A 230,686-nucleotide genomic window follows, 5' to 3' on the forward strand; every position below is an offset into this window, starting at 1 on the left:
AGCCATTGAAGGGAACCTTCCTCATAGCTCGGCCCTGAATGCCAATAAGCTTGAAGATAAGGTATACAAAAATCCGAATCAAAAAGAAAAGGCCCTGGGTGCAGTAGAGGAAGAAAGGCGGCTCGCGTATGTAGCCATAACGAGGGCAAAAGAAAAATTGTTTATTTCTTCTCCTGCCTATTATCAAGGTGAACAGCGGAAATGCTCGCGTTTTATTGCCGACTTATTTACGAATACTCCCCACACGGATCAGACTAAGACAAATAAAAAGGCGAGGAGCGGGAAGGTGAGTAAAATCCTGGCCTGGGTTTGCACAAATACCAAGTGCATTGCCTGGCAGAGACCGGAAACCCATGAAGATACGGAATCCAAAGTTTGTCCCCTATGCTCAAGTCCAATGAAGCTTGGCGAAAAGGAAATCACTGAATAAAAAAAGCTCGGGCGTCCTGGTAGACAGGACGCCCGGGCTTTTTGCTTTGCTGACTGTAAAGATATCAACCGTTATAAAGATTTATCGACTTTTAAGGGAAGATATCCACCTTTATTAGAGTTTATCAACCGTTCTTTCATTTTATCAACCGTATTTTCAAGATACCGACTGTTCTGCAAAAAATGACAAAATTCGCTATCGGTTATGAAGGCCCAAACCATCATTGTGAAAAATGATCATGATCATGAGAGTCGATCTTTTTCGAATCATTTGAATCCAAAGCTTGTCTTAAGAAATAAATAAGAATGCCCAAAACCATCCCAAGCATTACGACTAAACCCAAAGTGATTGTAATTCCCATTGTGCCGCCTCCTTTTTTAAATCAGCTATGGTCCAATTTTCATCATTTTAAACATCTATATCGTTAGTCTATGAACAGGAGGAGGTATTATATGCGATTTAATCTCACTTATAGGCAGAATCCATTCAGTAAAAAGGAACTATTTTCTAAATACGCTCTAAAATTTAGAACATATGTTCTATTTTTGTGTTAAAATAAATGTACGGTGTACATAGCTGGGTGGGCAAGAGGCAGCTCCCTGAAGATGGGAGGTGATGAGCAGGAATGATCGAAACGGCAGACGTACTACAATTGATGATTGCCTTTGGTACATTAACAGTAGCAATAATCGCAGTCACGCAACAAAAAAAGAAGTAACCCACCCACTATGACAACTGCAAGGGAAAGGTTACTTCTATCTTATTAAAGGATAAATTGCTCACGGCAATGTATACTGTCAGAGTTCTGGTGGCAGCCAGGACTCTGTATCAATGAATGAACTTCTCTCTTTTATTATACAAAAAGCAACGAAAATCTGTAAAGAAATCTTCTTATTTTCGATCGATTAAAATGGCTCGAACGGGAGAGCCATCGCCTTCTTGAAGAGGGAGAGGAAGAGCCACCAATTCGTACAGGCCAGGCTCGACATCGTTAAGGAGAATCCCTTCCAATATCCCGATGTCATTTTCATGCAATGAATGATGGGCTACCAGATCCTTACATTCCAAGGGATCAACAGAAGGAAGGTCCACTCCTATCAGATCAATGCCCTTCTCCTTCAAAAAGGGGGAAAGTTCTTTCGTGATGGGAGGGATGCTGTCAGGAAACTGATCCGGGCTCTTCCAGGCATTGGTCTTAAAAAGAACCTTCTTAATTCCTGAAAAGTCGATACCTTTCATTTGTTCAGGGCTTATTTCTGCCGCATCCTCCACCGATACAACGATGGCGGGTCCCACAAACCTCTCTAATGGCAGGTCCAATATTCTCTTTCCATCACTGTCAAAGTGGAAGGGAGCATCGACGTGTGTTCCAGTATGGGAACTCATGGTAAGCTGACCGACATTAACGGATCCGGTTTCTTCTTTCGTCCAATTCAATGAGAAAGAAAAGGGAGTGTCCCCTGGCCAAACAGGAGTATCATTGTGCAATGGGCGTGAAATATCAATGATTTTCAAGCGGTCTCATCCTTTCCATACTAAAGAAGTTATGCTACAACATTCCGCGTATTTTCAAACTGCTTATATTCTTCATTTTCCATGATCGTCTTCAGGATCTGAATCGTTTCCCATACATCCCCGAATGAAGAGTACAGGGCCACAGGAGCCAGGCGAATCACATTTGGTGATCTGAAATCAGGTGTAACCTTGTTCACCTTCAGGGCTTTACAAATTCTTGCGGCTTCCTCATGCTTTAAACTGATATGGCCACCTCTCTTATCATCTTCAAGTGGATTGCAGAGTGTAAATCCATATTGGGAAAGCTCTTGTTGAAATAAATCCATCATAAATCGGGTAAGAGAAAGGGATTTTCTTCTCAGATTCTCAATGCCGGCTTCTTCAAATAACTCCAGGGAGCCAAGTAAAGGAGCGCTGCTTAATATATGCGGTGTCCCGATTTGGAAGGCACCTGCAGAATCTGCATGGGTCAATGTATGATCCATATCAAACTGCTTATCCTTACGGGAACTGAACCAGCCGGAAAGGCCAGGTTTTTTCCCTTTATGCCTGTTATGAACAAATAATCCACCAACACCACCAGGACCGCTATTTAAATATTTGTAATTGCACCACATGGCAAAGTCCACTCCGTCATCATGCAATTGATGAGGTAGAGCTCCAATGGAATGGGCTAAATCGAATCCTATCACAATGCCACGCTTATGGGCTTCGTCAGTCAATCGTTTTATATCCAAAAGCTGCCCGCTTCGATAAAGAACGGACGGCAATAGAATAAGGGCGATATCATCGGTCATGTTTTTAATGATGTCTTCTTCCCGCAGTGTATATCCGTCCTGGCTTTTTACTTGGATCAAATGCTCCTCAGGTGAGTAGTCTTTTAACTCCAACTGACTTTGGATCGCGTAAATATCCGAAGGAAAAGTCAATTCATCTGCTAAGATTTTGGTGCGTTTTCCATCAGGTTTATAGAATGTGGCAAGTAATTGGTGAAGGTTGGTCGTAATGGATCCTGTCACAATCACTTCTTCTATTTTGGCTCCCACTAAAGGGGATGTCATTTCGCCAAGCTTCTCAGAATAATAGAACCAGGGCTCCTGGCCATCCATCCAGCCATCGATCCCATGTTCCTTCCAATCTTCCAATGATGTGAGTAACGACTTCTCAGCCCGTTTAGATAATAAGCCTAAGGAGTTCCCATCCATATAATAGTGATTTTTCTTTATGTAAAATTCATTGCGGAAATGTGCCAATGAGTCCTGCCTGTCCATTTCCTTAGCATGCTCTACCGTCAATTTTTCTCCATGTGTCATCCCTATCCCACCTTAAACAGTCTTACCAAAATGATAATTGAAATGGTTTGAATAGTAAAATAATTGTTGGGTCTGTCAGAGTATAAAGTTTTTTTGTAGGTTCTATTCATCTAAATCTGTGGTTTTACGTCAATAAAATTGCTATGAGTCCTGTCAACCAGAGTGTGCTGGATGGTGAGGGGAACTGCTCCGCTTGCAGCTAGCGTACGGCCGAGCCTCCTCAGCTTAGCCGAACGGGGTCTCGGCACGCCCGTTCTTCCGCAGGAGTCTGCGCAGTTCCCCTCACCATCTATAAAAGTTTCTAATAACAGAGTTTAAAAGTGGTAAAAAAACAATTTAATTACTAGTAATTAACAAAAAAGAAATAGATAAGTGATTTCCTCAAATTTTTTGGTTTTATTTAGCTATAATGAAAACTCATGCTTAGAAAGTTGATTGGAGCGGAAGGGGCTCGACTTCCTCCCCGCGGAAAGCGAGCACCTGGAGCGGAAATCAACTACTGCTCTCTTGAATAAAAGGAATCAATTTCTTACTAAATGAGGTTAGTAAAATATTTATTTTTGAATAATTTATTCAAAAATGTATAAAAAGTCAAAAAACTTTGATATAAATGAATTAATATAAAAATCATCAGGATAATTATTCAATATTGAATAGTTTAATAATTTCAAGACTTGCAAAGGGGATGCTGTCTTTGACTGTAAAGAAAAAAAGTTGGAATGAGAATGAAGCGATCCTTCACTCACTGCAAGATGATATTTTAGTTACCAATACAGATGGGATTATCTTGAAAGTGAGTGACGCCACCGGGGACATTTATAACGTGAACTCGGAAGAAATGGTAGGGAAGTCCGTCTATGATCTGGAAAAAGAAGGCGTTTTTTCTCCGATATTAACTCCGATCGTTCTAAAAGAAAAGAAAAAAATAACGTTGGTCCAGACGAGTAAAGAAGGCAAGAAACTGCTTGTTACAGGGATCCCGGTATTCGATGAAACTGGTGAACTAGTGAGAATCGTAAGCTATTCCCATGATGTAACGGAATTATTGAATATGAAAAAGTACTTAACAGAAATGGAAGATGAGATGGAAAGGGTGAAAAGTGAGCTTGAAATCTTAAGAAGCCGTCATTATTATTCAGAAGGGATCATTGCTACAAGTAATGAGATGAAAAAGGTGTTACAGGTGGCCCTGCAAGTAGCAGAAGTCGATGTGAACGTCCTGCTCCTGGGGGAATCAGGTGTCGGCAAGTCCCATATCGCGAAATTCATACATAACAAAAGTCAACGAAAAGGCGGCCCGTTCATTGAGGTCAATTGTGGAGCGATACCAGACTCTTTGTTTGAAGCAGAGTTCTTTGGGTATGAACCCGGGTCATTCACTGGGGCTGACCGCAAAGGGAAAGTAGGATTAGCGGAACTCGCTGAAGGCGGCACCCTATTTTTAGATGAAATAGGGGAACTATCTCTATCGAACCAGGTCAAAATCCTAAAGTTCATTCAGGAGAAACAATTTTATCGCGTGGGCGGTACGAAACAAAGGAAGGTTGACTTCCGGGTTCTGGCAGCTACAAACAAGGATTTAGAGGCTGCTGTAGAGGAAAAAGAGTTCAGGAGGGATTTATATTTCCGTTTGAATGTGGTCCCTATTACGATTCCTCCATTAAGAGAGAGAACATCAGACATCATTACGATGATCGAATACTTTGTAAATCATTTTTGTAAAAAATATCAGCGCCAAAGAGAGCTGGATGAAGGAGTAGTTCACCAGTTGTTGATTCAAGATTGGAAAGGGAATGTCAGAGAGTTGATGAATTTAATTGAAAGACTGATCGTGACATCTTCCAAGCCATTAATTGAAATGGAGAATTTGCCTGGCCCTTACATAAAGCATATGGGTGAAATTCCAGGCTTTGAGCACAATGGTCAATCGTTAAAAGACATTCTTGAAACAGTCGAAGAACAAGTATTAAAAAATGCGAGGAAGAAGCACAATACTACTACTCAAATGGCCCAGGAACTGGGAATCAGTCAACCTTCAATAGTCAGAAAACTTAAAAAATACAAAATAAAATAAACTATTGGCATGAAACTTGCAAGTAATAATGTGAAAAGAACTGAAAGGTGGAGAAGGGGGATATTAATAGACTCATAAGTGATTCTCGAATGGTTAGGGGTTATGGATAAATTATAAAGGGGTGTTTGACAATGGAAGTCGGAAAACAAAATGTTAGTCAATTAGAAACCCGGTCCACAAAGGAAGCGATGAAGTTTATCATTCCGTCCTTATTGGGTGTATTGTTGTTCTTGGTGCCTGTTACGTATGAAGGGAATATGACAATCGGGGTAGGGATATTTGCTTCTTATTTTCAAGGGATGCTGGAAGGTGTACTGCCTTTATTCATGACAGTGGTTTTTGGTGTATCAGCTCTTATGGCTATTTATACAAAGGTTTTTAAACCTCAGTGGATTGTCAATCAATCATTTTTAAAAGGACTATTCGACGTAGGATACTTCTGGATCGCTGTTCGTGTCCTCGGTGCGATATTTGCGGTGATGACGGTAAATGGAAGTGGTCCCGAGTGGATTATTTCTGACTTTACAGGAGGAACCGTATTGTATTCGTTAGTTCCTGTCTTAGCCACTTGGTTTTTATTTGCTGGCTTATTGATGCCATTGCTTTTAGATTTTGGATTGATGGATTTCTTCGGTACCCTGCTGCAGAAGATCATGAAGCCGCTTTTCCAATTGCCGGGAAGATCCTCCATCGATGCCCTTGCATCCTGGATGGGGAGTGGTACCGTAGGCGTATTGATCACAACGAAACAATTTGAAGAGGGTTACTACACAAAGCGGGAAGCGGCAGTCATTGCGACAAACTTTTCTGTTGCTTCAATCGCTTTCAGTCTTGTGATTGTCAGCTTCATCGGATTGGAATCAATGTTTGTTCAACTGTATGGGACAGTGGTTATTGCAGGGATAGCAGCTGCGGTCATATGTCCGCGTATCCCGCCCCTTTCCCGAAAGAAGGATACCTATTATGAGCCGGTTGGCATGCAAATATCTGAAACGGTTCCTGAAAATGTATCCCGTTTTCAATGGGGCTTTGAAAAAGCAGTAGAAAAAGCTTCAGAAGTGAAGAGTGTCGGAGAGGTAACGAAAAAAGGATTCCAGAACGTCCTGGATATCTGGTTTGGTCTTATTCCTTTAGTCATGGCCCTTGGAACGATTGCTTTAGTTGTAGCGGAATATACACCTGTGTTTGATGTATTGGCTTATCCGATTGTGCCACTATTAGAGCTTTTGCAAATTCCACAGGCCGCAGACGCAGCTCCTGCCATGATCGTTGGTTTTGCAGACATGTTTTTACCTGCTGTAGTAGGGAGCGGAATTGAGAGTGAGTTAACAAGGTTCGTCATTGCCGCCATGTCTTTGACTCAATTAATCTACATGTCCGAGATTGGTATTCTACTAATCAAATCCAAGATTCCGATCAGCTTTTTAGATTTATTCATCATTTTTATCCAGCGTACGATTATCACGTTACCAATCGTCGCGTTATTGGCTCATTTCTTCTTTATGTAAGACTCATTTCGTTAAGTTTGTTTGTTGTTATTTTAGAGAAGAAAGTAATGGTTGATTTCCGCTCCAATCAGCTTTCTTAGCATGTATCCTTAATAGAAATCTTAATAGAAATCAATAAAAAACAAATTTGTCAGTCACATATATGGAGGTTACTAGAATGGAACGAACGTTTGAACAGCTTATTCAAAATATGCCTAATCGCCTGGCACCCAGTATGGCAAAGGATCACCCGAACTTACCGGTATTAAAAGAAGAGGGGTGCTATTACTACGGGTTGGACGGAAAGAAATATCTTGATTTCACCTCTGGAATTGCCGTAACGAATGTTGGACATCGTCATCCGAAAATTGTACAAGCGATTAAAGATGCAGCAGATGGGCTTATGCACGGTCCTTCAGGTGTGATCATGTATGAATCGATCCTTCGATTGGCTGATGAGCTTGCGGAGATTCTTCCAGGAGATTTAGATAGCTTCTTCTTTGCCAATAGTGGTACTGAAGCGATTGAGGGGGCGATCAAACTTGCGAAATATGTAACGAAACGCCCTTATGTCGTTTCCTTTACCGGTTGTTTTCACGGACGTTCTCTTGGTGCATTAAGTGTCACGACTTCTAAGAGTAAGTATCGAAAGTTCATGCAGCCATCAGGCCTGACGTATCAGGTTCCATATGCGAACGAACGGGAGTGTCCAGAGGGGTATGACTCGGTCGGGTATGTTGTTGAGAAGCTTGAAAAGGATTTCGAAACTCTCTTTAATCATCAGGTTACTCCAGAAGAAGTAGCATGTGTCATCCTGGAACCTGTCCTTGGTGAAGGTGGGTACATCGTTCCTCCGAAAGCATGGCTCAAAAAAGTAAGGGAGATTTGTGATCGTCACGATATTTTACTGATTTTCGATGAAGTCCAAACAGGCTTTGGACGTACGGGAAATTGGTTCGCCGCTCAAACCTTTGATGTAACACCGGATATCATGGCGATTGCAAAAGGGATTGCCTCGGGGCTTCCCCTGAGCGCAACAGTTGCATCGAATAAGCTCATGAAACAATGGCCTCTTGGAAGTCATGGGACGACGTTTGGTGGAAACCCCATTGCATGTTCCGTTGGACTTGCTACATTGGAAGTCATGAAGGAAGAGAATCTTCTAGATAATACGAAAACAATGGGGGCTTATGCTGTATCAAGGCTGGAACTACTGAAGGAAAAACATCACGTAATCGGCAGCATTCGATCAGTCGGATTGATGATTGGCATTGAAATCGTTCATCCTCAAACTGGAAAACCAAATAAGGAAGGCTTAATGGATATTCTTGACCGGGCCCTGGATAAAGGCGTCTTATTCTATTTGTGCGGAAATCATAGTGAAGTGATCCGTATGATTCCGCCACTTACTGTAACGAAAGAACAAATTGATGATGGACTGCGGATGCTCGATCAAGCGTTAACGGAATACGAAGAATCGTTAATGAGCCATCTTGAATAAATTCCCATAGCATAAGAAAAGGTTGATCAGTTTCACACTGATCAACCTTTTTTATAATCTTTTAACCGAAATAGCCTTCCTCATTTTCCGGAGTGCATCCTGACCTTCGATTTCCCTTCTCATCATCAGGTTTACATAGAGAGCATCAATTAACGTTAATTGCGCAATACGGGAAGAGAGGGCCTCGGAGCGATAGTCGGTTTCTTCGGACACGGTGAAAAGTGATGTATCGACTCTTTGGCTCAATGGTGATTTTGCAAAATTGGTGATGCAGATTGTCTTTGCCCCGGTTTCTTTGACAATGTCCAGAACCTGGAGGATATCTTTCGTTGAACCTGAGTGGGAAATGAATACAGCACAATCATCACTCGTCATTTGGGAAGCGGTCATCAACTGGATATGACTGTCGCTCGCAGCATGCACACGTAAGCCGGTTCGAATGAACTTATGATAGGCGTCAAGTGCGATGACGCCTGATCCGCCACTACCGAAAAATTCGATTGAGCGTGCATTGATCATAATATCTACAGCTTTTAATAGTTTCTTTTCATCAACAACCATTAAGGTGTCTTCGATGGTTTTGATGTTCGAACGGAATACTTTTGTAGCAATCGTTTGAGCCGTGTCTCCTTCATCGATGCGCTCGTGTATGTCCTTAAGTCCCGTCACAATTTCCGAAGCAAGAGCGATTTTCATCGCTTGATATCCTTTAAAGCCGATTCGTTTGCAAAAGCGGAAGACAGTGGAGTCCGCGACCCCTAAATCTTCTGCTAAACCATTAATGGTTGAATGAATGATCTCGGTTGGGTTTTCAAGTATATAGTCGGCAATTTTCTTCTCAGTCACGCTAAACTGAGGATAGTGTGAGCGTATACTCGCTAAACAATGCTGATGTTGACTCATAGACATCACTCCTGTAAGGGTTTACATAGTTTTATTATACAAGAATAATAGAAAAATAAAAATAATTTCTGTAAACGGTTGCAAAAAGAAAAATATTTTTTATAATAGAGTTAGATAGAAAATAATTTTCCTTAGATATCTGGAACTGCGAAATGGAATTCCAATGTTGAATTCGGCAGATTTGAGAGTAGAAGTTACATAGAGTGAATTGTAAACGTTTTACTTTCCCGATTATTCAGGACCAACCGTTATAAAAAATCTGACAGCCAAGCTGTCGTCATGAAAGAAAGGTAGGGATAGAGATGTCTGATCAAATGCTTATTTTAGTGGCGTTAGCCGGAATTTTTCTTCTGTTATTTTTAGTTATCAAGACAAAGCTTCATGCTTTTGTTGCCCTATTATTAGTGAGTTTGATTGTGGGGATCGCCGCTGGGATGCCGCTTCAGGAAGTAGTTACCTCCATTCAGAATGGAATGGGCGGGACCCTTGGGTTCGTCGCTGTCGTTGTTGGTTTAGGTGCAATGTTTGGTCGTATGCTTGAGGTTTCAGGAGGAGCGGAGCGATTAGCTCAAACCCTGATTAATAAATTTGGTGAAGATAAAGCGCAGTGGTCGTTAGGTATTACAGGTTTCTTAGTAGCCATTCCGGTATTCTTCGATGTAGGATTCATCATTCTCGTACCGATCGTATACGGATTGGCAAAGAAAACTGGAAAGTCGCTATTATACTATGGGATTCCTTTACTTGCGGGACTTGCTGTAACGCACAGCTTCATTCCGCCAACTCCAGGACCGATTGCTGTTGCGGATTTAATAGGAGCGGATCTTGGCTGGGTTATCTTATTTGGTACTCTTGCAGGTATTCCATCCATGATCATCGCTGGTCCACTTTTTGCAAAATTCATTTCGAAACGGATTCATGCAGTGGTTCCGGATTATATGCAGGTGGAAGAGATCGAGTACGATAAAGAGCTTCCAAGCTTTGCGATGATTGCGTCACTTATCTCGATTCCTTTAGTGTTGATTTTATTGAATACGCTTTCGGGTGTTCTATTAGATGAAGGAAATACCATTCGTTCAATCTTAACGTTCCTGGGTCATCCGTTCGTGGCGTTAACGATTGCGACTCTATTGACATTTACATTATTAGGGACGAGACGTGGATATTCCCGTCAGGACGTTCAGGATATTGCGACAAAAGCACTTGAGCCGGCTGGGATCATCATCCTTGTTACAGGTGCAGGTGGAGTGTTCAAGCAAGTTCTGATCGACTCAGGTGTCGGTGAAGTACTTGGTGAAATGATGGCTGGTTCAAGCTTGCCTCCGATTGCTCTTGCATTCTTAATTGCCATGGTCGTTCGTGTAGCACAAGGTTCAGCAACTGTATCCATGGTCACGGCAGCAGGATTAATGAGTCCATTGATTTCCACTCTTGGCTTGGAAGGACCGGTCCTTGGATTAATGGTCATTTCCATTGCTGCAGGAGCAACTGTCTTCTCTCATGTAAATGACAGCGGATTCTGGCTAGTAAACCGTTATTTTGGATTAGATGTGAAAGATACGTTAAAATCATGGACAATGATGGAAACGCTCATCGGTTTTGTAGGATTTACCGTAGTATTCATTATAGGGATATTCATCGGATAAAATAGGATAGAATAATAGTGGAAGAGGGAAGAGCCATGTCGCTTCTTCCTTTTCTCTATTTGTTTAGGAGGAACGAAAATGTCAGAATTCATGATTGGTGTCGATATCGGGACAACCAGTACAAAAGCGGTACTTTTTAATGAAAAGGGAGAAGCGATCGATCGTCATGGGGTCGAATATCCATTACATACACCAGCACCGGGAACCGCCGAACAGGATCCCGAAGAAATCTTCCGTGCCGTCATCAGTTGTATAAAGGAAGTGACCTCGAAAACAAGTGAGAAAATCTCCTTTGTGTCGTTCAGCTCCGCTATGCATAGCTTGATCCTGGTGGATGAGAAGGACCAGCCTCTGACTCCTTCCATTACTTGGGCTGATAACCGGAGTGCCGAATGGGCGGATAAGATAAAAAAAGAAATGAATGGTTTGGAGATTTATCGCAGAACAGGGACTCCTATTCACCCGATGTCCCCACTTGTAAAGCTTGCCTGGCTGCAGCATGAAGAACCGGAATTGTTTTCCAATGCAGCTAAGTTCATTTCCATTAAAGAATTTGTGTTTCACCGCTTTTTCGGAAAATATGTTGTGGACTATTCAATCGCATCTGCAACAGGTATGTTCCATCTGGAAAACCTGGCTTGGGATGAAGAAGCATTGAAGGTGGCAGGTGTCACCAAGGATCAACTTTCGGTTCCTGTCTCAACAACTGAAAGCTTAGTTGGATTGAAATCTGAGTATACGGATATGATGGGCTTATCAGCCGACACACCGTTTGTTGTCGGAGCAAGTGACGGAGTCTTATCAAATCTTGGCGTCAATGCCATTGAACCGGGTGTCGTAGCCGTTACGATCGGAACGAGTGGTGCGATCCGTGCTGTAACGGACCGTCCGGTAACGGATCCGAAAGGACGTATTTTCTGTTATGCCTTGACGGATAATCATTGGGTGATTGGCGGGCCTGTCAATAACGGTGGCATGATTTTCCGTTGGGTGCGGGACGAACTGGCTTCTGCAGAGGTGGAAGTGGCGAGCCGGTTAGGGAAAGATCCTTATGAAGTCCTTACGGATATTGCTTCTAAAGTAGAACCGGGCTCGGAGGGTTTACTCTTCCATCCTTATATGGCCGGGGAGAGAGCGCCTCTTTGGAACGCAAAAGCACGCGGGTCTTTCTTCGGACTTGGCATGCATCACAAAAAAGAGCATATGATCCGTGCAGTGTTAGAAGGAATTGTCATGAATTTATACAGCGTTCTTCTGGCGCTGGAAGAATTAATCGGAACACCGAAAAGAGTCCAGGCGACAGGTGGATTTGCCCGCTCGGAAATTTGGCGTCAAATGCTCGCTGATGTATTTGATCAGGAAGTGGAAGTGCCGGAAAGCTTCGAAAGCTCATGTCTTGGGGCGGTTGTCCTTGGGATGTATGGTAACGGGATGATTGACTCACTGGAAGAAGTGAGTGAAATGGTCGGTTCTGTACATTCCCATCAACCAGATCCGAAAGCAACGGAAGCATATACGAAACTGATGCCTATCTTTATTCGCGTTCCACGTTTGCTGGAAGGAGAATATGAAGCGATAAGTGCATACCAGGAAGGGAGCTGACTCATCTGAGTCGGCTTTCTTTAGGTGAGTGTGGCAAGGAATCTACTTAGCCAAAAATAGTTATTTTCATGTATAATAGAAACGAAAATACCTTTTAAGAGTGAAAGTATCTATAGATAAATGTGAAAGAGAGTGAAACAATATGGGACGTAAGTGGAATAATATTAAAGAAAAGAAAGCGTCTAAGGATGCGAATACGAGTCGTATTTATGCGAAGTTCGGTCGTGAGATTTATGTTGCGGCAAAGCAAGGCGAGCCGGATCCCGAACTGAACCAAACGCTGAAATTTGTTCTTGAACGTGCAAAAACATACAGCGTACCGAAGCATATCGTTGACCGTGCCATTGAAAAGGCAAAGGGTGGTTCAGAAGAAAACTATGACGAACTTCGCTATGAAGGCTTTGGACCGAATGGTTCCATGGTCATTGTGGATGCCCTGACGAACAATGTAAACCGAACTGCATCCGAAGTGCGTGCTGCCTTCGGCAAAAATGGCGGTAACATGGGTGTAAGTGGATCGGTTGCGTATATGTTCGATGCCACAGCCGTTATCGGTATTGAAGGGAAATCAGAAGAAGAAGTAATGGAGATCCTGATGGAAGCGGATGTAGACGCCCGTGATATCATCGAAGAAGATGATGCTGTGATCGTTTATGCTGAACCAGATCAATTCCATGCGGTTCAAGAAGCGTTTAAAGGTGCAGGTGTCACTGAATTTACAGTAGCGGAACTGACAATGCTTGCGCAGAATGATGTCGAACTTCCAGAAGACGGTCAAGCTCAATTCGAAAAAATGATTGATGCGATCGAAGATTTGGAAGATGTTCAGCAGGTTTATCATAATGTTGATTTAGGTGAATAACCGTTGATAAAGTCCCTTGACGCTTTATGTGTCTGGGGCTTTTTTTCATTGTAGGAGATACTAAATTGGTGATAGAAAACTTCAGATAATCTCGGCAAAGATGGTAAAACTACTTATACCATATTGTTAGAGGTGATCCAATGAAGAATATTAAGCTTTTTTTTTCGGTGATAATGCTCCTTCTTTACATGAGTACGGGTTCAATCGGAAGCGCTCATCCGAATCAGGAAAATTCCGAAGTAGATTTAAGTGATGTGAAGTTTGTTCAGTCAGAAACGATACCTGATCCCTTGCTGGAGGATGCGTTTAGTAAAGCCTTTAATGTGGATCCGGATAAGGAAAACATTCAATATTACTATAACCATATCGATTTGAATGATGATCAACAGCCTGAAACATTTGTTTATTTAGTCGGTTTCCCTGTGTGTGGAAGCGGGGGATGCAGCGGTGCACTATTCACAAAGGATAATGATAAATATGAGCTTCTCACAACGTTTTCATTAGTCAGGTCGCCCATCATCATCCAAAATGATAAGACAAACAAATGGAAAAATATCATCATGTATGTTTCTGGAGGAGGAATGAAAGGGAGCTATAAGCTATTACGCTTCGATGGCCATACATATCCTTCTAATCCTTCAGTGCAACCGGATGTTCAATCAGGGAGAATCAGCGGTCTGGGGATTATCAACAATGACATTTCAAAGAAAGAAGGCATCCCTTTTTAACATCTTTAAAACAGGGCATATTCCCTATATGGGAGTATGCCTTGTTATTTGTCGCGAAAGGTCGTATTACCACTTTATTTGTCGAAAAGATTGAAAATTCAGCAAAATACTTCATTCTCCCTATCTGCTTTGTTATGCTAAAGAGGAATCTGACTAAAACGTGAAAAGGGAGAGGGAATTATGGGACTAGATCAACTCGAATTACAGCAAGCAGAACAGAGCGTGAAGGACAAGACCAAACCCTATCTAACGGCATTGATCGGCTGGAGCCTGCCGGCAATCGAAGCGTGTACGAAGCTAAATAGGCCTTTCGTCGTTGTTGGCCCGCCTGATTTTGAGGCATATGCAGAAAAACATGATATTGCCTTTATCGGCTGGGACTTCGATCGGTTAAATGAAGGTTCAGATCATCTTTATAAGCAGTTGAAGGCAATGGGTGCAGAAGTGGCTGTTCCTTTGTATGAAGAGTGTGTGGAGTGGTCCGGGGCATTGAACTCCCGTTTCCGAAATGAACCGCGCGTCTTCAACCGTTCTCTTCTATTAAGAGATAAAGGGATGATGAAGCGTAAAGCGCAAATTGCCGGAATCAAAGTGGGTGTATTCGAAGAAGCACGGGATAAGGAAGATGTAAGGCGCTTCTTGAAACGTGTGAATGAAGCCCTCCTGAAAGTGGAAGGAGATAAGAACGATCCGATTCACGTAAAACCACTTGATAAAGCAGGGTCTGTCGGACACCGTGCCATTGAGAATCCTGAAGATATCGATGCTCTCACCGAGTCTGAGTTCCCGCTTCTGATGGAAAGTCATTTAGACGGACAGGAATTCTCGTGTGAAGCGTTCATTCATAACGGAAAGATCCAATTTTTAAATATAACGGAGTATGTGCGACTAGGCTACTCCAATTTCGTACCTGCATCCCCGACCCTTGAGGAAAAGCGTCCGATCATCCGTGAGGCGATTCAACAGCTCATTGATGCGTTTGAGATTGAATACGGTGTTATTCATCCGGAATATTTCATTACGTCCGATGGTACTCTTCATTTTGGTGAAGTCGCAGCCAGGGTTCCCGGCGGACATATCTTTGATTTGATCGAGCGGGCTTATGGATTTAATGCTTATCAAGCTCAAATCCTTTGCAGTGATCCCAATACAACGGAAGAAGAGCTTAGAGAGTTCTTCCCTTCTACAGGTGAAAAGGCAAAAGCCCATGCAGGTTGTTTAATGGTCCATCCTCATGTTAATTATGTTGAGAAGCTGGAGGTGCCCGATGAACTGGAGAACCATGCCTATTTTGAAAAACATGATATGTTCAGTCCTGCCCAAGGGAAAGTAGCTCAGCGAATCGGCTTCGGTAATCATTACGGAACGATCTTCTTCTACGGGGAAGACAGTGAAATCATGAGGGGTCTATTAAAGGAATACGAACAGTTTAACTTCTATATCTAATTCTTTCATCCACTGGTATTTTAATCGATAAAGGAGTTTTGAAATGGCATTTGAATTAACGTCCAAGCTGGAAGATCGATTTCTGCAAGCGCTTAATGAACTGGAGAGCGCAGCTTCATTTGCGAAATCAATGTATCAAACAGACGTCTATCAGGAAGCGCAAAGGCTATTGGATACGGATGAAGGACTGGGGATTCTATATCGGAGCGCAAGTCGCTTTGAAAAGGCCGGGGTCTTCCAGGACGGTCCTTGGGAAAAAGCGTCCAAGCTGCAGCCGCCTCTTGTGGCCGGGTCACTTCAAGCGAAGGGGCTTCCTTCAATCATTGAGATTCTTAGTGAGTTAAGAATGCTAGCCATTGCAGAGGGTCAATATGAACATCCCGATGTTTCGACTGAAATGGCGGAGGATTTCCTCAATGAAGTAATGGTTCTCAATCTGAACCTGCTTTTCCCTGAAGCAACAGAAGCAGCACGGATCGAAGGTGGAGAGCAGAGTGAAAGAGCAACGGAGTTATTTCGATTTCTATCTGATAAGCTTTCCTATCAAGCACTTACGACTACACTGATTAAAGAAATTGAACGGTTGACCGCACAACGTCCGATTATGGTGAAGCGGACAGTGTCGATGATTGAAACAGCGAAAAAGATGCTCCATTCAGACTTAAGCGCAGCGGAACGACTTGTTTTAGAAAAGTATGTGTCTGCTATTGAAGGTCCGTCCCTCTTGAGTAAAAGCATTGTCCAACCGGGTGAATACCGTAAGAAGCTTATGGATTTGTCCAAGGAAGAACTGGAGAAGGAAGCTGTAGCGTTTGCCAGGTCCATGCGTGAAACGGGGCTTGTTGCCCCCCAGCATGCGATTCTGCTTAGGTTCCTGAGCAGAAAGTTTCGAGAGCTTGTTCCGGCTGCCCTTCAGTTAAATGACAAAGGAAAAGCAAACCTGGATGAACATGCGGAACTCGTATTCCAGCTCATAAAAGTGGCAATCTATCCAGCAACAAAACAGTCGGTTTATGGACTCGCTCTTATGCTTGAACGGGGGGTATTATCATCATCTCCCGTATCCCCGGGACTTAAAAGGCTGATTGAGCTTGATATTCGACCGGAAGTACGGAAGACGCTCCTTAATTCTTGTAAAGCAGGAGACGGGATCACAGCCAATTCTGTCCTTCTTGCCGGTGTCATAAATGTCCTCGGTCAACCGATCGGGATCGGCCAAGGCCTGAATCCGACCTGTCAAACAGCGAGGGGAATCAGCCTCTGGGCCCAGCATGCCCCGGGATACTTACTTGAACTGATCCCACGGGCGGCGAGGGATGGAGATATCGATATAATGTTTGAAGGTACACCGGTCCATTCGAAAGAATTAAGTGGGGGGCTTGCGCCTGACCTTCATCAAGAGCTTGACCCAGTGTCGCTTGTTCTCGTTCCTCATCTTGATCGCATATATAGTGAGATGATGAGACGTGTATCGCTTAGAGGGGAAGATGGACACCGCTGGGTGAATCCCGAGTTTTATGGTGACTGGGTTCAAAAAGGGTTTAGCACAGTCATCGATTCATTAACGGGCCTCATCACGGACTATCCGGGATTTGTCCGCCTGTTCTATGCCACTCACCACCCTGAGTACAATGATGACTACGGATTGATCTATCCGAATCCGGTGGGGATATTCATCACTAATGTTCATGGAAAGCTTCTTGGCTTCCATGCTGTTTCTATCTTAAGAATCACGCAAGATCCCAAGGGAGAATATCGTATTTATTTCTATAATCCGAATAATGATGGCTCTCAGAACTGGGGTCAGGGTATCGAACCTTCCGTCATGGAAAACGGGGAACTGGAAGGGGAATGCTCTCTTCCGTTTCACGAGTTTGTTTCCCGCCTTTACGCTTTCCACTACAATCCTTATGAACAGGGAGATGCTTTTGCGGTGGAAAATGAAATTGTCGATGAAATCAAAGACCTTGCCCGGGATAGCTGGGGAAGGGATTATACGTGGGTTTGATTTAAATATATGGCGTTAAGCACTGTCAGTGCTTAACGTTTTTTTGTTGCTCAATGCAAGCCTCATTTTTCGCGTGCGGGGCATGATTATGTGTTCAGAAGCCATACTAAATATTGGAGGTGGAATAGATGAGAGATCATAAGAAACCTGAAGAGTTACGTATGGACACGCCACTAAACCCGGAATTCACTTTGAATAATGAGGTTCGCAACCCCAGTCAAGTGTATGTTCCAGGAGAGTCTGTAGAGGAACACCATGCAGTAGAGGAAGGGAACGGGTTCTTTGCAGAAAAGGAAATCGGACAATCGAATGAAAATGGGTAGGAGATGATATAAGGATGAGTAGGAAAGAATTTCCCGTAGCGCACCTGTCTGAAGATACCTTGAATAAAGTAAGAAACATGGAAACTGAGCTTCGCCAGCAAACGGACGAGGATATTATTCTCATCGCTTATAAGAATGGAGGTGAAACGATTGAAGAAGGAGGAAGATAGAATGAGTAAAGGAAATAATGACATGCCCGATTTCAAACAGTTAAATGATCGTGTCATCGCAGAGGAACCGAAAGGACCGTTTCTCGCAATTAAAACAAATATGGATACGGCAGGTGTCAAAGATAATCCGTATGCGTCTGAAAATGCAGCTCCAGAACAAGATGAGAAATTACAGCAGTTTTTTGAAGATGAAGAGTTATAGGTGATATGGGAACAAATAACTGCAAAGAAGTGTCAGTCAAATGATTGGCACTTTTTTTGATTGTGTATTTTTTAAATAGATAAAAAAGTCTTATACTAGGTATAAGACATAGTTATTTGGAAGAGAGGAATGAAAAATGTCGAAAGTGGCGTTGGTAGCAGGTTCTACGGGATTAGTTGGTTCCCATTTGATTGAAATACTACTCAAGAGTCCTGAGTATTCCAAAGTGATTTCGTTTGTGAGAAGAAGCAGTGGAGTGGAGCATGAAAAGTTGGATGAACGAATCATCCCATTCGACCAGATGAAGCTCCTGCCCCATGAGGTAATCGATGATGTATTTTGTTGTCTTGGAACGACCATCAGGAAAGCGCAAACAAAGGAAGCGTTTAGAAAGGTAGATTATGAGTACCCCGTTCAACTAGGAAGGCTAGGTAAAGACCATGGAGCCAAACAATATATGGTCATATCAGCTATTGGGGCGAGTTCGGGTTCACCGTTCTTTTATAGTAAGGTGAAAGGAGAGTTGGAGGAAGACTTAATAGCGCTGTATTATCCGACACTGCACATTTTCAGGCCATCCCTTCTTTTAGGGGAAAGAGATGAATTCCGCTTTGGGGAAAAAGCGGGAGAAATTTTCTCCAGAGCCATCCGTCCGGTGATGGTAGGTAAGTTAAAAAAATACAGAAGCATCTCAGGGCGTCAGGTGGCTTATGGAATGTACCGTGCTGCCAATGGCTCTGGCAGTGAAAAAGTAACCATCCATGAATCGGATCAAATTCAAAAGCTTTAAAAAAGGGGGATTCCATGAAGAGGATACTAAGAGGTCATCATCTACTTTGTACTCACGGGTTTAAAGGCATGGGATACAGCCCTGAATTCGTTAATGTGATGGCTGACATAGTGGGAGAGATACGTAACGACGAATTGGACTTTCCCATCCAGGTTGTTCAGTCCTTCGATGATGCATGCCAGGCCTGCCCTCATAAGGGGAAATCAGCATGTGAAAAAAGTGCAGACTCCAATGACCATGTTCTATCGTTAGACAGCAAGGTTCTTCGCCATTTAGGGTTGAAACACGGTGACGTCTATATGAAATCAGCATTAATCAGCATAACAGCCCAAAAGGTAAAGCCTAAAGATCTCGATCATTTATGTGAAGGCTGCTCCTGGCTGGAGTATGGGGTTTGTAAGGAAGGGATCGGAAAGTTAAGGGAAAATATTTTAGCATAAAGCTACTTTCATTATAGAGTAAAAGACAGACCCGCATCTGATCTGGTGCGGGTCTTATATCATTAAATTTTATAATAATGTCTCAAGGCATTCATCAGATGCTTAAGCGTTGGGTCATCCTCAAGATTCTTCATCATCCCTTTAATGACAACGATACGGGTCTCATCCTTTTCAATTTCTTCTTTGATGACTTCCAATGATATCTGACTGTTTTCTTCCTCTGCTATTTCAGCAGCATCTTCAATCATATGAACAAGGGTGGAAGCGTTGATTCGGTTTGAAGAAGTGAAATCCTTCACCAGATCATCCAATTTTTCAAAGGAAAGGACAGGCTGATCCCCACTTTTTAGTAAGCCCTCCACTAAATCATCCGTACGTTTCAATATGAATCGTGATAGATAGGCAAAATCCAATTCGATCTTATCAAGCATCACCAATTCTAAATAAGAATGAAAGAAACCTTGAATCATCATGGTGATATCCCAGAAGTAGGGCTCGATTTTTTTTCCGTAAATCCCATATAATCTTCTTTTATAGTAACGATGGGTTTCCATTTTCATCTCGCTGAGGAGATCATGGATTTCGTCGTTGAACGGCATGGCATTCTCTCTGATCTGCATAATGATAAACTCTTTATGTTTACAGATTTCAATAAACTGACATTCTAATTGCTTCTGGAATTTTTCATAAGGAGGCAGATCCTCGTTTTCAATCTCATTCACTTTAGCTGTGATCATTTTAAAATAGTATTTCATGATAGCCAATAGAAGGGCTTCCTTTGACTTGAAATACAAATAGAATGCACCTTTAGATATTTCACACTCGTTCACGATTTCTTGCACCGAGGTGGCGTTAAACCCTTTCGTGGCAAACAGCTTAATCGATGTTTCAATAATTAATTTCTCTTTTTCCTTCATGCTTTCCTCTCCTTGATAAACTCCTTGACTCTATTATGACCGATTGGTCACAATAAATAAACCTTTAATTTTATAAGTATATTGACTTATGACTGTACGGTCAGTTATATTAGATTGTGTTATGACTAGTCGGTCAGAAAATGAGAGAAGGGAAGAATAAAGAGTGAATAGTATTATTAATTTCGTACTCAAGAATAAGTTTGCCGTATGGTTAATGACCATCATCGTCATTATTGCTGGCTTATATTCAGGATTTAATATGAAACTAGAAACCTTGCCAAATATTAATACACCGATTGTAAGTGTTACGACGGTGTACCCTGGAGCTACGCCTGAAGATGTAGCAGAAAAGGTTTCAGAACCAATTGAAAAACGTTTGAAGAATTTAAATGGAGTTAATGTTGTCAGCTCCACGTCTTATCAAAATGCTTCAGCCGTTCAGATAGAATACGAGTTTTCGAAAGATATGGACGAAGCAAAGACCGAAGTGGAAGATGCTCTATCAGATCTTTCTTTTCCGGAAGGAGTCAATGAACCGGAAGTCTCAAGACTGAGCTTTAACGCTTTCCCTATCATTGCTCTTAGTGTAGCAAATGATGACCAATCTCTTGCTCAATTAACTTCGACTGTAGAAGATACGATCGTACCACAACTTGAAGGAGTGGACGGGGTAGCATCTGTTCAAGTTTCAGGTCAACAGGTTCAAGAAGCACAAATCGTTTTTGATCAAGAAAAGCTTGCTCAATATGGTTTAACAGAAGAAACAGTCCAAAATATGATCAAAGGGTCTGATGTGACTGCACCATTAGGACTTTACACGTTTAAAGACAGTCAGAAATCTGTGATGGTTGATGGAAGCATCACAACAATCGAAGATTTGAAAGAGATGAAGATTCCTGTCACGCCTTCTGTTGGCGGGAATATGGAAGCGCCGCAAGGACAACAGCCTGGTGGTCAATCTTCTCAAGGTCAACCTGTAGAAACGCCTCAGGCTCAGGAAGCACCTGCTGGGATGAAAATCCCGACCGTACAACTATCAGACATTGCTGATATCGAACTGGCCGGAAAAGCTGAATCCATTTCCAGAACCAACGGGAAGGAATCGATCGGCCTTCAAGTGGTGAAAACAGCAGATGCCAATACGGTAGACGTTGTAAACGCGGTAAAAGATGAAGTGAAAGCTTTTGAAAAAAGCTTGGATGGTGTTGAAATCATATCTACCTTTGACCAAGGAGAACCGATTGAAGAGTCTGTCAGCACCATGCTGAATAAAGCTTTATTCGGTGCCGTATTTGCGGTCATCATCATTCTGTTATTCTTACGAGATATTAAATCGACGCTAATCTCCGTCGTATCGATTCCATTATCGTTGTTAATCGCGATTCTACTTTTAAAACAGATGGATATCACGTTAAACATTATGACTCTTGGAGCGATGACGGTAGCGATTGGACGTGTCATCGATGATTCCATTGTAGTAGTGGAGAACATTTATCGACGGATGTCGCTTAAAGGTGAGATGTTGAAAGGGAAAGAATTGATCCGTGAAGCAACGAAGGAAATGTTTGTTCCGATCGCGTCTTCCACGATTGTAACGATCGCTGTGTTCCTTCCATTAGGATTGGTTCAAGGGATGATAGGGGAACTATTCCTTCCATTCGCCTTAACGATCGTGTTTGCTCTATTGGCTTCACTTCTAGTGGCCGTGACAATCGTGCCGATGCTTGCACACTCGATGTTTAAAAAGGGTGTAGGGAAGAAGCACGTGGAAAAGCGAAGCCGTTTAGCTCAGTGGTACAAAGGCGTATTGAATTGGACGCTGAATCATAAGATCATTACGTCCATCCTGGCTATCGCGATGCTTGTCGGAAGCTTGTTCCTGGTTCCGCTCATCGGTGTGAGTTTCCTGCCATCAGATGAAGAAAAGATGATCATGGCCACGTATAAACCGGAACCTGGTCAAACAGAAGAAGATGTAAATCAAATCGCTCAAGAAGCTGAAGAGTATTTCCAAGGACGTAAAGGGGCTGAAACGATTCAGTACTCGGTTGGTGGAGAAAACCCAATGAGTCCGGGAAGCTCAAACAATGCAATATTCTATGTTCAATACAGCGATGATACAGAGAATTTCTCTAAAGAAAAAGAACAAGTCATTAAAAGACTTCAAGAAACAACAGATAAAGGGGAATGGGCTTCGCAAGACTTCTCCGCTAGTGCCGGCAGCAATGAAATCGTCGTGTATGTGTACGGTGAAACCCTGAAAGAAATCGAACCTGTTGTAAACGATATTCAAGCTATGATGGAAGATAAAGAAGATTTCAAAAAAGTGGGATCAAGTATCTCTGAATCGTACGATGAGTATTCGTTCATCGCAGACCAGGAAAAGCTGAGTGAGCTTGGCCTGACAGCGGGTCAAATCGCCATGGAACTTGGTCAGACACGTCAGCGTCCTGTCCTCACCACCATTGAAAAAGATGGAGAAGAGGTAAATGTCTATTTAGACGTTGAAAAAGAAGAATACGAAAGCATCAACGACTTGACGGATAAAACCATCCAATCACCACTTGGGATTGATGTCCCGATTAAAGACGTCGTTGAAGTTCAAGAAGGTAAGACATCCGATACTGTTTCACGACGCGACGGAAAAGTATTTGCTCAAGTGAGCGGAGAATTAAAATCGGATGATGTATCAAAAGCATCACAAGCGATTCATAAAGAAATCGAAGAGCTGGATTTACCAGCCGGTATCAACGTAGATATGGGTGGAGTAACAGAGGACATCCAGGAATCCTTCACGCAATTAGGATTAGCGATGCTTGCAGCCATTGCCATTGTGTACTTGATCCTCGTGATCACGTTCGGCGGAGGGCTTGCACCGTTTGCCATTCTGTTCTCGCTGCCATTTACGATCATCGGGGCATTGGTTGGACTATTGATAGCAGGAGAAACAATCAGTATCTCCTCCATGATTGGTGCCCTCATGCTGATTGGTATCGTTGTAACCAACGCAATCGTCCTGATTGACCGGGTGATTCATAAAGAAAACGAAGGTCTTTCAACAAGGGAAGCGTTACTCGAAGCCGGTGCAACCCGACTTCGCCCGATCCTTATGACAGCCATTGCTACAATCGGAGCTCTGTTCCCGTTGGCATTGGGTCTTGAAGGAAGCGGATTGATTTCGAAAGGTCTGGGTGTAACCGTTATTGGCGGATTGACAAGTTCGACTCTCTTAACGCTTGTCATCGTACCGATCGTGTATGAAACCCTCATGAAAATCAAAGGGAAACTTGGTGGACGAAAGCGTAAAGCTGTGAAAGAATAGGTTGAGAGAAAAGCAGTCCTGTAGTGGGGCTGCTTTTTGTCGATTTTATATGGGGTGGGGGTATTTCACGGGGACTGTTCACAATTTGGCACAACTATTGGCGAAAGTGGCACAACAAGAACCTCGTATACCCATCTTCATCCAAAAATACGTATGTCATTATACCAACAAGCGAGGGGACCCTTGAAAGAATGACAGAAAGAAGCCAGTCATCATCAGCCTGAGAAAAAAATCCCCGGTACTTTTGAAAATTTTCTAAAAATAGTATTGATTCCATCAAAAGTCTGGACTATAATAACAATTAACGAAAGCGCTTTCGATGAAGAGGAGACAACAATGGTTACAATCTATGACTTAGCAAAACGCACTGGGTTTTCCAGTACGACAGTTTCTAAAGCCCTAAACAATTACACAGATGTGAGTCAAAAAACGAAGCAAAAAATCCTGGATGCAGCAGCTGAAATGGGTTATTTGCCAAATGCCCACGCTCAGTCTTTATCGACAAAGAAATCCTGGACTATCGGTGTAATGTTCGCTGAGGACAATGAGGTCGGGATGAAGCATCCTTTCTTCAGCGCCCTTATTGAAAGTTTCCGGAAGCATGTAGAACGGGAAGGGTATGATTTAATCTTTGCTTCTCGTAATCTGCGAAATCGGGATACTAGTTATTTAGAACATTTTTTATACCGTGCTGTGGATGGAATTGTCGTGATTTGCTCAGACCCTAACGATCCGCAGGTACAAGACATGATTAACAGTCATTTACCCATCGTCGTGATCGACATGAGCAATCAGAACTGCAGCGTTGTCTATTCCGACAATATTGAGGGTGGGAAGTTGGCTGTGAATTATCTTCATTCACTGGGCCATACCAGAATCGCTCATATTTCAGGAGATCCCAAGATTGATGCAGGAGCACAAAGAATAAAAGGGTTTTCTAAGGCCATGAATGATTTAAACCTTCCGATTCATCAAGAATACCTGGTGAGTGGTGGAATGTTTTCCATTGAAGAAGGAAAAAGAGCGATGGAATCTCTTCTCTCCCTTGACATATTGCCGACTGCTGTCTTTGTAGCAGGTGACCATATGGCCATTGGGGCGATGGAAGCCATTAAAGAGAAGGGCTTGAAAATCCCTGATGACATCTCAGTCATTGGTTATGATGACATTGAAATGTCCGCTTATGTTACACCGAAACTCACTACGGTCAGACAAGATACGGACCGGATCGGCACACGTGCCGGACACTTATTGATTAAACAAATCATTCAAAAAAAGAAACTTTTAACAACAGAGATCATTCCGGTAGAGTTGATCATTAGAGATTCTTGTACAGCAATAAAAAAAGAAAAAAATACTTAATTTTTATTTTTTAGTAATTCCGAAACCGGTTTCGGAATTTTCATAAGAAAGAAATCGAAACCGCTTTCGAAACTATATTTTAATTAGAACAAAGGGGGATAATGATGAAAAAGTTTTTAGGAATATTTATGACGCTTGTACTGCTGGCAGGGGTGTTGTCAGCTTGCTCCGGAGATTCAAAATCATCGGGCAGTTCAAAAGATAAAGATGTAGATTTGAAGGTTTGGTCATTCACGGATGAGTTAAAGAAACCGATCACGAAGTTTGAAGAGAAAAATGGTGTGAAGGTTGAATTGACAATTGTTCCGATTGCCGATTACCCGACGAAATTAAAGCCGGTACTTGAAAGTGGTGTGGGAGCACCGGATGTATTCACGGGTGAAATTGCTTTCCTTAAACAGTGGGTTGACGCCGGCTATTGGGAGAACTTATCGGAAGATCCTTACAATGTGAATGAAATCAAAGATAAATACGTACCTTACGTATTCGACTTAGGGAAAGATAAAGACGGAAACGTAAGAGCTTTATCATGGCAGACGACTCCTGGCGGAATCTTCTATAAAAGAAGCATCGCGAAAGAAGTGCTTGGTACAGATGATCCAACCGAGGTAGGAAACATGATGAACTCAATGGACAATGTATTCAAAGTGGCTGAAAAGATGAAGGAAAAAGGCTACAGCATGTTCCCGGATGAGGGCTCTATCCGCTGGTTCTCTCAAGGAGATAATCCACAACCATGGGTGAACGACAAGAATGAACTTCAGCTGACTGATGAAAAGATCGACTACATGGAATCTGCAAAGAAACTTCGTGAGAACAACTATACAGCTCTTGCTGCTGAGTGGTCTCCATCATGGTTCGAAGCGATGGATAAGCCGATCAAAATGAAAGAAAACGGTAAAGAGAAAGAAACAGAAGTATTCTCCTATGTTCTTCCGACTTGGGGACTTCACAGCGTCCTGAAAACGAATGTAAAAGAAACAGCCGGAGACTGGGCTGTGACTAGTGGACCAAGCCCGTACTTCTGGGGTGGAACATGGTTAGGGGTTTACAACAAATCAGAAAACAAAGAACTTGCATATGACTTTGTGAAAATGATGACACAGGAAGATGAGTTCCTGACGGATTGGGCGAAGGAAACAGGAGATGTCCTCTCTTATCTTCCAGTTACCAATGAAATTAAAGATGATTTCAGTGACGAATTCCTTGGCGGTCAAAATAACTATCAATTCTTCCTTGAGCAAGCGAAAGAAATCGAGCCTGGTATCGTAACGAAATATGACCAACAGCTTGATACGTTCTATGGAAATGCTGTTCAACAGTACGTGGACGGGAAGAAATCAAAAGAAGAAGCCATTAAAGAGTTTTATAAAAAAGCACAAAACGCATATCCGGACATAAAAGTACCAAAAAATTAACAAGAAAAAAATCCAGGGCAGGTGGCATGGAACCGTGCCATCTGTCAAATCTATCAACTAGGGGGGCTGGGGAATGAAGAAAGTAGATCGTTTTGGTTATCTGTTTATCGCCCCGTTTTGGATCATCTTTTTAATATTTAGCATTTATCCCGTTGCGCTGACATTCTACTACAGCTTTACGAACTATACAGGAAGCGGGACGGCAGAAGTTGTCGGTCTTGCGAACTATACCCGTTTACTCACAGACAGTTATTTTGTGGAAGCGTTTTTTAACACATGGAAAATTTGGGGAATCAATTTTGTCCTGCAAATCGGACTTGCCCTTGTACTCGCATTAATCTTCTCTGATATGAGAATGAAGTTGAGAGGTTTGGCATTTTTCAGATCGATCTTTTATTTACCTAATTTAATCACGATAAGTTCGGTCGCTCTGCTGTTTGGTATTCTACTGGACTGGCAGCACGGATCATTAAATATGATTCTATTAAATATAGGTCTTATATCAGAACCGATTAATTGGTTGAACGAGCCCGCGACTGCACAGCTATCTGTATCCCTGATCCTTACCTGGATGTGGTTCGGTCATTCGTTCATTGTCGTCATGGCGGGGGTTTCCGGAATATCGAAGGACTATTATGAGGCTGCACTGATCGACGGAGCAAACAGATGGCAGACCTTTACGAAAATCACGATTCCTTTATTAAAACCAATCTTACTTTATATCATGATCACGTCCCTGATCGGCGGCCTTCAGCTGTTTGATCTGCCGATGCTTCTGACAGACGGAATCGGTTCTCCGGATGGATCACTGAATACCATGGTGTTATATCTGTACAATCAGGCATTCAAGTTTAACAATTATGGATACGCATCAGCTGTCGCATATGGATTGTTTGTCATTACCTTGATCTTCTCGGCGATTGTCTTCAAAGGGATGTATGGAAATGAACGCAAACAAGCAAGGAAGGTGTAAAGCATGTTGGGAAAAACAGCCGTTGAAAAAAATGTACCGACACAAAAGGTAGAAAAACAAAAGCCAGAACTTTTGCCGCATGAGTCCAAACTAAAGACCAGAATTACCATTGTGAAAAGCATCATCTATACCCTTCTTGTATTGATGGCGATCGTTTGCTTCATCCCATTCCTTATGATGCTTGTGAATGCGACAAGATCAAATGAAGCGATACTTTCCGGATTCACGTTGATCCCCGGCAGTTCTATCGTCGAAAACTATACCACGATGATGGAATACGTAAACATTTGGTCGGGGTTCAAGAATAGTCTGATCATCTCTGTCCTTACGACTTTATTATCAGGGTATTTCTCAGCTTTGACTGCCTATGGATTTGCCTTTTACACATTCAAGGGAAAGAATTTCTTGTTCGTCTTCATGCTTGTGATGATGATGGTTCCCGGGCAATTGGGGCTGATCGGATTTTACGAATTGAGTAAGAACCTGGGGATACTGGATTCCTTCATCCCACTGATCGTTCCGGCCATAGCAAGTCCGTTCGTCGTATTCTTCTTAAGACAATACATCCAGACGACGCTACATCCAAGTTTAATCGAAGCAGCCCGTATTGATGGGGCAAGTGAGTTCAAAATTTTCCATACCGTGGCGATTCCGATCATGATGCCGGCAGTTGCAACGATGTCGATCTTCACGTTCATCGGATCATGGAATAACTACATCATGCCACTCGTGATCCTGTTCTCGCCTGAAAAATATACGTTGCCAGTATTAATGGGATTCTTAAAGGGGTCTCAAGTAGCACAAAACTTAGGTTCAATGTATTTAGGGATTGCCATTTCTGTTGTACCAATCATGATTGCCTTTTTATTCCTGTCCAAATATATCGTAAACAGCATTTCAGCAGGATCAATCAAAGAATAGAGGAGAGAATGACATATGCATTTTGATAAAACATTTACCTTTGGAACAGCCACATCATCGTATCAAATCGAAGGTGCCCATAATGAAGGAGGAAGAACTCCTTCCATTTGGGATATGTTCTGTGACATTCCTGGAAAAGTATATAAGCAGCACAATGGTGATGTCGCATGTGATCACTATCACCGATTCGAAGAAGACATCCAGCATATCAAACGACTGGGAGTGGATACGTATCGTTTCTCCATTGCCTGGCCGCGAATCTTTCCTGAAAAGGGTAAGTACAATAAGGAAGGTATGGACTTTTACAAAAACCTTGCAAAAAGACTTCAGGAAGAAGGCATCAAGCCTGCGGTGACACTGTATCACTGGGACTTACCGGTGTGGGCCCATGAAGAAGGCGGATGGGTCAATCGTGAATCCGTACAATGGTTCCTGGAGTATGCAAGAGCGTGCTTTACAGAGCTTGATGAAGTAGTCGATTCTTGGATCACTCATAATGAGCCATGGTGCGCAGGGTTCCTCGGTTACCATCAAGGGGTCCATGCACCGGGCCATACCAACATGGATGAAGCAGTGAAAGCTGTCCACCATATGTTGTTATCACACGGGAAAGCGGTGGAAATGCTGAAGAAAGACTTCCAATCCCAAACGGATATCGGGATCACGTTGAATCTGTCACCGGTTTACCCTAATACGGATTCCGTGAACGATCTTCTTGCTGCAAACAATGCGGACGGTTACTCGAATCGCTGGTTCCTTGATCCAGTATTCAAGGGAGAGTATCCGAAAGACATGATGAATTTATTTTCAAAATATGTCCATTCCTATGACTTCATTAAAGAAGGGGATATGGAACTGATTTCAACGGAATGTGATTTCTTCGGTATCAACTATTATAGCCGCGGGATCGTCGAGTTCAGTGCCGCAAGTGACTTCTTGCACAAAGGAGCCTACTCTGATTATGAGAAGACAGGGATGGGCTGGGATATCGCGCCGAATGAATTCAAAGACCTCATCCGCCGCCTGAGACTGGAATATACGGATCTGCCAATCTATATTACGGAAAATGGAGCGGCCTATGACGATGTTTTGGAAAATGGAAGAGTACATGATCACGATCGTGTGAACTACTTGAACCTGCATCTTCAAGCGGTATCTGATCTGAATGAGGAAGGCATGAACATCCAGGGTTATTATTTATGGTCCTTGATGGATAACTTTGAGTGGAGCTTCGGATATGATAAGCGATTTGGCATCCTTTATGTCGACTTCGATACGCAGGAGCGAATCTTTAAAGACAGTGCCTTCCGATATGCAGAAATCATCCGGGATCATAAAGGGAAGCATGGCCTTCACACAAATGCTGAGGAAGTTGCACAATGAATGCAAAGCAAGTAAAGGTGATTTTGACAGCTAAAGATACAGGAGATCGGTTCTCAGAAAAAGAACCGGTTTCCTTTTCTGCAGGTCGGGCTTCTACCCGTATACAGCTTGATCCAAAGCGTAAATATCAGGAAATGTTAGGGTTTGGCGGTGCGTTCACCGAAGCTGCGGCTCACAGCCTATCCCTCATCAGCCCCGAAAAAAGGAAAGAGATCATTCAACGTTACTTCGATCCGATAGAGGGGGTGGGCTATCGCTTCGGTAGAACACATATCAATAGCAGTGATTTCTCATTAGGGAATTATTCGTATGTGGAAGATGGAGATACTTCGTTAGAGAGCTTTTCCATCGAACGGGAGAAGAAGCTTGTGATTCCCTTTATTCAAGAAGCGATGGAAGTGGCAGGGAGAGAGCTTTCCATTGTGGCATCCCCATGGAGTCCTCCTTCATGGATGAAGACGAACGGCGAAATGAACAATGGCGGGAAACTTTTATCAGAGTATGAATCTGTTTGGGCCGACTATTATTCAAAGTACATTGAAGCGATGGAAGAAGAGGGGATCCGGATCTGGGGAGTTACGATCCAAAACGAACCCGAAGCAAAGCAGGTTTGGGATTCTTGTCTATACACGGCAGAAGAAGAGCGCGACTTCATCAAAAACCATCTAGGTCCGTCCCTGGCGGAAAATGGCCATGATGATGTGAAGGTCATCATTTGGGATCATAATCGTGATGTGATTTATGAGCGTGCCCATGCTGTGTTATCTGATCCTGAAGCAGCTAAATACGTCTGGGGAACAGGTTTGCACTGGTATGTATCCGAGGAGTTTGAAAATCTTTCTAAAGTGCATCATGCTTTTCCGGACAAGCATCTGATTTTTACAGAAGGGTGCATGGAAGGCGGGGTCCAGGTAGGTTCATGGGATACCGGTGAGAGGTATGGCAGAAATATCATCGGTGACTTGAACAATTATCTTGAAGCCTGGATTGATTGGAACCTGGTATTGAATGAAGAAGGCGGACCCAATCATGTAGGGAATTATTGTGATGCGCCTGTTATTGTCGATACAGTTAAGGATGAGGTTCACTACAACAGCTCTTATTATTACATCGGTCATTTTAGTAAATATATCAAAGAGGGAGCGAGACGTATCGGCTGTCAAGTTTCCAATGACTCCATACTGGCTACTTCCTTTGAAAATCCAGACGGGGAAATCGTAGTGGTTGCGATGAATGCGAATAATGGGGATGAAGAAATTTCAATATCGTTTGCAGAGGGATCGATGACTACAACACTTCCTTCTCATTCTATAGCTACATTTATTATTAGGTAAAAGATTGAAAGCAGTCCTTGGGAGGGCTGCTTTTTGTTTCGGAAATAGATAGCCTGGCAGCCCCTTTACATATTACCCGGACAACCATCATAGAATAGACCATCTAAAATAAAGGCAGGGTGCAAACATATGAGTGTGTTTTTAAGGGGTACGTTAGTACTGGTGGTGACGGCTTTTTTAGGTGAGTGTCTGGAGTTTGTGATCAATATGATTTTGGCTCGTGAGCTTGGGGAAGCAGGTCTTGGAACGTATATGTCGATCCTGCCGACTGTGTTTCTGATTGTGATTTTATCAAGCATGGAGCTGCCGATCAGTCTTTCCAAATTCTTTGCCGAACGGGAAGAAAAGTATCATCGGGGCATGCTTCACTATGCTTTTCGATTTGCGGTCATCACGACGTGCATTCTCTTGATTCTAATGGTCCTTATATATGCCTTTACCCCTTTGTTTGAAGGGTACCATCCGGGGATTCGCTGGCTTATTTTGATTGTGATTCCCATTGTTGCGTTTACCTCGATTACGAGAGGGTATTTTATGGGGATCCAGCAGATGGGCAAAATTGCAGTGGCCAATTTTCTGCGTAAAGGAATTCAGCTGTTTTTATTAGTTTCGATCTATAATTTTCTATCTTTTGGCATCAATACGTCGATCTTCATAGCCCTTGGGACACTGATTGCCAGTGAAGCGGTCGTTTTTGTTTATTTAATTCATGCTTACGTTCTCGAGATTAGGGGTAAAAGAAAGAAGAGCCATTCTTCATTATCAACAATTGAAATGAGAAAGTCAGTATTATCTGTATCGATACCGACGACAGTGCTGCGAATTTTCCATGCTCTCACCCATGCGGTTCAGCCATTCTTGATTAAATGGGCGTTAGTTCTTTCAGGTATGGGGGCGCTTGAGGCAAATGAGCATTTCGGGATGCTGGCCGGAATTGCCCTTACTATCGGCTTCTTCCCTTCTTTTATCGCCTTTTCGATGTTGATCGTGTTAATTCCGACTGTATCGGAAAAAGTGTCATCAAAGGACTTTGATGGGATCCTGACCCATCTTAAGCAGGTCATGTGGATTACATTAGGTTATGGTGTGCCTGCAGTATTCATATACTATTTGCTTGGGGACTACATTACAGAAAGATTCTTTCATTCTGTGGCATCGGCCTATTATCTGAAGCTGCTGTGGCCGTATTTTCTTTTTCATTTCCTGGTGTTTCCTCTCCAAGCCTTTTTAATCGGATTTGGATTGGTGAAGGATGCTCTTCTTCATACCATATGGTCGAGTGTATTTTCCTTTACATTAATTTATTTGCTTGGATCCCGTTTTGGAATGGATGGAGTCATTATTGGCATGAATGCTGGTGCCGTTCTGATCGCCATGCTTCATTACTTTACGATCTGCAGGGAATTGGAAACGACTCTCTGGTTAAAATCAGCAATAAAAATGTAAACTATACAAAAACGGATGTGCCCTTTTGAACTTATTTTTTGCACGGAGCGAGACCATTCTTTTATTCTGGTAACAGGTACATACTATCTACTGTTATGATGGCTTATTTCATAACCTTCAAAGGAGAAAGCTATGATCGATTCTATTTTATTCAACATCATGTTAGTCGGAGTACTCGGGATCGCTTCCCAATGGATTGCCTGGAGATTCAGGCTTCCTGCCATCGTCGTCATGTCGATTGTCGGACTGCTGGTGGGACCTATATTCGGTCTCATCAATCCAAAGGACGATTTTGGGGAAGTATTCAAACCCATTATATCAATGGCGGTTGCCATCATCCTTTTTGAAGGGAGCTTAAATCTTAATTTTCGAGAGGTAAGGGGATTAGGCAAGCCTTTATTTAGAATTGTAACCTTTGGAGCTTTACTCGCTTGGATATTAGGTTCACTTGGTGCTCACTATGTAGCCGGTTTGTCCTGGGCTGTTTCTTTTGTAATTGGTGGGTTATTCATTGTTACCGGTCCAACCGTCATCCTGCCCCTGCTCAGACAGGCAAAGCTTAAACCAAGACCGGCAGCCATCCTGAAATGGGAAGGAATAGTGGTCGATCCATTCGGTGCACTTCTCGCTGTATTCGCTTTTGAAATCATCAACTTCTTAATTAGCGATGACGTAACAGGTTTAACCTTATTACTGTTCTTTGCTGCTTCCCTGTTTGCCGTGGTCTTCGGATGGGCACTGGGGAAATTCACAGGTTTTATCTTTGAAAATGGACATGTGCCTGAATTCCTGAAATCACCCGTTGTCTTTGCACTTGTTCTTGCCTGCTTCACGATTTCAGATCAGATCACACATGAAACAGGCCTGTTAGCCGTGACGGCCATGGGTATGACGTTAGCGAATATGCATATCTCATCCATCGATGACATGCGTCACTTTAAAGAAAACATTTCGGTTCTGCTCATATCGACGATTTTCGTCATGCTGACAGCATCGTTAACTGTAGACACACTTTTACGAATCTTTAACTGGAACATTGTCGCGTTTGTCCTGCTTATGCTATTTATTGTCCGACCGCTATCGATCTGGCTATCCACGATAGGGACGGACCTCTCTAACAAGGAAAAACTTCTTGTCGGGTGGATTGCACCGAGGGGGATTGTCGCGCTGACCGTTTCAAGTTATTTTGCATCGGTATTATTAGAAAAGGGCTTTGAGGATGCAGCAATTCTAACGTCCTTAACCTTTGCTCTTGTATTCTCTACAGTTTGTGCACATGGTTTCTCCATTAAGTGGATGGCGAAGAAATTGGATTTAGCCATTGATGAAAGACCGGGAGTGATGATCGTGGGAGGGAGCAAATTCAGTACTGAGTTTGCCAAGACCCTTCAAGAGCTGAAGATCCCGGTATTGGTCACCGATTCATCCTGGCAGCGATTGTTTTCAGTCAGAAAAGCCGGGATCCCATTTTACCGGGGCGAAATTTTATCGGAACAAACGGAATATTATTTGGATATGACGCCGTATGAATACATGATTGCAGCTACGGAGCTTGATTCTTACAACGCTCTTGTGTGTACGACATTTGTTCCGGAGATCGGCCGAAATAATTTATTCCAACTGAGCCTGCGGAGCCAGAGGGACGATGATCTTGAAGATATGGTCCACACGATTGGTGGACGGATCCTTTTCCAAAACCATGTGACGTGGGAAGAGCTGAACAAACGCGTTGAACGTGGAGACGTGTTTAGAAAAACAAATATCACTGAAAAGTACACCTTCGAATCGTATCTGCAGGAGCGGGAGGAGCATACATTATTGATGTTCGCCCTTAAACCTACAGGCAGGATCGAATTCTTTACGGAAGGTGCTTCACCTAAGATTGAGCAGGGAGATGTCATTGTCAGTCTCACTCAGCCCTGTAAGGAGAAGAATAAGATCCAGGAGAAGCTTACGGTTCAACGTGAAAAAGAAATCATTAAAGCTCAAAACGAAACGAATCAAGAAAGCGCCGACTAAGTCGGCGCTTTCTTTTTGTGATACTCTATTTCTTTCCGCTATATTGCTCACCCAGTAACTGTTTCACTTGATTATACGTCAGACCTGAATGCTGATTGAGTCGTTTGACTTCATCAATATCCGTTCCGGAACGAGTGACGTTTCTCTTCTGCTGGCCCATACAAAACACCCCCTTCACTTAATGTAAGTCATCAGAAGGTTTCCTATACAAAAAAGAAGGTCCGAGGGACGGACCTTCTTGCACATTATGATTGTCGTGTACGCTTGTAAACCAGGTCAAAGATGAGGATGATAAAGGCGAGTGCATAGGCAGTATAAGAATAAGTTGAGTGTTCTGCCATGTTTTTTACTCCGATACCGATAAATGCCCAGACAAACACAAGTGGATAGAGCATGTCATGCTGCCCGATGCGGAACCAGAAGGCAAGTACCGTAGCAACAAACAGTCCTAGATAAGCCCACACCAATTCTGAAATGCCGAACCCGTCCCAGCCAATATCCGTTAAGTAATACGTGATATTTACAATCGTGGCAATGGAAATCCATCCTAAATAAATTGAAAAAGGGGCTCTATCCAGGAGGGACGGACCTGTTCTCTTCACCCGACTATAAAGGGCGATGAGAGTTAATAGGAGTCCTATCATGATAAATACAGAAACGAGAAAATAATTGTAGTGCCACACGAATATCCATGCCGAGTTCAATAAGCAACTGAGGATGAAAAGTCCGCTTGTTTCTTGATAAAGAGGAAGATTCCTTCTGTCTTTGGGGAATTGTCGGATGATCCATATCCCGAGCAGCAGATAAATGAGGCTCCAGATAGAAAAGACATACCCTGCAGGAGTGATCATGATATCAAGCCTGTCACTGATTTCCCCCGTCGATTGATTATTCAAAGGCAAAGTCACAGCCAGCGTATTCATCACAATCACTAAAGCAAAAGCTAAAAGATTCAAGATCAGTTTCATAGCGTATACCCCCTGTAAGTAGTGGTGTTATATACTATTCCACTCTTATCATAATAAAAACCAAATGAAGAGAGTTAGGAAAAAAGGATTAGTGAAAGATCATGAAGGATTTAATGGATTTATCGAGAATTAGAAATAGGATAGGGACAATGAGAAAATCTATTAGGGGGACATTATGGACCGTACAAATCATACATATTCGGATGTTTGGGATTTAGATGTTTTTTTTCAAGGAGGAAGTGAATCTCCGGAGTTTAGAAAGCATCTCGATACGTTAGAAAAAAAGAAAAATGACTTTGCAGAAAATGCACTGGCTTTCCATCCGCCTCAATCGGCAAAAGACGCTGACCTGGTGTGGAAGCTTATTGAAGAAGCAAAAGAAGTGATGTTGTATTTGCGTCAGGCAGGTGCATTCGTGAGCTGTCTGGAAGCTCAAAATATGAATGACAGAAAAGCAGATTCACTCCGAGGAGAAGTCACAAGCCTAAGTGCGGACTTTTCTTCTACTTTTACAAAGTTTCAGCAGCAGCTTTCAGATTGTACAGAGGAAATCTGGAATGAACTGCTTCAGCATGATCACCTGAGTGAGATTAGGTTTGTCCTGAATGAGTGGAGACAAAAAGCGAAAGATAAGCTTTCAAGTGCAGAGGAGTCACTTATCCAGGCGTTAGCTGTCGACGGCTATCACGGCTGGGGACAAATGTATGACACGATCGTAGGGGCCATGGAGATTGAACATGATGGAAAAAAACTATCTGTTGGTCAGGCTAATAATCTGCTCTCAAGTCCAGACGCCAATACGCGCCAAAAGGTTTTTGGAAAATTAGAGAAGGCCTGGGAACAAAATGAGGAACTCTTTGCACGGACCCTCAATCACTTGGGTGGCTTTCGCTTAAATGTCTATAAAAAGCGTGGCTGGGACGAATTGATGAAGGAGCCACTGGAATACAACCGGATGAAGCAAGAAACGCTGGACGCCATGTGGGGAGCAATTTCAAAGCATAAGCAGCCTTTTGTTCAGTACCTGGAGAGGAAAGCGGATTTAATCGGGAAAGAACGTCTGGACTGGTACGATTTAGACGCACCTGTCGCAGAGTCGACGAGCACGATGCCATATGATGAGGGAGCGAAATTCATTCTAAAGCAGTTCTCTCGTTTTGGAAGTGAGATGGCCCAATTCGCTCAAAAGGCATTTGAGAATCAATGGATCGAAGCGGAGGATCGTGCTGGAAAGCGTCCAGGTGGATTTTGCACCTCCTTCCCGTTAAGCGATCAATCCCGTATCTTCATGACGTATTCAGGCTCTATGTCGAATGTCTCCACCCTTGCACACGAGTTAGGGCATGCGTTTCATTCTTATGCGTTAAAACCGATGCACACATTGAATCGTAACTACGCCATGAATGTTGCCGAGACTGCATCCACTTTTGCCGAAATGATCGTGGCAGATGCTGCCGTAAAAGAAGCGGAAACGAAGGAAGAAAAAGTTGCCCTCGTTGAAGATAAGCTGCAGAGAAGTGTCGCATTCTTCATGAACATCCATGCCCGTTACTTATTTGAGAGACGGTTCTATGAAGAGCGTAAGAAAGGGATTGTATCTGCTGATAAGCTTAACGAACTGATGGTGGACGCGCAAAGGGAAGCGTTCTCTGACTCTCTTGGAGAGGTTCACCCACGCTTCTGGGCATCGAAGCTTCATTTCTATATTACAGGAGTGCCATTCTATAATTTCCCATACACCTTCGGATACTTGTTCTCACTGAGTATTTACGCCAAAGCACTGGAATCAAACGAAAGCTATGAAGAGAAGTACATGGCCTTACTGCGTGACACAGCCGTTATGAACGTAGAAGAGCTGGCGATGAAGCACCTTGGTGAAGACATCACCCAAGAAGCCTTCTGGGAAAAAGGTATCAAGCTATGCATTGCAGATGTGGAAGAATTTCTTGAGTTAACAGAATAATGTTTGCAGGGTCCGTTCCATTTTGGGGACGGACCTTATTTTTGTAGTGGAACGACTTTATCGACCGTTCTTTCACGTTTATCAACCGTTATACAAATTAATCGACCGTTAAAAAAATATATAAACCGTTCTTTCATTTTATCAACCGTATTTTCAACATATCGACCGTTCTACGAAAAACGACAAACTTCGCAGCCTCCAAAACATCAATAAAACGACAAGTCCTATCACACCTAAGCCTCAAGTCTGATACGAAAATAAAGCTCGGGCTCGTTATGGGAAATTCGGAAAATAGGTAGGATAGAGACATGAAGAAGAAAGGAGGCAACAACATATGAAGAAATTCGGATTGCTTTTAGCCGGAGGGATTGCAGCCATTGTCCTGCTTGCCAATTTAGGACCGATTGTAGGGCTTGCCATCTCCTTAGTGATCATGTACTACAGCTTTAAAGGGTTTGTAAAAACAGACTCGACAATGAAGAAGATATTATGGGCACTGATCGGTCTTGCGGCATTCAGTGCTTCGATATCGAACTTCCCGGCGATCATCGGATTGGTTGCTCTATACGTTCTGTATGTCATCTACAAGAACTGGAAAAAAGAAGAAGTCATGATAGAAGAAAAATCATCGGATCCATTCACTAATTTTGAAAGAGAATGGTCTCAATTAAAAAACTAAAGGAGAGATTCCACTATGGCAAACCTATTTCAACGAATTAAAAATACAGTCATGTCCGACCTGCACGAAGCATTAGATAAAAAGGAAAAGAAAAATCCAATAGCTGTATTGAATCATTATTTAAGACAGTGTGAGCAGGAAGTAGAAAAAGTAAGTAAGCTGGTTGAGAGACAATATCTATTAAAAGAAGAGTTTCAAAAAGAGTATCAGCAGGCTTCTGCTTTAGCTGACAAACGAAAATACCAGGCTGAGGTTGCATCGAAAGCAAATGAAGAAGGTTTGTATGAATTTGCCCTTCAGGAACAAAAATACTATGAGGAGCGCGCAGTGCGCATCCAGGAATCAAAGCTGAAAGCAACGAAGGAGCTTGAAGAGCTTGAACGGAAATATGAAGAGATGAAGCACAAGCTCAAGGATATGTACATCAAGCGGATGGAGCTGATGGGAAGGGAGAATATCGCCCGTGCCCATAACAAGGTGAATTCTGTGCTTGAATCTTCTTCCGGTTATAACAACCAGGCGTTCTCTAAATTCGATGAAATTGAAACATACTTAGATCATTTAGAGCATGGTGTGAACTCCTCTTATTATCGAAATACGATTGACGCAAAGATCGCTAAATTAGAAAAAGAAGTGAAAAAAGAGGAAACTGAAGCCATTCCTTCATAAAACATGGTATTCTAGGTTAAGAAAAACTCTACTGCTATATAAAAGGGGGAGCCCAACCGGGTTCACCCCGTTTTATCATCAGATATAATTTACGTGTTTATTTCATACATAACCAGGAAGGAGGAACCCCCTTGTTCAATCGTTTACGATCTGACGGAATCAGCTGGATCATTTTAATAGGAACATTGTTAATACTGTTGGAAGTGTCATTCTACGATGGGGGGGTTCTCGTCTTCCTCTCGATTGCAGCCTTCTGCATCTATATTGGAAGAAAGAAGCTTCCGAGTACCTTTGGAAAGATTCTGCTGTGGTTTGGGATCATCAGCTTAGCGATCAATATCTTTAATACCGTAGCGTTTAAATTTTTATTGTTTGCCATTCTTCTATTTATCATCGTACGTTTTGCTGATTCAAAGAAACATCCTAAATACATCACTCCGACGATTAAGGAAACGTTCACTAACACAAATGAACCACTCGTCATGAGGAAGTCAGCCCTTCAAAATGAATGGTTCGGGCCGAAACGGACTCCGGAAGATGTATATGAATGGAATGATATCAACATCCAGGGTGTGATCGGAGACTCGGTCATCGATATTGGAAATACTGTGCTCCCTAAAGGGACGTCCGTCGTTTCGATTCGAAACATATTGGGCAATATTGAGATCTTGATTCCGTATGATGTGGAAGTGAGTGTTCATCACTCGGTCCTCGCCGGTTCGATTGAGATTTTTGAAGAAGTGGAGCCGAAAGCAATCAATGAGTCTCTTTATTATCAAACGCCCGGCTACGAAACGGCTGTCCAGCGGGTGAAGATTGTCACCTCAATGTGGATCGGGGATTTAGAGGTGAAGAGAATATGAGCACGGTCAGTAGGCAGATTGTTGCAGGCATTCTCTTCTCCCTTGGGATGGTGGTCTTTTTATCGCTGTCATATTTTTATTTGTATCCCTTGAAGGATTGGTCCTTATTATGGGAAGTAGAGATTATGGATATACCGGGAGCCGGGTTTATCCTCGTTGTAAGTATCCTGATCGGAATCGTGTTCGGCATCAGGACAGGGTTGAAGGATAAACGGCAGCTGAGGGAGATTGAAGATGCCCTCATGAATGTGGAACAGGGCCGCTCTACTACACTCCCTGAAACGGCAACCTCGGAAGTACAGCAGGTTTGGAAAAAGGTCGATGCATTAGGAAAACATCTGACGGATCAAGCGCGATATTCCCAGAAGCTTGCCAATGAAAAAGCGGAGGAGCAGGAAAAGAGGATCCAGGAAATCGTTTCCCAGGAGCGGAACCGCCTGGCGCGGGAATTACATGACTCGGTCAGTCAGCAATTATTTGCTGCATCCATGCTGATGTCAGCCATCACTGAAACACCGACGCCTGGCCGGACTCCCCATGAAGAGAAGCAGCTCTCCATGGTGGAGCAGATGATTCATCAGTCTCAGCTTGAAATGAGGGCACTACTCCTTCATCTTCGTCCCGTAGCGTTAAAAGGAAAGAATCTTCAAGAAGGAATGAAGGAGCTGCTGGTCGAATTAGCTCAGAAGGTCCCGTTGGATATTGAGTGGAAAATTGAAGACATGAGTCTTGATAAAGGAATCGAAGATCATCTCTTCAGGATCTTACAGGAGTCGGTGTCAAACACCCTGCGACATGCGAAGGCGACTTCCTTGGATATTCGCTTGATCAAAAGGGAATCGATCATTATTTTGAGGGTAGTGGACGATGGGCAAGGTTTTGATGTGAATGAATCGAAAGTAACCAGCTCCTATGGGCTTCAGAACATGAGGGAGCGGGCCATTGAAATCGGTGGTACGTTTAAAATCATCAGTGTACCGAATAAGGGAACACGCCTGGAAGTGAAAGTTCCCGTTGTAGAGAATGAAGGTGAAAATAATGATTAAAGTGGTATTTGTCGATGATCATGAAATGGTAAGGATCGGGGTTTCTTCTTATTTGTCCGCGCAGGCGGATATTGATGTCGTAGGGGAGGCGTCGGATGGGAAAGAAGGTGTCCAGCTTGCTCTGGAGCTGCGTCCGGATATTATCCTCATGGATCTTGTGATGAAAGAGATGGATGGCATTCAAGCGACGAAGGAAATCATTCAGGAGTGGCCTGAAGCGAAGATCATCATCGTCACAAGCTTCCTGGACGATGATAAGGTGTATCCAGCCCTGGAAGCGGGGGCGGTCAGTTATATGCTGAAAACGTCAAAAGCGAGTGAGATTGCCGAAGCGGTTCGTAAAACGTATAACGGCCAATCGATTCTAGAACCGGAAGTCACCGGGAAAATGATGACACGCATGAGACAGAAGACAGTCTCTCATCCACATGAAGAGCTCACCAACCGCGAACTGGAAATCCTTCTATTGATGACGCAAGGGAAAACGAACCAGGAAATTGCAGATGAACTATTCATTGCTCTGAAAACTGTGAAAACCCATGTGAGCAATATCCTCTCCAAGCTTGGAGTACAGGATAGAACACAAGCTGTGATCTATGCTTTTAAACATGATTTAGCTAAATAATCGTGAAAAGTGACCCAAAAAGAAAACTTTTTGGGTCACTTTTTCGTATAGAAAGAAGAGAGCAAACGGATCTCCTTCACCAAAATGGCAAGCATCAGAAATCAAACATGAAATATACATCTAGTAAGGCTTGATGCATTTGGGTAACAAGGATGAAAAAAATGTAATTCTTTCATCAACGATAGGAGGAATAATGGTAGAATAAGCGATATATTGTCAAATATTGAAAAATAACCGGTGGGGGGATATAACGTGAACGCAAAATTCAGTAAGCCTAAAGGATTCGGTGAAATACTGGACCACACATTTCGATTAAGCAAGAACCGCTTTAAAGACTTTTTTCTTATTTTTCTTATTCTGTTAGGGCCAGTATATTTACTGCAGGCATTGATTGAACTGGCAGCAGGGGTTAGCTTTTTTAGAACTGTCGGCACAGGGGAAACCTGGTTTGATGGGATTGTCAACAGCTTTTCAGGCGAGCTTACGACTGAAGGAGGTCCGGAAGTGAATCTGGCAGCAGAGCTTGGTACAGGTCTAATTGGACTTATCAGTATAATCCTCGCTCCAATCGCTCAAGCGGCGATTTTATTTGCTCTTAATCATATGAGGAAGAATGAAGAATTCACGGTGAAGCTTGTGATCAAGGAAGCATTCTCCCGTTTTTGGCCTATTATCGGAAGCAGTCTCCTATTCGGAGTGATCGTATTCGGTATCGTTTTTGTTCCGATTTTCATATTTGGTTTTGCCGGGGTATTCGGAGCTGCACTTCTGGAGCCGGGCGTCGGGATTGTGGTCGCCGGAATTGTTCTGCTGCTTGCATTCGCGGTTGCAGTAGCTTACTTCTTAACGCGTTGGAGCTTCTATTTTGGAGCGGCAGCCATAGAGAACGACGCACCTGGTCTAGGCAGGAGCTGGAGGCTGACGAAGAAGCGTGGATGGATCCTTCTTGGGTTATTCATTGTTTTCGGCTTGATCATTGGAATCGTAAGTTCTGCCTTCGAATTGACGTTTGGACTGGTCTTAGGGAATAGTGTCCTGTACGGCATGATTATAAACGTTGTAACTTTATTTACGTCGATGTTGTTTGCCGTCGGATTCGGGGTTATGTTCCTTGATCTTAAAACGAGACATGATGCAGATGATTTGAATGAAATGATCGATGATTACAACGCAATCCAATAGCTTCGTTGAAAAATCGAAGTAACCAGTCTGGGTCCGGAGACCTCATGCTTCCGGGCTTTTGATCTGAAAGCTAGGTGAAGAAAGTGTTGAATGAAAATAGAGCAAGGGATCAATTAGAAGAAATCCTGGATGGGGAGGAATATAAGGCCTATCGTGATGAGTCTCAGGGACTGCTGGCCAGTTGGTGGGGGAAGGCAAAGGAATGGCTTTCAGAACAGCTGGGAAAACTGTTCCCTTCCCTTGAACCGACAGGCGGGGCGGCATCGGGCATCCTCATCACGTTGATTGTCATTGCAGTGGCCATTCTCCTCGTCGTTGCATTCTTCGCCATTCGAAATGGAGTCCGAAAGCGGAAGTTCCGTTCGAATAAACCACTTCAATCCATGAATGAGATGGAGTGGTCCTATGAAAGACATTTAGATGAAGCACATAAACAAGAGGGGCTCAAAGATTATTCGAAAGCGACCCGTCATATGTTCCTGGCCCTCCTATTATACTTTCACGAAAGAGACTATCTCGAAGCAAAAGTCTGGAAAACAAATTGGGAGTATTATGATGAACTGCGTAAAGTGAATCGGGATTGGGCAGAGCGCTTCTACAGGCTGGCCCTTCTGTTTGATGAGGTGGCCTATGGTGAGCGGGAAGTGGAGGAAGAAGAGTATCTTCCCTATAAACAGGAAGCTCTAAGCTGGTTGGAACATGAAACGGATTCACAGCCTTACGCATAAGAGAAAGGAGGTAGGAACGAGCATTGAAAACAAATAGAAAGGCGTGGGTCTGGCTCGCCACACTTCTAAGCTTATTTATCATCATCGGTGTATTTCTTTCTCCTGAAAAACCTAAGGAGTACCCGGCCTATGTTTCCGAGTCTCCCTCTCCTTCTGGAATAAAAGCCCTTTATACCTATTTGGAAAACGAAGGTGTTTCTATACAACGCTGGTCTTTTTCACCTGACAGGCTGCCTGTGGATGAATCTGATCAACTGCTGATTATGATAGAACCTTTTTCCATACCGGAACAAGAAGAAATGGAAGCTTACGAGAATTTCATGAAAGCAGGGAATACGATTCTTCTTTTAAAGGATAATCCTAAAGGGATGTTTGACACGAAGACGGTCTTAATAGGGGAAGGGGCGGGCAATCCGCTCATCCGTGATGGAAAAGGAAATACATATCAAACAGATCTATTATCAGGCGTAAGGTTAGAAACGTCGGATGATGATACCATTCTATTGGATGATCTGGATGGAACGATTGCTTACAGCTCTCCTATAGGAAGGGGTCAATTGATTGTTTCTACTTCACCGGGATGGGTGATGAACGGGAATATTCTTGAAAGTGATCACCTCCCGCTGGTTCTCACTCTATTAGAAAGCGGTGGAGCCGACCGGAAAACGATCCTCGTCGATGAATACCTTCACGGGGGAGAGAGTGAGGCAAGCCTTACTACCCTTTATCCCCAATGGTTGTTACTTTTAATTCTTCAATTGCTGATGCTCACCGTCCTATGGCTCTGGATGCGGGGAAAACGATTCGGAGGTATTCTCATACCAAGGGAAGAAACGGTCCGATTCAGTGATGAACGAGTCAAGGCGCTCTCAGCCTGGTATTTAAAAGGGCGCCAATACAAAGAATCCTTAGTGATTCAAGCTGAGTATGTCAGAGTTTTGTTCCAGGAACGTTGGGGGATTCCGACGAGCAAGGAATGGTCGGAATTGAACGGGACGTTGGAAAGGAAATTAACCACCGTTTCCAAAAAAGAAATCGATTCGTTTTTATCAGAGATAAGGAATGTATTAGAAAAAGAACGCATCAGTAAACAGGAATACGTACTATGGTCGAAAAGAATAGAACTATTCAGGAAAGAGGTGGAGGATCGTTGAAACCAGAAATCACATCCTTAATGGAGAAATATGAAGAGCGTATTGTAGGACAGAGCACGAATCTCAAACTCTTGTTATCTTCCATCCTCGCAGGAGGGCATGTGCTGGTTGAAGGAGTGCCGGGCACAGGGAAAACACAAATGGTGAAGACTCTTTCCAGGTTGCTCGGGGGAAGCTTCAACCGGATTCAATTCACTCCGGATCTGTTACCGAGCGATATCACTGGAAGTACGATTTACAACATGAAGGATAGCAGTTTCCAGACGATCAAAGGGCCTATTTTCACGAATGTATTATTAGCCGATGAAATTAACCGGACACCGGCCAAAACCCAGGCGGCCCTCCTTGAAGCCATGGAAGAAAAGCAGGTGACGATTCAAGGGTCAACGTATCCACTTGAAGAAGTGTTTTTTGTGGTGGCCACCCAGAATCCGATTGAATTTGAAGGAACCTACCCACTGCCTGAAGCACAGCAGGATCGATTCCTCTTTAAGCTCGACATTGATTTTCCTTCCTTTGAGGAAGAGAAAAACGTTTTAAAACAAGTGATTGAGAATCATTATGATGCAAGTGAAGTGGGAGCGGTTCTAGACATGGAAACCTTCCTCTCCATCAGAAGGGAAATCGAGGATGTCACACTTAGTGACGCAGTACTGGACTATATTATGCAAATTGTAAGAAAAACCCGTGAAACGGAGTCGATCCGCTTCGGGGCAAGTACAAGGGCGGCGATTTCGATTGGAAAAGCGGGACGGGCATGGGCCTACCTGTCAGGACGGGACTATGTCACACCGGATGATATCAAGATCGTGGCAAGACCTGCCCTGAGACACCGCATCCAGCTATCCCCGCATGTGGAATTGGAGGGAGTGACCATTGACCAAGTCATCCAAGAGCTTGTTGGGTCGATTCCTGTTCCGAGATAAGGGGATATTGCCGACGGGGAAGTTGTTGATTTCATATCTCCTATTTTCAGTGCTCCTTCTTGCAGGAACGTTTATTGGGCTGTCATGGACAATCATTTTTGTATTGAATGGCTTATTTATCGTCGTGAGTCTCATGGACTTGACTCTGTCACCATCCAAAAAGGAAATAGACGTCAAGCGCCATATTCCGGATCAAATGGAAAGGGGTCTTGATTATGTCGTAGAGCTTGAAGTCATGAATAGATCTTCCCGTGGCATGGAGTTTCGGATCCTGGATGGTACCCCGCAAAGCTTTATAACATCATTTCCCTTAGAAGGGAAGCTTGAAAAGGATTCAGCAGGGACCTTAACCTATGATGTGGTGACACCGGTAAGGGGAGACTATAACCTGACGAAGCTGTATCTTCGCTATCGAAGCTCCCTCGGTTTATGGGAAAAACAAAAAACAGTGGAACTCCACGATGGGGTCAAAGTCATTCCGGATCTTACTGAAACGAAGAAAGTATTGGAGAGTGCACAGCAATTCTTACTGTATGAAGGGGTGAAGATCCGTAAGCAGCAAAGCGGTGCCGGAGAATTCTCCAAGATTAGAAATTATGTACTCGGGGACGATCCCAGAAAAATCAACTGGCGTCAAACCGCAAAGCTCCGGGAAGTGATGACCAATGAATATGAACCTGAGCATGGGAAGTACATCACGATACTCATCGATTGCGGAAGGATGATGGGAGCGGAACTGAAGAAAGGAAACCGGTTGGAGAAATCCCTGGAGGCTGCCCTGACCATAACGGCAGCGGCCCTTCAAAATGGGGACTATGTTTCGGTCCTTGCTTTCAGTAAAGATGTGAAGGTATATATCCCTCCGGCAAAAGGGATGGCGCATCTGCAAACGATCCTTCATCGCATTTATCATTTGGAAGTGGACGCAGCCGAGTCCAATTATGCTGCCGTCCTCCACTATGTTCAAACGGTTCAGAAAAAGCGGAGTCTGCTCTTATTATTCAGTGACGTACACACCTTCCTTCATGAAGACAGCGCCCTGTTTTATTTACAGCGCCTGCGGAAACAGCATCTCTTTTTAACGATTGGGGTTGAAGACGGGATGCTGGTCAAACGGATCAAGACAGAACCTGTCGATTCAGAGCAGGCGATGATGAAGAGTATGGCCCAGAAGCAGATGCTCGTGAAGAAAAGGGAGAAAGCCAAGTGGGAAAAGCAGGGCCTCCTGATGGTGGAGGCCCGTGAAGAGAAACTGGCCGCTACTGCTGTTTCGTACTATATCGATATGATGAATCGGGGGTTACTGTAGTCTTGCTTTTAGCCGAAGCCTTCCGATCAACATATAGAGAATCAGACCGATAACCGTTAAAAAGGCAACCATATATTTTGCGAGTAGAGGTATGGCAGCAGGTGTGATGAATCCTTCGATGATCCCGGCGATCACAAACAGGGGTACAGTTCCGAGCAGCAGCTGGACCGATCGTTTGGCTTGCTGCTTTAATTGGTAGCCCCGTGTGAAACGTCCGGGTACAAAGAGCTTATAGCCCATCAAGAGTCCCGCACCACCTGCAATGAAGATGGCTGTAAGCTCGATCATTCCATGGGGTACGATGTAAGCCCAGAATTCATAGCTCATTCCCTGATGCCAGAAGACAGCGGCCAGGGCGCCTACAATGATTCCGTTGTACACAAGCATATAGACCGTCAACAGGCCAAATGTCACACCGCCGGCAAAGGCAAGGAAGGCGACTTTGATGTTATTGGTCATAATGGCAGCCGACATAAGTGAAGAATCCACTCTTCCGTCACTTTTCCCGAGATGAGAAGGATCCACCCCTTGGGACATCTCAGGTGGTAAAATGGAATAAAGGTGAAGTGGATCATTCACGACAGAAATGAAGGCACCGAGTGCACCGATCGTAAATAAAAGCATCGCCGTGACAACGAACTTCCACTGCTCAAGCAGTAATCCGATAAAAGTCGTTGAGAAAAAATGTCTAATCTGTTTTCCACTTGAGATTTGGTCTTTATATAATAGATTGTGAGACTTTGATACGAGGCCGTTCAAATAATCGGTCACTTCTTCTCCTGGAAAATAAGTCTGGCTGTAGGAAAGATTCTGGGCAGCCTTTTGATAAAGACGGTTGAAATGATCAATGTTAGGGCCCGTTGTATTCTTCCTCTTGCGAAGAGTCCCGAGGAGATCTTCTAACTGCTTCCAGTCGTCCCGGTGCTGTTTGACAAATTGCTTCACGTTCATTGTGACACCTACTTGTTCTTTTGATTTCTTATCTCTTATTATAGTAAGTCTAGAAAAAAATAGAAACCGTTAAAGGTAATTTCATCCATAAGGAGGGGATTGTATTGCATGAAGAACAAGTCGATATTAAAACCCCTGAATATGTTTCCCTGCAATTCCAACCTGCAGGATTAGGCAGCCGGGCTGCAGCCCTGATGATCGATCAGCTGCTGTTAACGGTCGTAAACATCCTGATCTTTGTGCTCCTGTATTTCGCGACGTCCGGGGATAATGGCATATTTAGCATGTTGGAAATCGACTCCACATTATGGGGGATCGCCATCATCGCCATCTTCTTTCTCAACTGGGGGTATTTCTTTGCTTTAGAATACTTCTGGGGTGGAAAGACGGTAGGAAAGCGATTGCTGGGGATCCGGGTAATGCAGGAAAACGGACACAGCGTCACTCTCTTATCCTGCTTTATTCGCAATCTATTAAGAATCATCGACATGCTTCCCGTCTCTTATTTTATAGGCATGGTCATGATCTTCCTGCATTCTAAACATAAGAGGGTGGGAGATCTCGTTGCCGGAACCATCGTTGTTCATGAGAGACGCGTCAAAGGAAAACGAAAAGAAAAAGCCATCGAGAAGGAAATCCTCCGCCGCGGCTTGAGGAAAGAGAACTTTATAGTGGAAGAATGGGAATTAAAGCAGCTCGGTGCGAAAGAATGGAATCTGATCAAAACGTACAGTAACCGATTCGTTCAGCTCCCCCTTTCAGAGCGAAACCAATTAACCAAAAAGCTTGCCCTTATCCTCTATCCTAAACTTGGATTAGACGTGCAGGATAAAACATATGAGGAGCTTGAGGATACCCTTCTCCTTTTATACCTGGCATTAAGGGAAGAATGGGAATTTGAACTGTAGAAAGCAGCAAAGTCTGGAGAGGGCTTTGCTGTTTTTTTATTTGTCAGATGACGAGGCCTTTATACCTAATAAAGATTCCTCGTCGCTATTAAAGGAATCTTTCAATAAATTAGATGTATACATAGAAAATTAAGTAAAAATAGTAGGGAAATAGGTATGATGGTTTACAAAATCTCTAAACTATTTACAAAATAATTAGAAAAATAGTGTCCATTATCCCATTACATTACAAAAAACGACAAAATATACTTGTACTGTAATCATTTAAATACATTTGTTATTTACATTGAAAGGGGAAAGGGTATGAGGAAGAAAAAGATATCTTTATCGATTATCAGTATACTGTTTTTACTTACTGGAGGGTTCATCCAGCCTCAGGAATATATGGACAAGAGTATGGCTGCCGCACCGGGGTCTGCTGTCATCAATGAAGTGGCCTGGATGGGGACAACGGGATCCTATAACAATGAATGGATTGAATTGTACAATACAACCTCATCAGATCTATCCATGGATGGATGGGTGCTTGAAGCCCAGGATGGATCACCGAGTATCGGTTTAAGCGGTACAGTATCGCCAAACGACTTTTTTCTTCTGGAAAGAACGAGCGATGGCACGATTTCAACTGTCGCAGCGGATCAAATCTATACAGGAAGCCTTGGGAATTCCAATGAAGTTCTGTATTTGAAAGATGCCTCCGGTGCCATCATCGATGAAGTAAACAGCTGGTACGCCGGTGACAACACCACGAAAGCCACGATGGAACGAAATGACCGTTCTAAAAGCGGTACGGATCCAGCCAATTGGAGCACTGCAACGGCTTCCTATGAAGGTGGATTTGGTACCCCTAAAGCAGCTAACTCAACGGCTCCGATCAGTAATGGCAGCGAATCACTCACGAATGTAAGCGAGGAGCTTGGAGCCATCAACGTCTATTTCAACAAAAGTGCCTCCACTCAATATGCAATGCCGGGCAACGAAGCAAACTACAACGTGAACCTTGAAGATCGTCTCATTGAACGTTTGAATGAAGCAACAACGTCCATTGACTTTGCCACTTATGAAATCAATTTGCCCAGAGTGGTCGATACGCTGATGGAAAAAGCAGCACAAGGTGTGGACGTTCGAATCCTGGCTGATGCCAAGGATGGATCGGATCCTCATTACGCTGAACGCTATGAAACCATGCGGTTATACTTGGAAAAGCTTGTCCGCGGTCAGGATGGAGTACTAGGATCAGCGGATGACGCTCATATTTTATCGGATTCCCCTATGTTTGTAGTCGAAGATACCGTGAAGCGGGCAGCTTATGATTTACCTGCAAGCTTCAGTGATTTTCCACAACGAAACGTGACGGTGGGAAGCACTGCGACAACGGGCTATATGTTTGTTGAAGGGGAATTGAAAGAGACGGACAGCTATTATTCTCCTGGGAATCAGATGCATAATAAATTCGCCGTGGTAGATGGGAAGTGGGTTTTCACAGGAAGCTGGAATTTCACGATTACTGGTCTTTACGGCTCCGAAGAAAACATGAACCAAGGAATCCTTGACGGAAACCAGCAGCATGTCGTGGAGGTTCACTCTCCGGAACTCGCATCCATTTATAAGACAGAGTTTGAAGAAATGTGGGGAAGTGCAACCACGACGCCGAATAACGCGGTATCCAACTTTAGCACACGTAAAGTGGATAACACGCCCCATACGGTGACGATCGGCGGGGATACGGTGGAAGTGTATTTCTCATCCGGGGACGATGCCGTTGGACGAATGACAGAACTTATAAAAACAGAAGCAGATGACAGTGCCTACTTTACCATCTTCGCTTGGAGCGACCAGGCCCTTGTGGACGAATTAAAGAACAAATGGGAAGGTAGCTATGTGGATGACCAGGGGACGCTGACAGGCTTTGATGTAAAAGGTCTATTCGATGCAAGCTTCTGGAATCAATGGTGGTCGGCAAGCATTGAAATGACAGGAAGAACGGCTACGCAAACAAGCACCAACAATCCAAACACGCGCTGGGCAAACCCTGCACCCGTGTACCAGGCAATTGAAAGCCGGAAGCTCCATGCCAAAACCATGCTCATCGATGCCGGCACAAACAGCGACCCGACCGTCATAGTAGGGTCGACCAACTGGAGTGAAAACGGTAATAATGTGAATGATGAAAACATGCTTATCATCCATGATGATGCCATCACGAATCAATTCCTGCAGGAGTTTAACGCGAGGTACGTGAATGCTGGTGGGGTTGTGCAGTAAGGGTTAGAGAATTGAAGTGAGAAGATGTGTTATGGGTATAATAAATGAAAACGGATGATTCTCATTGGAGAATCATCCGTTTTTCCATTGGTGCCAGTATTTACTCCATCCCCGGAGCCTTCTGAATTTCAAAAATAAGTACAATTGCAGTGATCGCATGGGCAATCAATCGGATGACCGGGAAGAAGTTTAAGAAGGAAGCAAGGATACCAAGGGCGCTTCCAAGGATCGGCTGATCTTCTGATCTTGAAATATACAACACGCTCGCATGCCACAAAGCCACTAAACACAGGAGAAAAGGGATTGCGTCTCCAGCAATATTGCCAAAGATCGGAACCGCCAAGAACAATTCGATTGAAAAGGATAACCATTTAATTCGTGAAAGCACGGACACACACCTCCTTATTTCAGTGTATGAATGAATGGGGGGCGTGTGCCTGTTTGAGGGAATTGTTTTTGTGGGATGGAGAGGTTGATGACGGTGGTGGTGGACATTGTGTTGATTTTTATCCAAGTATGTAAAACGGCATATAAATATGAAATAGGGCACGCAAATCCCGGAAATGGCAGATAACCTTTATCTTGGAACGATCCAGCGGAAATCCAATCTCGCCTAACGGTTAACCAATAGAGCCCACCGTCTCATTCTAAGAAGGTGGGCTCTATGATTATGCCAGGAGTTTTTCCACAACCTTATGCTCATTCTCATTCAGCAAGTTCTTACCAATCGTTTCATGGACCTCTTTATTCATGCTTTCTTCCAATACAGCGGCTTCTTCTTTATCCCCAACGAGGACGATACGTTCCCATTTTTCATCGGCTGCCTTTTTGTCCAGGATGCTGCCGAGGCTTTTCCACCAGCGCTGCTGGTTGGCCTTGAGGCGATTATCAAATTCTTCTTGCTGATTGGCCTTTCCTCCGCCGCTTCCCATGCTGACGTCTGCGTGGTGAGGCCCTTCATGTTTCCGCCAATCATCTGTTTCTAAGTCGAACTCCATAAATTCGCTGGACTGAATCTCTCCAAAGGCAGAAGTAAGGATTTTGATTTGATTTTGCTGAAGAAGCACGAGTCCTGTGTAAGGATATTCTTTATGCAGGGATTTCAATTGACCCAGGTGAGGTTTCTCCTCCCAATAAAAATTGGTTTCAACTGGTACCTGAAGCTCGAAGGTCTCCCAGATGCCGCTATCCGCTGAAGCGAAAATGATAAAACTTCTTGGCAGTTCACGCTCTAAACCATACACATAGTTTTCTATCTTCGGGCGGATCGATTGAAGCCTTTCTTTTTCCTCCGGCGCACTTTCAAGGTATTCCTCCAAGCGGTTAAAACCGTTTTTGAGGGCGATTTTCCATTCACCGCCCTGCTGATCGGGGTCGCTGCGGTCCGTATTCAAGTAAACCGTCAATAGCTTATCCGGCTTCTGTAAGTATAAGTTTTCCAATACGCTCAGTGTTTTTTTGAAAGACATGGAACTCCTCCTTAAAGAATGTTTACTTTTCATATAAACGGTAGAGGCCCCTCTTAAACATTATTTTGTAAAAAAAGGGAATTGACGAAAGGACTATAATAGGAAAAAATAGGGGGAAGGGAGGGGAACCAATGAATATAGAGAAGCAGTGGGTCCAAGAAGATAGTGATTACATACGTAATAAATTAATCGAATACAATATGTCACAAATAGATGAGGAGACCAAGACGCCCCTGGAGAAAATCAGTTTTGTTATGAGGAATGATGAGGGTGAAATCGTTGGCGGAGTGGTGGGAGAGATGTTCTGGCATCACCTCCATATTGATTTTCTATGGGTGGCAGATGACTATCGGCATGGGGGATACGGCTCAAAACTGATTCACCGGATAGAAGAGTACGCGAGGGAGAAGGGATGCCACCTTGTTATATTGGATACATTCAGCTTTCAAGCCCCTCATTTTTATGAAAAATTGGGGTATAAGGCATTCGGGGTCCTTAAAGATTTTCCTAAGGGTCATAGTCAGTGTTTTATGGAGAAACGATTGTAGCAACCAGCCGGGGCTGGTTGTTTTTTCGTTTGGAGTTGTTTCTTCTATAAAAATTCCCAATATGCTTTTGAAGCATATTTTCTTGAAGAAATCAGATAAATCATGTTTTATGTTCTTTCCATCGGGTAAATATGTACTAAATAACACACGACGGGAGAGAATAAAGTGAGCTATATTAACCAAGGTAGAGAGCGCATTCAATTTGATCGCAAGGGTAAGAAAAAGGATCTACATATACTGGAGTGCACACATTGTGAGAATGAATTCCGTTCAACCATGAATGTCAATCAAATCGAGTGCGCGCATTGTTCAACATCCACAGATCCTAAATTGGACCTTTCGATTTTCAAAGTCATCGGATTTATTGAGAATCTTCAAGGGAGTGAAGTTCGTTGCTAAACAAGGATAAACTAGCCGATTTGAAAATGGATTTTAACGATATTCTTTGGATGAGTTCTGGAGTTGCTATTATTCTATTATTACTTGCTTTAGCCAATTTTTTTATCATAGCCTAATCAAATGACCGGTTGAAAAGTCCTGACTGCTTAGCGGGGCTTTTTTTGTTGGGTGAAACTCTCCATTGAAAAAGCCTGCCCGCTTTTAGGATTAAAGCGGGCAGGCTTTTCTTTAGGTTGTTATCCTTTATAGTTCTCATCGTACTCAAGATAAACAACATGCGTTTCCAGGTATTCGTTAAGTCCGTGTTTACCATCTGCTCCACCAAGTCCTGATTGACCGCGGCCAGCGTGGAAACCGTTGATGGCTTCGAAGTTTTCACGATTGACGAAAGTTTCACCATATCGAAGTTCATTGGCGGCTCTCATGATTTCATGGAGATTTTCACTGAAGATGGATGAAGAGAGGCCATATTCGGTATCGTTGGCCAGCTCGATGACTTCATCGAAATCCTTGTATGTCATAATGGGAAGGACCGGTCCAAAGATCTCTTCCTGGATGATCTCCATATCCTGTTTTACATCTATGAGAATGGTAGGCTCGTAGTAGAACCCTTTATCCACATTGAGCGGTTTCCCGCCGGTAAGGATTTTCGCCCCGTTTTCGACTGCTGTATTGACCATTTCAGTTACGGTTTCAAGTCGATCTTTATTCACAAGAGGTCCGATGTCGTTGTCCCGGTTGGTCGGATCTCCGACTGTCGTGTTTTTCATCGCTTCGGTCATTTTGCTGATGAATTCTTCTGCTACATCCTCGTGGACGTACACTCGTTCCGCATTCGTACATGCCTGCCCGGAGTTGGTGATTCTTGACGTTTTGATCTTTTCAACGGCAAGATCAATATTCGCATGCTTGGTGACAATGGCAGGAGCCTTACCACCCAGCTCAAGATTTACTTTTGTAATGGACTTCGACGCGGCTTCCATCACTTTTGAACCAGCCGGGTAGCTTCCTGTCATGGACACCATGCGTACTTTGTGGTGACTGGACATTGGGTTCCCGATATCGGACCCTTTACCGGTCACAAGGTTGAAGACTCCTTTTGGCAGCCCGACTTCGTCTATGATCTTAGAAAACTCACATGCTGTATTTGGTGTGTACTGACTTGGTTTCAGGACAATGGTACAACCCGTTACAATCGCAGGGGCCACTTTCCTGGCCAGGATGAACATCGGGAAGTTCCACGGGACGATTCCTGCTACGACGCCGATCGGCTTCTTGTATACAAGAATGTTTTCATTGGAGCGTTCACTCTCAAGAATTTCGCCTTCGTATCTTAACGCCCAACCAGCCATGTAGCGGAAATACTCGATGGCAACATCCAGCTCATCTTCTGATGAATTCAATGTTTTGCCGTTTTCTTCGGTCAGCATCTGAACAAACTGGTCTTTTCGTTCTTCCAGCTTATCGGCTATCTTATATAAATAGGAAGCACGTTCCTTGGAAGGGACCTTCTCCCACGATAGAAAAGCAGAATGAGCAGCATCAATCGCATGATTGACATCCTCTTCCGTACCCAACTGAATGGAGGAAATCGTCTCCTCATTCGCAGGATTGATCACGTCCAGCGTATCCTTCGACGTACTATCCACAAACTCACCATTAATATACAACTGATACTTCTTCACGTTTACTCCTCCTTGTAAAACTGTTTCATATTCATACCTCCTTCTTTTCCCGTTTAATAGGAAGGGGTAAACATGGGGATGTGTGAGGGACGGACCTCGTTCCACCCATTTACTAAGCTGAGACCTTTATACAAAGGGGGTTAAGTGAAGATGTGGGCTCGCTTCTGGGAATATAATGAAGAAGTAAAGACAGAGGGACGGACCTCATCCACTCAATCCTTCAACCAAAATGCTGAATTAATAGGATTTGAGTGAAAATGAAGGTCCGTCCCTCAAGTTAGGTTATTTGCTTGGGTCGGCGATTTTGACGAGTTGTTTGCCGATGTTTTTGCCTTGGAAGAGTCCGAGGAAGGCATCGGTTACGTTTTCCAAGCCTTCTGTGATGGTTTCTTCGTATTGGAGTTTTCCTTGGGAAAGCCATTGGCCAAGTTCTGTTGCTCCTTCTTTGAAGCGGTCATTGTAGTCGTTGACGACAAAGCCCTTCATGAGTGCGCTTGATTTGATCAATCTGGTTTGTACGCGTGGTCCCAGATCGCGATCCGTTTTGTTATAAGAAGAAATCGCTCCGCACACTGGTACACGTGCATGTTTATTTAGTAAACTAAGGGCAGCATCACCGATTTCACCACCAACGTTTTCGAAGTATACATCGATGCCGTTTGGACAAGCTTCTTTTAACGCAGCATAGATGTTGTCCGTTGTTTTATAGTTGATTCCCGCGTCGAATCCAAGCGTATCTGTCAGGTAGCTTACTTTTTCATCTGAACCTGCAATCCCGACAACACGGGCTCCTTTGATTTTGGCGATTTGTCCAACTACAGAGCCTACTGCACCCGCAGCACCAGATACCACCACGGTTTCGCCTTCTTTTGGCTGGCCGATATCGAGTAGTCCAAAATAAGCGGTCAATCCAGTCATTCCCAGTATACTCAAGTGAGTAGAAATAGGGGCGACATTCGGATCAATGGAGCGGACCTGCTTCTCATCGGCAACGGAATACTCCTGCCAAGGCAGCATTCCTACCACGAAATCACCTTTTTGGAAGTGTCCGGATTCTGACTCAACGACTTCTCCAACTGCTCCGCCAGCCAACGCTTCGTTCAACTGGAATGGTTCTACATACGACTTGGCATCAGACATTCTGCCCCGCATATAGGGATCCACGGAAAGATAAAGAGTCTTGACTAATACTTGTCCTTTGGATGGTTTAGGAACTTCAATCTCTTTGAAGTTAAAATCCTCTTTTACAGGCATTCCTTCAGGACGGGCGACTAATTGAATTTGTTGCTGCTTTTCGGGTAACATCATGATTCCTCCTCGTAATTTAACTGGAAATTTTTTTTCCGATTACTTGAAACTTATCACATGGGGTTTAGGTTCTACAAAGAATAACACTTGAGAAAGGTGGTTAGGATGTGGCGAATAGTTGGGATGCTGAGATTGCTGTCACAATAAGTCAGGCAAAAACATTAATACAGAATCAATTTCCGGAACTTCACCCAGCAAAAATGGACATCATAGACTATGGTTTCGATAACACGGTTTTGCACGTAAACAATGATTGGGTCTTCCGGTTTCCAAGACGGGATATCGCCGTGAAGCTTTTAGAAACAGAAGGAAGGCTCTTACCACTGCTCAATGGTAAGAGCCTCGGACTCCAAATCCCGGTACCGATCTTTTTTGGAGAGCCTTCCCCTCAATACAAATGGCCCTTTCTCGGCTACCGGTACGTTGAAGGAACAATTCCATCCCGGGCACGTGGGGTAAATAGAGGGGGGGATTCTGCCCTCAAATTGGCATGGTTTCTAAAGAAGCTGCATCTTACGGATGTTTCAGAGGCCGGGAAACAGGGAGTACCTTATGATGAATTGGACAGGTTAGATGTTGAAAAACGGATTCCGGCCTTGGAAAAAAACATTCATGAAATCGGAAAACTAAATCTTTTTCACCAGGTTGGAAAGTTAAAGGACTATCTTACATACGTACCAAAAAAGCCATTACCATCAGAAACAACGCTGGTTCATGGGGACCTGCATTTTAAAAATATGGTTGTGAATGAGAACGGGATCATATCAGGGATTCTGGATTGGGGCGACGTCCACATTGGTCATCGAGCCATTGATTTAAATCTCGCATATAGTTATCTCAATCCTGAGGGACGGGAGTTGTTTTTCAAAGAATATGGCGAGGTTGAGGATGTCGAGTTGGAATATGCCCGGTTCAAAGCCGTTTACACCAACGTCGTCCTGCTTCTATATGGTCATCATGAAAAGCAGCCTCATACGGTTGTAGAAGCGCAAAAAAGTTTGGAACTTGCATTAATAAGAGGGACGGACCTTGTTGAGTAACAAGGTCCGTCCCTCTTCTGATATCATTTAACGTTTTTTTGAATATACTTCACGATTTTTCTCAGTTCGTTTGCATGTGGACGGCCAAAGGGGCTCGTCTGTCTTTGCTGGTACATGGTTTGTCCTTTTTCATTCACAAGGAAATATGCCGGTTCACCGTGCTGTCCGTGATCCTCGTAGGGGGCATCTTCACCGTGATAGAACACATCATAGGCTTTGATGGCCTCCAGTTTTTCGTCGGCTAATACCGGGAATGTCAAATCCTCTTTGTTCGCAAACTCCTGTAAGTCCTCCAATTTATCACTGGAAATCGCAAGTATGTGAACGTTATGTTTTTCAAAATCCTCTTTGTTTGCTTGAAGTTCTCTTAACTCTTCCTGACATACCGGGCACCATGAGCCCCTGAAGAAAACGATGAGATGCCAGCTTTGATGCTCTCTTTGATGGTCCTCGAACGAGAACGTCTCACCTGAAACTGCCGGGAGCGTGAAATTTGGTACCGTATCATTTAAATGAAAAGTTGCCATTATTCATTCCTCCTATTTGTTTTCTTTCTAGTCAGATAGGCGTCAGGACAATCCTGACGGAAGCGTGATGCATAGAATAGAGTAATTAATTTGCTTACATGGATTGTATTTCCCCTTGTGAGAGAAACAAAACGTACTAATGTGCAAAGTGAGTAGAAAGGACGAAGGATATGAGAAGAATGAAGACAGGTCCAAATCTGTGTATTTTCCCGGGATACAAGTGGTGCGGACCGGGATGCAGCGGACCCGGCGCCCCCATCAACTCAGTTGACGCAGCATGTAAGGACCATGACCTGTGCTATGAGCGATACGGTCCAAGTTGTCAGTGTGACCGAATGTTTATGAGAAAGCTTAGGAACCATATTGATCCCGATACTCGAGAAGGAAGACATGCCTATCTAATGTATCAGTATATGAAGTTGCAGACGAAGGTCACATGTCAGGGAGATCGGTGCCCTAAGTCTTGGATATAGATAGGGGCCGCTTGGATTGTTCAAGCGGTCTATTTTATTTAGTTTGAGATCATTTCTTATCCACTTATTCCCTCTTTTTCAAGTAAGTTGGTGTTGAATTTTGTCGATATTTGTATAAAAATGGCTAGTGTACTCTAATAAGACATTGTTCTTATTTTTGCAAATGAAGAAAATTAGCGAATTTAATCTTTTATACCTTTCATGCTGATGACAGGCGTTTCCTTAAGGGAACGATGGTATGAAAGTATTCTATAAGGATTTAGAACAAAAGTTGCTTTTTACATTTGTTCACGGATTTTTATGCCTGATTCTATTACAATTACCTATGATATTGACAGCAAGAAAGGGGAGAGACCGTGTCAACACAAAAGAAAAAATATCTTTTTGAAATTCATTTTTTAAGAGCATTTGCTTGTTTAGCTGTATTGGGAGTTCACGTATCAGCTACTTATTACTCAATGAATGATAATACGTTCAATTGGTTTTCATACTTTTTAAATCAAGTAGGTCGTTTTGGAACGCCTATATTTGTTGTGATTGCCGGTTTTCTATTATTCTATCAAGTAAAAAGAAACACGTATTCATTTAATAAATTTATCTCTTCCAGAATATCAAAAATCATTATGCCCTTGATATTATGGAGCTTGGTCTATCGTTTCTTACTCTATTATTTTGATAATCAACAGATTGGAGCAATAAAAACAGAGCTTGTGAAGATCTTTACAGGCGGTCACTTCTATCATCTCTATTTTATTGCTATTATCGTTCAATTTTATTTTATCTTTCCTATCCTGCAAAAAGTATTCAGAACGAAAATGGGATTGATTATTTTAACGGTCATTTCATTCTTTATCAGTTATAATATGATCGGTTTTGACCCTGGAATCGAAGGGTTCATCGGAGAGTTTATGGCAAGCAAATCGTTCATGCCGTTATGGATGTTCTATTTTTCATTCGGTGGGCTATTGGCCTTCTTCTGGGAGGATATCAGGGATTTTGCAACTGACTTTCCCTGGATGATGCTAATCCTATCATTACTCATAACAGCAGGAGCAATCGTAGAGTATACGCTCAATGGAGATCTTACGAACCGAAGAGCAAGCAATTTATTGAATATCCCTCTATTGAGCATTGCTACTATCGGAATGTATCCTTTACTTTCCCAATGGAGTGTTCTGAAAAAACCTCTGACGTTATTAGGAAAGTATTCAATGGGGATTTACCTGGTTCATCCTTTTGTTCTTCACTTGATGAAAATATATTTACCTGCTTCTACATGGAATATGATGTATCTGCCAATCACATTTGTCGCCGTTTTATTAATTTGTGTAGGTTTGATCCGACTTATTCAGCAGGTTCCATTTAGCAGTTATTTCATTCCTGTACCAAAAATCAAAAAAACACCAAACAAAGAAAGTGTAAGAACTGTTTCATCAAAAGAAGCTACGGCTTAGACGAAAGAACCGGGTTGAATGCCCGGTTCTTTTTTTGTGAGATTCTACTGTTTCTACATGAAATGAGCAAGGTCGATGAGTTCAAGTAACCTTTTTTACCTTAAGGAGAGAGTGTAGTGATACACGGTCTCTTCCTTTATATAACCATTCTTTTCATATAATCTCTGCGCATGAACATTGTCCCAGTCGGTTTCCAAAATAAGCGACTTTGCATTGGTTTGCTCAGCGTGCTCTTTGGCAGCGTCTAATAACATCTGTCCGGCACCTTGATTTCTTACTTCTTGAGAAACATAGAGGTCGTTCAGCTTCCATATCTCCTCCATGTAAATAGAGGAGAAAGAAGGATACAACTGGGTGAAGCCTACATACCTTTCTTTTTCGACCGCAACAAAAATGACAGATTCATCCTGCGTCAATCGTTCTTCAAGATACCGTTTTGCTCCAGACCTATCCGACACTTGATGATAAAACATACGATAAGAATTAAAAAGGTCCACAATTCCTTCTAAGTCTGAAAGTCGTGCCCGAGCTACCTTCATCCAATCCCTCCCTTTATTCATTATTTTATGAGAGTGGGGAGAGAACATGCTTCTGATGATGGACCCAGAATTAATCAACTCCCGGCTCAATCCAATAAAAAACCAGCCCGCAGCAAGCAGGCTGGCGGACTCAGATTAAAATGGTTTGATAGACATTAAGATGATAAGAATAATGGCTGCACTATGTATAATGATATTGAATGGTTTTAATTCTGAGTTGATTTTTCCGTAAGACTCAGGGACGTCATCGCCTTTGTGACTGTGGATGATCTCGGCCATTTGCTTCACTTTTTTCGGCATGATGCCTGCAACGATGAATTGAACACCTATGTAGATCACGATGGACGCGATATACCAACCTGTTTTGAATAAATAAGGGTTCATAATACCCATAATGAGACCAGTAATAAGTAAAACGATACTGCCGACTTTTGCAAAGGTTTCGATCTTTTTGCTAAGCTCTAATGAGAATTTAGCCTGATGTGAGGTTTCAGGTGTTTTCATCACGGCCGGCATGGCAAAGCTTGCACCAAGTCCAGCGACTGCAGCAACGACGTGGACAAGAACCAATAGTCCATAAATTGACATGTTATTCACCTCCATCTAAGGGAATTTTGAACAGATTTCATTGTATAGTAAATTAGTACTAATTTCCAGGTTTTTTTTGATAAAAGAGGAGAGGAAAGTATGAGTGAGAAAGATGAAATCAGGCATAAGGTATGGCAGCGGTTGACAGAAAATAAATTAGGCCGGTTTCCATTTCCGTTAGTGGGCCGGATCCCGAATTTCAAAGGGGCGGAAAAAGCTGCTACTTTTGTTCGGGATATGGATATTTACAAAGATGCTGAGGTCGTAAAGGTAAATCCCGATGCACCACAGCTTCCACTTCGTGCAAATGTGTTGAAGGATGGGAAAACCTTGCTCATTCCAACACCGCGATTGAAGGATGGGTTTGTCATGATTAAGCCTGAATGGGTACCCAAGGGAGAGGAGAGAAAGGCAGCGAGTATCAAGCATATGAACTCATACGGTCAAGTCATGCCACTGACGGACATACCTCATATTGACCTGGTCGTCGTCGGTTCCGTTGCGATTCATCGTGATGGGAGAAGGCTTGGAAAAGGAGAGGGATATGCCGACCGTGAATATGCCATCCTGCGTGAAATTGGAAACAAACCAGTACCGGTCATCACCACCATTAACAGTGAGCAGCTTGTAGGAGACAACATCCCAAGAGATTCCTACGACCTCGCAGTCGACTGGATCATCACCGAAGAGGGCATCACAGAAACCCGCACCCCATACCCAAAACCACAGGGCATCGAATGGGAACACGTAACCGAAGACGAAATGGAAAAGATGCCGATTTTGAAGGATTTGAAGAACTTCTCTGGAGGGACGGACCTTTAATTTGTAGTCAATTTATAAGAAAGCTATAGGGACGGGCTTTTGGGGAAATTGGAGGTCCGTCCCTATAAAAAAACCTTGAAGGCAAAATCGCCTTCAAGGTTTTTTTGGTTATGCTTGTGGGGCCTGAACGAGCCGCCTTCGCTTTTCGAGGTGTCCAGCTACAGGGGCTTGGGGCTCGAGGTCATAAGCTAAATTGACCAAAAAGGCAAAGAGCGCCTTTCCGGTCAATTCATCTTATGCTTGTCGCCCCAAGGCGAGCCCCTTCCGCTTTTCTGCAATGTCCAGCTCCGGCGGCTAGGGGCTCGAGGTCATAAGTTGAACCTACCAAAAAGGCAAAGAACGCCTTTCCGGTAGGTTCATCTTATGCTTGTCGCCTCTGAACGAGCCGCCTCCGCTTTTCTTAGTACCCCTCGACAACTAAATCAAGTTTCCCGGTTTCAGGACTGATGACAAGTCCGTGGACAGGAATCTTTTTATCCATCAACGGATGGTTCTTGATCATGTCGACACTGTGGGCGACGCTTTCCTGTACTGAACTGAAGCCTTTCAGCCAGTCGTGCAGGTCGATGCCGGAATAGTTGACGGTGTCGAGTGTTTCTTCTGGAATCCCACGGTCCTTCATTTTGTCCAGGATTTTGTGGCTGTCAATGGCACTCATGCCGCAGTCATGGTGACCGATGACGAGTACTTCGTCTGCTTGAAGCTCATACACCGCAACGAGGAGGCTGCGCATGATACTGCCGAATGGGTGGCTCACGACCGCACCGGCATTTTTCACGATTTTAACATCGCCATTTCTCATGTTCATGGATTTAGGCAAAAGCTCTACTAAACGAGTATCCATACAAGTAAGAATGACTAAGCGTTTGTCCGGAAACTTGGTGGTTCTGTACTCTTCGTACGATTGTTCTTGTACAAACTGTTGGTTGTAATCAAGTATGTTCGTTAATAAAGTCATGTCGTCTACTCCTATAAATAAGTTTTTATCACTTCACATTTTGCTGAAGGTGATTTTCTATCTCTTTTATTTTATCCATAATTTCTTGCCGATTCCAATCAGAAGTATTGGAAAGTTTTAAATAAAGAGAAGATACTTTAGCCAGTACCTCTGTCAAATTTGGCTCTTTACGTGGATAGGTGGACTTACCCATGAGATCGAATAAGCCATTCATTTGATCTGACACTTTCTTGTATTGAGCGTCCTTGGAAATGATGGCAAGATGGAAATACTGTTGCATATCGGAAAACTGAAAGAAAATATCAAACAGCTCGAAAGAATCATTTTTCTTCAAATTCAATTCTATTTCACCAGAGAAATTCTTATGAATGATCCGGGCGAACTTCGGAGAGCTTTCTTCTTCTATGATGGACATGAAGTTTTCTCCGGGCTTTAAAAGGTCGTACCCTGTATTAGAAGCATCTATTAAATTAAACTGCCTATCCAATAGTAGATAAGGAATCGGGCATAAATGCAGGTTTTCCACATGATCACTCCTTTTGGAAAGGTTAATGGACGTCATTGCCCCGTTCTGCACAGAAGGTATCATGTGGGATAACATTCAGTTGAACCTTATGATGTTTGGCTATATAAGATGAAAGAGCTAGCCTTTCTGGGAAACAAGCTGCTCCGACATATCCGTCAGATACGCATTAAGCTCTAACAAGTCATTAAAACTGGTTACCTGTGATTTTTCCAGAAAACCGAGGGTATAGTTTGCAATCAATCGTCCCCCGACTAGAATTTCAATCTTCGGGTGATGGTCACTAATCTCGTCGATGCACTCTTTCAATCGAGCCAGTTCCGTTGTCATACCGATGGATATTCCAATGGCATGAGGTTTCCAGGCATCGATGAAGGTTAAAGCATCTTTGACGGGAACGTTGGCTCCTAAGTAACGGGTATTCCATTGCTTTTCTTTGAATACTTCGTTCGCAAGCTCCAGTCCCAGACTGTGATGTTCACCCTCTATACAAAATAAAAGAGCTTTAGGATGGTTTTCCAAAGCTTCTTGATGGGTAAATACGGTGGCAAGTAAATATTTAAGGGTTGCAGTAGCTAAATGCTCATCTGCAACGGTAATTTGATTTTTCTCCCAAAGATCACCAATTCTATACATGGATGGTTTGATAATTTTCTCATAAAAAGTGAAATTATCCATTTTTGAGTGAATAGAAGACGAATGTAATTCCATCAACGAATGAACGTCTCCTGCGAGAATGGACTTGGTGAAAGCCTGGACCAGCTGATTCATTTATGATCACTCCTAGCAAAAATACCAATTACTATATTCAATAGATAGAATTGAAATTCCTGCTAAAATTTCAACCTATAATTGGATTGACTTTCCCTGTATTCTTATTTAATATAACCTCTGTAACATTAATTGTCGCTCAATAATTTGAGAGAGGTTCATAGCATTAACCCTCTATAAAAAACTATGGTTCTATGAATCTAACATGAGACTATCTTAAACATGTTATCCTTTAAGCGTAACAGGATATAACAAATTTTGCAATTTACCTGCCTGTTATGTCGATTCTTAGGCTAATGCTATGTCCTCCTTCATTCGAGACACTCTGAAGGGGAGGATTTTTACATGTCAGGAAGAAAAGATGAAGATTTAACAGATTTATCATTATTAGGAAATCAAGGAACAAATTACTTATTCGAATATGCTCCACAGATCCTGGAAGCATTCGACAATAAGCATCCGAACCGGGATTATTTTGTGAAATTCAATTGTCCTGAATTTACAAGTCTCTGTCCGAAGACCGGTCAGCCGGACTTCGCAACCATCTATATCAGCTACATCCCGGGTGAAAAGATGGTGGAAAGCAAATCACTCAAGCTATACCTGTTCAGCTTTCGCAATCACGGGGATTTCCATGAAGACTGCATGAACATCATCATGAATGATCTCATCGAATTAATGGATCCGCGCTATATAGAAGTATGGGGTAAATTCACCCCACGCGGCGGAATCAGCATTGATCCTTATTGCAACTATGGGAAGCCTGGTACCAAATACGAAACGATGGCAGACCACCGCTTGATGAATCATGACTTGTATCCGGAGAAGATTGATAATCGATAATATGGAAGAACGATCCCATTAATGGGGTCGTTCTTTTTTTTGATCATTGTGGAAGATTTTATGGAAATAATTGTTAAACGGCTGGATTATTAGTGAAAACGGCCGGATTTTCCAACAGATCGGCTGAATTATCCGAGCTTCCGGCTGGATTATCCATCTAACCGGAATCGGACACCCGTATTAGGAAGGATACTCTAACCCTTAAAACGATTTGGAATGTAAATGAGCCCAAATAGCCCTTATAGAGTGACAGTGTGGTCGGGTAGTCCAAGATAAATTCTAGGCGAATATTTCTATTGCCGAAATAAATAGCGGGGATTATACTTGCGAGAGAGTTAGAAAAGGAGGGAGCGGGATGAAACCATTAAACGCATCTCTTTGTGTGCTGATAGGTGCCAGCTCATACGGAATTCATGCTTCTGTCGTGAAGCTTGGATTTGCTGAAGGATACTCTGTGTCAGAAGTGACGGGTGTTCAATATTTATTTGGAGTGGTCATGCTATTCCTGGCTTTTCTTTTTACGAAAAAAATCAACCTAAGTAAAAAACATTGGATTTCGCTCCTGGGAGTCGGGATTTTGCTCAGTATGACGGGGATCTTTTATGGACTCAGTCTTCATGCAGTACCAGCTTCCATTGCGGTTGTCATGCTTTTTCAATTTACGTGGATCGGCGTTTTGATTGAAACCATCTATATGAAGAAACTTCCTTCTATTAAAAAGTTGGTGTCTGTACTGTTTCTTTGGATGGGAACTCTCCTGGCAGGCGGGATCGGCTCTTCATCAGGCTTCAGATGGATGGAAAACAGTATGGGGATCCTATTTGGATTCTTTGCAGCCATCACCTTCGCCCTGTTTATATTCTTCAGCGGAAAAGTGGCGAAAGAAGTACCGACGATTCAGAAGAGCATGATGATCACCCTTGGTGGTCTGCTTGTCGTCCTTATCGCGTTTCGCCCGGCTTTTCTAACAGACCCGGTGCAAATTGTAGAGATGGCTGACTTCGGATTTCTTGTCGGGATTTTCGGAAGCATCCTTCCTGTCGTCTTCTTCGCCATCGGCACACCCCATATCGATTCAAGTCTATCGACCATCATGGGGGCAGCCGAACTTCCGGCTGCAATCCTTGCAGCCATGTGGATCCTAGAGGAACAAGTCCTTCCCTTGCAGTTCATTGGAATCCTGCTCATTTTAATCGGAATTGCGATTCCCCAATTTCATATGGGATCTGCCCAACCGCGGAATCAATACGGGTAAAAAGGAAAGCTCTCTTCTTTGGTGAAGGGAGCTACTTTCCGGTGGAGGCTAAAACTCCTTTTATACCCTGAATGTGACCTCTTAAACCTAAACCCCATCCTCATAACATCTGCAAACCCTTCCAATTTTCACAATTATTAAACCTTATTTTTTTAACCGTATTCCCTTTACAAAGGGTCTTGATGGGCTTTATAATCCCGTTGTTCAACTTTTTACGGAAAACCAAAAAAAAATTTTAAAGAAAAAGGAGGTTGCGGTGATGCGACAAAGAATATTTTCCTTCTTAATGATGAATCTCGGAGCATTTCTTGTTTCGGTGAATGTCCATTTTTTCTTATCGCCTAATAATTTAGCGACAGGGGGAGTCAGTGGATTGTCGATCATCATGAACGATCTGTTTCCTGGAATATCCCTTGGACTGTTCATGATCATCATCAATATCGTATTATTTATCGTCGGTGTGATCTTTCTCGGCTTTAATTTCGGTGCGAAAACCATTTACGCAAGTTTCGCCCTTTCATTCTACGTTTGGTTATTAGAGAGAGTTGCCCCGATGAGCGCGCCATTAAGTGATGATATCTTAATTCAATTGATCATCGGTCAATGCATTGCCGCAACCGGTATGGCCATCGTGTTCAACCAGCAGGCATCAACGGGTGGGACAGATATCGTGGCCCTGATCTTTAATAAATATTTCAATATAGATGTAGGCAGAGGAGTTCTACTGGCTGATTTATCAATCGCCATGTCCTCAGCCGTCCTATTCGGACCGCAAGTCGGAATGTATGCATTCTTCGGTGTCATCCTGAACGGACTGGTCATCGATTATGCATTGCAGCAATTCAATTCAAATAAAGAGATTGTGATCATAAGCAGGTACAGCGATGAGATCAAGTCTTATATCGTTCATGAACTGGGAAAAGGAGCGACGATTCATACGGCAACGGGAGCATTCACTTCCGATGAAAAGGAAGTCATCACGACCATCCTTGGTCGCAAGGACTTCTCCAAGTTAAAAGGGTTCATCACCCAGGTCGATAATCGTGCATTCATCACGGTTCACACAATGAATGAAATCCTTGGTCAAAACTTTAAACGACTGGCATAGAAACAAAGCTTCACCTTTCAATAAGGTGGAGCTTTTTCTTTGTCAAAAGCTCACTTTGCAAAGATTGTTTTTTAGTTACATAGGAACTGCATTGGCTCTGTCAATCAGTGTATGCTCCGATGGTGAGTGGAACTGCTTCGCTTGCAGCTAGCGTTCGGCCGAGCCTCCTCAGCTGAGCCGAACGGGGTCTCGGCACGACCGTACTTCCGCAGGAGTCTACGCAGTTCCCCTCACCATCTATAAGGTAATTTCGTGACAGAGCTTAAAAGTACAGAAACTATCTAGAAAAAACGAACTATTGCTCTCTTTAAAAGTTGTCCTTTTCCACGGTAGCATTGTTTGTTTCATTTGATAGATAGTTAGATGATCGACCGATCTGAGTTAACATTAAATTTTCTTTTCCTCCTTTGTAGATAGTCCGTTTTGGGAATAAAAGCTCAACTTATCTACAATAGGAGTTTTTTTTCCTTGTGTATCCATATTTATAGCTGTCAGAATTTAGAAGCAGAGAGTGGATTGTAGCGGAAGGCACTTGACTCCTGCGGGAGATAGAGGAAAAGTCGAGACCCCGCAGACGGAACGTCGAGGAGGCTCGACTTCCTCCCCGCGGAAAGCAAGTGCCTGGAGCGGAAAGGAACGGTCTATATTTTACAGTACGATTCGATTCGCCAAGTAAATTTACTTTTTTTGAAATCTGAGCACAATCAGTGGGAGAGACCAAAAAATCGGCGAGGATGCTCACGGACCATACTTTCTCAGAGTATAAATAGCAACAATGTTTATAAATAGAGCGTTGTCAAAAAATATTGTTAACTTTCCCGAAAACAAAGGAAAATTTTGGGCTTTTCCTGTATAAATAGTAGATAGGGGGGTGGAAATATGGAGAAAGAGGAGTTTGAACGCCTGGAACGAAAAATCAGCACTCTTGAAAAAGAGCTATACCTTGTGAAGAGGCAGTTGATACAAGCGAAGAGTGAAAGTGAAGTGCCTGTCATTCATAAAGCTGAAGTGTATGAAGAACCCGAGAAGCAGTTCCCTGCTGAGGAAAGTGAGCCATTCATCGAAAAAGAACCATTCGATTTCTCAGTGGAGCGCTGGCTTCCAAAAGTGTTTTTGTTTGTTCTATTGATAGGCAGTATCTGGGGCTTTATGGCTGCTTCTCAAAATGGATGGGTTACGCCTGGATTGAGGGTGTTAACGGGGGCTGTCATCAGCATCGTGATGTATTTCTTAGGAGAACGGTATATCAGGGATCAAAGGAAATTAGCCCTCACACTGCTGTCGGGAAGCATCGTCCTCGCGATCATTACGTTATTCTCAGCAAACATTTTATATGGATATATAAGTGGACTCATTACGAACCTACTATTACTCGTCATTATTTCTGTCGGTCTGTGGATTGCGCATAAGCATGGTTCTGAAGTTGTCCTGTGCTTGATCGGGGCAGGAGCGTATCTGTTTCCGTTTATTTTCGCGGGGGACGAACGGAATGAGTGGTTGTTTTACGGATATGAGTTAGTATTGTTCTTTGTATTAATGACGTTCAGTACGGTGAAACGATACAGGATTGCCTGGAATATTCATTATTATTTACTCTATTTTTCATTGTTTTTCTTTGCGGCCTTTGGAGTAGGGGCGATGACGCTGACGGTTCTGGTTCCATTTGCAATTCAGCACGCCTATATTTTACTGTTGATCGTACTTAACCGGGATGAACGGGTGAGTGCCGAAATGATTCCGGCTCTGGTCACGGGCTCATTCATTCTTCTTGGATTATTGAATGATATTTACGCAGGGATCCCACTCTTTTATTATGTGATTTTCGCTGGGGTGTATATAGGCGTATCGTTCATTGAACCGAAGGAAAAGAAACAAACAAAGGATGTCCTCCTGGTCTTAGGCTTCCTGCATGTGCTCCTCTTCTTGTTTGAACTATTCGAATACGATTGGCGCTTTGTCTTAGTCGGCCTTCAGGCTACTGCCCTTTTATGGCTTGCAGGAAGAAGGGAAAGCTATCTTGGTTTGATCGCTTCCATTCTTTTGATGATGTGTTCCTTCCTCGCAGTTCTGGTCGGTGCATCTGATGATTTCTTTACGATTGAACTGCCGATTTTTGTAATCGCTTTTGGGTATGTGTATCTGTTTTCCCAATACAATAAGAAAGAGTCCTCTTTCTTATACGTGTCGACAACGGCGATTAAAGTCGTGTTGACAGGGCTTGTGATGTTCTTCGTGTTACGTTTGACGGATTTCATTGTAATCGGCTGGGATTATACCTCGCGTACCACCGCCTTCACCGTAGCGATTGCGGCTCTGTCCATTGCTTATCTCATCTTCGGTGAAAGCATTAAGGACGCCTTTTACCGATGGGTGGGGATCAGCTTTTTAGCTCTGGCATTGGTGAAATTCTTCCTGGCTGACCTTGTGTTCCTTGATTTCACGATCCGTGCCATGATCCTTATACCCATTGGCGTGATCGGCCTTGTACTATCAAGGGTTTTGTATAAAAAAGAATAAACACATTGCAAAAGCTTTCAGAATAATTATATAATGGTGATAGTAACTAACGTGTAATGGAAAAGGAGGTGGAATTGAGATGAATCGTTCTGTAGGATTGCGTGGGAAGTATTTAGACTATATTTACATTTGCCGTGCAATTTTTCATGTATTTGCGTTCAAGGGGACACGTATGCCCTTTTTTAGCAAATGAATATGAATACTGAACGGTAAGAGGTCTCAATTCCAATCACTTTTCTATAAAGAATCGGAAAAAGGGGGCGTTTTCGCTCTCTTTTTTTATGCCTTCTTTAATAAAAAGGGGAAGTGCCAGCGCACTTCGATCAGCCATGGGTGAGCCGTCTGCTTCCTCATGGCTTTTTTGTGATTATAACAGAACCTCTTACCTTAAAATAGATGACCGAAAGGAAGAGGAACATGATACTATGCAGTGCACAGGAATTAAGTAAGATGTTTGGAGGGCATTTAATATTTGAGGACTTATCCTTTGAAATACCGGAAAGAGCTAGAATCGGTCTCGTTGGAAGAAATGGGACAGGGAAGACGACGATATTTAAATTATTATCAGGAGTCGAATCCCCTGATAAAGGTCTCGTTCATTTAAAAAAGGGGGCCAAGGTAGGTTATCTTGCACAAATCCCTCACTATTCTGAAGGGACGAAAGGAATCGACGTATTACGATCTGCGTTTTCCGATTTGATCAAGACCGGTAAGCGATTAAAAGAGCTGGAATGCCAAATGGGGACGGAGCAAGATGCTGATATCCTCAACCGTTTATTAGAGGAATACGGCAAAATTCAGGACCAATTCACCCTTGCCGGGGGATATGAAATGGAATCCAATATTTCCAAAATTGTGAACGGACTTGATATCAATGAACTAGTCGGGAAAGACTTCAATGACTGCAGCGGCGGTGAACAGACAAAGCTTTGTTTAGGTTTGATCCTACTGCAAACGCCTGACCTCCTGCTCCTTGATGAACCAACGAACCACCTGGATATAGGAGCCGTTGAATGGCTGGAGGAATTTTTGAGGGAGTATGAAGGAACCGTAGTCTGTATTTCCCATGATCGCTATTTTCTAGATAATGTGATTTCAAAGGTGTATGACCTAGAGGATGGGGAATTGACGATTTATCACACGAACTACTCCGGCTTTGTGAAGGAAAAGGAAGATCGCTTGATGATCGAATTTCAAGCTTATCAGGAGCAGCAGAAGAAAATCAAGAAAATGAAGGAAGCCATTAAAAGATTGAAGGAATGGGCGAATCAAGCTAATCCTCCCAACGAAGCTCTCCATAAACGGGCTCGTAACATGGAAAGGGCGTTGGAGCGTATGGAGAAGATCAAGCGCCCGATCCTGGATCGCAAGAAGATGGGCCTGGAATTCGAAGAGACAGATCGAAGCGGGAAAATCGTGTTTTCCATGGAGGATGTTTCAAAGTCTTATGGGGACAAAAGGTTGTTCAGTGACGCCGGTCTCCTCGTCCATTTCAAGGATCGTACCGCGATTGTCGGGCAGAATGGAACCGGTAAGTCAACGATCATCAGAATGCTTCTCGGAGAAGAGACAGCCGATACCGGTGTTGTGAAAATCGGAAGTAACGTGAAATTAGGCTATCTTTCTCAACACTTTACGGTGGCGGATCCTAGTGTCCGTTTGATTGATGCGTTCAGGGAAGAGGTTCCCGTGACAGAGGGGGATGCCCGGCATATACTAGCCAAATTTTTATTTTATGGGCCGAATGTGTTCAGGAAAGTGGGTCAGCTGAGCGGCGGAGAAAAAATGAGACTGCGCCTTGCCCAATTGATGCATCAGGATATTAACTTCCTTGTCCTTGATGAGCCGACGAACCACCTGGATATAGATTCACGGGAGGTGTTGGAGGATGCCCTGGAGGACTTTAAAGGCACAATCCTGGCTGTATCTCATGACCGGTACTTTTTAAATAAGTTATTTAAGAAAACGTACTGGATTCATAAAGGGGAGCTCCATTACTTTGATGGACCCTATAGCTGGGCAAAGGAAAAGCTTCCTGAGCTGGTTCCACAGGAAGTGCCTGAAGCACCCGTGAAAAAACAAGCAGCCCCTAAAGTTGTCCCGAAGAAACCGTCGCGGACGATGGAGGAAATAGAAGCTGAGCTTGAACGGGTTGAAGAAGAAATTTTTGCTATTGAAGAAAAGCTTCTCGCACAAAGTGACTTGGACATTCTTCAGGAGTTATATATGGAAAAAGAACAGAAAGAGAAGGAACGGGACAAAATGTATCAGGAGTTAGAAGATTTTATGGAATAATGTAGAAGGGAGATGACGCTGAAGTCATCTCCCTTCCCTTATTTCCAATGACCTTTGTATAATGGGAAAAAGAGAGGATGAGAGAAGGATGTCGAAAAAAGAAGTGATTATCATTGGTGGTGGCTTGTCAGGGATCATGGCTGCCAATACGTTAAAAGATAATGGAATAACCGATATCATTGTCATTGAAAAGAGTAGAAGTGTCGGAGGGAGACTCGCCACCAGACGGATTCAAGACGGAAAAGTGGATCACGGTGCGCAGTTCTTCACTGTGCGCTCCACAGAACTTCAAAGGGACGTTGAGAATTGGCTCCAGGCAGGCTGGATTAAAAAATGGTTCGGCAATCCCTACCCTCGCTACACCTCAGTCAATGGAATGAACGCCCTGGCCAAGAACCTGGCCGAATCCCTTCCAATAAAACTCAACACAAAAGTTTCCTCCATCCGTGATGGGAGGGACGGACCTCTGGAAGTGGAGTTGGATAATGGTGAAAAGATCCTTGGTGAACATATCATTGTAACAGCTCCTGTACCACAGGCTCTTACATTGCTGTCTGAAATCGAGGGCACGGAGATGAACACTATCACATTTGCTCCATGTTTCGTTGGTTTATTCACATTTGAAAAGGAGAGCATCATACCTGCACCGGGACACAAGGACGAGCAGTTGCCGCCGGGAGTAGAACGGGTGGTGGATCACTACAAAAAAGGAATTTCTTCAACAGTAACGGTGAGTGTGTATATGACGGGAGCTTGGTCGAAGAAGAGGTTTGACCTCGAGGGTGATACCATTTTGGGTGAAATTCAAAAGGTTGCAGAACTTCACCTAGGAGATGAAAACCAAATAGTTGATTCACAATTGAAACGGTGGAAATATGCCGAGGCAGAAGAAGTCGTTCGCTCTCCTTATGTGGAGATCGGGAAGAATCAGCGGGTAATCGTTTGTGGGGATGCCTTTTTAAGGGGAGATGATGAAGCGGGCAGAACCCGTTTTGAAAGTGCCTATTTATCCGGGATTTCAGCGGGTGAGAGAGTGGCAGTGAAGCTGAAGGGGTAAATCACTAGTTTTTCAATATGACTTGAGGAGAGCCTGTATAACCATCATTTCATCAAGCAACACTAGAGAGAGTACATAAAATTCTATGATAAGAAGAGGAAAAAACATGAACATACAACTAAAGCAAGCGGGCTCAGAGCAACTCGATACCATCATGGACGTTTATATAAGATGCAAGAAAGATCTATATGAAAAGGGATTGCTTCAATGGAATGATCAATATCCGAGCCGTGACTATTTTAAAGAAGAAATGAATGACGGCAATCTTTATGTCTTAATGGTCAATGATAAAGTGGCAGGATCAGTGACCTTGAATGATTGGCAGTCTCCTGAGTGGTCGGAGATTCCATGGAAGCTCGCAAACGAATGGGTGATTCATGCATTGTTTCTTGATCCCCTTCAGCAGGGAAATGGGTTGGGGAAAGTATTCATTGAGAAGTGTGAGGAGCTTGCTCGTGAAAAAGGGTTCGAGAGTATCCGATTAGATGCGTATTCAAGGAACACGGGAGCCAATTCTCTTTATGAAAAGATGGGCTATGAGTACCGGGGATCGGTCTATTTCACCTCTAAACCAGAGGGGCATCAGGAGTATCACTGCTACGAGAAAGCACTGACTCTCTAAGATTCAATGGTTGTTCAAATGTACCAAGGAAAAGTGCATAGGATAAATGGTATACTCGAAGGTACAGCATGCGCTGAATAAGATAGCAGGGAAGCGATTATGTTGACATCGATTTTGGATGAGGCGAGAGCCTTCATTGAGCAATGTTATCAGGAACTGAATAAAAGCGAAACAGACATGATGCTTCGCTTACGACAAATAGAAGATGAACTAAAAACAGAAGGAACCTATACCCATACTACAGAAGAGCTTGTGCACGGAGCGAAGATGGCGTGGAGAAACAGCAATCGCTGTATCGGCCGGTTGTTCTGGAATTCGTTGAACGTGTTTGACGAACGGGATGCCTCCACTGAAGTTGAGGTGTTCGAAGCGTTAGAACGGCACCTTGACTATGCATCTAATAATGGTAGAATCCGTCCGACGATTACCATCTTCAGACCGTCTCAACCGCACCAAACGGACATCCGAATATGGAATCATCAATTGATCAGATATGCTGGATATGTTGAGGGTGGGCAGTATGCAGGGGATCCGCATTCCATCGATTTTACGAAGAAATGCGAGGAAATCGGCTGGAAAGGGCAGGGGACTCACTTTGATGTCCTGCCTCTCGTCGTGCAAATCGGGGACGGACCTCCACAATGGAAAGAGATTGATCTTGATCTGAGGTTGGAGGTTCCCCTACGCCACCCTGAATTTGACTGGTTCGGGGATTTGGGGTTGAAGTGGTATGGGGTCCCGATCATTTCTGATATGGAATTGAAGATAGGAGGCATCTCCTATAAAGCAGCTCCGTTCAACGGTTGGTATATGGAAACGGAAATCGGTGCACGGAACCTTGCAGACGAGAATCGTTATAATCTTTTACCTAAAGTAGCGAGCTGTATGGGGTTGGATATGTCGAGAGCGGCAACCTTGTGGAAAGATAAAGCGCTGATCGAGTTGAATATCGCCGTGCTCCATTCCTTTAAAGAAGATGGAGTCAGCATCGTCGATCATCATACGGCTGCTCAGCAATTCCGTTTATTTGAAAAGAACGAAAAGAGCGCTGACCGTGATGTGACCGGGGACTGGACATGGCTGATTCCACCTGTGTCACCGGCGACGACTCATATATTTCATAAAGAATACGACAATACGTGGAATTCGACGAATTATTTCTATCAGGATAGACCTTATTAAGGAGAGCTGTTTTCTGTTTCGCACAGAAAGCAGCTTTTTTAAAACGTAAAAGGCGGACGTTTGGACACCTCATAATATTGAAACCAAAACCTGAATTCATCAAATAAGACAGGGCCGTCGAATGTGAAATTCTCAAAGAAATCCTCAACTAATTCTGCGTCGGCATCATCCATAATGCCGGTCACATAAAGAGGCGTCTTGAAGCGCTTGTATAAATCCTCATATCCATAAAAGCTGAACAAATCCTCGAGTTGTTGTTCATTCATCATCTTCACCTTCCTTACTAGTAGGCTTTCTCTATCTTGTAAAAATATCCATAAAAAAACAGCAGCGGAAGGAGTCCGTGCTGTTTTTTATTGCTTCAATTCGGTATAAACGACCAGGCGCTTGCTGTAATTTCTTGAGGAACGGTCAAAGTCGCCGGTGCAAGTGATCAAATTAAGGGTACTGGCATGGGAGTAACCAAAGATCGATTGAAGGGGGGCGTCATCCCAAGGATATTCCTTCATGTCCATTACAACGAAGGTGCGGTCTTCACCTTCTTTATTTTTAACAATGATTTCATCACCTTTTGAAAGCTTGTTCAGGTTATAAAAAATAGCGGGGCCATTCCGGCTGTCGACATGACCACCGATAACAGCATTTCCTGGTTCGCCAGGTTTGTATCCGCCTTCGTACCAGCCAGTCTTCTCGAAACTTTCGGTTACGGCCATTTCACCGTTTTCCTTTAATCCGACAGCTTCTATTGGTGCCGATAGATCGATTGCCGGGATTTCAATGGTCGTTGGCACGATTCCACTCCGCTCATCTTTAATGATCGTCTCAGCAAATGGGGAAGGGGAAGTGGTGGTACTCGCCATTTGAGCTTTCGGCTTTTCCTCTTGCTTTTCGATTGTTTGTGTTTCCGCTTTTTCCTCTTGAGAACTTGAACTTAATCCTGCAGAACAGGCAGAAATGGGCAATAGTACAAGCACAAGTAGTACAACCCTCATAGTATACATTATGTGAAGCCACTCCTTTCATCTTCACACTGGGGGACGGACCTTAATAGGTCCGTCCCTCTCATCTTTTACGATTATTTTTTGTGTGTAGCGTATTTTTTCATTCCCAGTGTTGTTCCGCCAGCGATGATTAAGAGGGCTGCAAGAAGGAATTCGAACGGGAATTCGTTTCCGGCTGTTCCACCCATACCTGTGTTTGGCATTTCTGAAGGCATATTGGCTTTGAATTTGTCAGGGAACTGATCGGCAAATGCTCCTGATAATCCTTTTGCCGGATTCAGCATATGCTCATACGCCATGCGGATTTGATCCCAGGATTTTTCGTAATCCCCGGCTACATAGCTGTCAAATGCTCCAACCAGTTGCTCCACGTGCATTTGCAGTCCTTCTGCAAGAGCGTCAGATTTTAAACGACCGTCCGTCGCCGTTTCAAGGAATTTGGAGAATTCTGCACGATATCCATCCAGGTTCTTAAGGGCTTCTTCTTTCGCTGCTTCATCTTCAGCACCTGTTGCTTCTACATAATCAACGAAGAATCCGATGTGCTTGGACCACATATCTTTAAATTGATTACCTGCTTCTTCACCGTAGACCGATGCGATCGCTGCAGATAAGTCTTCAGTATTTGCATTCAGGGCACCAACAGAAGCATCGAAATCTTCTGATCCGTCAATCCCGTTTTGCATGGCCATCGTTGCAAGGGCAGCATGCTCTGTCAACAGGTGGTTAAGAGTTGAACGTAAATCCGTTGCGGGTGTGACAGCCATCGTATTTTCAAATTTGTCAGGATATTGATCTGTGATGGCACTTGATAATCCTTTTGATACCATTCCCATATGTCCGATAGCCTCACGCTCGTATTCGTAAGCTTTTTCATAGTCACCGGCTACATAACTATCAAATGCACCGATCAGTTGATTGATATGCATTTGAAGTCCTTCTGCCAAACTATCAGATTTTAAACGTTCACCAGTTGCCGTCTCAAGGAAGTTAGAGAACTCTTCTTTGTAGCCTGCAAGATTTGCAAGTGCTTCGTCTTTCGCGGCTTGATCATCAGCACCTGTAGCTTTTACATAATCAACGAAGAATCCGATGTGATTCGTCCAGATTGTGTTGAATTGATTACCTGCTTCTTCACCATATACCGAAGCGATCGCTCCTTTTAAATCGGCTGCGTTATCATTCAAGGCACCGGCTGCTGCGTCAAAATCTTCAGCTCCTTCAGCTCCGCGTCTCATCGCTTCCACCGCTAAGTATGCATGCTCAGTAAGTAAGTGATCTAATGTTGTTCTTAATTCTCCTGCTGGAGTATCCACTTTCACCTCGTGTGAATGATCTTCACCGTTGTGGGCTGAAACTGTACCTACAGTCGGTACTAGTAATGTCATACTTAAAGGGACGGCTAAATAACTTTTTTTCATTTTCATAATTGAATCTCTCCTTTTGGGTTTTTTATATTTTCATAGAGCTAACGAGAGGAGTTGAAACTTGGATCACTTTTTTTGAAAAAACTTTTGCACTTTTTTCGAAAGAGATAAAAGTAGGGTGAAAGTATGTAGAGAGTGGAGCCTTCTTTAACTATGTATCCTTAATAAAAGAGTAGAAAAGAATGTAGCGCGATCTGTAATAGATTTGTACAACTCCCGTTCTAATAGGACTTAATTCCCTAGGTCTATTTTCTTAAACATCCAGATGTGCTAAAAAAATGGGGGATTCCTTATTGAAAATAAAAAAGCCCAGCAGTAATGGACTGCAGGGCGGGGTAACAATTCTTATATTTCTGAAGCCAGCACAATTTCTCCTTGTGGAAGCTGACTATCGGCATCCGGTTCGAGTGTTATGGCCACCGTATCCCAATCTTTCTTCGTGAACTCTTCGCTAAACTTGAATACGACCGATCCTTTGCCATCCTTACTAGTGACAAATGTTCCGGCACGTTCAGGTTTGTCGTCTTTAATGAGCCATACCTGATAGACTTCTTCGTTAGAAAGAGCCTGAAGCTCAGAAGCCTGGACGACCATGCTTGTTTGTTCGCCCTGCTTGATGATACTGGCTGTTCCTTTGGCATTTCCACTGACGGCAGCGAGATCGACATATTGTACTACCTGATCGATGGTTGCTTGTTCCACCACTTCGTTTTGATCCTCAAGCTGCGTAAACAAATACGCATTCCCGACTAAGGAAAGAGCCAGGGCGGCTGCGACAGAAGGGAGGAACCATGATCTCTTTTTCTTATAGGAGAAAGGTTCGTCCTTAGCTTTTGGCTTCTCTTCACCCAGAATGTTAGCCAAAACACGGTCTTCCAGGTCTTTGGGAGGCTCGACAACATCAGATGCGAAAGGCATATATTCTGCTAACTGCCCCAGTTCATGAAGTTCTTCCCTGCACTGGGGGCAGCTTTCCAGATGCTTTTCAAATTGGGCTCTCTCAAGTTCAGATAAATGACCGTTGTAGTAATCCAGTAAGTAATCGCATTGGTGTGTAGTCATTCGAATTGACCTCCTTTCCCTTTAAGACACGTGTGTAAATGCTTTAGCGCCAAACGGATTCTTCCCTTGACAGTCCCTAGTGGAATGTCAGTGGAATCGGCAATGGATTGTTGAGTCAACCCTTTAAAATAGAATAATTGTACAATATTCTGCTGATCATCTTTCAACGACTGGATACATTCCCGAATCGCTGCTCCTTTTTCCTTCCATTCCAATTGATCGGCCGGAGTTTCATAGGTGACCTGCAGGGAGTCCTTCTCTATATATTCAACAGACTCATGTTTCTTTCGTCTGCGGATTGCATCAAGGCAAGTATTTCTCGTCATCGTTAACAACCATGATGAAAACTTTCCTTTACTGTGGTCATAGGGAGAGTGCTTTTTCCAGAGTTTCATAAATACCTCTTGAATCACTTCCTCTGCAATTTCCCGATCACCTGTCATTTTATAAGAGAATGAATAAATCAGTTTTTCGTATTGTTGATAAAGTTGTCGTAATGCAGTTGAATCTTTGTCTAAAACTTGCTGATACAGTTCTATATCGTGACGATCATTGGGCATATTACGCTCCTTATCTTTGACATATAAAATAAGGATACTAAACAACGGAGCTGAACTCAATTTTAATAAGCTAACGTGAGAAATAAGAATTTGGATCATATATGTTTAGGGAAATTGTTAATGGGGTAAATGGGTGAGTTTGGAGTGGAAGCCGGGATATCAATCTGTTTTGGGGGTTTATGTCGTTTCCAAAGCAAAATCCCCCAAATCATTGGGGGATTTCTTCAGCTTATTTTACTTTTTGTAACTTATCAATCACGGATAAAGAACGTCCAGTTCCGATTGCCACTGATTCAAGCGGGTTAGGAGCTAAGTGAACCGGTACAACGATCTCCTGGCTTAACCAATCTTGAAGTCCGTTCAATAATGCTCCTCCACCAGTCAGGATCACACCGCGGTCAACAATGTCACCGCTTAGTTCAGGAGGACAATTTTCCAATGTCGCACGAATCGTTTCCAGGATGTGAAGAAGTGATTCTTTCAACGCATCTTGAATCTCATTGGATGATAGTTCAATCGTTTTTGGAAGACCGGTGACCAAGTCACGTCCACGAATATCCATCGTTCTTTCCTCGTGGTCGATCAACGCTTGACCTACTTCGATTTTCACCAATTCAGCCGTTCTTTCACCAATCAGCAGATTGTAGCGTTTACGCACATATTGAACGATGTCTTCATCCATTTGGTCTCCGCCGATACGGATCGTATTACAAGAAACAACGCCACCATAAGAAATGATTGCTACTTCCGTTGTTCCACCACCGATGTCGACGATTACGTTGGCAACAGGCTCGCCTACAGGCAAGTCAGCACCGATCGCAGCAGCTACAGGCTCTTCAATAAGTGTAACGGATTTCGCACCGCTTCCTCTGACAGCATCCTGAATCGCTCTTCTCTCGACACTCGTTGCACCAGAAGGCGTACACACAACAACCGTTGGCTTGCGGATAGAGAATCCAAGTTTTTTACTCGCTTTTTTCATCACTTGTTTTAACATTTCAGTTGTCACGTCAAAGTCGGCGATCACACCATCTTTAAGTGGGCGTACAGCCACGATCTTTCCAGGCGTTTTTCCGATCATGCTCTTGGCTTCGGTTCCAACCGCCAATACGGTTTTATTTTCTGTGTCAATTGCGACAACAGATGGTTCATTAAGTATAATTCCTTTATTTTTACTATAAACAAGTATATTTGCAGTTCCTAAATCGATACCAATTTCAGAGTTTGATAACATCAATATTCCTCCAACTATAAGAATTCTAGACAGTATATCCTTCTATACAGTATAGGAGATTTCTGTCGGTTATGAAGGTGGAGATATTTACCACCGACAAAATGTTACAAAGTATGACAGATGTGAAAGCGCTAACGAAAAAATGGAAACCTTGTATGGAGGGTTTTTATATACCTGGGTGTGTATATAGGGACGGACCTCGAAATTTTGTTCGTTAAAAAAATTTAAACGTTCTGTAATATAGTTGGGGAGATTTGGAGTAGTCGGATGGTGGTGATGGGAGTGATTGTGCAGGTTGGAATGGTCTTTTAGGAAGAGGGGAGGGTTTGGAAGGTTGGCGTGTCTTCCTTTGGGTACAACAAAATGGGAAAATCGTATAGTATTGGCGGAGGAGGTGGAGGTGGAGGTGGATTTTGGAATGGGAAATGGGAAGAATCCTGGGCAAATGTGTGATATTGGCGAAATCGCGTCATTTATCAGAGGAATTCCCGATATATCAGTGGAATCACAACATTTATCAGCGAAATCTTCGATATATCAGCGGAATCGCATGATTTATCAAGAAATTTTGATATATCAGCGAAATCGCGTCATTTATCAGCGAAATTTCAAATATATCAGCGAAATGCTCATTCACAACTATGAATTCTTCTCCAGCCAATAAGCATAAGGGAATAAGAAACCAAGATAACGGCGAAATTCCCATTTTAACGGCGATATCTCACATTTAACGGCGAAATACAAACTATATCGGCGAAATCTCACATTTAACGGCGAAATTCGAAATATAACGGCGAACTGACAAATTACAAGTTCCCTCCCCGAAAAAAAAGAGATGCTCTCATAAAGCATCTCCCCTTCATCAATACGCTTTACGAAAAAACTCCGCAAGCTCCTGGCTATGTTTTTTGCGTGCTTTACGATGTTCTGCACGGTTCTTGGCGGTTTCGTTCAGCCATTTTTCTTCTTCGGTTTCCGGTACGACTTCCGCGATGACAGCGGGTTTATTGCCTTCTAAAGCAACAAAGGTCAAGAAGGAGATGGCTGCCACGTTGGTTTCTCCTGTTAGAAGCACCTCTGAAGTGACCTTCACACAAACCTCCATGGAGCTGCGTCCGGTGTAGGTGACCATCGCTTCCAACGTCACGGCATCCCCGACTTTGATAGGCTGCAGGAAGTCGACGGAATCTGTTGAAGCCGTTACGACTGGCTTGCGGGCGTGACGGGTAGCGGCAATGGATGCCACGTCGTCTATATAGGCCATCAGTTTTCCACCAAACAATGTACCGTGATGGTTGGTGTCGGGTGGAAGAACGTGGGTCGTTTTACTTGTTTTCGTGTCTTTCATGAATTTTTTTTCTCTCAATGAATTCACCTTCCGTTATCAATGTGAAAAAAGATTGCTACTTTATACTATTCACTAAAGGGGGTCGGAAGAAACATGATTGAGAGAAAAAATTATAGAAATATACTAATGATAATGGCCGTTATGAAGCTCGCCAGTGTCCCCGCGATGATGGCCTTCAAGCTTAATTTAGAAACCATAGGTCGTTGAGTCGGCTCCAAAGAACCCAATCCGACAATCAATTGTCCGATCGAAGACAGGTTCGCAAAGTTACAAAGTGCGACGGAAAGAATCGCAACGGTCTTCGGTGAAAGCTCGTTCATCATTCCTGATAACTCTTTGTATGCTACGAATTCATTCACAGAGAGCTTCGTCCCGATGATGGAGGCAGCACGGAACGCTTCATCCATTGGAATACCCACGAGTAGTGCCAGCGGATAGAACAGGTAGCCGAAGACCGTGGAAAGACTCATATCCACAGCACCGAGTAATCCGTTGACGAGAGCAAGGATCCCAATAAACGCGATGAGCAGTCCGCCAATATTGATCGCTAGCTGTGTACCACTGAGGGCACCTTCCGAAATCGCTTCGAATACGTTCGTATGAGTGGTCTTTCCTAACGAAATATCACCATTCGTCTTGGATTCTTCCGTTTCGGGTTCGATGATTTTTGCAATCACAAGAGAGACGATCGGCACGCTGAAGACGGATAGAAGAAGGAATTTCATGTCGATCCCCATCAACGAATATCCGATTAGTATCGCTCCACTTGCTGAAGCTGTTCCTCCAACCATCACGGCAAAAAGTTCTGAACGGGTCAACTTCGCTAAATATGGCTTAATCAACAGGGGTGCCTCCGCTAATCCGAGAAAGGAATTCCCGATGGCATTAAATGATTCAACCTTGGTTGTACCAAGGATTTTCCCTAGCCCGATCCCGATATATTTTACAAAGAACGGGATGATCCGTAAGTAATATAGAGCCGAAATGAGTGCAGAGATAAAGATGATCGCACCCAGGACATTGATTGCGAACACGAATGAAATGTTCGTCCCTTTTTCGAAGAATCCCCCGAAAACGAACATGATTCCTTCATTGCTGTAATCAATGACTTTCTGTACCCCCAAGGCTGCTTTTTTCAAAATGGTTTGTCCAAATGGGACTTTAAGTACAAACAAGACAAGCAGGAACTCAAGACAGATCCCGATGATGATCGTGCGCCATTGAATGGCTGAGCGGTTGCTGCTCAACAGCCAGGCTAAAAATAGAACTCCAAGTAATGATAAGATTCCATATACTAAACTCACAATACCAATCCTCCAGCATGTATTCTTCAACGAATCCTCAGATCGATGTTGTATGATGTCAGACTTCTCAAAAGTGCAAATAAAAAAAGTGCATGAAGACATTCTCTAAAAAATAGGGAAAGTCTCCATACACAAACAGCATATAGAAAAGACTTTCCTTATAGTCCGGCACTTTACGGCTGCCAGGTAGAGACTTATGGTCCATATCACCATAGATATATAAGGAATTCGTATGAAGTTGATTTGAAATATGTTTTCTACTTTATCATACCACTAAAGACTATCACAATAGTTTTCTTGAAAAGAATATCATGGAAAAACGTGGTGATACTTTTTTACTGTTTTTAACATAAATTAAAAAATAATAGTTTACTAGTATAACATTTGGGGAACTTTCACAAACACATGTAATAAATATGAAGGGAAGAGGATGCATGTTTGAAAGTGGTTTGCTATTTACATTATTGTCCTGTGTATTTTTCATGGGACTGGTTGCCTGGATTTCATACATAAAGACAAAAGGATCTTTGAATGATTCGACAGGTTATTTTTTAGCCGGAAGGGGATTGACTGGAACGTTCATCGCCGGGTCCTTGCTTTTAACCAATTTATCAGCGGAGCAGTTAGTTGGTTTGAATGGACAAGCTTTCAGGGCGAACCTTTCGAATATGGCGTGGGAAGTGACCGCCGCCATCGCGATCATCATCATGGCGTTATATTTGCTTCCGAAGTATTTAGGAAGAAGCTTCACGACGTTACCTGAGTTTCTGAATCAGCGCTATGACAAAGGGGTTCGTCAGTATACAACCATCCTCTTTATGCTTGGGTATGTGTTTGTTACGATTCCTTCCATGCTTTATTCAGGGGCACTTGCCGTTTTGAAATTATTTGATGTACCCGAACTCATGGGCATTTCCTATACTCAATCGATCTGGATAATTGTGTGGGTGATCGGGATCATAGGAAGCATTTACGCCATTTTCGGGGGACTGAAAGCCGTTGCGATTTCCGATACGTTGAATGGAGTCGGACTTTTGATCATCGGGATTCTCGTTCCGATTTTAGGGTTTTATGCGTTAGGAGAAGGAAGTTTCCTATCAGGTGTGAAAGAGATTGCCACCAACAATCCGGAAAAGCTGAATTCGATTGGCTCATCTTCAGATTCAGTTCCGTTTTCAACGATTTTCACGGGAATGATTTTTGCAAATTTATTTTATTGGGCATCTAACCAATACGTGATTCAAAGGACCCTTGGGGCTAAAAACTTAGCGGAAGGACAGAAGGGTGTCATCATTTCAGGTTTCTATAAGCTACTTGTGCCATTCATGATGATGCTGCCGGGAGTCATTGCTTTTCATCTTTATGGAGATTCATTGAAAAGTGTGGATTTGGCTTATCCGGCTTTGATTAATGCGGTGCTGCCTTGGTATCTGACAGGTTTCTTCCTGGCCGTGCTGCTGGGTGCTGTGCTGAGCTCGTTTAATTCCCTGTTAAATAGTGCCGCTACATTATTTGCATTGGATATCTATAAGCCTCAGTTCAACCCGAATGTCAGTGATCAGAAATTAATCTCGATCAGTAAGTGGTTCGGAGCCGCACTCGCAGTTGTTTCCATGTGTGTGTCCCCTATGTTGATTCATGCGACAGACGGCTTGTGGGATCTGATCCGAAAATTCACGGGATTCTTTAATATTCCGATTATCGTCATATTATTGGTTGGCGTGTTCTCAAAATGGATCCCTGCCTTTGCTGCCAAAACAGTGATCATTCTACACTTGTTTGCGTACTATATGCTTGTATGGGGAACAGGACATCTATTTGGATTCTCTATCAATATAAACTTTATTCATATTTATGGCATCCTGTTTGTATCAGAGATTGCACTGATGATTCTGATCGGCTTTTGGAAGCCAATGAAGAAGCCATACGAATACCGCTACAATCCAAAAGTGGATATGATGCCTTGGAAATATAGCATTCCATTGTCCATCGTACTCATGGCGTGCGTGGTGCAAACGTATTTCATATTCTCTCCTATAGGACTGGCATATGAAACAAGTGTCATTTCGCCATACTTCTGGCCAGCCACCATCGGATTGGTCCTTCTCACCACAGGGTTGATCTACTGGTCAATGAAGAGCTGGACCCGGAAATACCAAGCCTACCTACTGAAAAACAAACCATACAAACTGAACCGGACCAAAAAATACTCCCTGCAGCAGAACCTGAATCCAATCTATTCATCCAAGCTGCTGAAATAAAAAGGAGGGACGGACCTTCATTCCTATGACCAGGTCATAGGAATCGAGGTCCGTCCCTCTCTTATGTTTTATTTTGTACGTTCTAATAGGTTTGCAAGAACGTGTTTTTTATAGGATTCTACTTTGCGTTCCTCGTAGCGGCGAACGCCTGCTTTTTTTAGTTCTTCCACGTACCAGCCTTTGCTTCCGATATGCATTGAAATAAACATCCTTTCTTTGCTTAGTATTGATTGGAATCTCCGACCAGCTCAGAGCTATGAGCTACGTTAAGATTGCTTACGGTTGTACATTGTAACATCTCATTTTTGATGAAAAAAGGGGGTAAACGGAATTTTTCGGATTCATCCTTTTCTGAAAATTTTTATAGGAAGTGAAGAGGTCAAAATTCATTGTTGCAGTGAAATGATGAAGTTTTCGATGCAGAAGGGTAATATGAAAGAAAAGGAATGATCCAAATCGGATCATTCCTTTTTTAATGAACAGCTTTCTTTAATTCCAACTCTTCTTTCTCAAAACGCTCGAACATGATGAAGAAGAGTCCCGCACTCACAAGAGCAAGAATCGACAGAATGATGAACGTCCAATCATACCCTACATAAAGTGACAGGGTGATGGACAGAGGTGCGATGGTCCTTGCAATCGTGAATCGTAAACTTGCTGCAGCAAAGTACTGCCCCCGCATATGATCCGGCGCAAGCTTCGATACAAAGCTTTGCTGGATACCTGCTGTCATCAACTCTGCAAACGTGAATACTGCCATCGCGATCACAAACATCCATACCGAGCTTGTTTGTCCAAACATAAAAATCGAAACCGCGTAGATAACAGAAGAAAGGATGAACACATTTCGTTCACGGAACTTCGTGATCCAGCGAGTGATCACCACGGTAAGTAGTGCCACCAGGAATCCATTTTCAGATAGGATCAATCCGAATACCTGTTCACTCACCAATGTCAGGGACCAATCGCCGACGCTGAATAACGTTGCTTGATCCATCACATCTTTAATATATACGGGAAACAAAAGGTCAAGTTGCATAAACGTCTGACCGACGAGAATCCCGGCTAAGATAAATAATAAGAACGTTTTGTCTTTAAAAATAACACTATAATCCTTCATCTGATCTGATATCACACTATGCCAGGCTTTCTTTTTCCCTTCTGTCACTAGTAGCTTACTAGTGTCTAAAGGAGCTGTTTCCCTCGTCATTTTATATAAAAGAAGAGCTAAGAACATGCAAATAAGCGCAGCGGCAATTAAAAGCTCGAAGCGATAGTGAACATAGAAAATTCCACCAAGTATCGGTCCGACCACTACGGCAATATTGATGGAGGTATAAAAGACGGCAAACACATGACTGCGGTCCTTTTCATCCACCACATCGGCCACCATCGCCTGACTTGCCGGCCAATAAAACGAACCAAATACCCCAACTAAACTAAAACAGATAAAGCCGATCATGGCAGAATCAAGCCAAGGTGAACTGGCCAGTCCAAAGATTAAAAAAGCAAAGCCCTGTCCGAAAGCGGAGATGACCATCATACGCTTACGGCCGAAACGGTCTGCGCAATAGCCTCCCATCAGGTTCGCGAGTACTGCAAATACCTGCGAGAGAACCAATAGTAATCCTGCCGTCTGTTTTCCGAATGACTCTGTGAAATAAATCGTCAAAAACGGAAAGAACATCCAGAAGGTAATATTAATCGCTGCTTCCCCAAACAGCCGGACCTTTAAATTACGGTCCCAATCCCGAATTCTCATCTAAATTCCTCCCCTCATGAAACGCTAGATGAACTAGAATATCATAGCTCGATAGGACAAAATAAACAAGACTCATTTACTGGTATTTACAAATTTTTTACTGTTGTTGAAATGGGGGCGAAAGATACCAATTTTCCTTTATTGAATACATTATAAGTATTGATGGGGAAAAGGACGGTGGATGGAGGTGATCGATAGACTTATCCTTATTACCGGGGCTTGGACGCAGGTGGTCGGAACGGTGATTGCAGCAATAGGAGAAACGATGGTCATACAAGAAGAACGATACAGTCAAGAGCCTTTCGGATTTCGGTTGGTCTCCATTGGAAACGGATTTGAAGCGGCAGGAAACTCATTGCAAGCGGTAGGGGCTGAAAAGCTTTCCGACGGCTCAGAAGGAGAAACCTTGAGAATAGTGGGAGATTGGATTCAGGCCTCTGGAAACGTCACAAATGTTGTAGCGGCTGAGCTTCAATTTGCAGGTAGGGAGGAGGAAGGATTGAATCTTGATATACTCGGGGATACCTCTCAATCCATCGGAGCAGCATTTGAAGCGTACGGAGCAACCCTTACTGATCTTGAATTTTCAGATCTTCTCGCAGCGGGAAATACGATTCAATCTCTGGGTGCTGCACTTGAAGCGGTGGGGGAGTTGTATATTCTGAATGAAAATAAGGAAATCGGTTTGCAAATTACTGCATTCGGAAGTTATGCACAGGCAGCAGGCGCTACGATTGCAGCGATCGCGTTGACGAAGCAGTATGGGTGAGCTTCTTGACCGAAAGTATCTGCTTCGAAAATGGACTAATAACTTATGAAGTGAAGAAAGATGGGATCATGGGAGGAGGATACACCGAACGAAAGGGGGGAGATTGCGTCTATTTTCAGGTTTTTTGCGTCAATCTATAATTTTATGCGTCTTTATTTTGATATATGCGTCTTTTTCCAATTTTATGCGTCAAAATTTCAATATATGCGTCTTTTACCAGTTACATACAAAAGATTGAGCGCTCAGTCAACAGGTTTTCATCCAACTCCCACCTCATCTCCATAAAAAAATCCCAAAAGGCAGCCAAACCACCTTCTGGGATTCCATATTACTGACTAAACTTAAAACGCCCAACCGCCATCGCGGAATACTGCTTCAGTCGAGCCGTCATCTTTCACTCCATCGATGTTCATTTTGTCTGAACCGATCATAAAGTCAACGTGAGTGATACTGTTGTTCAAACCGTTTTTCTCAAGCTCTTCTTCACTCATTTTCTTTCCGCCTTCGATACAGAATGCATAGGCATTACCGATTGCAAGGTGGTTTGATGCGTTCTCGTCGAATAAAGTGTTGTAGAATAACACGTTCGATTGAGAGATTGGGGACTGATGAGGAACAAGGGCGATTTCCCCAAGGTAATGAGATCCTTCATCTGTATCCACAAGGCGCTTCAAAATTTCTTCGCCTTCCTCAGCCTTAACGTCCACAATGCGGCCGTTTTCAAATGTAATCGTAAAGTTATCGATCACGTTTCCGCCATAGCTAAGTGGCTTTGTGCTTGATACTGTTCCGTTTACACCTGTCTTTAGAGGAACCGTGAATACTTCTTCCGTCGGCATGTTCGCCATGAAAGTGGTTCCTTGTTCATTCACACTTCCAGCTCCTACCCATAGGTGACCTTGAGGAAGCTCGATCGTAAGGTCCGTCCCCGGTGCCGTATAGTGAAGCTTTTTGTAGTTCTTTTCGTTCAGGTATTCCACTTTTTCGTGAAGGTTTGCGTCGTGATCCTTCCATGCCTGGACAGGGTCAGCCTGGTCGGCGCGGACTGCTTTGAAGATGGCATCCCAAAGTAAATCCACCTGTTCTTCTTCAGAAGCATCAGGGAATACTTTTGCAGCCCAGTCCTTCGAAGGAGCAGCCAGTACGCACCAGCTTACTTTGTCCGATTGAATGAATTGACGGTATTTGGACATTGCTTTACCGGCTACTTTTTGGAAGTTTGAGATACGATCTGGATTTACCCCTTTAAGCAAGTCAGGGCTTGAAGACACGATGCTCATGAATGCAGCTCCGCCTTCAGCAAGCTCCTCGACTTCTCTTGCTTTCCACTGAGGGAACTCCTGGAATGCTTCGTCTGGAGCAAGATCGTATTTCGTACGATTGACCACATCGTCATTCCAGTTAACGTATACGTGCTTAGCCCCAACTTCATAGGCTTTCTTTACCACTAGGCGAACAAATTCCGCAGAATCGATGGAGGTGTTAATGACCAGGGTCTGACCTTTTTGAACATTGACACCGACTTCTACAGCCAGGCTTGCGTATTTCTCAAGATTTTGTTGGAAATTAGGCATATGTATTCTCCTTTTTTCAGAATGTTCTATTACATTCTTATTGTATCAGTGCCTACACCGTTTGCAAGTGTTTACACCCATCTTTCTATCGTATGCGAAAGAATGGAAAATTATTTTTGGTGCATGAAGAATATGAAAGTTCTATGGCATTCAAACAAGAATCATAGCCTTGTCTTGGACAACTATACTATAATGATTGAAGCAATACTCTAGATAAAAAAGGGGGAAGAAACATTGGCGTGGAATGTCCTTTTATTACGAATGTCTGCCATCTATGGGTTTATCGGAGCATTTCTCGGGTCTCATATGGCAGGAGCCGGATCATATGCATTTAAGCCCATTCATGCTCATATTTTAGTAGTTGGTTGGTTAAGCTTATTTGCGTATTCATCCTATTATCGTTCCTATCAGGTGCCGAAATCTTCAAAACTGGCATTTGCACATGTATGGACTGCGATTATCGGTTCGATCGGATTGACAGCCGGAATGTGGATGTATAACTTAAATCCATTCAATCTGCCGGCAAGCTTCACGATGGTCTTCTATATAGTAGGGGGAAGTACATTACTACTGAGCTTTTTCCTGTTTGTATTTATGACATTTAAATATAGTGAGAGTAAGAAGTAAGAGATTGGCCTGTTTTCAGTTGGAAAACAGGCTTTTTGGTGTGAGTTGAGTGGTTCGTGGATAAGTTGTACTTGATACATTTCACGAAGCGGGTGCCTGGCACGAACCGGGCATCTAGTGCCAGGCACCACTATCCAAACAAAAAACTCCTCCCCATCTAAATGGAGAGGAGTGATTCCAGCCTATGTTGACGATTGATCCCGCTGCTGCTCTTGAAATAAGAACCGGTAGTCCATCGGGTTTTGGATCAAGTCGGCCAGGGTGTATTCGTCAAGGACAGAGAGATAGGCGTTTAACGCTTTTCCGAGTACATGCTTTAGTCCGCAGACTGGAGTGATGACGCAGTTGTTGTTTTGGGCGTCAAAGCATTCGACAAGGTGGAAGTCTTCTTCTGTGGTCCGGACGAGTTTTCCGATATTTATATCTTCCGGGGATTGAGCTAGTTTGATTCCGCCGTTCCTGCCGCGGATCGTTTCGATCAGACCGTTTTTCCCCAGTTCATACGTCACTTTCATCAGGTGATTCTTTGAGATGCTGTAGGCATCGGCGATTTCTTTTATATTAGAGAGTTCATCCTTTGGTTTTGATGCCAGGAAGATTAGGACTCTCAGTGAGTAGTCAGTGTATAATGTTAGTCTCATTTATCTCACCTTTCCGATCCGTTATTATTATTATACAGAAGGAAGCATGTTTGTGTCTAAATGTGGCTGTTTTGTTAAAGATGTATTTTGTATATTGCTTTATAGGAAAAAGAGGAGTACGCTAAAGATGTATTTAAAATATATCTTTAGAGGTGACCAAAATGCTATCTCAAAAAACCATTGAAATCGTGAAGTCAACTGCGCCTGTATTAGAAGTGAAAGGAACGGAAATTACGTCCACTTTTTATAAAAATATGTTTGCGGATCATCCTGAGTTATTGAATATTTTCAATCATGCCAATCAAAAAAAGGGAAGACAGCAAACCGCATTAGCCAATACGGTATATGCAGCTGCACAGAATATTGATAAGCTCGAGATGATCCTGCCCGTTGTAAAGCAAATCGCTCATAAGCATAGAAGTTTAGGAGTTAAGCCGGAGCATTACCCGATCGTTGGGGAGCACTTACTTCAAGCCATCAAACAAGTACTTGGAGATGCAGCGACAGATGAGATTATTGAAGCATGGGGAGAAGCATACGGTGTCATCGCCGGAGTATTTATTGATGTAGAAGAAGAGATGTACAAAGAAACGGAGAGCAAAGACGCGGGATACAGAGACTTTAAACCGTTTATCGTCGCGAAAAAAGTAGTGGAAAGCGATAGTGTAACCTCTTTCTATCTTCGACCAAAAGAAGGAGGCAAAGTCCCGACCTACATGCCGGGTCAATATATTTCCGTACGGGTGACCATCCCTGATGAAGAGTTCACCCATATCCGTCAGTACAGTTTATCAAGCGCTCCGATGGAGGACCTCTTCAGGATTTCTGTTAAAAGAGAAGCAGAATTTGATCCTCAAGGGAAGGTGTCGAATTTCTTACATGACAAAGTAGCCGTAGGAAGTGAGATTGAAGTCAGTGCTCCGGCAGGGGATTTCTACTTAGTGGATGGCGACTCACGTGTTGCTTTAATAAGCGGAGGTGTCGGCATCACACCTATGATGAGTATGCTTGAAACGGTAGCGAGAACGAAGCCGGAACGCCCGACTGCCTTTATTCATGCGAGTAAACACGAAGGGGTCCATGCCTTTAGAAAAGATGTCGACGCTTTAATGGAAGAGTTAATGAACGGGGAAGCGTGCTATGTTTACGAAAATCCCCGTGACGAAGCTCAGGGTCATTACAAAGGATATGTGAACAAAGAAATCCTATCTCAATATGTGGATGCAGAAACGGAATGCTATGTGTGTGGACCGGTACCATTTATGAAAGCTGTCATCACAACGTTGAAGGAGATGGGAGTTACTGAATCTAACATTCACTTCGAATTCTTTGGACCAGCGATGGATTTATCGAAGAAGGATAATGTAACAGTTTAAAAAGCTGTTCGTAGATGGATTTGAAAATAAAATGGGAAAGTTGAAAATAAATTGGCCGGAATTGAAAATAAAATGAGGAATTCGAAAATAAAAGTGATGAAATTGAAAATAAATTAAGTTATTGCCTCTACCAACGGCCCAAATTGCCCTCATTTCACCCAAGTAAACAGAAAACGCCAGGAAAAATCCTGGCGTTTTTTCGTATTTATAAGCGATGTTCATCCTCATCCACCCGGTTTTTAAACGCTTCCTGGGTAACAATCAGTTCTTCATCCCCGGCAGCGTCTTCTGAATGTTTTCTCTCTGGTGCACTATTCTGGGGGAAGTTTCCTGGATGTCCCTTTTTCTTTGAATCGAACGATTTTCCACGTGCCATGTCAGCCACTCCTTTTCATCATTGATACAGGTAGTTTTTCCAGCACGTACGAAAATATGTGAGCCGAATTGTCAGAAAATAGACGTATGTGACGCATTCAAATCTTCAGCCTTTTGGATATACTAATGGTAACAAGTGGTTAGTGATCGATACGTCAAAGACCTGCCGCGTCCACTTAAGTTTGAAGCAGGAGGGGTTATGGATGGATTTTTCAATGATCATATCTGAGCAACGGATTAAGAAGGCTTATGAAGAAGGGGAGTTTAAAGAGCTTCCAGGCTTCGGTAAACCTCTTGATTTAGACGACGATTTAGGAATTCCCCAGGAGCTGAAGATGGCCCATCGGATGATGAAGAATGCCGGCTTTACAACGGATGAAATCAATGTAAAAAAAGAAATGATGCGCATAGAAGACTTGATTAAAGCATGTGATGACGACTTGGAGAAGCGGGAGCTGCAGAAGAATCTAAATGAAAACATGCTCAAATACAACGCCATGCTTTCCAAGAAGAGAATCAACACAAACGGTTCCTTGTTCAAAAATTATGAGCATAAAATAGAAAACAAGTTGCTGAAATAAAGAAAACACCACTTTCGACAAGGAAAGTGGTGTTTCTTTATTTCTTCTCGGGTTCATCTTTAAATAAGAAGAATGAGATCACTCCGGACAAGAGGGCCGCTCCAATGACAATCATGTTTTTGGCTTCGGAAGGGATCTCAGAGTATCCTTTGCCAAGCATCCAAGTCGCTACCACGGCTACGATAAACATGATGGGGATCATCATGATGATTCTTCGTTTCAAGGTGCCACATCCTTTAGTACTCTAATGATGCTTTTAGTTTATCATATTTTACATCTCCACACTGCGTTGAATTCGCTTTGCGCTTGTGGCGGTATCTTGAACATATTTTGCAATCATACGGTTATCACCATGAAGGGTTTCAATCGTGGCGCTGATTTCCTCGAGTCCTGCAGAGGTTTGCTGAATGACGGCTGCAAGCTCTTTCGTCGATAGCTCAGCCTCTCCGGTTTGTCCTTTTACATCAGCAGCAGTAGAAGTTAAGTGCCGGAACTCGTTTGACAGGTCAGCAAGCTTTTCTCGCAGTGTCGTGAAATACTCTGTTACTTCACCGGTTGCCCCGACATTTTCATCCAGCTTTTCTGAGCTGAGATTCATAATTTCGACAGCAGAAGAGTTCACTGAGTTAACGGAAGCAAGATTGTCGTTAATACGGGTGGCTGTGTTTCGTGTAATCTCTGCGAGTTTTCGAATTTCATCTGCTACAATACTAAACCCCCGCCCGGCTTCACCTGCCCTCGCCGCCTCGATGGACGCATTTAAAGCGAGTAGATTGGTTTGATCTGTAATGTCTTGAATGCTTCCTATAAACGTATTTGTTTCTTCTATTTTGCTTGTTAATTCACTGAACGTTTGACGAAGGCCTTCAATAATGTTTTTAAGCTCAATCATGTTTTCCTGCAAGTAAGTGACACGCTCACTGCCTGCCACAGCAATAGAATTCGCTTGATTGGAATGGTCAGTGAGATTGTTTGAAAGCGTGGAAACCTCCTCCATTTTATTCATCGTCGTTTCTGAAACGGCAGCAATGTTGTTAATCTGATCACTTTGCGTGACGCTACCAGCTGATATTTCATTAACGGCCGTTCTCATTTCATCATGTGAGACAAGGTGGGTTTGAATCTGCTCGTTTATTTGGTGAATGCTTGCAGAGATGGTCGCTAATTCTTTTTGAAGGAAATTTCGTTGTTCTTCTTTTTTCATGCTTTCGGTTTCTGTCATGTTGATAAATTCCTGAAGCTGCCTGAATTGATTGCGGTTCAAGTGAATCACCACACCAAGGACCGTCCCCAATAGTATATATACAAGGAAAGCCGGAAGGAATAATTCTGAGAAAATCGGGTCGTTTGCAGGTGCAAGAGCTCCATTTAAGATGAATAAAGCGAGTCCTGACCCGTACCCGATACCAAAGATCACTGGATTAAAGTGAATGGCACTGATGACAGCCAAAAATAATAAGATGACTAATTCTGTGGGATTGGATCCTTCTAAAAACAGCCAAATCCCGATGATGGCATACACAGTTGGAATGCTGAAATAGACATAGGAATGTGGCTTTTTTAACATTAGTTGCAACACAATGAAGTATGCGGCCAGAATCATGATCTGGGAAGCGAAAACAGTTACAGCGGTGATTCCTGACTCATTGATGATGGAATACGTGAGGGCTGCGACCAGGCTGATGGAATACGTGATCAGGAGCAGCAGGTTTTTTCTTTTACTATCGATTTCTTTCAATTGCTCTGGGGTCATGACGTTTCTCTCCTTTAATTGTGACAACTGTATAATACATATATCGACAAAAACAGGTAGTGCTTCATAACATTTTAGGTAATTATTTATAGGGAAATTTTGAATGCTTCCACGTCTCAATAATTAGAAGTTCCATCCGATAATAGTAGTAGACTACGATGAGTAAGGTGGAGCGATCGATGGATAAGACGTCTTTAATAGGAGTCATTTTAGGATTGTTAGCGGTTGGAGTAGGGATGGTTTTCAAGGGAGTGAGCCCCGTTGCCTTATTGAACCCTGCAGCCATTTTAATTATTTTACTTGGAACAGTGGCAGCGGTGACCATTGCCTTTCCTACCCATGAAATTAAGAAGGTACCAAAGCTATTCGGCATACTGTTTAAAGAACAAAAACTGCAGGACCCGAAACACACGATTCAATTTTTCTCCCAATTAGCAGACCTGGCACGAAAAGAAGGATTGCTTGCACTCGAAGCCCAAACCCAGGAGGTAGAGGATCCTTTTTTGAGGGACGGACTTTCATTAGCAGTTGATGGTCAAAGCGCTGATTATATACGGGATGTTCTGCATGAAGAAATTGATGCCATGGAAGAGAGACATAGTGCCGGCGCGCTCATTTTTACACAGGCGGGGACATATGCACCGACCCTCGGTGTGCTTGGAGCGGTAATTGGACTTATTGCGGCCCTCAGTCACATGGATAATACGGATGAGCTTGGTTACGCCATTTCAGCGGCCTTCGTTGCAACGCTTCTTGGTATTTTTACAGGTTACGTTCTTTGGCATCCATTCGCTAACAAGCTGAAAAGAAAGTCAAAGCGTGAAGCTCAGATGAAAATGATGATGGTAGAAGGGATATTATCGATTATTGAAGGTGAATCTCCACGCGTAATTGAACAGAAGCTGGCGTCCTATTTACCGGCAAGTGAGCGGATTTTATTACTTAAGGGGGATGAGGATGAGGCGGCGTAAGAAGAAACATGACGACGAGCATATGGACGAGTCCTGGCTGATCCCGTACGCCGATCTGCTGACGTTGTTACTGGCTTTGTTTATCGTACTCTATGCGTCAAGTTCTGTGGACGCACAAAAATTCAGGGAACTTTCCCAGGTGTTCAGTGAAATCTTCACCGGAGGGACCGGAATGATGGAGTATCCAAGCCCCGTAGCACCTCAGCAGTCGAGCGATCAGAAAATCAAAGAGGCAGCCTCCTCAGGCAATGATGAGGAAAAAGAAAAGGAATTAAGTAAGGAAGAGCTTGATAATCAGGCTTTTCTGAAGGATCAGGAAGAGTTAAGAGGAATCCAGGAAAAAATAAATCAGTATATCAAAACGAATAATCTGGAGGTTCAATTCCTAACGAAGCTTACCGATGAAGGATTGCTACTCACAATCCGGGACAATGTATTATTCGACTCGGGGTCGGCCATAGTCCAAGGCAGTGACCTGAGCGTCGCTGGTGAATTATCGGCACTCCTTGAAATGAATCCTCCACGGAATATTATCATCAGCGGTCACACGGACAACGTGCCGATCAGTAATGCGGCATACGATTCAAACTGGGAGCTGAGCGTCATGCGGGCGGTCAATTTCATGAAGATCATTTTGGACAATCCAAAGCTTGATCCCCAGTGGTTCAGTGCAAAAGGGTTTGGGGAATTCGAACCGATTGCCGACAATGGAACACCAGAAGGCCGGGGACAAAACCGCAGGGTGGAAGTGTTGATTCTGCCAAGGGTTTCACAATGAAGAAATGATCTGCAGACACAAGTTGTCTGCAGATTTTTTGTTGGGCAGAAGTTGGCGTATTTCCGGGGAAATGAACAGGTTTTGTCGAATGGAAACCCCTTCCCAAACCAACTCAAATAGGCATTCACCAAATAATTCACCCTCATCCTTCCTCATTTTCAAACAAAATGTTTCACACCATCCAAATTAGGGAAAAGTTTGAAAAAGCTTTTAGAAGTAGTGGCTAATTTTTCAGGAAAATGGTTTTCATATATGAGGACGGAGGGCATTATACATACTTTTGCACGATCATTTACGTCTGGCCCAATCAGCGATTCCAAACCTTAGCCACTGCCTCTACTAAAAGGAGGAGCACGATTGGATACTTTTTTTGACATCATAGGTAAAGTTTCGGCATGGTTATGGGGGCCACCATTAATCATTGTCCTGGGTGCAACGGGTTTGTACCTGACATTTTTATTGAAATTCATTCAATTTCGCTATCCTCTCTACATATTCAAGCAGACGGTAGGGAGCGTTTTTAAGAAACCGAAAGGCGAAGGAACGGTGACGCCGTTGCAGGCCTTGACGTCGGCTCTATCGTCCACCATCGGGGCAGCGAATATTGTCGGTGTACCGGCAGCAATCATGTTTGGTGGGCCGGGAGCTATTTTCTGGATGTGGGTGATTGCCTTAATTGGAATGGCCCTTAAGTTTTCTGAGAGTGTACTTGCGGTTCGCTATCGGGAGAAGAACGAAAAGGGAGAATATGTTGGCGGTCCCATGTACTACATGACGAAAGGGTTAAACATGAGATGGCTCGGTGTATGGTTCGCATTTGCCCTTATGATCGAGCTGATTCCGAGTGTGATGGTGCAGGGGAATGCTGTGGCATCAACGGTAGAAGAAACATTTAATGTAGATGGACTTTTCACGGGCATTGCTGTTGCACTCATAGTTGTTTTAATCGTATTTGGTGGAATAAAGCGTATTGGTAAAGTGACGGAAATATTTGTCCCGTTCATGGCTCTGATCTATGTAGGAAGTGCATTGGTCATCCTTTTTATGAACATTGATGCAGTGCCGGAATTCTTCAGTCTGATTCTGTCGAACGCATTTCAACCCATGTCTGCAATGGGAGGGTTCGCCGGGGTAGCAGTGGCTGAGACGATCCGTTGGGGATTTGCCCGTGGGTTATATTCCAATGAGGCAGGACTTGGAACTGCGCCGATTGCCCATGCGGCAGCACAAACCGATCATCCCGTCAGACAGGGACTTTGGGCAATTGTAGGAATCGTGATTGATACGATCATTGTCTGTACAGCAACGGCCTTCGTCGTGTTATCTTCAGGGGTTTGGACAGCAGAAAATGCACTGGATGACCCATCAGCCCTTACGACAGAAGCATTCACAAGTTATTTCGGGGGATTTGGTGGAATCCTCGTTACGATTTCATTGATTTTCTTCGTACTATCGACGATTATCGTGATTGTCTTTTATGGGGCAAAGCAGGCGGAATTCCTATTTGGCTGGAAAGCGGCACAGGGGATCAAGATTGTTTATACGGTTGCGATCGTACTTGGTTCAGTTGGAGCGGCAAAAGTCATTTGGCAGTTCCTTGACTTAGCGCTTGCAGCCATCTTGATTCCGAATATCATTGCTGTTCTTCTTTTAAGTAAAGAAGTGAAGAGGCTTACCCAAGAATTCTTTACGTCGGAGGAGTATTACTTGAAAGACACTGGCAAGGTTAAAGAAAAGAAAATCTCATAGTTCAAAAGGCTTGTTTTTCCGAGAGGGAGGGCAAGTCTTTTTTGTGTGTAATTCTGACTGTACTGCGTATTTTGAAGCATTTTTCGGTTGTGGATGATTATGGAATTAGTGATAATGATTTTCATTTAGTTGTTGACTCCCCTTGAAATCTTACTGTAATATAGGTTTGTGTTAATTGATAATGATTTTCAATATCAATGATATTCAGTTAAAATCAATGAAAGTTTTGGGGATAGTCATGAAACAACGTTACCTTATTATTGCGCTTATCTTACTGTCACTCCTGTCTTTATTTGTAGGAGTGAGCCATATTACACCGATGGATTTACTGCAATTTCAATCCGAAGAAACACAGATTTTTCTCATCAGTCGATTACCGAGATTGCTGGCAATCTTACTTGCCGGTGCGGGTATGAGCATTGCAGGGTTGATCATGCAAAGCTTGAGTCGAAACAAGTTCGTATCCCCTACGACAGTGGGAACCATAGATGCTGCCAGGCTGGGAATCCTTGTATCGATGATTGTGTTTGTGAATGCCTCAATACTTGAGAAGATGATTGTTGCCTTTGCATTTGCGTTAGCCGGCACGCTGCTTTTTATGCAAATACTCGATCGGATCAAGTTCAAGGATGCAGTCTTTATTCCCCTCGTCGGGTTGATGCTTGGGAATGTGTTATCTTCGGTGACAACGTTTTTTGCCTACAAGGCAAATGTGATTCAAAATATGGCAGCATGGCTGCAGGGTGATTTTTCATTAATCATGAAAGGTCGATATGAACTTTTATACATAAGCATTCCCATTATGATCATTGCCTATCTTTATGCAAATAGGTTTACTGTCGCCGGGATGGGGGAGGACTTCTCCAAGAATCTGGGTGTTTCTTATCGCAGGATAGTGAATATTGGCCTCGTGCTGGTTGCGCTCATTACGGTGACAGTCGTCTTGACCGTCGGGATGATTCCATTCCTGGGGTTGATCATACCCAATATCGTTTCCATCTTCAAAGGAGATCACTTACAGAAGACATTGCCACATACGGCCTTACTTGGAGCGATCTTCCTTCTCGTCTGTGATATTTTAGGCCGGGTAATCATCTACCCGTATGAAATCTCGATCAGTTTAATGGTTGGGGTCATCGGCAGTGCCATCTTCTTATACTTGCTGGTAAGGAGGAAGGCATATGCGTAATCGGTGGAAAATGCTTGTTTTACTAGTCGTTGCCCTATTGTTTTGTGGGATTTATTTATTCTACGAGCTAAATGGAAGCTACGATTATGCACTGCCTCGACGGGGGATGAAGGTGCTTGCAATGGTCATTACGGGAGTCGCGATTGCCTATTCAACGGTCGTGTTTCAAACGATCACACATAATCGGATTTTAACACCGAGTATTATGGGGCTTGATTCTCTTTATCTCCTTTTTCAAACAGGTATCATTTTCTTCTTGGGATCGGATCACATGCTTGTCATAAACAAGAATATTAACTTCTTAGTATCTGTTGCAGCCATGATTTCATTTGCTCTTATCCTGTATCAATTATTATTCCGACATAGTAATCAACCAATCTACTTTTTATTGCTGGTTGGAATCATCGTTGGCACATTCTTTGGGAGCATCACCACATTCCTGCAAGTGTTGATAGATCCAAATGAATTTTTAATGGTTCAGGATAAGATGTTTGCGAGTTTCAATAACATGAATGCGGATCTGGTTTGGCTCGCCCTTATCATTGTCACCATCGTGATGATGTTTGGCTGGAGAAAGATCCATTACCTGGATGTCATGTCATTGGGAAGGGCGATGTCCATTAATCTGGGTGTGCCTTATGACCAAATAGTGCGTCGTATGCTGGTGATTTCATCTGTACTCATTGCTGTTTCAACCGCCCTGGTCGGTCCGATCACCTTTTTCGGGTTGATTGTCGCAAACTTAGCTTATCAATTCTTTCGGACCTACAAACATAGCATTTTCATTACCGGTGCGAGTTTGATGAGTGTCGTTGCCCTCGTTGGGGGACAGTGGGTGGTAGAACGGATTTTTACGTTTTCCACGACTCTAAGCGTGATTGTGAACTTCATCGGAGGATTGTACTTTATATATCTTTTGTTAAAGGAGAGTAAAGCCAAATGATACACATTCGAGGGCTGTCCAAGTTTTACGGGAAAAAGCTGGTGGTAGAAGACGTGACCGTCACGATTCATCCTGGTCAAATCACTTCGTTCATTGGACCGAATGGTGCAGGAAAGTCGACCCTTTTATCAATGGTAAGCCGTCTGCTCGATTCAGATAGTGGTGAAATCATACTGGATCAGGCCGATCTCAGGAAAATGAATTCAGACGACCTTGCCAAAAAAATCGCGATCTTAAAGCAATCGAACTTTCTTAACGTCCGATTGACCGTGAGAGAACTGGTCTCGTTTGGTCGATTTCCGTATTCAAAAGGCCGACTAAACGAAGAAGATGAGAGAGTGGTAAATCAAGCATTGGACTATATGAATCTGCTGGACTTGGAGGGGAACTACTTAGAAGAATTATCCGGTGGGCAAAGGCAGCGGGCATTCATTGCCATGGTCATCGCCCAGGATACCGATTATATTCTCCTGGATGAACCCCTAAACAATCTGGATATGAAGCATTCGGTCCAGATCATGAAGATTCTGCGCAGATTAGTGGATGACCTGGGAAAGACGGTCGTCATCGTCCTGCATGACATTAATTTTGCCTCTGTGTATTCAGACAGAATCGTAGCGATGAAAAACGGAAAGGTCATTAGAGAAGGTTCAACCAATACCATCATACAAACCCAAATATTGAAGGAAATCTATGATATGGATATTCCTGTGCAACAGATGAATGACAATCGGATTTGTGTTTATTTTAATTCATAAAAAAAGAGGAGAAAAGAAAATGAAAAAATGGTCATTGATGACAATATTATTTACAGTCTTACTAGTTTTGGCAGCGTGCGGTTCTAAGGAAGAATCAACGACAGAAGCAAAAAATTCAGGTGGAAATGAAGAATCGAAAGAAATCACAATAAAGCATGAACTTGGCGAAACGAAAGTGAAACAAAACCCTGAAAAGGTCGTCGTGTTTGATTTTGGTGTCCTTGATACGTTAGATGAGCTTGGAGTGAAGGTAGCGGGTGTACCGCAAGCAACGATCCCGCCATACCTTGAAAAATACAGCGGTTCTGACTATACAAATGTAGGAAGTTTGAAAGAAGCAGACTTTGAAGCGATCAGTTCAATGAAACCGGATGTGATTTTCATCTCTGCACGCCAATCGGAAATGTATGAAGAATTTGCGAAAATCGCTCCGACCGTATATGTTCAAACGGACTACACAAATTATATGGAATCGTTCACAAGCAACATGGAAACCATTGCAGAAATCTTTAATAAAGAAGATGAAATGAATAAGGAATTAGAGGATGTTCAAGCTCAGGTCGACGGCATTAAAGAGAAGACAGGAAGCCTTGATAGCAAAGCGTTGATCTTGATGGGGAACGAAGGAGAAGTCAGTGCATACGGTCCTGGGTCACGTTTCGGGATTCTCCACGATGTATTTGGATTCAAACCTTCGGATGAGAATATTGAGGAATCCACTCATGGGCAAAATGTGACGTTTGAATATGTGTTGGAACAGAATCCTGATGTTCTATTTGTGATCGACCGTGATGCTGCATTTGATCCGAACGCAAGCGTGAAAGATTCAATTGAAAATGAACTTGTACAAAAAACGAACGCCTATAAAAATGAAAAAATCGTCTATCTGAATGGGGGCCCATGGTACCTTTCAGGGGGCGGACTTCAATCGATGAAACAAATGGTTGAAGATGCGAAGGCAGGTTTATAATATGTTTTATCAAATAAAGAGACTGGTAGTGAAAGAGGGAACATCATCCAAAGTGGTTGAAAGGTTTTCTGGTGAGGGATTAATTGAAAAGCAGCCAGGGTTTATCGACTTAAAGGTCCTCGTCAAAAAAGTCCGCCGCGGCGACGAAGAAGTGCTGGTCCTGATTCAATGGAAATCGGAAGACGATTGGAAGAATTGGGAGAAGAGCCCCGAGCATATTGCAGGTCATAAAGCGAGTGCAGGCAAACCTAAACCTGATCATATACTTGAGTCCAGTCAAAATGTGTATGAGGTAAAAGCAGATAAATAATGAAAAAAGTGTCCGGCGCATAGTGGGACACTTTTTTTCTTTTATTTACCATCTTGTCTAAAATTAAACAAAAGTTTAGAATATTAACAAAAGTTACTTTTCTTTATAGGGGTGGGAGCTTGTGAACGAAAAAGAAAAGCTTTTGTTAACGTATATTGAAGAAAATCCATTTATGACTCAACAGGAATTGTCCGAGCGAAGTGGGATGTCACGATCAGCGGTAGCAGGGTATATTTCGAATCTGGTGAAGCAGGGGAAAATCCTGGGTCGGGCGTATGTTCTTCCAAAGAAAAACGGGATCACGTGCATCGGGGGAGCGAATATCGACCGGAAGCTTCAGTTGGACGATAAGTTTATTCCTGAAACCTCAAACCCTGCGAAAACAGAGCAATCCAGTGGAGGCGTGGCACGCAATATTGCCGAGAACTTAGGACGCTTGGGAAGACAGGCCAATTTGATAACGGTTGTAGGAGAAGATACGGAAGGAAGCTGGCTTTTATCTCAAACGAAACCGTTTGCCGATGTATCCGCATCCCAACGACTTTTAAATGAAAGTACCGGGGCTTACTCCGCGATATTGGACGAAGAAGGGGAAATGATGTTTGCCCTGGCTGATATGAGTATTTATGAAAGCGTTGACATTGGTTTTATTGATAAGAGATGGGGGTTGATTTCTTCATCGGAAATGGTACTCCTCGACACCAATTTTCCAGAGGATGTATTGAAGTATATCATTCGCAGGTGCCAAACCGAGGGGGTGCCCCTTACGATCATCCCTGTTTCCGAGCCAAAAGTGTTGAAATTGCCAACGTCATTGGAAGGGGTGTCGTGGTTCATATGCAATAAAGGGGAAGCGGAAACGTATGTAGGAATGAAGATCGAGACAGAGGGGGACTATTTTAAAGCGGCCAAAGCCATCACTCAAAGAGGGGCGGAAAGGGTCGTGATCACCCGGGGAGATAAGGGCTTAATCTATTATACTACCTATAAAGAAGCGAGAGCCGTTTTACCTCCAAAGGTTGAAGTCGCTGATGTTACCGGTGCTGGAGATGCCCTTGTCGCGGGAATATTATTCGGTTTTTTAAAAGGATCCGATACAGACGGAGCCTGCCGGATCGGAGTGATCTGCTCGTCCATTACGCTGCAATCCAAGTTTACGGTGGCACCTGCGCTGAACAAGACCAAGCTTCAACAAGAATTTAGTCATTACTATTAATTAGGGGGAATTGTACGTGAATATCAACTCATATATAGAATACTCGCAGGAAGTATCAGAAGCCAGAAAGACAGGTAAGGCGATTGTGGCATTGGAATCAACGATTATCTCTCACGGAATGCCTTATCCACAAAACGTGAAAACCGCCCGTGAAGTGGAGGACATTATCCGTTCAAAGGGGGCCGTTCCCGCAACGATTGCTATTTTGAACGGGAAAATCAAGATTGGTTTGTCACATGAAGAGCTTGAATACTTAGGACAGGCGGCGGGTGTGATCAAGGCAAGCCGTCGCGACATCCCTTATATCCTTGCTTCTAAAAAGGACGGGGCGACAACGGTTGCTGCCACCATGATCTGCGCGGAGCTTGCTGATATTTCGGTTTTCGTGACGGGAGGCATCGGCGGTGTGCATCGAAATGGAGAAGTGACGATGGATGTTTCGGCAGACCTTGAAGAACTTGCCGTGACGAACGTGGCCGTTGTCTGCGCAGGGGCTAAATCCATCCTGGATATTGGATTGACGATGGAATACCTCGAAACGAAAGGAGTGCCAGTCTTAGGATACAGAACGGATTCCTTACCGGCCTTTTACACACAAAGCAGCCCTTTTTCAGTGAACTATAAAGTAGAGACCCCCGAAGAGACGGCAAATATTTTAAAAGCGAAATGGGATCTTGGATTAAAGGGAGGCGTGGTGGTCGCTAACCCGATCCCTGCCCCGGATGCACTGGATGAAAACGAGATGAATAGGATCATAGAAAAAGCACTAAACGAAGCAGAAGAACAAGGGATTGCCGGAAAGGAAGCGACGCCATTCCTTCTCGGGAAAGTGAAAGAATTAACAGACGGAAAGAGCCTTACAGCGAATATCGCACTAGTAAAAAACAATGCTCTTGTAGGAGCGGATATTGCGGTTCATTACGCCAAGCTAGCTAAGGTGGAGAGCTTCTAATCTATTTATGAAATAATGAGCCTGGGCGGATTTAATTAACAGTTTTCCAGGTGCAAACAAGTAAATATCAAAGCAAAACGCACTGTATTTTACAATGAAATTCACAGTGCGTTTTTTATTGTGGTAACAGGTGTCAGATGAGTTTTGGTTGCTAAATCATATGCGAAATCACCTCCCGATTTACAAGGGTGGAAATAAAAATTGGAAGGTATGTAAATTTAGTGAGAATAACAGGTCGATTTTGTAGAATAACAACCAAATTTAATAAAACAATATTTAAAATTCAGATGTAATAATTATTTGTCACTATTCAATTAAAGGGCAGGTTAATGGAAGAAGATAACGTAAAATAAAGTTGGATTTTCTCTATAAACTAATAGGGTAGGTGTTTTTTAAATGAAAGAAGATGTTAGAGAACTAATTCATACAAGGAAATTAGGGGTAGCTGAATCCGATATAAAAGCAGCAGAAGATAAGTTAGGTGCAGTTTTTCCAGAACAATATAAAGAACTTTTCAAGTTGGTTAATAATGCAGAAATAGGTGAATGGATACTTTATCCTATCAAAGACAATAGAAATCCTAAAAAGACCTGTGATGATATTGTTAGACAAAATGCTGAAGTCAGAGAAGATTATATGTTGGAAGATTTAATTGCAATAGGTGATGACGGTTCGGGAGATAGATTATGTCTAAAAGTAAAAGACGGAATAATGGGGGATATAATTTATCTTTGGTATCACGAAGATGGAGAACTTGAAGAATATGCTCCTGATTTGAAAGAATTTATAATTTCAATATCAAAAGAAGAGAATGAGGATGATTTTGAGGATGAATAAATTCGTATTCAACTAACGGGGGGTGTTAATGGAAAAAAGCGTTTTAAAAGAGGCCGGTATAAAAGAGTTTTATTTAGACTACCAAGTTAATTTTCCGTTTAAGTGGCAAATTAGTTCGGGTTTTTAATTTGTTCAACTGTAGATTTGAATTTAGCTCTCCCCAGCGGTTGATTGGAGTGCAAGACGAAGACTCCTGCGGGAAGAGTAGCTTATGTGAGACCCCGCAGGCTTGCCGAGGAGGCTCACGGGCTACCCGCGGAAAGCGTAGTCTTGCACGGAAATCATTAGCGGTATTAAGAGCCTACACTGAAATAGTTCGTATCTACACGACTGTGTTTTACTTTGTCCCAACCGCTTTTTGGAGTGAAATACACTGTGAATTATAGAAAGGGAATTACGTGATTTCCGTTGTGAATAGGTCTATATTTTCTGTTTGAACCTCACAAGTACACCCGTTAATATTTTCATGCCCAGGTTTTTTATATGAAATATATTGGACATTTATATGTAAGAAGAGGTAGGGTAAAATGGTGGTAAATAACGTTACAAAAAAGGAAGGTACTATGACTGATATGCAACCCTATCATGCATTGAGTGTTGATTCGATTCCAGTCCCGGCTGCAATAATAGATGTGAAAGACCATTTCTTTATCGAAGAGAATGAAGAATGGAAAGGATTGACCCTTCAAGAAGATAATCTTCTTCAGAGAATGTTAGAAAAAGAGGATTGTTCCATTCGCTTAAATCATTATACCTACAATGTTAAACGTAAACAGATAGATGAACATAAAGAATTAGTGATGATTGTTCCAGAGGCCTGTGGAGAAAACCATGTTTCCCATGACTATACAAATAACTCACGTTCGGCCATATACGAGTCTCTCATTTATAACACCCCCACTTGTGTATGTATCCTTGATAAAAGAGGGAAGGTAGTGGAAATGAATCAGTCCTTTCAGGAGCTGTTTCATATTTCCGATACCGTTCTGGGTGAGTCCCTGTGCAATCAAACCCCACTTCAGAATCAATCCTTTATCAATCTGGTGATGAACGGTTTAAAAGGCTTGAATATAACCGGGGAAGAAGTAACCTTCAAGATGAACAATCAACGGAAGATCACCTGCAATATCACCATCTCTCCAGCAAATTACAAAAGTGACGGAACGGTAGACAGTGTAGGAATCATCCTGCACGACATCACGGAGAAGAAAAACTATGAAAACGAACTGGTCTCATTAAAAGCGGAACTTGAGAACACACTCCGTCTCCAAAAGACGATCACCTATAAGATCAATAAGAGAGACAACGAATTTGTGATCGAAATGGCAGCTGGAGAGCTATTAAAAAAACTAAACCTGACTCCTTCAAAGGTGATTGGTAAAACCATTGAAGAAGTATTTGATTCCCACCACTTAGGAAAAATCCAGCCTAAACTCCAGCACATCTGGGAAACCGGTGAAGAGTTGACCTATGAGGATGAATACAAGGATTTAGAATATATCGCTTCCATCGTTCCAGTTGTACAAGAGGGAAAAGTAGTGGAAATCATCTGCTCCATATCAGATATTTCCCTGATCAAAGATATTCAGAGAAAACTGATTGAAAGCGAGCAAAAGTATAAATCGATTGTGAAATACAGTCCTGATAATATTTATATGGTCGATACAAACGGGATCATCCAGGAAGTGAACCCCGCTGTGAAAACGCAGTGGAATCATATATCTCCTCATATGATCGGAAGTCACTTCAGTGAATTCATCGCGGAAGGCAGCAGGCAAACAGCTGTCAATCACTTTGAAGTCGCCCTTAAAGGAGAAGCGTCAAGATTTGTCACCACCTTCGAAAATGGAGAAGGTGGCAAAAGCCATGTAGCGGTCACCAATATCCCGATCCGGGTCAAAAACAAGGTGATCGGAATTTATGGATTTGGTCAGGACATCACAGAAAAACTGAAGATGGAAGAAGAACTAAAGGAGGCAAAAGAATTACTCGAAGCGTACTTCGAGCATGCCGGCGACGGAATTGTCCTTTTAGATCCAGAGGGAAGCGTTTTAAAGGTCAATCAGCAGTTTGAATCGATGTTCGGTTGGAATAAGGATGAAATTACAGGAAATAAAATCACCTTTATTCACCAAGAGGAACAGGTAGGACAATTCAAACAGAATTTAATGACCATCAAGGCCGGAAAGCGCATAAAGGATTATGAGACGGTGCGTTACCGAAAAGACGGCACGCCGATCGAAATCGCCTTTAACATGAACCCGATCTTAAATGATGATGGAAATCTGATGGGTATTTCTGCCATCATAAGGGACTTGTCCGAGAAAAAACGAAATGAAGACTTACTGAAGAAATCGGAACAGCTAGCGATGATTGGACAGCTTGCAGCAGGAGTGGCCCATGAAATCAGAAACCCGCTGACGACGCTTAAAGGCTTCCTTCAACTGATGAAAGAAAATGCGAAGGATGACTTTTACTTAGGGGTCATCCAGGGAGAGCTCGATCGAATCGAAATTATCACCAATGAATTTCTGGCCTTGGCGAAACCTAGAGCGGTTCAATTTTCCCTGACGTCCCTGACTACACTCCTCACAAGCTCTGTTGAATTCATTAAGATGGAATGCCTGAAGCAAGGAGTCGATGTAAGGTTCTCTGTGGAAGAAGCGGAAATTTATTGTGACTCCCATCAAATGAAACAGGTCATTTTAAATGTCATGAAAAATGCTTTGGAAGCCATGCCAAGCGGTGGTGTCCTTAGTGCTCAACTTGAAAAAGAAGACGGTTATGCGAAAATCTCCATCCAGGACAACGGAAATGGAATCCCACCTGAGCGCATGAAGCATTTAGGTGAACCGTTCTATAGCACGAAAGAAAAAGGGACCGGTCTCGGACTGATGATCTGCCAAAAAATCATCAAGGAGCATCACGGCTCACTATCCATTCAAAGTAATGTAACGGAGGGAACGACCGTTACGATCTTACTGCCGATTGCAAAAGAAAAATAGAAAGAACTCCACATGGGAGAGGAAACTCTCATTGTGGAGTTTTTTTTATTTCCTCAGCTATTGTCGATTTGACTATGGGAAATCATCCGACAAAAACTGTAAAAAGTACGAGTGGTTAGAAGCTGCTATCGCTGTTATTTTCCGGGAAATAGAACATTCTACAAATTTCTTCATTCTCTTTTCGTACCTAAGAACTTGTCTACTCATGGCGATTGGATGGGGGCACATCGCCACGTTTCAACATCCTGGAAAAAGGTTAAAGAGGAAGAAAGAGGTGAGGAGAGATGAAGACGAATGTCTTTATTAGTGGTGGAGGAATTGGCGGATTGACACTGGGCTTGAAATTGGCCAGGTGCAATATAGACGTAACGGTTGTGGAACGGTTACCAGGGCCAAGCTCCGTATACAAGGGAGAGCTCCTCCAGCCAAAAAGCTTGGAAATATTCGATTCATTGGGGGTCATTGACTCCGTATTCGAAAATGGCCACATCATTTCCGATTTGGAACTCATTGAATTGAAAAATGCGAAATCAAAAGCGGAGAACTCCACGATGAGCTACTCGATTCTTCCCAGTCGATACCCCTATTCAATGATGATCCATCATGAAACGTTAAAGGAACTTCTACGAAAAAAAGGGGAGGAGTATCCAACATTTCATTATCGATCGAATACAGTTTGTAAGAATATAGATGGCCATACCGTGATCACCGAGGATCGCGAGACGAAAGAGGCTCAAGAGATTCATAGCGACTTTATTATCGGTGCGGAAGGAAGGAGCTCTGTCACACGTGACTATATGGAAGTGAATGTGAAGGAAAAAAAGTACAACCATCATTTCTTGACTGTGACATTTCCGAGGCCAAAGGAAATGGTGAAGGGACGTATCATTTCTACATATCAATCATTCCTGGGTCTATTCCCCTTACCAAACGATGAAGTACGATCCGTCTATCTCATTCCAGCGGGGGAATACAAGACCCTTCGGAAAAAACCGATTTCAGAATTTCATAGGCTCTATATCCAGATGTGCCCGGATCTTGATGGGTATGTAAATCAAATAGAAGACTGGAAGAAGATCCAGCTGATGGTTCCCCTCAAATATCATGCGGAAACCTATGTGAAAGATCATCTTGCCCTCATAGGCGACGCCGTCCACACGGTTCATCCCATGGCAGGAGAAGGAATGAATATGGCGATCCAGGATGGAAGCATTCTTGGAGAATTACTGTGTGATATGTATTCGGCCGGTAAATTAGATCCCTCTAATTTGGAGTGGTACCCAAAGGTGCGGAAGAGAAGGGTTGCCCATCAAATGCATCTCAGTCATTTATCGGCCCTCGTTTATTCGTATCCGTACCGCCCGGTCGGCTGGCTTCGAAATAAGAGCCTTCAACGAATGGAGAGGGATTCGATTTCCCATTACAAGCAGATGCTGAACATATCCGGCCTCGGCATGTGGAGAGAAACCCTTTACGACCGGATGGTCCAGGGGGGAGTGCTCCCGATCAGAAATGATTCGCTGACTGAAGAAGAGAAATCTAACACTAAATTTACGGAAATCCAGGATTATCCCTGGAAAGGAAAGGAGGCACTACGATGATCGGAGAAATGGTGAAAGTATGGCGGGCAAGAACATGGATGAAAAAGAATGTCCCATTTCTGTACAGCTGGCATGCCTATGTAGGGTACGAAATGGATTTGTTTGATCGTTTTACAAATCCTGCCTCGATTCAGGAAGTGGCGCTTGAAAAAAATATCGAAATGGACCTCCTTGAACAGTGGGTAGAGGTCGGCATCACCATTAAGCATTTAAAACGTGTGGAAGATGAGAAAGTGACAACGAAGAACCGCTGGAAGCTGCCGACTTCAAAGAGGGACCCTCATTCCTCAGGTATTTTACTGAAGGAAATGATGGAACTTCACATACCTGCACTGTTGTCCTATCCTCAATTATTGCGCAATCAAACGAAGCAGCATTTCAATTCCGATGTTCATGGCTCGACTGTGGCCAAAACGTCGATCCTGTTAGAACGCTTTGCCTTTCCAAAGGTGCAGAAAGCGATTAAAAAATACAATGTGAATTCAATATTGGATCTGGGCTGTGGGGAAGGCGGGTATGTGAAAAGAATAGGAGATCGCTATCCTGATAAGAGAATGGTAGGGATCGAGATTCATGAAGCTGTCGCAAAAGCTGCAGAAGAGTCGCTTAGTGACTATGAAAATATTGAAATCCTCTGTAAAGACCTGCATGAATATGAGCCCGGACAACAATTTGACATGATCATGGCCAATAATCTCTTTCACTATATCGATCCGTCCGAGCGCCTGCAATTCTTTGAAAAAGCATCGACGTGGCTGGAATCAGAAGGCTTATTCTTTGTCCTGACCCCGATGCAAAAATCAAAGCATGGGCAGCAATTTTCCAGTGCCTTCAACAGCTTTTTCATGACATTTCAGAACCTGTATCCGATACCATCGCAGAAGGAGATGGAGACATTGGCAGGTAAAACAAATTTCAAAGTGGAGTCCGTCGAACCGATCGTAAAAGAAGGCGGGTGGTATGTGATGATATTCAGGAAGAACTGATCCTCGTAGTGGGGATCGTTTTTTTTTGTCTGGGTCTGTAGTGCCGGGTGTGTGGCGGAGGAGGTATTTGTCGGTTTGTGTCATTTTATGTTGAGTCGATAATAAAAGTGGCAAAGTCGATAATATATTCGAAAAGTCGATAATATAAGTGTCGAAGTCGATAATATATTTAAAAAGTCGATAATATATGGGGGAAACTCGATAATAAAACGATTCTCATCCCCTTAGAAGCACCGCACCAATACGTTTTTCCGCTTTTGCGAACCAATATCCACTCGCGAATAATAAAAATTCCATTGAGGGTGCAATTCTTAGGGCAAATCAATCAAATGAGTTCAGCGGCTGAATATTTTAGCAGTCAAATTCCGATTGAAAATCAACTGTTAAATATTAAGTGAAAATCAACTGTTAAATTACTCATCTACCACATATCCGTCACAATTATTTTCACTAAAGGAGGTAATCACCCATCGTTTTAGGGTAAAAATAGAAAAGATGATTACAGATGTGGAGGAGTGTCAATTGAGTAGACAGGATGTATATGATTGTATCGGTATTGGGATTGGGCCGTACAATTTAAGTTTGGCGGCTTTGATGGAGGAGAAGACGGATCTGAAGGTGAAATTTTTCGATCAGACTCCTGAGTTTCAATGGCATCCGGGGATGCTGATCAATTTGACGGATCTTCAGGTTCCGTTCATTGCGGATTTGGTGACGTTTGCGAATCCACAGAGCCGGTACAGCTATTTGAATTATTTACATACCCATAATCGTTTATATAAATTTTTCTTTTTTCAAAAGTTCGAGATGCCGAGGCAGGAGTACAATGATTATGCCCGTTGGGTGGTGAGTCAGCTTGGCTGCTGTCAATTTCATAGTGAGGTGATCGGGGTCACGGATGAGGGCGACCGCTATAAGGTTGTGATCGATAACCGGTTGACCGACGAGCGTGAGATTTATTATGCGAAGCATGTGGTGATGGGTACGGGAAGCAAGCCGTTGATTTTAGACGGAATGGATGGTCTGCCGGATGTGGACGTCCATCATACGAGTAAGTATCTGTTTCATAAAAACACGACGATGGAAGGGTCTTCGATTACGATTGTAGGGTCCGGGCAAAGTGCTGCCGAGGTGTTCTTTGATTTATTAAAGGAGCAGGAGAACAGGTCTTATCAGCTTACATGGCTGACCCGTTCCGAAGGGATTTTGCAGCTCGAGTCGTCGAAACTTGGACAGGAATTCTTTGCCCCTGACTATGTGGATTATTTTCATGGGCTGACATATGAAAAGCGCGTGGAGGCATTAGAAACATTGGATCAGCTGAGGAACGGGATAGATCCCGATACCCTCAATAATATTTACAACATCCTTTATAACTATTCGGTCAGTGATAACTCGCCGGACATTACGATACAGCCGCTAACAGAAGTGAATAAGATCCGGAAAGAGGAGGATCAGTACGTCCTGAATTGCCGTCAATGGCAGGAAGAGCGTGATTTTTCATATCAGGCGGATAAGGTGATTTTGGCGACGGGTTATAAGCCGAATATCCCCGGATGGTTTTTTAAAGAGTTCGAGGACAAAATCGTCTGGGAAGATGATAAGAAATATAAAGTCTCCCGAAATTATAAGCTGGAATTTAAAGAGAACAGAGACCGGGATCATCATTTCTATACGGTCACGAGCCTGGAGCATTCTCACGGTGCAGGGGCAACGAACTTAGGGCTGGCTGTGGACCGTAATATTCAAATCATCAATGACATCGTGGGTGAAGAAGTGTATGAAGTACAGAGGAACACGATTTTTTCTCAATTCACGATGGATAAATAAGGGAGTCGTGTTTGAACTTATGTACAAAGGGTAAAGTATACCTGTGATAAAAAACAAACGATAACTGGGAGTGTTTCATTTTATGGCTAAAATAGCAACGTTAATTACAGACATGTTTGAAGACGTAGAATTTACAGATCCTGAAAAAGCGTTTAAAGAAGCAGGACATGAAGTTGTGACGATTGAAAAAGAAAGAGGAAAATCAGTCAAAGGGAAGCAGGGCGATGCAACGGTCAAGATTGACGAAAGCATCGATGACGTCAACCCTTCAGACTTCGATGCCTTATTATTACCAGGCGGATTCTCCCCGGATCAGCTGCGTGCAGATGACCGTTTCGTAAAATTCACGAAGCATTTCATGGATGAAAAGAAACCGGTATTCGCGATCTGTCATGGTCCACAATTATTAATCACGGCAAAAACACTGGAAGGACGCAAAGCGACAGGCTTCAAGTCCATTAAAGTAGATATGGAATACGCAGGCGTTACGTACGAGGATAAAGAAGTCGTCGTATGCGGCAATCAGCTTGTCACAAGCAGAACACCGGATGATCTTCCGGCATTCAACCGTGAATCACTGGCGCTTCTTTCTAAATAGGACAAGTAAATGAAAGGGGACATTCCCCAAGGTATTTTGTACCTTAGAGGGAATGTCCCCTTTTTACATATCGAAATTGACTATTATTTACGAAGGTTACCCATTTCTTCAATGATCGCAGTCATTTCACTAGGGCTGAATCTGTCCTTGCGATCGACCATTACATAAAGGTCGTGAAGGTCTTCATACATTTCCTCGTTGAAATCTTCAGGCTTTACGGCACCGGCATTGACAATTTTTAGTTTTTCTTTAATGGCAGTGACCATGAACTCGATATTTTCCGTTGTGTTTTGTGATAAATCCATTTGGGATCGTCCTTTCTGACGTTCATTCATTACATTTATCTTTCCATGATTCCTCCACCCTGTCAACATAACTTCAACCCGGGAAGGATTTTTTTCGGAGAATGTTTTACACTATTAAGGAATGGGAAATGAGTAGGTAAGCTAAAACGTAAGGAGAGGCACGTTCATGGTATCTGTGTTGTTTGTATGTTTGGGAAATATTTGCCGATCCCCTATGGCGGAGGCTATTTTCAGGGCAAAGGTTAAAGAGGCGGCTCTGGATGGCGTGATTGAGGTTGACTCTGCAGGCACGGGAGATTGGCATGTCGGGAAGAAACCCCATGAAGGAACTTTAGCCATTCTTAGAGAAAATAATATAAAGAGTGATGGCTTGCTCGCCCGACAATTTCATGGTGAAGATAAGAAATATGATTACATCGTGGCGATGGACGCTTCCAATGAAAGAAACATGAAGAAGATCCTTGAAAGGGAACATCACGGAAAGGTCTTCAAGCTTTTGGACTTAGTGGAAGAAAGCCGGGAGAAAGACGTTCCCGATCCTTACTACACTGGGAATTTTCAAGAGGTGTATGATTTAGTGGAGTCCGGCTGCAGCCAATTATTAGATAAAATTAAAAAGGACAATCATTTGAAGGAGGATAATACATATGGGAAGCAATAAATTTTTCAAAGGGGTTCTGTTAGGTGCCGCAGCAGGAGGTCTGCTTTCCCTGCTGGATAGAACGACCCGTCAGGAAATGGGGACATCTTTAAAGAACAGTGGGAATTATATTTCAACATACTCAAAAAATCCTCAACGACTGGTCGAGTCATCGAAGGAAGTGTATGAGAAATTACGTATGACAGCCGAGCAGGTCAGCAGGGATATTCAATTCATCAGTGAAAAGGTAGATGAAATCAAAGGAATGACTCCACAGGTGAAAGAAATCATCGAGGAGACGAAGGAGACCTTTGAGGACTCCTCAGAAGCTTATAAAGATACGTTTTCAGATAGGGAAACATCAAATGAACTAACAACTCAGGATGAAGAGAGCCAACCTATTGCGTCTTCATTTAAGGGGTATTAACGAAACGAGGTGAGAACATGTCGGATGAGACGATCAAAGGAGGATGGAAAGGATTTTCAAAAAGTCTTTTTTCAAATATTAGTGCGAATGATGTAACGGGCCTAGCCGCGCAAATTGCCTATTACTTTCTTTTATCGCTCTTTCCACTGCTGATTTTTATCGTAACACTCTTACCATACCTTCCCGTCGAGCAGGGGGACATACTGGGTCTGGTCAGGGATTTTGCACCAGGGGAAACGATGTCCATGATTGAGGAAACGCTACAGGACGTCATGTCCAACCGGAATTCCGGTTTACTGTCAGTCAGTATCATCGCCACGATCTGGTCGGCTTCCAACGGGATGAATGCCATCGTGAAAAGTTTAAACCGTGCCTATGATGTAGAGGAAACCAGATCATTCATTGCGACCCGCCTCATGTCTATTTTATTGACATTTGCCATGATTCTAGTATTTATCGTAGCTCTTTTGCTTCCGGTATTCGGAAAACAGATCGGTCTATTATTATTTTCTCAATTCGGATTTTCAGAGCAATTTTTAACGATATGGAACGGGATTCGCTGGGCGATCAGTCCCATCATACTATTTATCATTTTCGTAGGGCTATATTACTTTGCTCCGAGTAAACGGATCAAATGCTTAAGTGCTTTCCCCGGGGCGATCTTTGCGACGCTTGGATGGGTACTCGCATCATTGGCATTTTCTTATTACGTAGGAAGCTTCGGGAATTATTCAGCCACATATGGCAGCATCGGAGGGATCATCGTCCTCATGATCTGGTTCTACTTAACGGGAATCATCATCATGATTGGCGGAGAAATCAATGCACTCGTGACCATTAAAGACAAAGATTCGTGTTAGAATAGGGGAAATCACTCCCCGGACATAGTACAGGCAAAAGTAGGGGAAGATTCTATTAAACATTCGTGTTTAAGGGGGTCTTCTTTTTTTGATGTGAAATAGAAAGCGAGGTGGAGTTATGTTGATAGCTGCAATGGTCGAACGGCTTGGGATCATTGTGACGATAGCCTTTGTCATGACGAGGATCAGTTTCTTCCGTCATTTAATCGAGAAGCGGACCCATGTGAAGAAAACCCAGACACTGCTCCTCATCCTGCTGTTTGGTTTCTTCGGGATCGTCGGTACATATACAGGATTGATCGTGAATCCGTTTCAAGAGGAATACACGAAATGGCAGTGGCATCTTCAACAGAATGAAGCGATCGCCAACTCGAGGGTGATCGGTGTCGTGGTCGCCGGGTTACTGGGTGGTCCATGGATCGGACTTGGAGCAGGATTGGTCGCAGGGGTCCATCGGTATTTTCTTGGAGGCTTCACGGCATTCTCCTGCGGGATCTCGACGGTGTTAGCGGGATTACTGGCGGGATGGATCGGGAAGCGTGAAAAGAAGAACAGGCTTGTTTCCCCTCAAAAAGCGTTTGTGGTTGGTTTAGTGGCAGAAGGGATGCAGATGCTTCTTATTCTTCTATTATCGAAGCCATTTGATGATGCCTATTTACTCGTTTCCGACATAGGCTGGCCGATGATCCTTGCAAATGGAGTCGGGACCGGAATTTTCCTGTTGATCATCAAAAGTGTTTTTTATGAGGAAGAGCGGATGGGAGCGGATCAATCCCAGAAAGCCCTGCGATTGGCTGATAGCACGGTGAAATATATGCGAAAGGGATTGAATGCAGACTCTGCACAGGCAACGTGTGAAATCCTGATGAGGGATGTGAACGCGTTGGCGGTTTCGATCACGAACACTTCCCACATCCTGGCTCATGTCGGATTAGCATCGGATCATCACCAACAAGGACGCCCGATTCAAACCGAAGCGACAAAACGGGTCATCGAAACGGGAGAGCTCATGAAGGTGGGAAGAGAGGATATTCAATGCGACCGGAATGGATGCCCATTGGGAGCAGCGATCATGGCGCCTCTTTTAAAAGGGGATGAAATTGTCGGGACGCTTAAATTCTATTTTCATTCGGAAAAAGAAATCTCGCCAATCCTGATGGAATTAACGAAGGGAATCGCGACCCTGCTTAGCCATCAGCTGGAGCTTGCTGAAATCGATACCCATAAAGAGCTTGCAAAAGAGTCAGAAGTAAAGGCGCTGCAGGCACAGATCAATCCGCATTTCTTATTCAATACCATCAATGTCATCGTCTCGTTGACGAGGATCAATCCAGATAAGGCGAGGACCCTGCTGATTTCACTCTCCCAATTTGTCCGTCAGAACCTGACAGGAAGCACGAAATCCACCTCGACCCTTAAAGAAGAAGGGCAGCATGTAAAGGCTTATCTCGCCATTGAAGAAGCCCGATTCTTTGACAGGCTCGAAGTGGTGTATGAGATTGACGAAGGTGCCCTGCAGGCCAAAGTCCCTTCGATTACCCTTCAGCCTCTTGTTGAAAATGCGATTAAGCACGGGATGAAGAATGTGGAGGAAGGATTTGTATTGAAGATTTCGATTGCGTTGAATGGTGATGAGGTGATTGTCCGTGTTGAGGATAACGGTGCGGGGATCGATGAAGAGAGAGTGGAGAAGCTTTTGCTTGAGCCTGTAGAATCACTGTCCGGTACAGGAATCGGCCTCTATAACGTGAACAAGCGATTGGAAATGATGATGGGTAAAGAAGCTGGTCTATCAATCACTTCATCAACAGGAAACGGGACCACCGTTGAATTTACGGTAAGGAGTGAGAAAGAATGAAAGTCGCCATTATTGATGATGAGCCCTATAGCCGGGAAGAAATGAAACATCTATTAAGCGGTTATTCATGGGTGGAAATAGTCGGGGAAGCAAGTTCTGCTGAAAAGGGATTGGAAATCATTTTAACAAAAGAACCCGACGTCTTATTTCTGGATATTGAGATGCCGGGCATGAGCGGGGTCGACTTAGCGGAAGCCCTGCAAAAAATGAAACACAAACCGGAAATCGTCTTTGCAACTGCCTACCCGGATTATGCCCTAAAAGCGTTCCGGGTGGAAGCCGTCGACTATTTATTGAAGCCATTTGAAGAAGAACAGATTGCCCAAACGATGGAGCGGCTGAAGAATCTTTTGAAAGTGGTAGTGAAAGAGCAGAACGAAAGCCCGTCGATGGGGAAACTTGCGGTCCAGGATGAGGACAAGATTGTCTTCATCAGCCCGAAAGACATTCAATATATCTTCCGAGAAGAGAGGGAAACCTTTATTTGTACGGAGAAAAAGAAGTATACGTGCCGACTGCCGATCAAGGAATTGGAAGCGAAGCTCAGTACCTATCCATTCTTCCGGGTCCATAAAAGCTACCTCGTTCAGCTGACCTATGTGGAAGAGCTCATCCCTTGGGGCAGCGGCGTGTATCAGTTGAAGGTTCATGGAGCGGATGAGGCGATTCCGGTGAGCAGGAATTATGTGAGGGAATTGAGGGAACGGTTGGAGTTGTAGTGGGGGTGGTTTTTTGATTGTACCAGGTACAAAAAGGATCGTTTGTACCTGGTACAGATGAGGGGAATTGTACCTGGTACAATTTTGACTTTAGGTGCCAGGCACAAACGGAGCATTCGGTGCCTGGCACTAAACCGACTAATAGTGCCAGGCACCCATCATTTCCACCATGCACATTAATCCCCCCTCAGAACACCTCAACCCCGATTTTCGACATCTTGAACAGAATGTGACGAAACTGTGAATATGATTGCTATAATGAAAGCGTATTCATAAATGAACGAAAGGGGATCATAAGCATGGTTACATTTCTGGTCTCGATTGTTGTATTAATTATCGGTTATTTCACATATGGAAAGTTAATTGAAAAGATTTTTGGAATCAATGAAAGTCGTTCGACTCCGGCTTATGCGAAGGCGGATGGAGTGGATTATGTACCTATGAAGACGGGTAAAAACTCCATGATCCAGCTTTTGAATATCGCAGGTGTTGGGCCTATTTTCGGTCCGATCATGGGAGCACTTTATGGACCAGTCGCATTCCTTTGGATCGTACTTGGTGCGATTTTTGCCGGAGCGGTTCATGATTACTTAACGGGAATGATATCGATCCGTAACGGTGGAGCTCATTTACCGGAGCTTGCAGGACGCTTCCTTGGTAAAACGATGAAGCATGTGGTGAACGCATTCTCGATTCTGTTACTCGTGCTGGTGGGTACGGTCTTCGTCACAGCACCTGCAGCATTGATCGCGAACCTGACGCCAGCCTGGATTTCATTAGGTGTCATTATCGCCGCAATCTTTATTTATTATATTGTTGCAACCCTATTACCGATTGATAAAATCATCGGTAAAGTATATCCGCTTTTCGGTGCACTACTAGTAGTGAGTGCAGTTGGGATCGGTGCCGGATTAGTGATTACCGGGGCGGACATTCCTGAAATCAGCTTAACGAATATGCATCCTGACTCAGTAGCCATTTTCCCATTATTATTCTTAACGATTTCGTGCGGGGCACTTTCAGGGTTCCATGCCACACAGTCACCAATCATTTCAAGAACGACTCAAAATGAAAAGAACGGACGCAAAATTTTCTACGGTATGATGATTTTAGAAGCAATCATTGCGATGATCTGGGCAGCAGCTGCCATGAGCTTATTCCAGCCGGGTGAACTGAACGCCATCCTGAAAGAAGGCGGACCGGCAGCGGTTGTAAGTGAAGTATCGATCTTAATGCTTGGATCAATCGGTGGAACTCTTGCCATTCTTGGAGTTATTATATTACCAATCACTTCTGGTGATACATCATTCAGAAGTGCGCGAATGATCATTGCCGACTATATCAAAGTAGGACAAGTGAAAATCTCAAGCCGCCTTTGGATTGCGATTCCATTGTTCGTGATCTCAGTCGTGCTGACACGAATCGACTTTAATCTGTTATGGAGATACTTCTCCTGGGCCAACCAATCGACAGCAATGATTGCCCTTTGGGTAGGTGCCATGTATCTGGCCCTTCAAAAGAAACCGCACTGGGTCGCAACGATCCCGGCGATCTTTATGACGATGGTGACATTCACGTATATCCTGAGCGCACCGATTGGTTTCGGTTTATCGATGGGTACAGCGTATATGGGTGCAGCAATGATAACGGTTTCCGCTATCCTGGCTTTTATTTACACATTAAGAAAGCGCTTAAACGATGGGTCCATCATTCAAGTCGACGAAGACGTTCCTCAATCAGCAGCCTGATGTGAAAGGAGTTTTCCGGTAATTACCGGGGAACTCTTTTCTTTTTTTGCACAAAATAAGAATGGTTCAAAAACCACAAGTTTTCTTGATGACGACTAATTATTAGGAGTGATTCAGAATGACAAAGAAAACGAAAAAAGACGGCGGTACAAAACAAAACAGCAATCACAAACCGAAACAGAAAACATCCGGTTCTGCAAACGGGCAGAATGGATACCACTAGAAATGACGGCCAATCCTTTACGGGTTGGCTTTTTTATTTGGAGCTTGAGATGTTTTCTGGTGGAGGATGTATTATAATAGAGGTAGTTTCAAAAATTTAGTAGTCTCAAAAGGAGATTCCATTATGTCCAATAATAATGATCAGCAAATACAGCCAGAAAAGAAAAAAATCAGCCTGCAGGAAGCGATGAAGCAGCAGCTGGCAAAGAAAAAGGAAGCACAAGCCGGTGGCAAACAAGCAACAGGCGGTTTAGCATCTAATCAACGCATGCAAAGTCAACAAACGAAGAAGCCCAGCAATACTCGTCGTAAGATGGGGAGCTAATGGGGGAGAGCACTCGGGAATTGGGAGTGCTCTTTTTTTGTGCTGGTGTTGCTGGAGGGGAGTTGGTTGCGAAATTTGTCGATTTATGAGGAATGGTCGATATCTTGAAAATACGGTTGATATAATGAAAAAACGGTCGATAAATTCAATTAAAGGTTGATAAAATTGTATAAGAGTCGATAAATCCTAATAACGGTTGATAAATCCAAAGTCCGCCTCAGCATCCCGCCAAAACTTCCTTAAAAAATTCCACTTAAAAAATCAAACTTTTTCCTTTCCACAGTCGTCAAAAACTAGAAAAGAGGTGATCTCCTTTTGAATGAAGTCAAGGCATACGAATTCACCTATTCGAAGGAGGAAATTCTGGAAGATGTGATGAATGAATACGGCAAAGAGGTGCTATATATCGCTTATTCCTATGTGAAGGGAATTCGACGAGTTACGCCAACTCATCATCACCATCACTAAACAAAAACCTGGGTACGAAGAAATGTTAAAACAAAAACGGACGATATGAATATTCCATTTACTTCCTCCCTTAATCATGCTATCATAATAAAAATTTCAATTAAATGCCATGAAGAGAAGAGTAGATATCCGAATTCTTTAACAGAGAGCTCCGGCAGCTGAAAGGGAGCAAGAGGGACGGTATTGAACCAAGACTCTGAGCTGTGCACCGGAACCGGGCAATGGGGATGGTGTGACGGGAGCTCCCGTTATCGGGCTAGGGTATAAGCCGATTGGCCGTACCCGAAAAGGTTAGTATGGCGACATATTAACGAACTGGGGTGGCACCGCGATAGATAATCTCGCCCCCAAGATGAACGTCTTGGGGGTGGGATTTTTTTGTTTCACAAAACTTATCGCGGGGAGGAATAACCAATGAGGAAGTGGAAATATCCTTTATTGCTGCTGGCAGGCATCGGGATTTCGAATGTTGGAGGGTGGATTTATTTAATCGCCCTTAATTTGATTGTTTTAGACGAGTGGGAATCACCTCTAGCCGTGGTGATATTATATGTATTGAAGCCTGTGGCTGCCCTTTTGACGAATGCCTGGGCCGGGAGTTTGATTGACCGGGTCAACAAGCGGAATCTGATGGCGGGACTTGATTTTTTCAGAGGAGTGTTGATTGCGGTACTGCCTTTTCTTTCGTCGAGTTGGTGGGTGTATGCGGTGGTGTTGATCATCAATATGGGAAGCGCTATGTTTTATCCGGCGTCCATGGCGTATATCACAACCTTCATCCCACGGGGGAACAGACAGCGATTCAATGCTCTCCGGGGGCTGGTCGGATCAGGTGCGTTTCTCATTGGACCGGGAATTGCCGGGCTGATGTTCATGATGGGGACACCGGTGTTTGCCCTTTATATAAATGCACTGACCCTCTTTTTATCAGGAGTGATCACCCTCTTTCTACCGAAGCTTGAGGATGGGGTTCCCGTTGATACAGGTGATACCAAATGGGAAGTCATCAAAGAGGACTGGCGGGTGGTGTGGAGATTCAGCCGGAGTGCTATGTATGTGATGGTTCTTTACGTCTTGTTCAGCATTCTGCTTGTGATGACGGCAGCGCTCGATTCCCTTGAGGCTGCATTTTCTAAAGAGGTATTGCAGCTTTCGAACAGTACGTATGGATATCTTGTAAGCATTGCAGGGGGTGGATTTGTACTTGGGTCGATCCTGAACGCGTCACTATCCCATAAGCTTCATCACATGCATCTTATGGGATTTGGTTCCCTGTTCGTTTCCGGAGGATACCTGATTTATTCTTTCTCAGATGGATTCTTATTAGCGGCAATCGGATTCGCTGTTTTATCCTTTGCCCTGGCCTTTGCGACGACAGGGTTTGAAACCTTTTATCAAGAACATATCCCCGCCGAGATCATGGGGCGGGTAGCCAGTATTTACGGATTGCTGGAAGGGGTATTGGTCGTCCTTTCCACGGTGCTTATTGGAGTGGGAGCCGAACTGGTGTCGATCCGATTTGTTGTGGTTGCGGGATCGATGGTCATGCTTGGGGTCACAGTGATTTTATTAATAAGCACAGCCAGGAATTCATGGGGAAAAATAAATGAAAATGGCACAGAGGGGGTCAGTGGATGAAGATGACGGCTGATCAATACGGGGCTTGACCAGGGACGGACCTTCAGGGGAATCCGGACTTTAGAGTAGAGCCATTCATCAAGCCAGAGCGTGATGTGGCACCGGTAAGAACAAAAAAATAAAATTAAATTGACACCTCCACCAAATCTCTATATAATCATCTAAAATAACTGAAACATTGAAGAGGATCAGTAAAGGGATCTTGTCTTTTCAGAGAGGGAGCGGTTTGGTGAAAAGCTCTTATGGATGAACCTTTGAACCTGCCTCTAAGTTCTGTATCGAATGAAGATATCAGCGGTCCGAAACCGTTATCATGGAATGAGTGTAAAGCTTTGCTTTGAATCAGGGTGGTACCGCCAGTAATGGTCCCTGATGAGAAGCGGGGCTTTTTTTGTTTTAGGTGTTATTGGCGGTTCGCTGATATATTTGGGATTCGGCTGATATATTCCGGATATCGCTGATGAAATGGGGATTTTGCTGATAAATCTCGGATATCGCCGATAAAATGGAAATTTCGCCGTTATATTCTGGATTTCGCCGTTAAATCTAAAATTTCGCCGATAAAATCAAAATATCGCCGTTAAAACCAATCCAACAATAAAATGAGGTGCTCTCGAATGGCAAAAGAATTTGTGAAAGATGTTACGGGCATGGATGAAGACTTTGCCCAGTGGTATACAGATGTTGTTACGAAGGCGGAACTGATCGATTATTCCAGCGTCCGCGGGTCGATGATTATCAGGCCTTACGGCTACGCGCTTTGGGAAAATATCAAAGATGCTCTTGATGCGAAAATAAAAGAAACCGGGCATGAAAATGTGTATATGCCACTGTTCATACCGGAAAGCCTCCTTCAGCGTGAGAAGGATCACATCGAAGGCTTCGCGCCTGAAGTGGCATGGGTGACTCATGGAGGGGAAGAGGAGCTGGCGGAACGATTATGTGTCCGTCCGACTTCTGAGGTATTGTTCGGGGAGCATTATAAAAACATCATCCATTCCTACCGTGATCTGCCTAAGCTCTACAACCAATGGGCCAATGTCGTTCGCTGGGAAAAGACCACGCGTCCATTTCTTCGAACATTGGAATTCCTATGGCAAGAGGGTCATACATGTCATGAGACTGATCAGGAGGCTCATGATGAGACGGTGAAAATGCTTGAGGTGTATGCAGAGCTTTGTGAGGAGCTGCTGGCGATCCCGGTCATCAAGGGCCAGAAAACTGAAAAAGAAAAGTTTGCCGGAGCAAAATATACGTACACGATCGAAAGCTTGATGCATGATGGGAAAGCATTGCAATCAGGTACATCTCACCATTTAGGTGATGGATTTGCAAAGGCATTCGGCATCCAATTCACCGACCGCGATGGAAAGCTTCAGCACGTGCAGCAAACATCCTGGGGATTCACAACGCGGATCATCGGTGCCATGATCATGGTCCACGGGGATGACCGCGGCCTGGTCGTTCCACCAAGGATCGCACCGACTCAGCTGATGATTGTGCCGATTGCCCAGCACAAGGAAGGTGTCCTTGATTTTGCCTATAATCTGAAAAGTCAGCTTGCAGGCATTGCTCGGGTTGACATCGATGCGAGTGATAAGAAGCCGGGCTGGAAGTTTAATGAATATGAAATGAAGGGCATTCCACTTCGATTGGAAGTCGGTCCAAGGGACATTGAGAACGGTCAGGTGATTTTGGCAAGACGAGATACAGGTGAGAAAATCACGGTGGCCATGGAAGAGCTTGCGGGGAAAGTCGCAGAACTTCTGGAAGACATTCAACACAATCTTTTAGAAAAAGCGAGAGCTCACCGGGACGAGAAAACCACGGTAGCGAAAACCTTTGAAGAATTCAAAACGACGATGAACGAGAAAGGCGGATTCGTCAAAGCCATGTGGTGTGGAGACCGTTCCTGCGAAGATAAGATCAAAGAAGAAACGGGTGCTACATCACGATGTATGCCATTTGAACAGGAGCAGGTGTCGGATACGTGTGTGTGCTGCAGTAAGGATGCAAAACATTTGGTTTATTGGGCGAAAGCATATTGAAGAAGGGAAGTGTCATTCTCTTATTGTCTCTAGTCAGCAGTGTGATGATAGTGGCACTGGCGTTTTTTCAGTGGGAATTCGTACACATCCTGACGCCGTTCTTGATGCCTTTTCTTTGGTTGATGGCAGGAGGTTTTTCCTGGTCATAACAATTTTCACGTTTAAAACCATGTTTAAAAACAAGAACTGGAAACCGCTCTTCATTCAAGTATTGACTGTTATCTTCATGATTTTTTTCCCTTTCACAAAGGTCACATTGGAGATGGATTTCAAGAGAAATCATGATGATCGAATGAGTGTGGTGAATAAAATAAATGAAGGGGCAATTACCCCGAATGTACCCTACAATGACTCTATCATTCACCTTCCCGGGGAATACCAAGGTGTGTCCAAAGGTGGAGGCGATATTCTGATAGAGAAGAAGGAGAAGGGTATGAAGGTCCTTTTCTTTACCTTTCGGGGGATAGTGGATAGTTTCTCAGGGTTTGTCTATTCGTCATCAGGGGAGAGACCCCGTACAGGTGACTTTGGAGGGGACTTCAACAAGGTAGAAAAGTTGGATGAACACTGGTATTTCGTGAGTTCCGGATGAAGAGGGGACTTTAGGACCTATTCGCCTTTTTTCTTCCTAAAGCCTTCTTTTTCCCGTGTTTGATTAATAAACATAGGTAAAGGAGGCGTCGATTAGATGGAATTTGAACTCATCCTTGTTATATTCATGGCAGTCGTGGTAATCAGCCTTTGGGTCGTGCATACCAAGCTCAACCGTATCACCGAGCATGTGCAGCAAATGGATGAAGAATATTTGTCCGATGAGCAAATCGAAAAGGAATTAGAGGAAGAATGGAATAATGATAAGTAAAGGCTAAGGCGTTTCTCAGCAGAGGGACGCCTTCCGTTTTTTTGAAAAAAGACTACCATTCTAAATGGCCGGTTGATACTATTAAACGATAAGGGGTGAGGGAAGTGGGGGCTTTTGTCATCATTCTGGTTATCGTGCTATCACTATGGTCTATAACGATAACAATCGAGAAGCAAACAAGCAGACTGGTGGAAAGCCAGCGTGAGCAGATCGAATGGTTAAAGAAGATACAATCAAAATTAGAAGAAAAATGACATATATAAACGGAAAGGGTGGGGCAAAGATGAAGTATAAGGACTTAACCATCGAAACACCCCGGTTGGTCATTAGACCCTTCGTGAATCGAGATTATAAAAACTGGCTAAGGGAACATCTGAACAGGCTCCCGTCACAGCATAAATACGACGTCGGATATCAGGATATGAGTGAATGCACGGAGTTCTGGTTCCGGGAGATGCTTCTGAAGCATGATGAGATGATGGATCGGGATCAGGTCTATATTCTGGGTATCTTTCTTAAAGATGGGGGTGCCAATATTGGAACCATCGACTTTTCCACTCTGATGCGGTACAACTTTAACTGGGGAAGGGTCGGTTACACGGTACATAATCGCTACTGGAGTCGTGGATACGGGAAGGAAGCGGTGAAGGCAGCCCTTCAACTGGCCATTGTGAAATTGAATTATCACCGGATCGAGGCTCATATCAATCTGGATAATACGCCTTCGATCAGGCTTGCAGAAAGTGTAGGCATGCAGTATGAGTGCACCCGGAAAGGATTCATATATGAGTTTGGGAAGTGGACGGATAATCTGGTGTATTATGTGAATGCCGGTGAATCATAAAAAAACGATGAGAGCTTATGTGCCCTCATCGTTTTTTTATTATAATCCTTCGATGGTCAGTTCTTTCACCGGCAGGAACTCTTCGCCTGTATCCATGTATTTCACGTTCACCTTGTCATTTTCTTTCAGGTAGATCGCAAGTAAGCTGTTTTCGGAAGAGACGATATAGTTGTTGCCGTTGTCGAGTAAGAATGATACGACCGTGTAGTCGCCTGACTTTTCTTTATAGACACGGATGACTGTACCATTTGTCTGTTTCTCCTCGGCTTTTGAGCTGCCGTCCACACTGCCGCCGCCACGTTGAAGGGCGGTTTTGTATTGTTTCAATGCCTGGTTTGGCGTATTGGCATAGGCTGATATTTCAGGGTTGGCTGCCGAGACGATGAAGTAGTTTTGTAAGAAACCATTCGCATCGAGCACCGGTGTCAGCCAGCTTGCTTCTCCGTAGAAGTTATAGAGCACCGGCATTTCTCCGTCCCATTTTTTCTCGATGAATTTCTTCTGGATGATCTGCAGGGCTCCCTGGGAATCCATGTAGGACTCTTCAAGATTTCCGGTATAGAACGTCGCTTCTCCCGTTCTTGAATTCGTTAAGGAGTAGCCAAGCATGGAGTCGACTCCTTCTTTTGGCGACGTGAAATCAGTGAAGTAGTACATGTCACCATTTTCGACAAAAATAGGGCTCACATTGGCTTCGGTCCCTTCATCTGAAGGAAGCTTGACGTCTGATTTACCGAAGCGGCTGTTCCAGAATCCTTGAACGTAGTTACCAAAATAACTGTTTTGGAGGCTGACGGTTTCCGGTGAAATCGCTCCGTCAATGAAATCCGGTACGTCATCGATTTTGTATGACTTGGTATCACCGGATTTAGGATCGACCATGACGATTCCTTTTGCTTCAAAACCGTTACGTGCAGAAATGAACTCACCGTACGTCCGAATATAGAATGGCTTTCCTTCGTCATCGATCTCAAGCTGAACATCACCATTGAAGATCTGCTTCGGATAGTTCAAGCGGATGTGCCGTTCGATTTTTTTATTAAAGAAGGCAGATGGTGTGTAAACCATTTCTTCTTTGATGAATTTAGGGTTTGCTGATGAATCGGTGGCACTTAGCGTGAAGTAACCAGGTGTTTCATTCCCTTTGAACCATTTGAAGAATCCAGAGAATTCAACCGGTGCAATGTAGACGTACTCGCCATTGACCTTTTGAATCTGCAGTCGTCCAAGCTCATAATAACTCGTATTCGGTACCTGACCGAATGCTTTCTTCATTTTGTTACGGGCGAATTGTGGAGGGACGCTTGCCGGCGTTTCCTTTTCATCAAACGCTTCGATCTCCGTTTTCACGTCCATTTTAGCGGATTCATATTTCTCATCAGCATTGAACACAAAGGCGGTCAGGAAGTAGGCCCCGACGAGGAGACTTCCAAGGAACAGTGCGCCTTTTGCCATCCTTTCGGTTCCGGTTGCAAGTGTGGCGCCGAATCCTGCGGCAACGATGAGTAAGATCCACATGCTTGTAAAGTTTTGATCAAGGTTTGTAATGTAATAGAAGACGAATACGACAAGCGTGGTAATCAGGAGGGTAGCTCCGAAAAGTGCTGCGAATGATGGATATCCCTCTTTTTTATCCTGCTTTTTCATGATTGCCATCGGTACGACGAGCAAGGCCATGACCAATCCGACAATGACTGAAAATAGTAATATGTTTCCCATAGTGTTCCCCTTTCAAGGTTGCTTTTCTATTTATAGTGTATATACGGATGAAGGGACGGGATGGTTTCAATTGTTTTTTTGGGGGAACTTTGAAGGTTCGATCGTCCAGTCACAGCAATATACCCAACCCATCTATCATCCGCTATAATAGATAGAAAGAACCATTCAGGAGGATTTTATGGATATATTTGATATTGCGAGGATTGCGGGGGTATCACGGAAGACGGTGCAGCGGGTGCTGAACGATTCGGAGCAGGTGAAACCCGAAACACGCGACCGCATCCGGAAGATCATGGAGGAGCACCACTATCAGCCAAATGTTTCAGCGAGAAGGCTGGTGAAGAAGAAAACGCACACGATCGGACTTTTTATCATTCAGGATCCTTCGAAGTATCGTATTTATTCGGATGACCTTTTTTACAGTGTGGTGATCGGGGCCATGATCAATGCCTGTTCAGAGCGGGGGTATAATATGCTTGTGAACATGACGGATCTGAACGATGCATCCCCCGTTTTAAAACTGTACCGAGAGAAGAGCATCGATGCGGGTATCATCATCAGCTGGAGCAACGTCCAATCGATTGTTGATCAAATCACTTCAGCGGGCTTCTTTGTCGGGGTCTTCGATCAAAACAATGTGACGAGACGGACTTCATCGGTTCCGATGCCTGTGTTACTAAACGAAGAGAGTGCAATGGAAGCGACCAATCATTTCATTGGGCTGGGTCATCAGGAAATCGGGATTGTCACGGGTGATGAAGATAATCCGGCGGCAATGGAGCGGCTGAGTGGCTATCAAAAAGCAATGGAAGCGGCAGGCATCCCCCTTAATCAGGAATACATCTATAAAGGCAAGTTCATCGAAGAATCAGGCCGGGATGCCATCAATCATTGGATCGGGCAGGGAAATCTTCCTACTGCCATCGTTTGTTCGAATGATCATATTGCATTCGGTGCCCTGAAGGCAATAAATAAGGCCAACCTGAATGTCCCTGATGATGTGTCCCTCATTGGGTTTGATAATCTATTGCTTACGGAATATACATCCCCCGCATTGACGACCATGCACGTACCAAGGGTCGAGATGGCGGTGGCTCTGGTGGAGCAGTTGATTCAGCGGATTGAAGAGCGCCCATATGAAAAAATGAGTCCGTTTCAAGCTGCACTTGTCAAACGTGATTCATGCTGTCAAAAAAATAAATAGAAAGCAAAATGCTATATTCCCAAGGGAGTTAGCATTTTTTTTAGTAGAAAAAGAGATTGTTATTGTAAAAAAATGTTGTCAAAGGGTGATGTTGGTTTTATAGTTATATACAAATGTCCCACGTGAGACATAAATGAAAACAGGAGGCGTTCCAATGTTAAAAAAAGCAGTCACCTCTTTTACCGCTGCATGTCTCATCATGAGTCTTACACCAGGAAATATAGGAAAAGCAACGCAGAAAGAAAAGCCTTTTCACCTCAAAGATTCGACATTAATAGATAAAACGATTGAAGGCGACCTGGTGATCACACCTGATGCCGGAAAAAACATTACCCTAGAAAACGTGACGGTTCACGGGAAGACCCTTATCAAAGGGGAAGCGCCTGATACCCTTCAGCTTTCCGATTCGGAGTTACACAATCTATCGGTTCAAGGACCTGGTCACCCTACAACGATCACCGTCTCTGGAGAATCGATCGTCGAAGAAACTCTGTTGGATGGAAATGCATTGCTGGAAGAAAGAGAGATTACGTCCGCTGGATTCCAGGACGTAACCGTATCGGCATCCACGGTCAAAACGAAGAAAGCTGATTTGAAAGGCGAGTTCGAAACCATTACAACCTCTGGTAAAAAAGGCGAGGCTCAAGTAGAGCTTGACGGCGTTGCAGAGCGGATGGAATTGAACGCGCTTTCATCCGTCGATCTTGCTACGGATGCGTTAGTAAAGGAACTTACTGTATCGGAGTCCGGTAAAGGATCGGTCATCGATGGAGAGGGTAACGTGGAGAAAGCAACCTTGAACGGCACCATTACCTATAAGGGAAAAGAAACAAGTGATGCCTCTTCGTTTGCTTCTCCGTGGTCCCTCGTATGGAATGATGAATTCAATCAGGCCGAGATCGATCGTGGAAAGTGGACGTTCGATATCGGCAACGGTTTTACCGATGCAAGCGGTGCGTATGTTCCCGGATGGGGGAATAACGAAAAACAATATTACACGGACCGTCCGGAAAACGCGAGGACAGAAGATGGAAAGCTGTTGATCACGGCAAAGAAAGAAGAATATGAAGGTTTTGCCTATACGTCGGCACGTTTAAAAACAAAGGGCCTTTTTTCAAAAGCATTCGGGAAATTCGAAATGAAGGCCTCCCTTCCAGTCGGGAAAGGCTACTGGCCGGCGTTCTGGATGCTCCCGGAAGATGATAAGTATGGCGGATGGGCAGCCTCCGGGGAAATCGATATTTTAGAAGCCCAGGGAAGTAATCCGCATGAAGCGATCGGGACGATTCATTACGGTGAAACGTGGCCGAATAATAAGTATACCGGCGCACACTATGCCTTTGAAGATGGCTCGACGATCGCTGACGAGCATGTATATTCGGTTGAATGGGAGCCGGGGGAAATCCGCTGGTATGTGGACGGGAAGCTCCGCCAAACCCAAAACAATTGGTATAGCAAAGGGACAGGCAATGCGGCCAACTTCACGTATCCTGCACCATTCGACCAGCCATTCCACATGTTGTTGAATGTTGCGATCGGCGGGAATTTCGATGGTGAACCGACAGAGGATACGATGTTCCCTCAGTCCATGGACGTTGACTATGTGAGAGTGTATGATCTGACGGGAAGACCGTATCAAACTCCGGAGCTGCCTGTATTCGAACAGCAGCCATTACCGGAAGAGGCGAAACAACCCCTTGAAGACGGTAATCTCATTTACAACAATGGATTTGATCAGGAATGGGAAGACGTTGAAGGGATTGCAGGAGTACCGAATACAGATCATTGGTATTTCTTGACTGTGGCTGATTTTGGAGGGAAGGCGAATGTGTCCCTTGATCAGGTAGAGGGAAGGAATTTTGCTAAAGTCGATGTTGAAGACGGTGGAAGCCAGCCTTATTCGGTACAGCTGATCCAGGACGTCTCCCTTGGCAAGGGCCGGTACTACCGTGTGTCCTTCGATGCAAAATCGACCGGATCACGTCCGATCAATGTAAAAGTTGGAGGAGGGGCAGACAGGGGATATAGTGCCTATTCAAACAGCGAATCATTTACACTCAAAGACGGGGTGGAATCCTATGAAATGGTATTCCAGATGACCGAGGAAACTGATTTGGCAGCACGTGTGGAGTTTAATCTCGGCTTGTCCAAGCTCCCTGTTTGGCTCGGAAATGTCCGGGTGGAAGAAATCCCTCCGGTCCAAGTGGATCCGGATGCTTCGAAGCCAGCCCTTCCAAGCGGGAACCTGATTTATAATGGAACGTTTGACCAGGGATTCCCTGATCGTTTGCTTTATTGGAACTTGGTAGATTCCGAGAATGCTGAATCCATGGGAGTGGATCCCGAGGAGAGGGTATTTTCGGCCAAGCCTTTAAATGAAACGGACAATACTGGATTAGTACAAAAAGGCGTTCAGCTTAAAGCTTTAAATGAATATGAATTGACGTTTGACGGGGCGAGTGAAAGTTCACGTGATATCCAGGTCGAGATGAGAAGTAAGGACGGGGACGTCGTCTATGCAACAGATACGATCTCTCTGACTGCTGATTGGAAAAGTCATGCTATGACGTTCACGATGCCGGATGTAACGGATTTGGAATCGCAGCTGGTCATCCTTGTGGGGGGTAGTACTGATGAGGTGAAGCTTGATAACGTCAAGCTCAAGAAAAAAGCGGGACCATCGGGTGCAAATGCTATCCAAAACGGATCGTTTGATACCGATTTAGAATCCTGGGGCAATTACGTCCATTTTGATGCTTCGGCTGGTATTTCGTCTGAAGATGGACAGGCGAAGATATCGATTGGGAATGAAGGAAATGAAACCTGGAGTGTTCAGCTTTTTCAGGAAGGGTTGAAGCTTGAGCCGGGAGTGGAGTACACGCTTTCCTTCGATGCGAGTTCGACGGTGGACCGCACAATGGAGGTAACTGTGGAGAATGCCGGTTATTATCGATATCTATCCGAGGTCGCTCTGCTTACTGGAGATAAGACCCGTTATGAATATACGTTTACAATGCCTGTAGGTGACTCAACAAGCCTTAAGTTCCTGCTGGGTAAGGCCGAATCTCCGGTTGATGCTCACGATGTAATCATTGATAATGTGGAATTGAAGTAAAGAAAGGAGTACAGCGTCTTTGGGCGCTGTATTTTTTTGTTTTGAGTGTGGGTGGGATGAGGTTGAGTTTGCTAACTTTGGTCAAAATGTTGTGGCTGGGTGCATTTTTTGTCGGGAAATGGAGAACGGTCGATATATGGGTGTGTTTGGTTGATAAAAAGAAATAACAGTCGATAAAATGAAAATAAGGTTGATATATTGAAAGTACGGTCGATAAATCTCTGTAACGGTTGATAAATCTCAAAGCGTGCACAACCACCCCGGGCAAAAACGATCCCGACGGCCAAAACTCATCTGATTCCCGTTCAACTCCTCCAAAAACAACCCAACCCCATTCAAAACCACACAAAAAAAGCAGCCAATCCAACATCAGCTGCTTTCCCCGCCACCCAACACCACTTCAACCCCGAAGTGATCAGAGACAACAGGCTTATTCACATCATTAAAGATGACCCGGGACGACCGGACATCCACTTTTTCACTGGATAGAATAAGATCAATCCTCAAATCGACCTTATTCTCATCCCATCCGGCAATCTTCCCTTCAACGGTGACACCGCTGTCCCGTTCATCGGCTTCATCAAATGTGTCCAGGAGCCCTTTTGAAAGAAGATAATCATACCCTTCCTCACGAACCCATGCATTATTATTGAAGTCACCCATTAAAAAGAAGGGGGATTCAGGAGTGAGTTGCTCGATCAATGAGTCAACCTGAAACTTGAACGGTTCTTCTTCATCCGTCCACCAGCCGAGGTGACAGGAGTAGAAGGTGAGGGCCTTTCCTTCATATGAAATCGTGGCCCCTACGATTTTACGGGTTTTCCAGTAGGATTGGTCGTGACTTTTTGAGATGAAGAAGCGGTGTTCTTCAACGACCGGGTGCTTCGTTAAGATGGCGACACCTTCTTCATAGACGTCGTACCCTATATGAGCGAAGTCCCATACGAGTGAATAATCCGTCACGCCAAGTTTTTCCAGTTCCCCAAGAAGGACAAGGGCAAAATTGTCTTTTTTAACTAAGCCCTCGACTGGTTCACTTTCGATCAGCTGACTGACTTCCTGGAGGGCGATGACATCGTAGGATTTTTCCGCGATGTCATGTGCCAGGATCGAGATTTTCTCGAGTTGGTTGTCTTCTTGCCATGAGTGACAATTCAACGTGAGTAATTTCATGTATTACGCTCCCAACAGATCTTGAATGTCAGACTTGATGACGTCTGCTTTCGGACCATAGATGGCTTGTACGCCTTTGTCTTTCAGGATCAGTCCCAGTGCTCCGTTTTTCTTCCATTCCTGTTCAGTTCCAACAAGACTGGTGTCTTTTACTGTTACACGAAGGCGTGTCATACATGCATCGACGTCTACGATGTTGTCTTTTCCACCAAGCATGGCAACGACTTTCGGTGCGATGGAATCTTTACTTACAGTGCCGCCGCCCGTAGTTGCTTCATCTTCAATGTAGTTTCCGTTACGACCCGGTGTCGGGAAGTTGAACTTTTTGATTAAGAAGTTGGCAACCGTGAAGTTAAGGCCAAAGAATACGATACAAGCAATCACAAAGTTCACAAGGTCGACCCATAGGCCGGCTTTGATGATCATCGGAACACGAGTCAATAGCTCGATGGATCCAAATGAGTGAACGCGGATGTTGACGATATCCACAATCGCGAAAGCAAGTCCCGTCATGATGGCATACACCACGTATAAAAGTGGGGCAGCGAACATGAACATGAATTCGATTGGCTCTGTAACACCTGTTAAGAATACAGCTAAACCAGCTGATAGGAACATAGATTTGTATTTTTTCTTCTTATCTTTATCCACATTGCGGTACATGGCATAAGCGATACCGATTAAAGCAGCTGTGGATAAAATCATTTGACCTACTTTGAAACGTGCTGGTGTGACGTCATTTAATAATTGTTTGTAGCTTTCTGTATCTCCTGCAGCCAGGAAGTTATTTAAGTCGGCGATCCAAGCTAACCAAAGTGGGTCTTGACCGGCAACCGTCGAACCTGCACCTGAACCAGTCAGGATCTTGTACGTTCCGCCGAGTTCCGTGTAGTTGATTGGAACCGTTAGCATATGATGCAGACCGAATGGTAATAATAGACGCTCTAACGCACCGAAAATGAATGGTGCAATGATTGGTGCTGTGTTACGGGATGTTGCGATCCATTGACCGAAGTCATTTAGCAGCCCTTGAATGAATGGCCATACAATGGACATCACGACAGCGATTACAACAGAACCTACAATGACGACAAATGGTACAAAACGTTTTCCGTTAAAGAAGGAAAGGGCATCCGGCAATTTATCGTAGTTATAATACTTGTTGAAAAGGTTGGCCCCTAAGAAACCTGAGATGATCCCGACGAATACACCCATGTTTAAAGCAGGTGCACCAAGAACTGATGTGAAATAATCAGATACAATTAATGTTTGTCCAAAAAGGGAAGAGACCGTTGCTTCGGGATCCCCAAGCATATCTCCGTTTACTCCGAAGATCGCTCCGGTAATACGGTTGATCAGGACGAAGGCGATCAATGCAGCGAAGGCACCGCCCGCACGTTCTTTCGCCCACGAGCCACCGATGGCTACTGCGAACAGGATGTGAAGATTGGTGATGATTCCCCAACCGATATCCTCCATAACTCTTGCAATCGTTTGCACTAAAGTGATGTCTCCACCCATCATTGCAATCAATTTACCGATGGAAATCATGATTCCTGCAGCTGGCATGACGGCCACGACCACAAGCAATGCTTTCCCGAACTTCTGCCAAAAATCAAACGACAATAAATTCTTCATAAACCCGTTTCCTCCTTTAAGATCAATCTATTTGGCTATATCTTTTACATTGAATGACATGTGTGCGTTTACATTTCATATTAAAAGAAATGCTGATTGGTGCGTCTTTATCATTAAAGTGCTATGTAACATGAAAATAGATGCAACCGTTTGCACTAACTAAACACATTTTATGATATCCCTTTCAAGAAAGCAACAACAAAATATTATTTTAGTAAAATATTATTAGTTGGAGGGACGGACCTTGGTAGGGTAGGGGTTGTTACAAGGGGTGTGGATAACTATTCTGGTTGTTTAGTAGTGGGAGGATTAGATGGAATCATTCGGTGTGGATTGTGGATAATGTTCAGGAGGTGGAAATGGTTGATTTATTTTCGGGTGAAATGAAATAGGGGTGTGGATAAGTGTCAGAAAATCGCTGGACCGACACTAAACAATTTCACAAAAAAAGCACCCAATCCCTAAAGATTGGATGCTTATCAACATCATTTCAACAATCGTAATCCATTCAAGATAACCAAAATCGTGCTGCCTTCATGGCCGATCACTCCATAAGGCAGATCCAGAATTTGCAGGAAGTTCGATGCAATCAACAGCATGATCACAGCGATGGAAAAGACTACATTTTGCTGTACGATCCGCTTCATTTTTTTCGAGAGCTTAATGGCTTCAGCAATACGGGTAAGGTCATTTTTCATCAGCACGACATCGGCTGTTTCCAAGGCGACGTCGGTTCCTTCACCCATGGCGATTCCTACGTTAGCCGTTGCAAGTGCAGGGGCGTCGTTGATTCCGTCGCCGACCATTCCGACCGTACCGAATTGGCGTTTCAGCTTTTTCAGTTCGTCTACTTTCGTTTCCGGCAGGCACTCGGCAATGAAAGAGGCAACTTTGGCTTCTTCGGCGATGGCACGGGCCGTCTTTTCATTGTCTCCTGTCAGCATGATCGTTTGGACGCCTTCATCTTTCAGGAGCTGCAAAGCTTTAATGGTTTCTTCACGTACCACGTCTTTCAATGCGATCAATGCGACAATTTCATTCTCTTTGGCAACGAAGACCGTCGTTTTTCCTTCAGAAGCGATTCGTCCAAAGGCACCATCCATAAATTGTTCTGCTAACACTTTATCCACAAAATCGGCTTTCCCGATCTTCCATTCGGCACCGTCCACAACCGCTCTGACTCCCCAACCGGATACGTCTTCGAGGGAATCAGGCTGTGAGAGTTCCAGGTTTAACTCGCGGGTTGCGTGGCGGACGATGGCCTGAGCAAGTGGATGATTCGACTGGTTTTCAATCGAAGCAACGGCCGTCATCACTTCACGCTCATCCACATGATCCGCAACCACTATATCCGTCACAACTGGTTTTCCTTTCGTCAAAGTACCCGTTTTATCAAAGGCAATCGCTTTGATGTTGCTCAGGTTTTCCAAGTGGGCGCCGCCTTTAAAAAGGATTCCATGACGGGCACCGTTAGAAATCGCCGATAAGCTCGCCGGCATGATCGCGGCAACCAGTGCACAAGGAGAAGCGACAACGAGCAGGACCATTGCCCGGTAGAATGTTTCCGTCCAGCTCCACCCGAGGAGGAAGTGGGGAAGGAACATCATCAGGAAGACAACGGCAAGCACGACTTTTACATAGGTTCCTTCAAAGCGTTCGATGAACTGCTGTGAAGGCGATTTTTCGCTTTGGGCGGATTGCACAAGATCAATGATTTTTTGGAATAGGGTTTCGCTGCTCGGTTTGGTCATTTCCACCGTGATGGCCCCGTTGATGTTGACGGTCCCAGCGAAAACTTCATCTCTTTGACCTTTGGTGACCGGGACGGCTTCGCCTGATATGGCTGCTTCGTCAATGGAAGTCGTGCCCTTAACGACAACACCGTCCGTTGGTACGCGTTCACCTGGTTTAATTAAAATATGGTCGCCGATTTCAAGGCTTGAAACGTGGACTTTCTTTTCACCAGATCCTGTCACGAGCCATGCTTCTTCAGGCTGAAGCTGCATGAGTGCTGAGATTTCCTTCTGACTTTTATTCATTGTATACGTTTCAAGTGCGCCGCTGACTGCGAAGATGAAGATGAGGATGGCGCCCTCTGTCCAATAACCGATGATGGCAGATCCCACTGCGGCAAAAATCATCAACATTTCTACATTCAGTTCTTTGTTTTCAATGGTTTCTTCTATTCCTTCTTTGGCTTTGGCGAACCCTCCGATGGCAAAGGCAAGGAGATAGAAGATGATGCTTAAGGTGGAGTCGTCGTTTGACGTCAACCATCCCAGTAAAATAAACACACCACTGACCAGTGCGGCGATCAGTTCTGCATGAGGCTTTATTTTTTCAAAGAAGTTTATTTTTTCATTTGGTGTCCCCATGGATAAGGCTTTGGATTGTGAGCTCATAGCGTATTCCTCCTTTTTGTTAAATGAAAATACGAGATTCTCATTGAGAATAATAATCAACGTCATTACCCCTATAAAACGACGAAAGCTGCCACCGATGAAAGGTGACAGCAAAAATGCACGTGCTCTTAGTTGATTTTATATGAAGTTAGTAATTTATAATTATTATAATCTAATCCTATCACAAGTATATGAGAATGGAAAGAGTTTTGTGCTAATTATTCTGGGTTATTTCTCCACGTCTATTTTGAAGGGAGAAGACGAGTAAGCTCACAAAAATCATCAGCATCATGCATGCGATCAGATAGAAAAAGCTTGAGCCTTTGAACCAGTCGATGGTGATTCCGCCAACGAATGGACCGATCATGCTTCCAAAGCTGAAGAAAATCCCGCACATGATGTTTCCTGCAGGAAGTAATTCTTTTGGCAAAAGATCCGTCATATAACTAATACCGAGTGAAAAAGTCGATCCGACTGCCATCCCGGCTAACGTAAAGCAGATAAATAAGCCCAGAGTGGACTCTGCCACGATTCCTGCAGCGGAAAAACAGAGGAAGCCGATCATCATGACGATAAGCAGGACGTTTTGTCTTCCATATTTGTCACTAAGAATCCCGAGTGGAACTTGTGAGATGATACTTCCCACTGCAAATGCAGGCAGGAGGATGGCGACGGCTTCAATGGAAAGGCCGTTTCGCAGGGCGAAAACAGGGAAGTTCCCATTTAATGAAGCTTCCAGGAACCCGTATCCCAATGGAGGCAGCAGGGCGACCCATGCATATTTGAGAACCTTTCCGAAGCGCTGGAACGATCCAAGGAACGAGGCACTGCCGATATTTTGCTGCTCGGGAAATTCGTTTTGTAATTTAAATACGAACATCCACACCGTCAGGCTTAATAAAGAAGAGATGATGAATGGCAGTGCTTGATGGATGGTGATGAGCTGTGTCATCATCGGTCCCACGGCAAAACCGACTCCAAAAGAAACCCCGTAGATGGATATGTTACGTCCGCGATGTTCTTTCGGTGAAAACGATGTGATCCAAGTCTGGGTGGCGAAGTGCAACATGTGATCGCCGACTCCGATACAAAGACGAAGGAAGAACCAGAACCAGAAGGATTTCCAAACCGGGAATAGCAGGAGTGATGCTGCAACCACTATTCCCCCGATGATGATCATCGGTTTGTATCCGATTTTCTGAAGTGGTCTTTCCATTAAAGGAGAGGCAAGTAAGATTCCTATATATAATGCGGTTGCGTTTAATCCGTTCAGGGAGGAAGAAACGCCGTCCTGTTCGAATATGATGGCGATTAACGGCAGGAGCATCCCTTGTGAGAATCCCGAAATCGCGACGATTCCGACAAGGACCCAGAAACGGAAGGTAAGTGTTTGATTCATTTGTAAAAACTCCCAATCATTGATGGTTACTTCTTAGATGGTACCCCCAATTTGAATGTTTGGCAATACGAAACGAATAGAGTAAAATCAAAACATCCACTAACATAATAAGGAAGGAATGAAATGAAAATGGAATTTAACATGCAAGAAGGCGGATTTTACACAGATTTAGGGTTTGGGAAGCTGGAGGTTTCGGGTAACGAAGAGTATGGCTTTCGCCCATTCCAATTATTGGTTTCATCCGTAGCCGTATGCAGCGGGGGAGTGCTCCGCAAAGTACTGGAGAAAATGCGCATCGAATTCGAAGACATACATATCAAAGCCGACGTAACCCGTAACGAAGCCGAAGCAAACAGAGTCGAAGCGATCTCCCTTCACTTCACCATCAAAGGGACGGACCTTAACGAGGCAAAAATCGAAAAAGCCATGAAGCTCACACGCAAAAACTGCTCCATGGTCCAATCCGTACAAGACAGCATCAAAATAGAAGAGACGTTTGAGTTGGTGAAGTAAGATTTTGAGGGACGGACCTTCCATTCAAGGGGCATAAATCCTATTGTAACGAGGTTTATAACTTGATGGAGGTCCGTCCTTCAGTGCAGAAAAGCGTTGAGGGACGGACCTCCAAATCAGCATAAGTCCCATCAAACAAGGTTCTTATCTGATTGAAGGTCCGTCCCTCTTCAGGTGGTCCTCTACAGGCTTAGTTCCTGTGGTTCTTTGCCTGTTTTTTCGTAGTAGAGGATGGTTTTGGGTGTGAGTTTGAGGAGCATGTATTCCGGGTCATCGGGGCTTGCGATCCAGGATTTTAGTTGGTCGTTCCAGAATTTCTCTTTCAGCTCTTTGGATTCTTCTACAGTTGCCTCTGCTTCGATTTCTACATAGTGCTCATGATCGGAATCTCGGTCATGGCCCAGAAGAATATGAACATGAGGGTTTTGTGCGATGTCTTCCGCTTTGTGTGCATGCTCATTGGTTGCGGTGTAAAGAGTAAGGTCTTCATGGTAGAACATCATAAAGCGTGAATACGGCTTGTTGTCTCGAATCGTGGCAAGGGTGCCCGTTTTATGGTTGGAAAACAGCTCAACGATCTTATCTTTTAAGTTTTGTGCCATGGGTGGTACCTCCTAATTGGGTTCTATCTATAATGTGTCTAATCTCACTTGATTTAAACAAATTTTCTTTGAGAAAGAAGGATCTTACACATGAACAAAATATTTGCACTGCTTGTATTTGCAGGAGTACCGATCTCAGTCATCGGTTCACTGCTTCATTGGCCCAATGTGATTATGTTCGTGATTTACTGTGTGACGATCATTGCCCTTGCTGCCTTCATGGGAAGATCGACGGAAAGCTTGGCCGTGGTATCGGGACCCCGTATTGGGGGATTACTGAACGCGACCTTTGGAAACGCAGTTGAACTCATCATTTCTATTTTTGCGTTAAAAGCTGGTTTGGTCGGCGTCGTGCTGGCGTCCTTGACTGGATCCGTGCTTGGAAATCTACTCCTCGTTGCAGGGTTGTCCTTTTTTGTAGGGGGGATCAAGTTCAAACGTCAGAAGTTCAACGTGTTTGATGCCCGGCACAACTCGGGGCTGCTCATGTTTGCAATCATCGTGGCTTTCGTCATTCCTGAAGTATTCGCCCAGGATATGAACGAAGCGAAGACCATGTCCCTTTCAATTGGTGTGTCCGTTATTTTAATCGCTCTCTATTTATTTGCCTTATTCTTTAAATTAGTGACTCACCGAGGAGTGTATCAGCATGAAGGCGAAGAAGGTGTGCACGCTCATGAAGAGCCGGAGTGGAGTAAAGGGAAAGCATTGCTGATCCTTGCCGCCTCTACAGCAGCCGTCGCCTATGTATCTGAACGTCTCGTCCATACCTTTGAAGAGGTCGGGAACACATTCGGATGGAGCGAGCTCTTCATCGGGGTCATCATCGTAGCCATCGTCGGAAACGCTGCAGAGCATGCGTCGGCGATCATTATGGCTTATAAAAATAAGATGGATATCGCTGTGGAAATTGCAGTCGGATCGACCTTGCAGATCGCGATGTTTGTAGCGCCGGTACTGGTATTGATTTCACTGTTTTTTGAAACGAGCATGCCGTTGGTATTTACATTGCCGGAACTTGTGGCCATGGTATCAGCGGTACTTGTCACGATCGTCATATCCAATGACGGGGAGACGAACTGGTTTGAAGGACTGACACTACTCGCAGCCTATTTCATAATGGGAATCGGATTTTATCTACTATAATAAAAAGCAGCGGAGTTCAATCATGAACTCCGCTGCTTTTTTAGGGAATGTAGGAATGATTGAAAACGGTCAGTATGCCCGACTGTTTTCTTTTCAATCATAGTATAAAATAATATTTGAATTTTGTAAATATTCTTTCAAATAAAGTTTTTGGGATAAGCTATTTCAACTAGGAAAAACTAACGGCAAACCCTAAAGCTTGAAAGGAGTTAATTTTATGAAAATCATGCGCACTGTCCTTATGATCATTCTCGCATTTTTTGTTGCAACAACTGGTACCCATGCTGAAAATAGCCCTAAAAAAGCAAACGACAAAGCACCGAAAACAACGGAGAAAGCTCCGGAAGCAAGTGAAGATACCAGTGTGAAGATCCCGAATTCGGTTTTAAATATCGCCAAGGAAAATACGTATCCCAATTCTACACAGGATCAACCGTATCTTCAACCGAGCGAATGGTCTCAGGAATTAATTGAAACATCTAATGTTAAAATTGAAAATCCGAACCTGATTCGCATTCTTAACGAATCCACGATGAATAAAGCACCGACGATTGGATTACGTGCAACCATCTATTTAGGGGAATGGCCATTAAATTATGCCTCAACGGAGACTTCTCCTAATTGGGAGTATCAGAAGGTCAACACGAACTATTTCGATAATCGTGGCGGAAAATCCAACTATCAAATTCATTACGTTCAAGAAGCACAAAAAGTTGTGAAGGGCGGGCTCACGGCAAAAGTTCCGCATGCAGAAGATGTGGAGAAAATGATGCTCATCAAAGCCATGGATAAATCCAAACTGCCACTCGCATTCCAAACCATCGTTGGAGCAGGAACGAAGAAGGATCAGGTGTACAATATTTCACCGAAACGACTTGGTTACCTATACGCCTATGCACCGGCGATTAATGAAAAAGGAAAAGTAACCTACGGTGAAGTGTTCCTTGTGATGAAGGGTACAAAACGCTCCATCGTCGTGAAAAACGTAACTTCCCAAGGAGTCGGAGCATTTATTCCAATCCAGGATCACGTACATTTCGGCTTCATGGCAAGTGAAACACCTAGATAAATGTTTGAAGAAGAGTGAAGTGGGGTAAACCTTAATTTCACTCTTTTATTATTTTCTTTGATATGTTATAATAATTAGAATATTCAGAATTGAAGGAGGGATATCATGGAGTATCTACTTATTTTTGGTGGGATCCTGATTGCGTACACAGCAATGAGAATTTGGTTCGGAGCGAAAAGGGCTAAAGTATATGCCGAAAGCCTCAAAAATCAAAACTATAACTCAATGGACCCAGTACTACAGAAGATTGATCAACCCGTGAAAGAAAATCACCGCGGCCCAATCGGATAAAAAGCACACCGGATGAATGTCCGTTGTGCTTTCTTTTTTTTGTTTGGAGAGGGACGGACCTTGTGCTGGGGAAGAAGGGCTATTTTAGTGGCATGTTTGAAATGGGTATTTGGTGTAATGATAAGAAATCAGATCCCGGTTTTCATAAAAAAGCCCAAATCCATAAGAGATTTGGACCTTTACACTATTTTATCGGGAAATCTTCGCTTCACGCTTCGAAAAGTCAACATCATCATAGTACATAGACTTCACCAGGACGTTCGGTCCAAGGCAGCGGGCCATAGGGCAGTGACAGTTCAACTCTTTCGCAAGAGGCTGTTCTTTCCACTTTTCAAAAATGGCAGGGAGCGCATCCCTTGTTATATTTCCAAGTGGTGGCGTGTCGCCGAAGTCCGTGACGATGACATCACCGGTGAAAATATTGACGTTTAGACGGGAACGTCCGTCGGGATCATTACGGACGCTGACATTTTTAGCGGCATAGAGTTCCGTCAGAAAATTCAAGTCTTCTTGTGAAGAGCTGCATGGATAAAATGGCAGTGTTCCAAACAGCATCCACACATTTTCATCACGGAAGGACAGAATATTTCTGATTGCTTCCCTGGTTTCTTCCAATGAAAGAGTTTCAAGGCTTGACGCGAAATCCGACGGGTACATTGGGTGAATTTCGTGACGACCACACTTCATTTCGTCTACTACCTGACGATGGATTTTCTCCAGGTAAGGCAGGGTGTTTTTATTCAACATGGTTTCGGCCGATACGAGCACTCCCCGCTCAGATAGGGCGCGGCTGTTTTCAATCATGCGGTCAAAGAGTTTACGGCGCTGCTCCCTCGTTGGCTTCCGTTCCATATTGGCAAAGCCGACATCGATGAACTCATCGATCGTTCCCCAGTTATGTGAGATGTGCAGGACATCCAGGTAAGGGACAATCAATAAATACCGGTCCAGATCCAGAGTCAGATTGGAGTTGATTTGGGTATGTACGCCTCTGGAATGTGCATACTTGAGTAAGGGCAATACATAATTATCAACGGATTTCTTGGACATCATCGGCTCTCCGCCGGTAATACTAAGGGAACGAAGTGTTTTAATATCGTCGAGCTTCTCGAGAATCAGTTCAATGGGAAGGGCGCTTGGGTCCTTCGGCGAGAGGGTATAACCGACGGCGCAATGTTCACATCTCATGTTACAGAGCGTTGTGGTAGTGAATTCTATATTGGAAAGCGTGATATCACCATGCTGATCCACATCTAAGTAAGCCTCCCAAGGATCATGGTCAATCGACATTTTCTTGGAGAGAAGGTCAGTTTTCATTCGTAAAAGCTCCTTTATGTTTAAGTCACCTATTCATTATTGAGAAACGCCCAGCCCTTGTCAATCCGAAAGTTATTGGTTACCATAGTAAACGTATTGAAAGGAGAGAGAACTCTTGGGTAAAGCTATCAACGATAAAGACTCACAAGTGAGCTATTTAAAACAGCGCCTTAACCTATTCGTCGACGTTCTGGACTCAATCGACCCCGAACAAGCGGATATAGACGATATCGATCGCCTGATTGCCATGATCGATGATATAGAAGTGAAATGCGAGCAATTTAAGAAAAGTGAGTAGGAGTCCTGGATGGGGCTCTTATTTTTTTGAGGGACGGACCTCCTTGGAAGGTCCGTCCCTCCATCTTATGCAGTCCATAAGACAAGCATGCACAAGCAGGAAATCTCCGCTTAAACGTCAAACTTTAATAAAAACATCCATTATTAAAGGAGCGACCCATCCCCATGATCATCACACCCATCGAAAAACACCAATGCGAGAAGGCCAAAGACGTGATCCTGTCCGGTTTCCTTGAACGGTTCGGCTTCATCGATCACACCTTGAATCCCGATATTCATGACATATCCGTAGAGTATGACGGCACAAAACATCATTTTTTTGTAGGAAAAGAGGGCGACGACATCATCTGCACAGGAGCGATTCGAAAAGAATCAGTCGAGACGTATCAGATTGTAAGAATGTCAGTCCAATCCTCATACAGGAAACGCGGTCTCGGCCGCATCATGCTCAACCATCTGGAAGAAAAAGCTTATTCTCTTGGAGCACGCACACTCATTCTCGAAACCAACAAGCACTGGGGGGATGCGATCCGATTTTACCAAAATAACGGATATATCTATAAGGAAGAAGATGAGGTTTCCTGTTATTTCGAGAAGGAAATTCCATTGTGAAATCCCTTTCAATCTTAATCTTATAGGAGTATAATGATGTATGAAAATTAAGACTGTTTTTGAGATCTTTAGAGGGGGAGAACGATGAATAAAGAGACATTACAGCAAAGTATGTACGATTTGATTGTGGAAACTTCCACGAACCTGCCAAAGGATGTACGACGTGCGATCCGCTCGGCGAAAGCCCGTGAGAACGCTGGAACACGAGCGGCGATGAGTCTGGACACGATTTCAAATAACGTAAAGATGGCGGATGACAATGTATCACCGATTTGTCAGGATACAGGACTTCCGACTTTTAAAATAAAAACACCCGTCGGCGTGAATCAGCTTGAAATCAAAGAAGCGATCTATGCTGCCATGGTACAGGCGACGAAGGACGGGAAGCTTCGTCCAAACTCCGTTGATTCATTGACTGGGGCAAACTCTGGAGACAATCTCGGCTTAGGGACTCCGGTCATCAAGTTCGAGCAGTGGGAAAAGGATTATATCGATGCACGCCTGATCTTAAAGGGCGGCGGTTGTGAAAATAAAAACATTCAGTACAGCCTTCCGTGTGAGCTAGAAGGGCTGGGCCGTGCCGGACGTGATCTGGACGGAATCCGTAAATGCGTGATGCATTCTGTGTATCAGGCACAGGGACAAGGCTGCAGCGCCGGATTCATCGGAGTTGGAATCGGTGGGGACCGTTCTTTGGGCTATGATCTGGCAAAAGAACAACTATTCCGTTCCGTTGATGATGTGAATGCGAATGAAGATCTTCGCAAGTTAGAAGAGTATGTAATGGAAAATGCAAATGAGCTTGGAATCGGAACCATGGGATTCGGCGGTGAAACGACGCTTCTTGGGTGTAAGGTTGGAGTGATGAACCGTATTCCTGCAAGCTTCTTCGTATCCGTTGCGTATAACTGCTGGGCATTCCGTCGCTTAGGTGTGAAGCTTGATGTGAATTCAGGTGCGATCGACGAATGGTTCTACCAGGAAGGCGAAAAGATCGACTTGACGCAAGGTTCTGAAGCTGAGCTTGAAACGGCAGCAGCTTCATCCGGGGAGCAGCCAAACGTTGTGGTACTTCAAGCTCCGATCACGGAAGAGAAAATCCGTGAGCTTAAAGTGGGCGACGTGGTTCAAATCAACGGCCGCATGTACACTGGACGTGATGCGATACACAAACACTTGAGTGAGAATGATGCACCGGTGGATCTTGATGGACAAGTCATCTATCACTGTGGTCCGGTCATGCTGAAGGACGATGAAGGGAACTGGCACGTGAAAGCTGCCGGTCCGACGACATCGATTCGTGAGGAGCCTTATCAAGGGGATATCATGAAGAGATTCGGTATCCGCGCCGTCATCGGGAAAGGCGGAATGGGTCCGAAAACACTTGCTGCCTTGAAAGATCATGGCGGTGTTTACCTGAATGCAATCGGTGGAGCGGCGCAGTACTACGCAGATTGTATCAAGGGCGTAGACGGAGTGGATCTGATGCAGTTCGGTATTCCTGAAGCCATGTGGCACCTGAATGTGGAAGGCTTCACGGCAGTTGTGACAATGGATTCCCATGGTAACAGCCTTCATGAAGAAGTGGATAAATCGTCATTGGAAAAATTAGCTCAGTTTAAAGATCCTGTTTTTAAATAAATGAAAAGGGACCACCTCGTGAAACAAGCGGGGTGGTTTTTCTATTGGGTATTTATGTTAAAATATGAAACCATAAAGACATGTTTTTCGTATTACATACAAACAGGATCTGGAGGGCTACGATGATTTTCAATAAATTAGTGAGCATGTTGTTTCTTTCCTTAATGATGTTCTTAACAGGATGTGCAAGTAATAGTGAGAAATCGAATATCACTTCCATTGAAGATGTGAATGTAGATACGTTAAAAGAAAATAGCGGAACCTATGTGGGGGATAACTCTAAGGTCAGTGCGATCCTTCAGGAATTGCCTGGTGGAGAAACCATTCAAGAAATCGATCTTTCAGGAGAAATGGTGAAGGTGACTTATGGCAATAAAGAAGGGAGCCTTCCTCAAAATGACGTGGATGAGTTTTGGTTTGACGGTAATCATGCCGATAAGAAGAACTTTTATTACAACGCCATCTACCTGACCCTTCTCGTTCCGAATGCCCAAGAATATCACTTTCAAGTAGACGAATCCTTGGTATCCGTTTCAAGGGACAAAATGGTCAAGGACCTTAAAGATGAATTTGAAGAATTCCCAACGGGCGAGGCCATTTGGGATAAAAAAACCGTATCTGAATTCATAGCTGAACATAACGGGAAACTAACAGAAATGGCAACGAAGTATCAGACTTTTTTTGAGTGAGAGGGACGGACCTTATCTCGAAACGTGTTTCTCTTCGACGGAAGATGAAATATCAGGGTGACCTGAGACATATGCCTGAATACAAACCCAATCTTTTGTAGAACCTTTCTTGTGATGCATTCAAGTTATATAATCATCTAAACTTCATTCTACTGTCAGTCCCTCTCGAAGATTCCTCTTGTACCAATAGAAGGAATCTTTTTGCTTTTTCCTTTTGAACTACGTGAATTTAACAAAATTTAAAGTATTATCTTAAATACATCTACATAAGTATGAGGGGGAAGAGTAGCAGAGGGGGAAGAACATATGGCAAATCCGATCGTGGCTCGATCTATAGATGAGATTCAATTCTGGTCGAGAATTATGAAGGAGCATGCATTGTTTCTGAGCTTGGGATTCACGTATGATCAGAAGCAATTGATTGAAGAAGCACAGCAGTTCATTACGGTTTTTGAAAGAATCGAGGAGAAGCTGAATAAATACTCCATCAACACGGATTTACGGCAAATCCAGGCATTTAACAGCGAAGTTTATCAAGCGGCAGTTGCAATTTGGAACTATAAGCGGAAAATATTAGGTTTGACATTGCGATGTGAAATCCGTTCTAATAATTATCCATTGTTAGTGGATCATATTAGCAGGGAAGCTGCATTCTTTGCCAAACGTCTGCAGGAATTGAATGAGGGGAAACTTGTACCTGAACAGGATTGCATAATCCAGGAAAATGTATTCTTCCTGAGAATCATGGCCGATCACGCGAAGTTTATCGGGCATCTGTTGGATCCTTCCGAAAGGAAATTAGTTGAGCAGGCAAGAGAGTTCAGCCAGGATTTCGATCAACTGGTTTTTCAAGCGATTGATTTAGACTCCATGCGTCCACAATCCGAAACAAAGCCGATGTTGAACCAATTTTTGAATCAAAATAAGGTTTCAGTGAAGTCATTACGTGATTTCAAGAAAACCGCAAGAGAATTAATCGAAGAATGCAGGATCAAAAGTAATATCCATCCTCTTTTGGCTGATCACACATTTAGAGAAGCAGAACGATTCCTGGAAATCATCGATTTGTTTGAAGCGAGTTTGCAAATGAAATAAAGGTTGGAGTATGATGACCGCTTTAACTATTGGATACTTTTAGTACACATGAATCCTTCCCTTTCTCAAAAACTAAGGGAAACGGAATGTGAAAGAAGGGTTCAATTTTGCGGAAATCACTAAAAGTGTTGATAATAGCGTCAATCTTAGTATTGCTCATCCCGGCACAAGCCTATGCAGTTTCAAATAACCCGATCGGCTGGGGATTCAAGAAGAGCCAGAATGAAGTTCCTGCAGAAGCGGGGTCTCAGCATGATCAGCTCCTTGATAAATATGATGCGTTTTACAAGGGATCACCGGATAAAAAAGTCCTGTATCTGACTTTTGATAATGGATATGAAAATGGCTACACAGGGCAGATCCTTGATGTGTTGAAAAAGGAAAAAGTACCAGCCACCTTCTTTGTGACGGGTCACTACTTACTTAGCGCTGAAGACCTTGTCAAGCGAATGGTGAAAGAAGGCCATATCGTAGGGAACCATTCCTGGCATCACCCGGACTTTACGGCAAGCTCCGATCAGAAAATCCGGGAAGAGCTTGAAAAAGTAAAAGTGAAAACAAAGGAACTGACCGGACAAAAAGAAATGAAATATCTGCGACCGCCAAGAGGTGTATTCTCTGAACGCACGCTGCAAATCGCCAAAGAAGAAGGGTACACCCACGTCTTCTGGTCGCTCGCCTTCATCGATTGGAAAACCGATCAGCAAAGAGGCTGGCAATACTCCTATGACAACATCATGGCCCAGGCCCATCCAGGTGCCATCATCCTTCTGCACTCCGTCTCCAAAGACAACGCAGACGCCATGGAAAAAGCAATAAAAGACCTCAAGAAAAGAGGCTACACCTTCAAAAGCCTGGATGAGCATCCAATGATGAAAAAATAAGAGGGACGGACCTTCATTCCTAGTACCTGGTATTAGGAATTGAGGTCCGTCCCTGAAAACTTTAGTACCAAAGAATATTGTCATCGACATCATTCCGGTCACAATTGGACAACTTGTACATATTGTCTGCCACTTTGTCATTTTGTACATACTTGATATTCTCACAGGACATTCTTACAATCTCACCGCTACCAAATGTATCCCGACGTGTGTCCCTAACGGAATGAAGTACATTTCCATCATACTTAAGGTCATGTAAGATGGGATCACCCTCCTCTGTATAAGAAACAATGCGGATACGATCCTTTAAATTATGCCTGACATTCTCATAGAACTCTCCATATTCTCTACATGTTCATGAGTATTCACTACATCTGTCTCCACAGGCTCATAATCTGTGACCTGTTTCCCCAATTGAGTCTCAACCTGATTTCCACGCTCATTACAACCAGAGACCAACACAAAAAACAAACCAGCCATCATCAACCTCTTCACCCAATCATCCCTTTCAGAGTTCCATGAGGGATGAACCTCTACATTAGTCCTTCTACTTTTAGAGGTCCGTCCCTCTCTCCTAATGTATTAGACGAACGACAACGTTGAAGTGTTACACTCCCGTTATGCTATAATACACATACAAGTTTTGTGCGGAAGGATGAGGACGATGGTGAAAAGGAATGTTAAGATTGAAGGTCCGTATGATTTCGACCGGGTACTGGAGCGGCTGGCGCTGGACCCGTTGAACGCGGTAAATAAGGAAGATCGTAGTGTGAAGGTTCCCTACTATCTCCCGGATGGGAAAGGCGAGGTCATCAAGGTTCAGGCGACAGGCACCACGGACAAGCCTGAGTTCAGCATCACCTTTGAAAATGAAGAGAACCTTGAAGTGAAGGAGAACCGGATCTCGGACATTTTTCAGTGGCACACCGGACTTCATGAGATGCATGAACATTTCCTGCAGACCGACCTGAAGCCGATTTTCGAAGAGCATATCGGCACACCAATCATCTTGGAGTTCGACCAGTTTGCCACAATCGTCAAAAGCATCATCCACCAGCAGCTGAACCTGAAATTCGCCTTCACCCTTACCCATCGATTCGTCACCAAATATGGCTGGGAAAAGGACGGAGTATGGTTCTATCCATCACCGGAAAAAGTATCGGGTCTTACAGTGGAAGAACTAAGGGAGCTGCAATTCAGTCAGCGGAAAGCAGAGTATGTAATCGGGATCGGACAAAAGGTCTCTGACGGAGAACTGGACCTTAAAAAAATGGCCAGGCAGTCAGACGAAGAAGTCATCAAGGAACTCACCAAAATCCGCGGCATCGGTCCTTGGACTGCCCAAAGCTTCCTGTTATTCGGGCTTGGCCGACCGAATCTCTTTCCGAAAGCGGATATCGGCATCCAAAACGCCATTAAGCTCCTTTTCGGGATGGATCAGAAACCGACCATGGACGAACTGGACAAATTCAGCTCGGACTGGCATCCTTATCTAAGCTATGCATCCTTGTATTTATGGAGAAGTATCGAATAGAACGGACGTGAACCAATGAAAAAGCAATACGCAAAAAAACAGAACAATGAAGTGAAAATCGAGTTGAAACAACAGTTTCCTCTGACCATAAAAAAAATCGGTATCAATGGTGAAGGAGTCGGCTTCTTTAAACGAAAGATCGTCTTCGTACCGGGAGCTCTGACAGGAGAAGAAGTAGTCGTCGAGGTGACCAAGGTCCACCCGAAATTCACCGAAGCCCGCATCAAAAAGATCCGGAAGAAGTCACCCGAGCGCACCAAAGCTCCCTGCCCGGTCTATGAGCAGTGCGGAGGGTGTCAGCTTCAGCACTTGTCATACGAAGGGCAGCTGGACGCGAAACGGGATATCCTGCTTCAATCACTCGAGCGTCACACGAAGCTCAAATTAGAAGACCTGGACATCCGTCCGACAATCGGGATGGACAACCCGTGGCACTACCGGAACAAAAGTCAATTCCAAGTGGGAACCCAGAACGGGAAAGCTATCGCAGGCCTCTATAGCATGAATTCCAACAAGCTCATCGACATCGATGAGTGTATCGTACAGCACCCGCTTACGAATAAAGTCACAACCGAAATCAAACGCATCATCAACGACTTCAACATCCCTGTATTTGATGACAAAAAGAAAAAGCCGATCCTGAAAACGATCGTCACCCGTGTCGGTTTTGAAACAGGTGAAGTACAAGTCGTACTCGTAACCACGGAGAAGAAAATTCCCCGCAAGGAATTGCTGATTTCGGAAATCCAGAAACGTCTTCCGGAAGTTGTTTCGATTGCCCAAAACATCAATCCAAAGAAAACAGCACTCGTATTCGGAGACGAAACGATCCACCTATCAGGTAAAGAAAGCATCGAAGAACGCCTGGAAGAGTTCACCTACGAGCTTTCCGCCCGTGCTTTCTTCCAGCTCAACCCGATCCAGACGAGCAAGCTGTATAACGAAGCCAAAAAAGCAGCGGGACTCACTGGGGAAGAGAAGGTTGTCGATGCGTACTGTGGAGTGGGAACAATCGGTCTTTGGCTTGCTGACGGAGCAAAAGAAATCCGAGGAATGGATGTCATCAAGGAAGGGATCGATGACGCAAAGAAGAACGCGAAGAAATTCGGAGTCGATCACGCCGAGTACTTTGTCGGGGGTGCGGAAACGCTCATGCCTCAATGGAAAAATGAAGGCTGGCGTCCGGATGTCGTGGTAGTCGATCCTCCTAGAACAGGTTGCGATGACAAACTGCTTGATACACTAAAAGAAGTTAAGCCGAAGACATTCGTTTATGTATCCTGCAATCCTTCCACTCTCGCGAAGAATATTGATTATTTGAAGAAGCACTATCGCGTGGAGTATTTGCAGCCTGTTGATATGTTTCCGCAGACGGCACATGTGGAAGTTGTGGCGAAGCTGACTCTTAAAATATAATATCGTAATAGGACCTGTCCCCGGGATGCTGCTTTAGTGTACCGGGGGACTGGTCCTTTTTCCTGTTGTCAGATACCTGGTCCAAAGACAATGGCATTTAGTGAATGTGCAGTGGTAATGTCCAATGATTGTAAATTTGTAGTGTTCGTTGTGTTTACCCTGATTTCATATGTGTGAGTACCTGTGGAAGGTGGTACATCAACCCATGTCAGATTGGGGTATAGGTCTCCGGCTTGAACGAAATCTTCAGCTTTAGATTCATCTTTTTTTATATCGGTAAATGAAATCAGCAGATCATCTCTATACAGTCTATAAGTCCCATCCAGTCTAAAAGAAGTTCCATTAGTGTTTGTTATATATTGGATAACCGCCATTGAGTCTAATTTTACTCTTTGACCAAATGCATCGGTTGTGACATCAAGAGTAAGAATCGTATGTTCTCCTAATGTGAGGATGGATTGAATGTCCAGCGATTGTGTATCAAAGAAAAACTGGACGATTTCTCCGCGAGCAAGTCCCATTTAGTTGCACCTCCAATTTTCAAAAGATACTATATTCTATTTGATTTTTCTTTATTCGGCACGGCGATTAGCGGACAAGGGGAGGTTGAGGAAGAGTTGAAATTGGAATAGTATTGAAAGAAAAGTGTGTTGTAGAGCTTGTTTGTTATTACATCAGAAATAAGGACTTGAATGTAAAAGGAGTAACAAGCTGATGAAAATGATGGGATTCAGTGCGTAGGATAAAATGAAAAAATGCCCTGTGATCCCACAGGGCATTTTCCCGTTCAGTTCATTCCTCAGCCATTGCTATGCTGAGATTGCTTATTCCCAGGTGCAAACCACCCAAACAAAGCAATCCCCACAAGAACACCATAGAAGGTGAGCGTCCAACCGGTACTGTGAGGGAAATCATGATCGAGCAAGCCGATATCCTCATGTGCCAGTGTAATGATCGCTAGCTTCACCCCGACCCAGGCGACGATCGCATAGGCGGTCGTTTCTAAAGCAGGGCGCTTTTCCAGCAGCTGCACGAACCAGGTTGCCGCATATTTAATCAAAATCAGCCCGGCGATTCCTCCAAGGACAACCACGATAAATTGTCCACCGTCCATCCCGCCGAAATCCCCCAGTGGAGAATCGGGCAGGCCAAGTGCAAGGGCTACGGCAGCGAGGATCGAATCTATTGCAAAGGCAAGGTCAGCCAAAGCGATTTTCCCGACAGTTGGCCAAAAGCCTTTCCCTTTAGCTTCTTCTTCAGTGTCTTCCCGGATATTTTCGTTTTCTTTCCCGAAACGTGCTTTGATGACATGCTTTAAGCCCAGGTAAAGAAGGTAGGCTGCACCGATCGCCTGTATCTGCCACACGTTCGCGATAAAAGATATCGCGAAAAGGGCAACGAAGCGGAAGGCGAAGGCCAGAAAGATACCGTATTTGATGGCCCTTTTCTTCTCATCGTCAGGCAGATGTTTCGCAATGACGGCGAGGACAAGGGCGTTATCTGCTGATAATAAGCCTTCAAGGCCGATCAGGATCAGTAATGTCCATCCGTATTCTAACCAGATTGATTCCAAACGTAAAACTCCTTCCTTAGTGAGTATGCAAACCCGATACGGGGCATTCTTTTTGAAGATAAGTCCACCATTTTTAGCTTCCCACTTATTTTGCATCTGATACTTTAATGACAACAGATTTTTCGATACCCCATTTGAGGGGAATGTCACTTGGCTTTCAAAGATTTATTAATGAAAAGGTAATGGTAGTCAGGTCGCAGGTATTCTTTAAAGAGTTGAATCAAATACTAGTAACCATACTATTGATTAATCATCTTGGGAATATAAGGAGGTGAGTATCTTGGAGTGGAAAAGTATACTTTTTGAAGCGGAAGACCTTAATTATCTGGAATTATTTCTACGTACCACCATCTTGTATTTTGTCCTGTTTTTAGCAGATAAATCGTTGGGTTTTCGGCAGCCAGGTATTGTCACACCTTATAATTTTCTGGTGGGTGCAGGTATAAGTCACATCGCCGCTTCCCGAATGGTGCAGCCTGCGTCACGGCCTATTGATGCGATTGCGATCATATTTGTTTATATCCTGATCATCTTATTGATTTCTTACAGTTACATAAAGTTATCACCATACATTGCCTCAAAAAGGCAGATTGTCCTTGTGAAAAAGGGGAAAGTGGATAAAGGGAATTTGAGGAAATCCATGCTTACCCTCGATAATTTGTTATCTATTGTAAGAAAGAAGAATGTCTTTGATTTGCAAAATGTCGATTACGTTATTTCAGAGCCGAACGGAGATTTCAGTGTGGCGAAAAATAGCCATTCTTTACCGGTCACGAAATCTATTATGAATATTCCAATGACCACGAAAGAACTCACTAAAATTTTGATTTATGATGGTAAGGTTGATAGAAAAATAATGAAGGAGAAACACCTAAATATAGACTGGGTATACCTTCAATTAAAAGAGCAGAATGTAACGGATATTGAAGATGTCAATCTTGGTCTTATAACTGAACAGAATGAATTATTCATTCATTAGGGGGGACATCCATTGCCTGATGTATTTGGAGTGATCGAGGAAATTTCATTAGGGGGATATTTAATCAGAACCCTGATTGTCGGTGTTGTTGGGTTCTTTGTGGGTAGATTGGTTTCAAGGCGGGCTATAAGTCAAATGACCACATATGATTTTGCCCTCATTTGGATACTGGGTGCCATTACGGTATCTCCCTTGTTGGATGGAAAGGTATCATTCACATATATGCTGGTTCCGTTGTTGACTTTATTCTTTTGGCACATTGTGTTCAGCCTGATTTCATTGAAAAATAGAAGGTTCGGCTTTTTCTTTAATGGGAAGCCGGCCATCTTGATCGATAATGGAAGGGTTGTCCTGAAGAATCTAAGGAGGCAATTTATCAATGTCGAGCTGCTCCTATCAGAACTTCGAGTGAACGACGTCTTCGATGTAAGCCAGGTCAAATATGCCATCTTAGAGCCTAATGGGTTTATTTCCGTTATGAAATACGATCGGGAATCCCATGTCACACCCAAGGACATGAATCTACCTGTAAGTGCAACTGAGATTCCACTGGTCGTCATAAATGAAGGGCATATCGTGCATGAGAACTTAAATAAGCTTCAAGTAGGCGAAGGATGGCTAATGGGTCAGTTGACGAAAGAAAACATTACAGATATCAATGATGTTTTTTTGGGTACTATGAATAAATCGAAGAAAATGTATGTATTAAAGAATGACGAAAAATAACGATTTGTTTCCCTTTTCGAAACAGGTATGGGAACTGGTATTGAGGGAGGTCAAATTCCTTTTGTCATCACGAGCCATTCCGTGGTATAGTTAATTTACTAATTATGACAGGAGTGATGGGTGGACGATGAAGAACTAATCTTATTTTCGCGACGTTTGAAATTCCATATTTCAAATCAACCAAAATAGGATTAGTCTGCCCATTTTTATAAAGTGACCTGAGCTGTGGAAACAGCTTTCTTTGCGCGCATTACAGGTACGGCTAATCCTTCCAGAGAAATGGGGAGGATTTTTTTGTTCTCCCTTTGATGAGAGGGGAAGATAGTATGAGAGAATTAATGAAATTAGTGAATATAAGTTATGAAATCATGGATCAGAATATTTTTGAGGGCGTAAAAGCGAGTGTGCAGGAAGGGGATGTCATCGGGATCATCGGGCAGAATGGTGCGGGTAAATCGACACTGCTGCAATTGATTCACGGGGATTTAGTACCTTCCGAAGGCACAATCCAATGGTTGCAGCAGGACTTGATCATCGGCATGGTCGAGCAGGAAACCGAATCCTATTCCCTTGACGACACGACACCTTACGAATCCAGGTTACTGGAAAAATGGCAGGTTCCGGACCATGATTTTAGGCTTTTGAGCGGCGGTGAAAAGCTGAAAGCGAGGCTTGCAAAAGGTTTTGGGAAAAACGCAGACCTCCTTTTAATGGATGAACCGACGAATCACCTGGATCAAGGGAGCATGGAGCTCCTGACGAAACAGATCAAGGAGTTTAAAGGGACAATCATTCTCGTGTCCCATGACCGGTATTTTCTTGATGAAGCGGTAACAAAGATATGGTCGATCGAAGGCAGAAAGCTCATTGAGCATAGAGGGAATTATTCGAGCTACATGGAGGCAAGGAAACAGAAGAGGCTGGCCCAGCAGCGTGAATATGAAAAGCAGCAGAAGATGGTGGAGCGGATCGAAAGCCAGATCAGCGAGCTCAATTCCTGGTCGCAAAAAGCGCATGCCCAGTCCACGAAACAGGAAGGGTATAAAGAATACTACCGGGTAAAAGCAAAGCGGACGGACAGCCAGGTGAAATCGAAGCAGAAGCGTCTCGAGAAAGAGCTTGAGAGGGCAAAGGTTGAAGCGGTTGACGAAGAACATACTGTGCGATTCTCCCTTCAGGCCACCCATAAGACAGGAAAGCGGTTTTTGGAAGTGAAGAATCTCGCAAAAGCTTTTCGGGGACGAACGTTATTCAGAAACGCCAATTTCACGATTCAGCATGGGGAAAAGGTCTCCATCATCGGAGCGAATGGCAGCGGAAAGACAACATTACTGAAGGTGATCATGGGGCAGGAGAAGGCAGAAGGAGAGGTATGGGTTTCACCGTCTGCCCAAATCGGCTATCTGACGCAGGAAGTGTTCGACCTTCCTCTTGACGAAACCCCCGAGCAGCTTTTCCACAAGGAAACATTCGAGGAAAGAGGGAGAGTCTAGACGCTTATGAAGCACTTGGGATTCCAGACGGCCCACTGGCGGGAGCCGATCAGGAATATGAGTATGGGGGAGCGTGTGAAGTGCAAGTTGATGAAGTATATTTTAGAAGAAAAAGATGTGCTGGTCCTGGATGAGCCGACGAATCATCTCGATCTGGCGTCGCGTGAACAGCTTGAGGATACCCTCGCCCAGTATAATGGAACGCTGATCGTTGTCTCCCATGACCGGTATTTTCTTGAGAAGACGACGAGTACGAAACTTGTGATTGAGAACGGCGGGATTCATAAACGGCTGAATGAACCTGCCCTTGAACGGGATGAGCAGGAGGAATTGAAGCTGAAACTCGAGACGGAGAGACAGGATGTGTTGGGGAGGCTCAGTTTTATGATGCCGGGTGATAAAGAGTATGCTGAATTGGATAAGAGATTCAATGAACTTACGAAGGGGATAAATGAGTTGAAGTGATGAATAGGAACGAACTTATTATAGGCTATGTTTACTGGTAAACGAAGTTCTATAATCATCAATCATTTGTAAAGTGTATCTTAAAAAAAGTAACGAAAAAGATATGAAAAATGGCTCAATCATTTTAGTCCACAAATACAAAAGGCAACTCCAGGGCGCTGCATGGAGTTCCTTGTATTGGGGATAATCTAACATAAACTTATAATGAGGAGTGAGATTATGTTCTTGCAAGGGACAATTATTGCAGGAGAATTTGATTCATCTACCAATGAATTCTCTATACAGAAAGTAAAGGATTTCGATACAGAGTCGGTCCTCAAAAAGAATCAGATCGATACGATCTATCACTATTTGAAAAGCCATCAGCACGAAGATGACGGGCAAATTATTACTCTGAATGATCAAATGCCTTTACGCTTATCCCAGATTGAAATGAATCAATTAATTCTTGATGTAGAGAAAGTGCTTTCCATGTATCACTGAATAGGATGGTTGTGTACAGGGGGCATACACCATACGAGCTTGCATTATTAACTCCCAAAGGGGCGATCGCTCTTCAGTTGTGCATGTAAAAGGTGTTAAAGTTATATGTAACAATAGAATGCTGGGAAGTGATGGATATCCTATATGCAACGATTTTATTCATATGTGCCGGTTTAGCTGAAATTGGTGGCGGGTACCTTATTTGGCTTTGGTTAAGGGAGGGGAAATCGGCTTCCCTGGGGTTAGTAGGAGGGCTCGCATTAGCTTTGTACGGTGTCATCGCCACATTTCAAACATTTCCATCGTTCGGCAGGGTGTATGCAGCTTATGGCGGAGTCTTTATTGTCCTCTCTGTTTTATGGGGATGGGGTATTGATAAAGAAACACCGGATTTATATGATTGGGTTGGTGCCGGTATTTGCTTGATCGGGGTATCGGTCATGTTATTTGCACCCCGGCAATGATGAACAAATCACATAGAAAAAGGCTCGGAGTTGTATTCTGAGCCTTTTTCCATGCTGCCGTTTCGGTCAATTACCACCCGTATACCACTTGTGCTGATTAGAGCCTGCGCGGCATTGCGTGTTATATCCCTCGCTCTTATGGGTGTCGTAGCAATCACCGTTGAGGTAGCCTTGGGAAAAGTATTTGTCTTTGATCATGCCTCCGATTGCTACCGCAGCCATGAAAGAGATGGGAATCAGGACGAATAGCCAAACCATTTTAAAAAACCTCCATTTCGACCGATTTAAAATGGGACCTGTCCCTACGTTCCATTTACCTTCCACCAGTCCAGCCCTTCAAATGATTGGACTGCCCCTGGCAATAAGCGTTATACCCCTCACTCTTGTGCGTATCATAGCAATCACCGTTGAGGTAGCCCTGGGAAAAGTAAGTTTCTTTGATGCTGCCCACGATGACGACTCCAACCATGAAAGAAAAGGGAATCAGAACAAACAGCCAAACCATTTTCTAAAACCTCCTTTTTAGGTAAAAGCAGGTGAACATCATCCTGTAGGTGTAGCTTCTGCTACCATCTTACCATTAAATATATGGAAAAATATAGATAATATTTCAGTGTGGGAGGAGTTCATTATGGATTGCCACTCCTTATCTTGTTATGCCAAGCAAGGGTTATTTATGAATGGGTACCAGGTACAAAAAGGTGGAATTGTACCTGGTACAAAAAAGACAGTTTGTACCAGGTACAGATGATCAGATTGGCAGTTGGAAGGGATTTCAACCAATTGTTAAGATTTACAGGAATCAACCACCGCACATTCCACAAGCAGATTAATGGTCAAACCATCTTTACATCTACTATGATATCCCTTGAACAACAAGAAGGAGGCAAAACCCATGAACAAAAAGTATGAAGAATTATTTACCCCATATAGATTCAAAAATGGAATAGAGCTTAAAAACCGCATCATCATGGCACCTATGACGAACTTTTCATCAGATGATGAAGGCAATGTAACGGAAGCAGAGGTAGACTATTATGCCCGCCGTTCGAAGGGTGTCAGCATGGTTGTCACCGCCTGTACGTATGTGACACCGAACGGTAAAGGATTCCCTGGAGAATTTGGCGGTGACACGGATGACATGATCCCGAGTCTTGAGCGATTGGCGGGAGCAATCAAAGATCAGGGTGCGAAGGCGGTATTGCAGATTTTCCATGGCGGGGTGCAATGTCCTCCTGACCTGGTTCCGGATGGGGACGTCGTCAGTGCGAGTGACGTGATGGGAGACAATCAAGAGAAGAAGGCAAGAGCGTTAACGGAGGCTGAAGTCGAGGAAATCATCGAAGCTTTCGGGGAAACGACCCGCCGTGCCATCGAGGCCGGCTATGACGGCGTGGAGATTCACGGGGCAAATGGTTATTTAATCCATCAGTTCTTTTCTCCAATGACGAATCAGCGAGAGGACCGTTTTGGCGGGAGCTTGGAGAAACGGATGACATTCCCGATGGCGATCGTGGATAAGGTGAAGAGTGTGGTCGATGAGCATGCGAAACATCCATTCATCGTCGGCTACCGTTTTTCACCTGAAGAGCCTGAGGAGAATGGATTTTCCATGGGGGATACCCTTACCCTGGTGGACGCATTAGCAGACAAAGACCTTGATTATCTGCATGTGTCCCTATTCGATTTCTTCTCGAAGCCAAGAAGAGGCGTAGAGGATGTAGAGAAAACGAGAATGGATCACCTGCTTGAAACGATTGCTGATCGTACTCCACTGATCGGTGTAGGCTCTATCTACTCTGCCGAAGATGCGCGTAAAGCATTTGAGACAGGGGTTCCACTATTGGCACTGGGGCGCGGTCTCATCATCGATCCCGATTGGGTGCAGAAGCTTGCAGACGGCAGGGAAGATGAAATTGTGACGGAGATCGATAAGGAAAAGCAGAAGGAGTTAGTGGTGCCGGATCCTTTATGGAATGCCATCATCAATACACCAGGGTGGTTCCCGGGAGTATAAGGCCACGGGTTTAATGAAAGAATCCTAAAGGCAACTGTCTAAAGTGGCAGTTGCCTTTTCTGATGACAAAGAATACATTTTTTCATTCAATGAGTTGGCAGAGGTTCCATGCTGCACGAGCCATTCATAACTACACACATCTCAGAATATGATTTCTAAGTGCTCTATTACAATTTACGTGAGTGGGACAGTAAACCTGTCCCACTGTCCCGCATATCTGGTATATAATGAATCTATAAACCTTTGGAGGTACATATGAAACAGCAAAACTATGAGAATCACAGTAAGATCGATCCGTTGTATCATTATGGGATTTCACTTTTATCGATTGTGACGTTGATTTTATCTATTACGTTCTTTGTGAAAAATGTGGGGACAGAGGCTCTGCTTAGTTTCATTGTGCTGTTCGCTTCGATTACGTTCCTGTTTATGGCGGTGAAGCTGCGATTATATGCACTTCAGCTTCAGGACCGGATCATTCGAAATGAAGAAAATTTCCGTTATTATCGCTTAACGGGGAATCAGTTAGACCCTAGACTTTCTGTGAAGCAGGTGATCGCACTACGGTTCGCACCTGATGAAGAATTTCCGGGATTAGTGGAACGGGCGCGGTCAGAGGATCTATCAGCCAAAGACATAAAAAAAGCCGTACAGAATTGGCGTGCAGATCATCACCGCGTATAAACATCTAAAGAACGGACCGCTCACTCATGGGCGGTTCCATTTTTGTAAAAGGAGGCTCGTTATGACGAACGAAGTAATGGTAGATGTGAATGGTCTGGTGAAAAAATATGGTTCCTTCACTGCGGTGAATGGGGTCCGTTTCCAGGTAGAGAAGGGGGAAATCTTCGGATTGCTCGGTCCGAATGGAGCAGGGAAGACGACGACGATCGAAATGCTCGTGGGACTCCGGAAACCGGATGAAGGGACGGCAAGCTTAGCCGGCTACGACGTGCGCAAAGACGTGAATAAGGTGAAAGAGGTGATCGGGGTTCAGCTTCAGTCGACCTCGTTGTTTGAGTTACTGAAGGTGGAGGAGATCCTTCATTTGTATGCGAGTTTTTATCCGAGTCATGTGGACATTGAGAGGTTGATCGAGGAGATGCTCCTGAGTGAGAAGCGGAAGGACCGGATCAAGGGGTTGTCGGGAGGTCAGAAGCAGCGGCTCGCGATTGCCCTGGCGCTGATTCATGATCCGGAGATTGTGTTCCTGGATGAGCCGACGACGGGACTGGATCCCCAGGCAAGACGGACGCTATGGGACATTGTGCTGCGGTTGAAGGAGCGGGGGAAGACGGTCATTCTGTCCACGCATTATATGGATGAAGCCCATGTGCTCTGTGACCGCATCGGCATCATGGATCAAGGGGAGTTGATTGCCCTCGACACGCCTCCTAATCTTGTGAAAACCCTGCAGTCCACGAGTACGATCGAATTCCATCTAAACAATCCGCCTGAAGAGGAGTGGTTCATGCAAATGGATGGAGTGGAGGAAGCGGCCATCAAGGATACCTTCGTCCAGCTGTATACAGATGAGCTTCAGCTGGCACTGACCTCCCTGATTTCCGTGTCGACGGAACATAATCTGAAAATCGAGGATCTTCAAACGCGGCAAGCGACTTTAGAGGATGTCTTCATTCATATGACAGGAAGGAGGCTGCGGGAATCATGAGAGCTTATTGGCAGTTAACCCTGGCACAATTACGGATCTTTGCCCGGAACAAGCAGGTCCTGTTCTTTACATTACTCTTTCCGGTCATCCTGATGGTGGCCATCGGGTCATTTGCAGGCGGGGGGGATTCACTCTCGTTATCAGTGGGGGTGATTGACGGGGATCAATCCAAATCGTCGAAGGACTTAAAGGACTTATTTTATAAAAATGATGGAATCGAGACCACAAAATATGAGAGCGTCAAAGAAGGAAAAGAAGCAGTGGAAAATGGAGACATCCAGCTTCTGATCGACATTCCTAAAGGGTATGAAGAGAACCTGAAAGAGGGGGACGAGGCTTTCTCCCTTCCCGTATACTATAACGAGAAAAACCTGACCACATCTGAGCTTGGATTGACGGTCGTGAACGGCATCATCGATCAATACAGCAAGGATCTGGTTGACTATAAACCGTTGGTGACGGTTGAGAAGGTAGGAATCGAGGCTCTGAACCTCCGATATGTTGATTTCCTCGTACCGGGTATCGTGGCGATGATGATCATGAGCAACAATATGAACGGGGTGGCGGGTCAGATCTCCGCCTGGCGTGAACGGGGAATCCTCCGTAGGATGCAGGGGACGAGACTGAAAGCTTCCACCTTCATAGCGGCCCAGATTACGGCCCGCTTGATGCTGAACGGTACACAGGCATTGCTCGTCGTCCTGATTGCCGACCTCATCTTTGATATTAATGTGGCCGGTTCGTGGCTCGCCATGATCTTCTTCATCATCCTCGGAACCTTAGCGTTCATGGCACTGGGATTTATCATCGCCGGCATGGCGAAAAACCCGGAAAGTGCCGGGCCGATTGCGGGATTCGTGACGTTCCCGATGCTGTTCCTTGGAGGGGTGTTCTTCCCGATCAACAATATGCCGGACATCATCCAGCCGATCGTGAAGGTGCTGCCGATCGCCCATCTGAGTTCGGCGCTCCGGGAGACGATGAACCTTGGGACCCCGTTCTTGGAATTGGGGTTGGAGACGCTGATATTGGGTGCCTGGCTTGTTGGCGGATTTGCGCTTGCGAGTTATGTGTTTAAGTGGGAGTAGAGAAAGTCTTCAGGTCATTGGGATTTTTATGATGGTCGTCATGCAGGCGCTTAATCATTTCAGAAAAAAGGTATAGCAGTAAAATTCAATCCCCCGTTACACGTTTAGGTATCGGGGGATTGAATTTTATCGACGAAAGAAAATCATATGATCTTCCATATCACTCTTCTCATAAGCCGCCGCAATCCCCATGTTTTCAATCGCGCTCTTGGCGACCGTTTTGTACTTTAGGGATACATGAAAATCTTTTTCAAAAGGATAGCGATCAAGTGTCACTTCATTTTCATCCACCCACCGGGGCATAAGTGGCCGATTCTCCTGGTGAAACATTTCCGTATGGTTAAATCCATTTTTGAACCACGGATGTTCCTCTTCTTTATCCACACCCGGTTCATTCAGGCAAAGATATAACGATAGGTTATCTGCGAATTGGAGTAAGCGGAAATGCTGCTGAAGTAATTCTTCATCGAGTTCGGAGAGCTTCTCCTTAAGCCTCATTTGTCTTCTGGCTTCCCCTGTTAAAAAAACAAGGCAGTCCTTATTTTGTGATTGGGAAAAGAAGGAGCAGAAGTGCAGGCTGCACAGGAGACTTGCATAGGTGTTCACCCTCTCGATCTCATCGACGCCGATTTTGTAGAATGCCAGTTTCGGCAGGAGGGGGTAGTCTGAAAAGGTGTAGGGAATTTTCTCACGATCATTCCAGATGGGAGTGTCGTCCAAACCGATCCAGCTCCGGTCATGCTGATAGGCTGCGTATAAGGCATCATCAAAGAATTGATCTGATTTTAATAGATTCCGGTTAAAGTGCTTGATGGTTTCACCGGATAAAAAAGCGTGGTCGTGCTGTTTGATCATGATAAATGAATCCTCTGTTTCTCGAATAATCATGATAGCGGGCTCCTTTCCATGGGTTTGTCTCTGATTCTAGTATAGCAAAACGATCTCTCTGATTCTCTTGCATGTATTCCGATAAATGGGATTATTTTTGAAAAAAGAAGGGTTTCTTTCGAAGAAGCAGAATGATTAAAGTGAATGATAGAATCTAGGGAGGTATGATCAATGGGAAGAATGGTACATTTCGAAGTGCACGTGGATGAAATGGAGAGAGCAAAGACGTTTTATGGAGAAGTATTCGGCTGGAAGTTCGAAGACTGGAGTGAATTCGCCGGAATGCCTTACTTTGGTGCGGTGACAGGGGATGAGAATGAGATGGGGATCAATGGTGCATTGATGCAGCGTCAAAGTGCTCCTCCCGAACCGAACCAGCCTATGAATGGATATTCATGTACGATGGGCGTGGAGAATTATGATGAAACGGAGAAACTCATTCTTGATCATGGCGGAAAGGTTGCCATGCCGAAGTACGCCCTGCCAGGTATGGCGTGGCAAGGTTACTACATAGATACGGAAGGCAATGTATTCGGAATCCATCAGCCGGATAAGGATGCGAAGTAGTAGAATGGGTGTCTGACCTGAAAGGGTCAGGCGCTTTTTTTTGTGAAGGATGAAGGAACCTGGGGACAGATACATGTGGTAAAATAAGGATGTCTAAGAAAAAGGAGAATGCCCTGTGGAAGTCTACATTATCACTTTCTTTTCAATCATCATCATATATAGAACCGTGCATTCCATGAATAAGCTATTCAAGATCGCTTATAAACGACAGGAACTTTCGAGGCGAAAGTATCGATGGATGGTGACGATCTCGATTTTGACAGGTATGACAATAGTATCCATCTTACCTTTTACCTTTCAGGCGTTGTTTACGTAATAAGAAGAAAGGAGGAACCAACCATGCTGAAAAAAATAAGAATGACAATAAGCGTCATCGTTCTGGCTTTATCACTCTATGGATTGATGTCAGATCATAACGACATCCTTCCCTTTACCATGGCAGGCTTGGCGGTCCTCATGGTGATAATGGGAGCGGAAGAACACCTGAAGGATCGGAAATCGTATCGGAGCTATCTGTTTTATGCCGTATCCGCTTTCTTGCTCCTGGTGTCCATCCAAGATATTATTTACTAAATTCTTCATCCTTAAGATGATCGTATGATTATAACAATCGAAAAAAGGAAAGTGTTATTTAAATCGACGATAAAACGAAACAGCTGCCTCTGCCATTTCCAGGATTTTCTGATGAAGATCAGCCGGTTCGACCACCCTTACTTGATCTGCAAACCCGAGTAGATATCCTTTCGCTTCTTCTTCTGTATCAAACGAGAGGGTAACGGGTATCCAGTCTTTTTTGGTTCTATCGCCGATTTCAAGTACTCGTGCAAAACGGCCGGTGAAAGTCAGCCTTGACAGGGTGGAGGGATTGACTTCCACCTTCACTTCATATGAAGGCAATTTTTTTATAAAGGCTTGGGTTGAAGAATTCCAATATTGAGCCAGGTTAAAGTCGTTTGGACGTGTAAAGGTTTCCTCTAAAGAGACAGCAGATTGGATCCGGGAAGCCCTGTAATTCCGGATGTCTCCATTTTCTTTGGTGGCGATCAAGTACCAGAGGTCTCCCTTCGCCACCAGACCAAGTGGTGACACAGTACGATCGTCCGTATTTCCGTCAGCCCGTTGATAGGTGATCCTCAGTTTGTTTTCTGTCCATATGGCCTCTTTGATCACTTCGAATGAGGCTATTCTTTCTTTTTGCTTCCGCCATGAGCTTGTGTCAATATGGATCCGGTTCCATACGCCTTTCGCGTTTTCACGGTAGGTGGATGGAAGGGAGGCGATGAGTTTATTTCTGGCTTCCTCGGACGTTCGGCTCAATCCGAGATCGTCGAGGAGGTGGGCTGACGGTGACACGAACAACGCCCGGATCTCAGATTCCTTCAACCCGGTGAGATCCGTCTGGTAGTCTTCGAGTAATGACCAGCCTCCGTTTTTCCCCCGCTCTGCGACAACGGGGATGCCCGTTCCGCTCAATGCATCCATATCCCTGTAAATCGTCCGTTCGGAAACTTCCAATCTCTCTGACAGTTCTTTGGCGGTCATTTGACCATGGGTTTGTAATAATAAAAGGATGGATACGAGTCTGTCGCCTCTCATCTGTTTCACCTTTTTCCTGAATTTATTATGTTTATTTAATTAAATATGACAGTGGATGTCAAGAATAGGATCGTATACTAAACGTATCTTGCAGATGAAAGGAATGGGTTGGATGAAATCACTGACTGGAAAAGTTGCACTTGTAACGGGAGGAAGCAGGGGAGCCGGACGTGCGATTGCGATTGAATTGGGAAAAGCCGGGGCAACGGTCTATGTCACGGGACGCAGCACCAAAGGGAATTCCACGCAAAACTTTCCCGGAACGATTGATGACACGGTTTCTCAAATAGAAGAGGCCGGGGGGAAGGGGATTGCGGTTCGTTGTGATCATACGATTGATGCGGAAACGGAAGCGGTCATCAGGCAAATTCGTGAAGGACAAGGTAAATTGGATATTCTGATCAATAATGTGTGGGGAGCCCATGACATCGGGGTGAATCCGGGATCGTTCTGGGAGCTGCCGCTCACGAATTGGGATACGATGTTCACGGCCGGTGTCCGGGCACAGTTGGCGACGAATCACTTTGCCATCCCGTTACTCCGTGAGAATAATGGAGCCCTCATCATTCACACGACCTTCTGGGATGATGGCAAGTACACGGGGCAGTTCTATTATGATCTGGCGAAGAATGCACTCGTGCGTATGGCGTACGGGCTTTCAGAAGAATTAAAAGGAGACAATATCTCGGTCCTTGCCGTTTCGCCGGGGTTCATGAGGACAGAGCTTGTACTCGAACATATGGGAGTGGACGAGGAGAACTGGCAGGAAGCAGAAGACTTGAAGAAATCCGAAACGCCTTACTATGTGGGTCGGGCCGTCACAGCGCTCGCGAAGGATCCAAAGGTGATGGAGAAGTCGGGACAGGTGTTCAGAGCAGGTGACTTAGCGAAGGAATATGAGTTTACCGATGTGGATGGGCGTTATATTCCGCCGTTCACGATGTAGGATGCATGTCCCCCTTTAAAAGGGGGGCTTTTTCTATTTGGGGAATACAGTCTTAACCCACATCTAAGTCGAATAGACTATTCATGATAACCACTTTCAGAAGGAATAGGGGTGGCATGATGTTTTCGGTTACAGAAATGCGTACGTTCGAGTTGTTTTCTGTCCCGCATATCACTGTGCTTTTGATGTTTGTGGCTATATCTGTTTTTCTGATCTATGGCAGGCGACTCCTCAAGCCTTATCAGCTGATCATCAAGTGGAAATTATTCGGAATCCTGGTCCTTAGCGAGGTGTCATGGCATATTTGGCTCGTGGCAACGGGACAGTGGGAGGTGGGGGACCTGCCTCTGCAGCTTTGTTCCGTCAGTACCTTTATCGCGATTTATCTATTCCTGAAGCCCAATCGGAAGATATTTTATCTGTTGTTCTTTATCGGGTTCCTGCCTCCCATTTTAAGCATGGTCACACCTGAAATGTTTTATCAATTTCCTCATTACCGCTTTCTTAAATATTTCCTCCATCATGCAGCGATTGCATGGTCCGTCCTTTATTTCATCGTATATGAGGGATACCGGGTACCAAGAAAAGCTGTATGGACCGGATTCGTCATGGTCAACCTTCTCGCCCTGCCGATTTTCTTCCTGAACATTCTTCTCGATACAAATTTCTTCTATCTGGCGAATCCTACGGAATCTAAAACGATCCTGTCCTTCTTCGGCTCCAGCTACATGTACTATATCAACCTTGAAATCGCTGCACTTGTCGTTTTTTACATCACCTATCTTCCAATGGGAATGCTGATGAAACGGGAGAGGGAAAAGGGTGAAGTTCAATCTGATGGATTTACTTAATTCCAGTGTTATCATTCCGTAATAACCAGGGACTTAACCAGCTTACTGTTTAATCAAATACAAAAGACCCGTCCTCACGAATGACGGGTCTTTTCAGCTTTCTCATATTTCCCCTGTTCCACCTGCATAATAACCCCATAGACCCATATCCAGCCAATCAGCCCGACTTACGAATCATTGACGGGTTCTTCGCTTCTGTTATAGTTTAGACTGGCTGAAAGTCGGAATGGAATAAGGAAAGGGGGGATTGTAGATGAGGAGTGTCCGGGGTCGTTTGTTCGGGATGTTGCTGCTGTTCATCATTTTGCCGTATTTTCTGTCGGTGTTCATTATTTATTACAATACGAAGACGAGTGTCGAGGAGCACGAGATCGAGACGAGCCGGGAAGAGATGAGGGAAAGCGGTGCGGTACTGGAACGGTATTTCGATGATATGACTTCCCTCCCCTATGCTCTTTATAACGACCCTGATGTTTTAAGAGTATTCGAACAGGGACTGAAGGGGGAACAGGAGGATTCCTTCGAGAGAAGCATGAAAATTTTCTCCGTCACCCGTCCTGACATCCGGCAGCTGCGCTTTTATTTCAACCGGGATCAAGAGGCGATGACGGTGTATCGCTCGAAGTTCAGTGCCCCGAAAGTTCAGGAAGATGTGCTTCAAGATCCCCTCTTTAAAGAGTTGTATCAGTCAGAGCAGAATTATCTTATCGAAGCCCCCCATGTGATCGAGAATGCAGGAAATGCGGCAATCATCCCGGAATCGGATAAAACGAAGGTGCTTACCATCCATCACAAGGTGAGGAATATCCTGACGGGTAAGTTTCTTGGATTCCTGTCCATGGATATTGAAGTGAATTCGTACGGGTCGATCATCCAGCATCTGTCCGATGGGGGAGGTGCACGGGTGGCCCTTCTGGATGAAAAGGATACCATCATCTATTCAAGTCGAAGGGGGGATTCCATCAAAGGGAAGCCATCACCTGACGAGCTCATTCTCAAAGAGCAGCTTGAGGGAAACCTTGAAGGCTGGAAGCTGGTGAAGATCATTTCGAAGGATTCCCTGTTCAAGGACGTAAATGAAGCTGCGTATTCGAATATACTATTGGGGATCGGTGTAGTTGGCCTCGGGATCATCATGGTCATGGTGATTTCCCATATCATCACGAAACCCATCATTCACCTTAGTGAAAAGGTAAGGTCCATAGAAGGTGGCAATTTGGATATCGACTTCACCACCTACCGGAAGGATGAGCTGGGACATTTGGAAGAACATATGGATGATATGATGCATCGGATCAATGAGCATATCGATCGTGAGTATAAATTGGAAATCGAAAGCCGTAAGAATCAGTTCCATGCCTTGAAATCCCAGGTGAATCCTCATTTCCTCTTCAATGCCCTTCAAACGATCGGCGCTGTCGCCCTCAGGTCCAATGCGAAGGATGTGTACAGGCTCATCACCTCCCTGTCGAAGATGATGAGGTATTCCCTTCATGCAGATCAGTGGGTCACGGTCAAGGACGAGCTCACCTATATCCAGTCGTACCTCTCCCTTCAGAAGGAACGCTTCGGGGAAGGGATCCAGGCGGATATCATAGTGGAAGAGGACGTGCTTCCCGCATCCATTCCCAGCATGGTCCTCCAGCCTCTTGTGGAGAATTATTTCAAGCACAGCTATGAAGAAGGATATGAGAATGCTTCCTTGGCCATCAAAGGGATACGGACCTGTGATACGATTATATTCATCGTAGAAAATACCGGTGCATCCATGACCGAAGAAGAGCTGGAACGGATTCAGGCATTCCTTCACAAGGAAGATCGCCGTGCAAATTCAGGGATTGGTCTGAAGAATATATATGATCGACTGAAGTTGAATTTCAATGATGAAGCATCGTTTGACATAGACAGAATGGAAGGGAAGGGCTTCAGGGTCACTATGACCCTTCCGTTCCTGGAAAATCGCTAGAGAGGGGGAAACCGAATGAAAGCACTGATTGTCGATGATGAACGGAATGTCCGCAATGTCCTCCGCCAGCTCGGGGAATGGGAGAGGCTCGGCATCACGGAGATCTTTGAGGCGGCGAATGGAGTCGAAGCACTCGGGATCATCAAGAAAGAGGAACCCGAGATCATCTTCACAGATATCAAAATGCCGAAGATGACGGGGATGGAGCTCATTGAAGAAATCAATCATCAGCTGTCCTTCAAGGGAAAGATCATCCTCGTCACCGGGTATGACGATTATACCTTCATGCGGAAGGCGATCCAGTTGAACAGCTTCGATTATCTTCTTAAGCCCATTGAGGAGGAGGCATTCCAGGCTGTACTGGAAAAAGTGGTGAAGACTGTGAAGGAGGAAGCGGCAGAGGGAATCGAGCAGGGGGAGATTCTGGAAGAAGCGATGAGACTGCGCGGGAACCAGATCATGACCGCCATCTGCTCAGGAGAGACGGTTTCGGATGACGCCCTCAAGCCCCTTCTACCCGATGAAAGGGAAATGGACATGACGCTTGTTTCCTTCTATGGGAAACAGCGTCCGGAAAAACATATAGAAGTCTTGGATGAAGAGCTTCGAATCCGGAAAATCGGCAGGGCATTCACCTTTCTTGACGGGGGCAGCCTTTGCATCGTGATCACCGCGAAGGATCAGTGGCTCTATGTGGAAGAGTGGATGAGTGAAAACATGACCGTCCCCGTCCGCCTCGTACAGGACAAGCTCGATTCCCCGGGAAGCATCCGGGACGTGTTCGAAGGATTATCCCGTGAGCTTGAACAGAATCAGTACCGGACGGTCCGCCGTCCCGATGAAATGGAGGCGGCAAGGCGCATCCAGGAGCTCGTCTCCTATGTGGAGACCTATTATATGGAGGATATTTCCCTTGAAAAGCTGTCGAAAATGTTTTTCCTCACCAGGGAGCATATCTCAAGGACATTCAAGAAAGAAACGGGCATGACCCTGTCGAAGTTCGTTACAAAGCTCCGGATCGAACAGGCGAAGTCTTGGCTTATGGAGGCGGAGGAGTCGATCTATTCGATTTCCACCATGCTAGGCTATCAGGATGAGAAATATTTCTCAAAGCTTTTTAAAAAAATGACCGGACTGACACCGTTTGAATACCGGTCAAGTGGGGGGGCTGAATGAAACAGAAACTACTGAAAGCCTTCTTCATCGGCTTCATCTCTGTCACGCTCACAGCTTGCGGCGAGACCAATGAAGTGAAAAAGGAACCGGAACCTGAAGAAGAAAAGGTCACCCTCACGATCCGTAATCCCAAGGTGGAGATCGCCAGCGAGTTCGAACAGATGATATCCGCTTATGAGGAAGAAAACCCGGGAGTCACCATCAAGGTGGAAACTGTAGGGGGAGCGGCGGATGATTATTCCGATATCACGGCGAAGCTTGCAGCGGGTGAAGGACCGGATATCTTCACCAATCTCGGTAGGGAGGCTGCGAAGGAATGGAGACGGTTTTTAGAAGATATGTCAGATGAGCCGTGGGTCAACAGGGCATCAGAGAATGTGCTCAGCGGGATCACCTTGGACAATAAGGTATACGGAATGCCGATGAATATAGAAGGCTTCGGTATCGTATACAACCGGGACCTCTTTCAAAAGGCGGGCATCACATCCCCGCCTTCCACTTACCCGGAGCTAGAAGAAGCAGCTGTGAAACTCGACCGGAAGGGGGTCATGCCCTTTGCCAACGGCTATTACGAAGATTGGAAGCTCGGCCACCATATGGCGAGTGTCGCCTTTGCTCAAGCAGACAAGGGATTCACTCAAGGATTGGATAACGGCTCAGCAAGCTTCCGGGACATTCCGTCATTCCAGGATCTGTTATCCCTCATCGATCTGACGGTCCGTTATGGAAATGAACGCCCCGCGAGAACAGATTATTATTCGGAGCTTAAACTGTTCACAGATGGGAAGGCCGCCATGATCCTGCAGGGGAACTGGATCCAGCCGTTGCTCGAAGGAAAGAATATTCCGGTCGGTATGTTCCCCGTGCCGCTCAATGATCGTAAAGAAGGGAGGATCCTTGCAGGTGTCCCGGGCTATTGGGTCATTAATTCCCAATCTTCCCCTGAGGAAAAACGTGAAGCGAAGAAGTTCCTGAACTGGATGGTGTCATCAGACGAAGGACAGATATACATGACGGAGAAGTTTCACTTTATCCCCGCCTTCAAGGACATCCCCGTACAGGACATCGGCCCGCTCGGCGAGGAAACCCTGCAGCTGATCAAGGAGACGGACACCTTCAACTGGTCCTCATTCTCTCCTTGTATTAAAAAGGAGATGGGAGAGATCATGCAGGATTATATCAATGAAGCAAGCTCGAGACAGGATACATTAGAGCAGTTCGACCAGGCTTGGAAGGAAGGGGCATGCCTGTCATCCTCTTCTTGATAATAGAGAACCGACTCGTCTACATGGACGGGTCGGTTTCATTTTCAGCGCATTTTTACTCCGGGACAAAAGGACTTCCGGAATCTTCCCTGGATAGTCGTATTTCAATGACTATTATCCTCCACCTATGTAAGCCCATATTCCCCCTTATCAATTTAAGACGAAAATGACATCAATCCGTGCCATATCCAGTTCGAGGCACCCCTCCTATACTGATATATGTAAGGCGAGCTTAGAGCGCCGGAACTTATAATATACGAGGAGGAGTACAATGATGGACTATCGTCAATTTGCAAGCAAAGCAACCGTTGTTTCGTTAAGTGCAGCCATTCTTTTCGGGGGCAGCTTCACATCGGCTTCTGCCAACGGGGCTTCTGAAAAAGGATACAAAGAAACGTACGGCACATCACAAATCACCCGCCAGGATATGAAGAACATGGTCGAGCAGCAGGAAGACACTACATTCAAGGTTCCTTCCTTCGACGCTTCTACCATTAAAAATGTAAAATCGGCAACAAAGATCGATGAAAACGGAAATGAAATCAAAATGGATGTATGGGATACATGGCCGCTTCAAAACGCAGACGGCACCGTGGCTGAGTACAACGGCTATCACATCGTATTCGGACTTGCCGGCGACCCGAAAAACGCCAATGATACCTTCATCTATATGTTCTATAAGAAAGTCGGCGATGACTCCATCGATGCATGGAAGAATGCAGGTCGTGTCTTCGACGATCAAGATAAATACAAAGCGAACGACGAAACATTAAAGGATCAGGTAGAAGAATGGTCGGGATCAGCCCTCTTCACAGAAGAAGGTGACATCCGCTTATTCTATACGAACCGCGGAGACTTCAATGAAAGCAAGGGACTATTCGGACGTCAATCACTGACGACGGCTCAAGTGAATATCTCTGAACAAGCGAAGAATGAATTGAACATCGATGGTGTCGAGGATCACAAATCCATCTACAGCGGCGGCGATGGAGACACATATGAGACAGTCGGACAAGCATTCGAAGACCGCAATTTCATGAACAACCATACGCTTCGCGACCCTCACTACATTGAAGAAAACGGCAAAAAATACTTAGTATTCGAAGCTAACACAGGTACAGAGTACGGCTATTCTGGTGAAGACTCCCTCTACAACCGTGCATATTACGGGAACGGAATGGACTTCTTCCAAGAGGAATTCCAAGACTTACAGGAAAGTCCGAAGAAAGATCTGGCAGAACTTGCGAACGGTGCCATAGGAATCATCGAAATCAACGATGACTACACGATCAAGAAAGAAATGAAACCGTTGATTGTATCGAACACGGTGACAGACGAAATTGAACGTCCGAACATCTTCCAAAAAGACGGCAAGTTCTACCTGTTCACAAGTACACGAGGATCGAAGATGACCATCGATGGCACAGACGATGAAGACATCTACATGCTTGGATATGTGGCAGACTCATTGACAGGCGAGTTCAAGCCGATGAACGGAACGGGAATCGTCCTTCATCAGGACCTGGATCCGAACGATATCACTTGGACGTACGCACACTATGTGATCCCGCAAAAAGAATCCGACAAATTCGTCGTAACCAGCTACATGACGAACCGTGGCTACTTCGAGGATCACAAATCAACGTTCGCTCCATCTTTCCTGCTTGATATCAACAACAAGAAATCTTCCGTTGTGAAGGACGGCATTCTGGAGCAAGGTCAAATCACATACGGCGAATAACAAACTTCAAAAAGAGGAAATGTCATTGATGGCATTTTCTTTTTTTATTAGGTGGTGGAAATAATGAATCCAGTAATAAGAAAGAAGGGAACTGTCTTGCTGATTGTTATCATCGTCCTGATCATTGGAGCGGCTGCATGGTGGACGAAATCTCATGACAAAAACGAGCACCCTGAGGATGAAAAGGATGTTTCGTACCGGTCATCCTACCATTTCACGACCCCCGACAAGTGGAAAAACGACCCGCAAAAGTCGGTCTACTATAAAGGGAAATACCATTACTACTATCTTTATAACCAAGACTACCCGGACGGCAATGGGACGGAATGGCGCCATGCCGTATCCGAGGATCTCATCCACTGGGAAGACCAGGGAGTGGCGATCCCGAAATACACCAATGAAAACGGAGATCCATGGTCCGGCTCAGTCGTCATCGACCGAAAGAATACAGCCGGGTTCGGAAAAAATGCCTTCATTGCGATCGTGACACAGCCAACCGGTGAGACCGGCGAGCAGGAGCAATACATGTGGGTGAGTACCGACGAAGGAAAGACCTTCAAGAATTACAGTGAAGATCCTGTTTTAGAAAACCCGGGCACGAAGGATTTCCGTGATCCCAAAGTTGTGTGGGATGATGAGCGGGACAAATGGGTCATGCTCATGGCGGAAGGTTCGAAGGTCGGTTTCTATGAATCTGCGAATCTGAAGGACTGGGAGTTTACAGGGGACTTCCACACATCGGACTTAGGCGTGCTGGAATGTCCGGATCTCTTTAAAATGAGGGCGCCCGATGGCACGGTGAAGTGGGTGCTCGGAGTGAGTGCCAATGGAGAAGCGATCGGGGAACCGAATACGTATGCCTATTGGACCGGGGAATTCAATGGCAGTACGTTTGAAGCCGATCAGGCGGATCAACAGTGGCTGGATCATGGATTGGACTGGTATGGTGGGGTGACGTTTGAAGACGGAAAGGCTGAGGATAAGGAAGAAAAGCGTTATGCGTTTGCCTGGATGAATAAGTGGTCGTATGCGGATAACACTCCGACGATGGAGCATGACGGGTTTAATGGGACGGATTCGATTGTGAGGGAAATCAGGTTGGATGGTGATGCTGAGAGTGGATATTTTCTTGCTTCGAAGCCTATTGAGGTGCTTGATGGGTTGGTGGAATCCACGGAGACGTTTGAGGATATTACTATTGATGATGGAATGGGGAAGTTGGATTTTGAAGGGGATAGTTATCGGATTGAGGCTGATATTTCTTGGGAAGAGGCCGATCAAATCGGCTTCAGATTACGCGAATCCGAAGATCGATTCCGACATATCGATGTTGGAATCTCCTTGGAAGGTGACCACTCTTACGTGAACCGGCGATTTACCGATCAACCGGACAGAGAAGGAACATTCCTGGAAAGCAAGGCACCGTTCGATTCGGCTGCTAAACAGGTTCACCTCACTATCTTGGTTGATAAGACAAGTGTGGAGGTCTTTATTGATGGTGGTCGGACCGTTCATACGAATTTGGTCTTTCCGCGAGCTGAGGATCAAGGCATTTCATTATTTTCGGAAGGGGGAAAAGTAACGTTTGAGGAGCTGAAAGTGGATAAGCTAAGTTCTTCTCAATGATTATCATCATTTTAAACTTCTTATATATCAGTAGGTGGCTAGATTTCTTGCCTGACTAAAAATGGAATTCCTATATTAAAAGTATCCTTGATGATCACGCATCCATCCCCAAAAAAAGCAGGTTTTCTCCGTCTGATACAGAATTGGTTATAGAGAATGATTATTTTAAGGAGGTTATGAAAATGGCTGTAACGACAGGAATATTGGAATGGACACTGCTGTCGGAATGTCCGATTCCAGATGATGTGAATGATCTATTGATCAGGGGGGAAGAAGCGGTGGCAGCGTATAAGACACTTCGAGATAGCGCCATCTTCACGAATAAGAGATTAATTGTAAGAGATGCACAGGGGCTGACTGGGAAGAAGGTGGAGATCTATTCTCTCCCGTATTCTTCAATTAATATGTGGTCCACGGAGAATGCTGGCAGCTTCCTTGATGTGAATGCGGAAGTAGAGCTCTGGACAAGAGCCGGTCAAATCAAAGTGAAGTTGAAGAAGGGGATCGATGTTCGCAAGTTTGATAAGCTGATTGCGGATGCGCTCTTGTTGTAGCTTACGAAATCAATTGTTTTAGGTTTAGCCCCACACCTAAACGTTGCTTCAGGCACATAATGGATAAACGACGCGTCTGATTAGGACGGGTCGTTTGTTTTTTCTTGAGCGGCTGTGCAAAGGTGAGCCAGGCAATATCCATTATGGTTGTGTAGTAACGGATGTCATATGTAATGATTAAGCTTCTCATAGATGGATAATAAATACTTTCTTTCCTCTTTTGTTAAGTTCTCAAAAAGGTTCTTTCGCAAGGTTTGTCCTTCTTGTGATGCCCTGTGGATCATGTCGATTCCCATATCCGTTATTTCCAAATAGCTGATTCTCCGGTCGTTTTCATCGACGAGGCGAACGACCAATTGTTTGGTGACAAGTTTTTCAGCTAAGTGGGTCAGGGATGGAGGGGTGATGCCTAGGTTCTTGGCAATATCGGAGGGACGGCTTTTGCCGTTTGCCTGTAAGTGACTGAGCACGAGGATATGGGAAATTCCGAGGCTTTCTTTAAAGCTCTTATTCCACTGGATGATTAATTTATTGGTGACCTGATCCATCATATGGAGTAATTCAAATATCGTTTGATCTTTCATAACATGAAGAGCCTGCTTTCTATTAATGAATGTGTTGGCCCCTTATTTGGTTAGGGGCCATAGAGACGTTCCTTTTCCTACCTTACCATATTATTGAGCGGAAAACCCACCGTCAATGACCAGTTCGGCACCCGTGATATAGGAAGATTCATCTGATGCAAAATACAAGGCGGCATTTGCGATATCCTCCGGATGCCCTAAACGCTGCAAAGGAGTCGCCAGGACCAGTTGTTGAAGAAGACCTTTGGATTCCTGCAGGGCTTGGGTCATAGGAGTTTCAATGATTCCCGGAAATAAAGTGTTTACCCGTACACCCTGACGGCCGAATGTGGTCGCTGCTGCTTTAGACAGTGCCCGCACAGCTCCTTTTGAGGCAGAGTAATGATTGAACCCCTGACCGATCTGCGCTGTATAGGAAGAGATATTAATAATGGATCCCTGGTGCCGGGCAGCCATGAGGGGTGCTATATGCTTGATGCCTGCAAACGGTCCATACCCATTGATGGAGAGCATCTTATCCCAATCCTCGAGTCCGATTTCCTGGAAAGGCTTTTCGGATGAAATCCCGGCATTATTCACCAAGATATCAATTTTTCCGAATCGGGTATTCACTTGTTGTGAGAGCGCTTCCCAATCTTCATCGGACGTGACATTTAACTTCATACCGTACACATTTTTCTTTTCACTTGCCTTTTTTAAGGCCATTTCATTAATATCTGCGGCGATGACAATCGCACCCTCTTGACTGAAAAGATCGACCATCTTCTCACCGATTCCTGAAGCACCGCCTGTAACGATTGCTACTTTATTTTCTAATCTTCCCATTGTATTTCCCTCCATTAAGGTGTAAGTCAGCGGTTCATTTATTCTGTCTTTGACTTTATCAACAATGATCTTTTGATCCTCCCTTATTTATTTAGACGTCTAATTATTAGATATCTAAATAATAACACCTTTTTCTTATAAATTCTATTGGCGGGATTTGGATATTGTTTCCACCAGGTGTTCAGGTCTTGAACCATGAAGTTGATGTCAACCTAATCGCTACGAAGCAAAGCCGTTTTAAAAGTTTGTTTATTCCTAACAAAACTTTTACAATAAAAGGAACAAGAGATGGAGCGCTCGTCTCACAACGGAGGTGGAAGCGGAATGAATGACACCGAGAAACATTATTCAGAGGAAAAGTTTTGGGATAAGCTCAAGAGGTACGGTTTAAAGGCCGGACATTCGGTGGTTTATACAGCTTTGCTTCTCTACTTTGTCCTGCAAAAGCCGGATGTTCCAAAGAAGTCGAAGATGATCATCATCGGGGCATTGGGATATTTCATTCTTCCAACGGATTTTATTCCCGACATGGCGGTGGGAGTGGGATTTACCGATGACTTTGGTGCGTTGGGTCTTGCGTTGCTGCAGGTGGCCATGTATATCGATGATGACGTGAAAGCCCAGGCCAAGGGCAAGTTGAGAGATTGGTTCGGGGATGATGTGGATACGTCTGAGGTTGATGGGAAATTGTAAGGTACAGGAAAAAGCCACCCCCTGAATACAGGGGGTGGCTTTTCGCTTGAGTTGGTCAACTTCAAGATAGTAACACACTACCACAGAGTACATGGGAATACAAAAGTTATTCATTGAATAATGAGGTCAATCCGCTTATGAATAGATGAGAGGACTTTAAGGGTTCTTGTTTTCACGATACGGGATCTTCTACTTATCGTCGAATAAATCCTCGTCCCCCTGTGGTTCTTTGATTCCATGCTTTTCTTCGAGGTATCGTCCGATGATCGAGTTGTTAATGCCTTCTCGAATCGCCCGCTCAATAATGATATATAAGATAAATAGAAAAATAATAAGAAGGGTTACGACGATAAAGAGTAAAAAAAGTTCCATGACATTCACCTCCTACAAATGAACAGGGGTCGCTCAAACAATCCACCCATTCAACACCATCCCCATATTAATCACCATGTGAAAAACGATTGAAGGATAGATACTTTCCGTCTTTAACACCACGATGGCATAGAATAGGCCGCCAAAAGAGAAGAGAAGGCTGATGAGTACAGGGATTCCGATGGATATATGTAATAGTCCGAATCCAATGCTGGTGACGACTACAGCATAAAGGGTGGTGACGTTTCGTTTCAGAGATGACACCATCATCCCCCTCCAAATGAGCTCTTCTAATATAGCGTTTAGGATGGCAAACCCTATAGCGAATAGGATTAGGGATTTCACATCACTGATGACCGGATACCAGATCAATGGGATGAAAATGGTACTGGATCCCAATAGCCCGATCAGTAAAAATAAGGGCGTTGAAATAGTATGAGAGGGCATGGAAAGGCGTCTTCTCCAATTCGGGAGTTGAGTGAAGAAAACGATTTTTTCCTTTGACACTAAGTGAGAAATCACTAATCCGATCAGGATGAGGAACAGAAAGATTCTGTTCAACAGGATTTTTATTTCTTTAGAAACATCCCACTCGTTGATCCAGCCTGTTGCAAGTTGAAACACCAGCAACCCGACCAGGAAGAATAGGAAAAGGGAAATGACTGATCGGTTCTTTTTAGTAGAGAGATAGAGAACGAGAAGGCTCAGTAGTGGAAGCAGCCCCCAATCGTATGCTCTATATGAAAGAAGGATGATACCGGCGAAAAACAGGGTGGCCGGGATGATGAGAAAATACATTTGCAGTGAACGGATCATGGGATCCCCCTTGGTTGTTCTTTACTAGTAGTTTAGCATAATTTTCCTATTTTAGATGAGTTTTTTCAGTGTGGACGAAAAGACCGTTGTTTATGGTAAAATAAGGATAGTTGACATAAGAGGGGGAATAAATTTGTATAAACACATCATATGGGACTTCGATGGCACTCTTTTTGATACATATCCCGTGATGGCGGGCACCTTCAAGGAAACACTTGTGAGCCATGGAATCGAAGAGCCGGTAGAGGAAATCATGAAACAGATGAAGGTATCGATGACAACTGCTCTGAATCACTATGAAAAAAAGTATGGTGTCGGGAAAGAATTTGTCGCAGCCTACGATTCCCGCAGAAAAGAAGTGGAGTTTGATTTATCCAAGCCCTTTGAAGGAATCGTCGAACTTTGCAAGTATGTTCATGAAACGGACAGAAGGAATTATCTATACACGCACAGGGGCGGGTCTTCAATCAAAATGCTGGAGAATTACGGGCTGGCGGGTTATTTCACTGATTTCATCACTTCAGATCACGGGTTTGAGAGAAAACCCAGTCCGGATGCCATTCAGCATTTGATCCATACCCATCGTATCGATCATTCTGATGCCATCATGATCGGGGACAGGGATTTGGATTTGTTATCAGGGAAGAATGCCGGGATCAGTTCCTGCCTTTTTACAGATAAGAGAATAGAGAACCCTCATGCTGACTATGTGGTGACCAGTGTGGAGGAGTTGTATAAAATCATTTAAGGATATGGACCATCGGGGGACGGACCTCGATGGTCTTTTTGTTTCTTTATAAATGAGGGCTGGTGGAAAAACGATACCAGGGTAACTGATGTAAGGATCGAGGTGAAATGACGGATTTGTTGGTAGTGATTGGTAAAAAACGCAATAAACAAAAAAATGACGCAATCATGGCAGAAAACGACGCAATAAATAAAAAAGTGACGCAATCACGTCCGGAAAAGACGCAATAAATGAAAAAACGACGCAATCCCCATTGATGCAGTCCATCAGAACATCAGTTACCCTTCGAAAGGTCACTTCAGTAACCATTGAATCTATTCCATCCTTACTTTTCTCCCAACGGTGCCTATTTTCAGGGAAAATCCTCTCCATTTAAATGCACTCCGAACGAATCTTTTACCCCTATCTCTCTCAAAGGTGCTCCCATGTGTTTTGAAAGCCGCCATTACGGATACATTATATGAGCACACACCAAACAGATGATTTGTCATCAACCATCCAAACATGTGATGATGAATCCATAGCAAAATTATCGGAATAAGGAGATGAGATTATGAACGTAGCAGTTGTTGGAGCAAATGGACAGATCGGTAAGCAAGTGATCGGCTTATTGAAGGACGGTGGCGAGCATACGCCGCGGGCGATCGTGAGAAAAGAAGAACAAGTACAGTCGTTTGAACAGGACGGCGTGCAAGCTTCCCTTGTTGACTTGGAAGGCACGGTTAATCAAATCGCAAACGGATTGAAGGGGGCCGATGCCGTTGTTTTCACGGCCGGATCCGGTGGGAGCACAGGTTCAGACAAGACTCTCCTCATCGATCTTGACGGAGCGGTGAAAACGATGGAAGCTGCTAAGCAGGCGGGGATCGAACGGTTCGTGATCGTGAGTGCCCTGCAGGCTCATCATCGAGAGAACTGGAACGAATCCTTGAAGCCGTATTATGTGGCGAAGCACTTCGCGGATCGTGCGCTGGAACAAAGCGGACTAACCTATACGATCATCCGTCCGGGTGGACTTCTTAACGAAGCGGGCACAGGGAACGTATCCGCTGCGGAAAATCTGGAAAGAGGCTCCATTCCCCGTGAAGATGTGGCGAGAACCATCGTTGCATCGTTAACGGAAGAGAGCACCTTTAATAAAGGATTCGATCTCATTTCCGGGGATAAAGGGATAGAAGAAGCGGTTAAAAACATATAATCAAGTGCAGAAGGAATGATCATCGTTGAGATGGTCATTCTTTATTTTTGAATCGGGTAGACCAGTCTTGTGAAATGATAGACGGGTAAGAAAATGGAGCGATACGGTCAACCTAATTGAACGGAGGCAGCCGAGGCGCGAGGAAGCACACGATTCCCTTAATTTATAATTAATGACATGAAAAGAGGCATTTTTCATAAAATATTCTGAGGTGAGAAAAATGCCAAGAGTCAAATACACAGATGCAGACGTTGCCTTGATGGCAAGGATGATGAGGGCCGAAGCGGAAGGTGAAGGAAAACAAGGAATGCTGTATGTCGGAAATGTCATTGTGAATCGGGCGAGAGCGGATTGTTTGGACTTTAAACAGGTAAGAACCATCCGGCAAGTCATCTTTCAAGTGCAAGGAGGGAATTATTCCTTTGAAGCCGTTCAAAAAGGGAATCTCTTCTATAACAGAGCGAGATCGGTTGAGAAAAAGTTAGCCAAGAAGAATCTGGACTACTGGGCGCAGCATCCGGCGAAATATGCTCTTTGGTATTTCAATCCTTATGCGCCGTGTCCTCCTACATGGTACAATCAGCCTTTTGCAGGGCAATTTAAACAGCATTGTTATTACGAACCGGCAGCCGGAACTTGTGCCAGTGTTTATTGATAGCTGAGGATATGCATACATTTAATTATCGGTATATAAAACGGGAACTCTTGGCTCTCAGGTGTTCTCCTTTTTATATAACTTGTTCAAAATCCATATACAAGACAAACGACTCGTCGATGACGGGTCGTTTTCCTTTTTATAAAGTGACGATTCTTGTAGGATGAGTAACATAAAGTTAGAACTGTATATACAACTAAGGACATCGTTAATGTCAGTATGCAAAACAGGAAATTAGATGAAAATAAATGAAGGGAAATTTTCTATCGTTAGTGTTGCTCTTTTATCACTAAGAGCAGCCTGTTGATAACAAAAAGAGAAAGGTGATGATTGTATGAAAGCGGTGCAAGTAACAGGATACGGGGATGTAGATAAGTTAAAAGTAGTCGACATTCCCATACCAGAACCTAAAGAAAATGAAGTACTTGTAAAGGTAAAGGCCTGTGCCATCAATAATACGGAGATCTGGATGAGAGAAGGTGCATACGGTACCGGTTCAAAATCAGGATGGCGTCCGGAAGGAGTACAGTTCCCACGTATACCCGGGTCTGATATAACAGGGGAAATAGTGAAGGCTGGAGATTTGGTAGAGGGATCCATGGTGGGGAAAGACGTTGTTTTATTCCCGTTTACGTCCAGTGGTGAAGAGGGCTCTGAACATATTTCTGAGGATATGTCCTTTATAGGTTCAGAATACGACGGGGGTTATGCGGAATATGTGGTATGGCCTGCTGATCTCTGCTTTGATATGCCCCTCTCCGATTACTCGAATAGCGCCGTTTTTTCAGTAAGCGGGTTAACGGCATGGCATATGGTCAAACAAATTCAGGTTCAACCAGGAGAAACCGTTTTGGTGACGGGGGCAAATGGAGGGGTCGGATCGTTAAATGTGCAAATTGCCTCTAAGGTCTTTGGTGCCAAGGTTATTGCGATCATTGGTGACTTGGATAGTGAGGAGAGAATGAAGGAATTAGGCGCCACACATGTATTATCATATAAGTCCGTTAATCTTGCCGAAGAAATCTTGGAAGTGAACGGAGGACCTATCGACTCTGTATTAGATGTGGTAGGAGATGCGTTGTTCTCTGTATCTCTTCAGGTTCTGAAAAAAGGAGGCAAGTTCTGCATTTCAGGGTCTGCAGGCGGCCAAAAGACAGAGCTTGATTTCAGAACACTGTATTTAAAGCATATTACCATGTATGGATCGGTGTTGGGGACGAGGGAAGAGTTTAAAGAAATGCTTCAGGCCATTTCTGAAGGGAAAATAGAGCCGGTCATCGATAAAGCCTTTCCTTTGGAACAAGCGAAAGAGGCTCAAGTATATTTTAAGAATAAGGGGAAATTAGGGAAGATAGTATTATTACCTGAAGAATGAGTGCATTTGATTTATGCGAATAGAACCAAACAAATGGTTTGTCATCATTCATCCAACATATTGGAGAAGGAATGATCATCACTGTGGTGGTCATTCTTTTTTTGTATAGTGACTTCTTGTAGAGACCAATAAACGAATAAACGTGATGCATTCCTATAAGAATGGGCAAACTATCCCCAACTATTTTAAGGAGGTCATCGAATTAAAATGAAAGGAACCATGTTAACCCTTGTTTTTTCCTCGTTTTTTTTATTGGCAGGCTGTAATGATAAGGAAGAAGTCAAGAACCCACCAGAAACCGCACCTGTAGAAAACACGAATAATGAGAACTCCCAACAAGGAGCTCTTCCTTTTACACATTTCGATTTAGATGTTGATTATAAAGATATTAAATCGATTGATGTGGACTATGAAAATGAAAAAGACGGAGCGGAAGCGAAATACCAGGATGACCTCAATGGTCAAAACCTGCTATCAGATGAAGCAATGGACAAGCTCACCCCTATTTTTGAAGGGTTCAACTTCAATGAGAATTCAGAAGGCGAAGAGGTCATCAAGCAGGTAAAAGATGCATTTTCAGTTGAAGAAGGCTATCAGGAACTTGAGCTTGAAATAACATACCCTGATGGGGTTGAAAAAGAGTACAGAGAATAAGAATACGGCTTTAAGCAGTATCCGACATATTGCTTATTCATCACTTTTTGAATGTATAACCAATAATGAGGAATAATAGTGGCGACAAGCAATTAGGAGGCAAGTGGATGACAAATGTTCTTGAAGCTGTTTCAGCCATAATAAAAAACTTTATTGATGAAGCACCCAAACCCCCTTTACATGTCGGTGAAGTGATGGATCTTTGGACAGCATTCACCGCATTTCATGAAGCTCAAGCCCTTTACCAGGTAGGACTGAACACGACGACTGATCAGGATATGGTGCATGTGTTACAAAATGCGTTGGAAGGTAGTAAGGCCGATACAAAAAAGATAGAGGAATTCCTTTTAAAAGAAGGAGTTCCGTTGCCGTTGGTCAATCCTACAAAACCATCGTCGAATTCGGATGCGGTGCCGGAAGGGGTTAAACTGAAGGATGATGAAATTGCCAATCTCATATCGGCCAAAGTCGCCACATCCATCACGTTTTGCGCACAGGCTATGTCCAAGACCGTGCGGACCGACGTCGGATTGATGTTCTTTTCCATTCAGATCAACTTAATGAAATTCGCTGCACCTTTAAAAAATATCATGATTTCAAGAGGATGGCTAAGAATTCCTCCTAAATATAATCCTCCTGGGTTACCGGAGAAAAGGTGAGTTATTAGGAAACTGATAAAACGGTTCCTCTTTATGGATGGGAGATCGACCATCACATGAGCGGTAAGGGGTTTGCCCTTGGAGATAAGGGTTTTTGAAGATAGTTCTCATAGTTGATGAAGAGTCTTGACACGTTTTATGGTGAAAGCAGGTAGCAATAATAATGCTTTATAGGAAAAGGGAACTCCGGAATTATGAAGTTCCCTTTTTTGCTTTATCCGTTCGACACTCTTTTGAAGTCACGGGAATCCAATGTGTAGGTAGTGTCATGAATGGGCGTTCCTCTCTTTATTTTCTGGGTTCTTCTCTTTTTGCTATACCCTATAGGCGGAGTAAGTCCCTTTTTAATTCCGGCTGCCATGCTGTTGACGGCGAGGATGGAGATCGTGAAGCAGGCTAGCGGACCGATGGCAAGCCACCACTGATAGTTGATTTGCTTGATATACATGCCAAGCAGCCCGGACCATTCGTTGGCAATGGGCATGGGTGGATCACAAAAGATATCGTAGCAAACCGAGGTTCCTCCGAAGTAAATCTGGAAGATTCCAAGATGAGCAATGATGAGCAGGACCTGAACGACGATCCTCGGAAAAATGATGAAGAGTCTTGGTTGCAGGTGAGGGATCACATGTTTCTTGAAAATATGAAAAGGGGATGCCCCCAGTGTGATCGAACTCTCGATGAATTCCTTCTTCAGGATTTCCCTGGTTTCATCCGCAATCAACAAAGCGGTCGTTGGGGTGAGAATAACGGCCAGCATGATGATTTCATAGATGACTCTTCCGGTAAGGGGGTAGGCGAAACCTTCAGGCGGCTCCCATAGAACCGGATGAAGGATGTTATAAGCAATGATGGATAGAGGCACAAAGTAAAAAGAAGACGAAATTCCTTTTACCATGGCCTTCGATCCTTGTTTCTTCCAAAATGCAAGAAGGGTTCCCGATAGGAAAGCCAGTGAAAATCCAAGGAGAGATGTCAAAAAAGTGGCTCCAAACGTATACTTGGCCCCTTGAAGAAGCTGTTCAAGCATGTGGTTGCCATACTTATCTGTACCAAATGGATAGTCTTTGGCTGGTTCTAAAGGGGCCCCGGCGATCATATTTCCTTCACTGTCTTTCAGCCACTCAGTCTGTGGGATGGCTGAATCGAAATGTGTCGCGTGAATAATGCTGGCAAGTGTAATTAGAAAGATCGTTAAAAATCCTAAAATGAATAGGGGCTGTCTGATGACCCTCGACATTATAAGTCCACCTCATTACCTGTAATGGAATTGGCTGTTCGTTGCACCATCTTCAAAAATAAATAAAGCGGGATGAACAGCAGGATCGATGTAACGGCGAAAAGGGTGGGGGTATTATAAGAGAACAAAAAAGTGGTTACTCCCAGCATGTTGAATAAGTATTCTAAGATCAAAAGGTTGGACAACATAAGCGCCATGACATTTTTACCGTGGTAAGCAAGACTGATGATGGTGTTCCGGAACACATGGATGATCAGGATGCGGAAGTAAGACAAACCTTTACTTCTGGCAAGCTCTACATATTGCTTATCAAACTCCTCCTTCATTAAAATGGTCAGGGTCTTGATGAAGTACATGGTAGGAAGGAGGGATAAACAAAGGATCGGCAGCAGATAAGCCCTGTCTTCCCCCAGTGCAACAAAGTCGAAAAGAAAAACCCCGGTCTTCTTGAACAGCCATACGACGAGCAGCTGACTTCCCACAATGACGAAAATGTCTGGGAGGGAGCTGAAAACAAAGGAGATGCAATCAATCACTAGCTGAAAGGGCTTGCCGATCAGGAAGTAGAAGAACAGGACCACAATGGCTATCGACAAAGAAAGGAACAGTGCTGAAAAAAAGACAATAAGGGAATATTCATAGGCGTTCCAAAAGAATGGGAATAGCTCTCTTTTTACCCCTGAAATCGGGTTGACGTATACTAAGTTTGCAATGGAAAAGAACCCCGAAAGGATCTGCCATACTTCATTGATGATGGAAGGAAGGAGGCTGATGGCAAAGATCCCGGTTATGATCATCACGATTTGAAAGGCGGATGCTCCTGCTTTTTTCATACTAGATCTCCTTTATTCATTTATGAATCGACCTTTTCAGCGATTTCGATCAGCTGTTGTTTCGTCATTTTATCAAGAGAATAGGTTAGCACTTCATACATGATCTTCTCTCCGTCATATTCTTTGATCCATAGGATGGACTGATAAGGAAATTCGCCAATCTCCTGCTTCAGGTAAAAGGCTTCATGACTCATCAGTTTTACTTTGGTAATCAACAGCTCGCCGTCATCCAAAGGCATATTTTCGTATAATTCCACCTTGGAGGAGCTCCGAACAAATACTTCGGTCTCTTCATTTCGATATTGGGTTACGGTTACGATTTGATCGTCCTTTTCCTCCACCTCCACTATTTTGGCGAGGATGTCTTTATCACTGTGACGGGCCTTGGCATAAAGCTCTGATTCTACACGTTTGAACTGGCTTGGTTCTGCATCGACGGTCATTTTGCCGCTTTCAAACCGGAATCCGAAAGGCAGGGTTTCACTTGGCATATAGGAATGCTGAATGGAATCACGGTACGTTTCGTAATCTGAAAATCTTCTTGGTTGCCTGTAGAGCGTGAAATTCTTCTCGGGATAGTCACTTACTTGATAGTAAATGAGGGCTTCCCCGGGTTTTACTTTTTCCTTGAACGAATCTGCTGCCCCGGCATCCCATTCTTGGATTTCTGAATCAGGCTGAGTCAATTCCATGACCACTTCCCCATTTGAATCAAACAGCTGAAACCCTTGTGAAGCAAGTACTCCAAAAGTGGAAACGGTGACGAGTCCACCACCGATCAGCGCGGCCTTAATGCCTTTACTTAAAGGTAACGAAAAAAAATGCCTGTTCTTCCTGCTTTCTGCTTCGATCATGTCATACGTATCTTCTATTCTCTTTTTGACAGAAGAGGGGAGTGGTTCATCTTGAAACAATTCTTTCACCTTGGAGTCAAACTGTTCTCCATTCATTTCCAGGCACTCCTTTTCAAAGGGGTTTTTTCTTCTTCAAGCAACGTCATCAACTGCTGTCTCGCTGTGGATAACCGTGACTTTACGGTTCCTTCAGGTATATTCACAATGTCCGCTATTTCCTTGATGGAGAGGTCTTCAAAGTAATAAAGAGTGGTCACTGTTCGCAATGAATCTTTCAATGATGATACTGCTTCCTGCACCGAAAGCTTTAAATCGAATTCCGCCTTATCCCGTGGGTGACATTCCCTGACAGGGATGACCATCTTTTGTTTATTCAGCAGAGCATAGCATTCATGGATCAAAATCCGGATCAACCACGTCTTGAAATAGTTCTCTTCCTTCAAATCCGGTATTTTCTTAAAACAAATCAAGATTGTTTCCTGGATGGCATCGGCGCAATCTTCATCTTTCTTCAAAATTCCCTTTGCGACACGGTACATCGACTGTTCGTAGTGTTTCATCAATTGTATAAATGATGGATGATGTCCTTTTTTCGCTTTCCTGATCAGTTTGCTATCCGCCAAAAACCCCACACCTCCTTTGTACTTCCTGTCCGTTTATCATTAGATATAAAAATGTCGTCTTTGGTTCAAAAAAAATTTACACTATTTTGATTGTATAAAAATGGTACCATAACATAGGAAGGGCTTTCTTGTTTTCGGAGAACGGTTCAAATAAGTAGAATAGAGTGCATCCGTTAGGTGGGAGGAGTAGATGTATGAGGGAAATCACGTTATCAAATGGAAAAACTGTAAACGTGGAGTGTTTGAGTTGTGCATTAACAAGCGGGTCAGTGGTACCGGATGGAGGCGTTGTGATGGAAACGGAATACTTCCACGCCCACCAGGATGTGGCTTATCCCATCAGAGGGCTGATCATATTAGCTTCAAAAAGGCATATCACCTGCTTCGATGAATTATCAGAAGCTGAGAAACTGGATTACATACATGTTTTGACCAGGATCAGAAAAGCTCAAAGGGAAATTCTCGGAATCGAACATGTCTATTATTTCTACAACGAAGACACCACTCATCATTTTCACACCTGGATGGTTCCGAGATATGACTGGATGTATGAGTTCGGGCGTTCCGTTGAGTCGGTCAGACCGGTATTGTTGCATGCCAGAGAAAAGATGGATGATGAGGAAAACCTGAAAGAAGTAATGGAAGCCATTCACGCTTTAACGAGAGAACTGGTTGAGTAAATGAGTTCAATATAAGATGCTTACAATAGTTAAATACAAGGGGGAACTACATATGAACAAAACCATCACCATTCTTCACACCAATGATCTTCACGGGAACTATGATCTGGTAGTACGACAGGCTGCATACATAAAGAAACGTGTCAGGGAGCTTAAGGAGCAGGAAGAAAGTTATTTATTGCTGGATGGCGGTGATCACATGGATATGAGCATCAATGAGTGCCTGGCGACGAATGGCCATATGCACTTGGAGATGCTTGCGGATGTCGGCTATCATGCGATGTCGGTGGGGAATAATGAGGTGCTGCGGTCGTCACCGGAGTTGATACGAGAGCATAGTCTTGAGTCCAGTGTACCGTGGTTATTATTAAATCTCGCAGAGGGTGATGGGTCTCCCATCGGCGGGATGAAAGAAACGCTTCTCGTGACAGTGGATAACGGTGTGAAGGTTGGATTATTTGGAGCGACCGATCAATTCGGGGATCTTTATGAGAATAAGCACGGATTTAAGAATCTGGAAACCCTTGGAGCGATAAAAAAAGCCGTGGCGGATCTGAAAGAACAGGGGGCAGATGTCATCGTCTTTCTATCCCATCTGGGGTATGGTGCCGATGTGGAGATGGCGAAAGAAGTCAGCGGGCTGGTTGATTTGATTGTGGGGGCGCATTCTCATACGGTTCTTCAAAGTCCCGTTGTGGAATCGGGTGTGGTGATCGTTCAAGCGGGGTCTCATGGGCAATATGTCGGGGAGTTGAGATTGGATTTACATATCGAGAATGGTCTACATAAGATTGAATCATACGAGGGGAAATTAGTTGAAATCACTCCCGAGTCAGAAGCTGATGCCAGCATGGAAGCCATTTTAGAAAGGGGTCGGGAGGAAACGAATGAGTTTCTGTCTGAGGTATTGTACACAACCAGCACAGAACTTACTCATGCTGATGTTATTCAATTAATGGCAGATGCCGTTCGCGACTACTGGAAGGCGGAGATTGGCATTATGTATGGGGGAGCCGCAGTGGAAGAAGGCTTGGAACCCGGCGATGTAACGAAGGGGGATGTGTACAATCGGTGCAAAAGTATGCATTCGCCTGTGTTGATGGAGCTGAAAGGCGAACAAATTGCCGGATTGATAGAGGATAGTTTTGATCAAAAAGTTATCTCCAAGCAGGTATACGGGAATGGGTTCAGGCCACACGGGATACCGATCGGTGCATTGGCTTTCGCCGGGGTGACGTGGAGTCGCCATGACGGCATACTTTCCGATGTTAAAGTGAATGGAGAAAGCCTGGTGAAAGAGAAGGTTTACAAGGTAGGGACTGGGTCTCCGTTATTGTATGAAGAGGTATGTGGATATGCAGCGGTGAAGGGGAATAAATTGATTGAAGTTGAAAAGTCACAAATGATTAAAGATGTTTTTATGGGTTACTTAAGATTGAACCGTTCGGGAAATGCGATCCTATCCAAATAAAGTTATTTAGTGGAAAGACTCCGTTTATGTCTTTAATAGAATCTTATCTGTACTGTAGTAGATTACTTGGTGGATTGTGAGAAGGTGGGAAATAAACCAAAAGGGGATATGTATGTTTTATAGAAGGAAGTTCTATACCGTAAAAAAAGAATTTGTCGATATTTTCAATGACCTTTTCAACAATATTAACCTCCCTAACCAATTAAAGCATGGTTCTCGTCTGATCGGACGCTGGATGAAGGATAACGAGGATGGAACGGTTGAAATCTTCGCTATTTGGGAGTATGCCAGTTATGAAGATTACGTTGAAATCGAAAACACCATTCGAAGTGATGAGGCACACGTCAATCGTATAAAAAATTGGTATGAAAAGAATGGTGGAAGGGACTATGTGTATAAGGAATTCATTTTAGAAATGCGAAATGAAGCTATGGAGTCGACGGTTGACAGAAGTAGGATACAACGGGGGGGATAAATCATGAAAAAGTCCAGTGGTAAAGTAGTAGGGTTTGAAATCAGCAGTCAAGATCCAGAGAAAGCAGCAGCATTTTATTCAAATGTCTTTGGGTGGGAAGTGGCTGAACCAAGATGGGATTTCAGGGAAGTTTCAACCGGGAATCAAGAAAACGGAGGGATAGACGGTGGCATTGGCAAGGGTCCAAGCGACCATCCCCACGGGACACGGATTCAAATCGAAGTGGATTCCATCGAAAGGGCGATGGATAAAGCAAAAGAAAACGGTGCGATGGTGGTCCGGGACATCATGGAATTCGACGACTTTTACCTTGCTTATCTTGTGGATCCAACTGGGATCGGGTTCGGGTTGATTCAAAATAAATAGAAACCTGCAGGGAGGATGGTTTCATGTCGTTAAAAGTAGGGGATATCATTACATTTGAACGGACTTTTACCGTAAGGGATGTTGAATTATTTACAGAGATTTCAGGGGATGAAGGCTCTCACCATATGACCCCGGATGAACAGGGGAGACTGGTCATACAAGGGTTATTAACTGCAACTTTGCCGACCAAAGTAGGTGGAAATCATAACGTGCTGGCCCGAACGATGAATTTTGAGTTTTTAAGACCTGTGTTTACGGGGGATACGATTATATGTGACGTGAAAATTGAAAAGTATGAAAGGCAAGAAAAGAATAGGATATCTATTATGGCATCCTTCTTATGTGAAAATCAGATCGGAAAAGAAGTATTAAGGGGGGAATTTGAAGGTGTAATACTTTGAGTTCTTTTCTACGCTTATGTAGATCAGCTGGAGTATGAGGTCGTCTTGGAATCAAGAGATATGAAACTTTTCCTATTTCGTCATTCAAAAACATGCTGGGAATATGCTGGTGATTTGTACGGGTTGAAAAACAGGAATGCTCATAGCGGGCATTCCTGTTTTTTATCAAACCTTCAGGTGCAGAATATGTTGAGGTCCTTTTGGTCCCTCATAGACCTCGTTTTCGTCGGTAAAACCTGTCTTGAGGTAGAGGCTGATGGCTGCTTTGTTCCGTTTGTTCACACCAAGGACCACTTCTTTTGTATCGGGGAGGTTTTCCCTGATGAAGCTTGGCAACAGATGGAGTCCCTTCTTGGCAAAGCCCTGCCCCTGCCGCGTGGCATCGATAGAGAACGAGGTTAGTAGTCTAGCCTTGGGGTTAGATGAATATTTACGAAGCTTTTCCCCTTTTTCCAATGCGAAGTAGCCGACGGGTTCGTCGTCATGCAGGATGACTATGTGGCTGGTGTCCTTTGAGATAGAGGGATTCCGGATTTTGTCGAGGGGCATGCTCGTGAATTCCAGCTGGTCTTCAGGCAGGTGAAATTTCTTAAGCTTCTCTTCATATGTTTCGTTGTATTCGACTAAAGTGACAGTTGGCATGATGTGATCCTCCGATTCAGTGTTATGAACTATGAACAAATTATAGTCTATTTGGAATTTTGGGACAAATAAGAGTTGGAAAATAGTTCAAAATAAGGTAAAATAAGAACGTATGTTTCGTTCGGAACCAGGGTAGGAGGAGCTAATATGTCTCAAACAAAATATAAACAAGTATGGAATCTCGACAGCATTTTCGAAGGTGGAAGCACATCACCTGAATTGCATGACCATATGAAAGAAACGGAAAATAGGGTTTTGGAGCTGGAAAAGATCATGAAAGAGTTGGCGACGGGGCTTGAACCGGATCAACTGGTCGCTTTTCTTGATCGTCTTAGGGGAATAAAGATGTCCATTTCACAAGCGAGATCCTACGCCATCTGTCTTCTTTCGGAAAATCCGAAAGACCAGGGTGCACAATTCTATAGAGGGCAAACCACGGCTCTTCAATCAAAATATGATTCTATTACCAGTGACCTGAAGAGAAGATTAGCCCATATGGAGGAATCGGTATGGAAAACACTCCTTGATTCAGAGGATCTGAAGGAGTATCGATTCATCCTCTCTGAATGGCGGGAAGAAGCGGACCGTGAGCCTTCGCAGGAAGTATCGGACCTCATGGCAGACGGGTACCATGCCTGGGGACAGTTCTATCAATCGTTCATGGGCAGCATCAAGGTCCGGGTGAATGGTCAGGATTACTCCGTTGGCCAGGCTATCAACCTTCGTTCGCATTCGGATGAGTTGGTTCGAGAAAAATCGCATGAGGCCCTGGTGGAAAAGTGGACCGAGCATGAAGGACAGTTTGCCCAAATCCTGAATCATCTCGCAGGCTTCAGGTTGAATATGTATAAGAGCGTGGGGATCGAGGACGTACTACATGTTCCTCTCGCCCAAAACCGGATGAAGGAAGAAACGCTGAATAGCATGTTTTCGGTCATTGAGAGATATAAAGAACCGTTTGCCGATTATCTGAACGTGAAAGCGCGGATGAATGGTGATGCAAAAATGAAGTCCTACCACTTTTGGTCCCCGATGAATCATAATCATCAAGGAATGGAATACGGGGAAGCCGCCGCGTTGATCGAGGAGCAATTTCGTGCGTTCGGGACGGAAATGGGACAGTTTGCGGAGAAAGCATTCAGTGAAGGCTGGGTCGAGGCGGAAAATCGTCCAGGTAAGTCTGCGGTTCCCATTTGTGCAGGGTTTCCGTTAACGGGGGAGTCCAGGGTGTTCCTCACGTTTCCCGGCACATTTAAAGGGGTGTTGACCCTTGTGCATGAACTCGGTCACGCCTTTCATAACCATGCGATGAAATCAGTAAACGGGATGAACAAGTCCTATCCCATGAGCTTGGCCGAAACGGCGTCGACCTTCGCAGAGATGATCATCCTGGAAGCAGCCATGGAGAAAGCCGAGTCTGACGAAGAGAAGCTGTTTCTTCTTGACGAGAAATTAAAGCGCAGCGTCATGAACTTCATGAATCTCCATTCCAGGTTCATTTTTGAAAAGGACTTTCACGAAGAACGGAAAAAAGGGTTCGTCCCGGCAGTACGTTTGAACGAACTGATGGAGTATGCCATGGAAGAAGGCTATGCCGGTTCCATTGATGAGATCCCGGTGCACTCCTGGGTATGGACACCCCATTTTTATAAAACAGAATCTCCTTTCTATAACTTTCCTTACACCTTTGGATATCTAGTCGCACTCAACCTCTTCGCAAGAGCTAAGGAAACGGGAAAAGGATTCGTGGAGCATTACATGGACCTCTTGCGGGATTCAGGCAGCATGTCGACAGAAGACCTCGTCATGAAGCATTTGGGAGAAGACATTACGGAGGAAGCCTTTTGGGAAAAAGGGATGAGATTATGTGTGAAGGATAGTGAGGAGTTTGTGAGATTGGCGGCTTCTCTTCATAAAAAGTAAACCCATTGAATAGGATTCAAATGTGATTCTGAAATCGATTTGAGCGGGGATGTTTGAAGATGTATTTTACGAGAAAATAATCACGAATGATAGGGAGAGAATTTATGGACAAGATCCTACATAACATAGCCAATCTATTAAACAAGCAAGATGGAAAAATGATTATCGGTATTTCAGGACATGGTGCTTCGGGTAAAACCACCTTTGCCAAGAAGCTTTTGACGCTGCTGGAAGGAAAGGATATCAATTATATCAATGCCGATCCCTATATCGTCAATTCCGATGTAAGAAAGTATACTTCCATCCAATATGAATACAACAATGAAATCCATCAATCTAAAATGACCGCCTGTCATCCGGCTGCCCACCATGTATTGGCTCTCGATCGGGACGTTAAGATGGTAAGGGAGGGGATGGATTTCTATACCATGGACGTCCCTTATGAAAGAAGTCAGCTCATCTCGTCCCGAAACAACTTGACGATTGTAGAAGGGATGTCGGTTGCATTCAGCAATCCCTACTTATACGATGTAAAAATTTACTTCTATACCGATGGAGAAACGGAACTCATGAGAAGAGGTATCCGTGATGTTTCTGAAAGAGGCATGGAGGTCGAATATTTAAGAAAAACCCATGAGGAACGGAGAATACAATATGAAGTCTTTATGCATCCGAATCATGAGAATTTTGATGTAGTGGTGAAGAATTCGGATGAGGGGTATTGGGTGGAAAAGGATATGGAGTGGTCGTAAGTGTAAACAGGAACTTATCCAAAAGTGGGTAGGCTTTTTTTAGTGAAAAATAGTGATTGAGTGTTATGGATTATTTTGACATAATTGGTATTAATGGTGTTTTTAGACAACGTAAAATAATGGAGGCCAAATCGTGAAGAGACCCTTAGGTGTATCCATCATAAGTTATTTTTATATTTTTGGTGCAATCGTATTATTATTTACCGCTATTTTTTATCAGGCTGCTGCTGATACGATTAGCATTTCTGAAAGGTTTGGAGTATCGATGATACCTGAACGAATCATGAGAGTAGTAGTGGCGGTCTTTTCCCTGGTGATGGTTTATGGATATATGAAATTGAAAAAATGGGGTTTTTGGTTATTCATCATGTACTCGGTTATGTTTGGATTCATCAGTTTCATATTGTTATCTGACCAACCTAATCAGCCCTTTATAGGGAATTTTATTTTTTCGGTGATTGTCTTGACGTATACGATTTATGTGAAAGAGGTATTTTTTAGATCTACTCACAAACATAGTATAAATTAATTCTGAGGAAAAAATATTATTGAAAAAGAGGGATGTTTTTATGACACAAAACATACAGGGTATATATTCACCGCCAAAACACATCGTTTCAGCTGCCACCATTGTCATCAATGACCAACAGGAAATCCTATTAATAAAGGGACCAAGGCGCGGCTGGGAAATGCCCGGCGGACAGGTGGAAGAAGGGGAGTCATTGAAAGAGGCTGCAATCAGGGAGACGAAAGAGGAGACCGGTATTGATGTTGAGGTGCTGGCATTTTGCGGGGTATTTCAAAATGTGAAAAGATCCATCTGCAACACCCTGTTCCTTGCGAAGCCCGTGGGAGGCGAACCGACGACTTCACAGGAGAGTCTTGAGGTAGGATTTTTTCCGATTGAGCAGGCGTTGGCAAGGGTGACTCATTCGAATTTTAGAAAGAGAATCGAGCTTTGTTTGGATGAGAGTCAGCATCCGTTTTATATTGAATTTTAGGGGGTTCGTTGGATTACTATGATTATTCTTCTAAGAATGGTGTGTATTTGGAAATGTTGTTGACTGAAAATTGAAACTTTAACGACCTCCATTCGTAAGTATTAGTAATATACGGGGGGAATATATATATGAAGAAATTCATAACACGAACGTCATTAGTAACGGCTGCGATACTTGCTATAGCTATCTGGATCGGGAGCCTTCTGTTCTCTTATTCTTACGGAGAATGGAGCTTTTTCATCGGACTGGGATTAGCGGTTGGACTTTTCTTTTTTAATAGTAGTGGTGGTACGTTATCAAAAGGAGCCACTTTGGAGGCCAGTGAGGCAGGGTGGAAGATACAAAAGGACAATGAATTGAAAGCCAATGTAGGTTCAGTGTTTTATGGAGCTGTATTATATACGCTTATCAGTTTTGTGATTATGATGGTTACTTATTTTTAAAATGATGCGTTAAGGTAAAAGGAGAGATAGTATGATCCGTTTTTACGGAAGTCCCAATTTGGAAACTGATCGACTCATCCTGCGGAAATTCGACCTCGATGATATCCAAAGCGTCTTTGACCACTGGATTTCGGATGAGCGGATCTCTGATAATCGAGTCAGTGCGGCACATAAGACCGTTGACGAAACAAAAGAGCGGGTGGAGAAGATTGTGAGGCGATATGAATCGAAAGAGTTTTGTCACTGGGGCATTGAACTCAAAGGTGAGGGTGAACTCATCGGAGAGATCGATTTGTATGATTTTGGCCACTCTACAGGGAATTGCGAGGTCAGTTATTCCCTTGGTTTCAATTGGTGGAACAAAGGATATGGGACCGAAGCCTTGAAAGCGGTCGTGGAATTTGCCTTTGTACATATGAACGTTCATAAAATATCCGCAGCCCATAATACGGATAATCCGGCTTCAGGCAGGATCATGACGAAAGCCGGGATGGAGCAGGAAGGGATCATCCGGGATATGATCCGCAATGCGAAGGGGCAGTATAAGGATTGTGCGGTTTATGGGATTCTTGGGGAGGATTACCTTAGAAATCGTGCTCAACCTAATATATTTAAAGGAATATAAGATGGCACTGGATAGTGTGTGCAATTGAAGGGGCTTATGATACCGGAATAAGCTTCATTTTTTTTGAGAAATTCCAGTTGTACATCCTGATAGAAAGTTTGTAATATTGAGTGTTGGCATAATGGATTAAAGCAAAGGAGAAACAAAACAATGAAAGAAATCATATTCGTAACCACAAACAAAGGGAAAATCGCGTCTGCACAGAAGGAGTTAACGAACATAAAGGTTTTACCGATCGAGGCTGAATTGAATGAACCTAGAAGTGATGATATCAAGGAAATAGCCAAGCAGAAGGTGTTACAAGCATATGCGATTGTGAAACGCCCATGTATTGCACTGGACTCGGGTTTCTTTGTCTCAGCGCTCAATGGTTTTCCCAGAGCGTATGTCAATCACATGTTAGATACGATCGGTATCGAGGGGATCTTGAAATTGTTAAGGGATGAGGAGAACAGGGAGTGTGAATTTAGATCATGCCTGGCTTACTATGATGGAGAGGAAATGAGATTCTTTGAGAGTAAATCTCCAGGATTCATCTCACAGGAGATAAGAGGTTCCGAGAATGAGAGTAAGTGGTCAGATCTTTGGTATCTATTTATTCCGAAGCATTTTGATAAAACACTGGCTGAATTTGATGAAATTGATTTTATGGAGTATAACAGGGTGAAAGAAGATTCTGGGATGAAGAAGTTTGGGGAATGGTATCATCGCAATGATTTGGTTTCACGATAAGAGGGATATAAATGTTTAGCGTTTTGTATATGTTTGATTAAATTCTCATAATTAAGTAAAATCATACTATATTATTTTATCAAAACGGCTGGGGGGATGAAAATGGGACAGAGAAGCTAAGATACGAGTCAGCTGAACGATGCTGCTTAACATTTGGTTCAATGGTTCGATCTGGGTTGCTGGAAGCTGGACGGTCTACTTCTCATTATGGGCTCCATACAATCCCTTCTAGAGATAAGTAGTTTTCAACTTCATGCTTTCATCAATCCAACCATTCACTTAGTGGATGAAATTTATCATGATGGAGGTGTAAGCCTTATCCGAGGATAAGGCTGCTAATTGACAACGTCTATAAACTTAATTTTAATCGTTTTATTGATTGCTCTAACCGCTTTTTTCGTTGCGACGGAATTTGCGATTGTAAAGGTACGGGGTTCCAGGATTGATCAACTCATAGCGGAGAACCGTAAAGGATCGATTGCCGCTAAGAAGGTCGTGACTCATCTGGATGAGTATTTATCAGCTTGCCAGCTTGGAATTACGATTACGGCCCTTGGATTAGGGTGGCTGGGTGAGCCGACTGTGGAGAAGATTTTGCATCCACTTTTTGCTTATTTCGAGTTGAATGAAGCCATCACGCATATCCTGTCCTTTGGTATCGCCTTTGCCCTTGTGACATTCCTTCACGTTGTAGTCGGGGAACTTGCACCAAAAACGGTGGCGATCCAGAAAGCCGAAGCCGTGACGCTATTATTCTCGGGCCCGATCATTTGGTTCTACCGGATCATGTATCCTTTTATCTGGTTCTTAAATGGATCTGCACGTGTGCTTGTGGGAATCTTCGGGTTGAAGTCGGCTTCTGAGCATGAAGAAGTCCATACCGAGGAAGAGCTTCGGATCCTGCTTTCGGAGAGTTTTAAAAGCGGGGAAATCAATAAGAACGAACTAAAGTATGTGAACAACATCTTTGAATTCGATGAGCGGATTGCGAAGGAAATCATGGTCCCACGAAAAGAAATCGTCTCCCTTTCCATAGACGATACGCTCGAGGACGTGATAGATACCATTCGAAAAGAGAATTTCACGCGTTATCCTGTCGTGAACGGCGATAAAGATAACGTCAAAGGATTCGTCAATATGAAGGAACTTCTGACAGAGGCGATGGTCAACGAACTGGATACGAACTTTACCCTACGACCATTTATCAACCCGATCATTACTGTCATTGAGACGATCCCGATTCATGACCTGCTTGTGAAAATGCAGAAAGAGCGGGTTCATATCGCCGTTCTGATAGATGAATACGGGGGTACATCCGGCATCGTGACGGTCGAGGACATCCTTGAAGAAATCGTCGGTGAAATCCGGGATGAATTTGACGAGGATGAAGTAGCCGAAATTCGAAAGCTCAAGGATGGTCATTACCTTCTTGATTCAAAGGTTCTCATCAATGATGTCAACTCTCTATTGAACATAACCATCGACATTGGCGATCTGGACATCGACACCATCGGCGGCTGGTTCATGACGCAAAACCTCGATGCCAAAGTCGGCAGCTTCATTGAAGAAGAAGGTCATCGCTTTAAAGTGATTGAAAAAGACGGGATCCAGCTCCGTTATATAGAAGTGACAAAGATATAGACATCGAAAGAAGCAACCGGCTCAAGAAAGCTGGTTGCTTCTTTACTTGTATTAACAGGGGAACATCCTGATTTGAAAGTAGTGCTTCATATAAAAAGGAGGGTACAGCATGCCGCAAAACCACATCACTATTACCCCGTTTCACCCCGACTATGCCGAAGAAACCGTGAACATGTGGAGGGAAAGTAAAGAACGGGCCATTGGCCAAAAAGAAAAGCACAGCGTGGAAAGTCACCTCAATTTTTTAACCCATATCCTGCCTGAACAATTTCAAATCGATTTAGCACTAATAGATGGAAGAGTAGTGGGAATGGCCGCTTATAATGAAACGGAAATCAGTCAGCTTTACATTCACGTCGATTATCAAGGTGCTGGAATAGGTCAGATTTTATTGGATAAAGCGAAAACGCAATCGAGTGGCCGTTTAATCTTATACACGTTTGAAGTGAATCAAAGTGCTCAGAGATTTTATGAAAAGAATGGATTTGTGATCATCGGCAGAGGGCAGGAGAATGAAGAGAATTTGCCGGATATTCAGTATGAGTGGCGATTAAAAGAGTAGGGGATTGAGATGAGAAAATACTTTGGTCTCTTATCGGTCTTCATCCTGATTTCTCGTATTCTTGATTTTATAATCCCTTGTTGGTAAAGAAATCGGGCAACTGAGATGAGGGGAATCTGACTAAATTGGGCTGATAGAATTGCCCGCCTCCTCGGAGACAAAGAAAGAGGACTTCGTGGCAAGTCCTCTTTTATATTTATCGCGCCACGTCCCTTTTCCCCAACCAAAATGAAATCCCAATCGAAATCACGGAAAGAGTAACGATCATCCACACCACACCGGACCAGTTGAAATGGTGATAGAAGCTGCCGCTGACGGTACCGCCGATACTCGATCCCGCGTAATAGGCGGATAAGTAGAGTGCAGAAGCCTGTGCTTTATCATGGACGGCCAATCGTCCGACCCAGCTGCTTGCGATGGAGTGTCCGGCAAAGAATCCGTAAGTAAAGACGGCTATCCCGATGATTTTCACCCAGAGATTCGGATGCAGGGTCGAAAGCACCCCGGATAACATGATGACGAGCGACAGTGGCAGGATTCTTTTTTTTCCATACTGATCGGCGAGCATCCCCATCCAGGTCGAGCTGAAGGTGCCGACGATATAGACGATGAAGATAAAGCCGACGATGGTCTGACTGAGCGAGTAAGGTGGTGCGATCAGCTCGAATCCGATGTAGTTGTAGAGGGAAACGAATCCTCCCATCAATAGAAACCCGATGGTGAAGAGATACGTGAGCCCTGGAACTTTAAACTGGCTGAACAGGGATCCGGCTAATGATTTTAGCTGAAATATCTGCGGTATGAAATGGGCAGACGGCGGGAGGAGCACCAGGAAGATGACCGTTGAAAGCATGCTGATGATCCCGACTCCCATCAATGCGACATGCCAGTTGAAATGGTCGGTAAGGACGCCGCTGATGATCCGGCCCGACATTCCCCCGATGGAATTTCCGCTGATGTATAATCCCATGGCCATTCCGAGACTCTTCGCTTCGATTTCCTCACCCAAGTAAGCCATGGCGACAGCAGGAAGTCCGGCGAGCGATATTCCCAGCAGAATCCGACCGGCAACGAGCATATGGAAGCTTGATGCAAATCCTGAGCAAACGGCAAGAATGGATGATGTGAGTAAAGAAAAGGTCATGACGGATTTTCTTCCATAGACGTCAGATAAGGAACCTGCAATTAATAGACTGATAGCGAGGGCAATGGTAGTGGAAGACTGGCTGAGACTTGAAGTGGCTGGTGAAATATCAAACTCATTGGCGATGTCCGGAAGCAGGGGCTGCGTTCCCCACAGGATGGCAAAGGTACTGAATCCGCCTGCAAACAGGGCGAGGTTTGCATGATTGAATTCGCGTGTTCCCCGCTTGATGTAATCCATGTAGCAAGACTCCTTTATTATTTGGAAAATTTCTACCTCTATCATACACATCTTCAAGAAGCACTTCTAGCAGGAAGCCTTCATGGTAACCTTAAGGACCGGCAGGGAAAACCGGAATTCATCAACTCCACTTCGGTGTAAATTAAATTACATAAATGTTAAAAACCTCCACTTCCTGTTTATCTATCATCGCACGAGGTATATAACCAATGTACAAACGTACAACACCATTTTACTAAACTTAAGGAGGATTTTATTTATGTCTAACAGTAACAACAGTAACAACAACAGCAACAACAACAATGGGAACAAAATGAGTTACGAGGAAGCCGGTCGTAAAGGCGGCGAACAAACAGCGAAGAACCACGACAAAGAATTCTACCAAGAGATCGGTGAAAAAGGTGGAGAAGCAACTGCAGAAAATCACGATAAGAAATTCTATCAGGAAATTGGAGCGAAAGGCGGAAGCCAGTCTGGAAGCTCGAATAGCTCGAATAATTCCAACAGCTCCAACAGCTCCAACAACTCTAATAGATCCAACAACTCAAACAATTAATTCCAATAGCCGGATCGTTTCGTAAACGAAAGAAGACCTGTCAAACAATCATGGCAGGTCTTTTTATCTGTTTCCTGTTCCATAGGCTAGTGTAAGTTTCGATATATGTGGTGTCCATAGACATTTGTGGGATGGGAAACGGTTTCTCTTATTTCTTGCGTCCTACAGTGAATATCGCTATCGTTAGGGGAAAGGAGTGAGTATTGTGAGCGAGGAAATGTCAGACATAGATTATCTCAAGGTTATGGAGTATTCACTAGATCCACTTATCATACATACGGATTACAGAATCATGTATGTGAACGAGGCTGCGGAAGAATTTTTTCGAACGGATAAAGATGGCGTCGTAGGTCAAAGTCCCTTGGATATTTTCAGGGAATCCTCGAAGGACGCAATCAGGAAAAGAATTCAATCTGCGTACGGAAAGCCTGCCGATGTCATTGAAGAGACGGTCTATCGAACGGACGGATCGACCGTTGAAGTCGAATTGTACTGTCACCCCCTGATGATAGGGGATACTCAGGCGATTCAAACCTATGTATATGACATCACGGAGAAGAAAGAAAGAGAAAAGAAGCAAACGGAAATGGTGGCTGAAATCAACGAATTATCTGCTGTACTGGTTCCTTTGCTGGACGATATTGCCGTCCTCCCGATCGTCGGGACGATCGATGAAGAGAAAGCCCGCTTGCTACTCGAAATCATTCCGGCTAAAGTGAGGAAGCAGAACGTGAATCATGTAATAATCGACTTCTCCGGTGTCTATACATTGAATCAATACGTGACGGATGCTTTATTTAAGATTACAAGTGTGCTAGCTTTACTGGGCGTTCGTTCCATCATCACGGGACTACGGCCGGAAATGGCCATGAGTGCCATTAACAAGAACATCGACCTATCATTGATTCCTACGCTTGTTACAGTGAAAGATGCCCTGGTTTATATGCATGTAAATGTTCAGTCATAAGAAAATGCCCGCAGCGGTCTATATCGCTTTGGGCGTTACTGCGTGATTTAGTTGGTTTGGTCAGCCAGTTTGACCAAAACATGAGCCATATGCTCCCGCTCTTCTTTATTGGCCACGTTCCACATCTCATTCAACACTTTCTGCTCCCGGTTGCGCGGCTCCTCGTGCTCTGCTAAATAGTCTGCAACGCGTTTAGCACCCTTAGACAAGGCTTCCTCACTAAGACCTAGCTTTTCTCCCTTTTGCACCTGATTTCCCAGGTAGTTCTTGAAAGAGTCGAATTGCTGCAGGATTTCCTCTTTTTTGTCTTCATTCATTTTTACAGCTGCTTGTTTTGGATCCTGTGCGATAATGAATTCCTCCTTTTGTTGTTGTTAGTAGTGTGTTTCCCGTACAGAATGGTAATAAACAGGGAAGAGCACATCGGCCTCCCGGCTGGTGTTAGTTGAAATGAGGTCTGAATACATTCAGAAGAATTTTCCTATATTCCTTCCTGAAAATCACCATTTATGTTAAATTTATAATGTGAAATAATTCACAATATCAATCGGAGGCTGACAGTATGAATAAATTAAAACCGGCCATTTATACGAGTTTGATTCTTTCCACTTTTTTGATGACCATCAGCATACTGGACGGGGGCATTATGCTCTTTCCATTTGTCTTGATGTATTCCCTAGCCGGTAACCTGGCTTATGGGATTCCCGTATCATTGCTATCGGATTGGTTAACGAAAAGGCTTTCCAAGGGACGGATGATGGTAGCTGGTTTCATCCATGCTTTCTTTGGAGCCATCACGTATTTTGTGATCGACGGGTTTGCATGGTTTGCGGTGATTTGTGCCGTAATATTCTTCTTTGTGGATGAATGGTTGAAAAGGAAGAACACACCGGGGCCTGACCGGGAGAACAAGCGATCCTATCTTACATTAGCAAGTGTGGTCTCTGTGGTGGCGATTGTGATGCTGGCAGTGAATTGGATTTCCGGTAAAGATCAAGGAGAAATGATAAAAAACCGCTACCTGATCCCTGAAGATTATGAAGGTACGATTGTCGTCTTCTATGGCATGCAGGATCGACCTTCCCTTGAAAAAGATGAAGAGTTTTCCGTCATTCCTGTAGAGATTAAGAGTCTGCCCACGTTGATGAGGACGGATATTGAAAAGTACGGTATCTATCAAACTTCTACAAAAGAAATGGGATATAACATAAATCAAAATCAGTATTTCTATGTTGATGATGATGGGAACAGAACCTCCATTGAGGATTATTGCATCCATCATAGCACGGGTGGAGGCATGACCGGCTCCGATGGCACGGACATTTCGTATGATGCATTTCAAGTGACGAATTCGGACTGCGGGGAGGACTTCTTCTTAGATGGAAATGACCGCTACTCTGCCCAGGGGCGGGAGATTGTGAAGTATTGGTCGGGTTTGTGGGAGGATGATTAGGAGCTTACCTTTACGGGTTGAGATTCTTTTTTTATGGGAATTGGGGATGGCCAGCCAAGGGACACCGTAATTGGGTTAAATGAAACCGAAGTGATTTGACCCAATAAAAACCAATTACTATTTAAATATTTACATTATTCAGTAAATAAAGCGCTTTCATAGTTGGCATAGAACTTGCAATTGATAAAGTGATTTCAAAAAAAGGAGGACGAGTGTGTGAAAAGATTGATTGCTTTATTGGTTGTCGCAGCTTTATGGGGAGGTACCATCACAACAGCGGGTGCTGCAAGAAGTAACTATACGTATTATTCCTATGGAAGTGAAGGGGATGTCACAACTGCTACTACATACGGTGTGAACCTGATGGGTGGCTCGACAGATGTGGATGAGGCGATGAGATGGATGGCGGAGAAAGCGAATGGGGGAGACTTCGTTGTACTTAGAACCTCAGGAAGTGATGGGTATAATCAGTACCTGTATGATTTAGCGGCTGACAATCAATCCCCACTGAATTCGGTTGAAACGATCTTGTTGCAAAATCGGAATGCCGCGTATGAAAATTTTGTGCTGGATAAGGTGAAGAACGCAGAAGCGATTTTCTTTGCGGGGGGAGATCAGTTCCTTTACGTGGATTATATTGAAGGAACTCCTCTTGAAGATGCACTGAACGCTCAGATTCAGAAAGGGATCCCGATTGGCGGTACTTCTGCGGGACTGGCCATTCAAGGAGACTTTGTCTACGATGCAGCGAATGGAACCGTGTATTCGGATGAAGCATTGGCTGATCCCTACAATCGCTATATGACGTTTTCAAGAAACTTTCTTGAGAACCGATACCTTGATAACACCATCACGGATAGTCATTTCGAGCAGCGGGACCGGATGGGTCGATTCGTCGGCTTTTTATCGCGGAATCTAATGGATGGATGGACAACAGAGGCTAAGGGGATAGCCGTGAATGAGCAAACCTCTTTATTGATCGAAGCAGATGGATCTGCCAGGGTGGTCGTGCAGCCGGGAGGGACCGATCAATCGGTTTATCTTGCCAAGGCTTCTTCACAGCCTACCAATGTATCGCCTCTTTCCATCAACAATGTGGATGTCATTAAACTGGAGAATGGGGATACGATCGATATGACGAATTGGGCGAATCATACTGGTTTTTCATATCAATTGGATGCGGTCAATGGGTTTCTGAGTTCGTCAAGCGGTTATATTTATGGGAATTAGTTTGTGGGTTGTGAACACAAACTACTAATAAAAGAAATAGCAGCCCGGTTAGCACGTTGGTACTATCTCTATTGCCTACGTGCTAATGGCTATCTTAATCGTGATGGTTTTTCCTAGAAGGGAAGAGCTACCTTTCTGCCCAAGGGCAGGAGATGGTGAAGGATTGGTCGGGTTTGTGGGATGATGATTAGGAGCTTACCTATGCAGGTTAAGCTTCTTTTTTATGGAATTGGTGATTGAGTTCATCACCCTATTTTGAAATAATTGGTAGTAACATACTTTAGGAGGTTCCTATGAACGATAAAACATTTAAGCCGTTTCTTGATACATTTTTAAGAGCGTGGAAGAATTCATCTATCATAGAGTTGGAGACATTCATTTCGACTGATTACCAAGCCAGGGAAATCAGGGACGAAGAAGTCGTTGATTTTGGCTATGAGGAATCAATCGAGGGCTGGAAGCAGGGGTTTGATTTTGTGAAAAAGCAGCGGGCAGAGTGGGAAATCCATGAAGTGTCGATCATTCCTTTGAGAGAGGGTGAAGTGATGGCGATTCTATCCGCAACGATTGTGATGAATGGGAAAGCGTTGGAGACGTGTCACTTGTTCTTTGATACGTTTAAGAAAATGGAGGATGACAATTGGAAGTTGATGAGGAGTTATATTGAGGCGGGGGTTGTGCGAGGGACGGACCTCAAGACTTAGCGCTAAGAGTTCGTTTTCTTGGAGGATCGAGGTCCGTTTTAGGCGGTTCGCCGTTATATGGAGGATTTCGCCGATAAAATGAAAATTTCGCCGTTATATTTGGAATTTCGCCGTTAAAATTCGATTTTCGCCGATAAATGGGTGTGAAGGCTTTTGATGCATGGGAAAGGCGGGAGGATTTCTGCAAATAGGGGTATTTAGGATCGGTTTTTTCGTGTGAGCTGCCATTTTTACTGGGAAAACGATAGAAATTGGAAACAATGACGGAAAAAAGAGTACAAATGTGGAATCGTATCCGTTTTAAATGAAGACTTCATGCTCATCTACATGCAGGTGGGCTTCTTTTTTTGACATAGTGTGAAACGTTTTAGTCTGTTCATTGGTCTAACGGGTAGAAAGCGGGTGAGAGCAGTTGATTGAGAAGAAGGTCAAGAAAGCGAAAAGGGGAGATGAAAAAGCTTTTCAAGAGTTGATTCATCAGGAAAAGAACAAGCTTTATCGAATGGCGTATATGTATGTGAAGAATGAAAATGATGCTCTTGATATCGTGCAGGAAGCTATTTATAAAGCGTTTATATCCATTAAAAGCCTGAAAAACCCTCAATATTTTTCAACTTGGTTATCAAGGATATTAATCAATTCAGCATTGGATTTTATTAAAAAGAATGAGCGTATCATCCTGACGAATGAAGTGGATGTGCTTCCTAAAGAGCAGAATCTTAAAATTGAAGAGAAAATGGATTTAGCAGGGGCGATCGAACGGCTGGATGTTCCATATAAAACTGTCATTATACTTAGATATTATCAAGATCTTACCATAAAGCAAATCGCCGAAATGTTACATTGCCCTGAAGGAACGATCAAGACACGATTGCATAGAGCCATCAATCTCTTGAAATCTGATTTAAGGGAGGGGTGTATCGGATGAAGGATCATTTAGGCGACAACGTAAAAGAAGAGATGGATAACATTCGGATTCCTGAAGACAAATTGAATCACACGATCCAAATGGCCATTGAGAGAGGGAAGAAGGATCGGGGATACCGTGGGAAGAAGTGGATCTATTATAGCAGTGCCGCCGTCCTTTTATTCGGGTTATTGATCGGTTCGGCTTTGGTTTCACCGGTCATGGCCAATGTCGTATCAAAGATTCCGTACCTGGGGAGCATTTTCGAATCCAAGGGCGATGTAGTGGTGGGAATGTCAGAAGAACTAAGAGATAAAGGATATCCAGTGAACGGTCTCGGTGTATCTTTTCCGGAGAAAGAGATCCGTATCGGGATTGAAGGCGATGAAGACTATTTTAATCGCGTCAAAACAGAGGTTGAAGAAGAGGCAATGGATTTTCTGCAATCGAGAAACTATGATGCCTATACAGTTAAAGTGAGTAGATATGAAGAGCCTGAAGTTCCACAAAAAGATAAGGAAACACAGCAGAGAAGTGAAGACTTCCAATTAATTGACAGTCGTGTCAGGGAAGAGCTGAAGAAACGAAACATAGAGGTATTGCAGCTGGCACACTTGGCGAGGCCTGAGAGCATTCAGCTGGAAATCCCCAATACTACCGAAGCCACAAGCGATGAAATTAAAGAAGTAGTAAGAGAGATAATGAGTGAAAATAATATACGTCCTATTCCGGTTGAAATCAAAAAAATCAACATGAAGAAGAGGGAGCAAGATAGGAGATGGATGGGAATCCTGCAAATCGTCAGTGATGACTTGTTAGGGAAGAAAGATTACAAAGTGAGGATGGTCGGGTATTCCGTGCATCCGAAGCCTGAGATACAAGCTTTTATCACCCTATCAAGCAAGGACGAAAATGCAAAGGGTTTTGCCAAAGAGCTTGAAAACGTTATTGATGAATTCTTGAGATCCAATGAAATGAAGGAAAGGATCAAGGGTGATCCCTATCATATCACGATCTACAGTAAGGATGATAAGATTATCAACTGAAATTAATCGTTGAAGGGGCTTAACTAAGCCTCTTTTTTGTAAACGGATGTTTGAGTTCCTTGTTGAGGTTTGGAATAATGAATAGTAAGAAAACTCTTAAAAAATAAGGGGAAGATGGAGGTCCATATGAAAACAGTCATAGCATTCAGCGGTGGAAAGGATTCCACCCTGGCATTATATAAAATACAACAAAATCGGGAATACGAGGTGGATTCACTACTCGTGACGCTGACGGAAGGCTTCGACCGGGTTTCGATTCATGGGGTCCGGTATGGGATGTTGAAGCAGCAGTCTGATGCGCTCGGTATTCCGCTCCGGGAAGTTTGGATCCCTCAGGATTGTCCGAATGAGGTGTATCAGGAACGGATGGAGCGGGCGGTATCTGACATGCTGGCCGATGGTGTCACTCGTATGGTTTTCGGGGATATTCATCTGAAGGATGTGCGGGCGTATCGTGAGGAAATGCTTTCAGGGACTGGAATCACCCCGGTCTTTCCGCTCTGGGGTCGGCCTGTCGGGGTGTTGAGCCGTGAGTTCATTGAGCTTGGGTTTCAAACCGTCCTCACTTGTGTGGATATGGATCAACTTGATCGATCTTTCGCAGGGAGGGTATATGATGAAGCGTTTATAAAGGATTATCCTGAAGAGACTTGTGATATCTGCGGTGAGAATGGGGAGTTCCATACGTTTGTGTTTGACGGGCCGAACTTTGCTTTCCCGATCCGGTACGAATTGGGGGAGGAGAGAATAACGCCGGATTATCTCACGAAGAAGGATCGGTTCTTGTTCATCGACGTATTACCGGTTCAGAGTTAGCAATCTCCGATAACAGCCCTCAAGATAAGGAGAGCCGGCCAAATGTGGAATTGGCCGGTATTTGTTGTCATAATCATTGGATTCAACCCTTCTACTGAACAAGATGACTTGTCCCGAGAATGTTGACGTTTACCTTTGGTTTGAAGATGACTTGTTGATATTCGTGTTCCCACGTTACGGGATTGAAGGATGTATGTTCGTTTATGGATAATTCTTTGCCGATCCCTAAAGCGTCACTATTGGCTTTGACTAAAAGATCGGTAAGCTCCTTTGTTTTCTTTGAGAGTTCTTTTGAAGTCATTTGATTTAATTGGTTAATACTCTTGGGAGATTTTTCGCCATAAGAGCTCAGTAGCCTTCCTTTTAAATTGGCAGTGATCGTGCATATTACTTTTCCATCCTCTTTCGCCACTTCAATATTTGTCTTGGCTTTTTCAATGGAAATGGTTAAAGGCTGGCTTAATTCATCTGATTTTACGCTAAGCTTCGCCCTGTCTCCCAACTCGTTTTTTAATAGTAGGAGCAGTGAAGTTTGGCTGGTGGTGAGGGTATGACCAGTGAATGTATCACCGTTGAATAAAGATGATCCAGCCAGCATCAGTTTGTCCTCTTGATCTTTTTTTATATAGGGAAGGATGACGTCTGTCGTTGTGTCTGATATATCATTCCAAACCGTAAATAGGGTTTCTTTAGGGATATAGGTATCTCTTGCACTTCCGATCAGCAGATTATCTATCTCGAAAACAATCGGGCTATCTTGAAGCTTCAATGACAAGATGTCATGTCCTTTTCCTTCTGTTATCACGATTCGTGAAGAGATGTATCCATGAGTCGATCGGATAATGGGTTCTAGTATAGGAGCGATCCCTTTAGTCATGGCCAGTTCTTCCCCGACTAGGATGATAAAAGCTTTCCCCACATCCATATTCCCGGATACTTTATTTTGAAGGTCCGTTTCAATCTGGGCAACTGTTTCATTCTCAGTATCATAAAATTCATCCCTTACCTCGAACTTTCCTCCACCGGCACCCCGTATATTAATCGCCCTGACTGTACCCAGAATATCATCGGACTCTTCTGCTGTGTCAAAACTCACTCCGTTTACAATTCTGTTGTCTTTTAGCTGGTTTTGATCCCAGCACCCTGCCAGAAGGAACACCGTTAAGAATATAAGCGGAATCTTATTCAACAGGATACCTCCTTTCCACTTTTCTTAAATAGGTAAGAAATCAATAGCAATATACACGGAATGGCGAATACTACTGCATAGCTCAGATATTCTACGAAACTTGAATAGAGTTTTTGGGAGTCGAGATCTTTCTTTGCGATGGTAAATAGGACAAAAATCAATGTGCTATTCATCAGAACTAATTTATACGATTTACCTCTAAAGAAAGGTAGAATTTTACTGCCCATATAGATATAAGTGACGATTGATATTCCCAGGGGAACAATCCATATCGACAAAAAGAGTAAATCAAGTCGGTCGATCATTTGGAATTGAAGCGGCCGCAAAAAGTAGATAACAGGATATTTTATTTCTTCCAAGGCTGGTTGGCTGAAAATCATGATACAAAGAATGACAAAGTAAGCCGTCAACCCCGTTACAAATACATTGGCCCACGTGATCACTTTTAAAAACGTGGTGCCCTTCTTGGACGCGAGGGGATAGAGAAACAGGATCAGTTCAAAACCTAAAACGGTTAACAAGCAATCTTTTCCTCCAAGGGCGATCTGCTTCACTCCGCTGCTTCCCAATGGAAGAATGTGATGTAAGTCCACAGGAAGCAAAAAGGAAAAAAAGGAAATTCCGAATTTGAAAAGAATAAGAACGGATATGAGCGCAAAGAACCTGGCAATGATTCGGATGTCGCTGATGGCCAGGTAGGTACAAGTAAGCATCATCAGCAGTCCTATCACCCAAAATGGGGTGCTTAACAACAGGTGTTCTTTGATGATGGATGCAAACTGCAGCAGGATAAACGTTGCTGCTAAGATAAAATAAAGATACATGATCGTATTGATGAAGGTTCCCACAGTTTTCCCAAGTAAAAATGTGGTGATTTCCGAGTAGATGAAACGTGGGAACCGCCTCATTAACAGCCAGATCATGACCAGAAACAGCTGGATGACCGCTCCTGCCAAAAGGACCGACATCCAGCCGTCTCCTTTACTAGTACTTTGCAACGTATTTGGCAGAGTCAGAATGCCAAATCCGACTTGGGTTTGAATCATTAGAAAAAAGATTTGCCCGTTCGTTAGGGAGATTGTCTGTGACATGGACGATTCCACACTTTCTTTTCTGAATGGCCTAGGTTTGTTTTAAGGTGTTATTTTTCTTCTTTGCTTTAATAAATGAATCTTTCATTCCCTTATAGTGCATGGGGGATACAGGTGACAAGTATGGTTTTCCGAATGACTCCAATCGGCAAAGATGGATCAATAATGCGGCGATAGAAAGGACAATACCGAGAAAACCAAAAAAAGTAGCGGCGACCATAATGGGAAAAGCCAGGATTCTGGCACCCGTCCCCATCTGGTTGACAGGTGCTACGAAAGAAGCGATGGCAGTAAGGGCAATGACTACGATCATCGTGTTCGAAACAAACCCTGCTTCCACGATTGCCGACCCGATGACCAAACCGCCGACGATTCCGATTGTCTGTGCAATGGGAGAGGGGAGACGGATGGCTGCTTCTTTCAACAGTTCCAGCACAAGCTGCATCACGATGGCTTCAAAAAACGGCGGAAGCGGGACATATTCAATTTGAACCCTGATCGCATAAAGAATCCCAAGGGGCAGGACCTCGGAATGAAAAGAAACGACCGCAATATAGATAGCGGGTAAACAGACGGCCACGAGAAAGCTGAATACCCGGATGAGACGAAAGAATGATCCTATCAGCCACCTGCTGTTATAATCATCGGGAGACTGATAAAAGCTGAAAAATGTGATTGGAGAAACCAATACATGGGGGCTTCCGTCCACTATGACGATCGATTTCCCTTCCAATAAATAGGATGAGGCCCTGTCGGGTCTTTCCGTTGATAACAGCTGAGGAAAAAGCGAATAACTGTCATCCTCGATTAATTCTTCAAGTTCCCCGGAGGATTGAAGTTCCTGTACATCGATGGCATCCATCCTTTGAAATAGAACTTCTAAGGGCCCGTGGTCCACCAATTCCTCAATATACAAAATCGATACGTTTGTTTTTGTTTTAGATCCCAGAACGTAACTTTTTATTCGGATGCCCGGGTCTTTCACTCTTCGTCTGATTAAAAAGATGTTTTTATTAAGATTCTCTGTAAAACCATCATGTGCCCCCTTGATGATGTGTTCATTTTCGGGTTCTTGGATGGCTCTTTGATCACTTGCAGCAACGGGCATCAGAAGAACGGTATTTTCTCCTTCTGCAACGAATGCACAGCTGCCTTCCAGCAGACTATCCACTATGGCTTCCAAATCGCTCGTCCTGCTATATTCCGCGTTTTTAATGACCGCTTCCGGAACGGTTTCGGTCTTGCAATCTAGGAGCGGCTCAATAATATTTCGTTCAATTAGTTTCTTATCCACCATAGAATCAAGATAGATAAGTTTGCAAGAGGTGTTCAGATAAGCCAGATCCCTCATTTTCATATCTTCTGATTCATAGACGGCAGATTTTATTGAATTAACATTTTCTTTCATGTTCCTTGACAGCTTTTTTGAAAGGCTCATTCATGATTCACCTGCCGCTTAGTTAATGATTTCTTTTATTGTTGCCGGAGATGGAATTTTTATGTTCGGCAAGAAGAAGGTCCTGTTATAGGAAGATAGAGGGACGGACCTCTGAATGGATAGGATATATTAGGGAATGGAGGTCCGTCCCTCATGTATTTGAAAGAACGGATGAAGAAATATATGTTAAAATTTACTAGAGTGCAGCTGTCAGTTTCATTTGATATGTAAAGAGGGATGAGAGATGGTAACTATTAAAGAACTGCAAACCCGGAGTGAGATGATTCAGGCCTATCCGGTGATGAACGAGTTACGTACCGATTTGTCGGAAAAGACATATCTGGCATTGGTTGAGGATATGAGGAAAGAGGGATATCGCTTGTTCGCTTTATATGAGGAAAATGAGATCGTATCCCTCACCGGTATTGGGGAGCGGGTCAATTTTTACAATAAACATCATATGTACATATATGATTTGATCACGTCTTCCAATCATCGCTCCAAGGGATATGGAAAGCAATTGTTGGAGTTTGTCCATCGATTGGCTGAAGAGATCGGGTTGGAATATGTGGCCGTGGAATCCGGACTTGGGAGAAGGGATGCCCACAGATTCTATGAAGAGAAGCTGGGATATGAGAAATGGTGTTATTCGTTTCGAAAGAAATTGTCCTGAATATATAAAGGTCCGTCCCTCAAAACGAGGGACGGACCTTAAAACATCTTAATTCCGAATCAGGTAGTCGAATGCGCCGAGTGCGGCGGTGGCTCCTGATCCCATGGAGATGATGATTTGATTGTAGGCACTGTCTGTGCAGTCTCCGGCGGCGAATACGCCAGGGACGTTGGTGGCACCGTGTTTGTCCACGATGATTTCACCGAATTTCGTGCGTTCTACAAGGTCGCCGAGCCAGTCTGTGTTTGGCACAAGACCGATTTGGACGAATACACCTTGTAGTTCGACGTGCTTCTCTTCAAGAGTTTCACGGTCTTTATAAGTGATTCCATTCACTTTATCTGTACCGGTAATCTCCTGAGTTTGTGCGTTCGTGATCACTGTCACGTTCGGCAGGCTGTAAAGGCGTTTCTGCAGTACGTCGTCGGCTTTTAGTTCTGAGTTGAATTCAAGAACCGTAACGTGCTTGACGATTCCTGCAAGATCGATGGCTGCTTCGATACCGGAGTTTCCTCCGCCGATGACAGCGACATCCTTCCCTTCGAACAGTGGTCCGTCACAGTGAGGGCAGTACGCCACTCCTTTGTTCTTGAACTTCTCTTCACCAGGGACATTGATGTTGCGCCAGCGTGCACCTGTCGAGATGATCAGACTCTTACTCTTCAGCACAGCACCGTTTTCAAGCTCAAGCTCTACAAGATCTTTCTTCTCAAGGCGTTTTGCGCGTTGAAGGTTCATGACATCTATGCCGTAATCTTTCACGTGCTCTTCAAGACTCGCCACAAGTTTTGGACCTTCCGTCTGCTTCACGCTGATGAAGTTTTCGATGCTCATCGTATCAAGGACCTGACCGCCGAATCGCTCAGCGACGATTCCCGTACGGATTCCTTTACGTGCCGCATAGATTGCCGCACTGGATCCCGCAGGTCCGCCACCTACGACTAGGACGTCGTAGGGTTCTTTATCCGATAACTCATCGGCACTTGGACCTTCCACGATCTTAGAAAGAATTTCTTCCAGGGTCGTGCGTCCGCCGTTGAAGAATTCCGCATTCAGGTAGACAGCAGGAACGGCCATGACGTTCTTGCGTTCCACTTCTTCCTTGAAGGCAGCCCCGTCGATCATCGTATGCGTGATGTTCGGGTTCAGGACACTCATGATGTTCAGTGCCTGCACGACATCAGGACAGTTGTGACAGCTTAGGCTGACATACGTCTCGAAGTGGTGTTCGCCTTTGACGCTCTTGATCTGGTCAATGACGCTTTGATCCACTTTAGGCGCTCTGCCGCTCACTTGAAGAAGGGCAAGGACCAATGAGGTAAATTCATGTCCAAGAGGGATCCCGGCAAAAGTGATACCGGTCTCCTCACCAGGACGATTCACGCTGAAGCTTGGTGTTCTGGTCAGTTCTGCTTTTTCCACTGAGATGCGGGATGACATGGAAGAGAGCTCTTCAACAAGAGAGAGCATTTCCTTCGACGTGTCATCGTCGCCTGCACTGACTTTCAGGACGATGTCGCCTTCCATCATCTGCAGGTACTGTTCTAATTGTGCTTTAATATCTGCTTCGAGCATGTTTAGCACTCCTTATAATTTACCAACTAAGTCAAGGCTTGGTTTCAGTGTTTCAGAACCTTCCTGCCATTTAGCCGGGCAAACTTCGCCTGGGTTGTTGCGCACATATTGTGCCGCCTTGATTTTGCTTACTAGAATATCTGCGTCACGGCCGATTCCGCCAGCATTGATTTCAACTGCTTGGATGACACCATCCGGGTCGATGATGAATGTTCCGCGGTCAGCAAGACCATCTTCTTCATTAAGTACATCGAAACCGCGAGTGATGCGTTGTGACGGGTCACCGATCATTGCGTATTTAATTTTACCGATTTTTTCAGAGCTGTCGTGCCAGCCTTTATGTGTAAAATGAGTGTCCGTAGAAACTGAATACACTTCTACGCCAAGCTCTTTAAGAGTTTCATAGTTATTTTGAAGGTCTTCCAGTTCTGTCGGGCATACAAATGTGAAGTCTGCAGGGTAGAAGCAGAAAATGCTCCATTGACCTTTTAGGCTTTCGTCTGTAACAGTGATGAACTCACCATCTTTGAATGCTTCTGCTTTAAATGGTACGACTTGTGAACCGATTAATGACATAGTGTAAATTCCTCCTAGTGGTTTGTGTGATTGAGAATCATTAATAAATTATAATAATTCTAATTCGATATTTATTATTATATATTTGCGTTTCATTGTCAAGGGAAAAGATTGAGGTTCTGATAGAAAGGGAGATGTGGTTGAAGAAACGATCTTTTGTACTGCTTTCGATGTTTTACACCTTACGTTATATAAGCTTTCCCTACTATAAATCCCCAATAAAATGAAACTTTATCTGACCTCACACGTATGTAAGAAAAAACCAAATGAAACAGGGGAAATGGTGGAGTTATAGTAAGGGTGAGTGGAAAAATGGATTATTTTCAAAGGGTCAAAGAAATCCAACTCCTTCAATGGAATCTATTAATTGATTATTGGTATTTACATATTGGGATGATGATAGTGGGTTTAGGAATCATCCTATTTTGGGTTTTGAAGAATTAAAGGGGGGAATGACGATGGAGATATACGATTGGTCAAGATTGGTTTTTAGTACGTTTATGATTAGTTCACTTGTTATTTCGATTGTTTTATTGGTTCAGAGAAATCGGAAAAGCATGGTGAATGGGTTTACCATTACTCTTGTTTCATTTATTTCTATTATTGTTTCTGGAATCAATTTCATTATCATTGGTTACATAGCGGATGAATTAAATATGGCAGGAGACATTGTTTCTTTTAATATGTTTCTTGTGGTTTTAGGGCTTAGCATACTTAATTTGTTAATTTATTTTAAAAAGAAGAAGGATTTGGTTGAATAGAGGGTTTCAGGATGTCAGGTACTGCGGCCCAAAGGGATCCATGGTACCTGTCCCTTTGGTGCCCTGGTTTCATTTATATAATGAACAATAGACCACAAAAGCTGAAGATCATAAGGCGATCTTCAGCTTCTTTTCATAAGGATACCTAATTCCTAGGTGCCCCTGGAGGATAATAGTACGGCGGGACCTTTAGCCAGCCTCTTTTGCGCATCGCGGTTTTCAGTTCGAATCCGAACACCATTTTTTCTGCCTGGAATCGTGCCCACATGAGACCGATATCATTGCGGATGCTTTGGCTTGTGTTTGTGGCACACATCACAATGTTCGTGGCAATTTTAATGGAGATGAAGTTTGCGATTTCCTCATCTGTCATTTTGGCCCCCAGGGGAATACTGTTGGGATCGGATTTAGGCCTCGGTTCTGACGTTTGTGAAAGGGGTATGCCTTCATCGACCATGAACTTTTGAAGTATTTTCAATTGGTGTTCCCCAAGGTCCTTTGATTTGTTGATTAGCTGGATCAATTCGTTGTCTGTCGTTGTATTTAATGCAGCTTCAAGGACGGGTACTTCTTCAGCAAGGGCAGTGTAATAGAGCCAACATCCCATCGCTTCACCGATATGTGGGGGTGTTTTCGGTTCTGTATCAAAAGTGGTTCGCAGGTAATCAAAAGCAGTTTCAAATATATTCTGCATATGTGGACATCCTTTTTTTATTACCATTGTTGCCAATTTTCATCCTTTTAATCTGTTGATCTGGATCTGAGGAAATGATTCTGAAACCAAAAACCGTCTGGGTGTATAAAAGGTAGCCACGGTGCCTGTTCCCCTGACACCTTGCCCTTTTGGTTTACCAAATCACCAAATCGGCAACCCTTAGGACATATGTCCTTTCACAAAAATCGGTCCTCCTATTTAATAGAACAAAGAATAGGAGGATGAACGATGAAAGGTGCTTTATTTGCGCTCTTAGGTGGACTTTGTATCACCATGCAGGGGATTTTCAATGCAAGGATGAGTGACGCGATCGGCGGGTGGCATACGACTTCGATGGTTCACCTTGTGGCCTTTGTGATTGCGATGACGATCTATATGAAAGTAAGAGATGGAAAAGGGAAGAGCTTCAGGCAGGTGCCGTTCCTGTATTTGATCGGGGGATCGTTCGGTGTGATCGTCGTGTTCTCGGAACTGACGGCGATTCACATGATCGGCCCGGCAGCGGCGATTGCCATCCTGCTTGTGGCACAGATCGGGACAGCTTTCCTCATTGAATCACAGGGATGGTTCGGGGAGAAGAAAATCCCGGTTACGCCGAGGCAGGTTGTGGGGCTCTCGATGATGCTTGCAGGCGTCGTTCTTTTCCAATTGTAAAAAAAGGAGATGTACGATGAGAGAAATACAAGGGGGTTCTCCCAACCATTATATACATCAATTTGAGCTTGAGGAGTTATTCCCGGCGGATTTCAGAAAGCATATCAATGTGTATGAGTTTGAAAAAGGGGACAATCTTTTTTTCACGGGGGAAGAGCTCGACGAATTGTACTTCCTCATGGAGGGGAAAATCAAGATCTTCACCCATACACCGGAAGGAAAACTGTTAATCAACCGGTTCAAGCGTCCCCTTGCCCTGATCGGGGATGTGGAATATTCGAAGGGTACGGCGGTCCTCAATTCGGTGGAAGCCGTGACGGACGGAGTGTTCCTATCGGTTCCGTTCACGGATCTCGCAAGGCTTGAGAAGGAGCATCCGGCGATCATGCGGTTCCTCTTTGATACAGTGGCCCACAAGTTTTACACAGAGTCCCATATCACGAGCATGCACATGCTGTATCCTGTCGAAGTACGCCTGGCAAGCTACTTGCTGTCCATTTCAGAAGCGGGTGAGGGGACCATGTTCCATCAGGAAATGCATACGTCCAACCTCATGGAGCTCGCTGAATGGATTGGAACGAGCTACCGCCATCTGAACCGGGTACTGAAGAAGATGGCGACGGATGATCTCATCGAACGGGTCAACGGATCCATCACCATCAAAGATCTTGATAAACTCAGCATCCTTGCGAAAGGAAACATCTATGAATAAGGAGGGTCTCATATGATCGGAATCGGACTCGCCATCATGGCAGGAATCCTGATCAGTTTACAAAATGTATTCAATGCACGCGTCAGTGAAAAAACAGGCCCATGGGCCACGACGAGCCTCGTCCTTGGCCTCGGTCTTGTCTGTTCACTGCCGGTTTTTTATACAATGGAAGACAAAAGCCTGCTGGACTTCAGCGGGGTCAATCCCGTCTTTCTGTTCAGCGGGGTATTCGGAGTCGGCATCGTGTTCTTCCTGATGAGGGGAGTCACGTTGATCGGACCGGCGTATGCGATCTCCATCGCGCTTATTTCTCAAATCACCATTGCATTCATTGTCAACACAGGTGGCTGGTTCGGTTTTGAACCTTCTGCCCTTTCCTGGGAGAAGATTCTTGGGATCGGATTGTTGATCGGCGGGGTGTTGGTTTATAAGTTGGAGAAGCGGACGGAAGAGAAAGCGGATGACATACGAGAGAGTGTGGGAGCGTGAAGGTTTACGCTTCAGAAAAGAGGTGACACCCCAGGCAAGGGAGTCACCTCTTTTTTTATTTCTAAAAACAGGTTTAGAGCATTTTCTAAGCCTGTTTTTTTAAGAACTTTTTTCCACCACTGGTCAAGTAGTTCATTTCTTGACATTCAGGATGTGATGAATCGATTCTTGGCACATCTTCTGATAATAATCGTGCAGGGTATCATCATCCCTCATCAGCCATTGAATCAGGCTGCCGTCAATCATGGCACGGATACTTTTGGCTGCTTGTTGGATCTCCTCCACATGAAAGACATCTTCTTCGATTCCCTGTTGGATAATGGTTTCGCCGATGGACCAGCAGTTTTCATAGAATCTCTGGTTGATTTCTTTGTAGCGGTCATCGTTCTTGATTTGAGATAGGAAGTCCAGGTACACCCGGTAGAATGTTTTATTTTCAGCGGGACTGATGAATACCTGCTTGAGATAGGCTTCCAGCTTCTCAAGGGCTGTATCTTTTTCCTGGATGGATTCAGCTTCTTTTTCATAGATTCTGGTTGTGAGCCATTCGAAAAGATTGGCGAATACATCCGCTTTGTTTTTGAAATAGTAGTTGGTTACGCCTTTACTCACGTCGGCGTAATCGGCGATATCCTGCAAGGTCACGGATTCATATCCTTTTTCCGTTGCGGCTTGAAAGGCGGCTTTTAATATTTGTTTGCGTCGTTGCTCAGCTTTTTTAGCCATCGTAACATCGAACCTCCATTTGAATCTTGTCCTTATTATACTAAAGAAGAATGGTTTTATAAACTGACCAGACAAAATAAATTGACCGGTCAGTATAAAATATACTATGATGAACGTAATCAAATCGAAAGGGGAATGATTCTAATGTCGAAAACATTTAAAGCTCTTGTTGTGAATAAAACCGAGGAAGACTTCTCAGTGAACGTTGAATCACTGTCAATGGATGACCTGCCGGAAGGAGATGTGACCATACGGGTCCATTATTCCAGTGTGAACTATAAAGACGGGTTAGCGAGCATTCCGAAGGGGAATATCGTGAAATCGTATCCGTTTGTACCAGGGATTGACCTGGCCGGGGTTGTCATGACATCAGGAGATTCCCGTTATAAAGAGGGTGACAAGGTGATTGGGACCAGCTATGAATTAGGCGTTTCCCATTACGGTGGTTACAGTGAATATGCAAGGGTCCCTGCAGAATGGGTGGTCCCATTGCCGGAAAAGTTGACCATGAAGGAAGCCATGACTTTCGGAACGGCAGGATTTACTGCAGCCCTTTCCATCCATCAATTAGAGAAGAACGGATTGACTCCTGAAGATGGTCCCGTTTTAGTGACCGGGGCGACAGGAGGCGTCGGAAGTATGGCGGTTTCCATGCTTGCGAAACGGAATTATGACGTCATCGCCAGTACAGGTAAAGAATCCGAACATGAGTACCTAAAGAAATTGGGGGCGAAAGAAATCATTTCCCGTGAAGACGTAACGCCCGATAAGATCCGTCCGATGGGAAAACAACGCTGGGCAGGTGCCGTCGATCCTGTAGGCGGTAAAACATTGGCAGCTGTATTGAGCCATACACAGTACGGAGGATCCGTCGCCGTCAGTGGATTGACAGGGGGAGGGGACGTTCCGACAACGGTATTCCCGTTCATATTGAGAGGCGTGAACTTATTGGGGATCGATTCGGTTTATTGTCCAAAAGACTTGAGAGTCACGTTATGGGATCGCATGGCCACAGACTTGAAGCCTGATGGATTAAATGACATTCAGAATGAAGTTTCATTCAATGAGCTTCCTCAGACCTTATCCGATATTCTTGCTGGGAAGGCAAGGGGGAGAACGGTTGTAAATATTTTAGAATAAGAAGTATTAAAATTTATTATGTAGAGGGCGGACCTCGCTGATACCGCCTCATGTGTAAAAAAGTTTTAAAAACGCCTCCTCCCTACGTGGAAGAGGCGTTTTCGTTGTGATTATGACAACCACGTTCCAATTTCTTCACCCATTTTGACGGGTCCGGTTTTTCCGTTAAAGCTGAACGTACCTTTTGGAACGCAAAGCACCACTGTCGAGCCAAATGAGAAGTACCCATACGGATCTCCCCGATGAACGACATTTGCCTCATTCGTCCGTACGATCGAATTTACATTCAGAGCACCAACCATGACATGGGCAAGAGGGGATCCTGCCACATCGAAACGGGAGACGAGGCGGTAATTCCGGGTGAGGGGACGGAGACCATGCTTAAGTCCCAGTTCGTTCACGGGAGCGGCATCTTTTCCAAGCGTGTAGACTTCCTCCACTGTCGCATCGATCGGAACGTGGACCCGGTGGTAATCGGTCGGGCTTAGGTAAAAGATGAGAACCTGACCGCCGGCATATGGTGCTGCTTTCTCTGATGATCCCAACAGTTCTTCCACCGTGTAATTCTGCCCCTTGACCATGAATGTGCTCTCCGGGGTCAAGTGGTCGACAACGGATAAATATCCGTCGCACGGACTGACGAATGCATTTGCTGCGTCAGGGATCGGACGCGCGCCAGGTTTCAATTCCCTTGTGAAAATGTCATGAAGGGTGCCGTAATCACGGAGCCCCCGGGTTGCTTCCTCCATGTTCAGCTTATACATTTTGGCAAAAGAGCCGATGAACGGTTTGCTCACCTTTGATTGAGCAAACCTCCGTAATCCTTTTGCGATGATGGGATGGCCATTTAATTCGAATACTTTTCTATAAAATTTAGTTCTAATCATTTATTTTCACTTCCTTAGGGTCTGGTATGAGCATTTGTATGAGAGAAATCCTATCGTTTTCTTCCGTCGGTCTGTTCGATTTGAATTTACTCAGAAGCTCGTTCATGCCTTCATTCAACTCTTTGAGCTCGTCGGGTGTCAGGTAAAGATCCAACTGATGATATCCGAACGAATCCACGGAGGGATCCTGATGATTCAGGAGATAGCTTCTAGCCTGTCCTGTAACGGAAGAAAGGAAGGTCATGAACAATTTCAAATGTTCTTCGCCTGTCAGCTGCCCCAGCTCTTCCACGGACATATATGGGCTGTCTTCCTGTATGGCATAGGTTTTTTCCACTGCACCCCGAATCTTCCGCTCGTGGATGACATAGATGATCTCACTTTTCGTCAAACGATTTAAATGGCGGTAAAGTGTGGCCTGTGGGACATCCGCCATCCATTCCTTCAGCTCATGTACAGTGGCTGCCCCCTTAGATAGATGCTGTATGATCCGCATCCGGATGGGGTGAAGGATCAAGTCTGTATTTAGGTTGGTCATTAGGTTCAATCCTTTTTGTTATTGTTATTGATATTGATAATAAAAGAGAAGAGTGTATCTGTCAATAGGGTAAGGGAAGGAAAGGATGTTATGTTTGAATTGAAGTCAGGCTGCTCCATTTTGTCCACTTTTGGACTGAAAATGAAGTTAGATTGTCTTTCAATAGCATTAGCGGGATTGTATACGGGTCTTAGGGGACCGGATATTGAGTGTAGTGCGGATTGAAGAGCGATAGCAATCCTTGCTGAAAAAAGCACAGCTAACAAACACGCCTCTTCCTTGAATGGAGAGGCGTGTTTGTTCTATTCTCTCTTACCTCAAATCAAACCGATCTGCATCCATCACCTTCACCCAAGCGGCAACAAAGTCACGGACAAATTTCTCTTGATTGTCATCCTGCGCATATACTTCTGCCAGAGCACGAAGGACGGAGTTCGAACCGAACACGAGGTCAAAGCGTGAAGCTGTACGAACCACTTCACCCGTCTTGCGGTCGCGGCCTTCATATTGGTTGAATCCTGCAGGTTTCCATTCGATGCCCATATCCAGCAGGTTCACGAAGAAGTCGTTCGTCAATGCACCGACGCGGTCCGTGAAGATTCCGTGTTTCGAATCACCGTGGTTGGCGCCGAGGGCACGCATACCGCCGATAAGAACGGTCATTTCCGGGGCAGTCAGTCCTAACAGCTGTGATTTGTCCACAAGCATTTCTTCCGGGCTGACGGCATATTCCTGTTTCTGATAGTTGCGGAATCCGTCTGACACCGGCTCGAGTACACCGAAGTTTTCAGCGTCGGTCTGCTCGGCGGTTGCATCCCCGCGGCCAGGTGAGAATGGAACGGTTACGTCAAAGCCTGCATCCTTGGCGGCTTTTTCGATGGCTGCGTTTCCACCTAACACAATCAGATCCGCAAGGCTGACTTTTTTGTCAAGCTTGCTTTGAAGATCCTCGTACACTCCAAGAACTTTCTCAAGCTGCTGTGGTTCATTCGCTTTCCAATCTTTCTGAGGAGCAAGACGGATGCGTGCACCGTTCGCACCTCCGCGCATATCGGAACCGCGGTATGTGCTTGCGGATGCCCATGCGGTTTTCACGAGCTCGCTCACGGTTAAACCAGTCTCAAGGATCTTTTCTTTTAACGAAGCCACTTCGCTATCCGATAAATCATAATCCACCGCCGGAACCGGATCCTGCCAGATCAGGTCTTCATCCGGAACTTCTGGACCCCAGTATCTCGCTTTCGGACCCATGTCACGGTGAAGGAGCTTGAACCAGGCACGGGAGAAGGCATCTGCGAACTCGTCCGGATTCTCATGGAATCGACGGGAAATCTTTTCATAGTCCGGGTCCATGCGGAGCGCCATGTCGGCCGTCGTCATCATCGTCTTCACTTTGATGGACGGATCCTCGGCATCAGGTGCCATATGTTCTTCCGTCATGCCGACCGGTGCCCATTGGGATGCGCCTGCCGCACTCTTCGTTTTCTCCCACTCATAGCCGAACAGAAGGTCGAAGTAGCCGTTGTCCCATTGGGTCGGATTCGTCGTCCAGGCACCATCGACACCGCTTGAAATCGTGTCGCGGCCTTTTCCGCTTCCGTGTGAACTGATCCAGCCGAATCCTTGATTTTCAATGTCCGCGGCTTCCGGATCGTCACCTACAAGAGAAGCGTCGCCGGCTCCGTGGGCTTTCCCGAATGTGTGACCACCTGCAACAAGGGCCACCGTTTCATAGTCGTTCATCCCCATGCGTCCGAATGTATCGCGGATATCACGGGCACTTCCCAGTGGATCCGGCTCTCCGTTCGGTCCTTCAGGATTGACGTAGATGAGACCCATCTGAACGGCAGCGAGTGGATTTTCAAGCTCACGATCGCCGGAATAACGGTTGTCGGCAAGCCACTCTTTCTCATTCCCCCAATACACATCTTCCTCAGGATGCCAGATGTCTTCGCGTCCTGCACCGAATCCGAATGTCTTCAAGCCCATGGATTCAAGGGCGACGTTCCCTGTCAGGACAAGTAAGTCCGCCCATGAAATCTTGTTCCCATACTTTTGTTTGATCGGCCATAACAGGCGGCGGGCTTTATCAAGGTTGACGTTATCCGGCCAGCTGTTCAGCGGCGCAAAGCGTTGTGCACCTGACGAACCGCCTCCGCGACCGTCCGTTTCGCGGTATGTACCTGCTGCGTGCCAAGACATCCGGATGAAGAATGGACCATAGTGACCGTAGTCCGCAGGCCACCAGTCCTGGCTGTCCGTCATCAGATTGTGAAGATCCTGCTTCAGGGCGTCATAATCGAGCTTCGAGAATTCTTCTTTATAGTTGAAGTCTTCTCCCATTGGGTTCGACTTCGTGTCATGCTGGCGAAGGATGTTCAAATTCAACATGTTCGGCCACCAGTCTTTGTTCGTCGTACCACCAGGAGCAGTCGTTGTTGTGATGGCGCTATCTTTGTGATGGGTGAAAGGACATTCTCCCGATGCTGCTGAGTGATCCTTTTGATCAGGGCGATTGTTGTTGTTTTCCATTTACATTTCTCCTTTCTGAAATAACACACTTCATAGGATTATCAAATTTTCCCACATTATAATAGTGTGATAATTATAATAATTCTTAATTATCATTATAAGAGATTAGAATGTTTAATGAAAGCGTGAAGCTTCTAATAATGGTGAATTTTAACATCGGACCGTAACTGCGCCCTAACAATCAATAAAAGGAGGAAATAAGGCAAAGTTGTCAAATCTATTCAGTAGCTGAATTTTTAGGAGGTCATTCCATTTGAGTATCCCTTTCGAAGTAAAAAGAAACCTTCACGTTTCAAAGGAAGAAGCATATAGGAGTCTATTAGATCTTGATTCTGCCAAGCAATGGATGCAAGGGTTGGTGGGAATTGAGAGAATGGATGAAGGTCCGCTCCGTGAAGGCAGTCAGTGGAAGGAAACGAGAAAGATGTTCGGCAAAAAGGCTTCGGAACATTTTGAGGTAGTCGAGATTAAAGAGCCTGATAAGATTGTGTTCCGGTGCGACGGTACGAAGGGAACAACGGGTAAAGGGGAATTTATATTTACCTATTTATTGGCTTCATCTGGTGATCAGACAGAAGTGACGTTACTTGGGGAAATAAGAGGACTGACCGGCCTGTCGAAATTGTTCGGTAAATTAATGGCAGGCGTCTTTAAGAAGGCTTGCGCAAAAGATTTGGATTCCTTGAAAGATTATTTGGAGAAAAATAAAGTGGTGAGCTCCTGAATCTACAAGTGATTTAGTGAATCGAAAGACAGGGCCTTCTTGATCCCCGAAAACGATTGCGCCAGCAGGTGTCCTCTGCTATGATTATCTTACTTATAAAAGAAATGGAGGTTTTCCTGTTGACAGCATCAATCAGATTGCGTTTCCCGCTTTTCACTCGTTAATTGAATACGTTTGAAAGCTCTGCCTATGTCCAGAGCAATGGGATTGATCTGTCTATTTTTAAGAAAACCTGTATTTGTCGGTATTTTTAAAGAGGGGAGGAGTCTCCTCTTTTTTGTGTCTTAAAAATAACAAGTAGGCAAGGCTTATTTTTATATTAATTATAATAGAAATGAGTTGGTGGGAAATGAATAAAGTAAATCAAAAGGAAGATTGGTTAAGGAATATCATTCTCTTTCTAAGCAGTCAGACGATCTCGTTATTCGGGTCGTCCCTGGTGCAATACGCGATCATGTGGCATATCACCTTAGAGACGGAGTCCGGGTTGATGATGACCTTGTACATCATTTGCGGATTTATCCCGACCTTCCTATTGTCCCCGGTTGCGGGTGTCTGGGCGGATCGCTATAACCGGAAGCTGCTGATTGTGTTATCGGATGGACTGATCGCGACTTCAACGCTGGTTCTCGCGATCCTCTTCTTAATGGGATACGATTCGATCTGGCTGCTGTTTGTCATGGCAGCAGTCCGGGCCCTTGGAACCGGGATTCAGACTCCTGCTGTCGGTGCAATCTTGCCGCAGATCGTCCCGAAGGAAAAGCTGACGAAGGTGAACGGGGCGAATGGAAGCATTCAAGCTGTCATTATGTTCGTTTCACCCATGGTCAGTGCGGCATTGCTTGGGATGGCATCGATTGAAATCATCTTCTTCATCGATGTCATTACGGCAGCGATTGCGATCATCACACTGCTGGCCTTCTTAAACATCTCGGTGCATGAGAAGGCAGCGGGCAAACAAACAACAAGCTACTTCAGTGACTTCAAGCAAGGCCTGCAATATGTCAACAGCCATGGATTCCTGAAGAAGTTCTTCCTGTTCTTCTCCATCTTCTTTGTACTGATGGCCCCTGCGGCATTTCTGACTCCGCTGCAGGTCACCCGGAGCTTCGGGGAGGATATTTGGAGACTGACGGCCATCGAAATTGCCTTTTCCATCGGGATGATGGCAGGTGGAGCCATCATTGCTTCCTGGGGCGGGTTTAAAAATAAGATTGCCACGATGACATTCTCAAGTCTGATTATGGGATTCTGCACCTTTGCTCTTGGTATTGTTCCGGTCTTTTGGTTCTATCTCGTCTTCATGGCTTTATTCGGAATCGCCATGCCGATTTTCAATACACCGACAATGGTGCTGCTGCAGGAGAAAATCGAAGAGAATTACTTGGGAAGAGTCTTTGGGGTCATGGGGATGATCTCCACTTCGATGATGCCGATTGGAATGCTGATATTCGGACCATTAGCCGATATCATCGCCATTGAATGGCTCCTCATCGGAACAGGCGTATTGACCATCCTGCTTTCTGTCATGCTGGGCCGCGACCAAGTGTTGATCGAAGCGGGGAAGCCTGCACCTGCCCTAGAGTAAATATAGCCTTAAAGAGCTGTCTTGTGGCAGCTCTTTTTTGTGCCTTGAAATAAAGGAACAGCACAATTTAGGGAGAATACTTATACTAAACAGAAGCATTCGATTTAGTTGTATTGCAAGATAAAAGAAAAGAAAGGGGATAGGGACATGACCAATAACTCAACACCAGAAAGTGAACTGCCTAAAATCAGTAAGCCCGCGAACCGTGGGCTCCATCAAGCCGGATTTTACCGCCTCGAGCAGTTTACCAGCGTGTCGGAATCAGATATCCTGAAGATTCATGGAGTAGGACCGAAAGCAGTGCGTATTCTGAATGAGAATCTGAAAGAAAAAGGGCTGTCTTTTGCAAAAAAACTCTAGGTTCCATGGGTTCCATGGGGACAGGTACCTTAGCCCCGAAAAAAAGGTGACCTGTCCCTGCGGCTCTTAAGGAGGTATGATGTGCCATGCAAATAACCATTCAACCGCCTGTCAGCCTTGAACAGTACTAGAAATATAGACTGTTTTTTGCTGAACGATAATAGTATCAAGATATTTATATGGAAGGGCTTATGGGAGTAAACTGGGGTTTTACTGCTCATGAGAATATCAAATGTGTTCTATATTGTATATAAGTGTCACTGGTTATTATTGATATAAAATATTTACAAACTTAAAATTTGGGAATTAAAGAAAAACTATGCCTATATAGCTTTTTACGTAATCTTTTCTTTTCCCTAACTCCCATTAGTCCTATTTCCTTTCCGGTTGCTATATCTGTTCTGTTCGTGTCAATAAATTTGTCAACGGACTTTTAGATTACCGAAGGCGGATGTTTCTCATTATCCGGAGATATGGTTTCGATGTTTCCACTTTCGTTATACTCTTCGTTATTGAAGGATAAACCTAATATTAGAAAAAGGCTGCTTATTATTAACATTTTCTTCATATATAATCTCCTTTTCAATCCAACATTTTTTTTGCGATAGCTGCAGCTTGTCTCATTTGTTTCTGTTTAAAGCACAGATCAAAGGCTACCTTTCCATATATCTTATATAGAGTATGGTTATCGGTTTTATTGAAAAATGGAAGTAGTTCTTTTATTAAATGCGTGAGAATTTCATTTTCTTTTTTCGAAAGTTGAAGTTTCTGATAGGTGAAGAGTAGTTTGTGTTTTTCGTCTTTTTGTTTATCTGCGATTTGGTAGCCGTCTTCTATTTTTTGTAGAACGGCATCAACTGGAATCTCCTGTTTGTATATTAAGCAGTTGATAAATGAGAAATAAGAAGATAGATAGTAAGGGTCTCCAATTCGTTTAAGGCTCATTGATTTTTTGAAATAACTACTAGCGGTGTCGAAGTGTCCCTTTTCAAGATACTCATATCCTAAATTGTGAAGAATTTTTGGAATTAATGGGTGGTTTTTCCTGAATAACTCAGTCAATCTTAATAATTCTAGGTATTGATTGATGATGAAATTCCTCTCATCTTCTGTTTGTCCACTAAGCTGGTTGATTCTGAGCATTTCAGTTTCTAAGATTTTTTCCATATTATGTTGTTCTTTGAAGGTTTTTAATGCTTTTTCGGAGTAATACGAAGCTAACGCTTTGGACTCTAAGTTACTAAAGGCTAATGAATAATGGTAATAGAATTCTGGTGAAGACTCTCTGTAGCTGTCTGAGGTTAGTTTTAAATAGTATAAAGCCTTTTCGTTATTCGCATTTAATAAATAATATATACCAAAATGGTGAGCTATTAAATCCTTTTCGTATTGGGGAAATTTGCTTGTATTATGTAATAGCTTTTTTAATTTACTGAATGCTTGACGCATTTTTCCATTAAACATTTCATACCGTGCTATACAAATTAGGTACTGATTATATAGATGGGTATGTTTTAGCAACTCTTTTTGTTTAGAGAGCTCTTTAGCATAACTGTGCATATTACTGGTGTCTTTCCAAATCAGGGATACATGAAATTGCTTGATCCTATCCTCTAAATCTTCTATTTTTTTCATTTCCTCCATAAGATTTATTCCTAAACGATCGCAGATTAATTGAATGATTTCATCAGCAACATGGGTAATATCATTTTCAATCTTACTCATGTGAGTGACAGAACATATCCCATTACATACTGACTCTTGTGTCAAATGTTTAATCTTTCTGTTATATTTAATGATTTTTCCTAAGTCCAATTTCCCACTGTCACCCCTTTTGAATAGTTGAAAATTTCCCCAATACAAAAATATTTTAACATATGTTTACAATTAGAGTGTGTTAATAAAACTGAATTTTTAATAAGGTGTTTGATGGATCCCGTTGAAAAAATAGATAAAAGGGAGATGGAGAAATAATGAAAAACTTAGAAAATCGTTTAAATCAAATTACAGTAAATGCAACTTCAATCGAGGCTGGAGAAGTACTAAGCGCAGAGAAGAAGGGAAGTTCTGTCGTAAATTTAGACCTAACCATTCTGGGGGGCTCACGTCCACGTTACACTGCTAATTAAGTTAATAGTTACATCTGAACATAATCTTAATTAAGTTCTAATACATTAAAATCTTCAACGGGATCCATCAAATACTTTAATTATTAAGAAGGAAGGTACTATTATATGAGCGCTATCGAACAAATGAAAAATATTGAAGCTCTCTATTCACAGCCCCATGAATCATTGTTCAAACTGGCTTCGAAAGTAAAAACCCCTGCTATTATTTATGATTACCAAGGTATGAAAGATGTTGTGAGACGGATACAAGACGATTTATCGCTCGTAGAAAATGCAAAGTTAAATATCGCGGTAAAAGCTACACATACACCTCATTTATTAGGATTGTATGCAAGTTGGGGGCTTGGTTGTGATGTAGCAAGTATAGGAGAATATCATCTTGCTAAAAGAGCTGGGTTCAAAGAGATCACGACAACTTCACCAGCATATAAAAAAGTAGATATGGAAGAGTTTCATAGAGAGGGAATAACCATTGATCTAGACTCCCTCTCTCAAATTGAATTATATGGTGTGAAATTCCCCGGTACTGAAATCGGGTTAAGAATACGAATCCCCCTGCCTGAAGAACTTGAATCAGAATCGACGTTTGGTAGAGACAGTAGATTTGGTATTGATATATTAAATCATAAACTACCAATTATCTTAGAACGATATGGTTTAACTGTTACAAGATTACATGTCCATACCGGGCAAATGACTCCTGAGTCGTTAATTTATAAAGCTCAGTATTTGCTTGCAATAGCTGAGGAATTCCCTGATGTACATACAATTGACTATGGAGGTGGTTTGTTTCATTTCTATATTGACCGGATAAAAACCAGACGCTATTTGACATTATTAAATGAATTGATCTTGAAGTGGCAAAGCACTCATAAACGTGTACTCCATACTAGATTTGAGCCAGGTGGTGCATTACTGGCTGGATGTGGGTATTTAATCACTTCAATACTGTCTAAAGAGTATCAGGAGTTCTTTCGTTCAGAAATCTTAACAGTTGATTCCTCTGCTTGGAATCTTGCACCCTGGCATAAACCTCAGGTCATTTCGTTAGACACGGACGCAATTGAAACAGAAAAATTTCTAATTGCAGGAAATACCCTATATGAAGGCGACTTCTTTGGAAAAGATACAAATGGAAAAATGATGACCTTTGAACTGCCCAAAAGCATTGATGTAGGTGCTAACTTGTTATTCACTGCATCAGGAGCTTATACGATGACGAATTCACGGTTATTCAATCGAATACCTCTACCAGCAGAATACTTACTCAAAGGGGAAGAATTAGTTAAAATCGTGAGGGGGCATGGCAGTGAATAAGATTTATT

At 43.9% G+C, this 230,686-nt stretch carries 236 protein-coding genes, 2 pseudogenes, 1 riboswitch and 2 other annotated features (2 of these 241 running past the window's edge); of the genes and pseudogenes, 168 read left to right on the forward strand and 70 right to left on the reverse strand.

Going from position 1 to position 230,686, the window contains the following annotated elements; translation table 11 throughout:
* On the forward strand, positions 1-430 hold the end of the coding sequence (locus ACCB35_RS02405; protein WP_374055585.1) for a UvrD-helicase domain-containing protein. The gene continues 1,823 nt to the left of window position 1, outside the view; the window shows 430 of its 2,253 coding nt (coding positions 1,824-2,253); its start codon lies beyond the left edge, outside the window; its stop codon occupies positions 428-430.
* A gap of 220 nt (positions 431-650) precedes the next feature.
* On the opposite strand, the gene ACCB35_RS02410 is transcribed toward ACCB35_RS02405, so the two are convergent.
* Positions 651-791: a hypothetical protein gene (locus ACCB35_RS02410; protein WP_172655744.1), complete on the reverse strand. Its 141-nt coding sequence runs from the start codon at positions 789-791 to the stop codon at positions 651-653.
* A 264-nt stretch (positions 792-1,055) separates the two neighbouring features.
* On the opposite strand from ACCB35_RS02410, the gene ACCB35_RS02415 reads away from it, so the two are divergent.
* Positions 1,056-1,148 carry a putative holin-like toxin gene (locus tag ACCB35_RS02415; RefSeq protein ID WP_220154057.1) on the forward strand — a complete coding sequence of 31 codons (93 nt, stop codon included), beginning with the start codon at positions 1,056-1,058 and terminating at the stop codon, positions 1,146-1,148.
* A gap of 173 nt (positions 1,149-1,321) precedes the next feature.
* Here the strand turns inward: ACCB35_RS02415 and kynB are convergent, their stop codons facing one another.
* Together kynB and kynU are read right to left on the reverse strand one after the other, a co-directional pair.
* Positions 1,322-1,945, reverse strand: a complete 624-nt coding sequence (gene kynB, locus ACCB35_RS02420) for an arylformamidase (RefSeq protein ID WP_374055586.1) — start codon at positions 1,943-1,945, stop codon at positions 1,322-1,324.
* A gap of 29 nt (positions 1,946-1,974) precedes the next feature.
* Positions 1,975-3,258: a kynureninase gene (gene kynU / locus ACCB35_RS02425; protein WP_374055587.1), complete on the reverse strand. Its 1,284-nt coding sequence runs from the start codon at positions 3,256-3,258 to the stop codon at positions 1,975-1,977.
* Positions 3,259-3,943: 685 nt separating this feature from the next.
* Between kynU and ACCB35_RS02430 the strand changes: the two genes are divergently transcribed.
* The 3 genes from ACCB35_RS02430 (at position 3,944) to ACCB35_RS02440 (ending at position 8,320) form a co-directional block, all read left to right on the forward strand.
* Positions 3,944-5,332: a sigma-54 interaction domain-containing protein gene (locus ACCB35_RS02430; protein ID WP_374056931.1), complete on the forward strand. Its 1,389-nt coding sequence runs from the start codon at positions 3,944-3,946 to the stop codon at positions 5,330-5,332.
* A gap of 131 nt (positions 5,333-5,463) precedes the next feature.
* Positions 5,464-6,840, forward strand: a complete 1,377-nt coding sequence (locus tag ACCB35_RS02435) for a YjiH family protein (protein WP_044339147.1) — start codon at positions 5,464-5,466, stop codon at positions 6,838-6,840.
* A gap of 157 nt (positions 6,841-6,997) precedes the next feature.
* On the forward strand, positions 6,998-8,320 hold the full coding sequence (locus ACCB35_RS02440; RefSeq protein WP_374055588.1) for an aspartate aminotransferase family protein: 1,323 nt from the start codon (positions 6,998-7,000) through the stop codon (positions 8,318-8,320).
* Positions 8,321-8,371: 51 nt separating this feature from the next.
* Here the strand turns inward: ACCB35_RS02440 and ACCB35_RS02445 are convergent, their stop codons facing one another.
* Positions 8,372-9,223, reverse strand: coding sequence for a MurR/RpiR family transcriptional regulator (locus ACCB35_RS02445; RefSeq protein ID WP_044339149.1), 852 nt, complete (start codon positions 9,221-9,223; stop codon positions 8,372-8,374).
* Between the two features lie 302 nt (positions 9,224-9,525).
* Here ACCB35_RS02445 and ACCB35_RS02450 point away from each other — a divergent pair, with 302 nt between their 5' ends.
* The 11 genes from ACCB35_RS02450 (at position 9,526) to ACCB35_RS02500 (ending at position 19,440) form a co-directional block, all read left to right on the forward strand.
* A complete protein-coding gene (locus ACCB35_RS02450; RefSeq protein WP_299741452.1) occupies positions 9,526-10,869 on the forward strand; it encodes a GntP family permease in 1,344 nt (447 codons plus the stop codon).
* Positions 10,870-10,959: 90 nt separating this feature from the next.
* Complete coding sequence (gene gntK, locus ACCB35_RS02455; protein ID WP_374056932.1) at positions 10,960-12,471, forward strand: gluconokinase; 1,512 nt, start codon at positions 10,960-10,962, stop codon at positions 12,469-12,471.
* 142 nt (positions 12,472-12,613) lie between these two features.
* Positions 12,614-13,333, forward strand: a complete 720-nt coding sequence (locus ACCB35_RS02460) for a YebC/PmpR family DNA-binding transcriptional regulator (protein ID WP_044339151.1) — start codon at positions 12,614-12,616, stop codon at positions 13,331-13,333.
* Between the two features lie 140 nt (positions 13,334-13,473).
* Positions 13,474-14,061 carry a hypothetical protein gene (locus ACCB35_RS02465; RefSeq protein ID WP_374055589.1) on the forward strand — a complete coding sequence of 196 codons (588 nt, stop codon included), beginning with the start codon at positions 13,474-13,476 and terminating at the stop codon, positions 14,059-14,061.
* 180 nt (positions 14,062-14,241) lie between these two features.
* Positions 14,242-15,507 (forward strand): acetyl-CoA carboxylase biotin carboxylase subunit family protein, encoded by a 1,266-nt coding sequence (locus ACCB35_RS02470; protein ID WP_374055590.1) that lies wholly within the window; start codon positions 14,242-14,244, stop codon positions 15,505-15,507.
* 43 nt (positions 15,508-15,550) lie between these two features.
* Positions 15,551-17,515 (forward strand): hypothetical protein, encoded by a 1,965-nt coding sequence (locus ACCB35_RS02475; RefSeq protein WP_374055591.1) that lies wholly within the window; start codon positions 15,551-15,553, stop codon positions 17,513-17,515.
* Between the two features lie 128 nt (positions 17,516-17,643).
* Complete coding sequence (locus tag ACCB35_RS02480) at positions 17,644-17,838, forward strand: hypothetical protein (RefSeq protein WP_374055592.1); 195 nt, start codon at positions 17,644-17,646, stop codon at positions 17,836-17,838.
* A 14-nt stretch (positions 17,839-17,852) separates the two neighbouring features.
* Positions 17,853-18,008: a hypothetical protein gene (locus ACCB35_RS02485; RefSeq protein ID WP_374055593.1), complete on the forward strand. Its 156-nt coding sequence runs from the start codon at positions 17,853-17,855 to the stop codon at positions 18,006-18,008.
* A 1-nt stretch (position 18,009) separates the two neighbouring features.
* A complete protein-coding gene (locus tag ACCB35_RS02490; protein WP_374055594.1) occupies positions 18,010-18,210 on the forward strand; it encodes a hypothetical protein in 201 nt (66 codons plus the stop codon).
* Between the two features lie 136 nt (positions 18,211-18,346).
* Positions 18,347-19,000 carry an oxidoreductase gene (locus ACCB35_RS02495; RefSeq protein WP_374055595.1) on the forward strand — a complete coding sequence of 218 codons (654 nt, stop codon included), beginning with the start codon at positions 18,347-18,349 and terminating at the stop codon, positions 18,998-19,000.
* A 14-nt stretch (positions 19,001-19,014) separates the two neighbouring features.
* On the forward strand, positions 19,015-19,440 hold the full coding sequence (locus tag ACCB35_RS02500; protein WP_374055596.1) for a DUF1284 domain-containing protein: 426 nt from the start codon (positions 19,015-19,017) through the stop codon (positions 19,438-19,440).
* Between the two features lie 62 nt (positions 19,441-19,502).
* Here the strand turns inward: ACCB35_RS02500 and ACCB35_RS02505 are convergent, their stop codons facing one another.
* Positions 19,503-20,357, reverse strand: coding sequence for a TetR/AcrR family transcriptional regulator (locus ACCB35_RS02505; protein ID WP_374055597.1), 855 nt, complete (start codon positions 20,355-20,357; stop codon positions 19,503-19,505).
* Positions 20,358-20,520: 163 nt separating this feature from the next.
* Between ACCB35_RS02505 and ACCB35_RS02510 the strand changes: the two genes are divergently transcribed.
* From ACCB35_RS02510 to ACCB35_RS02550, 9 genes are all read left to right on the forward strand, one after another.
* A complete protein-coding gene (locus ACCB35_RS02510; RefSeq protein ID WP_374055598.1) occupies positions 20,521-23,679 on the forward strand; it encodes an efflux RND transporter permease subunit in 3,159 nt (1,052 codons plus the stop codon).
* 336 nt (positions 23,680-24,015) lie between these two features.
* On the forward strand, positions 24,016-25,041 hold the full coding sequence (locus tag ACCB35_RS02515) for a LacI family DNA-binding transcriptional regulator (RefSeq protein ID WP_374055599.1): 1,026 nt from the start codon (positions 24,016-24,018) through the stop codon (positions 25,039-25,041).
* 104 nt (positions 25,042-25,145) lie between these two features.
* Positions 25,146-26,459 carry an ABC transporter substrate-binding protein gene (locus ACCB35_RS02520; protein ID WP_374055600.1) on the forward strand — a complete coding sequence of 438 codons (1,314 nt, stop codon included), beginning with the start codon at positions 25,146-25,148 and terminating at the stop codon, positions 26,457-26,459.
* A gap of 73 nt (positions 26,460-26,532) precedes the next feature.
* Positions 26,533-27,432 (forward strand): carbohydrate ABC transporter permease, encoded by a 900-nt coding sequence (locus tag ACCB35_RS02525; protein WP_044339161.1) that lies wholly within the window; start codon positions 26,533-26,535, stop codon positions 27,430-27,432.
* 144 nt (positions 27,433-27,576) lie between these two features.
* A complete protein-coding gene (locus ACCB35_RS02530; protein WP_044339247.1) occupies positions 27,577-28,353 on the forward strand; it encodes a carbohydrate ABC transporter permease in 777 nt (258 codons plus the stop codon).
* A gap of 15 nt (positions 28,354-28,368) precedes the next feature.
* Complete coding sequence (locus ACCB35_RS02535; RefSeq protein WP_374055601.1) at positions 28,369-29,736, forward strand: GH1 family beta-glucosidase; 1,368 nt, start codon at positions 28,369-28,371, stop codon at positions 29,734-29,736.
* Entirely contained in the window at positions 29,733-31,070 is a 1,338-nt protein-coding gene (locus ACCB35_RS02540; protein ID WP_374055602.1) for a glycoside hydrolase family 30 beta sandwich domain-containing protein, read from the forward strand. Before ACCB35_RS02535 ends, ACCB35_RS02540 begins: the two co-directional genes overlap by 4 nt.
* A 129-nt stretch (positions 31,071-31,199) precedes the next feature.
* Entirely contained in the window at positions 31,200-32,516 is a 1,317-nt protein-coding gene (locus ACCB35_RS02545; protein WP_374055603.1) for an oligosaccharide flippase family protein, read from the forward strand.
* 132 nt (positions 32,517-32,648) lie between these two features.
* Positions 32,649-34,535 carry a cation:proton antiporter gene (locus ACCB35_RS02550; protein ID WP_374055604.1) on the forward strand — a complete coding sequence of 629 codons (1,887 nt, stop codon included), beginning with the start codon at positions 32,649-32,651 and terminating at the stop codon, positions 34,533-34,535.
* A 25-nt stretch (positions 34,536-34,560) separates the two neighbouring features.
* On the opposite strand, the gene ACCB35_RS02555 is transcribed toward ACCB35_RS02550, so the two are convergent.
* Both ACCB35_RS02555 and ACCB35_RS02560 read right to left on the reverse strand, forming a co-directional pair.
* Positions 34,561-34,695 carry a hypothetical protein gene (locus ACCB35_RS02555; protein WP_374055605.1) on the reverse strand — a complete coding sequence of 45 codons (135 nt, stop codon included), beginning with the start codon at positions 34,693-34,695 and terminating at the stop codon, positions 34,561-34,563.
* A gap of 85 nt (positions 34,696-34,780) precedes the next feature.
* Positions 34,781-35,503 (reverse strand): TspO/MBR family protein, encoded by a 723-nt coding sequence (locus ACCB35_RS02560; RefSeq protein ID WP_374055606.1) that lies wholly within the window; start codon positions 35,501-35,503, stop codon positions 34,781-34,783.
* A 175-nt stretch (positions 35,504-35,678) separates the two neighbouring features.
* Here ACCB35_RS02560 and ACCB35_RS02565 point away from each other — a divergent pair, with 175 nt between their 5' ends.
* The 11 genes from ACCB35_RS02565 to ACCB35_RS02615 all read left to right on the forward strand — a co-directional run bounded on the left by ACCB35_RS02565 (position 35,679) and on the right by ACCB35_RS02615 (position 46,647).
* Complete coding sequence (locus ACCB35_RS02565; protein ID WP_374055607.1) at positions 35,679-37,466, forward strand: M3 family oligoendopeptidase; 1,788 nt, start codon at positions 35,679-35,681, stop codon at positions 37,464-37,466.
* A 334-nt stretch (positions 37,467-37,800) separates the two neighbouring features.
* The gene (locus tag ACCB35_RS02570; protein WP_044339167.1) at positions 37,801-38,145 is read left to right on the forward strand and encodes a hypothetical protein; all 345 of its coding nucleotides are present in this window, start codon (positions 37,801-37,803) and stop codon (positions 38,143-38,145) included.
* A gap of 15 nt (positions 38,146-38,160) precedes the next feature.
* Complete coding sequence (locus ACCB35_RS02575) at positions 38,161-38,814, forward strand: PspA/IM30 family protein (RefSeq protein WP_149154424.1); 654 nt, start codon at positions 38,161-38,163, stop codon at positions 38,812-38,814.
* A gap of 131 nt (positions 38,815-38,945) precedes the next feature.
* Positions 38,946-39,677 carry a cell wall-active antibiotics response protein LiaF gene (gene liaF, locus ACCB35_RS02580; RefSeq protein ID WP_374055608.1) on the forward strand — a complete coding sequence of 244 codons (732 nt, stop codon included), beginning with the start codon at positions 38,946-38,948 and terminating at the stop codon, positions 39,675-39,677.
* Positions 39,674-40,723 (forward strand): sensor histidine kinase, encoded by a 1,050-nt coding sequence (locus ACCB35_RS02585; protein ID WP_374055609.1) that lies wholly within the window; start codon positions 39,674-39,676, stop codon positions 40,721-40,723. The genes liaF and ACCB35_RS02585 overlap by 4 nt, the downstream gene beginning before the upstream one ends.
* A complete protein-coding gene (locus tag ACCB35_RS02590; RefSeq protein WP_044339171.1) occupies positions 40,716-41,348 on the forward strand; it encodes a response regulator transcription factor in 633 nt (210 codons plus the stop codon). Before ACCB35_RS02585 ends, ACCB35_RS02590 begins: the two co-directional genes overlap by 8 nt.
* Before the next feature lie 252 nt (positions 41,349-41,600).
* Positions 41,601-42,530 (forward strand): hypothetical protein, encoded by a 930-nt coding sequence (locus ACCB35_RS02595; protein WP_374055610.1) that lies wholly within the window; start codon positions 41,601-41,603, stop codon positions 42,528-42,530.
* Positions 42,531-42,613: 83 nt separating this feature from the next.
* Positions 42,614-43,258: a DUF4129 domain-containing protein gene (locus ACCB35_RS02600; protein WP_374056933.1), complete on the forward strand. Its 645-nt coding sequence runs from the start codon at positions 42,614-42,616 to the stop codon at positions 43,256-43,258.
* Positions 43,259-43,281: 23 nt separating this feature from the next.
* Entirely contained in the window at positions 43,282-44,412 is a 1,131-nt protein-coding gene (locus tag ACCB35_RS02605) for a DUF4350 domain-containing protein (protein ID WP_374055611.1), read from the forward strand.
* Positions 44,409-45,338 (forward strand): AAA family ATPase, encoded by a 930-nt coding sequence (locus ACCB35_RS02610; protein ID WP_374055612.1) that lies wholly within the window; start codon positions 44,409-44,411, stop codon positions 45,336-45,338. The genes ACCB35_RS02605 and ACCB35_RS02610 overlap by 4 nt, the downstream gene beginning before the upstream one ends.
* Positions 45,289-46,647 carry a DUF58 domain-containing protein gene (locus tag ACCB35_RS02615; protein ID WP_374055613.1) on the forward strand — a complete coding sequence of 453 codons (1,359 nt, stop codon included), beginning with the start codon at positions 45,289-45,291 and terminating at the stop codon, positions 46,645-46,647. The genes ACCB35_RS02610 and ACCB35_RS02615 overlap by 50 nt, the downstream gene beginning before the upstream one ends.
* On the opposite strand, the gene ACCB35_RS02620 is transcribed toward ACCB35_RS02615, so the two are convergent.
* Entirely contained in the window at positions 46,639-47,598 is a 960-nt protein-coding gene (locus tag ACCB35_RS02620; protein WP_374055614.1) for a stage II sporulation protein M, read from the reverse strand. The two genes, ACCB35_RS02615 and ACCB35_RS02620, sit on opposite strands and share 9 nt — an antisense overlap.
* 104 nt (positions 47,599-47,702) lie before the next feature.
* On the opposite strand from ACCB35_RS02620, the gene ACCB35_RS02625 reads away from it, so the two are divergent.
* Both ACCB35_RS02625 and ACCB35_RS02630 read left to right on the forward strand, forming a co-directional pair.
* Positions 47,703-48,506, forward strand: coding sequence for an RDD family protein (locus ACCB35_RS02625; RefSeq protein ID WP_374055615.1), 804 nt, complete (start codon positions 47,703-47,705; stop codon positions 48,504-48,506).
* 303 nt (positions 48,507-48,809) lie between these two features.
* A complete protein-coding gene (locus tag ACCB35_RS02630; protein ID WP_374055616.1) occupies positions 48,810-50,771 on the forward strand; it encodes a phospholipase D-like domain-containing protein in 1,962 nt (653 codons plus the stop codon).
* Between the two features lie 100 nt (positions 50,772-50,871).
* Here the strand turns inward: ACCB35_RS02630 and ACCB35_RS02635 are convergent, their stop codons facing one another.
* On the reverse strand, positions 50,872-51,159 hold the full coding sequence (locus ACCB35_RS02635) for a hypothetical protein (RefSeq protein WP_044339178.1): 288 nt from the start codon (positions 51,157-51,159) through the stop codon (positions 50,872-50,874).
* A 280-nt stretch (positions 51,160-51,439) separates the two neighbouring features.
* On the reverse strand, positions 51,440-52,240 hold the full coding sequence (locus ACCB35_RS02640) for a VLRF1 family aeRF1-type release factor (protein WP_374055617.1): 801 nt from the start codon (positions 52,238-52,240) through the stop codon (positions 51,440-51,442).
* A gap of 131 nt (positions 52,241-52,371) precedes the next feature.
* Between ACCB35_RS02640 and ACCB35_RS02645 the strand changes: the two genes are divergently transcribed.
* Positions 52,372-52,788: a GNAT family N-acetyltransferase gene (locus ACCB35_RS02645; protein ID WP_374055618.1), complete on the forward strand. Its 417-nt coding sequence runs from the start codon at positions 52,372-52,374 to the stop codon at positions 52,786-52,788.
* A gap of 165 nt (positions 52,789-52,953) precedes the next feature.
* The gene (locus tag ACCB35_RS02650) at positions 52,954-53,187 is read left to right on the forward strand and encodes a hypothetical protein (protein WP_044339180.1); all 234 of its coding nucleotides are present in this window, start codon (positions 52,954-52,956) and stop codon (positions 53,185-53,187) included.
* Positions 53,188-53,423: 236 nt separating this feature from the next.
* On the opposite strand, the gene aldA is transcribed toward ACCB35_RS02650, so the two are convergent.
* Both aldA and ACCB35_RS02660 read right to left on the reverse strand, forming a co-directional pair.
* On the reverse strand, positions 53,424-54,872 hold the full coding sequence (gene aldA, locus ACCB35_RS02655; RefSeq protein ID WP_374055619.1) for an aldehyde dehydrogenase: 1,449 nt from the start codon (positions 54,870-54,872) through the stop codon (positions 53,424-53,426).
* Positions 54,873-55,154: 282 nt separating this feature from the next.
* Entirely contained in the window at positions 55,155-56,177 is a 1,023-nt protein-coding gene (locus tag ACCB35_RS02660) for an NADP-dependent oxidoreductase (RefSeq protein ID WP_374056934.1), read from the reverse strand.
* Between the two features lie 110 nt (positions 56,178-56,287).
* On the opposite strand from ACCB35_RS02660, the gene ACCB35_RS02665 reads away from it, so the two are divergent.
* Positions 56,288-57,220, forward strand: a complete 933-nt coding sequence (locus ACCB35_RS02665) for a phosphotransferase (RefSeq protein WP_374055620.1) — start codon at positions 56,288-56,290, stop codon at positions 57,218-57,220.
* 23 nt (positions 57,221-57,243) lie between these two features.
* Here the strand turns inward: ACCB35_RS02665 and ACCB35_RS02670 are convergent, their stop codons facing one another.
* The gene (locus ACCB35_RS02670; protein ID WP_374055621.1) at positions 57,244-57,747 is read right to left on the reverse strand and encodes a peroxiredoxin family protein; all 504 of its coding nucleotides are present in this window, start codon (positions 57,745-57,747) and stop codon (positions 57,244-57,246) included.
* A 179-nt stretch (positions 57,748-57,926) separates the two neighbouring features.
* Here ACCB35_RS02670 and ACCB35_RS02675 point away from each other — a divergent pair, with 179 nt between their 5' ends.
* Both ACCB35_RS02675 and ACCB35_RS02680 read left to right on the forward strand, forming a co-directional pair.
* Entirely contained in the window at positions 57,927-58,220 is a 294-nt protein-coding gene (locus ACCB35_RS02675) for a phospholipase (protein ID WP_374055622.1), read from the forward strand.
* 356 nt (positions 58,221-58,576) lie between these two features.
* Complete coding sequence (locus tag ACCB35_RS02680; RefSeq protein ID WP_374055623.1) at positions 58,577-59,674, forward strand: acyltransferase; 1,098 nt, start codon at positions 58,577-58,579, stop codon at positions 59,672-59,674.
* A 95-nt stretch (positions 59,675-59,769) separates the two neighbouring features.
* On the opposite strand, the gene ACCB35_RS02685 is transcribed toward ACCB35_RS02680, so the two are convergent.
* Entirely contained in the window at positions 59,770-60,213 is a 444-nt protein-coding gene (locus ACCB35_RS02685; protein ID WP_374055624.1) for an N-acetyltransferase family protein, read from the reverse strand.
* 135 nt (positions 60,214-60,348) lie between these two features.
* Positions 60,349-60,801: a DUF2269 family protein gene (locus tag ACCB35_RS02690; protein ID WP_374055625.1), complete on the reverse strand. Its 453-nt coding sequence runs from the start codon at positions 60,799-60,801 to the stop codon at positions 60,349-60,351.
* Positions 60,802-60,900: 99 nt separating this feature from the next.
* Between ACCB35_RS02690 and ACCB35_RS02695 the strand changes: the two genes are divergently transcribed.
* Entirely contained in the window at positions 60,901-61,623 is a 723-nt protein-coding gene (locus ACCB35_RS02695) for a 5-formyltetrahydrofolate cyclo-ligase (protein ID WP_374055626.1), read from the forward strand.
* Positions 61,624-62,023: 400 nt separating this feature from the next.
* Here the strand turns inward: ACCB35_RS02695 and ACCB35_RS02700 are convergent, their stop codons facing one another.
* The 3 genes from ACCB35_RS02700 to ACCB35_RS02710 all read right to left on the reverse strand — a co-directional run bounded on the left by ACCB35_RS02700 (position 62,024) and on the right by ACCB35_RS02710 (position 63,875).
* A complete protein-coding gene (locus tag ACCB35_RS02700) occupies positions 62,024-62,581 on the reverse strand; it encodes a carbonic anhydrase (protein WP_044339189.1) in 558 nt (185 codons plus the stop codon).
* Between the two features lie 28 nt (positions 62,582-62,609).
* Complete coding sequence (locus ACCB35_RS02705) at positions 62,610-63,107, reverse strand: hypothetical protein (protein WP_044339190.1); 498 nt, start codon at positions 63,105-63,107, stop codon at positions 62,610-62,612.
* Positions 63,108-63,224: 117 nt separating this feature from the next.
* Positions 63,225-63,875, reverse strand: coding sequence for a B12-binding domain-containing protein (locus tag ACCB35_RS02710; protein ID WP_374055627.1), 651 nt, complete (start codon positions 63,873-63,875; stop codon positions 63,225-63,227).
* A 345-nt stretch (positions 63,876-64,220) separates the two neighbouring features.
* Between ACCB35_RS02710 and queF the strand changes: the two genes are divergently transcribed.
* The 9 genes from queF to ACCB35_RS02755 all read left to right on the forward strand — a co-directional run bounded on the left by queF (position 64,221) and on the right by ACCB35_RS02755 (position 74,754).
* Positions 64,221-64,718 carry a preQ(1) synthase gene (queF, locus tag ACCB35_RS02715; RefSeq protein WP_044339191.1) on the forward strand — a complete coding sequence of 166 codons (498 nt, stop codon included), beginning with the start codon at positions 64,221-64,223 and terminating at the stop codon, positions 64,716-64,718.
* 355 nt (positions 64,719-65,073) lie between these two features.
* Complete coding sequence (locus ACCB35_RS02720) at positions 65,074-65,973, forward strand: DMT family transporter (protein ID WP_374055628.1); 900 nt, start codon at positions 65,074-65,076, stop codon at positions 65,971-65,973.
* A 259-nt stretch (positions 65,974-66,232) separates the two neighbouring features.
* Complete coding sequence (locus tag ACCB35_RS02725; RefSeq protein ID WP_044339193.1) at positions 66,233-67,081, forward strand: YitT family protein; 849 nt, start codon at positions 66,233-66,235, stop codon at positions 67,079-67,081.
* Positions 67,082-67,960: 879 nt separating this feature from the next.
* Entirely contained in the window at positions 67,961-69,598 is a 1,638-nt protein-coding gene (locus tag ACCB35_RS02730; protein ID WP_374055629.1) for a DUF2339 domain-containing protein, read from the forward strand.
* 79 nt (positions 69,599-69,677) lie between these two features.
* Complete coding sequence (locus tag ACCB35_RS02735) at positions 69,678-69,791, forward strand: RAxF-45 family protein (RefSeq protein ID WP_282137584.1); 114 nt, start codon at positions 69,678-69,680, stop codon at positions 69,789-69,791.
* Between the two features lie 224 nt (positions 69,792-70,015).
* A complete protein-coding gene (abc-f, locus tag ACCB35_RS02740; RefSeq protein WP_374055630.1) occupies positions 70,016-71,893 on the forward strand; it encodes a ribosomal protection-like ABC-F family protein in 1,878 nt (625 codons plus the stop codon).
* A gap of 88 nt (positions 71,894-71,981) precedes the next feature.
* On the forward strand, positions 71,982-72,950 hold the full coding sequence (locus tag ACCB35_RS02745; RefSeq protein ID WP_374055631.1) for an NAD(P)/FAD-dependent oxidoreductase: 969 nt from the start codon (positions 71,982-71,984) through the stop codon (positions 72,948-72,950).
* Positions 72,951-73,056: 106 nt separating this feature from the next.
* Complete coding sequence (locus ACCB35_RS02750) at positions 73,057-73,572, forward strand: GNAT family N-acetyltransferase (protein ID WP_374055632.1); 516 nt, start codon at positions 73,057-73,059, stop codon at positions 73,570-73,572.
* A 99-nt stretch (positions 73,573-73,671) separates the two neighbouring features.
* Positions 73,672-74,754, forward strand: a complete 1,083-nt coding sequence (locus ACCB35_RS02755; protein ID WP_374055633.1) for a nitric oxide synthase oxygenase — start codon at positions 73,672-73,674, stop codon at positions 74,752-74,754.
* 38 nt (positions 74,755-74,792) lie between these two features.
* On the opposite strand, the gene ACCB35_RS02760 is transcribed toward ACCB35_RS02755, so the two are convergent.
* The 6 genes from ACCB35_RS02760 to mreBH form a co-directional block, all read right to left on the reverse strand.
* Entirely contained in the window at positions 74,793-75,023 is a 231-nt protein-coding gene (locus ACCB35_RS02760) for a hypothetical protein (RefSeq protein ID WP_374055634.1), read from the reverse strand.
* Positions 75,024-75,107: 84 nt separating this feature from the next.
* A complete protein-coding gene (locus ACCB35_RS02765; RefSeq protein ID WP_374055635.1) occupies positions 75,108-75,746 on the reverse strand; it encodes a class F sortase in 639 nt (212 codons plus the stop codon).
* A gap of 83 nt (positions 75,747-75,829) precedes the next feature.
* Entirely contained in the window at positions 75,830-77,182 is a 1,353-nt protein-coding gene (locus ACCB35_RS02770; protein ID WP_374055636.1) for a copper amine oxidase, read from the reverse strand.
* 345 nt (positions 77,183-77,527) lie between these two features.
* Positions 77,528-78,244, reverse strand: coding sequence for an anti-sigma factor domain-containing protein (locus tag ACCB35_RS02775; protein WP_374055637.1), 717 nt, complete (start codon positions 78,242-78,244; stop codon positions 77,528-77,530).
* Positions 78,241-78,804, reverse strand: a complete 564-nt coding sequence (locus ACCB35_RS02780) for an RNA polymerase sigma factor (RefSeq protein WP_374055638.1) — start codon at positions 78,802-78,804, stop codon at positions 78,241-78,243. Before ACCB35_RS02780 ends, ACCB35_RS02775 begins: the two co-directional genes overlap by 4 nt.
* A 229-nt stretch (positions 78,805-79,033) precedes the next feature.
* On the reverse strand, positions 79,034-80,038 hold the full coding sequence (gene mreBH / locus ACCB35_RS02785; protein WP_044339203.1) for a rod-share determining protein MreBH: 1,005 nt from the start codon (positions 80,036-80,038) through the stop codon (positions 79,034-79,036).
* A gap of 406 nt (positions 80,039-80,444) precedes the next feature.
* On the opposite strand from mreBH, the gene ACCB35_RS02790 reads away from it, so the two are divergent.
* A complete protein-coding gene (locus tag ACCB35_RS02790; RefSeq protein WP_374055639.1) occupies positions 80,445-80,702 on the forward strand; it encodes a hypothetical protein in 258 nt (85 codons plus the stop codon).
* A 198-nt stretch (positions 80,703-80,900) separates the two neighbouring features.
* On the opposite strand, the gene ACCB35_RS02795 is transcribed toward ACCB35_RS02790, so the two are convergent.
* Both ACCB35_RS02795 and ACCB35_RS02800 read right to left on the reverse strand, forming a co-directional pair.
* Positions 80,901-81,386: an acyl-CoA thioesterase gene (locus ACCB35_RS02795; protein ID WP_044339253.1), complete on the reverse strand. Its 486-nt coding sequence runs from the start codon at positions 81,384-81,386 to the stop codon at positions 80,901-80,903.
* A 110-nt stretch (positions 81,387-81,496) separates the two neighbouring features.
* On the reverse strand, positions 81,497-82,690 hold the full coding sequence (locus tag ACCB35_RS02800) for a NupC/NupG family nucleoside CNT transporter (protein ID WP_044339205.1): 1,194 nt from the start codon (positions 82,688-82,690) through the stop codon (positions 81,497-81,499).
* Between the two features lie 141 nt (positions 82,691-82,831).
* A riboswitch (purine riboswitch) is annotated at positions 82,832-82,933 on the reverse strand.
* Between the two features lie 173 nt (positions 82,934-83,106).
* Between ACCB35_RS02800 and ACCB35_RS02805 the strand changes: the two genes are divergently transcribed.
* Positions 83,107-84,951, forward strand: coding sequence for a solute:sodium symporter family transporter (locus ACCB35_RS02805; RefSeq protein ID WP_374055640.1), 1,845 nt, complete (start codon positions 83,107-83,109; stop codon positions 84,949-84,951).
* Positions 84,952-85,019: 68 nt separating this feature from the next.
* Here ACCB35_RS02805 and ACCB35_RS02810 read toward each other — a convergent pair whose 3' ends face one another.
* Together ACCB35_RS02810 and ACCB35_RS02815 are read right to left on the reverse strand one after the other, a co-directional pair.
* On the reverse strand, positions 85,020-85,148 hold the full coding sequence (locus ACCB35_RS02810) for a YflJ family protein (protein ID WP_079530789.1): 129 nt from the start codon (positions 85,146-85,148) through the stop codon (positions 85,020-85,022).
* A gap of 275 nt (positions 85,149-85,423) precedes the next feature.
* The gene (locus tag ACCB35_RS02815; RefSeq protein WP_044339207.1) at positions 85,424-86,713 is read right to left on the reverse strand and encodes an MFS transporter; all 1,290 of its coding nucleotides are present in this window, start codon (positions 86,711-86,713) and stop codon (positions 85,424-85,426) included.
* A gap of 187 nt (positions 86,714-86,900) precedes the next feature.
* Between ACCB35_RS02815 and ACCB35_RS02820 the strand changes: the two genes are divergently transcribed.
* Positions 86,901-87,482 carry a hypothetical protein gene (locus ACCB35_RS02820; protein ID WP_374055641.1) on the forward strand — a complete coding sequence of 194 codons (582 nt, stop codon included), beginning with the start codon at positions 86,901-86,903 and terminating at the stop codon, positions 87,480-87,482.
* A gap of 341 nt (positions 87,483-87,823) precedes the next feature.
* Here the strand turns inward: ACCB35_RS02820 and ACCB35_RS02825 are convergent, their stop codons facing one another.
* Positions 87,824-89,056, reverse strand: a complete 1,233-nt coding sequence (locus ACCB35_RS02825; RefSeq protein ID WP_374055642.1) for an aminopeptidase — start codon at positions 89,054-89,056, stop codon at positions 87,824-87,826.
* A 234-nt stretch (positions 89,057-89,290) separates the two neighbouring features.
* On the opposite strand from ACCB35_RS02825, the gene ACCB35_RS02830 reads away from it, so the two are divergent.
* Complete coding sequence (locus ACCB35_RS02830) at positions 89,291-89,683, forward strand: hypothetical protein (protein ID WP_374055643.1); 393 nt, start codon at positions 89,291-89,293, stop codon at positions 89,681-89,683.
* 182 nt (positions 89,684-89,865) lie between these two features.
* Here ACCB35_RS02830 and ACCB35_RS02835 read toward each other — a convergent pair whose 3' ends face one another.
* Positions 89,866-90,324, reverse strand: coding sequence for an Rrf2 family transcriptional regulator (locus tag ACCB35_RS02835; protein WP_044339209.1), 459 nt, complete (start codon positions 90,322-90,324; stop codon positions 89,866-89,868).
* Positions 90,325-90,485: 161 nt separating this feature from the next.
* On the opposite strand from ACCB35_RS02835, the gene hmpA reads away from it, so the two are divergent.
* Entirely contained in the window at positions 90,486-91,700 is a 1,215-nt protein-coding gene (gene hmpA, locus ACCB35_RS02840) for an NO-inducible flavohemoprotein (protein WP_374055644.1), read from the forward strand.
* Between the two features lie 205 nt (positions 91,701-91,905).
* On the opposite strand, the gene ACCB35_RS02845 is transcribed toward hmpA, so the two are convergent.
* Positions 91,906-92,076: a hypothetical protein gene (locus tag ACCB35_RS02845; protein WP_172655755.1), complete on the reverse strand. Its 171-nt coding sequence runs from the start codon at positions 92,074-92,076 to the stop codon at positions 91,906-91,908.
* A 202-nt stretch (positions 92,077-92,278) separates the two neighbouring features.
* Between ACCB35_RS02845 and ACCB35_RS02850 the strand changes: the two genes are divergently transcribed.
* A complete protein-coding gene (locus ACCB35_RS02850; protein ID WP_374055645.1) occupies positions 92,279-92,656 on the forward strand; it encodes a DnaJ family domain-containing protein in 378 nt (125 codons plus the stop codon).
* Between the two features lie 37 nt (positions 92,657-92,693).
* Here the strand turns inward: ACCB35_RS02850 and ACCB35_RS02855 are convergent, their stop codons facing one another.
* Both ACCB35_RS02855 and ACCB35_RS02860 read right to left on the reverse strand, forming a co-directional pair.
* Positions 92,694-92,879, reverse strand: coding sequence for a hypothetical protein (locus ACCB35_RS02855; protein WP_044339212.1), 186 nt, complete (start codon positions 92,877-92,879; stop codon positions 92,694-92,696).
* Between the two features lie 48 nt (positions 92,880-92,927).
* A complete protein-coding gene (locus ACCB35_RS02860; protein WP_374055646.1) occupies positions 92,928-94,409 on the reverse strand; it encodes a methyl-accepting chemotaxis protein in 1,482 nt (493 codons plus the stop codon).
* A gap of 179 nt (positions 94,410-94,588) precedes the next feature.
* On the opposite strand from ACCB35_RS02860, the gene motA reads away from it, so the two are divergent.
* The 17 genes from motA to ACCB35_RS02945 all read left to right on the forward strand — a co-directional run bounded on the left by motA (position 94,589) and on the right by ACCB35_RS02945 (position 113,102).
* Entirely contained in the window at positions 94,589-95,380 is a 792-nt protein-coding gene (motA, locus tag ACCB35_RS02865) for a flagellar motor stator protein MotA (protein WP_374055647.1), read from the forward strand.
* Positions 95,367-96,158 carry a flagellar motor protein MotB gene (gene motB / locus ACCB35_RS02870; protein WP_374055648.1) on the forward strand — a complete coding sequence of 264 codons (792 nt, stop codon included), beginning with the start codon at positions 95,367-95,369 and terminating at the stop codon, positions 96,156-96,158. The genes motA and motB overlap by 14 nt, the downstream gene beginning before the upstream one ends.
* Positions 96,159-96,515: 357 nt before the next feature.
* Positions 96,516-97,907: an alanine/glycine:cation symporter family protein gene (locus tag ACCB35_RS02875; protein WP_374055649.1), complete on the forward strand. Its 1,392-nt coding sequence runs from the start codon at positions 96,516-96,518 to the stop codon at positions 97,905-97,907.
* Positions 97,908-98,145: 238 nt separating this feature from the next.
* Positions 98,146-99,096 carry an ABC transporter permease gene (locus ACCB35_RS02880; protein ID WP_374055650.1) on the forward strand — a complete coding sequence of 317 codons (951 nt, stop codon included), beginning with the start codon at positions 98,146-98,148 and terminating at the stop codon, positions 99,094-99,096.
* On the forward strand, positions 99,089-100,039 hold the full coding sequence (locus tag ACCB35_RS02885) for an iron chelate uptake ABC transporter family permease subunit (protein ID WP_374055651.1): 951 nt from the start codon (positions 99,089-99,091) through the stop codon (positions 100,037-100,039). Before ACCB35_RS02880 ends, ACCB35_RS02885 begins: the two co-directional genes overlap by 8 nt.
* Positions 100,036-100,797, forward strand: a complete 762-nt coding sequence (locus tag ACCB35_RS02890; protein WP_374055652.1) for an ABC transporter ATP-binding protein — start codon at positions 100,036-100,038, stop codon at positions 100,795-100,797. The genes ACCB35_RS02885 and ACCB35_RS02890 overlap by 4 nt, the downstream gene beginning before the upstream one ends.
* A gap of 19 nt (positions 100,798-100,816) precedes the next feature.
* Positions 100,817-101,767 carry a siderophore ABC transporter substrate-binding protein gene (locus ACCB35_RS02895; protein WP_374055653.1) on the forward strand — a complete coding sequence of 317 codons (951 nt, stop codon included), beginning with the start codon at positions 100,817-100,819 and terminating at the stop codon, positions 101,765-101,767.
* Position 101,768: 1 nt separating this feature from the next.
* Positions 101,769-102,077 (forward strand): antibiotic biosynthesis monooxygenase, encoded by a 309-nt coding sequence (locus tag ACCB35_RS02900; protein WP_044339256.1) that lies wholly within the window; start codon positions 101,769-101,771, stop codon positions 102,075-102,077.
* A gap of 121 nt (positions 102,078-102,198) precedes the next feature.
* Positions 102,199-103,293: a carbohydrate kinase gene (locus ACCB35_RS02905; protein WP_374055654.1), complete on the forward strand. Its 1,095-nt coding sequence runs from the start codon at positions 102,199-102,201 to the stop codon at positions 103,291-103,293.
* Between the two features lie 22 nt (positions 103,294-103,315).
* Entirely contained in the window at positions 103,316-104,245 is a 930-nt protein-coding gene (locus ACCB35_RS02910) for a pseudouridine-5'-phosphate glycosidase (RefSeq protein WP_374056935.1), read from the forward strand.
* Positions 104,246-104,641: 396 nt separating this feature from the next.
* Positions 104,642-105,082 (forward strand): SMI1/KNR4 family protein, encoded by a 441-nt coding sequence (locus ACCB35_RS02915; RefSeq protein WP_044339386.1) that lies wholly within the window; start codon positions 104,642-104,644, stop codon positions 105,080-105,082.
* Positions 105,083-105,249: 167 nt separating this feature from the next.
* Positions 105,250-105,468: a hypothetical protein gene (locus ACCB35_RS02920; RefSeq protein WP_374055655.1), complete on the forward strand. Its 219-nt coding sequence runs from the start codon at positions 105,250-105,252 to the stop codon at positions 105,466-105,468.
* Between the two features lie 141 nt (positions 105,469-105,609).
* Positions 105,610-108,087 carry a PAS domain S-box protein gene (locus ACCB35_RS02925; protein WP_374055656.1) on the forward strand — a complete coding sequence of 826 codons (2,478 nt, stop codon included), beginning with the start codon at positions 105,610-105,612 and terminating at the stop codon, positions 108,085-108,087.
* 284 nt (positions 108,088-108,371) lie between these two features.
* The gene (locus ACCB35_RS02930; protein ID WP_374055657.1) at positions 108,372-109,688 is read left to right on the forward strand and encodes an FAD-dependent oxidoreductase; all 1,317 of its coding nucleotides are present in this window, start codon (positions 108,372-108,374) and stop codon (positions 109,686-109,688) included.
* Positions 109,685-110,674, forward strand: a complete 990-nt coding sequence (locus ACCB35_RS02935) for a trans-aconitate 2-methyltransferase (RefSeq protein WP_374055658.1) — start codon at positions 109,685-109,687, stop codon at positions 110,672-110,674. The genes ACCB35_RS02930 and ACCB35_RS02935 overlap by 4 nt, the downstream gene beginning before the upstream one ends.
* 522 nt (positions 110,675-111,196) lie before the next feature.
* On the forward strand, positions 111,197-112,504 hold the full coding sequence (locus tag ACCB35_RS02940) for a lysine N(6)-hydroxylase/L-ornithine N(5)-oxygenase family protein (RefSeq protein ID WP_374055659.1): 1,308 nt from the start codon (positions 111,197-111,199) through the stop codon (positions 112,502-112,504).
* An 82-nt stretch (positions 112,505-112,586) separates the two neighbouring features.
* Positions 112,587-113,102, forward strand: a complete 516-nt coding sequence (locus tag ACCB35_RS02945) for a type 1 glutamine amidotransferase domain-containing protein (RefSeq protein WP_044338541.1) — start codon at positions 112,587-112,589, stop codon at positions 113,100-113,102.
* Between the two features lie 83 nt (positions 113,103-113,185).
* On the opposite strand, the gene ACCB35_RS02950 is transcribed toward ACCB35_RS02945, so the two are convergent.
* The gene (locus ACCB35_RS02950; RefSeq protein WP_044338940.1) at positions 113,186-113,407 is read right to left on the reverse strand and encodes a DUF1128 domain-containing protein; all 222 of its coding nucleotides are present in this window, start codon (positions 113,405-113,407) and stop codon (positions 113,186-113,188) included.
* Between the two features lie 166 nt (positions 113,408-113,573).
* Between ACCB35_RS02950 and ACCB35_RS02955 the strand changes: the two genes are divergently transcribed.
* From ACCB35_RS02955 to ACCB35_RS03020, 14 genes are all read left to right on the forward strand, one after another.
* On the forward strand, positions 113,574-114,068 hold the full coding sequence (locus ACCB35_RS02955) for a low molecular weight protein-tyrosine-phosphatase (RefSeq protein ID WP_374055660.1): 495 nt from the start codon (positions 113,574-113,576) through the stop codon (positions 114,066-114,068).
* Positions 114,055-114,474, forward strand: coding sequence for a hypothetical protein (locus ACCB35_RS02960; RefSeq protein WP_374055661.1), 420 nt, complete (start codon positions 114,055-114,057; stop codon positions 114,472-114,474). Before ACCB35_RS02955 ends, ACCB35_RS02960 begins: the two co-directional genes overlap by 14 nt.
* A 17-nt stretch (positions 114,475-114,491) precedes the next feature.
* Positions 114,492-115,334 carry a YihY/virulence factor BrkB family protein gene (locus ACCB35_RS02965; RefSeq protein ID WP_374055662.1) on the forward strand — a complete coding sequence of 281 codons (843 nt, stop codon included), beginning with the start codon at positions 114,492-114,494 and terminating at the stop codon, positions 115,332-115,334.
* A gap of 118 nt (positions 115,335-115,452) precedes the next feature.
* Positions 115,453-117,192: a sensor histidine kinase gene (locus tag ACCB35_RS02970; RefSeq protein ID WP_044338545.1), complete on the forward strand. Its 1,740-nt coding sequence runs from the start codon at positions 115,453-115,455 to the stop codon at positions 117,190-117,192.
* Positions 117,189-117,911: a LytR/AlgR family response regulator transcription factor gene (locus ACCB35_RS02975; protein ID WP_374055663.1), complete on the forward strand. Its 723-nt coding sequence runs from the start codon at positions 117,189-117,191 to the stop codon at positions 117,909-117,911. The genes ACCB35_RS02970 and ACCB35_RS02975 overlap by 4 nt, the downstream gene beginning before the upstream one ends.
* Before the next feature lie 299 nt (positions 117,912-118,210).
* The gene (locus tag ACCB35_RS02980; RefSeq protein WP_374055664.1) at positions 118,211-119,659 is read left to right on the forward strand and encodes a carbon starvation protein A; all 1,449 of its coding nucleotides are present in this window, start codon (positions 118,211-118,213) and stop codon (positions 119,657-119,659) included.
* Positions 119,660-120,005: 346 nt separating this feature from the next.
* The gene (locus ACCB35_RS02985; protein ID WP_113968695.1) at positions 120,006-120,206 is read left to right on the forward strand and encodes a hypothetical protein; all 201 of its coding nucleotides are present in this window, start codon (positions 120,006-120,008) and stop codon (positions 120,204-120,206) included.
* 315 nt (positions 120,207-120,521) lie between these two features.
* Positions 120,522-120,674: a hypothetical protein gene (locus tag ACCB35_RS02990; protein ID WP_374055665.1), complete on the forward strand. Its 153-nt coding sequence runs from the start codon at positions 120,522-120,524 to the stop codon at positions 120,672-120,674.
* Positions 120,675-120,774: 100 nt separating this feature from the next.
* Positions 120,775-121,026, forward strand: a binding site (T-box leader).
* A gap of 62 nt (positions 121,027-121,088) precedes the next feature.
* Complete coding sequence (locus ACCB35_RS02995; RefSeq protein WP_374055666.1) at positions 121,089-122,312, forward strand: MFS transporter; 1,224 nt, start codon at positions 121,089-121,091, stop codon at positions 122,310-122,312.
* A gap of 169 nt (positions 122,313-122,481) precedes the next feature.
* Positions 122,482-122,686 (forward strand) — a binding site (T-box leader).
* Positions 122,687-122,929: 243 nt separating this feature from the next.
* On the forward strand, positions 122,930-124,360 hold the full coding sequence (proS, locus tag ACCB35_RS03000) for a proline--tRNA ligase (RefSeq protein ID WP_374055667.1): 1,431 nt from the start codon (positions 122,930-122,932) through the stop codon (positions 124,358-124,360).
* Positions 124,323-124,952 carry a hypothetical protein gene (locus ACCB35_RS03005; protein ID WP_374055668.1) on the forward strand — a complete coding sequence of 210 codons (630 nt, stop codon included), beginning with the start codon at positions 124,323-124,325 and terminating at the stop codon, positions 124,950-124,952. Before proS ends, ACCB35_RS03005 begins: the two co-directional genes overlap by 38 nt.
* 96 nt (positions 124,953-125,048) lie before the next feature.
* A complete protein-coding gene (locus ACCB35_RS03010; protein WP_374055669.1) occupies positions 125,049-125,222 on the forward strand; it encodes a hypothetical protein in 174 nt (57 codons plus the stop codon).
* A gap of 104 nt (positions 125,223-125,326) precedes the next feature.
* Positions 125,327-125,476 carry a hypothetical protein gene (locus tag ACCB35_RS03015; RefSeq protein WP_374055670.1) on the forward strand — a complete coding sequence of 50 codons (150 nt, stop codon included), beginning with the start codon at positions 125,327-125,329 and terminating at the stop codon, positions 125,474-125,476.
* Between the two features lie 29 nt (positions 125,477-125,505).
* A complete protein-coding gene (locus tag ACCB35_RS03020) occupies positions 125,506-126,066 on the forward strand; it encodes a GNAT family N-acetyltransferase (protein ID WP_044338551.1) in 561 nt (186 codons plus the stop codon).
* Positions 126,067-126,105: 39 nt separating this feature from the next.
* On the opposite strand, the gene ACCB35_RS03025 is transcribed toward ACCB35_RS03020, so the two are convergent.
* On the reverse strand, positions 126,106-127,785 hold the full coding sequence (locus ACCB35_RS03025; protein ID WP_374055671.1) for a UbiA family prenyltransferase: 1,680 nt from the start codon (positions 127,783-127,785) through the stop codon (positions 126,106-126,108).
* 178 nt (positions 127,786-127,963) lie between these two features.
* Between ACCB35_RS03025 and ACCB35_RS03030 the strand changes: the two genes are divergently transcribed.
* Positions 127,964-128,989: a LacI family DNA-binding transcriptional regulator gene (locus ACCB35_RS03030; protein ID WP_374055672.1), complete on the forward strand. Its 1,026-nt coding sequence runs from the start codon at positions 127,964-127,966 to the stop codon at positions 128,987-128,989.
* A gap of 154 nt (positions 128,990-129,143) precedes the next feature.
* The gene (locus tag ACCB35_RS03035) at positions 129,144-132,104 is read left to right on the forward strand and encodes a carbohydrate binding domain-containing protein (protein ID WP_374055673.1); all 2,961 of its coding nucleotides are present in this window, start codon (positions 129,144-129,146) and stop codon (positions 132,102-132,104) included.
* Positions 132,105-132,473: 369 nt separating this feature from the next.
* Here the strand turns inward: ACCB35_RS03035 and ACCB35_RS03040 are convergent, their stop codons facing one another.
* From ACCB35_RS03040 to ACCB35_RS03055, 4 genes are all read right to left on the reverse strand, one after another.
* The gene (locus ACCB35_RS03040) at positions 132,474-133,277 is read right to left on the reverse strand and encodes an endonuclease/exonuclease/phosphatase family protein (protein WP_374055674.1); all 804 of its coding nucleotides are present in this window, start codon (positions 133,275-133,277) and stop codon (positions 132,474-132,476) included.
* A gap of 3 nt (positions 133,278-133,280) precedes the next feature.
* Entirely contained in the window at positions 133,281-134,915 is a 1,635-nt protein-coding gene (locus ACCB35_RS03045; RefSeq protein WP_044338555.1) for a PTS transporter subunit IIBC, read from the reverse strand.
* A 485-nt stretch (positions 134,916-135,400) separates the two neighbouring features.
* Positions 135,401-137,317: a heavy metal translocating P-type ATPase gene (locus tag ACCB35_RS03050; RefSeq protein ID WP_374055675.1), complete on the reverse strand. Its 1,917-nt coding sequence runs from the start codon at positions 137,315-137,317 to the stop codon at positions 135,401-135,403.
* A gap of 214 nt (positions 137,318-137,531) precedes the next feature.
* Positions 137,532-138,716 carry an MFS transporter gene (locus tag ACCB35_RS03055; protein WP_044338557.1) on the reverse strand — a complete coding sequence of 395 codons (1,185 nt, stop codon included), beginning with the start codon at positions 138,714-138,716 and terminating at the stop codon, positions 137,532-137,534.
* 129 nt (positions 138,717-138,845) lie between these two features.
* On the opposite strand from ACCB35_RS03055, the gene ACCB35_RS03060 reads away from it, so the two are divergent.
* Complete coding sequence (locus tag ACCB35_RS03060) at positions 138,846-139,229, forward strand: OsmC family protein (protein ID WP_374056936.1); 384 nt, start codon at positions 138,846-138,848, stop codon at positions 139,227-139,229.
* Between the two features lie 182 nt (positions 139,230-139,411).
* On the opposite strand, the gene ACCB35_RS03065 is transcribed toward ACCB35_RS03060, so the two are convergent.
* Complete coding sequence (locus ACCB35_RS03065; protein WP_299741673.1) at positions 139,412-139,831, reverse strand: pyridoxamine 5'-phosphate oxidase family protein; 420 nt, start codon at positions 139,829-139,831, stop codon at positions 139,412-139,414.
* Positions 139,832-139,921: 90 nt separating this feature from the next.
* Here ACCB35_RS03065 and cax point away from each other — a divergent pair, with 90 nt between their 5' ends.
* The 3 genes from cax to ACCB35_RS03080 all read left to right on the forward strand — a co-directional run bounded on the left by cax (position 139,922) and on the right by ACCB35_RS03080 (position 142,337).
* Positions 139,922-140,977 (forward strand): calcium/proton exchanger, encoded by a 1,056-nt coding sequence (gene cax / locus ACCB35_RS03070; RefSeq protein WP_374055676.1) that lies wholly within the window; start codon positions 139,922-139,924, stop codon positions 140,975-140,977.
* A 217-nt stretch (positions 140,978-141,194) separates the two neighbouring features.
* Positions 141,195-142,046: a YfkD family protein gene (locus ACCB35_RS03075; RefSeq protein WP_374055677.1), complete on the forward strand. Its 852-nt coding sequence runs from the start codon at positions 141,195-141,197 to the stop codon at positions 142,044-142,046.
* A 105-nt stretch (positions 142,047-142,151) separates the two neighbouring features.
* Positions 142,152-142,337: a hypothetical protein gene (locus tag ACCB35_RS03080; protein ID WP_374055678.1), complete on the forward strand. Its 186-nt coding sequence runs from the start codon at positions 142,152-142,154 to the stop codon at positions 142,335-142,337.
* Positions 142,338-142,526: 189 nt separating this feature from the next.
* Here ACCB35_RS03080 and yfkAB read toward each other — a convergent pair whose 3' ends face one another.
* Complete coding sequence (gene yfkAB, locus ACCB35_RS03085; RefSeq protein WP_374055679.1) at positions 142,527-143,654, reverse strand: radical SAM/CxCxxxxC motif protein YfkAB; 1,128 nt, start codon at positions 143,652-143,654, stop codon at positions 142,527-142,529.
* Between the two features lie 115 nt (positions 143,655-143,769).
* Here yfkAB and ACCB35_RS03090 point away from each other — a divergent pair, with 115 nt between their 5' ends.
* The 6 genes from ACCB35_RS03090 (at position 143,770) to pdaA (ending at position 148,872) form a co-directional block, all read left to right on the forward strand.
* On the forward strand, positions 143,770-143,952 hold the full coding sequence (locus tag ACCB35_RS03090; protein ID WP_034761313.1) for an SE1561 family protein: 183 nt from the start codon (positions 143,770-143,772) through the stop codon (positions 143,950-143,952).
* 164 nt (positions 143,953-144,116) lie between these two features.
* Positions 144,117-144,563, forward strand: coding sequence for a GNAT family N-acetyltransferase (locus ACCB35_RS03095; RefSeq protein WP_374055680.1), 447 nt, complete (start codon positions 144,117-144,119; stop codon positions 144,561-144,563).
* 84 nt (positions 144,564-144,647) lie between these two features.
* Positions 144,648-146,204, forward strand: coding sequence for a fumarate hydratase (locus ACCB35_RS03100; RefSeq protein ID WP_374055681.1), 1,557 nt, complete (start codon positions 144,648-144,650; stop codon positions 146,202-146,204).
* A gap of 122 nt (positions 146,205-146,326) precedes the next feature.
* The gene (locus ACCB35_RS03105; RefSeq protein WP_374055682.1) at positions 146,327-146,893 is read left to right on the forward strand and encodes a DUF4825 domain-containing protein; all 567 of its coding nucleotides are present in this window, start codon (positions 146,327-146,329) and stop codon (positions 146,891-146,893) included.
* A gap of 306 nt (positions 146,894-147,199) precedes the next feature.
* Positions 147,200-147,988, forward strand: coding sequence for a DUF2935 domain-containing protein (locus tag ACCB35_RS03110; protein WP_374055683.1), 789 nt, complete (start codon positions 147,200-147,202; stop codon positions 147,986-147,988).
* Positions 147,989-148,113: 125 nt separating this feature from the next.
* Positions 148,114-148,872, forward strand: a complete 759-nt coding sequence (pdaA, locus tag ACCB35_RS03115) for a delta-lactam-biosynthetic de-N-acetylase (RefSeq protein ID WP_374055684.1) — start codon at positions 148,114-148,116, stop codon at positions 148,870-148,872.
* 61 nt (positions 148,873-148,933) lie between these two features.
* Here pdaA and ACCB35_RS03120 read toward each other — a convergent pair whose 3' ends face one another.
* Both ACCB35_RS03120 and ACCB35_RS03125 read right to left on the reverse strand, forming a co-directional pair.
* Positions 148,934-149,170 (reverse strand): DUF4362 domain-containing protein, encoded by a 237-nt coding sequence (locus ACCB35_RS03120; RefSeq protein ID WP_374056937.1) that lies wholly within the window; start codon positions 149,168-149,170, stop codon positions 148,934-148,936.
* Positions 149,171-149,178: 8 nt separating this feature from the next.
* On the reverse strand, positions 149,179-149,367 hold the full coding sequence (locus tag ACCB35_RS03125; protein ID WP_374055685.1) for a hypothetical protein: 189 nt from the start codon (positions 149,365-149,367) through the stop codon (positions 149,179-149,181).
* A 169-nt stretch (positions 149,368-149,536) separates the two neighbouring features.
* Between ACCB35_RS03125 and ACCB35_RS03130 the strand changes: the two genes are divergently transcribed.
* Together ACCB35_RS03130 and rlmD are read left to right on the forward strand one after the other, a co-directional pair.
* A complete protein-coding gene (locus tag ACCB35_RS03130) occupies positions 149,537-150,406 on the forward strand; it encodes a DNA-3-methyladenine glycosylase (RefSeq protein WP_374055686.1) in 870 nt (289 codons plus the stop codon).
* A 15-nt stretch (positions 150,407-150,421) separates the two neighbouring features.
* Positions 150,422-151,822, forward strand: a complete 1,401-nt coding sequence (gene rlmD, locus ACCB35_RS03135; RefSeq protein ID WP_374055687.1) for a 23S rRNA (uracil(1939)-C(5))-methyltransferase RlmD — start codon at positions 150,422-150,424, stop codon at positions 151,820-151,822.
* 68 nt (positions 151,823-151,890) lie between these two features.
* On the opposite strand, the gene ACCB35_RS03140 is transcribed toward rlmD, so the two are convergent.
* Both ACCB35_RS03140 and ACCB35_RS03145 read right to left on the reverse strand, forming a co-directional pair.
* Positions 151,891-152,343: a hypothetical protein gene (locus tag ACCB35_RS03140; RefSeq protein ID WP_374055688.1), complete on the reverse strand. Its 453-nt coding sequence runs from the start codon at positions 152,341-152,343 to the stop codon at positions 151,891-151,893.
* Positions 152,344-152,621: 278 nt separating this feature from the next.
* Complete coding sequence (locus ACCB35_RS03145) at positions 152,622-153,395, reverse strand: TerC family protein (protein WP_374055689.1); 774 nt, start codon at positions 153,393-153,395, stop codon at positions 152,622-152,624.
* 280 nt (positions 153,396-153,675) lie between these two features.
* On the opposite strand from ACCB35_RS03145, the gene ACCB35_RS03150 reads away from it, so the two are divergent.
* The 11 genes and pseudogenes from ACCB35_RS03150 (at position 153,676) to ACCB35_RS03200 (ending at position 162,782) form a co-directional block, all read left to right on the forward strand.
* Positions 153,676-154,374, forward strand: coding sequence for a YetF domain-containing protein (locus ACCB35_RS03150; protein WP_374055690.1), 699 nt, complete (start codon positions 153,676-153,678; stop codon positions 154,372-154,374).
* A 12-nt stretch (positions 154,375-154,386) separates the two neighbouring features.
* Positions 154,387-155,100, forward strand: coding sequence for a DUF421 domain-containing protein (locus ACCB35_RS03155; RefSeq protein ID WP_374055691.1), 714 nt, complete (start codon positions 154,387-154,389; stop codon positions 155,098-155,100).
* A 326-nt stretch (positions 155,101-155,426) separates the two neighbouring features.
* Positions 155,427-157,058: pseudogene (abc-f, locus tag ACCB35_RS03160) on the forward strand (ribosomal protection-like ABC-F family protein).
* 204 nt (positions 157,059-157,262) lie between these two features.
* A complete protein-coding gene (locus tag ACCB35_RS03165; RefSeq protein ID WP_374055692.1) occupies positions 157,263-157,541 on the forward strand; it encodes a hypothetical protein in 279 nt (92 codons plus the stop codon).
* Positions 157,542-157,672: 131 nt separating this feature from the next.
* The gene (locus ACCB35_RS03170; protein ID WP_374056938.1) at positions 157,673-158,005 is read left to right on the forward strand and encodes a YnfA family protein; all 333 of its coding nucleotides are present in this window, start codon (positions 157,673-157,675) and stop codon (positions 158,003-158,005) included.
* Positions 158,006-158,189: 184 nt separating this feature from the next.
* Positions 158,190-158,531: a hypothetical protein gene (locus ACCB35_RS03175; RefSeq protein ID WP_374055693.1), complete on the forward strand. Its 342-nt coding sequence runs from the start codon at positions 158,190-158,192 to the stop codon at positions 158,529-158,531.
* A 221-nt stretch (positions 158,532-158,752) separates the two neighbouring features.
* The gene (locus ACCB35_RS03180) at positions 158,753-158,917 is read left to right on the forward strand and encodes a hypothetical protein (RefSeq protein ID WP_374055694.1); all 165 of its coding nucleotides are present in this window, start codon (positions 158,753-158,755) and stop codon (positions 158,915-158,917) included.
* Positions 158,901-160,022: an NADH-dependent flavin oxidoreductase gene (locus tag ACCB35_RS03185; RefSeq protein WP_374055695.1), complete on the forward strand. Its 1,122-nt coding sequence runs from the start codon at positions 158,901-158,903 to the stop codon at positions 160,020-160,022. The genes ACCB35_RS03180 and ACCB35_RS03185 overlap by 17 nt, the downstream gene beginning before the upstream one ends.
* Before the next feature lie 255 nt (positions 160,023-160,277).
* A complete protein-coding gene (locus ACCB35_RS03190) occupies positions 160,278-160,706 on the forward strand; it encodes a DUF6526 family protein (protein WP_374055696.1) in 429 nt (142 codons plus the stop codon).
* 61 nt (positions 160,707-160,767) lie between these two features.
* Entirely contained in the window at positions 160,768-161,694 is a 927-nt protein-coding gene (locus ACCB35_RS03195; RefSeq protein ID WP_374055697.1) for an ABC transporter ATP-binding protein, read from the forward strand.
* Complete coding sequence (locus ACCB35_RS03200; protein ID WP_374055698.1) at positions 161,691-162,782, forward strand: ABC transporter permease; 1,092 nt, start codon at positions 161,691-161,693, stop codon at positions 162,780-162,782. Before ACCB35_RS03195 ends, ACCB35_RS03200 begins: the two co-directional genes overlap by 4 nt.
* Positions 162,783-162,908: 126 nt before the next feature.
* Here the strand turns inward: ACCB35_RS03200 and ACCB35_RS03205 are convergent, their stop codons facing one another.
* Complete coding sequence (locus ACCB35_RS03205; protein WP_374055699.1) at positions 162,909-163,670, reverse strand: DUF3891 family protein; 762 nt, start codon at positions 163,668-163,670, stop codon at positions 162,909-162,911.
* 171 nt (positions 163,671-163,841) lie between these two features.
* On the opposite strand from ACCB35_RS03205, the gene ACCB35_RS03210 reads away from it, so the two are divergent.
* The 3 genes from ACCB35_RS03210 to ACCB35_RS03220 all read left to right on the forward strand — a co-directional run bounded on the left by ACCB35_RS03210 (position 163,842) and on the right by ACCB35_RS03220 (position 164,810).
* Positions 163,842-164,237 (forward strand): VOC family protein, encoded by a 396-nt coding sequence (locus ACCB35_RS03210; protein ID WP_374055700.1) that lies wholly within the window; start codon positions 163,842-163,844, stop codon positions 164,235-164,237.
* A 115-nt stretch (positions 164,238-164,352) separates the two neighbouring features.
* Positions 164,353-164,553: a hypothetical protein gene (locus ACCB35_RS03215; RefSeq protein ID WP_374055701.1), complete on the forward strand. Its 201-nt coding sequence runs from the start codon at positions 164,353-164,355 to the stop codon at positions 164,551-164,553.
* Between the two features lie 23 nt (positions 164,554-164,576).
* Complete coding sequence (locus ACCB35_RS03220; RefSeq protein WP_374055702.1) at positions 164,577-164,810, forward strand: hypothetical protein; 234 nt, start codon at positions 164,577-164,579, stop codon at positions 164,808-164,810.
* Positions 164,811-164,864: 54 nt separating this feature from the next.
* On the opposite strand, the gene ACCB35_RS03225 is transcribed toward ACCB35_RS03220, so the two are convergent.
* Complete coding sequence (locus ACCB35_RS03225; protein ID WP_374055703.1) at positions 164,865-165,833, reverse strand: helix-turn-helix transcriptional regulator; 969 nt, start codon at positions 165,831-165,833, stop codon at positions 164,865-164,867.
* A 112-nt stretch (positions 165,834-165,945) separates the two neighbouring features.
* Between ACCB35_RS03225 and ACCB35_RS03230 the strand changes: the two genes are divergently transcribed.
* The 8 genes from ACCB35_RS03230 to ACCB35_RS03265 all read left to right on the forward strand — a co-directional run bounded on the left by ACCB35_RS03230 (position 165,946) and on the right by ACCB35_RS03265 (position 175,958).
* Positions 165,946-166,779 (forward strand): SDR family NAD(P)-dependent oxidoreductase, encoded by an 834-nt coding sequence (locus tag ACCB35_RS03230; protein WP_374056939.1) that lies wholly within the window; start codon positions 165,946-165,948, stop codon positions 166,777-166,779.
* Between the two features lie 137 nt (positions 166,780-166,916).
* The gene (locus tag ACCB35_RS03235) at positions 166,917-167,630 is read left to right on the forward strand and encodes a TIGR02206 family membrane protein (RefSeq protein WP_374055704.1); all 714 of its coding nucleotides are present in this window, start codon (positions 166,917-166,919) and stop codon (positions 167,628-167,630) included.
* Positions 167,631-167,883: 253 nt separating this feature from the next.
* Positions 167,884-169,596 (forward strand): sensor histidine kinase, encoded by a 1,713-nt coding sequence (locus tag ACCB35_RS03240; protein ID WP_374055705.1) that lies wholly within the window; start codon positions 167,884-167,886, stop codon positions 169,594-169,596.
* A gap of 15 nt (positions 169,597-169,611) precedes the next feature.
* Positions 169,612-170,772 (forward strand): response regulator, encoded by a 1,161-nt coding sequence (locus tag ACCB35_RS03245; protein WP_374055706.1) that lies wholly within the window; start codon positions 169,612-169,614, stop codon positions 170,770-170,772.
* Positions 170,769-172,037, forward strand: coding sequence for an extracellular solute-binding protein (locus tag ACCB35_RS03250; protein ID WP_374055707.1), 1,269 nt, complete (start codon positions 170,769-170,771; stop codon positions 172,035-172,037). Before ACCB35_RS03245 ends, ACCB35_RS03250 begins: the two co-directional genes overlap by 4 nt.
* Before the next feature lie 274 nt (positions 172,038-172,311).
* Complete coding sequence (locus ACCB35_RS03255) at positions 172,312-173,778, forward strand: glycoside hydrolase family 68 protein (protein WP_374056940.1); 1,467 nt, start codon at positions 172,312-172,314, stop codon at positions 173,776-173,778.
* Positions 173,779-173,841: 63 nt separating this feature from the next.
* Complete coding sequence (locus ACCB35_RS03260) at positions 173,842-175,404, forward strand: glycoside hydrolase family 32 protein (protein WP_374055708.1); 1,563 nt, start codon at positions 173,842-173,844, stop codon at positions 175,402-175,404.
* A gap of 182 nt (positions 175,405-175,586) precedes the next feature.
* Positions 175,587-175,958, forward strand: a complete 372-nt coding sequence (locus ACCB35_RS03265) for a PH domain-containing protein (protein WP_374055709.1) — start codon at positions 175,587-175,589, stop codon at positions 175,956-175,958.
* 1 nt (position 175,959) lies between these two features.
* Here ACCB35_RS03265 and ACCB35_RS03270 read toward each other — a convergent pair whose 3' ends face one another.
* The 3 genes from ACCB35_RS03270 to ACCB35_RS03280 form a co-directional block, all read right to left on the reverse strand.
* A complete protein-coding gene (locus tag ACCB35_RS03270; protein ID WP_374055710.1) occupies positions 175,960-176,148 on the reverse strand; it encodes a hypothetical protein in 189 nt (62 codons plus the stop codon).
* Entirely contained in the window at positions 176,123-176,542 is a 420-nt protein-coding gene (locus ACCB35_RS03275) for a MarR family winged helix-turn-helix transcriptional regulator (protein ID WP_374055711.1), read from the reverse strand. The genes ACCB35_RS03270 and ACCB35_RS03275 overlap by 26 nt, the downstream gene beginning before the upstream one ends.
* A gap of 90 nt (positions 176,543-176,632) precedes the next feature.
* On the reverse strand, positions 176,633-177,367 hold the full coding sequence (locus ACCB35_RS03280; RefSeq protein WP_374055712.1) for an SDR family NAD(P)-dependent oxidoreductase: 735 nt from the start codon (positions 177,365-177,367) through the stop codon (positions 176,633-176,635).
* Between the two features lie 324 nt (positions 177,368-177,691).
* Between ACCB35_RS03280 and ACCB35_RS03285 the strand changes: the two genes are divergently transcribed.
* Positions 177,692-178,060, forward strand: a complete 369-nt coding sequence (locus ACCB35_RS03285; protein ID WP_374055713.1) for a YkvA family protein — start codon at positions 177,692-177,694, stop codon at positions 178,058-178,060.
* 189 nt (positions 178,061-178,249) lie between these two features.
* On the opposite strand, the gene ACCB35_RS03290 is transcribed toward ACCB35_RS03285, so the two are convergent.
* A complete protein-coding gene (locus ACCB35_RS03290) occupies positions 178,250-178,432 on the reverse strand; it encodes a hypothetical protein (RefSeq protein WP_374055714.1) in 183 nt (60 codons plus the stop codon).
* A gap of 33 nt (positions 178,433-178,465) precedes the next feature.
* Positions 178,466-179,248 (reverse strand): lysostaphin resistance A-like protein, encoded by a 783-nt coding sequence (locus ACCB35_RS03295; protein ID WP_374055715.1) that lies wholly within the window; start codon positions 179,246-179,248, stop codon positions 178,466-178,468.
* A gap of 133 nt (positions 179,249-179,381) precedes the next feature.
* On the opposite strand from ACCB35_RS03295, the gene ACCB35_RS03300 reads away from it, so the two are divergent.
* The 6 genes from ACCB35_RS03300 (at position 179,382) to ACCB35_RS03325 (ending at position 184,537) form a co-directional block, all read left to right on the forward strand.
* Positions 179,382-179,996: an HAD-IA family hydrolase gene (locus ACCB35_RS03300; RefSeq protein WP_374055716.1), complete on the forward strand. Its 615-nt coding sequence runs from the start codon at positions 179,382-179,384 to the stop codon at positions 179,994-179,996.
* Between the two features lie 553 nt (positions 179,997-180,549).
* Entirely contained in the window at positions 180,550-181,194 is a 645-nt protein-coding gene (locus ACCB35_RS03305) for an SDR family oxidoreductase (protein WP_374055717.1), read from the forward strand.
* Between the two features lie 220 nt (positions 181,195-181,414).
* A complete protein-coding gene (locus ACCB35_RS03310; RefSeq protein WP_044338599.1) occupies positions 181,415-181,849 on the forward strand; it encodes a cell wall hydrolase in 435 nt (144 codons plus the stop codon).
* Positions 181,850-182,183: 334 nt separating this feature from the next.
* Entirely contained in the window at positions 182,184-183,224 is a 1,041-nt protein-coding gene (locus tag ACCB35_RS03315) for a zinc-binding dehydrogenase (RefSeq protein ID WP_374055718.1), read from the forward strand.
* A 207-nt stretch (positions 183,225-183,431) separates the two neighbouring features.
* Entirely contained in the window at positions 183,432-183,878 is a 447-nt protein-coding gene (locus ACCB35_RS03320; protein WP_374055719.1) for a YusW family protein, read from the forward strand.
* 107 nt (positions 183,879-183,985) lie between these two features.
* Positions 183,986-184,537: a DUF3231 family protein gene (locus tag ACCB35_RS03325; RefSeq protein WP_374055720.1), complete on the forward strand. Its 552-nt coding sequence runs from the start codon at positions 183,986-183,988 to the stop codon at positions 184,535-184,537.
* 214 nt (positions 184,538-184,751) lie between these two features.
* On the opposite strand, the gene ACCB35_RS03330 is transcribed toward ACCB35_RS03325, so the two are convergent.
* The 4 genes from ACCB35_RS03330 to ACCB35_RS03345 are packed head-to-tail and all read right to left on the reverse strand — an operon-like array spanning position 184,752 to position 188,087.
* Positions 184,752-185,777 carry a hypothetical protein gene (locus ACCB35_RS03330; RefSeq protein WP_374055721.1) on the reverse strand — a complete coding sequence of 342 codons (1,026 nt, stop codon included), beginning with the start codon at positions 185,775-185,777 and terminating at the stop codon, positions 184,752-184,754.
* Positions 185,777-186,610, reverse strand: coding sequence for an ABC transporter permease subunit (locus ACCB35_RS03335; RefSeq protein ID WP_374055722.1), 834 nt, complete (start codon positions 186,608-186,610; stop codon positions 185,777-185,779). The genes ACCB35_RS03330 and ACCB35_RS03335 overlap by 1 nt, the downstream gene beginning before the upstream one ends.
* 20 nt (positions 186,611-186,630) lie before the next feature.
* Positions 186,631-187,560 carry a hypothetical protein gene (locus tag ACCB35_RS03340; RefSeq protein WP_374055723.1) on the reverse strand — a complete coding sequence of 310 codons (930 nt, stop codon included), beginning with the start codon at positions 187,558-187,560 and terminating at the stop codon, positions 186,631-186,633.
* Positions 187,557-188,087: a sigma-70 family RNA polymerase sigma factor gene (locus ACCB35_RS03345; RefSeq protein ID WP_374055724.1), complete on the reverse strand. Its 531-nt coding sequence runs from the start codon at positions 188,085-188,087 to the stop codon at positions 187,557-187,559. The genes ACCB35_RS03340 and ACCB35_RS03345 overlap by 4 nt, the downstream gene beginning before the upstream one ends.
* A 194-nt stretch (positions 188,088-188,281) precedes the next feature.
* Here ACCB35_RS03345 and ACCB35_RS03350 point away from each other — a divergent pair, with 194 nt between their 5' ends.
* The 5 genes from ACCB35_RS03350 (at position 188,282) to ACCB35_RS03370 (ending at position 191,480) form a co-directional block, all read left to right on the forward strand.
* On the forward strand, positions 188,282-188,767 hold the full coding sequence (locus ACCB35_RS03350; RefSeq protein WP_374055725.1) for an HIT family protein: 486 nt from the start codon (positions 188,282-188,284) through the stop codon (positions 188,765-188,767).
* 52 nt (positions 188,768-188,819) lie between these two features.
* Positions 188,820-190,238, forward strand: a complete 1,419-nt coding sequence (locus ACCB35_RS03355) for a bifunctional UDP-sugar hydrolase/5'-nucleotidase (RefSeq protein ID WP_374055726.1) — start codon at positions 188,820-188,822, stop codon at positions 190,236-190,238.
* A 112-nt stretch (positions 190,239-190,350) separates the two neighbouring features.
* On the forward strand, positions 190,351-190,713 hold the full coding sequence (locus tag ACCB35_RS03360; RefSeq protein WP_374055727.1) for an NIPSNAP family protein: 363 nt from the start codon (positions 190,351-190,353) through the stop codon (positions 190,711-190,713).
* Positions 190,714-190,716: 3 nt separating this feature from the next.
* On the forward strand, positions 190,717-191,079 hold the full coding sequence (locus tag ACCB35_RS03365; protein WP_374055728.1) for a VOC family protein: 363 nt from the start codon (positions 190,717-190,719) through the stop codon (positions 191,077-191,079).
* A 23-nt stretch (positions 191,080-191,102) separates the two neighbouring features.
* Entirely contained in the window at positions 191,103-191,480 is a 378-nt protein-coding gene (locus ACCB35_RS03370) for a hotdog domain-containing protein (RefSeq protein WP_374055729.1), read from the forward strand.
* Positions 191,481-191,645: 165 nt separating this feature from the next.
* On the opposite strand, the gene ACCB35_RS03375 is transcribed toward ACCB35_RS03370, so the two are convergent.
* A complete protein-coding gene (locus tag ACCB35_RS03375; protein ID WP_374055730.1) occupies positions 191,646-192,122 on the reverse strand; it encodes a GNAT family N-acetyltransferase in 477 nt (158 codons plus the stop codon).
* A 147-nt stretch (positions 192,123-192,269) separates the two neighbouring features.
* On the opposite strand from ACCB35_RS03375, the gene ACCB35_RS03380 reads away from it, so the two are divergent.
* From ACCB35_RS03380 to ACCB35_RS03420, 9 genes are all read left to right on the forward strand, one after another.
* On the forward strand, positions 192,270-194,045 hold the full coding sequence (locus ACCB35_RS03380) for a M3 family oligoendopeptidase (RefSeq protein ID WP_374055731.1): 1,776 nt from the start codon (positions 192,270-192,272) through the stop codon (positions 194,043-194,045).
* Between the two features lie 104 nt (positions 194,046-194,149).
* Positions 194,150-194,797 carry a uridine kinase gene (locus ACCB35_RS03385; RefSeq protein WP_374055732.1) on the forward strand — a complete coding sequence of 216 codons (648 nt, stop codon included), beginning with the start codon at positions 194,150-194,152 and terminating at the stop codon, positions 194,795-194,797.
* Between the two features lie 133 nt (positions 194,798-194,930).
* Positions 194,931-195,326, forward strand: coding sequence for a hypothetical protein (locus ACCB35_RS03390; protein WP_374055733.1), 396 nt, complete (start codon positions 194,931-194,933; stop codon positions 195,324-195,326).
* A 40-nt stretch (positions 195,327-195,366) separates the two neighbouring features.
* A complete protein-coding gene (locus ACCB35_RS03395; protein ID WP_374055734.1) occupies positions 195,367-195,798 on the forward strand; it encodes an NUDIX hydrolase in 432 nt (143 codons plus the stop codon).
* Positions 195,799-195,926: 128 nt separating this feature from the next.
* Complete coding sequence (locus ACCB35_RS03400; protein ID WP_374055735.1) at positions 195,927-196,241, forward strand: hypothetical protein; 315 nt, start codon at positions 195,927-195,929, stop codon at positions 196,239-196,241.
* A gap of 31 nt (positions 196,242-196,272) precedes the next feature.
* A complete protein-coding gene (locus ACCB35_RS03405; protein ID WP_374055736.1) occupies positions 196,273-196,866 on the forward strand; it encodes a GNAT family N-acetyltransferase in 594 nt (197 codons plus the stop codon).
* A gap of 150 nt (positions 196,867-197,016) precedes the next feature.
* Entirely contained in the window at positions 197,017-197,598 is a 582-nt protein-coding gene (locus ACCB35_RS03410) for a non-canonical purine NTP pyrophosphatase (protein ID WP_374055737.1), read from the forward strand.
* A gap of 339 nt (positions 197,599-197,937) precedes the next feature.
* Positions 197,938-199,239 (forward strand): hemolysin family protein, encoded by a 1,302-nt coding sequence (locus ACCB35_RS03415; RefSeq protein ID WP_374055738.1) that lies wholly within the window; start codon positions 197,938-197,940, stop codon positions 199,237-199,239.
* Positions 199,240-199,348: 109 nt separating this feature from the next.
* Positions 199,349-199,801, forward strand: a complete 453-nt coding sequence (locus tag ACCB35_RS03420; RefSeq protein WP_374055739.1) for an N-acetyltransferase family protein — start codon at positions 199,349-199,351, stop codon at positions 199,799-199,801.
* 196 nt (positions 199,802-199,997) lie between these two features.
* Here the strand turns inward: ACCB35_RS03420 and ACCB35_RS03425 are convergent, their stop codons facing one another.
* On the reverse strand, positions 199,998-201,185 hold the full coding sequence (locus ACCB35_RS03425) for an MFS transporter (protein ID WP_374055740.1): 1,188 nt from the start codon (positions 201,183-201,185) through the stop codon (positions 199,998-200,000).
* A gap of 259 nt (positions 201,186-201,444) precedes the next feature.
* On the opposite strand from ACCB35_RS03425, the pseudogene ACCB35_RS03430 reads away from it, so the two are divergent.
* Both ACCB35_RS03430 and ACCB35_RS03435 read left to right on the forward strand, forming a co-directional pair.
* Positions 201,445-201,672: pseudogene (locus ACCB35_RS03430) on the forward strand (KGG domain-containing protein); the annotation flags it as partial.
* 286 nt (positions 201,673-201,958) lie between these two features.
* The gene (locus ACCB35_RS03435; RefSeq protein ID WP_374055741.1) at positions 201,959-202,708 is read left to right on the forward strand and encodes a PAS domain S-box protein; all 750 of its coding nucleotides are present in this window, start codon (positions 201,959-201,961) and stop codon (positions 202,706-202,708) included.
* 47 nt (positions 202,709-202,755) lie between these two features.
* On the opposite strand, the gene ACCB35_RS03440 is transcribed toward ACCB35_RS03435, so the two are convergent.
* Positions 202,756-203,025 carry a DUF3243 domain-containing protein gene (locus tag ACCB35_RS03440; protein ID WP_374055742.1) on the reverse strand — a complete coding sequence of 90 codons (270 nt, stop codon included), beginning with the start codon at positions 203,023-203,025 and terminating at the stop codon, positions 202,756-202,758.
* 245 nt (positions 203,026-203,270) lie between these two features.
* Between ACCB35_RS03440 and ACCB35_RS03445 the strand changes: the two genes are divergently transcribed.
* From ACCB35_RS03445 to ACCB35_RS03470, 6 genes are all read left to right on the forward strand, one after another.
* Positions 203,271-204,161: a hypothetical protein gene (locus tag ACCB35_RS03445; RefSeq protein ID WP_374055743.1), complete on the forward strand. Its 891-nt coding sequence runs from the start codon at positions 203,271-203,273 to the stop codon at positions 204,159-204,161.
* Between the two features lie 216 nt (positions 204,162-204,377).
* Complete coding sequence (locus tag ACCB35_RS03450; protein WP_374055744.1) at positions 204,378-205,391, forward strand: cyanophycinase; 1,014 nt, start codon at positions 204,378-204,380, stop codon at positions 205,389-205,391.
* Positions 205,392-205,684: 293 nt separating this feature from the next.
* Positions 205,685-206,095, forward strand: coding sequence for a flavoprotein (locus ACCB35_RS03455; RefSeq protein WP_374055745.1), 411 nt, complete (start codon positions 205,685-205,687; stop codon positions 206,093-206,095).
* A 412-nt stretch (positions 206,096-206,507) separates the two neighbouring features.
* Positions 206,508-207,023 (forward strand): sigma-70 family RNA polymerase sigma factor, encoded by a 516-nt coding sequence (locus ACCB35_RS03460; RefSeq protein ID WP_374055746.1) that lies wholly within the window; start codon positions 206,508-206,510, stop codon positions 207,021-207,023.
* Positions 207,020-208,048: a DUF4030 domain-containing protein gene (locus tag ACCB35_RS03465; protein WP_374055747.1), complete on the forward strand. Its 1,029-nt coding sequence runs from the start codon at positions 207,020-207,022 to the stop codon at positions 208,046-208,048. The genes ACCB35_RS03460 and ACCB35_RS03465 overlap by 4 nt, the downstream gene beginning before the upstream one ends.
* A 126-nt stretch (positions 208,049-208,174) precedes the next feature.
* The gene (locus ACCB35_RS03470; RefSeq protein ID WP_374055748.1) at positions 208,175-208,864 is read left to right on the forward strand and encodes an ATP-binding protein; all 690 of its coding nucleotides are present in this window, start codon (positions 208,175-208,177) and stop codon (positions 208,862-208,864) included.
* A 91-nt stretch (positions 208,865-208,955) separates the two neighbouring features.
* Here ACCB35_RS03470 and ACCB35_RS03475 read toward each other — a convergent pair whose 3' ends face one another.
* Genes ACCB35_RS03475 through ACCB35_RS03485 form a run of 3 tightly spaced genes read right to left on the reverse strand, consistent with a single transcriptional unit; the run spans position 208,956 to position 212,552 of the window.
* The gene (locus ACCB35_RS03475) at positions 208,956-210,053 is read right to left on the reverse strand and encodes a Ger(x)C family spore germination protein (protein WP_374055749.1); all 1,098 of its coding nucleotides are present in this window, start codon (positions 210,051-210,053) and stop codon (positions 208,956-208,958) included.
* Positions 210,050-211,144, reverse strand: coding sequence for an endospore germination permease (locus ACCB35_RS03480; RefSeq protein ID WP_374055750.1), 1,095 nt, complete (start codon positions 211,142-211,144; stop codon positions 210,050-210,052). Before ACCB35_RS03480 ends, ACCB35_RS03475 begins: the two co-directional genes overlap by 4 nt.
* Before the next feature lie 31 nt (positions 211,145-211,175).
* The gene (locus ACCB35_RS03485; protein WP_374055751.1) at positions 211,176-212,552 is read right to left on the reverse strand and encodes a spore germination protein; all 1,377 of its coding nucleotides are present in this window, start codon (positions 212,550-212,552) and stop codon (positions 211,176-211,178) included.
* A 274-nt stretch (positions 212,553-212,826) separates the two neighbouring features.
* Here ACCB35_RS03485 and ACCB35_RS03490 point away from each other — a divergent pair, with 274 nt between their 5' ends.
* Positions 212,827-213,255, forward strand: coding sequence for a GNAT family N-acetyltransferase (locus tag ACCB35_RS03490; RefSeq protein ID WP_374055752.1), 429 nt, complete (start codon positions 212,827-212,829; stop codon positions 213,253-213,255).
* Between the two features lie 48 nt (positions 213,256-213,303).
* Here ACCB35_RS03490 and ahpF read toward each other — a convergent pair whose 3' ends face one another.
* Together ahpF and ahpC are read right to left on the reverse strand one after the other, a co-directional pair.
* Positions 213,304-214,830 carry an alkyl hydroperoxide reductase subunit F gene (gene ahpF / locus ACCB35_RS03495; RefSeq protein ID WP_374055753.1) on the reverse strand — a complete coding sequence of 509 codons (1,527 nt, stop codon included), beginning with the start codon at positions 214,828-214,830 and terminating at the stop codon, positions 213,304-213,306.
* Positions 214,831-214,842: 12 nt separating this feature from the next.
* Entirely contained in the window at positions 214,843-215,406 is a 564-nt protein-coding gene (ahpC, locus tag ACCB35_RS03500) for an alkyl hydroperoxide reductase subunit C (protein WP_034761584.1), read from the reverse strand.
* A 312-nt stretch (positions 215,407-215,718) separates the two neighbouring features.
* On the opposite strand from ahpC, the gene ACCB35_RS03505 reads away from it, so the two are divergent.
* Together ACCB35_RS03505 and ACCB35_RS03510 are read left to right on the forward strand one after the other, a co-directional pair.
* Positions 215,719-215,850: a hypothetical protein gene (locus ACCB35_RS03505; RefSeq protein WP_374055754.1), complete on the forward strand. Its 132-nt coding sequence runs from the start codon at positions 215,719-215,721 to the stop codon at positions 215,848-215,850.
* 14 nt (positions 215,851-215,864) lie between these two features.
* On the forward strand, positions 215,865-216,167 hold the full coding sequence (locus ACCB35_RS03510) for a hypothetical protein (protein WP_374055755.1): 303 nt from the start codon (positions 215,865-215,867) through the stop codon (positions 216,165-216,167).
* A 145-nt stretch (positions 216,168-216,312) separates the two neighbouring features.
* Here the strand turns inward: ACCB35_RS03510 and ACCB35_RS03515 are convergent, their stop codons facing one another.
* Positions 216,313-216,861 carry a DUF3231 family protein gene (locus ACCB35_RS03515; RefSeq protein ID WP_044338636.1) on the reverse strand — a complete coding sequence of 183 codons (549 nt, stop codon included), beginning with the start codon at positions 216,859-216,861 and terminating at the stop codon, positions 216,313-216,315.
* 249 nt (positions 216,862-217,110) lie between these two features.
* Between ACCB35_RS03515 and ACCB35_RS03520 the strand changes: the two genes are divergently transcribed.
* Genes ACCB35_RS03520 through ACCB35_RS03530 form a run of 3 tightly spaced genes read left to right on the forward strand, consistent with a single transcriptional unit; the run spans position 217,111 to position 218,737 of the window.
* Positions 217,111-217,536: a DMT family transporter gene (locus ACCB35_RS03520; protein ID WP_374055756.1), complete on the forward strand. Its 426-nt coding sequence runs from the start codon at positions 217,111-217,113 to the stop codon at positions 217,534-217,536.
* A gap of 16 nt (positions 217,537-217,552) precedes the next feature.
* Positions 217,553-218,248: a Crp/Fnr family transcriptional regulator gene (locus ACCB35_RS03525; RefSeq protein WP_374055757.1), complete on the forward strand. Its 696-nt coding sequence runs from the start codon at positions 217,553-217,555 to the stop codon at positions 218,246-218,248.
* 12 nt (positions 218,249-218,260) lie between these two features.
* A complete protein-coding gene (locus ACCB35_RS03530; RefSeq protein WP_044338642.1) occupies positions 218,261-218,737 on the forward strand; it encodes a DMT family transporter in 477 nt (158 codons plus the stop codon).
* Positions 218,738-218,869: 132 nt separating this feature from the next.
* On the opposite strand, the gene ACCB35_RS03535 is transcribed toward ACCB35_RS03530, so the two are convergent.
* A complete protein-coding gene (locus tag ACCB35_RS03535) occupies positions 218,870-219,463 on the reverse strand; it encodes a TetR/AcrR family transcriptional regulator (protein ID WP_374055758.1) in 594 nt (197 codons plus the stop codon).
* 144 nt (positions 219,464-219,607) lie between these two features.
* Here ACCB35_RS03535 and ACCB35_RS03540 point away from each other — a divergent pair, with 144 nt between their 5' ends.
* Positions 219,608-220,603 (forward strand): acryloyl-CoA reductase, encoded by a 996-nt coding sequence (locus tag ACCB35_RS03540; RefSeq protein ID WP_374055759.1) that lies wholly within the window; start codon positions 219,608-219,610, stop codon positions 220,601-220,603.
* 110 nt (positions 220,604-220,713) lie between these two features.
* Here ACCB35_RS03540 and ACCB35_RS03545 read toward each other — a convergent pair whose 3' ends face one another.
* The 3 genes from ACCB35_RS03545 to katG form a co-directional block, all read right to left on the reverse strand.
* Positions 220,714-221,490 carry a phosphatidylserine decarboxylase gene (locus ACCB35_RS03545; protein ID WP_374055760.1) on the reverse strand — a complete coding sequence of 259 codons (777 nt, stop codon included), beginning with the start codon at positions 221,488-221,490 and terminating at the stop codon, positions 220,714-220,716.
* The gene (locus tag ACCB35_RS03550; RefSeq protein ID WP_374055761.1) at positions 221,483-222,028 is read right to left on the reverse strand and encodes a helix-turn-helix domain-containing protein; all 546 of its coding nucleotides are present in this window, start codon (positions 222,026-222,028) and stop codon (positions 221,483-221,485) included. The genes ACCB35_RS03545 and ACCB35_RS03550 overlap by 8 nt, the downstream gene beginning before the upstream one ends.
* 312 nt (positions 222,029-222,340) lie before the next feature.
* Positions 222,341-224,560: a catalase/peroxidase HPI gene (gene katG / locus ACCB35_RS03555; RefSeq protein ID WP_374055762.1), complete on the reverse strand. Its 2,220-nt coding sequence runs from the start codon at positions 224,558-224,560 to the stop codon at positions 222,341-222,343.
* A 253-nt stretch (positions 224,561-224,813) separates the two neighbouring features.
* On the opposite strand from katG, the gene ACCB35_RS03560 reads away from it, so the two are divergent.
* The 3 genes from ACCB35_RS03560 to ACCB35_RS03570 all read left to right on the forward strand — a co-directional run bounded on the left by ACCB35_RS03560 (position 224,814) and on the right by ACCB35_RS03570 (position 227,232).
* The gene (locus ACCB35_RS03560; protein WP_374055763.1) at positions 224,814-225,284 is read left to right on the forward strand and encodes an SRPBCC family protein; all 471 of its coding nucleotides are present in this window, start codon (positions 224,814-224,816) and stop codon (positions 225,282-225,284) included.
* Positions 225,285-225,633: 349 nt separating this feature from the next.
* Entirely contained in the window at positions 225,634-226,872 is a 1,239-nt protein-coding gene (locus tag ACCB35_RS03565; protein WP_374056941.1) for an MFS transporter, read from the forward strand.
* A gap of 147 nt (positions 226,873-227,019) precedes the next feature.
* Entirely contained in the window at positions 227,020-227,232 is a 213-nt protein-coding gene (locus tag ACCB35_RS03570; protein ID WP_374055764.1) for a DNA-binding protein, read from the forward strand.
* A 582-nt stretch (positions 227,233-227,814) separates the two neighbouring features.
* On the opposite strand, the gene ACCB35_RS03575 is transcribed toward ACCB35_RS03570, so the two are convergent.
* Complete coding sequence (locus ACCB35_RS03575) at positions 227,815-228,957, reverse strand: hypothetical protein (protein WP_374055765.1); 1,143 nt, start codon at positions 228,955-228,957, stop codon at positions 227,815-227,817.
* 248 nt (positions 228,958-229,205) lie between these two features.
* Here ACCB35_RS03575 and ACCB35_RS03580 point away from each other — a divergent pair, with 248 nt between their 5' ends.
* The 3 genes from ACCB35_RS03580 to ACCB35_RS03590 form a co-directional block, all read left to right on the forward strand.
* A complete protein-coding gene (locus ACCB35_RS03580; RefSeq protein ID WP_374055766.1) occupies positions 229,206-229,361 on the forward strand; it encodes a hypothetical protein in 156 nt (51 codons plus the stop codon).
* A gap of 123 nt (positions 229,362-229,484) precedes the next feature.
* Positions 229,485-230,678 carry a hypothetical protein gene (locus ACCB35_RS03585; protein WP_374055767.1) on the forward strand — a complete coding sequence of 398 codons (1,194 nt, stop codon included), beginning with the start codon at positions 229,485-229,487 and terminating at the stop codon, positions 230,676-230,678.
* Positions 230,671-230,686, forward strand: partial view of an arginase family protein gene (locus tag ACCB35_RS03590; RefSeq protein WP_374055768.1) — the start only. The gene runs 1,229 nt beyond the window's last position; the window shows 16 of its 1,245 coding nt (coding positions 1-16); the start codon lies at positions 230,671-230,673; its stop codon lies off the right edge, out of view. The genes ACCB35_RS03585 and ACCB35_RS03590 overlap by 8 nt, the downstream gene beginning before the upstream one ends.

Source organism: Rossellomorea sp. FM04394, assembly GCF_041889765.1.
GTDB lineage: Bacteria > Bacillota > Bacilli > Bacillales > Bacillaceae_B > Rossellomorea > Rossellomorea aquimaris_B.

What these genes read in the sequence shown, in the direction of transcription:
- ACCB35_RS03400 (WP_374055735.1), top strand. Translation starts at nt 195,927, where the DNA reads ATGAAGAAATTCATAACACGAACGTCATTAGTAACGGCTGCGATACTT.
- ACCB35_RS03505 (WP_374055754.1), top strand. Translation starts at nt 215,719, where the DNA reads ATGGATTATTTTCAAAGGGTCAAAGAAATCCAACTCCTTCAATGGAAT.
- gntK (WP_374056932.1), top strand. Translation starts at nt 10,960, where the DNA reads ATGATTGGTGTCGATATCGGGACAACCAGTACAAAAGCGGTACTTTTT.
- ACCB35_RS03355 (WP_374055726.1), top strand. Translation starts at nt 188,820, where the DNA reads ATGAACAAAACCATCACCATTCTTCACACCAATGATCTTCACGGGAAC.
- ACCB35_RS02755 (WP_374055633.1), top strand. Translation starts at nt 73,672, where the DNA reads ATGTTGACATCGATTTTGGATGAGGCGAGAGCCTTCATTGAGCAATGT.
- ACCB35_RS02750 (WP_374055632.1), top strand. Translation starts at nt 73,057, where the DNA reads ATGAACATACAACTAAAGCAAGCGGGCTCAGAGCAACTCGATACCATC.
- ACCB35_RS02760 (WP_374055634.1), bottom strand. Translation starts at nt 75,023, where the DNA reads ATGATGAATGAACAACAACTCGAGGATTTGTTCAGCTTTTATGGATAT.
- ACCB35_RS02955 (WP_374055660.1), top strand. Translation starts at nt 113,574, where the DNA reads ATGGTATCTGTGTTGTTTGTATGTTTGGGAAATATTTGCCGATCCCCT.
- ACCB35_RS02410 (WP_172655744.1), bottom strand. Translation starts at nt 791, where the DNA reads ATGGGAATTACAATCACTTTGGGTTTAGTCGTAATGCTTGGGATGGTT.
- ACCB35_RS03095 (WP_374055680.1), top strand. Translation starts at nt 144,117, where the DNA reads ATGATCATCACACCCATCGAAAAACACCAATGCGAGAAGGCCAAAGAC.
- ACCB35_RS03420 (WP_374055739.1), top strand. Translation starts at nt 199,349, where the DNA reads ATGCCGCAAAACCACATCACTATTACCCCGTTTCACCCCGACTATGCC.
- ACCB35_RS02525 (WP_044339161.1), top strand. Translation starts at nt 26,533, where the DNA reads ATGAAGAAAGTAGATCGTTTTGGTTATCTGTTTATCGCCCCGTTTTGG.
- ACCB35_RS03510 (WP_374055755.1), top strand. Translation starts at nt 215,865, where the DNA reads ATGGAGATATACGATTGGTCAAGATTGGTTTTTAGTACGTTTATGATT.
- ACCB35_RS02570 (WP_044339167.1), top strand. Translation starts at nt 37,801, where the DNA reads ATGAAGAAATTCGGATTGCTTTTAGCCGGAGGGATTGCAGCCATTGTC.
- ACCB35_RS02710 (WP_374055627.1), bottom strand. Translation starts at nt 63,875, where the DNA reads ATGAATCAGCTGGTCCAGGCTTTCACCAAGTCCATTCTCGCAGGAGAC.
- ACCB35_RS03205 (WP_374055699.1), bottom strand. Translation starts at nt 163,670, where the DNA reads ATGATTATTCGAGAAACAGAGGATTCATTTATCATGATCAAACAGCAC.
- ACCB35_RS03365 (WP_374055728.1), top strand. Translation starts at nt 190,717, where the DNA reads ATGAAAAAGTCCAGTGGTAAAGTAGTAGGGTTTGAAATCAGCAGTCAA.
- ACCB35_RS03480 (WP_374055750.1), bottom strand. Translation starts at nt 211,144, where the DNA reads ATGTCACAGACAATCTCCCTAACGAACGGGCAAATCTTTTTTCTAATG.
- ACCB35_RS02460 (WP_044339151.1), top strand. Translation starts at nt 12,614, where the DNA reads ATGGGACGTAAGTGGAATAATATTAAAGAAAAGAAAGCGTCTAAGGAT.
- ACCB35_RS02700 (WP_044339189.1), bottom strand. Translation starts at nt 62,581, where the DNA reads ATGACTTTATTAACGAACATACTTGATTACAACCAACAGTTTGTACAA.
- ACCB35_RS03550 (WP_374055761.1), bottom strand. Translation starts at nt 222,028, where the DNA reads ATGACCAACCTAAATACAGACTTGATCCTTCACCCCATCCGGATGCGG.
- ACCB35_RS03200 (WP_374055698.1), top strand. Translation starts at nt 161,691, where the DNA reads ATGAGAGCTTATTGGCAGTTAACCCTGGCACAATTACGGATCTTTGCC.
- ACCB35_RS03570 (WP_374055764.1), top strand. Translation starts at nt 227,020, where the DNA reads ATGACCAATAACTCAACACCAGAAAGTGAACTGCCTAAAATCAGTAAG.
- ACCB35_RS03240 (WP_374055705.1), top strand. Translation starts at nt 167,884, where the DNA reads ATGAGGAGTGTCCGGGGTCGTTTGTTCGGGATGTTGCTGCTGTTCATC.
- ACCB35_RS02915 (WP_044339386.1), top strand. Translation starts at nt 104,642, where the DNA reads ATGAAAGAAGATGTTAGAGAACTAATTCATACAAGGAAATTAGGGGTA.
- ACCB35_RS03010 (WP_374055669.1), top strand. Translation starts at nt 125,049, where the DNA reads ATGGAATTTGAACTCATCCTTGTTATATTCATGGCAGTCGTGGTAATC.
- ACCB35_RS02545 (WP_374055603.1), top strand. Translation starts at nt 31,200, where the DNA reads ATGAGTGTGTTTTTAAGGGGTACGTTAGTACTGGTGGTGACGGCTTTT.
- ACCB35_RS02685 (WP_374055624.1), bottom strand. Translation starts at nt 60,213, where the DNA reads ATGAAGGTAGCTCGGGCACGACTTTCAGACTTAGAAGGAATTGTGGAC.
- ACCB35_RS03245 (WP_374055706.1), top strand. Translation starts at nt 169,612, where the DNA reads ATGAAAGCACTGATTGTCGATGATGAACGGAATGTCCGCAATGTCCTC.
- katG (WP_374055762.1), bottom strand. Translation starts at nt 224,560, where the DNA reads ATGGAAAACAACAACAATCGCCCTGATCAAAAGGATCACTCAGCAGCA.
- ACCB35_RS02975 (WP_374055663.1), top strand. Translation starts at nt 117,189, where the DNA reads ATGAAAGTCGCCATTATTGATGATGAGCCCTATAGCCGGGAAGAAATG.
- ACCB35_RS02520 (WP_374055600.1), top strand. Translation starts at nt 25,146, where the DNA reads ATGAAAAAGTTTTTAGGAATATTTATGACGCTTGTACTGCTGGCAGGG.
- motA (WP_374055647.1), top strand. Translation starts at nt 94,589, where the DNA reads ATGGATAAGACGTCTTTAATAGGAGTCATTTTAGGATTGTTAGCGGTT.
- ahpC (WP_034761584.1), bottom strand. Translation starts at nt 215,406, where the DNA reads ATGTCATTAATCGGTTCACAAGTCGTACCATTTAAAGCAGAAGCATTC.
- ACCB35_RS03295 (WP_374055715.1), bottom strand. Translation starts at nt 179,248, where the DNA reads ATGATCCGTTCACTGCAAATGTATTTTCTCATCATCCCGGCCACCCTG.
- ACCB35_RS02815 (WP_044339207.1), bottom strand. Translation starts at nt 86,713, where the DNA reads ATGAGAATTCGGGATTGGGACCGTAATTTAAAGGTCCGGCTGTTTGGG.
- ACCB35_RS02535 (WP_374055601.1), top strand. Translation starts at nt 28,369, where the DNA reads ATGCATTTTGATAAAACATTTACCTTTGGAACAGCCACATCATCGTAT.
- ACCB35_RS03055 (WP_044338557.1), bottom strand. Translation starts at nt 138,716, where the DNA reads ATGAATCAAACACTTACCTTCCGTTTCTGGGTCCTTGTCGGAATCGTC.
- ACCB35_RS02935 (WP_374055658.1), top strand. Translation starts at nt 109,685, where the DNA reads ATGATCGGAGAAATGGTGAAAGTATGGCGGGCAAGAACATGGATGAAA.
- ACCB35_RS03490 (WP_374055752.1), top strand. Translation starts at nt 212,827, where the DNA reads ATGGTAACTATTAAAGAACTGCAAACCCGGAGTGAGATGATTCAGGCC.
- ACCB35_RS02485 (WP_374055593.1), top strand. Translation starts at nt 17,853, where the DNA reads ATGAGTAGGAAAGAATTTCCCGTAGCGCACCTGTCTGAAGATACCTTG.
- ACCB35_RS03320 (WP_374055719.1), top strand. Translation starts at nt 183,432, where the DNA reads ATGAAAGGAACCATGTTAACCCTTGTTTTTTCCTCGTTTTTTTTATTG.
- ACCB35_RS03325 (WP_374055720.1), top strand. Translation starts at nt 183,986, where the DNA reads ATGACAAATGTTCTTGAAGCTGTTTCAGCCATAATAAAAAACTTTATT.
- ACCB35_RS02835 (WP_044339209.1), bottom strand. Translation starts at nt 90,324, where the DNA reads ATGAGACTAACATTATACACTGACTACTCACTGAGAGTCCTAATCTTC.
- ACCB35_RS02500 (WP_374055596.1), top strand. Translation starts at nt 19,015, where the DNA reads ATGAAGAGGATACTAAGAGGTCATCATCTACTTTGTACTCACGGGTTT.
- ACCB35_RS02585 (WP_374055609.1), top strand. Translation starts at nt 39,674, where the DNA reads ATGAGCACGGTCAGTAGGCAGATTGTTGCAGGCATTCTCTTCTCCCTT.
- ACCB35_RS03220 (WP_374055702.1), top strand. Translation starts at nt 164,577, where the DNA reads ATGCTGAAAAAAATAAGAATGACAATAAGCGTCATCGTTCTGGCTTTA.
- ACCB35_RS03435 (WP_374055741.1), top strand. Translation starts at nt 201,959, where the DNA reads ATGTCAGACATAGATTATCTCAAGGTTATGGAGTATTCACTAGATCCA.
- ACCB35_RS03185 (WP_374055695.1), top strand. Translation starts at nt 158,901, where the DNA reads ATGAACAAAAAGTATGAAGAATTATTTACCCCATATAGATTCAAAAAT.
- ACCB35_RS03265 (WP_374055709.1), top strand. Translation starts at nt 175,587, where the DNA reads ATGGCTGTAACGACAGGAATATTGGAATGGACACTGCTGTCGGAATGT.
- ACCB35_RS03130 (WP_374055686.1), top strand. Translation starts at nt 149,537, where the DNA reads ATGGTGAAAAGGAATGTTAAGATTGAAGGTCCGTATGATTTCGACCGG.
- ACCB35_RS03170 (WP_374056938.1), top strand. Translation starts at nt 157,673, where the DNA reads ATGGATATCCTATATGCAACGATTTTATTCATATGTGCCGGTTTAGCT.
- ACCB35_RS02805 (WP_374055640.1), top strand. Translation starts at nt 83,107, where the DNA reads ATGAAGGGAAGAGGATGCATGTTTGAAAGTGGTTTGCTATTTACATTA.
- ACCB35_RS03405 (WP_374055736.1), top strand. Translation starts at nt 196,273, where the DNA reads ATGATCCGTTTTTACGGAAGTCCCAATTTGGAAACTGATCGACTCATC.
- ACCB35_RS02725 (WP_044339193.1), top strand. Translation starts at nt 66,233, where the DNA reads ATGCGACAAAGAATATTTTCCTTCTTAATGATGAATCTCGGAGCATTT.
- ACCB35_RS02845 (WP_172655755.1), bottom strand. Translation starts at nt 92,076, where the DNA reads ATGGCACGTGGAAAATCGTTCGATTCAAAGAAAAAGGGACATCCAGGA.
- ACCB35_RS03005 (WP_374055668.1), top strand. Translation starts at nt 124,323, where the DNA reads ATGCAAAACATTTGGTTTATTGGGCGAAAGCATATTGAAGAAGGGAAG.
- yfkAB (WP_374055679.1), bottom strand. Translation starts at nt 143,654, where the DNA reads ATGAAAACTGACCTTCTCTCCAAGAAAATGTCGATTGACCATGATCCT.
- ACCB35_RS03375 (WP_374055730.1), bottom strand. Translation starts at nt 192,122, where the DNA reads ATGCCAACTGTCACTTTAGTCGAATACAACGAAACATATGAAGAGAAG.
- ACCB35_RS03040 (WP_374055674.1), bottom strand. Translation starts at nt 133,277, where the DNA reads ATGAAATTACTCACGTTGAATTGTCACTCATGGCAAGAAGACAACCAA.
- ACCB35_RS02415 (WP_220154057.1), top strand. Translation starts at nt 1,056, where the DNA reads ATGATCGAAACGGCAGACGTACTACAATTGATGATTGCCTTTGGTACA.
- ACCB35_RS03470 (WP_374055748.1), top strand. Translation starts at nt 208,175, where the DNA reads ATGAAAACAGTCATAGCATTCAGCGGTGGAAAGGATTCCACCCTGGCA.
- ACCB35_RS02900 (WP_044339256.1), top strand. Translation starts at nt 101,769, where the DNA reads ATGTTTTATCAAATAAAGAGACTGGTAGTGAAAGAGGGAACATCATCC.
- ACCB35_RS02795 (WP_044339253.1), bottom strand. Translation starts at nt 81,386, where the DNA reads ATGAAAGACACGAAAACAAGTAAAACGACCCACGTTCTTCCACCCGAC.
- ACCB35_RS03535 (WP_374055758.1), bottom strand. Translation starts at nt 219,463, where the DNA reads ATGGCTAAAAAAGCTGAGCAACGACGCAAACAAATATTAAAAGCCGCC.
- ACCB35_RS02530 (WP_044339247.1), top strand. Translation starts at nt 27,577, where the DNA reads ATGGCGATCGTTTGCTTCATCCCATTCCTTATGATGCTTGTGAATGCG.
- ACCB35_RS03250 (WP_374055707.1), top strand. Translation starts at nt 170,769, where the DNA reads ATGAAACAGAAACTACTGAAAGCCTTCTTCATCGGCTTCATCTCTGTC.
- ACCB35_RS03335 (WP_374055722.1), bottom strand. Translation starts at nt 186,610, where the DNA reads ATGAAAAAAGCAGGAGCATCCGCCTTTCAAATCGTGATGATCATAACC.
- ACCB35_RS03360 (WP_374055727.1), top strand. Translation starts at nt 190,351, where the DNA reads ATGTTTTATAGAAGGAAGTTCTATACCGTAAAAAAAGAATTTGTCGAT.
- ACCB35_RS03330 (WP_374055721.1), bottom strand. Translation starts at nt 185,777, where the DNA reads ATGTCGAGGGTCATCAGACAGCCCCTATTCATTTTAGGATTTTTAACG.
- ACCB35_RS02660 (WP_374056934.1), bottom strand. Translation starts at nt 56,177, where the DNA reads ATGTTACCCGAAAAGCAGCAACAAATTCAATTAGTCGCCCGTCCTGAA.
- ACCB35_RS02850 (WP_374055645.1), top strand. Translation starts at nt 92,279, where the DNA reads ATGGATTTTTCAATGATCATATCTGAGCAACGGATTAAGAAGGCTTAT.
- ACCB35_RS03195 (WP_374055697.1), top strand. Translation starts at nt 160,768, where the DNA reads ATGACGAACGAAGTAATGGTAGATGTGAATGGTCTGGTGAAAAAATAT.
- ACCB35_RS02890 (WP_374055652.1), top strand. Translation starts at nt 100,036, where the DNA reads ATGATACACATTCGAGGGCTGTCCAAGTTTTACGGGAAAAAGCTGGTG.
- ACCB35_RS03100 (WP_374055681.1), top strand. Translation starts at nt 144,648, where the DNA reads ATGAATAAAGAGACATTACAGCAAAGTATGTACGATTTGATTGTGGAA.
- ACCB35_RS03350 (WP_374055725.1), top strand. Translation starts at nt 188,282, where the DNA reads ATGAGGGAAATCACGTTATCAAATGGAAAAACTGTAAACGTGGAGTGT.
- ACCB35_RS03465 (WP_374055747.1), top strand. Translation starts at nt 207,020, where the DNA reads ATGAAGGATCATTTAGGCGACAACGTAAAAGAAGAGATGGATAACATT.
- ACCB35_RS03110 (WP_374055683.1), top strand. Translation starts at nt 147,200, where the DNA reads ATGGCAAATCCGATCGTGGCTCGATCTATAGATGAGATTCAATTCTGG.
- ACCB35_RS03105 (WP_374055682.1), top strand. Translation starts at nt 146,327, where the DNA reads ATGATTTTCAATAAATTAGTGAGCATGTTGTTTCTTTCCTTAATGATG.
- ACCB35_RS03080 (WP_374055678.1), top strand. Translation starts at nt 142,152, where the DNA reads ATGGAGTATCTACTTATTTTTGGTGGGATCCTGATTGCGTACACAGCA.
- ACCB35_RS02495 (WP_374055595.1), top strand. Translation starts at nt 18,347, where the DNA reads ATGTCGAAAGTGGCGTTGGTAGCAGGTTCTACGGGATTAGTTGGTTCC.
- ACCB35_RS02745 (WP_374055631.1), top strand. Translation starts at nt 71,982, where the DNA reads ATGTCGAAAAAAGAAGTGATTATCATTGGTGGTGGCTTGTCAGGGATC.
- ACCB35_RS02645 (WP_374055618.1), top strand. Translation starts at nt 52,372, where the DNA reads ATGAATATAGAGAAGCAGTGGGTCCAAGAAGATAGTGATTACATACGT.
- ACCB35_RS03060 (WP_374056936.1), top strand. Translation starts at nt 138,846, where the DNA reads ATGGAATTTAACATGCAAGAAGGCGGATTTTACACAGATTTAGGGTTT.
- ACCB35_RS03255 (WP_374056940.1), top strand. Translation starts at nt 172,312, where the DNA reads ATGGACTATCGTCAATTTGCAAGCAAAGCAACCGTTGTTTCGTTAAGT.
- ACCB35_RS03270 (WP_374055710.1), bottom strand. Translation starts at nt 176,148, where the DNA reads ATGAGAAGCTTAATCATTACATATGACATCCGTTACTACACAACCATA.
- ACCB35_RS03410 (WP_374055737.1), top strand. Translation starts at nt 197,017, where the DNA reads ATGAAAGAAATCATATTCGTAACCACAAACAAAGGGAAAATCGCGTCT.
- ACCB35_RS03225 (WP_374055703.1), bottom strand. Translation starts at nt 165,833, where the DNA reads ATGAGAGGCGACAGACTCGTATCCATCCTTTTATTATTACAAACCCAT.
- ACCB35_RS03180 (WP_374055694.1), top strand. Translation starts at nt 158,753, where the DNA reads ATGATCAGATTGGCAGTTGGAAGGGATTTCAACCAATTGTTAAGATTT.
- ACCB35_RS03025 (WP_374055671.1), bottom strand. Translation starts at nt 127,785, where the DNA reads ATGGGAAACATATTACTATTTTCAGTCATTGTCGGATTGGTCATGGCC.
- ahpF (WP_374055753.1), bottom strand. Translation starts at nt 214,830, where the DNA reads ATGCTCGAAGCAGATATTAAAGCACAATTAGAACAGTACCTGCAGATG.
- ACCB35_RS03285 (WP_374055713.1), top strand. Translation starts at nt 177,692, where the DNA reads ATGAATGACACCGAGAAACATTATTCAGAGGAAAAGTTTTGGGATAAG.
- ACCB35_RS03530 (WP_044338642.1), top strand. Translation starts at nt 218,261, where the DNA reads ATGATCGGAATCGGACTCGCCATCATGGCAGGAATCCTGATCAGTTTA.
- ACCB35_RS03050 (WP_374055675.1), bottom strand. Translation starts at nt 137,317, where the DNA reads ATGAGCTCACAATCCAAAGCCTTATCCATGGGGACACCAAATGAAAAA.
- ACCB35_RS03580 (WP_374055766.1), top strand. Translation starts at nt 229,206, where the DNA reads ATGAAAAACTTAGAAAATCGTTTAAATCAAATTACAGTAAATGCAACT.
- ACCB35_RS03585 (WP_374055767.1), top strand. Translation starts at nt 229,485, where the DNA reads ATGAAAAATATTGAAGCTCTCTATTCACAGCCCCATGAATCATTGTTC.
- kynU (WP_374055587.1), bottom strand. Translation starts at nt 3,258, where the DNA reads ATGACACATGGAGAAAAATTGACGGTAGAGCATGCTAAGGAAATGGAC.
- ACCB35_RS03065 (WP_299741673.1), bottom strand. Translation starts at nt 139,831, where the DNA reads ATGGCACAAAACTTAAAAGATAAGATCGTTGAGCTGTTTTCCAACCAT.
- ACCB35_RS03230 (WP_374056939.1), top strand. Translation starts at nt 165,946, where the DNA reads ATGAAATCACTGACTGGAAAAGTTGCACTTGTAACGGGAGGAAGCAGG.
- ACCB35_RS02885 (WP_374055651.1), top strand. Translation starts at nt 99,089, where the DNA reads ATGCGTAATCGGTGGAAAATGCTTGTTTTACTAGTCGTTGCCCTATTG.
- ACCB35_RS03545 (WP_374055760.1), bottom strand. Translation starts at nt 221,490, where the DNA reads ATGATTAGAACTAAATTTTATAGAAAAGTATTCGAATTAAATGGCCAT.
- ACCB35_RS02560 (WP_374055606.1), bottom strand. Translation starts at nt 35,503, where the DNA reads ATGAAACTGATCTTGAATCTTTTAGCTTTTGCTTTAGTGATTGTGATG.
- ACCB35_RS03515 (WP_044338636.1), bottom strand. Translation starts at nt 216,861, where the DNA reads ATGCAGAATATATTTGAAACTGCTTTTGATTACCTGCGAACCACTTTT.
- ACCB35_RS02440 (WP_374055588.1), top strand. Translation starts at nt 6,998, where the DNA reads ATGGAACGAACGTTTGAACAGCTTATTCAAAATATGCCTAATCGCCTG.
- ACCB35_RS02825 (WP_374055642.1), bottom strand. Translation starts at nt 89,056, where the DNA reads ATGCCTAATTTCCAACAAAATCTTGAGAAATACGCAAGCCTGGCTGTA.
- ACCB35_RS03260 (WP_374055708.1), top strand. Translation starts at nt 173,842, where the DNA reads ATGAATCCAGTAATAAGAAAGAAGGGAACTGTCTTGCTGATTGTTATC.
- ACCB35_RS02575 (WP_149154424.1), top strand. Translation starts at nt 38,161, where the DNA reads ATGGCAAACCTATTTCAACGAATTAAAAATACAGTCATGTCCGACCTG.
- ACCB35_RS02950 (WP_044338940.1), bottom strand. Translation starts at nt 113,407, where the DNA reads ATGGATTTATCACAAAACACAACGGAAAATATCGAGTTCATGGTCACT.
- ACCB35_RS03455 (WP_374055745.1), top strand. Translation starts at nt 205,685, where the DNA reads ATGAACGATAAAACATTTAAGCCGTTTCTTGATACATTTTTAAGAGCG.
- cax (WP_374055676.1), top strand. Translation starts at nt 139,922, where the DNA reads ATGAACAAAATATTTGCACTGCTTGTATTTGCAGGAGTACCGATCTCA.
- ACCB35_RS02810 (WP_079530789.1), bottom strand. Translation starts at nt 85,148, where the DNA reads ATGCATATCGGAAGCAAAGGCTGGTACGTGGAAGAACTAAAAAAAGCA.
- ACCB35_RS02565 (WP_374055607.1), top strand. Translation starts at nt 35,679, where the DNA reads ATGGACCGTACAAATCATACATATTCGGATGTTTGGGATTTAGATGTT.
- ACCB35_RS02690 (WP_374055625.1), bottom strand. Translation starts at nt 60,801, where the DNA reads ATGTCAATTTATGGACTATTGGTTCTTGTCCACGTCGTTGCTGCAGTC.
- ACCB35_RS03425 (WP_374055740.1), bottom strand. Translation starts at nt 201,185, where the DNA reads ATGGATTACATCAAGCGGGGAACACGCGAATTCAATCATGCAAACCTC.
- ACCB35_RS03565 (WP_374056941.1), top strand. Translation starts at nt 225,634, where the DNA reads ATGAATAAAGTAAATCAAAAGGAAGATTGGTTAAGGAATATCATTCTC.
- ACCB35_RS03190 (WP_374055696.1), top strand. Translation starts at nt 160,278, where the DNA reads ATGAAACAGCAAAACTATGAGAATCACAGTAAGATCGATCCGTTGTAT.
- ACCB35_RS03075 (WP_374055677.1), top strand. Translation starts at nt 141,195, where the DNA reads ATGAAAATCATGCGCACTGTCCTTATGATCATTCTCGCATTTTTTGTT.
- ACCB35_RS02980 (WP_374055664.1), top strand. Translation starts at nt 118,211, where the DNA reads ATGGTTACATTTCTGGTCTCGATTGTTGTATTAATTATCGGTTATTTC.
- queF (WP_044339191.1), top strand. Translation starts at nt 64,221, where the DNA reads ATGTCAGGAAGAAAAGATGAAGATTTAACAGATTTATCATTATTAGGA.
- ACCB35_RS02620 (WP_374055614.1), bottom strand. Translation starts at nt 47,598, where the DNA reads ATGAACGTGAAGCAATTTGTCAAACAGCACCGGGACGACTGGAAGCAG.
- ACCB35_RS02945 (WP_044338541.1), top strand. Translation starts at nt 112,587, where the DNA reads ATGGCTAAAATAGCAACGTTAATTACAGACATGTTTGAAGACGTAGAA.
- ACCB35_RS02540 (WP_374055602.1), top strand. Translation starts at nt 29,733, where the DNA reads ATGAATGCAAAGCAAGTAAAGGTGATTTTGACAGCTAAAGATACAGGA.
- ACCB35_RS02960 (WP_374055661.1), top strand. Translation starts at nt 114,055, where the DNA reads ATGGGAAGCAATAAATTTTTCAAAGGGGTTCTGTTAGGTGCCGCAGCA.
- ACCB35_RS02780 (WP_374055638.1), bottom strand. Translation starts at nt 78,804, where the DNA reads ATGCCCAATGATCGTCACGATATAGAACTGTATCAGCAAGTTTTAGAC.
- ACCB35_RS02590 (WP_044339171.1), top strand. Translation starts at nt 40,716, where the DNA reads ATGATTAAAGTGGTATTTGTCGATGATCATGAAATGGTAAGGATCGGG.
- ACCB35_RS02985 (WP_113968695.1), top strand. Translation starts at nt 120,006, where the DNA reads ATGTCCAATAATAATGATCAGCAAATACAGCCAGAAAAGAAAAAAATC.
- ACCB35_RS03310 (WP_044338599.1), top strand. Translation starts at nt 181,415, where the DNA reads ATGCCAAGAGTCAAATACACAGATGCAGACGTTGCCTTGATGGCAAGG.
- rlmD (WP_374055687.1), top strand. Translation starts at nt 150,422, where the DNA reads ATGAAAAAGCAATACGCAAAAAAACAGAACAATGAAGTGAAAATCGAG.
- ACCB35_RS02630 (WP_374055616.1), top strand. Translation starts at nt 48,810, where the DNA reads ATGAGGAAGAAAAAGATATCTTTATCGATTATCAGTATACTGTTTTTA.
- ACCB35_RS02695 (WP_374055626.1), top strand. Translation starts at nt 60,901, where the DNA reads ATGAGTGAGAAAGATGAAATCAGGCATAAGGTATGGCAGCGGTTGACA.
- abc-f (WP_374055630.1), top strand. Translation starts at nt 70,016, where the DNA reads ATGATACTATGCAGTGCACAGGAATTAAGTAAGATGTTTGGAGGGCAT.
- ACCB35_RS03280 (WP_374055712.1), bottom strand. Translation starts at nt 177,367, where the DNA reads ATGGGAAGATTAGAAAATAAAGTAGCAATCGTTACAGGCGGTGCTTCA.
- ACCB35_RS02450 (WP_299741452.1), top strand. Translation starts at nt 9,526, where the DNA reads ATGTCTGATCAAATGCTTATTTTAGTGGCGTTAGCCGGAATTTTTCTT.
- ACCB35_RS02555 (WP_374055605.1), bottom strand. Translation starts at nt 34,695, where the DNA reads ATGGGCCAGCAGAAGAGAAACGTCACTCGTTCCGGAACGGATATTGAT.
- ACCB35_RS02730 (WP_374055629.1), top strand. Translation starts at nt 67,961, where the DNA reads ATGGAGAAAGAGGAGTTTGAACGCCTGGAACGAAAAATCAGCACTCTT.
- ACCB35_RS02775 (WP_374055637.1), bottom strand. Translation starts at nt 78,244, where the DNA reads ATGACTACACACCAATGCGATTACTTACTGGATTACTACAACGGTCAT.
- ACCB35_RS02505 (WP_374055597.1), bottom strand. Translation starts at nt 20,357, where the DNA reads ATGAAGGAAAAAGAGAAATTAATTATTGAAACATCGATTAAGCTGTTT.
- ACCB35_RS02860 (WP_374055646.1), bottom strand. Translation starts at nt 94,409, where the DNA reads ATGACCCCAGAGCAATTGAAAGAAATCGATAGTAAAAGAAAAAACCTG.
- ACCB35_RS03305 (WP_374055717.1), top strand. Translation starts at nt 180,550, where the DNA reads ATGAACGTAGCAGTTGTTGGAGCAAATGGACAGATCGGTAAGCAAGTG.
- ACCB35_RS02490 (WP_374055594.1), top strand. Translation starts at nt 18,010, where the DNA reads ATGAGTAAAGGAAATAATGACATGCCCGATTTCAAACAGTTAAATGAT.
- ACCB35_RS03030 (WP_374055672.1), top strand. Translation starts at nt 127,964, where the DNA reads ATGGATATATTTGATATTGCGAGGATTGCGGGGGTATCACGGAAGACG.
- ACCB35_RS03290 (WP_374055714.1), bottom strand. Translation starts at nt 178,432, where the DNA reads ATGGAACTTTTTTTACTCTTTATCGTCGTAACCCTTCTTATTATTTTT.
- ACCB35_RS02675 (WP_374055622.1), top strand. Translation starts at nt 57,927, where the DNA reads ATGAAGACAGGTCCAAATCTGTGTATTTTCCCGGGATACAAGTGGTGC.
- ACCB35_RS02475 (WP_374055591.1), top strand. Translation starts at nt 15,551, where the DNA reads ATGGCATTTGAATTAACGTCCAAGCTGGAAGATCGATTTCTGCAAGCG.
- ACCB35_RS03035 (WP_374055673.1), top strand. Translation starts at nt 129,144, where the DNA reads ATGTTAAAAAAAGCAGTCACCTCTTTTACCGCTGCATGTCTCATCATG.
- ACCB35_RS03575 (WP_374055765.1), bottom strand. Translation starts at nt 228,957, where the DNA reads ATGAGTAAGATTGAAAATGATATTACCCATGTTGCTGATGAAATCATT.
- ACCB35_RS02995 (WP_374055666.1), top strand. Translation starts at nt 121,089, where the DNA reads ATGAGGAAGTGGAAATATCCTTTATTGCTGCTGGCAGGCATCGGGATT.
- ACCB35_RS03045 (WP_044338555.1), bottom strand. Translation starts at nt 134,915, where the DNA reads ATGAAGAATTTATTGTCGTTTGATTTTTGGCAGAAGTTCGGGAAAGCA.
- ACCB35_RS02965 (WP_374055662.1), top strand. Translation starts at nt 114,492, where the DNA reads ATGTCGGATGAGACGATCAAAGGAGGATGGAAAGGATTTTCAAAAAGT.
- ACCB35_RS02480 (WP_374055592.1), top strand. Translation starts at nt 17,644, where the DNA reads ATGAGAGATCATAAGAAACCTGAAGAGTTACGTATGGACACGCCACTA.
- ACCB35_RS02470 (WP_374055590.1), top strand. Translation starts at nt 14,242, where the DNA reads ATGGGACTAGATCAACTCGAATTACAGCAAGCAGAACAGAGCGTGAAG.
- ACCB35_RS03385 (WP_374055732.1), top strand. Translation starts at nt 194,150, where the DNA reads ATGGACAAGATCCTACATAACATAGCCAATCTATTAAACAAGCAAGAT.
- ACCB35_RS02970 (WP_044338545.1), top strand. Translation starts at nt 115,453, where the DNA reads ATGTTGATAGCTGCAATGGTCGAACGGCTTGGGATCATTGTGACGATA.
- ACCB35_RS03395 (WP_374055734.1), top strand. Translation starts at nt 195,367, where the DNA reads ATGACACAAAACATACAGGGTATATATTCACCGCCAAAACACATCGTT.
- ACCB35_RS02550 (WP_374055604.1), top strand. Translation starts at nt 32,649, where the DNA reads ATGATCGATTCTATTTTATTCAACATCATGTTAGTCGGAGTACTCGGG.
- ACCB35_RS02640 (WP_374055617.1), bottom strand. Translation starts at nt 52,240, where the DNA reads ATGTCTTTCAAAAAAACACTGAGCGTATTGGAAAACTTATACTTACAG.
- proS (WP_374055667.1), top strand. Translation starts at nt 122,930, where the DNA reads ATGGCAAAAGAATTTGTGAAAGATGTTACGGGCATGGATGAAGACTTT.
- ACCB35_RS02930 (WP_374055657.1), top strand. Translation starts at nt 108,372, where the DNA reads ATGAAGACGAATGTCTTTATTAGTGGTGGAGGAATTGGCGGATTGACA.
- ACCB35_RS03445 (WP_374055743.1), top strand. Translation starts at nt 203,271, where the DNA reads ATGAATAAATTAAAACCGGCCATTTATACGAGTTTGATTCTTTCCACT.
- ACCB35_RS02670 (WP_374055621.1), bottom strand. Translation starts at nt 57,747, where the DNA reads ATGGCAACTTTTCATTTAAATGATACGGTACCAAATTTCACGCTCCCG.
- ACCB35_RS03525 (WP_374055757.1), top strand. Translation starts at nt 217,553, where the DNA reads ATGAGAGAAATACAAGGGGGTTCTCCCAACCATTATATACATCAATTT.
- mreBH (WP_044339203.1), bottom strand. Translation starts at nt 80,038, where the DNA reads ATGTTATCAAACTCTGAAATTGGTATCGATTTAGGAACTGCAAATATA.
- ACCB35_RS03210 (WP_374055700.1), top strand. Translation starts at nt 163,842, where the DNA reads ATGGGAAGAATGGTACATTTCGAAGTGCACGTGGATGAAATGGAGAGA.
- ACCB35_RS02515 (WP_374055599.1), top strand. Translation starts at nt 24,016, where the DNA reads ATGGTTACAATCTATGACTTAGCAAAACGCACTGGGTTTTCCAGTACG.
- ACCB35_RS03315 (WP_374055718.1), top strand. Translation starts at nt 182,184, where the DNA reads ATGAAAGCGGTGCAAGTAACAGGATACGGGGATGTAGATAAGTTAAAA.
- ACCB35_RS02445 (WP_044339149.1), bottom strand. Translation starts at nt 9,223, where the DNA reads ATGAGTCAACATCAGCATTGTTTAGCGAGTATACGCTCACACTATCCT.
- ACCB35_RS02880 (WP_374055650.1), top strand. Translation starts at nt 98,146, where the DNA reads ATGAAACAACGTTACCTTATTATTGCGCTTATCTTACTGTCACTCCTG.
- ACCB35_RS03165 (WP_374055692.1), top strand. Translation starts at nt 157,263, where the DNA reads ATGAGGAGTGAGATTATGTTCTTGCAAGGGACAATTATTGCAGGAGAA.
- ACCB35_RS03020 (WP_044338551.1), top strand. Translation starts at nt 125,506, where the DNA reads ATGAAGTATAAGGACTTAACCATCGAAACACCCCGGTTGGTCATTAGA.
- ACCB35_RS02735 (WP_282137584.1), top strand. Translation starts at nt 69,678, where the DNA reads ATGAATCGTTCTGTAGGATTGCGTGGGAAGTATTTAGACTATATTTAC.
- ACCB35_RS03380 (WP_374055731.1), top strand. Translation starts at nt 192,270, where the DNA reads ATGTCTCAAACAAAATATAAACAAGTATGGAATCTCGACAGCATTTTC.
- ACCB35_RS02465 (WP_374055589.1), top strand. Translation starts at nt 13,474, where the DNA reads ATGAAGAATATTAAGCTTTTTTTTTCGGTGATAATGCTCCTTCTTTAC.
- hmpA (WP_374055644.1), top strand. Translation starts at nt 90,486, where the DNA reads ATGCTATCTCAAAAAACCATTGAAATCGTGAAGTCAACTGCGCCTGTA.
- ACCB35_RS02925 (WP_374055656.1), top strand. Translation starts at nt 105,610, where the DNA reads ATGGTGGTAAATAACGTTACAAAAAAGGAAGGTACTATGACTGATATG.
- ACCB35_RS03485 (WP_374055751.1), bottom strand. Translation starts at nt 212,552, where the DNA reads ATGAAAGAAAATGTTAATTCAATAAAATCTGCCGTCTATGAATCAGAA.
- ACCB35_RS03275 (WP_374055711.1), bottom strand. Translation starts at nt 176,542, where the DNA reads ATGAAAGATCAAACGATATTTGAATTACTCCATATGATGGATCAGGTC.
- ACCB35_RS02765 (WP_374055635.1), bottom strand. Translation starts at nt 75,746, where the DNA reads ATGAGGGTTGTACTACTTGTGCTTGTACTATTGCCCATTTCTGCCTGT.
- ACCB35_RS03370 (WP_374055729.1), top strand. Translation starts at nt 191,103, where the DNA reads ATGTCGTTAAAAGTAGGGGATATCATTACATTTGAACGGACTTTTACC.
- ACCB35_RS03540 (WP_374055759.1), top strand. Translation starts at nt 219,608, where the DNA reads ATGTCGAAAACATTTAAAGCTCTTGTTGTGAATAAAACCGAGGAAGAC.
- ACCB35_RS03340 (WP_374055723.1), bottom strand. Translation starts at nt 187,560, where the DNA reads ATGAATGGAGAACAGTTTGACTCCAAGGTGAAAGAATTGTTTCAAGAT.
- ACCB35_RS03235 (WP_374055704.1), top strand. Translation starts at nt 166,917, where the DNA reads ATGCGTACGTTCGAGTTGTTTTCTGTCCCGCATATCACTGTGCTTTTG.
- motB (WP_374055648.1), top strand. Translation starts at nt 95,367, where the DNA reads ATGAGGCGGCGTAAGAAGAAACATGACGACGAGCATATGGACGAGTCC.
- ACCB35_RS03440 (WP_374055742.1), bottom strand. Translation starts at nt 203,025, where the DNA reads ATGAATGAAGACAAAAAAGAGGAAATCCTGCAGCAATTCGACTCTTTC.
- ACCB35_RS02720 (WP_374055628.1), top strand. Translation starts at nt 65,074, where the DNA reads ATGAAACCATTAAACGCATCTCTTTGTGTGCTGATAGGTGCCAGCTCA.
- ACCB35_RS02895 (WP_374055653.1), top strand. Translation starts at nt 100,817, where the DNA reads ATGAAAAAATGGTCATTGATGACAATATTATTTACAGTCTTACTAGTT.
- ACCB35_RS03520 (WP_374055756.1), top strand. Translation starts at nt 217,111, where the DNA reads ATGAAAGGTGCTTTATTTGCGCTCTTAGGTGGACTTTGTATCACCATG.
- ACCB35_RS02770 (WP_374055636.1), bottom strand. Translation starts at nt 77,182, where the DNA reads ATGAAAATGAAAAAAAGTTATTTAGCCGTCCCTTTAAGTATGACATTA.
- ACCB35_RS02430 (WP_374056931.1), top strand. Translation starts at nt 3,944, where the DNA reads ATGCTGTCTTTGACTGTAAAGAAAAAAAGTTGGAATGAGAATGAAGCG.
- ACCB35_RS02435 (WP_044339147.1), top strand. Translation starts at nt 5,464, where the DNA reads ATGGAAGTCGGAAAACAAAATGTTAGTCAATTAGAAACCCGGTCCACA.
- ACCB35_RS03140 (WP_374055688.1), bottom strand. Translation starts at nt 152,343, where the DNA reads ATGGGACTTGCTCGCGGAGAAATCGTCCAGTTTTTCTTTGATACACAA.